The sequence below is a fragment of the Vreelandella sp. DA03-1M genome (assembly GCF_055725665.1).
In genome coordinates, this window is the sequence record NZ_CM146798.1 from 115,344 (window position 1) to 341,261 (window position 225,918).

The 225,918-nt window shown below is 55.1% G+C and carries 217 protein-coding genes, 7 tRNA genes, 1 other RNA gene, 1 CRISPR repeat array and 1 riboswitch (2 of these 227 running past the window's edge); of the genes, 151 read left to right on the forward strand and 74 right to left on the reverse strand.

Annotated features, from left to right (window positions below):
• Positions 1–2,588, reverse strand: the 5' portion of a protein-coding gene (gene rapA, locus ACXUPB_RS00500; protein ID WP_472954814.1) for an RNA polymerase-associated protein RapA. It extends 358 nt beyond the left edge of the window; the window shows 2,588 of its 2,946 coding nt (coding positions 1–2,588); its start codon is at positions 2,586–2,588; the stop codon falls past the left edge of the window.
• 112 nt (positions 2,589–2,700) lie between these two features.
• Positions 2,701–3,504: a TlpA disulfide reductase family protein gene (locus ACXUPB_RS00505; protein ID WP_335597983.1), complete on the reverse strand. Its 804-nt coding sequence runs from the start codon at positions 3,502–3,504 to the stop codon at positions 2,701–2,703.
• 65 nt (positions 3,505–3,569) lie between these two features.
• Here ACXUPB_RS00505 and ACXUPB_RS00510 point away from each other — a divergent pair, with 65 nt between their 5' ends.
• The 3 genes from ACXUPB_RS00510 (at position 3,570) to ACXUPB_RS00520 (ending at position 6,904) form a co-directional block, all read left to right on the forward strand.
• Positions 3,570–3,815 (forward strand): hypothetical protein, encoded by a 246-nt coding sequence (locus ACXUPB_RS00510; RefSeq protein WP_035563996.1) that lies wholly within the window; start codon positions 3,570–3,572, stop codon positions 3,813–3,815.
• A 119-nt stretch (positions 3,816–3,934) separates the two neighbouring features.
• Positions 3,935–5,143, forward strand: a complete 1,209-nt coding sequence (locus tag ACXUPB_RS00515; protein ID WP_472954816.1) for an ABC transporter substrate-binding protein — start codon at positions 3,935–3,937, stop codon at positions 5,141–5,143.
• A gap of 129 nt (positions 5,144–5,272) precedes the next feature.
• Complete coding sequence (locus ACXUPB_RS00520) at positions 5,273–6,904, forward strand: dihydroxyacetone kinase subunit DhaK (RefSeq protein WP_472954818.1); 1,632 nt, start codon at positions 5,273–5,275, stop codon at positions 6,902–6,904.
• A gap of 169 nt (positions 6,905–7,073) precedes the next feature.
• Here the strand turns inward: ACXUPB_RS00520 and ACXUPB_RS00525 are convergent, their stop codons facing one another.
• From ACXUPB_RS00525 to typA, 6 genes are all read right to left on the reverse strand, one after another.
• Positions 7,074–8,399, reverse strand: a complete 1,326-nt coding sequence (locus ACXUPB_RS00525) for a branched-chain amino acid ABC transporter permease (RefSeq protein WP_472954820.1) — start codon at positions 8,397–8,399, stop codon at positions 7,074–7,076.
• A complete protein-coding gene (locus ACXUPB_RS00530) occupies positions 8,399–9,403 on the reverse strand; it encodes a branched-chain amino acid ABC transporter permease (RefSeq protein WP_472954822.1) in 1,005 nt (334 codons plus the stop codon). The genes ACXUPB_RS00525 and ACXUPB_RS00530 overlap by 1 nt, the downstream gene beginning before the upstream one ends.
• A gap of 15 nt (positions 9,404–9,418) precedes the next feature.
• On the reverse strand, positions 9,419–10,138 hold the full coding sequence (locus ACXUPB_RS00535) for an ABC transporter ATP-binding protein (RefSeq protein WP_335597977.1): 720 nt from the start codon (positions 10,136–10,138) through the stop codon (positions 9,419–9,421).
• Between the two features lie 77 nt (positions 10,139–10,215).
• Entirely contained in the window at positions 10,216–10,986 is a 771-nt protein-coding gene (locus tag ACXUPB_RS00540; protein ID WP_335597976.1) for an ABC transporter ATP-binding protein, read from the reverse strand.
• 49 nt (positions 10,987–11,035) lie between these two features.
• Positions 11,036–12,481: a sodium-dependent transporter gene (locus ACXUPB_RS00545; protein ID WP_472954823.1), complete on the reverse strand. Its 1,446-nt coding sequence runs from the start codon at positions 12,479–12,481 to the stop codon at positions 11,036–11,038.
• 279 nt (positions 12,482–12,760) lie between these two features.
• The gene (gene typA / locus ACXUPB_RS00550; protein ID WP_472954824.1) at positions 12,761–14,611 is read right to left on the reverse strand and encodes a translational GTPase TypA; all 1,851 of its coding nucleotides are present in this window, start codon (positions 14,609–14,611) and stop codon (positions 12,761–12,763) included.
• A 235-nt stretch (positions 14,612–14,846) separates the two neighbouring features.
• On the opposite strand from typA, the gene ACXUPB_RS00555 reads away from it, so the two are divergent.
• From ACXUPB_RS00555 to ACXUPB_RS00790, 48 genes are all read left to right on the forward strand, one after another.
• Positions 14,847–15,842, forward strand: a complete 996-nt coding sequence (locus ACXUPB_RS00555; RefSeq protein ID WP_472954827.1) for a biotin--[acetyl-CoA-carboxylase] ligase — start codon at positions 14,847–14,849, stop codon at positions 15,840–15,842.
• The gene (locus tag ACXUPB_RS00560) at positions 15,839–16,678 is read left to right on the forward strand and encodes a type III pantothenate kinase (RefSeq protein WP_472954830.1); all 840 of its coding nucleotides are present in this window, start codon (positions 15,839–15,841) and stop codon (positions 16,676–16,678) included. Before ACXUPB_RS00555 ends, ACXUPB_RS00560 begins: the two co-directional genes overlap by 4 nt.
• A gap of 151 nt (positions 16,679–16,829) precedes the next feature.
• A tRNA-Tyr gene (locus ACXUPB_RS00565) sits at positions 16,830–16,913 on the forward strand.
• 135 nt (positions 16,914–17,048) lie between these two features.
• A tRNA-Gly gene (locus ACXUPB_RS00570) sits at positions 17,049–17,122 on the forward strand.
• A gap of 13 nt (positions 17,123–17,135) precedes the next feature.
• Positions 17,136–17,210: transfer RNA gene (locus ACXUPB_RS00575), tRNA-Thr, on the forward strand.
• A gap of 199 nt (positions 17,211–17,409) precedes the next feature.
• Positions 17,410–17,485, forward strand: a tRNA-Trp gene (locus ACXUPB_RS00580).
• Positions 17,486–17,558: 73 nt separating this feature from the next.
• The gene (gene secE, locus ACXUPB_RS00585; protein ID WP_035564017.1) at positions 17,559–17,942 is read left to right on the forward strand and encodes a preprotein translocase subunit SecE; all 384 of its coding nucleotides are present in this window, start codon (positions 17,559–17,561) and stop codon (positions 17,940–17,942) included.
• Positions 17,943–17,950: 8 nt separating this feature from the next.
• Entirely contained in the window at positions 17,951–18,484 is a 534-nt protein-coding gene (gene nusG / locus ACXUPB_RS00590; protein ID WP_101147119.1) for a transcription termination/antitermination protein NusG, read from the forward strand.
• A gap of 82 nt (positions 18,485–18,566) precedes the next feature.
• On the forward strand, positions 18,567–18,998 hold the full coding sequence (gene rplK / locus ACXUPB_RS00595; RefSeq protein ID WP_007112017.1) for a 50S ribosomal protein L11: 432 nt from the start codon (positions 18,567–18,569) through the stop codon (positions 18,996–18,998).
• A 2-nt stretch (positions 18,999–19,000) separates the two neighbouring features.
• Complete coding sequence (rplA, locus tag ACXUPB_RS00600; RefSeq protein WP_240718641.1) at positions 19,001–19,693, forward strand: 50S ribosomal protein L1; 693 nt, start codon at positions 19,001–19,003, stop codon at positions 19,691–19,693.
• Between the two features lie 326 nt (positions 19,694–20,019).
• Complete coding sequence (rplJ, locus tag ACXUPB_RS00605; protein ID WP_472954834.1) at positions 20,020–20,526, forward strand: 50S ribosomal protein L10; 507 nt, start codon at positions 20,020–20,022, stop codon at positions 20,524–20,526.
• Positions 20,527–20,653: 127 nt separating this feature from the next.
• Complete coding sequence (gene rplL / locus ACXUPB_RS00610) at positions 20,654–21,022, forward strand: 50S ribosomal protein L7/L12 (RefSeq protein WP_008959176.1); 369 nt, start codon at positions 20,654–20,656, stop codon at positions 21,020–21,022.
• A gap of 314 nt (positions 21,023–21,336) precedes the next feature.
• Entirely contained in the window at positions 21,337–25,413 is a 4,077-nt protein-coding gene (gene rpoB / locus ACXUPB_RS00615) for a DNA-directed RNA polymerase subunit beta (RefSeq protein ID WP_472954835.1), read from the forward strand.
• Between the two features lie 10 nt (positions 25,414–25,423).
• Positions 25,424–29,638, forward strand: a complete 4,215-nt coding sequence (rpoC, locus tag ACXUPB_RS00620; protein ID WP_472954837.1) for a DNA-directed RNA polymerase subunit beta' — start codon at positions 25,424–25,426, stop codon at positions 29,636–29,638.
• A gap of 227 nt (positions 29,639–29,865) precedes the next feature.
• Positions 29,866–30,240, forward strand: a complete 375-nt coding sequence (gene rpsL, locus ACXUPB_RS00625; RefSeq protein ID WP_008959173.1) for a 30S ribosomal protein S12 — start codon at positions 29,866–29,868, stop codon at positions 30,238–30,240.
• A gap of 177 nt (positions 30,241–30,417) precedes the next feature.
• Positions 30,418–30,888, forward strand: coding sequence for a 30S ribosomal protein S7 (gene rpsG / locus ACXUPB_RS00630; RefSeq protein ID WP_008959172.1), 471 nt, complete (start codon positions 30,418–30,420; stop codon positions 30,886–30,888).
• Between the two features lie 229 nt (positions 30,889–31,117).
• Positions 31,118–33,241 carry an elongation factor G gene (gene fusA / locus ACXUPB_RS00635; RefSeq protein ID WP_008959171.1) on the forward strand — a complete coding sequence of 708 codons (2,124 nt, stop codon included), beginning with the start codon at positions 31,118–31,120 and terminating at the stop codon, positions 33,239–33,241.
• A gap of 29 nt (positions 33,242–33,270) precedes the next feature.
• On the forward strand, positions 33,271–34,464 hold the full coding sequence (gene tuf, locus ACXUPB_RS00640; RefSeq protein ID WP_008959170.1) for an elongation factor Tu: 1,194 nt from the start codon (positions 33,271–33,273) through the stop codon (positions 34,462–34,464).
• Between the two features lie 159 nt (positions 34,465–34,623).
• Entirely contained in the window at positions 34,624–34,935 is a 312-nt protein-coding gene (rpsJ, locus tag ACXUPB_RS00645; RefSeq protein ID WP_007112007.1) for a 30S ribosomal protein S10, read from the forward strand.
• Positions 34,936–35,096: 161 nt separating this feature from the next.
• Complete coding sequence (gene rplC / locus ACXUPB_RS00650; RefSeq protein ID WP_035582685.1) at positions 35,097–35,735, forward strand: 50S ribosomal protein L3; 639 nt, start codon at positions 35,097–35,099, stop codon at positions 35,733–35,735.
• Between the two features lie 15 nt (positions 35,736–35,750).
• Positions 35,751–36,356, forward strand: coding sequence for a 50S ribosomal protein L4 (gene rplD / locus ACXUPB_RS00655; RefSeq protein ID WP_008959168.1), 606 nt, complete (start codon positions 35,751–35,753; stop codon positions 36,354–36,356).
• Positions 36,353–36,649 carry a 50S ribosomal protein L23 gene (gene rplW / locus ACXUPB_RS00660; protein WP_008959167.1) on the forward strand — a complete coding sequence of 99 codons (297 nt, stop codon included), beginning with the start codon at positions 36,353–36,355 and terminating at the stop codon, positions 36,647–36,649. Before rplD ends, rplW begins: the two co-directional genes overlap by 4 nt.
• A 17-nt stretch (positions 36,650–36,666) precedes the next feature.
• Positions 36,667–37,497, forward strand: coding sequence for a 50S ribosomal protein L2 (gene rplB, locus ACXUPB_RS00665; RefSeq protein WP_008959166.1), 831 nt, complete (start codon positions 36,667–36,669; stop codon positions 37,495–37,497).
• Between the two features lie 33 nt (positions 37,498–37,530).
• Complete coding sequence (rpsS, locus tag ACXUPB_RS00670; protein WP_009098993.1) at positions 37,531–37,806, forward strand: 30S ribosomal protein S19; 276 nt, start codon at positions 37,531–37,533, stop codon at positions 37,804–37,806.
• 18 nt (positions 37,807–37,824) lie between these two features.
• The gene (rplV, locus tag ACXUPB_RS00675) at positions 37,825–38,157 is read left to right on the forward strand and encodes a 50S ribosomal protein L22 (RefSeq protein ID WP_007112002.1); all 333 of its coding nucleotides are present in this window, start codon (positions 37,825–37,827) and stop codon (positions 38,155–38,157) included.
• A gap of 10 nt (positions 38,158–38,167) precedes the next feature.
• Positions 38,168–38,866: a 30S ribosomal protein S3 gene (gene rpsC, locus ACXUPB_RS00680; RefSeq protein ID WP_008959164.1), complete on the forward strand. Its 699-nt coding sequence runs from the start codon at positions 38,168–38,170 to the stop codon at positions 38,864–38,866.
• A 15-nt stretch (positions 38,867–38,881) separates the two neighbouring features.
• The gene (gene rplP, locus ACXUPB_RS00685; protein ID WP_007112000.1) at positions 38,882–39,295 is read left to right on the forward strand and encodes a 50S ribosomal protein L16; all 414 of its coding nucleotides are present in this window, start codon (positions 38,882–38,884) and stop codon (positions 39,293–39,295) included.
• The gene (gene rpmC / locus ACXUPB_RS00690; RefSeq protein WP_007111999.1) at positions 39,295–39,486 is read left to right on the forward strand and encodes a 50S ribosomal protein L29; all 192 of its coding nucleotides are present in this window, start codon (positions 39,295–39,297) and stop codon (positions 39,484–39,486) included. The genes rplP and rpmC overlap by 1 nt, the downstream gene beginning before the upstream one ends.
• 1 nt (position 39,487) lies before the next feature.
• Complete coding sequence (gene rpsQ, locus ACXUPB_RS00695; protein WP_007111998.1) at positions 39,488–39,748, forward strand: 30S ribosomal protein S17; 261 nt, start codon at positions 39,488–39,490, stop codon at positions 39,746–39,748.
• 49 nt (positions 39,749–39,797) lie between these two features.
• Complete coding sequence (gene rplN / locus ACXUPB_RS00700) at positions 39,798–40,169, forward strand: 50S ribosomal protein L14 (protein WP_008959163.1); 372 nt, start codon at positions 39,798–39,800, stop codon at positions 40,167–40,169.
• A gap of 14 nt (positions 40,170–40,183) precedes the next feature.
• A complete protein-coding gene (gene rplX, locus ACXUPB_RS00705; RefSeq protein WP_007111996.1) occupies positions 40,184–40,498 on the forward strand; it encodes a 50S ribosomal protein L24 in 315 nt (104 codons plus the stop codon).
• A gap of 18 nt (positions 40,499–40,516) precedes the next feature.
• On the forward strand, positions 40,517–41,056 hold the full coding sequence (rplE, locus tag ACXUPB_RS00710; RefSeq protein WP_007111995.1) for a 50S ribosomal protein L5: 540 nt from the start codon (positions 40,517–40,519) through the stop codon (positions 41,054–41,056).
• A 10-nt stretch (positions 41,057–41,066) separates the two neighbouring features.
• A complete protein-coding gene (gene rpsN / locus ACXUPB_RS00715) occupies positions 41,067–41,372 on the forward strand; it encodes a 30S ribosomal protein S14 (protein WP_008959162.1) in 306 nt (101 codons plus the stop codon).
• Positions 41,373–41,404: 32 nt separating this feature from the next.
• Positions 41,405–41,797 (forward strand): 30S ribosomal protein S8, encoded by a 393-nt coding sequence (gene rpsH, locus ACXUPB_RS00720; RefSeq protein ID WP_008959161.1) that lies wholly within the window; start codon positions 41,405–41,407, stop codon positions 41,795–41,797.
• A 9-nt stretch (positions 41,798–41,806) separates the two neighbouring features.
• A complete protein-coding gene (gene rplF / locus ACXUPB_RS00725; RefSeq protein WP_035564027.1) occupies positions 41,807–42,337 on the forward strand; it encodes a 50S ribosomal protein L6 in 531 nt (176 codons plus the stop codon).
• A gap of 9 nt (positions 42,338–42,346) precedes the next feature.
• Positions 42,347–42,697, forward strand: coding sequence for a 50S ribosomal protein L18 (gene rplR, locus ACXUPB_RS00730; protein ID WP_018917724.1), 351 nt, complete (start codon positions 42,347–42,349; stop codon positions 42,695–42,697).
• 11 nt (positions 42,698–42,708) lie between these two features.
• Positions 42,709–43,209, forward strand: a complete 501-nt coding sequence (gene rpsE, locus ACXUPB_RS00735) for a 30S ribosomal protein S5 (protein WP_035564030.1) — start codon at positions 42,709–42,711, stop codon at positions 43,207–43,209.
• 6 nt (positions 43,210–43,215) lie between these two features.
• Entirely contained in the window at positions 43,216–43,398 is a 183-nt protein-coding gene (rpmD, locus tag ACXUPB_RS00740) for a 50S ribosomal protein L30 (protein ID WP_008959157.1), read from the forward strand.
• Between the two features lie 3 nt (positions 43,399–43,401).
• A complete protein-coding gene (rplO, locus tag ACXUPB_RS00745; protein ID WP_472954847.1) occupies positions 43,402–43,836 on the forward strand; it encodes a 50S ribosomal protein L15 in 435 nt (144 codons plus the stop codon).
• Positions 43,837–45,168 carry a preprotein translocase subunit SecY gene (gene secY, locus ACXUPB_RS00750; RefSeq protein ID WP_317508339.1) on the forward strand — a complete coding sequence of 444 codons (1,332 nt, stop codon included), beginning with the start codon at positions 43,837–43,839 and terminating at the stop codon, positions 45,166–45,168. It abuts the gene before it with no gap.
• Positions 45,169–45,235: 67 nt separating this feature from the next.
• The gene (rpmJ, locus tag ACXUPB_RS00755; protein ID WP_008959154.1) at positions 45,236–45,349 is read left to right on the forward strand and encodes a 50S ribosomal protein L36; all 114 of its coding nucleotides are present in this window, start codon (positions 45,236–45,238) and stop codon (positions 45,347–45,349) included.
• Positions 45,350–45,472: 123 nt separating this feature from the next.
• Positions 45,473–45,829 (forward strand): 30S ribosomal protein S13, encoded by a 357-nt coding sequence (rpsM, locus tag ACXUPB_RS00760; RefSeq protein WP_007111986.1) that lies wholly within the window; start codon positions 45,473–45,475, stop codon positions 45,827–45,829.
• 39 nt (positions 45,830–45,868) lie between these two features.
• Positions 45,869–46,255 (forward strand): 30S ribosomal protein S11, encoded by a 387-nt coding sequence (gene rpsK, locus ACXUPB_RS00765; RefSeq protein ID WP_007111985.1) that lies wholly within the window; start codon positions 45,869–45,871, stop codon positions 46,253–46,255.
• Between the two features lie 12 nt (positions 46,256–46,267).
• Positions 46,268–46,888, forward strand: coding sequence for a 30S ribosomal protein S4 (gene rpsD / locus ACXUPB_RS00770; RefSeq protein WP_008959152.1), 621 nt, complete (start codon positions 46,268–46,270; stop codon positions 46,886–46,888).
• A 98-nt stretch (positions 46,889–46,986) separates the two neighbouring features.
• On the forward strand, positions 46,987–47,982 hold the full coding sequence (locus ACXUPB_RS00775) for a DNA-directed RNA polymerase subunit alpha (protein ID WP_008959151.1): 996 nt from the start codon (positions 46,987–46,989) through the stop codon (positions 47,980–47,982).
• Positions 47,983–48,021: 39 nt separating this feature from the next.
• Positions 48,022–48,408, forward strand: coding sequence for a 50S ribosomal protein L17 (rplQ, locus tag ACXUPB_RS00780; RefSeq protein WP_008959150.1), 387 nt, complete (start codon positions 48,022–48,024; stop codon positions 48,406–48,408).
• Positions 48,409–48,730: 322 nt separating this feature from the next.
• A complete protein-coding gene (locus ACXUPB_RS00785; protein ID WP_472956643.1) occupies positions 48,731–50,062 on the forward strand; it encodes an SPOR domain-containing protein in 1,332 nt (443 codons plus the stop codon).
• Positions 50,063–50,189: 127 nt separating this feature from the next.
• Positions 50,190–51,065: a DMT family transporter gene (locus ACXUPB_RS00790; RefSeq protein WP_472954852.1), complete on the forward strand. Its 876-nt coding sequence runs from the start codon at positions 50,190–50,192 to the stop codon at positions 51,063–51,065.
• An 8-nt stretch (positions 51,066–51,073) separates the two neighbouring features.
• Here ACXUPB_RS00790 and ACXUPB_RS00795 read toward each other — a convergent pair whose 3' ends face one another.
• The 6 genes from ACXUPB_RS00795 to ACXUPB_RS00820 form a co-directional block, all read right to left on the reverse strand.
• Positions 51,074–51,811: a DODA-type extradiol aromatic ring-opening family dioxygenase gene (locus tag ACXUPB_RS00795; protein WP_101147109.1), complete on the reverse strand. Its 738-nt coding sequence runs from the start codon at positions 51,809–51,811 to the stop codon at positions 51,074–51,076.
• 57 nt (positions 51,812–51,868) lie between these two features.
• A complete protein-coding gene (locus tag ACXUPB_RS00800) occupies positions 51,869–52,303 on the reverse strand; it encodes a DoxX family protein (RefSeq protein ID WP_101147144.1) in 435 nt (144 codons plus the stop codon).
• A 64-nt stretch (positions 52,304–52,367) separates the two neighbouring features.
• The gene (locus ACXUPB_RS00805; RefSeq protein WP_101147108.1) at positions 52,368–53,288 is read right to left on the reverse strand and encodes a LysR family transcriptional regulator; all 921 of its coding nucleotides are present in this window, start codon (positions 53,286–53,288) and stop codon (positions 52,368–52,370) included.
• Entirely contained in the window at positions 53,285–53,908 is a 624-nt protein-coding gene (gene thiE, locus ACXUPB_RS00810; RefSeq protein WP_472954855.1) for a thiamine phosphate synthase, read from the reverse strand. The genes ACXUPB_RS00805 and thiE overlap by 4 nt, the downstream gene beginning before the upstream one ends.
• On the reverse strand, positions 53,898–54,707 hold the full coding sequence (thiM, locus tag ACXUPB_RS00815; protein WP_472954857.1) for a hydroxyethylthiazole kinase: 810 nt from the start codon (positions 54,705–54,707) through the stop codon (positions 53,898–53,900). The genes thiE and thiM overlap by 11 nt, the downstream gene beginning before the upstream one ends.
• Positions 54,708–54,730: 23 nt before the next feature.
• Positions 54,731–54,829, reverse strand: a riboswitch (TPP riboswitch).
• Between the two features lie 54 nt (positions 54,830–54,883).
• The gene (locus tag ACXUPB_RS00820; RefSeq protein WP_101147105.1) at positions 54,884–55,228 is read right to left on the reverse strand and encodes a hypothetical protein; all 345 of its coding nucleotides are present in this window, start codon (positions 55,226–55,228) and stop codon (positions 54,884–54,886) included.
• Between the two features lie 244 nt (positions 55,229–55,472).
• Between ACXUPB_RS00820 and gloA the strand changes: the two genes are divergently transcribed.
• Positions 55,473–56,009, forward strand: a complete 537-nt coding sequence (gene gloA, locus ACXUPB_RS00825; RefSeq protein ID WP_101147104.1) for a lactoylglutathione lyase — start codon at positions 55,473–55,475, stop codon at positions 56,007–56,009.
• 9 nt (positions 56,010–56,018) lie between these two features.
• Positions 56,019–56,387, forward strand: a complete 369-nt coding sequence (locus ACXUPB_RS00830; RefSeq protein WP_101147103.1) for a DUF6164 family protein — start codon at positions 56,019–56,021, stop codon at positions 56,385–56,387.
• Between the two features lie 8 nt (positions 56,388–56,395).
• Here the strand turns inward: ACXUPB_RS00830 and ACXUPB_RS00835 are convergent, their stop codons facing one another.
• From ACXUPB_RS00835 to ACXUPB_RS00860, 6 genes are all read right to left on the reverse strand, one after another.
• Entirely contained in the window at positions 56,396–57,061 is a 666-nt protein-coding gene (locus ACXUPB_RS00835; protein ID WP_101147102.1) for a cupin domain-containing protein, read from the reverse strand.
• A gap of 156 nt (positions 57,062–57,217) precedes the next feature.
• Positions 57,218–58,354 (reverse strand): class C beta-lactamase, encoded by a 1,137-nt coding sequence (ampC, locus tag ACXUPB_RS00840; RefSeq protein ID WP_472956645.1) that lies wholly within the window; start codon positions 58,352–58,354, stop codon positions 57,218–57,220.
• A gap of 170 nt (positions 58,355–58,524) precedes the next feature.
• Positions 58,525–59,601 carry a metal ABC transporter solute-binding protein, Zn/Mn family gene (locus ACXUPB_RS00845; protein ID WP_472954860.1) on the reverse strand — a complete coding sequence of 359 codons (1,077 nt, stop codon included), beginning with the start codon at positions 59,599–59,601 and terminating at the stop codon, positions 58,525–58,527.
• A gap of 35 nt (positions 59,602–59,636) precedes the next feature.
• Positions 59,637–60,527 carry a metal ABC transporter permease gene (locus ACXUPB_RS00850; protein WP_101147099.1) on the reverse strand — a complete coding sequence of 297 codons (891 nt, stop codon included), beginning with the start codon at positions 60,525–60,527 and terminating at the stop codon, positions 59,637–59,639.
• On the reverse strand, positions 60,511–61,245 hold the full coding sequence (locus ACXUPB_RS00855; protein WP_101147098.1) for a metal ABC transporter ATP-binding protein: 735 nt from the start codon (positions 61,243–61,245) through the stop codon (positions 60,511–60,513). The genes ACXUPB_RS00850 and ACXUPB_RS00855 overlap by 17 nt, the downstream gene beginning before the upstream one ends.
• 331 nt (positions 61,246–61,576) lie before the next feature.
• Positions 61,577–62,260 (reverse strand): hypothetical protein, encoded by a 684-nt coding sequence (locus ACXUPB_RS00860; protein WP_101147096.1) that lies wholly within the window; start codon positions 62,258–62,260, stop codon positions 61,577–61,579.
• Positions 62,261–62,417: 157 nt separating this feature from the next.
• Between ACXUPB_RS00860 and cas1f the strand changes: the two genes are divergently transcribed.
• From cas1f to cas6f, 6 genes are all read left to right on the forward strand, one after another.
• On the forward strand, positions 62,418–63,404 hold the full coding sequence (gene cas1f / locus ACXUPB_RS00865) for a type I-F CRISPR-associated endonuclease Cas1f (RefSeq protein WP_101147095.1): 987 nt from the start codon (positions 62,418–62,420) through the stop codon (positions 63,402–63,404).
• On the forward strand, positions 63,401–66,742 hold the full coding sequence (gene cas3f, locus ACXUPB_RS00870; RefSeq protein ID WP_101147094.1) for a type I-F CRISPR-associated helicase Cas3f: 3,342 nt from the start codon (positions 63,401–63,403) through the stop codon (positions 66,740–66,742). Before cas1f ends, cas3f begins: the two co-directional genes overlap by 4 nt.
• Before the next feature lie 427 nt (positions 66,743–67,169).
• Positions 67,170–68,552 carry a type I-F CRISPR-associated protein Csy1 gene (gene csy1, locus ACXUPB_RS00875; protein WP_101147093.1) on the forward strand — a complete coding sequence of 461 codons (1,383 nt, stop codon included), beginning with the start codon at positions 67,170–67,172 and terminating at the stop codon, positions 68,550–68,552.
• Positions 68,545–69,513, forward strand: a complete 969-nt coding sequence (gene csy2, locus ACXUPB_RS00880; protein WP_101147092.1) for a type I-F CRISPR-associated protein Csy2 — start codon at positions 68,545–68,547, stop codon at positions 69,511–69,513. The genes csy1 and csy2 overlap by 8 nt, the downstream gene beginning before the upstream one ends.
• A 15-nt stretch (positions 69,514–69,528) precedes the next feature.
• Entirely contained in the window at positions 69,529–70,554 is a 1,026-nt protein-coding gene (csy3, locus tag ACXUPB_RS00885) for a type I-F CRISPR-associated protein Csy3 (protein WP_472954865.1), read from the forward strand.
• 3 nt (positions 70,555–70,557) lie between these two features.
• Complete coding sequence (cas6f, locus tag ACXUPB_RS00890; RefSeq protein ID WP_101147090.1) at positions 70,558–71,127, forward strand: type I-F CRISPR-associated endoribonuclease Cas6/Csy4; 570 nt, start codon at positions 70,558–70,560, stop codon at positions 71,125–71,127.
• 129 nt (positions 71,128–71,256) lie between these two features.
• Positions 71,257–75,725: a CRISPR direct-repeat array (repeat unit 28 nt; unit sequence GTGCGCTGCCGCCCAGGCAGCTCAGAAA).
• A 241-nt stretch (positions 75,726–75,966) separates the two neighbouring features.
• Here the strand turns inward: cas6f and ACXUPB_RS00895 are convergent.
• The 3 genes from ACXUPB_RS00895 to ACXUPB_RS00905 all read right to left on the reverse strand — a co-directional run bounded on the left by ACXUPB_RS00895 (position 75,967) and on the right by ACXUPB_RS00905 (position 78,207).
• Positions 75,967–76,398: a DUF29 domain-containing protein gene (locus tag ACXUPB_RS00895; protein WP_101147089.1), complete on the reverse strand. Its 432-nt coding sequence runs from the start codon at positions 76,396–76,398 to the stop codon at positions 75,967–75,969.
• 390 nt (positions 76,399–76,788) lie between these two features.
• Positions 76,789–77,091, reverse strand: a complete 303-nt coding sequence (locus ACXUPB_RS00900) for a hypothetical protein (protein WP_472954868.1) — start codon at positions 77,089–77,091, stop codon at positions 76,789–76,791.
• A 45-nt stretch (positions 77,092–77,136) separates the two neighbouring features.
• On the reverse strand, positions 77,137–78,207 hold the full coding sequence (locus ACXUPB_RS00905) for an alpha/beta hydrolase (protein WP_472954870.1): 1,071 nt from the start codon (positions 78,205–78,207) through the stop codon (positions 77,137–77,139).
• 151 nt (positions 78,208–78,358) lie between these two features.
• Here ACXUPB_RS00905 and ACXUPB_RS00910 point away from each other — a divergent pair, with 151 nt between their 5' ends.
• Positions 78,359–79,387, forward strand: coding sequence for an acyltransferase family protein (locus ACXUPB_RS00910; RefSeq protein WP_472954872.1), 1,029 nt, complete (start codon positions 78,359–78,361; stop codon positions 79,385–79,387).
• A 36-nt stretch (positions 79,388–79,423) separates the two neighbouring features.
• Here ACXUPB_RS00910 and ACXUPB_RS00915 read toward each other — a convergent pair whose 3' ends face one another.
• Complete coding sequence (locus tag ACXUPB_RS00915; RefSeq protein WP_472954874.1) at positions 79,424–80,047, reverse strand: hypothetical protein; 624 nt, start codon at positions 80,045–80,047, stop codon at positions 79,424–79,426.
• A gap of 533 nt (positions 80,048–80,580) precedes the next feature.
• Here ACXUPB_RS00915 and glnA point away from each other — a divergent pair.
• The 4 genes from glnA (at position 80,581) to ntrC (ending at position 85,396) form a co-directional block, all read left to right on the forward strand.
• The gene (gene glnA, locus ACXUPB_RS00920) at positions 80,581–81,987 is read left to right on the forward strand and encodes a glutamate--ammonia ligase (RefSeq protein ID WP_008956934.1); all 1,407 of its coding nucleotides are present in this window, start codon (positions 80,581–80,583) and stop codon (positions 81,985–81,987) included.
• Between the two features lie 157 nt (positions 81,988–82,144).
• The gene (locus ACXUPB_RS00925; RefSeq protein WP_035564126.1) at positions 82,145–82,693 is read left to right on the forward strand and encodes a DUF4124 domain-containing protein; all 549 of its coding nucleotides are present in this window, start codon (positions 82,145–82,147) and stop codon (positions 82,691–82,693) included.
• Between the two features lie 221 nt (positions 82,694–82,914).
• A complete protein-coding gene (gene glnL, locus ACXUPB_RS00930; RefSeq protein ID WP_035586359.1) occupies positions 82,915–83,976 on the forward strand; it encodes a nitrogen regulation protein NR(II) in 1,062 nt (353 codons plus the stop codon).
• Positions 83,969–85,396, forward strand: coding sequence for a nitrogen regulation protein NR(I) (gene ntrC, locus ACXUPB_RS00935; RefSeq protein ID WP_472954877.1), 1,428 nt, complete (start codon positions 83,969–83,971; stop codon positions 85,394–85,396). Before glnL ends, ntrC begins: the two co-directional genes overlap by 8 nt.
• Positions 85,397–85,410: 14 nt before the next feature.
• Here the strand turns inward: ntrC and ACXUPB_RS00940 are convergent, their stop codons facing one another.
• From ACXUPB_RS00940 to ACXUPB_RS00960, 5 genes are all read right to left on the reverse strand, one after another.
• On the reverse strand, positions 85,411–85,578 hold the full coding sequence (locus ACXUPB_RS00940) for a DUF6435 family protein (RefSeq protein ID WP_144408617.1): 168 nt from the start codon (positions 85,576–85,578) through the stop codon (positions 85,411–85,413).
• Positions 85,579–85,664: 86 nt separating this feature from the next.
• The gene (locus ACXUPB_RS00945; protein WP_035564130.1) at positions 85,665–86,195 is read right to left on the reverse strand and encodes a YqiA/YcfP family alpha/beta fold hydrolase; all 531 of its coding nucleotides are present in this window, start codon (positions 86,193–86,195) and stop codon (positions 85,665–85,667) included.
• 5 nt (positions 86,196–86,200) lie between these two features.
• Positions 86,201–86,332: an entericidin A/B family lipoprotein gene (locus ACXUPB_RS00950; protein ID WP_008956940.1), complete on the reverse strand. Its 132-nt coding sequence runs from the start codon at positions 86,330–86,332 to the stop codon at positions 86,201–86,203.
• A 1,054-nt stretch (positions 86,333–87,386) separates the two neighbouring features.
• Positions 87,387–87,926, reverse strand: a complete 540-nt coding sequence (locus tag ACXUPB_RS00955) for a phosphatase PAP2 family protein (RefSeq protein ID WP_176303370.1) — start codon at positions 87,924–87,926, stop codon at positions 87,387–87,389.
• On the reverse strand, positions 87,889–89,052 hold the full coding sequence (locus tag ACXUPB_RS00960) for a glycosyltransferase family 4 protein (protein ID WP_176303369.1): 1,164 nt from the start codon (positions 89,050–89,052) through the stop codon (positions 87,889–87,891). The genes ACXUPB_RS00955 and ACXUPB_RS00960 overlap by 38 nt, the downstream gene beginning before the upstream one ends.
• A 199-nt stretch (positions 89,053–89,251) precedes the next feature.
• On the opposite strand from ACXUPB_RS00960, the gene ACXUPB_RS00965 reads away from it, so the two are divergent.
• Both ACXUPB_RS00965 and ACXUPB_RS00970 read left to right on the forward strand, forming a co-directional pair.
• Entirely contained in the window at positions 89,252–89,917 is a 666-nt protein-coding gene (locus ACXUPB_RS00965) for an SDR family oxidoreductase (protein ID WP_101147080.1), read from the forward strand.
• Positions 89,918–90,026: 109 nt separating this feature from the next.
• Positions 90,027–90,476: a DUF305 domain-containing protein gene (locus tag ACXUPB_RS00970; protein ID WP_035565191.1), complete on the forward strand. Its 450-nt coding sequence runs from the start codon at positions 90,027–90,029 to the stop codon at positions 90,474–90,476.
• Between the two features lie 150 nt (positions 90,477–90,626).
• On the opposite strand, the gene ACXUPB_RS00975 is transcribed toward ACXUPB_RS00970, so the two are convergent.
• The 7 genes from ACXUPB_RS00975 to ugpB form a co-directional block, all read right to left on the reverse strand.
• Positions 90,627–90,998 (reverse strand): DUF1428 domain-containing protein, encoded by a 372-nt coding sequence (locus ACXUPB_RS00975; protein WP_008957045.1) that lies wholly within the window; start codon positions 90,996–90,998, stop codon positions 90,627–90,629.
• Positions 90,999–91,019: 21 nt separating this feature from the next.
• Positions 91,020–91,382: a YciI family protein gene (locus ACXUPB_RS00980; protein ID WP_336269165.1), complete on the reverse strand. Its 363-nt coding sequence runs from the start codon at positions 91,380–91,382 to the stop codon at positions 91,020–91,022.
• Between the two features lie 82 nt (positions 91,383–91,464).
• Complete coding sequence (locus tag ACXUPB_RS00985; RefSeq protein ID WP_472954883.1) at positions 91,465–92,694, reverse strand: RNA polymerase sigma factor; 1,230 nt, start codon at positions 92,692–92,694, stop codon at positions 91,465–91,467.
• Positions 92,695–92,812: 118 nt separating this feature from the next.
• Positions 92,813–93,868 (reverse strand): sn-glycerol-3-phosphate import ATP-binding protein UgpC, encoded by a 1,056-nt coding sequence (locus ACXUPB_RS00990; protein ID WP_472956647.1) that lies wholly within the window; start codon positions 93,866–93,868, stop codon positions 92,813–92,815.
• Positions 93,869–93,870: 2 nt separating this feature from the next.
• Positions 93,871–94,713: a sn-glycerol-3-phosphate ABC transporter permease UgpE gene (gene ugpE / locus ACXUPB_RS00995; protein ID WP_035565202.1), complete on the reverse strand. Its 843-nt coding sequence runs from the start codon at positions 94,711–94,713 to the stop codon at positions 93,871–93,873.
• Positions 94,714–94,751: 38 nt separating this feature from the next.
• Positions 94,752–95,636, reverse strand: coding sequence for a sn-glycerol-3-phosphate ABC transporter permease UgpA (gene ugpA, locus ACXUPB_RS01000; protein ID WP_472954886.1), 885 nt, complete (start codon positions 95,634–95,636; stop codon positions 94,752–94,754).
• A 72-nt stretch (positions 95,637–95,708) separates the two neighbouring features.
• On the reverse strand, positions 95,709–97,034 hold the full coding sequence (gene ugpB, locus ACXUPB_RS01005) for a sn-glycerol-3-phosphate ABC transporter substrate-binding protein UgpB (protein WP_472954888.1): 1,326 nt from the start codon (positions 97,032–97,034) through the stop codon (positions 95,709–95,711).
• Positions 97,035–97,265: 231 nt separating this feature from the next.
• On the opposite strand from ugpB, the gene argE reads away from it, so the two are divergent.
• A complete protein-coding gene (gene argE / locus ACXUPB_RS01010) occupies positions 97,266–98,438 on the forward strand; it encodes an acetylornithine deacetylase (RefSeq protein WP_472954890.1) in 1,173 nt (390 codons plus the stop codon).
• A gap of 58 nt (positions 98,439–98,496) precedes the next feature.
• Here the strand turns inward: argE and ACXUPB_RS01015 are convergent, their stop codons facing one another.
• Positions 98,497–98,808, reverse strand: a complete 312-nt coding sequence (locus tag ACXUPB_RS01015) for a hypothetical protein (protein WP_008957053.1) — start codon at positions 98,806–98,808, stop codon at positions 98,497–98,499.
• Positions 98,809–98,993: 185 nt separating this feature from the next.
• Between ACXUPB_RS01015 and ACXUPB_RS01020 the strand changes: the two genes are divergently transcribed.
• The 15 genes from ACXUPB_RS01020 (at position 98,994) to ACXUPB_RS01090 (ending at position 118,046) form a co-directional block, all read left to right on the forward strand.
• The gene (locus tag ACXUPB_RS01020) at positions 98,994–99,467 is read left to right on the forward strand and encodes a YchJ family protein (RefSeq protein WP_472954893.1); all 474 of its coding nucleotides are present in this window, start codon (positions 98,994–98,996) and stop codon (positions 99,465–99,467) included.
• 32 nt (positions 99,468–99,499) lie between these two features.
• On the forward strand, positions 99,500–100,528 hold the full coding sequence (locus ACXUPB_RS01025) for a tripartite tricarboxylate transporter substrate binding protein (RefSeq protein WP_472954895.1): 1,029 nt from the start codon (positions 99,500–99,502) through the stop codon (positions 100,526–100,528).
• A 36-nt stretch (positions 100,529–100,564) separates the two neighbouring features.
• On the forward strand, positions 100,565–100,861 hold the full coding sequence (locus ACXUPB_RS01030) for a hypothetical protein (RefSeq protein WP_472954897.1): 297 nt from the start codon (positions 100,565–100,567) through the stop codon (positions 100,859–100,861).
• On the forward strand, positions 100,831–104,064 hold the full coding sequence (locus ACXUPB_RS01035) for a putative bifunctional diguanylate cyclase/phosphodiesterase (protein ID WP_472954898.1): 3,234 nt from the start codon (positions 100,831–100,833) through the stop codon (positions 104,062–104,064). Before ACXUPB_RS01030 ends, ACXUPB_RS01035 begins: the two co-directional genes overlap by 31 nt.
• Positions 104,061–104,360: a GIY-YIG nuclease family protein gene (locus ACXUPB_RS01040; protein ID WP_235272444.1), complete on the forward strand. Its 300-nt coding sequence runs from the start codon at positions 104,061–104,063 to the stop codon at positions 104,358–104,360. Before ACXUPB_RS01035 ends, ACXUPB_RS01040 begins: the two co-directional genes overlap by 4 nt.
• A gap of 9 nt (positions 104,361–104,369) precedes the next feature.
• A complete protein-coding gene (locus tag ACXUPB_RS01045) occupies positions 104,370–105,404 on the forward strand; it encodes a histone deacetylase family protein (protein ID WP_472954899.1) in 1,035 nt (344 codons plus the stop codon).
• A gap of 101 nt (positions 105,405–105,505) precedes the next feature.
• Positions 105,506–105,856 carry a hypothetical protein gene (locus ACXUPB_RS01050; RefSeq protein ID WP_472954901.1) on the forward strand — a complete coding sequence of 117 codons (351 nt, stop codon included), beginning with the start codon at positions 105,506–105,508 and terminating at the stop codon, positions 105,854–105,856.
• A gap of 278 nt (positions 105,857–106,134) precedes the next feature.
• On the forward strand, positions 106,135–107,991 hold the full coding sequence (locus ACXUPB_RS01055; protein ID WP_472954903.1) for an ABC transporter ATP-binding protein: 1,857 nt from the start codon (positions 106,135–106,137) through the stop codon (positions 107,989–107,991).
• Between the two features lie 36 nt (positions 107,992–108,027).
• On the forward strand, positions 108,028–109,557 hold the full coding sequence (locus tag ACXUPB_RS01060; RefSeq protein WP_472954904.1) for an ABC transporter substrate-binding protein: 1,530 nt from the start codon (positions 108,028–108,030) through the stop codon (positions 109,555–109,557).
• Between the two features lie 93 nt (positions 109,558–109,650).
• Positions 109,651–110,574 (forward strand): ABC transporter permease, encoded by a 924-nt coding sequence (locus ACXUPB_RS01065; RefSeq protein WP_472954906.1) that lies wholly within the window; start codon positions 109,651–109,653, stop codon positions 110,572–110,574.
• A gap of 2 nt (positions 110,575–110,576) precedes the next feature.
• Complete coding sequence (locus ACXUPB_RS01070) at positions 110,577–111,431, forward strand: ABC transporter permease (protein WP_009287872.1); 855 nt, start codon at positions 110,577–110,579, stop codon at positions 111,429–111,431.
• Positions 111,428–113,197, forward strand: a complete 1,770-nt coding sequence (locus tag ACXUPB_RS01075; protein WP_472954909.1) for a M14 family metallopeptidase — start codon at positions 111,428–111,430, stop codon at positions 113,195–113,197. The genes ACXUPB_RS01070 and ACXUPB_RS01075 overlap by 4 nt, the downstream gene beginning before the upstream one ends.
• A gap of 41 nt (positions 113,198–113,238) precedes the next feature.
• On the forward strand, positions 113,239–114,930 hold the full coding sequence (locus tag ACXUPB_RS01080) for a VRR-NUC domain-containing protein (RefSeq protein WP_472954911.1): 1,692 nt from the start codon (positions 113,239–113,241) through the stop codon (positions 114,928–114,930).
• Positions 114,927–117,242 carry an ATP-dependent DNA helicase gene (locus tag ACXUPB_RS01085; RefSeq protein WP_472954912.1) on the forward strand — a complete coding sequence of 772 codons (2,316 nt, stop codon included), beginning with the start codon at positions 114,927–114,929 and terminating at the stop codon, positions 117,240–117,242. Before ACXUPB_RS01080 ends, ACXUPB_RS01085 begins: the two co-directional genes overlap by 4 nt.
• A 21-nt stretch (positions 117,243–117,263) precedes the next feature.
• Positions 117,264–118,046, forward strand: coding sequence for a TSUP family transporter (locus ACXUPB_RS01090; protein WP_472954913.1), 783 nt, complete (start codon positions 117,264–117,266; stop codon positions 118,044–118,046).
• Between the two features lie 25 nt (positions 118,047–118,071).
• Here the strand turns inward: ACXUPB_RS01090 and ACXUPB_RS01095 are convergent, their stop codons facing one another.
• On the reverse strand, positions 118,072–119,244 hold the full coding sequence (locus ACXUPB_RS01095; protein ID WP_472956649.1) for an MFS transporter: 1,173 nt from the start codon (positions 119,242–119,244) through the stop codon (positions 118,072–118,074).
• 314 nt (positions 119,245–119,558) lie between these two features.
• Here ACXUPB_RS01095 and ACXUPB_RS01100 point away from each other — a divergent pair, with 314 nt between their 5' ends.
• The 4 genes from ACXUPB_RS01100 (at position 119,559) to ACXUPB_RS01115 (ending at position 122,775) form a co-directional block, all read left to right on the forward strand.
• Positions 119,559–120,518 carry a sensor domain-containing diguanylate cyclase gene (locus tag ACXUPB_RS01100; RefSeq protein ID WP_472954915.1) on the forward strand — a complete coding sequence of 320 codons (960 nt, stop codon included), beginning with the start codon at positions 119,559–119,561 and terminating at the stop codon, positions 120,516–120,518.
• Positions 120,519–120,560: 42 nt separating this feature from the next.
• On the forward strand, positions 120,561–120,689 hold the full coding sequence (locus ACXUPB_RS01105; protein WP_472954917.1) for a hypothetical protein: 129 nt from the start codon (positions 120,561–120,563) through the stop codon (positions 120,687–120,689).
• Positions 120,690–121,153: 464 nt separating this feature from the next.
• Positions 121,154–121,900, forward strand: a complete 747-nt coding sequence (locus ACXUPB_RS01110) for a hypothetical protein (protein ID WP_472954919.1) — start codon at positions 121,154–121,156, stop codon at positions 121,898–121,900.
• Positions 121,901–121,902: 2 nt separating this feature from the next.
• Entirely contained in the window at positions 121,903–122,775 is an 873-nt protein-coding gene (locus ACXUPB_RS01115) for a hypothetical protein (RefSeq protein WP_472954921.1), read from the forward strand.
• Positions 122,776–122,991: 216 nt separating this feature from the next.
• Here the strand turns inward: ACXUPB_RS01115 and ACXUPB_RS01120 are convergent, their stop codons facing one another.
• The 4 genes from ACXUPB_RS01120 to ispB form a co-directional block, all read right to left on the reverse strand.
• Positions 122,992–123,414 (reverse strand): PIN-like domain-containing protein, encoded by a 423-nt coding sequence (locus ACXUPB_RS01120; protein WP_472954924.1) that lies wholly within the window; start codon positions 123,412–123,414, stop codon positions 122,992–122,994.
• Positions 123,398–124,078 carry a MerR family transcriptional regulator gene (locus ACXUPB_RS01125; protein ID WP_176304983.1) on the reverse strand — a complete coding sequence of 227 codons (681 nt, stop codon included), beginning with the start codon at positions 124,076–124,078 and terminating at the stop codon, positions 123,398–123,400. Before ACXUPB_RS01125 ends, ACXUPB_RS01120 begins: the two co-directional genes overlap by 17 nt.
• Positions 124,079–124,360: 282 nt before the next feature.
• Positions 124,361–124,437: transfer RNA gene (locus tag ACXUPB_RS01130), tRNA-Pro, on the reverse strand.
• 100 nt (positions 124,438–124,537) lie between these two features.
• Positions 124,538–125,542: an octaprenyl diphosphate synthase gene (ispB, locus tag ACXUPB_RS01135; protein WP_176304984.1), complete on the reverse strand. Its 1,005-nt coding sequence runs from the start codon at positions 125,540–125,542 to the stop codon at positions 124,538–124,540.
• Positions 125,543–125,879: 337 nt separating this feature from the next.
• On the opposite strand from ispB, the gene rplU reads away from it, so the two are divergent.
• From rplU to proB, 4 genes are all read left to right on the forward strand, one after another.
• A complete protein-coding gene (gene rplU, locus ACXUPB_RS01140; protein ID WP_176304985.1) occupies positions 125,880–126,191 on the forward strand; it encodes a 50S ribosomal protein L21 in 312 nt (103 codons plus the stop codon).
• A 29-nt stretch (positions 126,192–126,220) separates the two neighbouring features.
• Positions 126,221–126,478 carry a 50S ribosomal protein L27 gene (gene rpmA / locus ACXUPB_RS01145; protein WP_008957069.1) on the forward strand — a complete coding sequence of 86 codons (258 nt, stop codon included), beginning with the start codon at positions 126,221–126,223 and terminating at the stop codon, positions 126,476–126,478.
• Positions 126,479–126,702: 224 nt separating this feature from the next.
• Entirely contained in the window at positions 126,703–127,890 is a 1,188-nt protein-coding gene (gene cgtA / locus ACXUPB_RS01150; protein WP_008957070.1) for an Obg family GTPase CgtA, read from the forward strand.
• A gap of 28 nt (positions 127,891–127,918) precedes the next feature.
• Positions 127,919–129,058, forward strand: coding sequence for a glutamate 5-kinase (gene proB, locus ACXUPB_RS01155; protein WP_336275108.1), 1,140 nt, complete (start codon positions 127,919–127,921; stop codon positions 129,056–129,058).
• Here the strand turns inward: proB and ACXUPB_RS01160 are convergent.
• Positions 129,055–130,053, reverse strand: a complete 999-nt coding sequence (locus ACXUPB_RS01160) for a DUF1853 family protein (protein WP_472956651.1) — start codon at positions 130,051–130,053, stop codon at positions 129,055–129,057. The genes proB and ACXUPB_RS01160 overlap by 4 nt on opposite strands.
• 178 nt (positions 130,054–130,231) lie before the next feature.
• On the opposite strand from ACXUPB_RS01160, the gene ACXUPB_RS01165 reads away from it, so the two are divergent.
• The gene (locus tag ACXUPB_RS01165; RefSeq protein WP_472954929.1) at positions 130,232–131,602 is read left to right on the forward strand and encodes a Glu/Leu/Phe/Val family dehydrogenase; all 1,371 of its coding nucleotides are present in this window, start codon (positions 130,232–130,234) and stop codon (positions 131,600–131,602) included.
• A 64-nt stretch (positions 131,603–131,666) separates the two neighbouring features.
• On the opposite strand, the gene ACXUPB_RS01170 is transcribed toward ACXUPB_RS01165, so the two are convergent.
• A complete protein-coding gene (locus ACXUPB_RS01170) occupies positions 131,667–132,143 on the reverse strand; it encodes a hypothetical protein (protein WP_101147062.1) in 477 nt (158 codons plus the stop codon).
• Between the two features lie 146 nt (positions 132,144–132,289).
• Here ACXUPB_RS01170 and ACXUPB_RS01175 point away from each other — a divergent pair, with 146 nt between their 5' ends.
• From ACXUPB_RS01175 to ACXUPB_RS01230, 12 genes are all read left to right on the forward strand, one after another.
• Positions 132,290–132,658 (forward strand): PepSY domain-containing protein, encoded by a 369-nt coding sequence (locus ACXUPB_RS01175; protein WP_472954931.1) that lies wholly within the window; start codon positions 132,290–132,292, stop codon positions 132,656–132,658.
• A 74-nt stretch (positions 132,659–132,732) separates the two neighbouring features.
• The gene (locus tag ACXUPB_RS01180; RefSeq protein ID WP_336275113.1) at positions 132,733–133,407 is read left to right on the forward strand and encodes a response regulator transcription factor; all 675 of its coding nucleotides are present in this window, start codon (positions 132,733–132,735) and stop codon (positions 133,405–133,407) included.
• Positions 133,404–134,771, forward strand: coding sequence for a sensor histidine kinase (locus ACXUPB_RS01185; protein ID WP_336275114.1), 1,368 nt, complete (start codon positions 133,404–133,406; stop codon positions 134,769–134,771). The genes ACXUPB_RS01180 and ACXUPB_RS01185 overlap by 4 nt, the downstream gene beginning before the upstream one ends.
• 15 nt (positions 134,772–134,786) lie before the next feature.
• A complete protein-coding gene (locus ACXUPB_RS01190; RefSeq protein WP_472954934.1) occupies positions 134,787–136,706 on the forward strand; it encodes an alkaline phosphatase D family protein in 1,920 nt (639 codons plus the stop codon).
• Positions 136,707–136,886: 180 nt separating this feature from the next.
• Positions 136,887–138,635, forward strand: a complete 1,749-nt coding sequence (locus ACXUPB_RS01195) for a bifunctional diguanylate cyclase/phosphodiesterase (protein WP_472954937.1) — start codon at positions 136,887–136,889, stop codon at positions 138,633–138,635.
• Positions 138,636–138,754: 119 nt separating this feature from the next.
• Positions 138,755–139,732 carry a phosphate/phosphite/phosphonate ABC transporter substrate-binding protein gene (gene phnD, locus ACXUPB_RS01200; RefSeq protein ID WP_472954940.1) on the forward strand — a complete coding sequence of 326 codons (978 nt, stop codon included), beginning with the start codon at positions 138,755–138,757 and terminating at the stop codon, positions 139,730–139,732.
• 78 nt (positions 139,733–139,810) lie between these two features.
• Positions 139,811–140,656: a phosphonate ABC transporter ATP-binding protein gene (gene phnC, locus ACXUPB_RS01205; RefSeq protein WP_472954943.1), complete on the forward strand. Its 846-nt coding sequence runs from the start codon at positions 139,811–139,813 to the stop codon at positions 140,654–140,656.
• Positions 140,653–141,498, forward strand: coding sequence for a phosphonate ABC transporter, permease protein PhnE (phnE, locus tag ACXUPB_RS01210; RefSeq protein WP_472954945.1), 846 nt, complete (start codon positions 140,653–140,655; stop codon positions 141,496–141,498). Before phnC ends, phnE (ACXUPB_RS01210) begins: the two co-directional genes overlap by 4 nt.
• A gap of 43 nt (positions 141,499–141,541) precedes the next feature.
• Complete coding sequence (gene phnE / locus ACXUPB_RS01215) at positions 141,542–142,357, forward strand: phosphonate ABC transporter, permease protein PhnE (RefSeq protein ID WP_472954948.1); 816 nt, start codon at positions 141,542–141,544, stop codon at positions 142,355–142,357.
• A gap of 32 nt (positions 142,358–142,389) precedes the next feature.
• The gene (locus ACXUPB_RS01220) at positions 142,390–143,019 is read left to right on the forward strand and encodes a histidine phosphatase family protein (RefSeq protein WP_472954951.1); all 630 of its coding nucleotides are present in this window, start codon (positions 142,390–142,392) and stop codon (positions 143,017–143,019) included.
• Between the two features lie 302 nt (positions 143,020–143,321).
• Entirely contained in the window at positions 143,322–145,280 is a 1,959-nt protein-coding gene (locus ACXUPB_RS01225; protein ID WP_472954953.1) for a methyl-accepting chemotaxis protein, read from the forward strand.
• A 324-nt stretch (positions 145,281–145,604) separates the two neighbouring features.
• Positions 145,605–147,323 (forward strand): putative bifunctional diguanylate cyclase/phosphodiesterase, encoded by a 1,719-nt coding sequence (locus ACXUPB_RS01230; RefSeq protein ID WP_472956653.1) that lies wholly within the window; start codon positions 145,605–145,607, stop codon positions 147,321–147,323.
• On the opposite strand, the gene ACXUPB_RS01235 is transcribed toward ACXUPB_RS01230, so the two are convergent.
• Positions 147,320–147,994: a putative metalloprotease CJM1_0395 family protein gene (locus tag ACXUPB_RS01235; protein ID WP_472954955.1), complete on the reverse strand. Its 675-nt coding sequence runs from the start codon at positions 147,992–147,994 to the stop codon at positions 147,320–147,322. The two genes, ACXUPB_RS01230 and ACXUPB_RS01235, sit on opposite strands and share 4 nt — an antisense overlap.
• A 181-nt stretch (positions 147,995–148,175) precedes the next feature.
• Between ACXUPB_RS01235 and ACXUPB_RS01240 the strand changes: the two genes are divergently transcribed.
• The 5 genes from ACXUPB_RS01240 (at position 148,176) to ACXUPB_RS01260 (ending at position 152,238) form a co-directional block, all read left to right on the forward strand.
• A complete protein-coding gene (locus ACXUPB_RS01240; protein WP_101145725.1) occupies positions 148,176–148,403 on the forward strand; it encodes a DUF2835 family protein in 228 nt (75 codons plus the stop codon).
• Positions 148,404–148,411: 8 nt separating this feature from the next.
• Positions 148,412–148,795: a hypothetical protein gene (locus tag ACXUPB_RS01245; protein ID WP_472954957.1), complete on the forward strand. Its 384-nt coding sequence runs from the start codon at positions 148,412–148,414 to the stop codon at positions 148,793–148,795.
• Positions 148,796–148,968: 173 nt separating this feature from the next.
• On the forward strand, positions 148,969–149,544 hold the full coding sequence (locus ACXUPB_RS01250) for a putative antibiotic biosynthesis monooxygenase (protein ID WP_008957086.1): 576 nt from the start codon (positions 148,969–148,971) through the stop codon (positions 149,542–149,544).
• Between the two features lie 178 nt (positions 149,545–149,722).
• Positions 149,723–150,394, forward strand: a complete 672-nt coding sequence (locus tag ACXUPB_RS01255) for a glutathione S-transferase (protein WP_008957087.1) — start codon at positions 149,723–149,725, stop codon at positions 150,392–150,394.
• 8 nt (positions 150,395–150,402) lie between these two features.
• Positions 150,403–152,238, forward strand: a complete 1,836-nt coding sequence (locus tag ACXUPB_RS01260) for a putative bifunctional diguanylate cyclase/phosphodiesterase (RefSeq protein WP_472954959.1) — start codon at positions 150,403–150,405, stop codon at positions 152,236–152,238.
• 70 nt (positions 152,239–152,308) lie between these two features.
• On the opposite strand, the gene nhaD is transcribed toward ACXUPB_RS01260, so the two are convergent.
• Positions 152,309–153,787 carry a sodium:proton antiporter NhaD gene (nhaD, locus tag ACXUPB_RS01265; RefSeq protein ID WP_008957089.1) on the reverse strand — a complete coding sequence of 493 codons (1,479 nt, stop codon included), beginning with the start codon at positions 153,785–153,787 and terminating at the stop codon, positions 152,309–152,311.
• Between the two features lie 422 nt (positions 153,788–154,209).
• Here nhaD and ACXUPB_RS01270 point away from each other — a divergent pair, with 422 nt between their 5' ends.
• Complete coding sequence (locus tag ACXUPB_RS01270; RefSeq protein ID WP_472954961.1) at positions 154,210–155,187, forward strand: TAXI family TRAP transporter solute-binding subunit; 978 nt, start codon at positions 154,210–154,212, stop codon at positions 155,185–155,187.
• A 107-nt stretch (positions 155,188–155,294) separates the two neighbouring features.
• Positions 155,295–157,094 carry a TRAP transporter permease gene (locus ACXUPB_RS01275; RefSeq protein WP_472954963.1) on the forward strand — a complete coding sequence of 600 codons (1,800 nt, stop codon included), beginning with the start codon at positions 155,295–155,297 and terminating at the stop codon, positions 157,092–157,094.
• Positions 157,095–157,097: 3 nt separating this feature from the next.
• On the opposite strand, the gene ACXUPB_RS01280 is transcribed toward ACXUPB_RS01275, so the two are convergent.
• Positions 157,098–157,667 carry a hypothetical protein gene (locus ACXUPB_RS01280; protein ID WP_472954966.1) on the reverse strand — a complete coding sequence of 190 codons (570 nt, stop codon included), beginning with the start codon at positions 157,665–157,667 and terminating at the stop codon, positions 157,098–157,100.
• 120 nt (positions 157,668–157,787) lie between these two features.
• On the opposite strand from ACXUPB_RS01280, the gene ACXUPB_RS01285 reads away from it, so the two are divergent.
• Complete coding sequence (locus ACXUPB_RS01285) at positions 157,788–159,611, forward strand: diguanylate cyclase (RefSeq protein WP_472954968.1); 1,824 nt, start codon at positions 157,788–157,790, stop codon at positions 159,609–159,611.
• On the opposite strand, the gene ACXUPB_RS01290 is transcribed toward ACXUPB_RS01285, so the two are convergent.
• On the reverse strand, positions 159,608–160,564 hold the full coding sequence (locus ACXUPB_RS01290) for a calcium/sodium antiporter (protein ID WP_472954970.1): 957 nt from the start codon (positions 160,562–160,564) through the stop codon (positions 159,608–159,610). The two genes, ACXUPB_RS01285 and ACXUPB_RS01290, sit on opposite strands and share 4 nt — an antisense overlap.
• Positions 160,565–160,931: 367 nt before the next feature.
• On the opposite strand from ACXUPB_RS01290, the gene ACXUPB_RS01295 reads away from it, so the two are divergent.
• On the forward strand, positions 160,932–161,138 hold the full coding sequence (locus tag ACXUPB_RS01295; RefSeq protein ID WP_007111857.1) for a cold-shock protein: 207 nt from the start codon (positions 160,932–160,934) through the stop codon (positions 161,136–161,138).
• Positions 161,139–161,375: 237 nt separating this feature from the next.
• On the opposite strand, the gene ACXUPB_RS01300 is transcribed toward ACXUPB_RS01295, so the two are convergent.
• On the reverse strand, positions 161,376–162,581 hold the full coding sequence (locus tag ACXUPB_RS01300; RefSeq protein ID WP_035565815.1) for an IS256 family transposase: 1,206 nt from the start codon (positions 162,579–162,581) through the stop codon (positions 161,376–161,378).
• Between the two features lie 145 nt (positions 162,582–162,726).
• Here ACXUPB_RS01300 and ACXUPB_RS01305 point away from each other — a divergent pair, with 145 nt between their 5' ends.
• Positions 162,727–163,428, forward strand: a complete 702-nt coding sequence (locus ACXUPB_RS01305; protein WP_472954973.1) for a metal-binding protein ZinT — start codon at positions 162,727–162,729, stop codon at positions 163,426–163,428.
• 153 nt (positions 163,429–163,581) lie between these two features.
• Positions 163,582–163,980 carry a lysozyme inhibitor LprI family protein gene (locus ACXUPB_RS01310; protein ID WP_472954977.1) on the forward strand — a complete coding sequence of 133 codons (399 nt, stop codon included), beginning with the start codon at positions 163,582–163,584 and terminating at the stop codon, positions 163,978–163,980.
• A gap of 82 nt (positions 163,981–164,062) precedes the next feature.
• On the opposite strand, the gene ACXUPB_RS01315 is transcribed toward ACXUPB_RS01310, so the two are convergent.
• Positions 164,063–164,842: a LuxR C-terminal-related transcriptional regulator gene (locus tag ACXUPB_RS01315; protein ID WP_472954980.1), complete on the reverse strand. Its 780-nt coding sequence runs from the start codon at positions 164,840–164,842 to the stop codon at positions 164,063–164,065.
• A 288-nt stretch (positions 164,843–165,130) separates the two neighbouring features.
• Here ACXUPB_RS01315 and ACXUPB_RS01320 point away from each other — a divergent pair, with 288 nt between their 5' ends.
• Together ACXUPB_RS01320 and ACXUPB_RS01325 are read left to right on the forward strand one after the other, a co-directional pair.
• On the forward strand, positions 165,131–166,507 hold the full coding sequence (locus tag ACXUPB_RS01320; protein WP_339885930.1) for an APC family permease: 1,377 nt from the start codon (positions 165,131–165,133) through the stop codon (positions 166,505–166,507).
• A gap of 12 nt (positions 166,508–166,519) precedes the next feature.
• A complete protein-coding gene (locus ACXUPB_RS01325) occupies positions 166,520–167,407 on the forward strand; it encodes a carbon-nitrogen hydrolase family protein (protein WP_472954983.1) in 888 nt (295 codons plus the stop codon).
• Between the two features lie 284 nt (positions 167,408–167,691).
• Here ACXUPB_RS01325 and ACXUPB_RS01330 read toward each other — a convergent pair whose 3' ends face one another.
• The 4 genes from ACXUPB_RS01330 to smpB all read right to left on the reverse strand — a co-directional run bounded on the left by ACXUPB_RS01330 (position 167,692) and on the right by smpB (position 169,610).
• Positions 167,692–167,997 carry a hypothetical protein gene (locus ACXUPB_RS01330; RefSeq protein ID WP_472954986.1) on the reverse strand — a complete coding sequence of 102 codons (306 nt, stop codon included), beginning with the start codon at positions 167,995–167,997 and terminating at the stop codon, positions 167,692–167,694.
• Positions 167,998–168,031: 34 nt separating this feature from the next.
• Positions 168,032–168,283, reverse strand: a complete 252-nt coding sequence (locus ACXUPB_RS01335; RefSeq protein WP_472954989.1) for a hypothetical protein — start codon at positions 168,281–168,283, stop codon at positions 168,032–168,034.
• 411 nt (positions 168,284–168,694) lie between these two features.
• Positions 168,695–169,073: a transfer-messenger RNA gene (gene ssrA, locus ACXUPB_RS01340) on the reverse strand.
• Positions 169,074–169,118: 45 nt separating this feature from the next.
• Positions 169,119–169,610, reverse strand: a complete 492-nt coding sequence (gene smpB / locus ACXUPB_RS01345; RefSeq protein ID WP_035562653.1) for an SsrA-binding protein SmpB — start codon at positions 169,608–169,610, stop codon at positions 169,119–169,121.
• Positions 169,611–169,735: 125 nt separating this feature from the next.
• On the opposite strand from smpB, the gene ACXUPB_RS01350 reads away from it, so the two are divergent.
• The gene (locus ACXUPB_RS01350) at positions 169,736–170,170 is read left to right on the forward strand and encodes a type II toxin-antitoxin system RatA family toxin (RefSeq protein ID WP_472954991.1); all 435 of its coding nucleotides are present in this window, start codon (positions 169,736–169,738) and stop codon (positions 170,168–170,170) included.
• Positions 170,160–170,477 (forward strand): RnfH family protein, encoded by a 318-nt coding sequence (locus ACXUPB_RS01355; protein WP_336274714.1) that lies wholly within the window; start codon positions 170,160–170,162, stop codon positions 170,475–170,477. Before ACXUPB_RS01350 ends, ACXUPB_RS01355 begins: the two co-directional genes overlap by 11 nt.
• Before the next feature lie 11 nt (positions 170,478–170,488).
• On the opposite strand, the gene bamE is transcribed toward ACXUPB_RS01355, so the two are convergent.
• A complete protein-coding gene (bamE, locus tag ACXUPB_RS01360) occupies positions 170,489–170,947 on the reverse strand; it encodes an outer membrane protein assembly factor BamE (RefSeq protein ID WP_336274715.1) in 459 nt (152 codons plus the stop codon).
• Between the two features lie 72 nt (positions 170,948–171,019).
• Here bamE and fur point away from each other — a divergent pair, with 72 nt between their 5' ends.
• Positions 171,020–171,472 (forward strand): ferric iron uptake transcriptional regulator, encoded by a 453-nt coding sequence (gene fur, locus ACXUPB_RS01365; protein WP_007111850.1) that lies wholly within the window; start codon positions 171,020–171,022, stop codon positions 171,470–171,472.
• 143 nt (positions 171,473–171,615) lie between these two features.
• Here fur and recN read toward each other — a convergent pair whose 3' ends face one another.
• Complete coding sequence (recN, locus tag ACXUPB_RS01370) at positions 171,616–173,289, reverse strand: DNA repair protein RecN (protein WP_472954994.1); 1,674 nt, start codon at positions 173,287–173,289, stop codon at positions 171,616–171,618.
• Positions 173,290–173,499: 210 nt separating this feature from the next.
• Here recN and grpE point away from each other — a divergent pair, with 210 nt between their 5' ends.
• From grpE to ACXUPB_RS01390, 4 genes are all read left to right on the forward strand, one after another.
• Positions 173,500–174,141 (forward strand): nucleotide exchange factor GrpE, encoded by a 642-nt coding sequence (grpE, locus tag ACXUPB_RS01375; RefSeq protein WP_472954996.1) that lies wholly within the window; start codon positions 173,500–173,502, stop codon positions 174,139–174,141.
• A 158-nt stretch (positions 174,142–174,299) separates the two neighbouring features.
• On the forward strand, positions 174,300–176,234 hold the full coding sequence (gene dnaK / locus ACXUPB_RS01380) for a molecular chaperone DnaK (protein ID WP_472954998.1): 1,935 nt from the start codon (positions 174,300–174,302) through the stop codon (positions 176,232–176,234).
• Between the two features lie 164 nt (positions 176,235–176,398).
• Entirely contained in the window at positions 176,399–177,544 is a 1,146-nt protein-coding gene (gene dnaJ, locus ACXUPB_RS01385; RefSeq protein ID WP_179916762.1) for a molecular chaperone DnaJ, read from the forward strand.
• A gap of 88 nt (positions 177,545–177,632) precedes the next feature.
• On the forward strand, positions 177,633–178,544 hold the full coding sequence (locus tag ACXUPB_RS01390; protein ID WP_035582923.1) for a DMT family transporter: 912 nt from the start codon (positions 177,633–177,635) through the stop codon (positions 178,542–178,544).
• Here the strand turns inward: ACXUPB_RS01390 and ACXUPB_RS01395 are convergent.
• Genes ACXUPB_RS01395 through ACXUPB_RS01405 form a run of 3 tightly spaced genes read right to left on the reverse strand, consistent with a single transcriptional unit; the run spans position 178,522 to position 181,473 of the window.
• Positions 178,522–179,271, reverse strand: a complete 750-nt coding sequence (locus tag ACXUPB_RS01395) for an ABC transporter ATP-binding protein (RefSeq protein WP_472955001.1) — start codon at positions 179,269–179,271, stop codon at positions 178,522–178,524. The genes ACXUPB_RS01390 and ACXUPB_RS01395 overlap by 23 nt on opposite strands.
• Entirely contained in the window at positions 179,265–180,350 is a 1,086-nt protein-coding gene (locus ACXUPB_RS01400) for a FecCD family ABC transporter permease (protein WP_335597341.1), read from the reverse strand. The genes ACXUPB_RS01395 and ACXUPB_RS01400 overlap by 7 nt, the downstream gene beginning before the upstream one ends.
• Positions 180,340–181,473 (reverse strand): ABC transporter substrate-binding protein, encoded by a 1,134-nt coding sequence (locus ACXUPB_RS01405; protein WP_335597342.1) that lies wholly within the window; start codon positions 181,471–181,473, stop codon positions 180,340–180,342. Before ACXUPB_RS01405 ends, ACXUPB_RS01400 begins: the two co-directional genes overlap by 11 nt.
• 267 nt (positions 181,474–181,740) lie before the next feature.
• Between ACXUPB_RS01405 and ACXUPB_RS01410 the strand changes: the two genes are divergently transcribed.
• The 5 genes from ACXUPB_RS01410 to greA all read left to right on the forward strand — a co-directional run bounded on the left by ACXUPB_RS01410 (position 181,741) and on the right by greA (position 188,208).
• On the forward strand, positions 181,741–182,022 hold the full coding sequence (locus tag ACXUPB_RS01410; RefSeq protein WP_027958241.1) for a DUF2218 domain-containing protein: 282 nt from the start codon (positions 181,741–181,743) through the stop codon (positions 182,020–182,022).
• Positions 182,023–182,102: 80 nt separating this feature from the next.
• On the forward strand, positions 182,103–182,909 hold the full coding sequence (gene dapB, locus ACXUPB_RS01415) for a 4-hydroxy-tetrahydrodipicolinate reductase (RefSeq protein ID WP_472955003.1): 807 nt from the start codon (positions 182,103–182,105) through the stop codon (positions 182,907–182,909).
• A gap of 381 nt (positions 182,910–183,290) precedes the next feature.
• The gene (gene carA, locus ACXUPB_RS01420; protein WP_472956655.1) at positions 183,291–184,436 is read left to right on the forward strand and encodes a glutamine-hydrolyzing carbamoyl-phosphate synthase small subunit; all 1,146 of its coding nucleotides are present in this window, start codon (positions 183,291–183,293) and stop codon (positions 184,434–184,436) included.
• Positions 184,437–184,504: 68 nt separating this feature from the next.
• Complete coding sequence (gene carB, locus ACXUPB_RS01425; RefSeq protein ID WP_472955005.1) at positions 184,505–187,735, forward strand: carbamoyl-phosphate synthase large subunit; 3,231 nt, start codon at positions 184,505–184,507, stop codon at positions 187,733–187,735.
• Positions 187,732–188,208 carry a transcription elongation factor GreA gene (gene greA, locus ACXUPB_RS01430; protein ID WP_008958788.1) on the forward strand — a complete coding sequence of 159 codons (477 nt, stop codon included), beginning with the start codon at positions 187,732–187,734 and terminating at the stop codon, positions 188,206–188,208. The genes carB and greA overlap by 4 nt, the downstream gene beginning before the upstream one ends.
• A 94-nt stretch (positions 188,209–188,302) precedes the next feature.
• Here greA and yhbY read toward each other — a convergent pair whose 3' ends face one another.
• On the reverse strand, positions 188,303–188,629 hold the full coding sequence (yhbY, locus tag ACXUPB_RS01435; protein ID WP_008958789.1) for a ribosome assembly RNA-binding protein YhbY: 327 nt from the start codon (positions 188,627–188,629) through the stop codon (positions 188,303–188,305).
• A 114-nt stretch (positions 188,630–188,743) separates the two neighbouring features.
• Here yhbY and rlmE point away from each other — a divergent pair, with 114 nt between their 5' ends.
• The 16 genes from rlmE (at position 188,744) to ACXUPB_RS01515 (ending at position 206,128) form a co-directional block, all read left to right on the forward strand.
• The gene (gene rlmE, locus ACXUPB_RS01440) at positions 188,744–189,391 is read left to right on the forward strand and encodes a 23S rRNA (uridine(2552)-2'-O)-methyltransferase RlmE (protein WP_179916779.1); all 648 of its coding nucleotides are present in this window, start codon (positions 188,744–188,746) and stop codon (positions 189,389–189,391) included.
• Between the two features lie 274 nt (positions 189,392–189,665).
• Entirely contained in the window at positions 189,666–191,672 is a 2,007-nt protein-coding gene (gene ftsH / locus ACXUPB_RS01445) for an ATP-dependent zinc metalloprotease FtsH (RefSeq protein ID WP_179916758.1), read from the forward strand.
• A gap of 114 nt (positions 191,673–191,786) precedes the next feature.
• Positions 191,787–192,701, forward strand: coding sequence for a dihydropteroate synthase (gene folP / locus ACXUPB_RS01450; protein WP_472955008.1), 915 nt, complete (start codon positions 191,787–191,789; stop codon positions 192,699–192,701).
• Positions 192,698–194,047 carry a phosphoglucosamine mutase gene (gene glmM / locus ACXUPB_RS01455; protein ID WP_335597349.1) on the forward strand — a complete coding sequence of 450 codons (1,350 nt, stop codon included), beginning with the start codon at positions 192,698–192,700 and terminating at the stop codon, positions 194,045–194,047. The genes folP and glmM overlap by 4 nt, the downstream gene beginning before the upstream one ends.
• Before the next feature lie 138 nt (positions 194,048–194,185).
• A complete protein-coding gene (tpiA, locus tag ACXUPB_RS01460; RefSeq protein WP_472955011.1) occupies positions 194,186–194,935 on the forward strand; it encodes a triose-phosphate isomerase in 750 nt (249 codons plus the stop codon).
• Between the two features lie 4 nt (positions 194,936–194,939).
• On the forward strand, positions 194,940–195,299 hold the full coding sequence (gene secG, locus ACXUPB_RS01465) for a preprotein translocase subunit SecG (RefSeq protein WP_035562710.1): 360 nt from the start codon (positions 194,940–194,942) through the stop codon (positions 195,297–195,299).
• 48 nt (positions 195,300–195,347) lie between these two features.
• A tRNA-Leu gene (locus ACXUPB_RS01470) sits at positions 195,348–195,434 on the forward strand.
• 167 nt (positions 195,435–195,601) lie between these two features.
• Positions 195,602–195,678: transfer RNA gene (locus ACXUPB_RS01475), tRNA-Met, on the forward strand.
• Positions 195,679–196,030: 352 nt separating this feature from the next.
• Positions 196,031–196,492, forward strand: a complete 462-nt coding sequence (gene rimP, locus ACXUPB_RS01480; protein ID WP_008958796.1) for a ribosome maturation factor RimP — start codon at positions 196,031–196,033, stop codon at positions 196,490–196,492.
• 72 nt (positions 196,493–196,564) lie between these two features.
• Complete coding sequence (gene nusA, locus ACXUPB_RS01485; protein ID WP_176304304.1) at positions 196,565–198,079, forward strand: transcription termination factor NusA; 1,515 nt, start codon at positions 196,565–196,567, stop codon at positions 198,077–198,079.
• A gap of 27 nt (positions 198,080–198,106) precedes the next feature.
• A complete protein-coding gene (gene infB / locus ACXUPB_RS01490) occupies positions 198,107–200,686 on the forward strand; it encodes a translation initiation factor IF-2 (protein WP_335597352.1) in 2,580 nt (859 codons plus the stop codon).
• Between the two features lie 18 nt (positions 200,687–200,704).
• Positions 200,705–201,121, forward strand: a complete 417-nt coding sequence (gene rbfA, locus ACXUPB_RS01495; RefSeq protein WP_008958799.1) for a 30S ribosome-binding factor RbfA — start codon at positions 200,705–200,707, stop codon at positions 201,119–201,121.
• Positions 201,121–202,041 carry a tRNA pseudouridine(55) synthase TruB gene (truB, locus tag ACXUPB_RS01500; RefSeq protein ID WP_335597353.1) on the forward strand — a complete coding sequence of 307 codons (921 nt, stop codon included), beginning with the start codon at positions 201,121–201,123 and terminating at the stop codon, positions 202,039–202,041. The genes rbfA and truB overlap by 1 nt, the downstream gene beginning before the upstream one ends.
• A gap of 129 nt (positions 202,042–202,170) precedes the next feature.
• The gene (rpsO, locus tag ACXUPB_RS01505) at positions 202,171–202,440 is read left to right on the forward strand and encodes a 30S ribosomal protein S15 (RefSeq protein WP_007111823.1); all 270 of its coding nucleotides are present in this window, start codon (positions 202,171–202,173) and stop codon (positions 202,438–202,440) included.
• A 163-nt stretch (positions 202,441–202,603) separates the two neighbouring features.
• Positions 202,604–204,772 (forward strand): polyribonucleotide nucleotidyltransferase, encoded by a 2,169-nt coding sequence (gene pnp / locus ACXUPB_RS01510; protein ID WP_472955014.1) that lies wholly within the window; start codon positions 202,604–202,606, stop codon positions 204,770–204,772.
• Between the two features lie 186 nt (positions 204,773–204,958).
• Complete coding sequence (locus ACXUPB_RS01515) at positions 204,959–206,128, forward strand: MFS transporter (RefSeq protein ID WP_472955017.1); 1,170 nt, start codon at positions 204,959–204,961, stop codon at positions 206,126–206,128.
• 30 nt (positions 206,129–206,158) lie between these two features.
• Here the strand turns inward: ACXUPB_RS01515 and ACXUPB_RS01520 are convergent, their stop codons facing one another.
• Positions 206,159–206,821, reverse strand: coding sequence for a LysR substrate-binding domain-containing protein (locus tag ACXUPB_RS01520; protein ID WP_472956657.1), 663 nt, complete (start codon positions 206,819–206,821; stop codon positions 206,159–206,161).
• Between the two features lie 181 nt (positions 206,822–207,002).
• On the opposite strand from ACXUPB_RS01520, the gene ACXUPB_RS01525 reads away from it, so the two are divergent.
• The 5 genes from ACXUPB_RS01525 to ACXUPB_RS01545 are packed head-to-tail and all read left to right on the forward strand — an operon-like array spanning position 207,003 to position 210,279.
• Entirely contained in the window at positions 207,003–207,296 is a 294-nt protein-coding gene (locus ACXUPB_RS01525; RefSeq protein WP_472955019.1) for a hypothetical protein, read from the forward strand.
• Positions 207,221–207,772, forward strand: coding sequence for an alpha/beta hydrolase family protein (locus ACXUPB_RS01530; protein ID WP_472956778.1), 552 nt, complete (start codon positions 207,221–207,223; stop codon positions 207,770–207,772). The genes ACXUPB_RS01525 and ACXUPB_RS01530 overlap by 76 nt, the downstream gene beginning before the upstream one ends.
• Positions 207,762–208,331, forward strand: a complete 570-nt coding sequence (locus ACXUPB_RS01535) for an RBBP9/YdeN family alpha/beta hydrolase (RefSeq protein WP_472955020.1) — start codon at positions 207,762–207,764, stop codon at positions 208,329–208,331. The genes ACXUPB_RS01530 and ACXUPB_RS01535 overlap by 11 nt, the downstream gene beginning before the upstream one ends.
• Positions 208,328–209,731 (forward strand): CoA transferase, encoded by a 1,404-nt coding sequence (locus tag ACXUPB_RS01540; RefSeq protein ID WP_472955022.1) that lies wholly within the window; start codon positions 208,328–208,330, stop codon positions 209,729–209,731. The genes ACXUPB_RS01535 and ACXUPB_RS01540 overlap by 4 nt, the downstream gene beginning before the upstream one ends.
• Positions 209,728–210,279 (forward strand): 2'-5' RNA ligase family protein, encoded by a 552-nt coding sequence (locus tag ACXUPB_RS01545; RefSeq protein WP_472955025.1) that lies wholly within the window; start codon positions 209,728–209,730, stop codon positions 210,277–210,279. Before ACXUPB_RS01540 ends, ACXUPB_RS01545 begins: the two co-directional genes overlap by 4 nt.
• Positions 210,280–210,411: 132 nt before the next feature.
• Here ACXUPB_RS01545 and ACXUPB_RS01550 read toward each other — a convergent pair whose 3' ends face one another.
• The 11 genes from ACXUPB_RS01550 to dksA all read right to left on the reverse strand — a co-directional run bounded on the left by ACXUPB_RS01550 (position 210,412) and on the right by dksA (position 222,816).
• Positions 210,412–211,590: an acetyl-CoA C-acetyltransferase gene (locus ACXUPB_RS01550; protein WP_472955027.1), complete on the reverse strand. Its 1,179-nt coding sequence runs from the start codon at positions 211,588–211,590 to the stop codon at positions 210,412–210,414.
• A 205-nt stretch (positions 211,591–211,795) separates the two neighbouring features.
• Complete coding sequence (gene panD / locus ACXUPB_RS01555; RefSeq protein WP_007111819.1) at positions 211,796–212,176, reverse strand: aspartate 1-decarboxylase; 381 nt, start codon at positions 212,174–212,176, stop codon at positions 211,796–211,798.
• Between the two features lie 28 nt (positions 212,177–212,204).
• Complete coding sequence (gene panC / locus ACXUPB_RS01560) at positions 212,205–213,077, reverse strand: pantoate--beta-alanine ligase (RefSeq protein ID WP_472955028.1); 873 nt, start codon at positions 213,075–213,077, stop codon at positions 212,205–212,207.
• A 69-nt stretch (positions 213,078–213,146) separates the two neighbouring features.
• A complete protein-coding gene (panB, locus tag ACXUPB_RS01565; protein WP_472955030.1) occupies positions 213,147–213,938 on the reverse strand; it encodes a 3-methyl-2-oxobutanoate hydroxymethyltransferase in 792 nt (263 codons plus the stop codon).
• 153 nt (positions 213,939–214,091) lie between these two features.
• Entirely contained in the window at positions 214,092–214,586 is a 495-nt protein-coding gene (gene folK, locus ACXUPB_RS01570; protein WP_472955033.1) for a 2-amino-4-hydroxy-6-hydroxymethyldihydropteridine diphosphokinase, read from the reverse strand.
• 11 nt (positions 214,587–214,597) lie between these two features.
• A complete protein-coding gene (gene pcnB / locus ACXUPB_RS01575) occupies positions 214,598–215,980 on the reverse strand; it encodes a polynucleotide adenylyltransferase PcnB (protein ID WP_472955035.1) in 1,383 nt (460 codons plus the stop codon).
• An 875-nt stretch (positions 215,981–216,855) separates the two neighbouring features.
• Complete coding sequence (locus ACXUPB_RS01580) at positions 216,856–218,244, reverse strand: sigma-54-dependent transcriptional regulator (protein WP_472955037.1); 1,389 nt, start codon at positions 218,242–218,244, stop codon at positions 216,856–216,858.
• Positions 218,222–221,170, reverse strand: coding sequence for an ATP-binding protein (locus ACXUPB_RS01585; RefSeq protein WP_472956659.1), 2,949 nt, complete (start codon positions 221,168–221,170; stop codon positions 218,222–218,224). Before ACXUPB_RS01585 ends, ACXUPB_RS01580 begins: the two co-directional genes overlap by 23 nt.
• Before the next feature lies 1 nt (position 221,171).
• Positions 221,172–221,348: a hypothetical protein gene (locus ACXUPB_RS01590; RefSeq protein WP_007111811.1), complete on the reverse strand. Its 177-nt coding sequence runs from the start codon at positions 221,346–221,348 to the stop codon at positions 221,172–221,174.
• A 1-nt stretch (position 221,349) separates the two neighbouring features.
• Positions 221,350–222,261: a tRNA glutamyl-Q(34) synthetase GluQRS gene (gluQRS, locus tag ACXUPB_RS01595; RefSeq protein ID WP_472955039.1), complete on the reverse strand. Its 912-nt coding sequence runs from the start codon at positions 222,259–222,261 to the stop codon at positions 221,350–221,352.
• Positions 222,262–222,378: 117 nt separating this feature from the next.
• Complete coding sequence (dksA, locus tag ACXUPB_RS01600) at positions 222,379–222,816, reverse strand: RNA polymerase-binding protein DksA (protein ID WP_007111809.1); 438 nt, start codon at positions 222,814–222,816, stop codon at positions 222,379–222,381.
• A 215-nt stretch (positions 222,817–223,031) separates the two neighbouring features.
• On the opposite strand from dksA, the gene ACXUPB_RS01605 reads away from it, so the two are divergent.
• Both ACXUPB_RS01605 and sfsA read left to right on the forward strand, forming a co-directional pair.
• The gene (locus ACXUPB_RS01605; protein ID WP_472955041.1) at positions 223,032–224,192 is read left to right on the forward strand and encodes an aminotransferase class I/II-fold pyridoxal phosphate-dependent enzyme; all 1,161 of its coding nucleotides are present in this window, start codon (positions 223,032–223,034) and stop codon (positions 224,190–224,192) included.
• On the forward strand, positions 224,192–224,920 hold the full coding sequence (sfsA, locus tag ACXUPB_RS01610) for a DNA/RNA nuclease SfsA (protein ID WP_472955043.1): 729 nt from the start codon (positions 224,192–224,194) through the stop codon (positions 224,918–224,920). The genes ACXUPB_RS01605 and sfsA overlap by 1 nt, the downstream gene beginning before the upstream one ends.
• Positions 224,921–224,945: 25 nt before the next feature.
• On the opposite strand, the gene ACXUPB_RS01615 is transcribed toward sfsA, so the two are convergent.
• Both ACXUPB_RS01615 and metW read right to left on the reverse strand, forming a co-directional pair.
• Positions 224,946–225,395 (reverse strand): DUF4426 domain-containing protein, encoded by a 450-nt coding sequence (locus ACXUPB_RS01615; RefSeq protein WP_335597373.1) that lies wholly within the window; start codon positions 225,393–225,395, stop codon positions 224,946–224,948.
• A gap of 40 nt (positions 225,396–225,435) precedes the next feature.
• Positions 225,436–225,918: the 3' portion of a methionine biosynthesis protein MetW gene (gene metW / locus ACXUPB_RS01620; RefSeq protein ID WP_335597385.1), read on the reverse strand. Its footprint extends 111 nt past the window's final position; only the last 483 of its 594 coding nucleotides appear in the window; its start codon lies beyond the right edge, outside the window; it ends in the stop codon at positions 225,436–225,438.

The following is a 225,918-nucleotide window of genomic DNA, read 5'->3' on the forward strand; positions in this document are numbered from 1 at the left end:
AGATTGGCACCTGACTCATCCAGCAGCAGGCGCACCGCGGTGGGTGGCAAGAAGCGGTTAAGATGCAGCTTCTTGGGTGCCGGACAGTGGGTACGAAACACCAGCTCGGCCATTAATCGACCGCTGGGAATGGCGTCGTGGCGCAGCAGGGCGAGCGCTGAGTTGCCCATGGTGCCATCCAGCACGCGGCCCATCATTTCCCGCAGCAGTGGGTGCTCCCAGGAGAGCCGCTGAATATCGTCCCGCGCCAGTGCCTGAGCGCGGCTGTACGTGGCGGTGAAACCCTCTTCTCCTTTGACCAGGCCTGGTAGGCCATCCAGCATATGTTGGCTGGGCTGCAGGTGCATTAACCCCTTACCGATCTCCTGACTCTCCACGCCAAAAATATCCAGTGCCCTCTCCAGGTAACGGGGGAGCGCGGCGTCGTCATCAAGTTCACGCACGGCGTCGATGACCTGCTGAGCGCGGGCAGGGCGGCAGGCGTTGAGTTCCAGCAGCCGGTTGCGGCCCGCATCGTGTTCCGCCAGTTTGGCGCTAAACATCGTGCGGGTTTCGGCGATGATCTCATCAAGCGCTTCATCATCCAGCAGGGCGTCAGCCAGGGCGTCACCAAAGGCATCAAACAGCTCGTTGCCGACCCCATGCGGGGCGCTGAACGCATCCATACCTTCGTGGTACCAGCGCAGCAGACGCTCGCCGGGGCTGCCTTCAAAGGTCGGAATATGCAGCTCGATAGCGTGGCGTTGACCGATGCGGTCCAGGCGGCCAATGCGTTGTTCGAGCTGATCCGGGTGCTGGGGCATATCGAACATGACCAGGTGACGGCAGAACTGGAAATTGCGCCCCTCTGAGCCGATTTCCGAGCACACCAGTACCTGAACGCCTCCATCTTCATCGGCAAACGCCGCTGCCGCGCGGTCACGCTCTATCAAGGAGAGGTCTTCGTGGAACACCGGCGCGTGGTAGCCGCCCAACACCCGTAGCCCTTCGGCAAGGCCTTCGGCGGTTTCCCGGTGGTGGGCAATGACCAGGACTTTTTCGTTAGCGAAGCCGTTCTCGCTGTCGTCGCTGAGCTTTTCCAGCAGCCAGTTAACGCGCGGGTCGATGTGCCACCAGTCTTCGCCGTTGAGCGGATCATTGCTGAGCTCGCGATAGGCCGCGTCGGGATAGATCAGCACATCGGGGTGATCCATGCCGGTCTCGATTAGCAGCTCGTCAAGATAATCATCGTCGCGCTCTAAACGGCGCACGACACGGCGGTAGGCCGAAGGCAACGCTAACGGCACCAGGTTGAGGCGTCGCTCCGGGAAGCCGCCTACGTGACGGCGGCTGTTGCGGAACATTACGCGACCGGTACCGTGGCGATCCAGCAGCGCTTCACTTAACTGGGCACGTGCAGTGTCCTGCTGCGCTTTGCTGGCCTCAGGGTTGCACAGGATGGCCAGCAGCGCTTGGCTGTCGCGGTCATCGGCTACTGCGGAGACGTGAGCACGGGCGCTAGGGTCGTCAGGCAGCGCCTCCAGAGCATCGATGGCGCGTGCGACCTCGGTATAGTGGCTCTCTTCGGCTTTGAAGCGCTCCAGGTCGTGGTAGCGCTCGCTATCCAGCAACCGCAGGCGGGCAAAGTGGCTCTTGATGCCCATCTGTTCCGGGGTTGCGGTGAGCAGCAGCAGACCGGGAATCACCGCCGAAAGCTGTTCGACGCACCGGTAGCCGGGCCCGCTACCCTCTTCACTCCAGTCGAGGTGGTGCGCTTCGTCGACGATCAGCAGGTCGAACTGGCTGGCCAACGCCTGCTCCTGGCGTTGCGGGTTGGCGAACAGCCAGCCCTGGCTGGCTAGCACAAGCTGCGCGCTCTCAAAGGGGTTGTAGCTGCCGTGGGCTTGGCTTTGGGTTTCATCTAACAGCGTGACGTTAAGCGAGAAGCGGCGCAGTAACTCGACCAGCCACTGATGCGTGAGGCTGTCGGGCACCAGTATCAGCGCCCGCTCAACGCGGCCGTTGAGCAGCAGGCGGTGCAGAATCAGGCCGGCTTCGATGGTTTTACCCAAGCCCACTTCGTCCGCCAGCAGCACGCGGGGCGCATGGCGGTTGGCGACTTCATTGGCAATGTAGAGCTGGTGAGGTATCAGGTCGATACGCGGCCCGGAAAAGCCCAGCGCGCTGTGCTGCTCAATACGCTGATAGTGGTGCAGGGTACGAAAGCGCAAATCAAACCAGTCGTTGCGGTCAACCTGGCCGGTCAGCAGGCGGTCACGGGCCTGGTCGAACTGCATGGTATCGGCGAGCTTGGCTTCGGGCAGTTCGCGCAGGTTGCCATCGCTGTCTTCACCGATATAGGTAATCAGGCCACCGGACTCTTTGCTGTCATCAACCACCATCTGCCAGCCGTCGGCGGAGAGCACGCGGTCGCCGCTGCCGAACATAACGCGGGTCAGCGGAGCTTGGCGGGTATTGTAGGTACGGGTTTCCTGACTGGCACTGAACAAAATGGTAACGCTACGGGCGTCGCAGTTAAGCACGGTGCCGAGCCCAAGCTCAGCTTCACCGTCGCTAATCCAGCGTTGGCCGGGAGAAAAATCGCTCATGATGCCTCGGAGGAGTCTGCAAAACGGGTCGTCTGCCGCCGGGGGGAGCACCGGCGGCAACAGGGCGGGGGATTCTAACGCAAAGCAGCGGGGGGATTAAGGTGTATCGACATCAATCTTTTAACCAGCGATCCAGCTGGGCGCGGGTAAGCTCGCCAACGTGGACATCCAGGGTGTTCCCCTGGCCGTCGAACAGCACGGTGGTGGGCAATCCCGGTGCTTGAAAAAGCGCCATCAGCTGCTGGCTGGGGTCACGCAGCGCATAGCGAAACTCAAGCTGCTGCTCATCCAGGTAGCGCACCATGGGTAGCAGGTCTTCCCCCTGGTTGGCGACCACCACGCTAACCCCTTCGCGCTGGGCGGCCTCCTCAAGCAGCGGCATTTCACGCAGGCAGGGGGGGCACCAGGTCGCCCACAGGTTGACGATAACCAGGTCAGCGTTGTCGGTCAGTGAGGGTAGATGCACGTCATTGCCTTCTACATCCTCAAGGGTAACCTCCGGTAGGGTGTCAACCGCAAAGTCATTGCCCAGGGGCGCCAAGGTGACCAGCACCAGCCATAGGCTGGAGGCGGCGACCAGCATGGCCATTGCCCCGAGCATGGCTAACAGGTGTGCACGTAGCGCCCAGGCTGTCCATATCAAGCCTGCCGTCATCCCCCATAGGCCGTGGTAGCCGGGTTGCCATACTTTGAGCGCTTCAAGCGGGGCGTCGCTATAGCTATCCAGATTGAGGATAAGGTGGCCCACCCGGGCGCTGACTAACCAAACAATGATAAGCCCGGTAAACCAGCGCTGCTGGTCACGCTGGGGAAGGCCCAGCAGTAACCGTGCACAGAGTAGCAACAGCAGCGCGCAGCCGATGGCATAAAGGCGCGGTAATGAAATCAGCAGTGGGCCGAGAGCGATGGCATTCATGATTTTCTCGTGAAGCAGGTACACTGGCAGACCATACCATGCGAGCTACAAATTACGGAGACGTTATGCCCCCACCCGCTTTTGATAGGCTGCGCGCGCTAGCGATCGGCTCCCAGGCGATTGGCTTAATTCTGATAATTACGTTGGAAACGGTGATGGGTAACGCCGCCCGCCCCTGGCAGGGTTGGGTGTTGGCTGCGATGCTGGTTACCGCGTTAACGATTGCGCTGGTGCGGCTTTATCGCCACAAGCGCCTTCAAAAGCAGCTTGCTGAACGCAGGCGATTGCTAGAGGAAGACGACGAGCGTTAGAAACCGATGCTTGTGTTTTTGGCGTTCAAGTTCCAGATTAATAGCAGCCTTAACGATTGTCCGATGAGGCACACTAAAAAATTGAACAACCTCTTACGACACTGGGAGCGACAAATAATATGATCAATAAGCGCGCATTAGCCACCGCTGTGGCGGCCTCAACCCTGGCAATGACCGGATTCGCACAGGCAGAGGTCAAAGTTGGCTTCTTGGGCGGCTTTACTGGGGGAATCGAAAGTTTAACGCCCCCCATTTTTGAAGGTGCTCAGCTAGCCGTAGAGCAGATCAATGAGCAGGGCGGCATTCTAGATGGACAAACGTTGGTGATGCCCTCCGGCGATACCACCTGTTCCGATGCATCGGCTGCCTCTAACGCCGCCGACCGGATGGTGAACTCTGAGAATGTGACGGCGATTGTGGGTGCCCTATGTACGGGTGCAACCATTGCTGCAGCCAACAACGCGGCCATTCCCGGTGGCGTTTTGATGGTATCGCCTGCCTCTACGGCGCCTGCCGTATCAGAACTGGACGATAATGATCTGGTATTCCGCACCGTACCGTCAGACGCTTTCCAGGGGGAAATGCTCGCAAAGCTGTTGCTTGAAAAAGGCATTGATTCAGTGGCCGTTACCTACGTGAATAATGACTACGGTCAAGGGCTTTCTGACGCCTTTAGCGCTGCATTTGAGTCGGGCGGTGGTGAGATTACTGAGAATCTTGCCCATGAAGATAACCGCGCGGATTATCGTTCTGAGTTAGGTTCGCTTTCAGTGAGCGGCGTGGAAACACTGGTAGTGCTGGCCTACGCCGACACCTCCGGCCAAACGGTGCTGCGCCAAGCCTATGAAAGCGGCATGTTTACCCAGTACGTAGGCGCTGACGGCATGGTCGGTGATAGCCTTATTGAAGCCATTGGTGCAGATGTGCTGGATGGCATGATCGCTACGCGCCCCGGCAGTCCTGACCTGCCCGGCACCGATATCTTTATCGAAGCCGCTGAAGCCGCTGAGCTGGACCCAAGCGCAGTATTTGCCGCCCAAGCCTACGACGCCGCCTTCCTGATTGCATTAGCAATTGAGCAGAACGGCAGCGCTGACCGTGAAGGTCTTTCAGAAGCGCTGCGCAGCGTCTCAAGCGCCCCTGGCGAAGTCATTCTGCCCGGCGAGTGGGAAAAGGCGGTTGAGTTGATTGCCGCAGGTACCGATATTAACTACGAAGGCGCTTCCGGCTCTCATGAGTTCGATGATAACGGCGACGTACCCGGCGTGGTGGTCGAGATGGCGGTTGAAAATGGCACCTTTACCAGTAAAGGGCAGGTCGACCTTTAAATTTCACGTTAAGCGTTAAAACAAATGCCCGACTGCTACCAGCCGGGCATTTTTCTTTGTCTTGCTTCACTAAAAAAAGCTTGCGATCCGGCGAGCCCCATGACATCAGTAACCAGAGGTGGCGAGATCATGACGCAATTTATTAACAGCAAAGAAGACGCCGTCACCGATGCGATCGACGGCCTTATCAGGGCATCCGGTGGCCAGTTGGCACGCCTGGATGGCTACCCGCATATTCGCGTGGTGGTGCGATCTGACTGGGATAAGTCCCAAGTGGCGTTGGTTTCCGACGGCGGCTCTGGTCACGAACCAGCCCATGCTGGCTTCGTCGGCATGGGCATGCTAACCGCGGCTGTCTGCGGTGGCGTCTTCGCCTCACCCTCGGTCGATGCTGTGCTGGCCGCGATACTGGCGGTTACCGGTCCGGCGGGCTGCTTGCTGATTGTCAAGAATTACACCGGTGACCGCCTGAATTTCGGGCTGGCAGTCGAGCGTGCACGTGCCTTAGGGCATAAGGTGAGCATGGTGGTGGTCGATGACGACATTGCCTTGCCCGACCTCCCTCAGGCACGGGGCGTGGCGGGCACACTCTTTGTGCATAAGATAGCCGGGGCATTGGCCGAACAGGGTGCCGAGCTTGAAACCCTGACCAATGCCGCTGAGCGGGTGATCGCAAACACACATAGCATCGGCATGTCACTGGATACATGCAGCGTGCCCGGCTCGCCCAAAGAGCCGCGCATTCCCCCTGGGATGGCGGAGCTGGGGCTTGGCATCCATGGCGAGGCGGGCGTTGAGCAGATTGTTTACGGCGGCGCAAAAAACGCCATTGCCGCCGTCGCCGCAAAGCTGGCCACCGTCATGGATAAACAGCCCCATGCTGTCCTGCTGAACAACCTCGGCGGCGCATCGGCATTGGAAATGGCGGTACTCGCCAACGAGCTTCTGACGTCTTCCATTGCCAGCCGCCTGAAGCTCATCGTCGGGCCAGCGCCCATGATGACGTCGCTGGACATGCAGGGGTTTTCCGTATCGGTCTATCCGGTCACTCAGGAGGATGAGACCTTACTCGCTGCCGCCTGTGGCCCCACGGCCTGGCCTGGCTGCAAGAGTATCAAGCCAATCACCCTACAAGCGCTTCCCGACGGTTTACGGCCTACTCAACCTACTCCCTCCTGGCATGATCAGACTGCCAACTTGCTAACGAGGTGGTGCCAGGTACTGATCGACTCCGAAGCGGATCTTAATGCACTGGATGCCAAGTCCGGTGATGGTGATACCGGATCAACCCTCGCTGGAGCCGCCAAAGCCTTGTTAAACGCGCTGGATGAAATGCCCCTGGCCGATCATCCCCAGCTTTATCGCGCCATAGGACAGGCGCTTAGCCAAACCATGGGTGGCTTCTCTGGTGTACTGCTGGCTATCTTCTTCTCCGCGACAGGAGAGGCTGCGTCCAGTGGACTACCTAGGGTCGCTGCGCTGAAAGAGGGGCTCAACCGGATGCAGCAAATTGGGGGCGCAAAGTTAGGCGACAGAACCATGGTGGATGCCCTCAAACCCGCCCTGGATGCCCTCGACGATAGCGTTGCCTGTGCCGCTAGAGCAGCACGTACAGGGGCACTTCATACCGCTACCATTTTAAAGGCAAGCGCGGGGCGTGCCGCCTATATCAATGCCGAGCAACTCCGGGGGCATATTGATCCCGGCGCTGAAGCAGTGGCGCGACTGTTCGAAGCGCTAGAGGCGCAGTCAGCGAAGTAGGGTAATCGTTAGCATTAGGGTTTGTTGACGTTTATCACTGCCGTGGTTGAAACCGTCAACAAGACCCTAGCATCGCGCCAGATTTGGCGCCCACCACGGCGTGTAGTGCGCAGCAAACGCCGCTCCGCTACCTGCCGGGCTCATCTCGCCGTCATACCCAATTGCCCCATCAACTGTGACTTTTGATCTTCTCGGGTAGCAGGCCTTTGGGCGCAAAGCGCAGCACCATGGTGATTAACAGTCCAATCACCAGCACCCGTGCCTGCAGGGCGCGGCTATCCATATTGCCCGGGGCATCCCAGCCGAACGCGCCTTCGCCAAAGGCCACCGCTAACTGCATTAAGAACAGCGCCAGGGGCTCAGACATAATCCAGATGATATAGACCGCCACAGCGCCAAAAATGGTGCCCAGGTTATTGCCCGGCCCACCCAGTATCACCATTACCAGCACCAGGAAGGTATGGTTGAGCGGCAGATAGCCCTGTGGATCGAAGAGGCTGTTGAAGGTGCCCAGTATACCGCCGCCCAAGCCCATCAGAATGCAGCCCAGCACGAAGATTTCCAGACGCCGTTTGTTAATATCCTTGCCCATCGCCGCAGCGGAGACTTCATTATCGCGAATAGCCCTAATCATGCGGCCCCAAGGGGCGTTATAGGCGCGGTTAAGCAGAAAGAAGATCACCGCAATGATGACCGCGGTAAACGAGAGATAGATCGCTCGCGAGAGGGTAAATCCCAGCTCGGCGGGTCCCGGCGTTGGCCAGGGTAGTGGTGAGACCGTTGCGGTGCCGCGGGTCAGCCAATCAGAGTTCTTCAAAAACGCCTTGATGATTTCGGCAATGCCCAGGGTAGCAATGGCCAGATAGTCGCTGCGTAAGCCTAAACAGATATGGCCAATAAAGTAGCCCACGCCACCTGCCAAGGCGCCCCCGACAATCCAGCCGATCCAGGGCGGTAAGCCTAGCCCACCGACAAAGCCAGCCTGGCTTTCGATCGCATCGGTAACTTCGCGCAGCTGGCTAATCACCACAAGATAAAGTACGAGCCCCAGCACCACCGCGATCAACGTACGCAGGGGTTTGGGCACACCCAGGCGATCCAGTTTGCTGGCGCCCACGATCAGTAGGATAGCGGCGGCACCGTATAGCAGCACGCGGCCAAATTCGCCGGGTAGCGCAGTGCCCCAGAAGGCATCATTGACCGGCACGCTAAAGAACATCGCACAGAAGCCGCCCAGAGCGACAAAGCCCATGACCCCGGCGTTGAACTGCCCCGCGTATCCCCATTGAATGGTTAACCCCAGCGCCAGAATGGCGTAGCAGGCGGCCTCGACCAACATGCGCGTGCTGTAAGCGGCGCCCATGATGGCGTAAACCGCAAAAATAGCCACCAGCAGCACACCAAACAGAATTAGTTCGCGCAGCGGGAAGCGACGACCAGGCGCGGCCTCTTGGGGGGTGTAGGCAGGGTTGCGCGTTTTTTCTGAGTTGCTCATTAGATCACCTTGCCCTTGAAGAGTCCGGTGGGACGCCACACCAGAATGGCGACCAGAATGAAAAATGGCACCACGATTTTATACTCGGTGCCCACAAAGGCGAGGTTTGATGGCAGCTCCAGCCAGGCGGGCAGGCTATCGCTGAAAGGGCGCAACAGCACGTTCCAGTTAAACACCGCCAAGGTTTCGGCAAAGCCGACCACAAAACCCCCGGCAATGGCGCCATAAGGGTGGCCTACGCCACCCACAATGGCGGCGGCGAAAATGGGCAGCAGCAGGAAGAAGCTCAAATCGGGCTTGAAGGTGACATCCAGGGAGAGCAGCGTTCCGGCAATTGCGGCTAAAGCTCCCGCAATCATCCAGGTCACCGCCACGATGGTATTGGTATTAATACCCGATGCCTGGGCCAGTTCGGGGTTATCCGACATGGCGCGCATGGCTTTACCTAACCGCGAACGGTTAAGGAAAAGATGCAGCGCGACGACCGCAACGATGGTAATCACAAATAGATAAATTTGCGGCTCGGTCACCACAATCGGGGCACGGACACCCTCGAAGGGCAGCGCAAGACGGAAGATCTCTTTGCGGTCATCGACATATAAACTCTGCCCACCGGTGCCCGAAAAAAGGCGGATCAAGCCCTGCAGAATCAACGTGACCCCCAGCGAGCCAATCACCAACACAATCGGCTTGACCCCGTGGGCACGCAGCGGCTTGTAGAAGATTTTATCGATACCTACAGCCAAGGAGGCGGTGAGCAGCATCGCCAGCGGCAGCATTAGCACGGCGGTGGGTACGCCCAGGCTGGCGCCTGCCGCCGGGAACGCTGTGGTGAGCAGCAGCACCATGAAGGCGCCGAAGGTCATCATGTCGGCGTGGGCGAAGTGGGCAAAGCGCATAATGCTGAAAATCAGCGTTACCCCAATAGCCCCGATGGCATAAATGGAGCCGCTGACGCTGCCCGAAATCACCACATTATTGATGAAAAAAACCAGTTCGTTCACATGTATCTCCCTGGGCTAGCCGCCCAAAAAGCTTTTGGCGACATCGGGGTCGGCGAGCAGGGCCGCCCCAGTGTCGGTAAAGCGGTTTTGGCCAGCGGCCAGCACAAAGCCCTTATCGGCGATCGCTAGTGCCTGTTTGGCGTTCTGTTCCACCATCAAAATACCCACGCCAGCGGCGTTGATCTGTTTGACGCGGTCGAAAATCTCATTCATATACAGCGGCGACAGCCCCGCGGTGGGTTCGTCCAGCAACAGCAGGCTCGGCTCGGCCATCAAGGCGCGCGCCATGGCAACCATCTGGCGCTGCCCACCGGAGAGTTCACCGGCAGGCTGGCGGCGTTTTTCATATAGCGGCGGGAAGAACTCATATACCTGAGCCAGCATGCGCTTGACGTTCTGCGGCTTTAAAAATGCCCCCATCTCCAGGTTTTCCTGCACCGAAAGGCTCGGGAAAACGTTCTTCTCCTGGGGGACAAAACCCATGCCACGTTGCACTAACTGGTTAGGAGGTAAGTTCTGGATCGGCTGACCATTGAGGAGGATCTCGCCTTGACTGACAAGGAGTAGACCAAAGATCGCTTTTAGCATGGTGGATTTGCCAGCCCCGTTGGGGCCAACGATGACACCGACCTCATCGGCCTCCAGCGTCATGTTTACCCCGTTAAGGATGTTCATGCCGCCATAGCCGCCGTGTACATCGCGCGCGTCGATTAATGGCCTGGTTGTTGATGACATAAGCAAAGTTTCTCAGCAAGGTCACTTACTTAAAGCGACATCATTGTAGTAATGGGTGGGCAGCAACAAGGGCGTCCTTAAGCGGCATCGGTGCCAAAGTAGGCCTCAATCACCTCGGGGTTGTTTTGGATGTCGTTGATATGCCCTTCCACCATTACGCTGCCCTGGGCGAGCACGATCACCGGGTCGCAAAGCCGGGCAATCATCTCCATATCGTGCTCAATAACCAGAAAGGTGTAACCCATTTCGCGGTTGAGCCGCTCAATATTGCCGATTAAATCGCCCAGCAGAGTGCGGTTCACCCCGGCAGCGATCTCATCAAGGAGCACCACCTTGGCATTGGTCATCATGGTGCGGCCAAGCTCCAGCAGCTTTTTTTGCCCACCCGATAAGTTTCCAGCCAGCTCGTTGCGCACGTGGTGTAGGCCAACAAAATCGATGACTTCCAGGGCACGGCGGCGCACTTCTGCCTCTTCCCTGCGCACAGCGCCCGGCTTTAACCAAGCGCTGAAGAGGTCTTCACCGGCTTGTTTGGGGGGCACCATCATCAGGTTTTCCAGGGCGCTCATCTGGCTGAACTCGTGGGCAATCTGAAAGGTACGTAGTAAGCCGCGATGAAACCGTTGGTCGGCGCTAAGCGCGGTAATGTCTTCACCATCGAGCAGAATACGACCGCTATCGGGCGTTAACGCACCTGCAATCAAGTTAAACAGCGTTGATTTACCCGCGCCATTGGGCCCTATCATGCCAGTAATGGAGCCTTTTTCGACTTGTATAGAGCAGTCATTAATTACCTGTAAACCGCCGAACGCTTTGTTCACTCGCTGTACTTCAATAAGGGGGGTCATGGTATCTCCACGCGATGCAGGCGGCTAAGGAGCCGCCTGCGCACTGTTATTAAGTTATTTGTCGTGGTTTTTTGAGCCACCGCTGGCTGGCAGCAAAAGCGCCGACGATCACTAGCGCGCCAAGGGTGGGGATAAGATAACCATCCACCTGAGGAACCGTGCGTAAAAACACAAAAGCGACAGCAGCGGGCGCCACAAAGCGCACTAGAAACCGCCAGCATTTAAACCAGGTGACGTTGCTACCCAGTTCTTTCATGACTTCGCTTTGGGTTAACGCCCAGCCTGCAAACAGGGCAATTAGTAACCCACCCACCGGCATAAAGATATTGGTCAATAGCTCAATAAAGTCGAACGCACTGCGATCAAACAGGCTATGGAATATCGTTCCCTCTGCCCATACGTTAAAGCTGACGACCGTTAACAGGCCCATCGCCCAGGCGGCAATAACCATGATAGTGACTGCCTGGGGGCGGGTCATATCAAAACGCTCTACCAGGAATGCTGCGACGGGTTCGATCAGCGAAATGGAGGAACTGATGGCGGCGCCCAGCACCAGGATAAAGAACACGCCGCCTACCAAAGCACCAAACGGCATTTCGGCAAATGCCAGCGGCAGGGTGACAAACATCAGTCCAGGACCCTGGCCGGTTTCCAAACCAGCGCCAAATACCAGGGAAAAAATGGCCAAGCCAGCGACCATCGCCACGGCGGTATCGACAATAGCGACGGCAAAGGCGGTTCGGGTCAGCGACACATCGCTGGGCATATAAGCGCCGTAGGCCATAATGGCCCCCATGCCTAAACTCAGCGTAAAGAACGATTGCCCCATGGCCTGTAGCCAGCCCTCGAGGCTGAGGTCAGCAATATTGAAGGTGAACAAGAAATTAGCCGCGGCGCCCACATCTCCATTGATAACGCCGTAGGCCAGTACTACCAGCAGAATAACAAACAGCGCGGGCATCATGATCCTTAGCCCTGATTCGATGCCTTTATGTATCCCCATACCGACAATCAACGCCGACGCTGCAATGAAAATAGTGTGATAGAGCGTCATTAGGCCGGGCGCCGCTAAAAGGGCATCGAAGCCATCGCTGATGGTTTGTGCATCAGCTCCCACCAGAGAACCGGTCAGCATTAGCCCGGTGTAGTGGATCGCCCAGCCGGCAATCACCGAATAGAAGCTTAAAATTAAAAACGCCGAAGCGGCACCCAACCAGCCGATCGTTTCCCAGGCCCGCGAGGTACCATGGGTTTTAGTGAGATGTCGCATGCCCATAATCGGGCTTTGTCGACTGTTCCGCCCCAGCATAATCTCGGCAATTAGAATGGGGATGCCGACCGCGAAGATGGTCAGCGCGTAGACCAAAATAAAGGCACCTCCGCCATTTTCACCGGTGAGGTAAGGGAATCGCCACAGATTGCCCAGGCCAACGGCGGAGCCAACCGCCGCGAGTAGAAAAGTACCTTTATGCGTCCAGACGTTTTGACCGCTCATGGTAAGAGTGTCCGTGTTTGGGTGTCAGGATGGGGTGGTATCCAAACACCTGTATGAATATAACGATGTCAGCGCGCCTTGGACGCGCTGAATTTAGCGCTACTGTGCGATAGAACGCGGCGCCTTTCCAGCGTATTAGCGTTTAGGCTGCGTTTAGGGCGCTACCTTGGCAAAGTTCTTGGCAAAGGGGTTACGCTGGGGGCTGATGTTAGCGTAAAAGCAGAGGGCATAAAAAAACCCGCTTTCGCGGGTTTTTGGGTACTCACTGCTTTGAGCGGGTTACTTCTTGCTGTAACGCTTACGCTCGGTCTCTTTCAGCAGCTTTTTACGCAGGCGGATATGCACCGGCGTGACTTCGACGAGCTCGTCGGAGTCGAGGAACTCGATAGCCTGCTCCAGGGAGAACTTAACCGGCGGGGTCAATACGATGTTCTCATCGTTACCGGTAGAGCGCATGTTATCGAGCTTCTTGCCTTTAGTGGGGTTAACCACCATGTCGTTTGCGCGGTTGTTGATACCGATCAGCATGCCTTCGTAAACTTCCGTGGCGTGATCGATAATCAGCTTGCCGCGCTCTTGCAGTGCATACAGTGCGTAGGCAAGGGCTTTACCGTCCACCATTGAGACCAATACGCCATTACGACGCTCAATAGAAGCTTCAGGCTTCAGCGGGCCATAGTGATCAAAACGGCTGGTCAGAATGCCGGTGCCAGAGGTCAGGGTTAAAAACTGGCCACGGAAACCGATCAAACCACGCGCCGGGATGATGAAGTCCAGGCGAACCCGCCCTTTACCGTCCGGGAGCATGTTGGTCATCTCACCTTTACGGTAGCCCAGCTCTTCCATGATCGAGCCCTGGTGCTGCTCTTCACAGTCGATGATGACTTCTTCGTAAGGCTCCTGCTTCTCACCGTCAATCTCTTTGATGATAACTTCTGGGCGGCCTACCGCCAGCTCAAAGCCTTCACGACGCATGGTTTCGATCAACACCGAAAGGTGCAGTTCGCCACGGCCAGATACTTTGAACTTCTCAGGGGTTTCGCCCTCTTCAACGCGCAGCGCCACGTTGTGAATCAGCTCTTGTTCAAGGCGATCCTTGATATTACGGCTGGTCACAAACTTGCCGTCTTTGCCGGCGAACGGTGAATCGTTGACCTGGAAGGTCATCGAGACGGTCGGCTCATCAACGGAGAGCGGTGGCAGTGCCTGAACGTTAGCGGGATCGCACAGGGTGTCAGAAATTGACAGATCATCGATGCCGGTAACGCAGACGATATCGCCCGCGGTGGCTTCGTTGGTCTGTACACGCTCAAGACCCATATGGGTCATGACCTGGCCGATTTTGCCCTTACGTACATTACCGTCAACGCCGATGATCGAAACCTGTTGGTTCGGTTTCACCGCGCCGCGTTTGATGCGGCCCAGGCCGATAACGCCCACGTAGCTGTTGTAATCCAGTGCCGAGATCTGCATCTGGAAGGGGCCGTTAAGTTCAACCTTTGGCGGCTCAACGATGTCGACGATCGCCTGGAACATGGGGTCCATGTTGTCGGCCAGCTCTTCAGGATCCATACCGGCAATGCCGTTCAAGGCAGAGCAGTAAATGATCGGGAAATCGAGCTGTTCGTCAGTCGCGCCTAGATTGTCGAACAGATCAAAAATCTGGTCGATCACCCAGTCAGGGCGCGCGCCGGGACGGTCAATTTTGTTGACCACCACAATCGGCTTGAGGCCTTGGGCGAAGGCTTTTTGCGTCACAAAGCGAGTTTGCGGCATCGGGCCATCAACGGCGTCTACAAGAAGTAGGACCGAATCAACCATCGACATGACGCGCTCAACTTCACCACCGAAATCGGCGTGCCCAGGCGTATCCACAATGTTGATGTGGTAGCCGTTACCGTGGCTGTCTTGCCATTGAATGGCCGTATTCTTGGCCAAAATGGTAATACCACGTTCTTTTTCCTGATCGTTCGAGTCCATAACGCGCTCTTGACCTTCTGCTTTACGGTCAAGGGTGCCGGACTGGCTCAGGAGTTTGTCGACCAGAGTGGTTTTACCATGGTCAACGTGGGCTATGATCGCGACGTTGCGCAGGTTATTAACCGCGCTGGAGTTTTGCTGGTTTTGCATGCTGAGAGAGAACTCTTGTGAACACCCGTTTGTCCACGGGTCGGAAAATGCGGGTCGCAAGGGCTGGCAATTTGCCGACCATCTTGGCTCAGGGCTTGCGTCCAATGGCTATTCTACCATGTCAAAGGCTTCTCTGATATTACTGGAGCGCTTATCGACCTTGGTCGCCCCCAGGAAAGTTTTCGCAGCGAACCTCCATCCGCTAGAATAGCGCTTTTCCCATTGGGGCAGGAGCATGACCATCGGCAACCTGATGCGTTTGTTAAGCGATGGCGAGGTTCACTCTGGCGAGCAGCTGGGTGAAACGCTGGGTATTTCTCGTGCTGCGGTGTGGAAGCAGTTAAAAAAACTGGAGGCGCTGGGCGTTGAGCTAGTCGCCGTTAAAGGGCGTGGCTATCGGCTAGCACAGCGGTTGGAGCCACTGGAGGGCGCCAAAATCGTCGAGCGTTTACCTGCTCAGACACGTCATTACCTTGCACGCCTGTTTGTTGAAGATCAGTTACCTTCCAGCAATGAATATTTGCGTCAGCGCTTTGAGCAGGGCGCGGGGCATGGCGAAGTGTGCTTGGTTGAACTGCAAACGGCAGGGCGTGGGCGCCGCGGTCGTGTCTGGTCGACGCCTTGGGGGCAGAGTTTAATGCTCTCGTTAGGCTGGCGCTTTGAATCTGGCATCGCGGTGCTTGAAGGCTTGAGTTTGGCCGTCGGGGTTGTAGTGGCTCAGGTGCTAGAGCAGCATGGCGTGGCGCCCAAGTTAAAATGGCCCAACGATATCTTGCTCTCCGAGCAGGGCGATGATGCCTGCGACGAGCTTGGCAAGCTGGCCGGTATTCTGATTGAAGTCACCGGGGATGCGGCCGGTCCCTGTGAGGTGGTGATCGGCATGGGCATGAATCTGTGGCTGCCTGCTGCTCAGCGAGCCGCGATCGAACAGCCGGTTGCGGCGCTTTTCGAGCGGTTGCCGGGTATCTCGCGTAATCAGTTGGCCTCCGATGTCGTAGCTGGTCTATTGGCGATGCTGGCTGACTTTGAGCGTGTTGGCTTTAGCGCCTGGCAGGATGAGTGGAATCAACGTCATGCTTATGCAGGACTGCCTATTCGGGTGATCCAAGGGCAGCAGACCAGCGATGCCATCGCCGGGGAAGTAGATAAGAGTGGTAACCTTTGGGTTACCGAAAATGGTCACTCGCGACGCCTAGCCGGCGGTGAGATCAGCGTACGCAGGCGTTTATGATTCTGGACCTTGATATCGGCAACACGCTGTCAAAATGGCGGCTCAAGGATGCCGAGAGCAGCGAGATACGATCGCGCGGGGCGGTATGGACCCGTGAAGAGTGGCGACCAGGGGCCGACATCCCGGATCTTGATGTAGTGGAGGCGGTGCGTATTTCAAGCGTCGCCAGGGCGGCCGTGCTGGAAGAGACGGTTGCTCTATTGCGTCGTCGGGTGCGTCATGTGCACGTGGCGCACTCAACCCATGAAGCGCTGGGGGTCGTCAACGGCTATGAGGAGCCAGGGCGTTTAGGTGTTGATCGCTGGATGGGAGCGCTGGCGGGCTATCAGTTAGCGGGCGGTTGCTGTGCGGTGGATTGTGGCAGTGCCATTACTATCGACTTTGTATTGCCAGGCGGCCAGCACCTTGGCGGTTTTATTATCCCCGGACTGCGCCTGATGAAGGAGAGTTTGAAGCTAGGCACCCGCAATGTGGCCATCGACCCAGAAAGCGAGGCGGAGGAATTGCTAGAGCCAGGGCGGCGTACAGTTGATGCCGTCAATCATGGTATCTACATGGCGGCCGTCAGTGCGATTAATCGCATCTATAGTGAAGTCTGTGATCAGCAAGGCGTGGCGCTGCCGATGCTATTAACCGGCGGTGATGCCCGGGTTGTCTCGCGGGGGGTGCAAGTGCCTCATGCGGTGTGGCCCGACATGGTTTATGGTGGTTTAGAGGCCTGTTTCCCAATGACCTTTGCTGAGCGTGCAGGCAAAATGTCAGGCGCGCCGCGAGTGCCGGAGCCTGTGTCGCTAGAAAAGATTCGTGCGGGACTTGCATTCTCAATGCTGCTTTGACAGAATGCAGCGCGTTCGAAGGCGAGGCGTAAGCGTCTTGCTATGTAGAAGGCATTAATGTTGAAAGTATGGGTTAGCTAAGCTTTTAATAGCTAAGACGATTACCAAACTTGACACATTTTTGAAGGCTGGCATAATGTGCCGCCACATTGGAGAGATTCCCGAGTGGCCAAAGGGAGCAGACTGTAAATCTGCCGCGAAAGCTTCGAAGGTTCGAATCCTTCTCTCTCCACCAGAATTAAGCCGCAGCGATTTGATCGGTGCAGCTGAATGAAAAGCCGGTAGCGGGCATTGTCTACGATTTATAGCTTGGTAGAAGGTAAGGGGCTATAAGGCGGCGCGTAGCGGATTGTCATTCAAGACAGGTTCTGCGGGCGTAGTTCAACGGTAGAACCTCAGCCTTCCAAGCTGATGGTGCGGGTTCGATTCCCGCCGCCCGCTCCAGTTGATGTGTTTAGCTCATGTAGCTCAGGGGTAGAGCACACCCTTGGTAAGGGTGAGGTCGACGGTTCAATTCCGTCCATGAGCTCCATATTGCAGATAAAGCGAGCGAAGCTCGCTTTTTTTGTCTCTGCGTTTAGGTGGGGTTGTAGCATGCCTAAGCGTAAAGAAGGGGTTGTCAGAAGTGGCTTTCTTCGCTACCATGGCGCCCGCTGTTGTATAGGCGATTGAAAAAGACGCTTATCGATAGATGTAGTGTAGTTGTTGTAAAAAAATCAGTACGACGATACAGGCCAGTAGCTCAATTGGCAGAGCAGCGGTCTCCAAAACCGCAGGTTGGGGGTTCGATTCCCTCCTGGCCTGCCAACCTTCCCCAGGTTGGTATGTCTTTTTCCAAAATTCTTTTATCGTTCGCCGCACCCTGAGGAGTCTCGTTTTTATGAAGCCTGGTTCTGTAAAACATGGCGCCGAGGTGCAACAGACGCGCCATGACGGGCTCAAGTGGGCGGCGGTCGTAGCGCTGCTTGTCATTGCTGTTGTTGGTAATACCTATTTCGCCGATATTGGCCTGCTCTACCGCGTGCTTGGCGTAGTGGTGTTGTGTGTGATTGCGGGTTTGATCGCGCTAACCACTACCAAGGGTCGTGATTTAGTAGAGCTTGCCAGAAGCGCCAAGAAAGAGATTCAGCGCGTTGTATGGCCGACCCGTGCCGAAACCATTCAGACCACTGCCATTGTGCTAGTGGCCGTTTTGGTGGTGGGGCTAATGCTGTGGTTGATCGACACTCTTCTTGGCTGGGCGATGTCCGGCGTCATTGGTTAGGAGCTTTCATGTCCAAACGTTGGTACGTCGTTCACGCTTATTCTGGCTTTGAAAAGCATGTCATGCGTTCACTGATCGAGCGTGTGAAAATGTACGGTATGGAAGATCGCTTCGGCGAAATTCTGGTGCCGACCGAAGAAGTCGTCGAGATGCGTGACGGCAAGCGTCGCAAGAGTGAGCGTAAGTTCTATCCTGGCTATGTATTGGTCGAGATGGAAATGGCCGATGAGACATGGCACCTCGTCAACGAGACGCCACGTGTTATGGGCTTTATCGGTGGAACAAAAGAGAAGCCTGCGCCAATTACATCGCGCGAAGCAGATGCAATTTTGCTGCGCGTTAAAGATGGTACTGACAAGCCGCGGCCTAAAACGATGTTTGAGCCGGGTCAGTCGGTGCGTGTCGTCGATGGTCCGTTTGCCGATTTCAACGGTGTCGTCGAAGAAGTGAACTATGAAAAGAGTCGTCTGCAGGTCAGCGTGCTGATCTTTGGGCGCTCAACACCTGTTGAACTTGAGTTCTCACAGGTAGAAAAAGAGTAATATTTTCGTGAGAGGCAGCGATTGACTGTCTCGCTAGTCCCGGGGAGCCGAAAGGCGCTATTACCCAAATGGAGTAACTACCATGGCCAAGAAAGTACAGGCTTATATCAAACTGCAGGTTGCTGCAGGTAAAGCCAATCCAAGTCCGCCGGTGGGCCCAGCACTGGGTCAGCACGGTGTGAACATCATGGAATTCTGTAAGGCGTTCAACGCCGCGACTCAAGAAATTGAGCCGGGCCTGCCGACGCCAGTCGTGATCACTGTCTACTCTGACCGTAGCTTCACGTTTGTCACCAAAACACCGCCTGCTGCCGTGCTGCTGAAAAAAGCCGCTGGTATCAAGTCCGGTTCTGGTGAGCCGAACAAGAAGAAGGTTGGTACCGTGACGCGTGAGCAGCTTGAAGAGATCGCCAAAACGAAAGAGCCTGATTTAACGGCTGCGAATCTTGATGCCGCTGTGCGCACCATTGCGGGCAGTGCTCGCAGCATGGGCCTAAACGTGGAGGGTCTCTGATCATGGCTAAACTATCTAAGCGTGCGAAGGTAATTCGCGAGAAAGTAGACGCTACTAAATCCTACTCTATTGAAGAAGCGGTAGCGCTGCTCTCCGAGCTGTCTACGGTTAAATTCAAAGAGTCAGTTGATGTCGCTATCAACCTTGGCGTTGACCCACGTAAATCTGACCAGGTGGTGCGTGGCGCTACCGTCATGCCTAACGGTACTGGTAAAGATGTACGCGTTGCGGTCTTTACCCAGGGTGCCAATGCCGATGCCGCTAAAGAAGCCGGTGCCGACATCGTGGGTATGGACGACTTGGCTGAGCAAGTGAAAAAAGGCGTGATGGATTTTGACGTCGTTATCGCTTCGCCAGATGCTATGCGTGTTGTTGGGCAGTTGGGCCAGATCCTAGGTCCGCGTGGCCTGATGCCTAACCCGAAAGTTGGCACCGTAACGCCTGATGTGGCGACAGCGGTTAAGAATGCCAAAGCGGGCCAAGTGCGTTTCCGTACTGATAAAAACGGCATTATCCACACTACCCTGGGTAAAGTGGATTTTGACGTGGCAGCGATTAACGGCAACCTGGAAGCCCTCGTTGCTGACCTGAAGCGCCTCAAGCCGAGTGCGTCTAAAGGCATTTACTTCAAGAAAATGACTTTGTCCACTACCATGGGCCCAGGTTTAACAATCGATCACTCTGCTTTCGCGTAAAGCGAGTTATCGTTGGTTTTCTTGTAGGAACCGAGCAAGAACTTTGCGGTCCCCCGTTTGGTTATTAACACTGGCCGGGGCATCGTCAAAGACCGCAGGTGCCGCGCTTAGTATGTACACTTAGCATTTTGTATATACAGGGGCGGCTTAATTGCCTCATAAGCGCCTGCGCAGATGGTGTGGCCGCCAGTTGGTTAAGCTTGAAAGCTTTCTGGTGAGCACCATCCCCAAGGCTTTCCGCATTGCAATTTTTTTTGCAATTAAGAGCGGAAAGAGATGGTAACCACCGGAACCTTCTTGGGTTCCGGCACGAAGGAGTGATCACTGTGCCACTAGCACTTGAAGGCAAGAAAGCGATTGTTGCCGAGGTCAGTGAAGCGGCCAAGGGCGCACTCTCCGTCGTAGTTGCTGATTCTCGCGGCGTTACGGTTGGTAAAATGACCGATCTGCGCAAGCAAGCGCGTGAGAATGGTGTAGAGCTGCGTGTTGTTCGTAATACGCTGGCTCGCCGCGCTCTCGAGGGCACTCAGTGGGAGTGTCTAAACGATAGCTTCGTTGGTCCTACGTTGTTGGCTTTCTCTACTGATCATCCGGGCGCTGCCGCTCGCTTGTTCAAAGAATTTGCTAAAACGGACAAGAGCTTCGAAGTAAAAGCGTTGGCCTACGAAGGTGAGCTGATTCCGGCTGCTGACATCGACCGTCTGGCAACCCTACCGACTTACGACGAAGCAATTGCCAAGTTGATGTCGGTAATGAAAGAAGCCTCCGCTGGCAAGCTGGTTCGTACTCTGGCCGCTCTGCGCGACCAGAAGCAAGAAGCCGAAGCTGCTTAAGCAGCGTTTCTTGCAGGCGGCGTAAACGGTATGACGGTATAAGCCATCATCAGCGCGCTGCTTGAACCGAGCAATGAATCCTGAGTCCTCGGCTGACCGAGACTCCCGCAAAGTTAGGAATGAAACAATGGCACTGTCTAAAGACGATATCATCAATGCTGTAGCCGACATGTCCGTAATGGAAGTTGTCGAGCTGATCGAAGCAATGGAAGAGAAATTCGGCGTTTCTGCAGCGGCTGCCGTAATGGCTGGCCCGGCTGCTGGCGGCGAAGTAGCTGAAGAACAAACTGAATTTGACGTCGTTCTGACCGCTGCTGGCGACAAGAAAGTTAACGTGATCAAAGCAGTACGTGAGATCACTGGCCTTGGCTTGAAAGAAGCTAAAGGTGCTGTTGACGGCGCTCCGGCGACCATCAAAGAAGGCCTGTCTAAGGACGACGCTGAAGCAGCTAAAGCTAAGCTGGAAGAAGCGGGCGCAACCGTCGAGCTCAAGTAATTATTGTGCGGACGGCTTTACGCGCTGCGTAAGCTTCCACGGCTGGCGGCGGGATATCCCGCTGCCGGCCTTTTTCTGTTGCAACTGATGTTTGCAAACAGTAATGCTACTGGCAAATGACAGAAGCAACAGAAAAGCAAAAGCGTTATTGAATATAGCGTTATTGAAATAGTGTTATCGACTACAGTGTTATCGAACTAGATTTTCGACGGCGAGCTACCGATTTAGGAGCTTGCTGTCTGTGTCTGACGAAGCCCGCCGGGCAGCGATGACCACGCATCGGTCACCCATGGTGAACAAGCTGGGGAATACAGATGGCTTACTCATATACTGAGAAAAAACGCATCCGCAAGGATTTCGGCAAACTGCCCCAAGTGATGGATGTGCCTTACTTGCTGGCGATCCAGCTTGATTCCTATTACGACTTCCTCCAGCAAGATCGTTCGCCCGACGAGCGTCACGAAGTCGGCTTGCACGCGGCTTTTAAGTCCGTGTTTCCGATTGAGAGCTTCTCCGGTAATGCGGCGCTTGAGTATGTCAGCTACCGTTTCGGCACGCCGGCGTTCGATGTTAAGGAGTGCCAGCTGCGCGGCGTCACTTACTCCGCCCCGCTGCGCGTGAAGGTTCGCTTGATCATCTATGATCGCGACTCCTCGAACAAAGCAATCAAAGATATTAAAGAGCAGGAAGTCTACATGGGGGAAATCCCCCTGATGACCGAGAATGGTACCTTTGTTATCAACGGTACTGAGCGGGTTATCGTTTCCCAGCTCCACCGCTCGCCCGGTGTGTTCTTCGATCATGACAAAGGCAAGAGCCACTCTTCCGGTAAGCTGCTCTATTCAGCCCGGGTGATTCCTTACCGTGGTTCTTGGTTAGACTTTGAGTTTGACCCTAAAGACAACGTCTTTGTACGTATTGACCGTCGCCGCAAACTGCCGGCGTCGGTGCTGATGCGTGCGTTAGGGATGAATACCGAAGAGATCCTGGCTGAGTTCTTTGAAACCAGCGTCTTCCACATTGAGAAATCTGGTTTCTATGTGGAGCTGGTCCCGTCGCGCCTGCGCGGCGAGACGGCTACTTTTGACATCAAAGATGACGAAGGTAATGTGATCGTTGAAGAGGGGCGTCGGATTACCCAGAAGCATATTCGCCAGCTTGAAAAAGCCGGTCTTGAGCGTCTGGATGTGCCGATGGAATACCTATTCGGTAAAACCCTGGCAAAAGATCAAATCGACTCTAAAACAGGCGAGCTGATCTGCCCGTGTAATACCGAGATCACACCAGAAGTGCTTGAGCGCATGGCCCAGGGCGGAATTACCCTGGTCGAAACGCTCTACACCAATGATCTCGACTGCGGTTCATTCATTTCCGACACCTTGAAGCTGGATGCTACTAATTCCGCGCTTGAAGCGTTAGTCGAAATTTACCGCATGATGCGTCCCGGCGAGCCGCCGACTAAAGAGTCTGCTGAGACGCTGTTTAACAACCTGTTCTTCTCTGAGGACCGCTACGACCTGTCGGGCGTTGGCCGCATGAAGTTCAACCGTCGCCTGCGCCGTGATACCGATACCGGTTCCGGCGTACTGGATCGCAAAGACATTCTTGATGTGCTGCGCGAGCTGATCAGTATTCGTAACGGCTTCGGTGACGTTGACGATATCGATCACCTGGGTAACCGCCGTATTCGCTGTGTGGGCGAAATGGCCGAGAACCAGTTCCGCGTTGGCTTGGTACGTGTAGAGCGCGCCGTCAAAGAGCGTCTTTCCATGGCGGAAAGCGAAGGCCTGATGCCGCAAGACTTGATCAACGCCAAGCCCGTTGCGGCGGCGGTGAAAGAGTTCTTCGGTTCCAGCCAGCTTTCGCAGTTTATGGATCAGAACAACCCGCTTTCGGAAGTGACCCACAAGCGTCGTGTGTCTGCACTCGGCCCCGGTGGTTTGACCCGTGAGCGTGCTGGCTTCGAAGTACGTGACGTTCACGCCACGCACTACGGGCGTCTATGCCCAATCGAAACGCCAGAAGGCCCGAACATCGGCCTGATTAACTCGCTGGCCACTTACAGCCACACTAACAGCTACGGTTTCCTTGAAACGCCGTACCGTAAAGTGGTTGATCGTCAGTTGACCGACGATATCGTTCACCTCTCGGCGATCGAAGAGGGCGACTTCGTTATCGCCCAGGCGTCGGCAGCCGTGGACGAGTCCAACAAGCTGAGTGATGACCTGGTTCAGGTTCGCCATCGCGGTGAAACGACCTTTATGCGTCCTGAGCAAGTGACGCTGATGGACGTGTCACCACGTCAGGTCGTCTCCGTCGCAGCGGCATTGATTCCGTTCCTGGAGCACGATGACGCCAACCGTGCCTTGATGGGTTCTAACATGCAGCGTCAGGCGGTGCCGACCCTGCGTGCTGATAAGCCGTTGGTAGGTACCGGCATGGAGCGCTTTGTTGCCCGTGACTCCGGCGTCTGTGCGGTGGCCAATCGCGGCGGCGTGATTGATTCCGTGGATGCGCGTCGTGTCGTGGTACGGGTTAATGAAGATGAAATTATCGGCGGTGAAGCCGGTGTTGATATCTACAACCTGACCAAGTACACCCGCTCGAACCAGAACACCTGTATGAACCAACGCCCCATTGTGCGGCCTGGCGACAACGTGGCGCGTGGCGATATTCTCGCCGACGGCCCGTCGGTGGATATGGGTGATCTCGCGCTTGGCCAGAACATGCGCATCGCCTTTATGCCCTGGAACGGTTACAACTTCGAGGACTCAATCCTGCTTTCCGAGCGGGTCGTTCAAGAGGACCGTTTCACGACGATTCACATTCAGGAACTGACCTGTGTGTCTCGCGACACCAAGTTGGGCTCGGAGGAGATTACTTCCGATATCCCGAACGTGGGTGAGTCTGCGCTCTCCAAACTGGATGAGGCGGGCGTTGTTTACATCGGTGCTGAAGTTGGCCCCGGCGACATTCTGGTCGGTAAGGTGACGCCGAAGGGTGAAACCCAGCTGACGCCAGAAGAGAAGCTGTTGCGTGCCATCTTCGGTGAGAAAGCGTCTGACGTTAAAGATACTTCCCTGCGTGCCCCGACCGGCATGAAAGGTACGGTTATCGACGTTCAGGTGTTTACTCGTGACGGCGTTGATAAAGACTCTCGCGCACTCTCCATTGAGCGTACGCAGCTCGATGAAGTGCGTAAGGATCTGCAAGAGACGTATCGTATTGCTGAAGACGCTACTTTTGAGCGCCTACAGCGCACCCTTGATGGCCAAGCTGTCAATGGCGGTCCGAACCTCAAAAAGGGCGACGTACTAGACGAGGCGTACCTGGATGAGCTGCCGCGTCAGCAGTGGTTCAAACTGCGCATGCAGGATGAGTCCTACAATGAGCTGTTAGCTCAGGCCGACGAGCAGCTTGAAAACCGTCGTAAAGAGATGGACGAGCGCTTTGAAGATAAGAAGCGCAAGCTGACCCAGGGCGATGACCTCGCGCCGGGCGTGCTGAAAATCGTCAAAGTCTACATGGCTGTTAAGCGTCGCATCCAGCCAGGCGACAAGATGGCGGGTCGTCACGGTAACAAGGGTGTTATCTCGGCAATTATGCCGATCGAAGACATGCCGTTTGACGAGAAGGGCGAGCCGGTCGACGTGGTGCTGAACCCGCTGGGCGTACCGTCGCGTATGAACGTCGGTCAGATTCTTGAAACCCACTTGGGTATGGCGGCACGTGGCTTGGGCGTCAAGATCGAAGCCATGCTGCGCGACGCACGCGGTCAGCAAGTCGCGGAGATTCGTGACTTCCTGGGGCAGATCTACAATACGCAAGGTACACGTGTTGAAGATCTCGATTCCCTGACCGACGAAGAAATCATCGCCCTGGCGAAGAACCTCAAAGGTGGTGTGCCGATGGCCACGCCGGTGTTTGACGGTGCCAAAGAGCACGAAATCAAACACCTGCTGAAGCTGGCGGACATCCCTGAATCGGGGCAGATGGCCCTGTTCGATGGCCGTACCGGTGACGCCTTTGATCGTCCGGTTACCGTCGGCTACATGTACATGTTGAAGCTTAACCACTTGGTAGACGACAAGATGCACGCGCGTTCTACCGGTTCTTACTCGCTGGTTACCCAGCAGCCCTTGGGTGGTAAGGCGCAATTCGGTGGTCAGCGCTTCGGTGAGATGGAAGTGTGGGCGTTGGAAGCTTACGGCGCCGCATACACGCTACAAGAGATGCTCACCGTCAAGTCGGACGACGTCGAAGGCCGCACCAAGATGTATAAAAACATCGTGGATGGCGACCACACCATGCAGGCAGGCATGCCGGAATCCTTCAACGTACTCGTGAAGGAAATCCGCTCGCTGGGCATCGATATCGAGTTAGAGAGCTAGGAGCCGTCACATGAAAGATTTGGTGAAAGTACTCAAATCGCAGTCTCAGTCCGAAGAGTTTGACGCGATCAAGATTACCCTGGCGTCGCCGGACATGATTCGCTCCTGGTCGTTTGGCGAGGTGAAGAAGCCTGAGACCATCAACTACCGTACCTTTAAACCGGAGCGGGACGGTCTGTTCTGCGCCAAGATTTTTGGCCCGGTAAAGGACTACGAGTGCCTGTGCGGCAAGTATAAGCGCATGAAGCACCGCGGTATTATCTGCGAAAAGTGTGGCGTTGAAGTGACCAAAGCCGCCGTGCGCCGTGAGCGCATGGGGCACATTGAGCTCGCCTCGCCGGTGGCGCACATTTGGTTTCTGAAGTCACTGCCGTCGCGTATCGGCATGTTCCTCGATATGACCTTGCGTGATATCGAGCGCGTGCTGTACTTCGAAAGCTTTGTCGTGATCGATCCAGGCATGACCACGCTGGAGCGTGGTCAGCTGATGAACGACGAGCAGTACTTTGAAGCACTGGAAGAGTTTGGCGACGACTTCGATGCCCGCATGGGTGCCGAGGCCGTCCAAGAGCTGCTCAAAGACATTGATCTGGAAGAAGAGATTAACCACCTGCGTGAAGAGATTCCGCAGACCAACTCTGAAACCAAGATCAAGAAGCTCTCCAAGCGCCTTAAGCTGCTTGAAGCCTTCTACCACTCCGGCAACGCGCCGGCGTGGATGGTCATGGAAGTGCTGCCCGTGCTGCCGCCGGACCTGCGTCCGCTGGTGCCGCTGGACGGTGGCCGCTTCGCGACCTCTGATTTGAACGACCTTTACCGTCGTGTGATCAACCGTAACAACCGCCTGAAGCGTCTGCTTGACCTCAATGCGCCGGATATTATCGTGCGCAACGAGAAGCGTATGCTTCAGGAAGCGGTCGATGCACTGCTGGATAATGGTCGTCGTGGCCGCGCAATCACGGGCTCTAACAAGCGTCCGCTGAAATCGCTCGCCGATATGATCAAAGGTAAGCAGGGCCGTTTCCGTCAGAACTTGCTGGGTAAGCGCGTCGACTACTCGGGCCGTTCGGTAATTACCGTAGGTCCGACGCTGCGTCTGCACCAGTGTGGTCTGCCTAAGAAAATGGCGCTTGAACTGTTCAAGCCGTTTATCTACTCCAAGCTGCAGTCGCTGGGCTACGCCTCAACGATCAAAGCCGCCAAGAAGATGGTCGAGCGCGAGCTGCCGGAAGTGTGGGATATCCTTGCCGATGTTATCCGCGAGCACCCGGTACTGCTTAACCGTGCACCGACGCTTCACCGTCTGGGTATTCAGGCGTTTGAGCCGCTGCTGATCGAAGGTAAAGCGATCCAGTTGCACCCGCTGGTATGTGCCGCCTACAACGCCGACTTTGACGGTGACCAGATGGCGGTCCACGTACCGCTGACCCTGGAAGCCCAGCTTGAAGCACGTGCGCTGATGATGGCCACCAACAACGTGCTGTCGCCTGCTAACGGCGAGCCGATCATCGTGCCGTCGCAAGACGTTGTTCTGGGTCTTTACTACATGACCCGCGAAAAGATCAACGCCAAAGGCGAAGGCATGGTGTTCTCTGACCTCAATGAGGTTGAGCGCGCCTTCGGTACGCAGTCCGTATCGCTGCACGCCCGGGTCAAAGTGCGCCTGGACGAGATCGATATTGAAGAGGAAACCGGCGAGCGCAGCTTCCATCGCCGTATTTATGACACCACGGTCGGTCGTGCGATGCTGTTCCGCATTCTGCCTGAAGGTGTGCCCTTCGCGCTGATCGATCAGCCGATGAAGAAGAAGGCGATCTCCAGTCTGATCAACGAAGTCTATCGTCGTGCCGGCCTTAAGCCGACCGTCATCTTCGCTGACCAGCTGATGTACACCGGCTTCCGTTTGGCGACCTGGTCCGGTGCGTCAATCGGTGTTAACGACTTCGTTATCCCCGAAGCGAAAACCGAAATCGTTGACGCGGCGGAAGCCGAAGTTAAAGAGATCGAAGACCAGTTCTCTTCTGGCCTAGTAACCGCCGGTGAGAAGTACAACAAGGTTATCGATATCTGGTCGAAGGCCAACGATAAAGTCGCCAAGGCGATGATGGTGGGTATCTCTAAAGAGACTGTCATCGATCGTGATGGTAATGAAGTTGAGCAGGATTCGTTCAACAGCGTCTTCATCATGGCCGACTCTGGTGCTCGTGGTTCGGCTGCCCAGATCCGTCAGCTGGCCGGTATGCGTGGCCTGATGGCCAAGCCGGATGGTTCGATCATCGAAACGCCGATCGTTGCCAACTTCCGTGAAGGTCTGAACGTACTTCAGTACTTCATCTCGACTCACGGTGCACGTAAAGGTTTGGCGGATACGGCTCTGAAAACGGCCAACTCCGGTTACCTGACGCGTCGTTTGGTCGATGTGGCGCAAGATTTGGTTATCACTGAAGTCGATTGTGGTACCGAAAATGGCTTGACGCTGCACCCGATCATCGAAGGCGGCGACATCATTGTACCGCTTTCCCAGCGTGTCCTGGGTCGTGTGGTTGCGCAGGATGTTGTGCATCCGGGCAGCGGCGAAGTATTGATCGCTAAAGGGACATTGCTCGACGAGAAGTGGTGTGCAGAGCTCGACACCATGGGCGTCGACGAAATTGTCGTACGCTCCACGATTACTTGTGAGACCGCACATGGCGTGTGTGCCTCCTGTTACGGCCGTGACTTGGCGCGTGGCCATCAGGTCAACATCGGTGAAGCCGTCGGTGTTATCGCTGCCCAGTCAATTGGTGAGCCGGGTACCCAGCTGACCATGCGTACCTTCCACATCGGCGGCGCAGCATCGCGTTCATCAGCCGTGGATAGCGTACAAGTGAAGCACGGCGGCAAGGTTCGCCTGCACAACATCAAGCACGTTGAGCGTGGCGACGGCAAGCTAGTGGTGGTCTCTCGTTCGAGCGCCTTGGCTGTTGCTGATGATCATGGTCGTGAACGCGAGTACTACAAGCTGCCTTACGGTGCCGAACTTTCTGTACGCGACGGCGACGTCGTGGATGCCGGTTCAATCGTCGCCAAGTGGGATCCGCACACCCACCCGATCGTTGCCGAAGTAGAAGGTAAGGCGCAGTTCATCGATCTTGACGAAGGTGTCACCATGCACCGTAGCGTCGATGAGATGACCGGCTTGTCCTCTATTGAGGTGATCGAGTCTGCAGCGCGCCCCATGGCGGGTCGCGATAAGCGTCCGATGGTTATGCTGCAAGACAACGCTGGCGAGTATGTTTCCGTTTCCGGTTCCAATACCCCGGTGCAGTACTTGCTGCCAGGCAACTCGATTATTTCGGTCGACGATGGTGTCACTATCGGCGTGGGTGAAGTGGTTGCCCGTATCCCAGTAGAAGCCTCGGCGAACAAAGATATCACTGGTGGTCTGCCACGGGTTGCTGACTTGTTCGAAGCGCGTAAGCCGAAAGAGTCGTCTATCCTGGCCGAAATCAGCGGTGTCGTTAGCTTTGGTAAAGAGACCAAAGGCAAGCGTCGCCTGATGATTACCCCAGAATCTGGCGATCCGTTTGAAGCCTTGATTCCGAAGTGGCGTCAAATCGCCGTCTTCGAAGGCGAAGCGGTTGAGAAGGGTGAAGTCATTTCTGATGGCCCGAGCAACCCCCACGATATCCTGCGGTTATTGGGTGTTGAAGAGCTCGCCAAGTACATCACGGCAGAAGTGCAAGACGTTTACCGTCTCCAGGGTGTTGGTATCAACGATAAGCACATTGAAGTCATTGTGCGTCAGATGCTGCGTAAGGTAGAGATTGCTGATTCAGGCGACTCTGATTTCATCACTGGCGATCAAGCTGAGCTTGTGCGTGTGCTGGAACAGAACGAACGTCTTGAAAAAGAGAAGAAATTCCCAGCCAAGTACCAACGCATGTTGCTGGGTATCACCAAGGCCAGCTTGGCCACCGAGTCGTTCATTTCCGCGGCCTCCTTCCAGGAGACCACCCGCGTATTGACCGAAGCAGCGGTGACCGGCAAGCGCGATTACCTGCGCGGCCTGAAAGAAAACGTGGTGGTTGGTCGTCTAATCCCGGCGGGTACGGGCTTGACTCACCACGCAGAACGTCGTCGCAAGCGCGAAGGCGTTGAGCAACTGTTGAATCCCTCGGCAACCGAGGTAGAGCAGGAGCTAGGTGCCCAGTTAACCGCTCTCGATTCTGACGACGAGCTGTAAATTTGGTGCTTGAAACAAGCAGTAAAATTAGTAAGTAGCATAAGTTGCTGACCTAAAAACGTCACCTTGCTGGTAAAACCGCCAGCAAGGCTTGACGGCACCTAGGGTCAGCCTTTAGAATGCGCAGCCTTTAACAGTGGGGTGGGTGCGCCCGCATCCGCTGCATGTATTTGTTAAAAAGGCTACTTGTTGAAAGACAAGGCAACCATTGGAGTCAGCTAAACACCATGGCAACGATTAATCAGCTAGTGCGCAAGCCGCGCAAGCGCCCCGTCACTAAAAGTGACGTGCCTGCGCTGCAGGCCTGTCCGCAAAAGCGCGGCGTATGTACGCGCGTTTACACCACCACCCCGAAGAAGCCAAACTCGGCCCTGCGTAAGGTTTGCCGTGTGCGCCTTACCAACGGTTTCGAAGTTTCTTCTTACATCGGTGGTGAAGGTCACAACCTTCAAGAACACTCTGTCGTTTTGATTCGCGGCGGTCGTGTAAAGGATTTGCCAGGTGTGCGTTATCACACCGTCCGTGGCGCCCTTGACACCTCTGGCGTTCAAAATCGTCGTCAGGGTCGTTCTAAATACGGTACTAAGCGTCCTAAGTCCTAATAAGGCTGGGGTAGCTGTACAGCATGGCCGATTTTATTGGGTGTGCTGAGTAGCGATTATCACGAATTTGACGGTCTGATAAGAGTAAGGTCGGGCGGCGCCTGTCGCATTTGAATAGCGTATACAGGCTGCAGGAGTTCCGGGTTTACCTGAAAGATCCTTAATTGAGGGCTTATCATGCCTAGAAGAAGAGTAGTAGCTAAACGCGACATCCTTCCGGATCCTAAGTTCGGAAGTGAGCGTCTGGCGAAGTTCATGAACCACCTGATGGTCAGCGGCAAAAAGTCCATAGCTGAGCGTATCGTTTACGGTGCGTTGGACAAGGTTGCCGAGCGTAGTAAAGAAGATCCGCTGGAGATCTTCGACAAAGCGCTGGAAGCCATCCAGCCGATGGTCGAAGTGAAGTCGCGCCGCGTTGGTGGTGCGACCTATCAGGTGCCGGTTGAAGTACGTCCGTCTCGTCGTCAGGCGCTAGCAATGCGCTGGCTGGTAGACGCGGCGCGTCGTCGCGGTGAGAAAACCATGGTGCAGCGTCTAGCAGGCGAAATGCTGGATGCCGCGGAAGGTAAAGGTTCTGCCGTTAAGAAGCGCGAAGACGTGCATCGCATGGCAGAAGCCAACAAGGCCTTCTCGCACTACCGTTTCTAAAATCGGTGTTTCTAGAAACTGCGTTTCTAAGCACGGCGTTTTTAAGTACGGCTTTATGGTTTTTATATGCACGTTGTTCAGCATGGCGAAGTGTTTGCTGAGTCGCGTTGTTGCAATGCATTAGTTGCAATATCCAGCCGCTACCATTCAGTGGTAGCGGCGGACGCATAAGCCTCGCTTGCATACGCCGCTAAATTAACGAGCATCGCCAACAAACGGGAGTTTCACCGTGGCACGCAAGACTCCACTAAATCGCTATCGTAATATCGGTATCGTCGCTCACGTTGACGCGGGTAAGACTACGACGACTGAGCGGGTACTGTTCTATACCGGCCTTTCCCACAAAGTGGGCGAAGTGCACGACGGTGCTGCGACCATGGACTGGATGGAGCAGGAGCAGGAGCGTGGTATCACTATCACCTCAGCTGCAACTACCTGTTTCTGGCAGGGCATGAACAAGCAGTTCCCCGAGCACCGTATTAACATTATCGACACCCCAGGGCACGTTGACTTCACGATCGAAGTTGAGCGTTCTTTGCGCGTACTTGATGGTGCGGTTGTTGTACTGTGTGGTTCTTCCGGCGTTCAGCCGCAGACCGAAACTGTATGGCGCCAAGCCAATAAGTACGAAGTGCCGCGCATGGTCTTTGTCAACAAGATGGACCGTACCGGTGCTGATTTCTTCATGGTTGTTGACCAGTTGAAAGAGCGCCTGGGTGCTAATGCTGTGCCGATCCAGATTAACTGGGGCACGGAAGAAGACTTTAAAGGTGTTATCGACCTTATTCAGATGAAAGCCATCCTGTGGGATGAAGAAAGTCTGGGTATGACTTATGACCTCGTGGATATTCCTGCTGAGTTACAAGAAACAGCAGAAAAGTATCGCGAAGAGATGGTCGAGGCTGCTGCCGAAGGCTCTGATGAGCTGATGGAGAAATACCTTGAAGGCGGCGAGTTAACGATTGAAGAGATCAAGGCTGGCCTGCGTGCGCGCACCCTGGCTAACGATATCGTTCTGGTTACCTGTGGTTCTGCGTTTAAGAACAAGGGTGTTCAGGCCGTGCTGGATGGCGTTATCGAATTCATGCCTTCGCCGACAGAAGTTAAGGCGATCGAAGGTGAGTTGGATGATAAAAACGGCACCGTTGATACCCGTGAAGCGGACGACAGTGCACCGTTTGCGGCGTTGGCGTTTAAAATCGCCACCGACCCCTTCGTTGGTACGCTGACCTTTATCCGCGTCTACTCGGGCGTTCTGAAATCTGGCGACGGTGTGTATAACTCCGTTAAGCAGAAGAAAGAGCGCGTTGGCCGTATCGTTCAGATGCACGCCAACTCCCGTGAAGAGATCAAAGAAGTACTGGCGGGCGATATCGCCGCTTGTATCGGTCTCAAAGACGTCACCACCGGTGATACCCTGTGCGACATCGATAACAAAATTGTTCTCGAGCGTATGGAGTTCCCGGATCCGGTTATCTCGGTTGCTGTAGAGCCTAAATCTAAGGCAGACCAAGAGAAGATGGGTGTCGCTCTGGGCAAACTTGCTCAGGAAGATCCCTCCTTCCAGGTTAAAACCGACGAAGAAACCGGCCAGACGATTATTTCTGGTATGGGTGAGCTTCACCTGGATATCCTCGTTGACCGTATGCGTCGCGAGTTTAAGGTTGAAGCCAATATTGGTAAGCCGCAGGTTGCCTATCGCGAAACGATTCGCGGCAGCATTGAGCAAGAAGGCAAGTTCGTGCGTCAGTCTGGCGGTCGTGGTCAGTACGGTCACGTTTGGCTACGTATTGAACCGCTGACTAAAGAAGAGAAGGGTGAAGGCGAAGATGAAATCTTCTTCAAATTCACTTCTGAAATCGTGGGTGGTGCGGTTCCGAAGGAATACGTTCCCGCGGTTGAGAAGGGTGCTTACGAGCAGCTCAAAAACGGTGTCATCGCGGGTTACCCGATGATTGACGTTAAAGTGTCGCTGTTCGACGGCTCCTTCCACGACGTAGACTCCAACGAGACTGCGTTTAAGATTGCTTCTTCTATGGCAGTGAAAGAAGGTGCCAGGAAGGCCAAGGCCGTGCTGCTGGAGCCGGTGATGAAGGTCGAAATCGTGACCCCCGAAGAATTTATGGGTGACGTCATGGGCGACCTGAGCCGTCGTCGCGGCTTGGTGCAGGGCATGGATGACTCTTCTTCTGGTAAAGTCATTCGTGCAACGGTGCCACTGGGCGAGATGTTCGGTTATGCAACCGATCTGCGCTCACAAACCCAGGGCCGTGCGAGCTACTCTATGGAGTTCTCGAAGTACGACGAGGCGCCCTCCAGCGTCGTTGAAGCCGTCATCAATCAAAACGGTTAACCGTTAGCTAACGTAAAGAGGTTATAGCAGTGGCTAAGGAAAAATTTGAACGTTCCAAACCGCACGTCAACGTCGGCACCATTGGTCACGTCGACCACGGTAAAACGACTCTGACAGCGGCCCTAACTCGCGTGTCTGCTGAGGTTTTCGGTGGCGACTGGAGTGAATTCGCCGCTATCGATAATGCGCCGGAAGAGCGCGAGCGTGGTATCACGATCGCGACATCGCACGTGGAATATCAGTCTGAGGCGCGTCACTACGCGCACGTTGACTGCCCAGGTCACGCCGACTACGTCAAGAACATGATTACCGGTGCTGCGCAGATGGACGGCGCGATCCTGGTATGTTCTGCAGCAGACGGCCCGATGCCGCAAACTCGCGAGCACATCCTGCTCTCGCGTCAGGTTGGCGTACCGTACATCGTTGTGTTCCTGAACAAAGCGGACATGGTCGATGACGAAGAGCTGCTCGAGCTGGTAGAAATGGAAGTTCGCGAACTTCTAGACCAGTACGACTTCCCGGGCGACGACACGCCGATCATCACTGGTTCTGCGCTGATGGCGTTGAACGGTGAAGATGAGAATGGCATGGGTACTACTGCGGTAGCTAGCCTGATCAAAGCTCTGGATGAGTATATTCCTGAGCCGGAGCGCGCTATCGACCAGCCGTTCCTGATGCCGATCGAAGACGTGTTCTCTATCTCTGGCCGCGGTACTGTTGTAACCGGTCGTGTAGAGCGCGGCATCGTTAAAGCGGGCGAAGAAGTGGAAATCGTGGGTATCCGCGACACCACCAAAACGATCGTTACCGGTGTTGAAATGTTCCGTAAGCTGCTTGACGAAGGTCGTGCTGGTGAGAACGTTGGCGCCCTGCTGCGCGGTACTAAGCGTGATGACGTCGAGCGTGGCCAAGTACTGGCCAAGCCGGGCACCATCAACCCGCACACTACCTTCGAAGCAGAAGTTTACGTATTGTCCAAAGAAGAGGGTGGTCGTCACACGCCTTTCTTCAAGGGCTACCGTCCCCAGTTCTACTTCCGTACCACCGATGTAACCGGTACTTGTGAACTGCCGGAAGGCGTTGAAATGGTCATGCCGGGTGACAACGTTCAGATGGTTGTTACCTTGATCGCTCCGATCGCAATGGACGAAGGTTTGCGCTTCGCTATTCGTGAAGGCGGTCGAACTGTCGGTGCTGGCGTTGTGGCCAAGATCGTCAAGTAAGCGACATGCTTGAATGATGAAGGGGGCTCTGATGAGCCCCCTTTTCTGCGCACCAACAGCAAATGTTTGACATGGGCTTTTGGCGTGCCTATAATGCGCATCCTTTGAATGCGTGGGTAGGCGGCTCGCGCCGTCGACATCCATTGGAGTTTAAGGCAAATGCAGAACCAAAAGATTCGCATTCGGTTGAAAGCATTCGACCATCGCCTGATCGATCAGTCCACAGCAGAGATTGTTGAAACTGCTAAGCGTACTGGTGCTCAGGTTCGTGGCCCGATTCCGCTGCCGACCAATCGCGAGCGTTACACCATTCTGATCTCGCCGCACGTCAACAAAGATGCGCGTGACCAGTATGAGATTCGTACGCACAAGCGTGTGCTCGACATTGTTGAGCCGACTGAGAAAACTGTTGATGCATTGATGAAGCTCGATCTCGCCGCAGGCGTTGACGTGCAAATCAAACTCAACTAATTACACTAGTCACTTTGCGGCCCAGCGCTCATCGCTCTTTGTAAAGAGTTGGCATGAGCAGCAGCCGCCGCGCCGTGAGGCGCCACACAATGTGCTAGTGGAATGCTCTGGAAAGTGCAGCCATAGCGGGTGATAGCCCCGTACACTATAGGAGACTGAGTATGACTATCGGTTTAGTCGGTAAAAAGGCCGGGATGACCCGTGTCTTTACCGAAGACGGCGCGTCTGTGCCCGTAACCGTTATTGAAGTTGATCCTAATCGTGTTACACGCGTTAAATCTGTCGAATCTGACGGTTACGCAGCGATTCAGGTCACATCTGGCTCTCGCAAAGCGAAGCACCTTACCAAAGCGCAAGCTGGTCAGTTTGCCAAGGCGGGTGTTGAAGCTGGTCGTGCACTGATGGAATTTCGTCTTGCAGAAGGCGAAGAGATTCCTGAAGTGGGCGGCGAAATCACCGTATCCCTCTTCGAAGCTGGTCAAATGGTTGACGTGACTGGCACCTCTAAGGGTAAAGGCTTCCAGGGTGCTGTTAAGCGCTGGAACTTCCGTACCCAAGATATGACTCACGGTAACTCTCTGTCGCACCGCGCGCCGGGTTCTATCGGCATGTGTCAGACTCCGGGTCGCGTTTTCAAAGGCAAAAAGATGGCCGGTCAAATGGGTAACGCCCGTTGCACCGTGCAGAGCCTTGAGATCGTCCGTGTCGACGCCGAGCGTAACCTGCTGCTGATTAAAGGCGCCGTACCGGGTGCCCCCGGTAGTGACGTTATCGTTCGCAGCGCCGTGAAAGCAGGCTGAAGGGGATAATTACCAATGAATCTGAATCTTGCTGCAGGCGCGGGTACCGTTGAAGTAGCCGACGCCACTTTTGGCAAAGAATTCAACGAAGCGCTCGTTCACCAGGTTGTCACTGCCTATTTGGCGGCTGGTCGTCAGGGAACCCGCGCACAAAAGAGTCGTTCCGACGTTCGTGGCGGTGGTAAAAAGCCGTGGCGTCAGAAAGGCACCGGTCGTGCACGTGCCGGTACCATCCGCTCTCCGCTATGGCGTAGTGGTGGCGTAACCTTCGCGGCGCGTCCGCAAGACTACACCCAGAAGGTTAACCGCAAGATGTACCGTGCAGCGATGCGCTCCATCTTGTCAGAGCTGGTACGTCAAGAGCGTTTAGTCGCGATTGAAGAGTTCGTCGTCGATGCGCCTAAGACCAAGCAGGTAGCTGCCAAGCTAAAAGAGCTCAACCTTGAAAAAGTGTTGATCGTCACTGAAGAAATTGACGAGAAGCTTTATTTGGCCGCACGCAACCTTCCCCACGTTGACGTGGTGGATGTCGCGGCAGCTGACCCGGTAAGCCTGGTAGCCTTTGATAAGGTCCTGATTACCGTCTCCGCCCTGCGTAAATTCGAGGAGAAGCTGGCATGAACCAGGAACGCGTATTTAAGGTTCTGCTTGGGCCGCACGTGACCGAAAAGGCCGCAATGGCAGCCGAGCGCAACCAGTACGTTTTCAAGGTGGCATCTGATGCTACCAAGCCCGAGATCAAAAAAGCCGTTGAAGCACTCTTCGGCAAAAAGGTCGGTAGTGTTCAGGTTCTGAACATGAAGGGCAAAACAAAGCGTACTGCGAACGGCGTTGGCCTGCGTAAGGGTTACCGCAAAGCGTATGTGACCCTGGCTGCGGGTGAAACGCTCGAAGACTTCTCTGGCGCCGAATAAGGGCAGGAGTACGGATAATGGCAATCGTCAAGACCAAACCCACTTCCGCCGGTCGTCGCCACGTCGTCAAGATCGTTGGCGAGGAACTGTTTAAAGGCCGTGCTTATGCACCGCTTTTGGAAAAACAGTCCAAGTCCGGCGGCCGGAATAACTACGGTCGTATCACCACCCGCCACGTGGGCGGTGGTCATCGTCACCACTATCGGTTGATCGATTTCAAGCGCACCAAAGATGGCATTCCTGCCACCGTTGAGCGCCTGGAGCACGATCCCAACCGCAGTGCGCACATTGCACTGCTGAAGTATGCCGATGGTGAGCGTCGTTACATCATTGCACCGAAAGGTGTCAGCGCGGGTGACGTGCTGGAATCTGGTGTTAACGCGTCAATCAAAAAAGGCAATGCCTTGCCGCTGCGTAACGTCCCGTTGGGTTCTACGGTGCACTGCATCGAACTCAAGCCGGGTAAAGGTGCGCAGATTGCTCGCAGTGCCGGTACAAGCGCCCAGCTGGTTGCTCGTGAAGGTAACTATGCCACCCTGCGTCTTCGCTCTGGCGAAATGCGTAAAGTGTTGGCCGAGTGCCGCGCGACCTTGGGTGAAGTGAGCAACTCTGAGCACAGCCTGCGTCAACTTGGCAAGGCCGGTGCGAAGCGCTGGAGAGGCGTGCGTCCGACTGTTCGCGGTGTCGCGATGAACCCAGTCGATCACCCGCACGGTGGTGGCGAAGGCCGCACCAGTGGTGGTCGTCACCCGGTATCCCCATGGGGCGTGCCGACTAAGGGTCACAAGACGCGTAAGAACAAGCGCACCGACAAGCTGATCATTCGTCGTCGTAACAAGACGCGTTGATCTAAATTGCCAAGACATTAAGAGGTAACGGCTGTGCCACGTTCACTAAAGAAAGGTCCCTTCATTGACCTTCATCTTTTGAAGAAGGTAGAGGCTGCAGTGGAGAAGAACGATCGCAAACCGATCAAGACTTGGTCGCGTCGTTCTATGATCCTGCCCAATATGGTAGGCCTCACTATCGCGGTCCATAATGGTCGCCAACACGTCCCGGTGCACGTCTCCGAGGAAATGGTTGGCCACAAATTGGGCGAATTCGCTGCTACTCGCACTTATCGCGGGCATGCGGCGGATAAAAAAGCCAAACGGTAAGCCAGAGAGGATTGAGAGATGGAAGTCACAGCTAAGCTGCTTGGCGCTCGTTTATCCGCCCAGAAGGCCCGTTTGGTGGCTGACCAGGTGCGCGGTAAACCTGTCGCCGAGGCACTCGACCTGCTGACCTTCTCACCGAAGAAGGCTGCCAAGCTGGTTAAGAAGGTGCTGCAATCCGCGATTGCGAATGCGGAAGAAAATAACGGCATGGATATTGACGAGCTGCGTGTCTCGACCATCTGCGTCGATGAGGGCATGACGCTCAAGCGTATCAAGCCGCGTGCCAAGGGGCGTGCGGATCGTATCTTGAAGCGCACGTGCCACATCACCGTCAAGGTAGCCGAGAAGTAGGAGTCGACCGATGGGTCAGAAAGTCAATCCAACAGGCATTCGACTGGGCATCGTCAAAGACCATGCTTCTGTCTGGTATGCTGAGCGCGGCGCTTACGCCGATAAGCTCAATAACGATCTCGAAGTGCGTAGCTTCCTGGAAGAGCGTCTTAAAAGCGCCTCTGTTAGCCGCATCCACATCGAGCGTCCGGCGAACAATGCCCGCATCACCATTCACACTGCCCGTCCGGGTATCGTGATTGGTAAGAAAGGTGAAGATGTCGACCGTTTACGTCGCGATCTCACCCAGATGATGGGTGTTCCCGTGCATGTGAACATCGAAGAAGTTCGCAAGCCGGAGCTGGATGCCAAGCTAGTCGCTGCTAACGTAGCGGGTCAGCTTGAGCGTCGCGTGATGTTCCGTCGTGCTATGAAGCGCGCGGTACAGAACGCAATGCGTCTTGGCGCTGGTGGCATCAAAATTCAGCTGTCAGGTCGTCTTGGTGGCGCTGAAATCGCACGTACCGAATGGTACCGCGAAGGTCGCGTTCCGCTGCACACGTTGCGTGCGGATATCGACTACGCCACTTACGAAGCTCACACCACCTACGGCGTTATCGGCGTCAAAGTGTGGATCTTCAAGGGTGAAATCCTCGGCGGTATCGAGGAAGTACGTGCCAAGGCCAAACAGCCTGCCGGCAACGCGCCCAAGAAGAAAGGTTCCAGGTAAGGGGAGAGCGAGTCGATGTTACAGCCCAAGCGTATGAAATTCCGCAAGATGATGAAAGGCCGCAACCGTGGCCTGGCGCATCGCGGAAGCAAGATCAGCTTCGGGGAATACGGCCTTAAAGCTACTGGTCGCGGCCGCATCACTGCGCGTCAGATCGAAGCAGGCCGTCGTGCGATCACACGTCACGTAAAACGTGGCGGTAAGATTTGGATCCGCGTCTTCCCTGATAAGCCGATCTCCAAGAAGCCGCTCGAAGTTCGTATGGGTAAAGGTAAAGGTTCTGTTGAGTACTGGGTTGCCCAGATCCAACCGGGTCGGGTCCTGTATGAAATTGAAGGCGTGTCGGAAGAGCTCGCTCGTGAAGCGTTTGAGCTTGCCGCACAGAAAATGCCCTTATCCACCACCTTTGCGAAACGGACGGTGATGTGATGAAAGCCCAGGAAATTCGTGAAAAGTCCGCAGGAGAGCTCCAGGAGCAACTCCTCGAACTCCTCCGCGAGCAGTTTAACCTGCGCATGCAGAAGGCCACTGGCCAACTGAGCCAGACTCATCTGCTCAAGCAGGTCCGCCGGGATATCGCCCGCGTTAAGACTTTGCTCAACGAGAAGGCAGGTGATTGAGATGGCCGAAGAAAACACAAAGCGTACGCTCACCGGTAAAGTGGTGAGCGATAAGATGGACAAGTCCATCGTCGTTATGATCGAGCGGCGCGAGCGTCACCCGATCTACGGAAAATACGTTAAGCGCTCCACCAAGCTGCACGCCCATGATGAGGCGAACCAGGCTAAGGCAGGCGATACGGTTTCCATTCAGGAGTGCCGTCCGCTTTCCAAGAAAAAAGCTTGGACGCTGGTCGAGGTGGTTGAACACGCCAAGGGTTAATCCCAAGGCTTGTCAATCAGTGCAGTCAGATTAGGTTTGGAGAAAACCGATGATTCAGACTCAGACAATGCTGGATGTCGCCGACAACAGCGGAGCGCGCCGGGTGCAGTGCATCAAGGTGTTAGGCGGTTCACACCGTCGTTATGCTCGCGTTGGTGATATCATCAAGGTCACGGTTAAGGAAGCGATTCCGCGTGGCAAGGTCAAAAAAGGCCAGGTGCTAAAAGCGGTCGTGGTCCGGACCCGTAGTGGCGTCCGTCGTCCCGACGGTTCGCTCATCCGTTTCGATGGAAATGCGGCAGTTTTGTTGAATAACACCAACGAACAGCCCATCGGTACCCGTATTTTTGGGCCGGTGACTCGTGAACTTCGTAATGAAAAGTTCATGAAGATCATTTCCTTAGCGCCTGAAGTGCTGTAAGGAGCGAGGCGGATATGCAAAAGATCAAACGTGACGATGAAGTCATCGTCATCGCCGGGAAGGATAAAGGCAAACGTGGCACCGTTAAGCGGGTATTAGAAAACCGTTTCTTGGTGTCCGGTGTGAACATGATTAAACGTCACACCAAGCCAAATCCCATGGCGGGAAATCAGGGCGGTATCGTCGAGCGTGAGGCTCCGATTCACGCGTCCAACGTAGCCATCTTCAATTCGGAGACCGGTAAGGCGGATCGCGTCGGCTTCCAAGTAAAGGAAGACGGTACCAAGGTACGTATCTACAAGTCGACGCAGACGCAGATCGACGCCTAACGCGAGTCGGGTAGCAAAATGGCGAACTTGAAAGAACGTTATCAAAACGAGGTAGCAGCTCAACTCAAAGAAGAGTTCAGCTATGCCAACGTTATGCAGGTACCCCGGATCACGAAAGTGACTCTGAACATGGGTATCGGCGAAGCAGTCAACGATAAAAAGTTGATTGACAATGCCATCGGCGATCTAGAGAAACTCTCTGGTCAAAAACCGTTGGTGACCAAGGCACGTAAGTCCATCGCGGGCTTTAAGGTACGTGAAGGTTGGCCAATCGGGATTAAGGTGACCCTGCGCGCTGAGCGCATGTGGGACTTCCTGGACCGCTTGGTTTACATCGCGATTCCCCGCGTGCGTGACTTCCGTGGTCTTAACCCGAAGTCTTTTGACGGTCGCGGCAATTACTCCATGGGTGTGCGTGAGCAGATCATCTTCCCGGAGATCGAGTATGATAAGATCGATCGTATCCGGGGGTTGGACGTCACTATCACTACTACCGCCAAAACCGACGAGGAAGGTCGTGCGCTGCTAACCGCGCTGAACTTCCCCTTCAAGAAATAAGGGTTGGATCATGGCTAAGAAAAGTATGATAGAGCGTGAGCTTAAGCGTACGCAGCTGGTGGCAAAGTATGCCACCAAGCGCGCTGAGCTTAAGAAAATCATCTCGGATGTGAACACGTCTGAGGAAGACCGCTTCGAGGCGACGCTGAAGCTGCAGCAATTGCCGCGTGACTCAAGCCCGGTACGTCAGCGTAACCGCTGCCGTATCACCGGTCGTCCGCACGGTTTTTACAACAAGTTCGGCCTCGGCCGTAACAAGCTGCGTGAAGCCGCCATGCGTGGCGACGTTCCTGGTCTTAAAAAGTCCAGTTGGTAACGCCACGTAGTATCATCAGGAGCGCACATTAAATGAGCATGCAAGACACTCTGGCGGATATGTTTACGCGTATCCGCAATGCGCAGATGGCCACCAAGGAGACGGCTACCATGCCGTCCTCCAAGCTGAAAGTACAAGTGGCCCGAGTGCTAAAGGAAGAAGGCTACATTGCCGACTTTACGGTTGCCGAAGGTGTTAAGCCTGAGCTAACCATCACTCTCAAGTACTTTGAGGGTAAGCCGGTCATTGAGCATATTCAGCGGGTTTCCAAGCCGTCCCTGCGCCGTTACATGGGTAAGGACAACTTGCCTAAGGTCGCCGATGGTCTCGGTATCGCGATTGTCACCACGTCAACGGGTGTCATGACCGATCGTGCCGCGCGCCAAGCGGGTGTCGGTGGCGAAGTCATCTGCACCGTATTCTAGGAGGCTGGAATGTCCCGCATAGCGAAATATCCGGTTAAAGTGCCTGCCAGTGTTGAGATTAAAATCAATGCTGACCAGCTGACCGCCAAAGGCGGCCAAGGCACACTATCGATGACCATTCACCCAGATGTGGTGATTGGTCAAGAAGATGGTCAGCTGACCTTCGCCCCGAGTGAGTCTGCCAAGAGCTGGGCAATGGCCGGTACTACCCGCGCCTTAGTTCAGAACCTGGTAACGGGCGTATCCGAGGGCTTCACACGAACCCTCGAAATTGTTGGCGTCGGTTATCGTGCCCAAGCTAAGGGCCAGACGCTCAATCTTTCACTGGGCTTCTCGCACCCGGTCGACTACGAACTGCCTGAAGGTGTCTCAGCGGAAACGCCGAAGAACACCGTGATCGTGCTGAAAAGCGCGAACAAGCAGCAGCTCGGTCAGTGCGCCGCGGAAATCCGCGCTTTCCGTCCGCCCGAGCCGTATAAAGGCAAGGGTGTACGGTACGCCGACGAGCAGGTGCGTCGCAAAGAAGCCAAGAAGAAGTAAGGCAGGGTTATGAACGCGAAGAAAGAATCTCGTCTCCGTCGTGCCCGCCGCGCTCGCGCCAAGATCCGCGAGCTGGGCGTGTATCGCCTGTGCGTCAACCGTACCCCGCGTCACATCTATGCGCAGATTATCTCGCCGGATGGTGGCAAAGTGCTAGCCAGTGCTTCTACGCTGGACAAAGCACTGCGCGAGGGTGCGACCGGTAACTCAGAGGCCGCCTCTAAAGTAGGTGCACTGATTGCCGAACGCGCTAAAGAAGCAGGCATCACCCAGGTGGCCTTCGACCGTGCTGGCTTTAAGTATCACGGCCGCGTCAAGGCGCTGGCCGACGCCGCACGTGAAGGCGGCCTGGAATTCTAAAGGGTTTTACGATGGCGAAGAACGAACAGCAAAGCGGTGATCTGCAAGAGAAGTTAGTGCAGGTCAACCGCGTCGCCAAGGTGGTCAAGGGTGGTCGTATTTTCGGCTTCACCGCACTGACCGTCGTTGGTGATGGTAAAGGTCGTGTCGGTTTCGGTCGTGGCAAGGCGCGTGAAGTGCCTGTCGCAATCCAGAAAGCGATGGATCAAGCTCGTCGCAACATGGTCAAGGTGAACCTCGCTGGCCAAACGCTGCAGTACCCGGTAAAAGCCCGTCACGGTGCTTCAAAGGTGTACATGCAGCCGGCTTCCGAAGGTACCGGCATCATCGCCGGTGGCGCCATGCGCTCTGTACTAGAGCTTGCCGGTGTCCACGACGTACTGGCCAAGTGCTACGGTTCCACCAACCCGGTTAACGTGGTTCGAGCGACTGTTAAAGGTCTCTCCGCCATGCAAGCACCGGAAGACATTGCCGCTAAGCGCGGTCTGTCTGTCGAAGCGATCACGGGGTAAGGCACCATGGCAGCAACGATCAAGGTTACCCAGATCCGCAGCACCATCGGCATTATGCCCAAGCACAAGGCTACTATGAAAGGCTTGGGCCTGCGTCGCATCGGTCATACGGTTGAACTGGAAGACACCCCTGCCGTACGCGGCATGATCCACAAGGTAACTTACCTTGTGCGCGTTGAGGGAGAGTAATCCATGAAACTCAATAACCTAAGCCCGGCTCCGGGCTCCAAACACGCTGCAAAGCGTGTGGGTCGTGGCATCGGTTCCGGTCTTGGTAAGACCGGTGGCCGTGGTCACAAAGGTCAGAAATCACGTAGTGGCGGCAGTGTTAAGCCCGGTTTCGAAGGCGGTCAGATGCCTTTGCAGCGTCGTTTGCCGAAATTCGGTTTTACGTCTGCAAAGTCGCTGGTCTCTGAAGAAGTACGCCTGGCAGAACTTGCTAAAGTTGCCGGTGGTGAAGTCACCATGGCATCTTTGAAAGAAGCCAACGTGCTGAAGGACTCTACGCTACACGCGAAGATCATCCTTTCTGGCGAATTGAAAACAGCGGTTATCGTTCGCGGAATCAAGGTCACCAAAGGTGCCCGTGAAGCGATCGAAGCTGCTGGCGGCAAGGTAGAGGACTAAATGGCCAAGTCAGGAAAAATGCCGGCGATGGGCAGCGGTCTGAGTGAACTGTGGGCGCGTTTGCGCTTCGTGCTCCTCGCCATCGTGGTGTACCGTATTGGTGCCCACATTCCCGTTCCCGGTATCAATCCTGACCAGCTTGCTGCCTTGTTTAGGGAGCAACAGGGCACCATCCTGGGCATGTTTAACATGTTCTCGGGTGGCGCCCTGGAGCGCATGAGTGTTCTCGCCCTGGGTATCATGCCCTATATATCGGCGTCGATTATCATGCAGCTCATGACTGCGGTCTCCCCTCATCTTGAGCAGCTCAAGAAAGAGGGTGAGGCTGGCCGCCGCAAGATTAGTCAGTACACCCGCTACGGCACGGTGATACTGGCGTTTGTCCAGGCTACCGGCATGTCCGTCGGTCTGGCTAGCCAAGGCATCGCGTACACTGCTGACTTCAGCTTCTATTTCACCGCCGTGATTACGTTTGTGTCGGGTGCGGTGTTTATGATGTGGCTAGGTGAGCAGATTACCGAGAAGGGGATCGGCAACGGTATTTCGCTGTTGATTTTCGCCGGTATTGTCGCTGGACTGCCCAGTGCCGTGGGCCAAGCCTTCGAGCTTGCCCGTAATGAAGGGGCCTGGAATGTTCTGCCGCTGTTAGCGCTGTCAGTGTTAGGTATTGCGACTGTCGCCTTTGTGGTCTTCATTGAGCGCGGCCAACGCCGTCTCAAGGTTAACTACCCAAGGCGGCAAGTGGGCAATAAGATGTATGCAGGGCAAAGTAGCTACCTGCCTTTGAAGGTTAATATGGCCGGCGTTATTCCGGCGATTTTTGCCTCCAGTATTCTGCTCTTTCCGGCCTCTATTGGTCAGTGGGTAGGTGCCGGTGAAGGTATGGAGTGGTTGCAGCGTGCATCTCAGGCATTAGGCCCAGGTCAACCGCTTTACATCTTGCTTTTCGCGGCGGCAGTGGTATTCTTCTGCTTCTTTTACACAGCGCTGGTCTTCAACCCCAAGGATGTGGCTGACAATCTTAAAAAGTCAGGCGCTTTCCTGCCGGGCATTCGCCCCGGCGAGCAGACCGCTCGCTATATCGACAAGGTCATGACACGTCTGACCCTGTTCGGTGCCTTGTATATCACTGCGGTTTCCTTGATGCCCCAGTTCTTGATTGTGGCGTGGAACGTGCCGTTTTTCTTCGGCGGTACCTCGTTGTTAATCGTAGTCGTGGTCATCATGGACTTCATGGCCCAGGTGCAATCGCATCTCATGTCGCATCAGTATGACTCAGTGATGAAGAAGTCCAACCTGAAAGGCTACGGTAGCGGCGGTATCATGCGCTGAGGCGCCGCCCACCCCTATTAAGTTAGTGAAGGGGGCGTGCCGCGAGCCGGTTTTTGGAGAAAGATCGATGAAAGTTCGAGCTTCCGTAAAGAAAATGTGCCGTAACTGCAAGATCATTCGTCGTAATGGCGCTGTCCGCGTCATCTGCAGCGAACCACGGCACAAACAACGCCAGGGTTAATCCCCCTGGGTTGTATTAAGCGGTGCCAGCATACCCCTTGCCTTAGGGCGCTAAAAGGGGTATGCTGTTGCGCCTTTTGTAGATGAATAAACGAGCAAGCCGCTCAAATTTCGGAGTAAGCTGATGGCCCGTATTGCAGGCGTCAATATCCCGGACAACAAGCATGCGGCGATCTCGCTGACCTATATCTTCGGGATTGGCCGTACCCGTGCTGAGCACATCTGTGCAGCAGCCGGTATTGCCATGAATGCCAAGATCCAGGACCTGTCTTCTGAAGAAGTCGACACCCTGCGTTCTGAAGTTGGCAAGTACACCGTAGAAGGCGACCTTCGTCGTGATGTCACGCTTAACATTAAGCGTCTCATGGACTTAGGCTGCTACCGTGGTCTGCGTCATCGTCGTAGTCTTCCGCTGCGTGGTCAGCGGACTAAGACTAACGCGCGCACCCGTAAGGGCCCGCGTAAGCCGATCCGCAAATAACACGCACGTTCTGGCGTAAAGACAGGAATAGACATCAACATGGCTAACCCGCGTAGTAACCGTAAAAAGGTTAAAAAGCAGGTAGTGGATGCGATTGCGCATATCCATGCCTCTTTTAACAACACGATCGTGACGATCACAGACCGCCAGGGCAACGCTCTTTCTTGGGCGACTGCCGGTGGTTCGGGTTTTCGTGGTTCTCGCAAGAGCACCCCGTTCGCTGCTCAAGTGGCAAGCGAACGTGCAGCAACTGCTGCAGCCGAGTATGGTGTGAAGAACGTAGACGTACTGGTTAAAGGTCCAGGACCCGGTCGTGAATCCGCCGTGCGCGCACTGAATGCCGCCGGCTTCCGCGTGCAAAGCATCGTAGACGCGACGCCCATTCCCCATAATGGCTGCCGTCCGCCGAAGAAACGCCGCGTTTAAGGAGACAGATTCATGGCTCGTTATATTGGACCGAAGTGCAAACTGTCTCGTCGTGAAGGCACCGACCTCTTTTTGAAGAGCGGTGTTACTCCCTTCGAGAAAAAGTGTAAATCCGAGCAGATCCCGGGTGTACACGGCCAGCGTCGTCAACGTCTTTCAGACTACGGCTTGCAGCTTCGCGAGAAGCAAAAAGTACGTCGCATGTATGGCGTACTCGAAAAACAGTTCCGTAACTACTACAAAGAAGCCGCTCGCCTGAAAGGCGCGACTGGTGAAGTATTGTTGCAGTTGCTCGAATCCCGACTGGATAACGTCGTCTACCGCATGGGCTTCGGCTCGACTCGCTCTGAAGCGCGTCAGCTGGTCAGCCACAAGGCGATTTCCGTGAACGGCCGCACCGTTAACGTAGCTTCCTATCAAGTGAAGCCAGGTGACGTTGTTTCCATTCGCGAAAAGGCGAAAAACCAAGCACGTATTCAAAGCGCGTTGTCCATTGCGGCCAACCGTGGCGATATCGCTTGGATCGAAATCGACGCCAAGAAGATGGAAGGCACTTTCAAGGCTCTGCCTGAACGCGGTGACCTGTCTGCCGACATCAACGAAAACCTGATCGTCGAGCTGTACTCCAAGTAAGCAGTTTTCTGTTTCTTGTCTATCTGGTGCGGGTGTAACGCCCGCGCCAGGTCGTACCGAGTACCAAGTATCCGTTTGGCAGCCTGAAAGGTGTTCATATGCAGCGTTCAGTGACAGAGTTTCTACGTCCTCGCGACATCAAGGTCGAAGAAATCAGCGCACATCACGCCAAAATCGTGCTCGAACCGTTCGAGCGTGGCTTTGGTCACACCCTGGGGAATGCACTGCGTCGCATTCTGCTTTCGTCTATGCCCGGCTGTGCCGTGGTAGAGGCTGAAATTGCTGGCGTCGAGCATGAATACAGTGCGCTCGAAGGGGTGCAGGAAGATGTCATTGAAATCCTCCTGAACTTGAAAGATGTTGCGATCAAGATGCACAGCCGCGATGAGGCGGTGCTCACGCTGAACAAGCAGGGCCCAGCCGTCGTCACCGCTGGCGACATTGCGCTTGATCATAGCGTCGAAATCGTCAACCCGGACCACATCATTGCTCATGTCAATGAAGGTGCCGAGCTGAAAATTCAGCTTAAGGTAGCGCTGGGTCGTGGCTACGAACCGGCTGACGCGCGTGGCTCTGATGAAGAGACGCGTGCCATTGGCCGCCTGCAGCTGGATGCCACCTTCAGCCCTGTCCGCCGTGTTTCCTACTCGGTTGAAGCCGCTCGCGTAGAGCAGCGCACCGACCTCGATAAGTTAATTATCGATCTGGAAACCGACGGTACCCTGGATCCGGAAGAGGCTATCCGTCGCAGTGCGACCATCCTGCAAGAGCAGCTGGCCGCCTTCGTCGACCTGGAAGCTGATAAAGAACAGGAAGTCGAAGAGGAAGAGGATCATGTTGATCCAATTCTATTGCGCCCCGTAGACGATCTTGAGTTGACCGTTCGCAGCGCGAACTGCCTAAAAGCCGAGAATATTTATTACATCGGTGATCTTATCCAGCGCACAGAAGTTGAGCTGTTGAAGACACCGAATCTCGGTAAGAAATCTTTGAATGAAATCAAAGACGTATTGGCGGCTCGCGGCTTGTCCCTTGGCATGCGGTTGGAAAATTGGCCACCGGCAAGCCTGAAGGACGACAAAGCCTCCGCGTGAGCGTCGACTTGAGTCCCAGTTTGGTAAGGAATTACAACCATGCGTCATCGTAAGAGTGGTCGTCATCTGAATCGCACCAGCTCGCATCGTCAGGCCATGTTCAAGAACATGTCTGTCTCGCTGGTCGAGCATGAAGTCATTAAGACAACCCTGCCTAAAGCCAAGGAGCTGCGTCGCGTTATCGAGCCGCTGATCACCTTGTCTAAGCAGGATAGCGTTGCAAACCGTCGTTTGGCATTTGCCCGCACGCGCTCTAAAGAAGCCGTCGGCAAACTGTTCAACGAACTAGGTCCGCGTTATGCCGAGCGTCCGGGCGGTTACGTCCGTATTCTTAAGTGCGGTTTCCGCACCGGCGACAACGCGCCTATGGCGTTCGTTGAGCTAGTTGATCGTCCGGTTGTTGAAGAAGCTGCTGCAGAAGAGTAATCCTCTGCGCTAGGTTTCTTTAGAAGCAATCGAAAACCGACCCCTCAGTGGGTCGGTTTTTTTATGGCATATATTTATCTTCTTTTGATACGCATGTAACTTCTCTTTTTCTAAGCCTAACTCCGTATATACTCAACTTATTATTAAAAGTACCTAGCATGGCCGTGCAGAGCAGGGAAAGCCTTGCGTTGCACCTTGAGTATGGCATGGTAGTTAGGCCATGGATCAGTCACAGTACGTTGATAACAAGCAAGGGGCAGGTATGTATGCGAGGGTAAAACAGATCGCCGTTGGCGGTGCATCAACGGTATGGTCACTGAGTATGGTTTTGCTGCTTGTGCTGGCAATGGTCTCCAGTGCTCACGCCGACAATCCACGCTATGCAGGCATTGTGGTGGATTTGGATAATGGCGAAGTCCTCTACGCTGAAAATATTGACGATCAGCGTTATCCTGCCTCGCTGACCAAAATGATGACCCTGTATTTGACCTTTGAAGCGCTGGAAGCGGGCACGCTGCGTTTAGACCAGCCCTTGCCGGTTTCCCGTTTTGCAGCAGCAAAGCCAGCCGTAAAGCTCTGGCTTGCTGCAGGTAGTTCTATCCCCGTCGATACGGCCATACGTGCGCTAGCGGTTCGCTCGGCTAATGATGTTGCCGCGGTGGTTGCCGAAGCACTGGGCGGTAGCGAAGCGCGTTTTGCACAGATGATGACCACCAAGGCGCGCGAGCTCGGCATGCACGCGACCACCTTCCGCAATGCCTCTGGCTTGCCTGATGACGGCCAAGTAACCACCGCACGGGATATGTTGACGCTCTCAGTACGCGTAATGCAGGATTTTCCGCAGTACTACCACTATTTTGGTCTCCAGGAATTTACCTATCGCGGTACACGGCATACCAGCCACAACCGTCTGGTGCGTGATTATCCTGGCGCTGATGGGCTGAAAACCGGATTTATTAGAGCGTCTGGTTTTAATGTGGCGACCACCGCAGTGCGCGGTAATCGGCGATTAGTGGCAGTGGTGATGGGCGGTTTTTCATCTCAGTCGCGTGATACCCATATGGCCAATTTGCTAGACCGCAGCTTCTTGCGAGCTTCACTACGTGATCAACGTAGCTGGGTGGCCGACACCGCCTTTTCACAAGAGTTTATGGCTTTTGCCCCTCCCGCCCAGCCGGTTTCCCCACCCACACCTGAACCGCGTCAGCCGCTGTTGGCCGTCGTGGAAACGACCACGCTTTCGCCCTCCGCGAACACTGCCGCTTCAGCGCCCGTCGTGGATCTTGAAGAACAGTTGGCCGATATAACCAGCGTTCAGCGCCCCACGCCTGCAAGCGAGATGCCCCAGGCCGACCCATTGAAGGCCTTTATTGAGCGCGAACGTCAGCTTGCTTCCGTCAATGAAATAGGCGGCGGTTGGGGAGTTCAGGTAGGCGCCTTTAGCCAGGAGGCTCAGGCACGGCAATTGGCGCAGCAGGCGGCTCAGCGTATTGCACAAAATTTAGGTGGCCGTGTGGCCATTGACACTGTAGAGGGTCAGAACCCGGTTTACCGCGCCCGCTTAATGGCGTTGGATGAGCAGCGCGCCCGCCAAGCGTGTCGCGAACTGCACTCCCAGGGGATGGACTGTATGGTCGTTAACGCCAGCTTGTAAGCTAGTTAAGCTGGCGTTGTTTCAAGCGCTGACCCAGGTGCGTCTCACCCCGCCACTCGCTATTGGGCGGGGTTTTTGCTTTTAAGCAATTGACGATTACCGGCTGACAACAACTAAGGAGATAGCGGTGACCACCTCGCTGAAGGGCATACTCTGCATGTGTATGGGCGTTCTTTTTCTTGCCCTGGGGGACGCCGTTTCCAAATGGTTAGGCGAGACACACTCGCCGCTGCAGATTATTTTCTTCCGCGCTTTAGTCTCCTTGCCGATGATTGCGCTGCTTGCTCATTTTGCCGGTGGTTTACGTAAGCTACGCACGAAGCGTCCGGGCGTTCATTTTCTGCGTGGGTTAATCTATACCGCCACCATGGTCTGTTTTGTATGGGGTTTAACGCTGTTACCACTTGCAGAAGCCACGGCAATCGCTTTTGTGGCACCACTATTCGTAACGTTACTCTCGGTGCCACTACTGGGAGAGCGAATCGATCCACCGGTGCTCATCGCTTCATTAGTGGGCTTTGCAGGAGTGCTGATCGTGGTTCGTCCTAACGGCGATGCATTTCAAATGGGCGCTTTGGTACTCGTGGCGGCCGCGCTTTTTTATGCCTTGATGATGATCACCGCACGGCGCTACGGCGCTCGTGAACACCTATGGGCAATGCTGTTTTATATGACTTTTGTGCCACTCGTGGTAACCGGCTTAACGCTGCCATGGGTATGGCAACCCCCCCAGCCCTGGCACTGGGTCGGTTTTTTCACTTCTGGAATCTTCGGCGTTGCGGCGACCGCCTTTATTACCCTGGCGTTTCGGTACGCCCCAGCCGCCATTGCCGCCCCGTTTGATTACACGGCGATGCTTTGGGCAGTGCTTCTCGGCTGGTGGTTTTGGGGGGAAATGCCCGACCTCTGGGTGTGGGTGGGCAGCGCCCTGATTATGGGCAGCGGATTAGCGGTCGCGTATCACGACCGCCGCACCACCCTTAAACGCCGCCCTACTGCCTAGCAGTACGCTTAAGCGAACTGGTAAACGTCCATCGCCAGTACGCCGTGTTCCACGCTGTTGTGTAGCTGGGTGGCGTTACCGCCAGCGCCCATCGCGACCAGCAAGGGTTGAAAGTGCTCTGGCGTGGGGTGATTCTTCCGCGCGCTAGGGGCGTTCTCCCAATTTAGCAACGCCTCACGGTCATTGGCGATCAGGTGATCGTGTACCCAGCGCGCAAATTCATCTACCCAACCGGGCATTGGGCTATCTTGCGCCATCAGTTCATATAGATTATGGGTCAGGCTGCCCGAGCCGATAACCAAAATGCCCTCATCCCGAAGTACCGATAACTGTTCACCGAGTGCCGCAAGCTGCGCACTGCTCCAGCGCACCGGCAGCGATAATGAAACGACAGGTACATTAGCGTCTGGAAACATTAGCGAGAGCGGCACCCAAACGCCATGGTCGAAGCCGCGCTCTACCGGTTTGGCGCCCAACAACACGGCCAGCCGTTCAGCCAGTTCAGGGTCGCCAGGGGCGGCATATTGCAAATCAAAAAGCGCCTGCGGAAAGCCACCAAAATCGTGAATCGTCTTCGGTTTGGCGCTGCTACTGACCTGTAGCTCGCTGCTCTCCCAGTGCGCCGAAACCACTACCACCGCTTTAGGCGAGAGCTGACTGCCAAGTTCACGCAGAAACGTATGGGCAGATGTTTTATTCAGCGCCAGCATGGGTGAACCATGGGAAATAAATAGACTAGGTAACATGGGTAGATCTCCACGGTAGTACCGGCGCTTGCGGTGGAGCAAGCGCCGGTGATGAGGTTAGGCGAAGCGACGGTTTAACACCCAGTGACCACTTCCTAAACCCGCTTGAGTAATGAGGGCCAGCGTCCAAAACACCGGGAATTCCCAACCGCCACCAGCATTCGAGAACATCCAACCGTTACCCAAGTGTACCCAAGCGGCACCCAGCAGTACCGGTACCAGTGCTAGGCTTACCCAGCGAGTGTATACGCCGAGCAGAAGGGCTATCCCACCGCCCACTTCAGCAGCAATGGTTAAGTAGGCTAAGACCCCCGGCAAACCCAGTGACTCAAAATAGCCGACCGTACCCGGTACGGTAAATACCAACACTTTGAGCAAACCGTGAGCGAGGGCCATAACGCCGAGGCTGATGCGCAGAAGCGTAATAGCATAAGGCTGTAGAGAGGGAGTGGCCGTAAGTGATGATTGAGTCGTCATTTGAGGAGCTTCCATCTGTGTGGTTGATGGAGCTACTTTACAGCTAGGCCAGGGTGAGATAATCAGCGCGTTATGCACATCACTGTTGCGTAATAGGCGATAATCCAATCGCCTGTTCCCAAATAGGTGGATCTCCCCACGCCTCGGTAAGCAGATCGATAAAGCGCTCCACCTTGGCGGGCAGATACCGCCGGGCAGGGTAGAGCGCGTGAACGTCGAGCCGCACCGCGGGCTCGTCGGTTAAAATCGGCACTAACCGCCCGCTGACAATACTCTCCGTGACCAGAAAACTGGGCTGTTGTGCGATGCCTAAGCCCGCTTCAGCAGCCTGGGTCAGTACATCACCATTATTGCTCTCCAGTGGGCCATTAACCGTCAAAGACTGCGTAGCAATTTGCCAGTCAGCGCTCTGCTGGCCACTACGATATCGCAGGCAGCGGTGCTCATTAAGGTCGTTAACGCTAACGGGTTCGCCGTGGGTGGCAAGATACTCAGGGGAGGCACAAAACAGCAAACGGCAGCGGGTCAGGCGGCGTGCCACCAGGCTGGAGTCGGGCAGGCTGCCGATACGGATCGCCACGTCATAACCCTCTTCAAGTAGATCAACGCGACGGTCATTAAGGTCCAGGCGCACGTCAAGCGCCGGGTGGGTAAGCATAAACTGGGTGACGAGTGGCGTTAAGTAGCGGGTACCAAAACTCATGGGCCCATTTACGCGTAAACGGCCGCGCACATCGCTGGTACCTTGGCCAACTTCAGCAGCGGCTTCATCGAGCGCTTGCAGCACACCCTGGGCGCGCATTAAATAGCGCTCTCCTGCTTCCGTGAGATGCAGGCGACGCGTAGTGCGCTGTATCAGTCGCGCCCCGAGTGCCTTCTCCAGTGCCATGACCTGACGCGACACGCGGGTACGCGAAATATCGAGTGCTTCAGCTGCCCGGGTATAGCTACCCAGCTCGGCGACTCGCACGAAAGCAACGATATGCTCTATTTGGTTCATGACGCAGCAGCGACCTGAAAGGCGCGTGCCGCCTGGAAAGGATCGGGTTGGCCGCAAATGGCTGAAATCACCGCTAATCCGTTCGCTCCCGCCCGCTGCACACTAATGGCATGCTCAGCTTTCAACCCACCAATCGCCACGCTGGGCAGTGGGCACGCTTTGACCAGCGAAGCCAAGCCGCCAAAGCCGATAGGCTGGGCGTGGTCCTGTTTGCTCACTGTTGCAAACACGGGCCCAATGCCAACGTAATCAATTAACGCCATGGGCGCCGCTTGGAGCTGAGCGAGGGTATTGATCGACAGGCCAATAATCGCCTGTTCACCTAGCGCTCGGCGTGCTTCCTGAACAGCGGCATCGCTCTGACCGACATGCAGGCCATCTGCCTGACTCTCTAGCGCTACCTGTAAACGGTCGTTAATGATGAGCGGCACCCCGGTGCCTGCCAGCAGTGCTTTTAGCCGCTTGGCCTGAGTAACCATCTGTTCATCGCTGGCATGCTTATCGCGTAGCTGCACGATGGTCACACCACCTCTTACCGCTGCTTCAACCGTCTGCTCTAGGCCATAATCGTCGCAAAGCGCAGTGTCGGTCACCAAATAAAGCGATAGATTAAACGGCATGGAGTGACTCCAACTGGGTATGAGCAGTGAGATCGTCAGGGGTCAGTTGATAAAGCGCATCCAGCAGAGCGACTTGGAAACTGCCTGGGCCCTGAGCAGTACTGCCCGCCCGCTCGCCAGCGACGGCAAAGCAGCCTAGCGCAGCGGCAGTGGCTTCCAGCGGGGCTTCACGGTTGGCCGCTACAAAGGCGGTGACCAGCGCGCTAAGGCCGCAGCCTAGCGTTGTAACCTTGGGCATTAAAGGGTGGCCACCGTGAATATGGTAATGCCGTGTGCCATTCGTCACCCAGTCGCTTTCACCGGTCATCGCGACAATGCAGCTATGTTGTTGCGCCAGCGCTATCGCTGCGTCGATGGCTTGGCCGGCGGCAGCTGTCGAGTCCACACCGCGGCCTTGGTTGGCTAACCCATTGAGCGCCAGAATTTCAGAGGCATTGCCACGAATCACACTAGGCTTTAACGCGAGTAACCGTGTGCACAGCGATTGACGATAGCGGGTCGCGCCAACGGCGACAGGATCTAATACCCAGGGAATCGAGTGCTGGCTGGCGGTGGCCGCTGCGGTCAACATCGCGTCCGCCCAGTGGGCAGAGATGGTACCAATGTTGATCGACAGCCCGGCAGAAATAGCGGTGAACTCTGCCACTTCCTCTGGAGCATGCAGCATTGCGGGTGACGCGCCCGTGGCTAGCAACAGGTTGGCCGTGCTGTTCATGGCGACATAATTGGTCATGCAATGGACTAACGGTGTCACTGCGCGCAGCGTTGCAAGGTAATCGCCAAGCGGAGGTAGGGTCATAGCATCCTCCCGGCGGGGAGGTGGTAAGCGGTACCATGACTCCCTACGCCGGTGTTATCCGGTTCAGGTTCAAAGGGTGCGTCTCAGCCCAACCGTAACGGAGGGCGCCCCTGTCGAGCGCTTACTATCCTTGCCTGGAGTAGCCCTGTAAACCCCTGGATACAGACGATGGCAATCTAACGAAACGAAATACGCGTGCCGTAGGTGAGCATCTCGTCAGGCGTTATGGCTTTCCCCTCTATCCCAATCATTTCGTCACCGCACTGGTCAGCGAAGGTCAGCACGCCGTGGGTCAAGCCAAGTTGGCCTAAGGTATCGCGGATTTCACCCGTGCCGAGAAAAGTACTGACGTGCCCTTTGTTATCACTGAGGTCAGACACGCCGTTAGCGTGATGAAAGCGCACTCTGTAAATCCCATCCATCGACTCCACTTCAACAATGGGCGAAAAGCCGTTGTGAAGCGCATTGGAAAGTTGCTTGAGGGTTAAGTGATCACCCAGCGTCATATCAATCGCAGTCATAAAAACCTCCTGAAGGACGCCCTCAATCAGGGGCATCGATCATGTGGCGGGAACTTCTTTTGTAAATCTTATGGATAATAAGTGTAGGGTTTTTGTTTAGGATTGCTAGTGCGCTTACCGGTGCCCCGATACGACACTGCCTACGTGCTTGTAAGGGCTAGCATTCTGGCAATAAAGCCCCCATGGTAAGCGGTATGTGAGGCTCAATAGAGTCAATGAACAGTATTAGCGACAGGAGAGCGTGATGAGTTTTCAAGGTGAGCAGCATCCTGGTGTCGTCGATACACCGCCTCAAACCCAAGGATTCCGTTTAAACCACACCATGCTGCGGGTCAAAGACCCCGAGCGGGCGCTGGCGTTCTACTCAAAAGTGTTTGGCATGCAGGTACTGCGGCGGCTGGATTTCGAGGAGATGCAGTTCTCGCTCTACTTTTTAGCCAACGTGGAGCCGAGCGACAGCGTGCCGGAAGAGACTGACGCGCGTACCGTATGGACGTTTAGCCAGAAGGGGCTGTTGGAATTGACCCACAACTGGGGGACTGAAAACCAGGAAGATTTCGCCTATCACGATGGCAATGCCGAGCCCCAGGGCTTTGGGCACATCTGCTTTAACGTGCCGGATTTGGCAGCGGCACAGGCATGGTTTGACGAGCACGACGTCACCTTCGTAAAACGCGCTGATCAGGGCAAAATGAAGGATGTTATCTTCGTTAAGGACCCGGATGGCTACTGGATCGAAGTAATTCAGGCAGACCTGATGGCGGGTAAAAGCGACGCATGAGGCACGCCAATGGCTGAACTACTGTTCCGGCTGCGCCACGTTACCGACGAAGAGGCCATGGAAGTGCGTGACCTGTTGGCCGACCATGGCTTTGATACCTATGAAACCCAGGCGGGCTTTTTCCGCCTGGGGGTCGATGCTATCTGGCTACGTAATCCACATCAGCATGATGCGGCTATCGCCGCGCTAGACGCCTATCAGGCGGAGCGCCTTGACCGCGTCCAGCGTGAGCATCAAGCAGCGGTTGAGCGGGGCGACGCGGAAACATTGTGGCATCGCTTGGCCGCTCACCCGCTGCAGGTGGTGCTGGTGCTGTTAGCCGTGGGGCTTATTGCGGCTCTTACGCTGCTGCCGTTTCTGGGCTTATCACGAAGCTAAGCACTAAGCTATGCGGGCGGCAGATGACCGCGTTTGAGGTACATCATCACGCCATTTTCACCGGCGGTGAGTGCAGGGGCTGCGCCGCTGGGGTAGCGACACCAGGTGCCCGCCGTGTAGCTATGCTCGCTATCGCTTAGGCTGCCTTCAAGAATCAAAAACTCCAGGCCGCCCAGCAGCGTGGGGTAAGTGATGGAGGTGCCCGCCGACCACCGTTCCAGGCTGGTGCGCTCCTGCTTGTAGGTGTGCAGCATCTTGTAGGCAATGCGCGGGCGACGATCCGGCTGCCAGGGAAGCCGATGCGCAGGTACCGCCAGCTGGAGCGTGTCGTTGGGGTCAAACTGGTGCAGTTTGACAAAAATCAGCGCGCCTTCCTCGCCAATCTGTGGCGTGTGGCCGGTACCGATGGGGTTTCGTAAGTAGCTGCCGGCTGGGTAGCGCCCATGCTCATCGGCGAACACGCCTTCCAACACCAGGATCTCTTCGCCGCCGCCGTGGGTATGCCGCTCAAATTGCGTATTAGGCGCGTAGCGAACAAGACTGGTGGCACGGGCAACTTCATCACCAATTCGGTCAAACATCATGCGCTCGACCCCCGCACTGGGGGAATCGACCCACTGATACTCTTCCGGGGTAACACAGGCAAAGTGGCTAAAATCGGCGTTTAGACGCATGGGAAAGGGCTCTTCGCAGTGAAGGTAAGTATCGGGGAGGAGTAATAGTCTCCTTATTGACAGCGAAAAATGCAACTTTAGGTTGTTTGATCTTAGCGATGATGCCATAAAAAATGCCGCCAACGGCGGCATTAGACTGTTTTAAGCGAGAGAGACTCAGTGGGCTTCTGCCAGTGCGGTAAGCAGTTGGTGCGCTGCTTCTATGCGGGCACCATTGGGGTAGTTACGGTTAGCCAGCATCACAATGCCGATCTGCTCGCTGGGCACAAAAGCCACATAGCCGCCAAAGCCGTTGGTTGAGCCGGTCTTGTTATAAAGCGCCTCTTGCCGAGGGGCTAAAGGGGGCGTTAAGCGGTTGGCAGGGTTGGGCTCTAATATCATCTCAAGTGAGTTACCTGCCAGCAGCTGCTCAAGCGTTACTGGGTAGGCGTAGCTTTCCCAGCCCAGCCCCTGGGTCATATTGCCGACCTCAAAGTACCCCGTGCGCGTGGCCGTCAGGGCTTGGCGTAGGGGGGCTTCCAGCGCTGAGTCATTCATGTGGGCTTCCACAAAAGTGAGCACATCTGCAGCAGTTGATTTCAAGCCGTAAGCCTGAGCATCCAATACGCCGGGGTTCACCCGAATCGGCTCATCTTCTTTCGAGTAACCGTAAGCGTAGTGCGCCTGCTGTGCTTCAGGCACCTGATAAAAACTGTGGTCAAGCCCTAACGGTGAAAAGAGATGTTCCTCCATCAATGCTGCATAACGCTTTCCGAGACGTTGGGCGGTTAAATACCCCATCAGCCCTATGCTCGGGTTGGAGTAGAGCCGATGACTGCCAGGCGTGGATTCAGGCTGCCACTGGCGATAGTAGTCGACCATTGCCGCTTCGTTGTTAACCGCCTCGGGAAACTGCAGCGGCAGTTCACCCGCGGTGTAAGTGCCCAATTCCAGCAATGTGATCTCATCGAAGGCACTGCCTTCAAGGGCAGGCAGGTGCTCGCTGGCCGCGTCGGAAAGCGAAAGCGCACCGCTAGACTGCGCGTAGCCTGTTAACGCCGCAGTGAAAATCTTACTGATGGAGCCCAGCTCGAACAGCGTCTCATCGGCGACCGGAATCCCCGCTTCTTGATTGGCGAGGCCATAATTAAAGTAGTGCTGCTGGCCGTTGATGCTCAGCGCGACCGCCATCCCTGGGATGCGGTGCTCATCCATCAGTGGGACGATAGTCTCGTTCACCAGCGCTTCAACTGCGTCGCTATCGGCTGTTTCAAGCGCCCAGGCAGCGCTGCCGAGCAGGAGTGAGTTGGTCATGAGAAAGGAGGTTGTTACCGCTACTAACTTACGCATACCAAGATCCTGTGGTAGTGGGTGCGGCAAGAAAGTTAGGGGTATGGCCAGCCGCAAAGAGCGTGATAAAGATGATTGGTGATATGGCTGCTCATATCTATCACGACGTGAGCAGCGTTTATAACCCTATCGGCTTAGTGATTATGCTCACTGTGGTCATGGTCATCGTGGTCACGCTCATGATCGTCATGACCGGGCTTTATATATCCGGGCTCTGCTAACGCATCATGCAGCACACGGGCATTGTGGCGCATCATGCCCAGGTAAGTGCTGGCTTCGCCTTCTGCGGTCAATGCATCGGCGTAAAGCGTACCGGCGATCGGCAGGCCGGTCTCTTCGGCGAGCTGGTTGATGATCGACTGATTGGTCATGTTCTCATGAAACAGCGCCTGTACGTTCTCCTGCGCAATCACATCCACTAGCGCGGCCATGCTGGCGCCACTGGGGTCAGCTTCGGTCGAAAGCCCCACCGGAGAGAGAAAGTTCACCCCGTAAGCGCTGGAAAAGTAGCCAAAGGAGTCATGCCCGGTAATCACGCTGGTGGAAGCCGGAATCTCATCAATTAGCGCACGAATCTCGGCGTCTACCTCGGCCATTTCCTGTAAATACTGCTCCGCATTGGCGCGGTAAGCATCGGCGTTATCGGCATCCGCGGCGATTAAACCGTCACGAATATTGGCGACATACACCTCGGCTTGCTGCATATCCTGCCAAGCGTGCGGGTCTTCATTACCATGGTCGTGATCGGCGTGGTCGTCATGCCCATGTTCTTCATGATCCTGCTCTTCGTGAGCGTGCTGGTCATGCCCATGCTCCTCATGGCCGTGCTCGTCATGGTCTTCATGCTCAGCTAAAGAGAGTGGTTCAACGCCATCCGTTGCGGTGACCAGTGCACCTGAATAATCGCTGGCGCTAATCAAACGCTCCATCCAGCCCTCAAACAGCAGACCGTTGAACACCACCAAATCCGCGTTCGCTAGAGAGCGGGCGTCTCCGGGGCTGGGGGAGTAGACGTGGGCATCGCCGTCGGCAGCCACCAGCGAGGTCACCTCAACATGCTCGCCGCCTACGTTTTCCACCATATCCGCCAGTATCGAGAAACTGGTCACCACCTGAACGCGTTCATCAGCGATAGCGGCAGGCAGCGCCAGCAGGGCGGAAACACCCACTAACCAGCGCGACGGCCGATAGGATAAATAGGCAAGCGACATGCAACACTCCTTACGATAAGTATAAATAGGGACGATTAAGACCCTTGCTCCACGGCCAATGGCGTTGTCTTACGCCGCAGCTTGGCTGCCAAGCTGTGATAGCGACCAAACAGGGCCGAAAACAGATACCCCGCCCCGGCCAGCAGAATAATGCTCGGGCCAGAAGGAATATCCAGATGGAAAGAGAGCAGCAGGCCGCCAGTACTCGCCACCATGGCCAGTACAATCGCGATGCCGATCAACCCCTCAAGCCGTTTACTCCAAAAGCGTGCGGAGGTAGCAGGCAGCATCATCAAGCCCACCGCCATTAGCGTGCCCAGGGTTTGAAAGCCGGCGGTTAAGTTCAGCACCAGTAGCCCCAAAAACACGCTGTGCACCCAACCGCTACGGCGGCTTTGGCCGCGTAAGAACAGCGGGTCTAAACACTCCACCACTAATGCGCGAAACACGATGGCCAGCGTCACCACAATCAGCGTGCTGATGCCTGCAATCAGTAGTAGCGCGGTGGAGTTGATTGCCAGAATCGAGCCAAACAGCACATGGGTAAGATCTACACTGCTGCCGCCAATCGAAATCAGCATGACACCGGCGGCCAGCGAAATGATAAAGAAGCTCGCCATGGCGGCATCTTCGCGCTGGCCGCCCATTTTTGAGACCGCCCCTGCCAGCAGCGCGACCATTAAGCCAAACAGTACCCCGCCAATGCTCATGATCGGCAGCGAAAACCCTGCCAGCAGGAACCCCAGCGCAACGCCCGGCAGAATGGCGTGGGCCATGGCGTCACCAATCAGGCTCATGCCGCGCAGCACCAAAAACACTCCCAGCGGCGGGGCGGCCAGCGAAAGCGCCAAACCACCCACCACCGCACGGCGCATAAAGCCGTAATCGAAGGGGCTGATCAGCCACGCATTAAGCAGATCCAGCATGACGACCTCCGAGAGTAAACGGCACCACTTGCGCGGGTGAATGGTGATCAGTAAGCGCACTCGGCGCGACCCAACGGCCATGGCCGCCGTTTAGCATCAACACTTCATCGGCCAAGCGTTGCAGGTGATCCATATCGTGGAGCACGACAATAATCGTCGCGCCGTCGTCCGCCATCTGGCGCAGGATGCGGATCAAAATATCCACGGTCTCGCTATCCACGTTGGCAAACGGCTCATCAAGCAGCAGCAGTTCGGCTTCCTGCATCAGTGTGCGGCCGATCAGTGCGCGCTGGCGCTGACCACCGGAAAGCTCGCCCAAGGGGCGGTGGGCCAAGTGCGAGATCCCCAGCCGCGCCATGATCTCGCGACCCTTGCGATAGTGCGCTGCACAGTAGCCGGTTAACGCGCCGTGGCTGGGCCAACTGCCAGTCATCACCAGCTCTTCCACACTCATCGGGAAGGTCAGGTCTAACGCCAACTGTTGGGGCAGCCACGCCCGGCGCTCTTTGGGTACCGTACAAACCACTTCACCGTTAATCGGCCGCAGTTCACCCATAATCGCCTGAATCAGCGTGCTTTTACCGGCCCCGTTAGCGCCGATCAGCGCGGTAATGGCGCCCGGTTGAAAGTCGCCCTCAAGGTGTTCAAGCACCGTGCGGCGCGCTTGAGCCAAATGCAGATTATGCAACTGACAGCGTGATAAAGAGCGCTGACTCATCCTAGCCACCCACCAGCCCAAACCACCAAACACCAAAGCACCAACAACGGCACGGTGACAAACAACAGCCGTTTAACAGCCGATAATGACATCAAGGAGAAGTGACAAGGACCTTCCTTGTTATGGCGGTGCGTATGCTCACTCATCAGGCGGCCTCGTGTAATTTCAAATAGGTTATAACATAACATTTGGAAAAGCCAAAAAATTGCTGAATATTTTACGCGTTAATGCCGCGCTGACAACGAAAAAGCGCTAGCCGAAAACTGCCGACAGCGCTTTTTAGAGTCACAAATAAGTGGGGGAGATTGGCGCAGGCAGTTGGCGTAAAAACCTAGTAGCGCCAGGTAGCACCAAGCTGCTGTGGCCCTACATGGAGTGCATATTCACCAGGAATAGTCATCGGACCCAGCGATAGATTAGCGGGTTGGAAGCGATTAATCGCAGAGGTCGCCTGATTCGGCTGTGTCCAAATCTGTAGCTCGTTGACCAGCATGCCCGTCGCGAAGTTGATGGCGCCATCGCTTTCACGACCATCGGCAGCAATTACCGCCCCCGCCACACCATTAACCACCAATGAGCCCACGCGAGCGCCCCAGCCGCGCCGCTCACGTTCCGCCTGGGAAAGCTGTAACCCCAACGCCTGCACACCGCTTAGCTCGCCGCTGGCTTTCAAACGCTCATATTCGGCCAACGCCGCCGGGTGCGGCTGGCGGTCGGTCAGCATACCGCCCAGCGCCAGCGCAGATTTCACCACCCCCACTCGCGCATCAAAACGGTCATCCGCGTCGTTTGCCTCACTCGACTGGTACGCATTCACTGCCAGGCTAGTGCCGTAAATGCCTGTCCAGCCCCACTGCCAAACATGCGCATGGCGCGCGCCATCCTCAAACACATCATCGTACTCACTCCACTGCCCGCCGGTTTGAGCCTGGGTTTGTGCGTGGGCCTGCAAAGAGACAGGTAGGGCAATCACCAGCGTCGTAACCAGCGCGGAGAGAAGACGAAAAGCATGCATAAGGAAGTGCCTATTAACGGGATCAATAGCGCTAAGCGTAGCACGGCGTTCGCGGCTGGCTAGCGTGGAATAACACGAAGCGAAGTATGACTAAGATTCATGGTGTTTGCTCATAAAGAATGATTAGATGAGGAGAGACGATAACCAGGAGCGCCGCATGGATGACTTTTCGCCCAATGACCTAAAAACCATTCTTCATTCCAAGCGCGCTAACCTCTATTACCTTCAGCATTGTCGAGTGTTGGTGAATGGTGGCCGCGTAGAGTACGTCACCGATGAAGGCAGCAAATCCCGCTATTGGAATATCCCCATTGCCAACACCACCTCGATACTGCTGGGCACCGGCACCTCGATTACCCAGGCAGCCATGCGCGAGCTTGCCAAGGCAGGCGTATTAGTTGGGTTCTGCGGCGGCGGCGGTACGCCATTATTTGCTGCCAATGAGGTCGATGTAGATGTCGCCTGGCTGACCCCGCAAAGCGAGTACCGGCCCACGGAGTACCTGCAATACTGGGTGCGCTTTTGGTTCGATGATGTAAAGCGCCTGGATGCCGCCCGGGCGTTTCAGCAGGCGCGACTTGCCCGTATCGAAGCGCTGTGGACCAGCCGTGTTATGAAAGATGCAGGCTTTGGTATATCCACTGATCACCTGCAGAGTGCCCTTGCCCATCATCGCGAAGCGATTACCCAAGCCCCCAGCACCGTTGACCTGCTGACCCTAGAAGCACGTTTAACCAAAACGCTGTTCAAGCTGGCGGTGAATGCCGTTGATTACGGGGACTTCACCCGTGCCAAACGCGGCTCGGGCACTGACCCTGCCAACCGATTTCTTGATCACGGCAACTACCTTGCTTACGGCCTGGCGGCGACCGCCACCTGGGTGCTGGGGATTCCTCACGGGCTTGCGGTACTCCACGGTAAAACCCGCCGGGGCGGGCTGGTGTTTGATGTAGCCGACTTGGTAAAAGACGCGGTGATTCTGCCCCAGGCATTTATTTCCGCCATGCGCGGCGATGAAGAGCAGGAATTTCGCCAAGCCTGCATCGAGCGCTTAACGCGCACCGAATCCCTCGACTTTATGATTGATACGCTCAAGGAAGTCGCCCAAGAGCTAGGGCAAGAGTCGGGGGGTGGCGAAGCATGAACGTGCTGTTGATTTCCCAGTGCAACAAAAACGCCCTTAAAGAAACGCGCCGCATCCTTGATCAGTTTGCCGAACGCCGGGGCGACCGCACCTGGCAAACGCCGATCACCCAGGCCGGGCTGGACACACTGCGCAAACTGCTGCGTAAAAAAGCCCGCAAAAACACCGCCGTCGCCTGCCACTGGATTCGTGGTCACGACCACAGCGAACTGATGTGGGTAGTGGGGGATGCTTCAAGGTTTAATATCAATGGCGCAGTGCCAACCAATACCACCGCCAGAGATATATTGCGTCGTCGCGATGAAAACGACTGGCATAGCGGTGAAGATATTCTCCTGCTCACCGCGCTAGCTGCGCTACTGCACGACCTGGGAAAAGCTTGCGACGCCTTTCAGCTACGGCTTAAGGGCAAGCTGGAAGGCCGCAACTTATACCGTCATGAGTGGATATCGCTACGCCTGTTTCAGGCATTTGTGGGTAATGACGACGATGCCACTTGGCTGGCGCGCCTGGCCGAAGGTGACTATCAAGAGCAGGACTGGTTGGAGGGGTTAGAGCGTGATGGTCTGGATGAGGCTACTTCAGCGGTGTTTAGTCATTTGCCGCCGCTTGCCGCTGCGCTTGGTTGGCTAGTACTTAGTCACCATCGGCTGCCCTTAAAGCCGCCGTCGTACGATAACGATATTCCCAGGCGCTGGGGTGGAAGCATCAACCTGCAAGCCGAGCAACTGCCTGCGTTATTTGAGTCGATTAGCGCCGAGTGGAACGAAATTCCTGAGACGCAAGACCCAAATCGCATCGCGCCCTACTGGCAATTTAGTGGCGGGTTACCCGTTAGCACAACACGCTGGAGGGAACGCGCCACAAAGCTTGCCACGCGTTTACAGGCGCGGCTGGACAAAGATGGCCATTGGTTGGAGAGTCACTACGTCATGCACTTAGCGCGGCTAAGTTTAATGCTGGCCGATCACCACTACTCAAGCCTGGAAGACCCACTGCATCGAGTGCGTGGTGAGTCCAACTATCCACTGGTTGCCAATACCGTGCGCAAAACCGGCAAACCCAATCAGCCATTGGATGAGCATATTCTTGGCGTCGAAAAGCACGCCGCCGCGGTCGCCCGTGCGCTGCCTAGCGTCGACAGCCACTTGCCCCGTTTAGCCCGCCATAAAGGTTTTCGTAAGCGCAGCAGTCACCCGCGCTTTCGCTGGCAGGATAAAGCCTTTGATCTGGCCCAATCGCTTAGAGCGCGCAGCCAGCGCCAGGGCTTCTTTGGCATCAATATGGCATCCACCGGCTGCGGTAAAACCTTGGCGAATGGGCGCATTATGTACGCGCTGGCCGACCCTCAGCAGGGCGCGCGCTTTAGCATTGCGCTGGGGTTACGCACGCTGACTCTGCAAACTGGTCAAGCCCTTCGTGAGCGTCTGAATCTGGGTGAAGATGAACTCGCCGTGCGCGTAGGCGGCAGCGCCAATAAAGCTCTGTTTGCGCACTACGAGCAAGAGGCCGAAGCCAGTGGCTCGGCATCTAAACAGGCACTTATCGAAGAAGACGCCCACGTGGTGTTTGATGGCAATTTTGATAGCCACCCCGTACTGCGCCGACTGAACGATGAACCGGGCACCCGAGCGCTAACCGCCGCACCTATTTTGGTATGTACCGTTGACCACCTGGTGCCCGCCACGGAAAGCACGCGCGGCGGTCGGCAAATCGTGCCAATGCTGCGCCTGATGAGTAGTGATTTAGTCCTCGATGAAATCGACGATTTCGATATTAACGACCTGCCCGCGCTTACTCGGCTCGTCAATTGGGCGGGACTTTTGGGATCACGGGTGTTGCTTTCATCGGCCACCTTGCCGCCCGCGTTGGTCGAAGGGTTGTATGAAGCCTACCGCAGCGGTCGCGAAGCCTTTCAACGCCACCGAGGCGAACCGGGTTTGGCGGTCGATATCTGCTGCGCCTGGTTCGACGAGCACGACCGCCAACATGAAAACTGCGCCAGTAGCGAGACCTTCAAGGCGACACATCAGGCTTTTGCCAAGCGCCGGCTAGAGCGCTTAGCCTCCAGCCCGGTGCGACGCAGTGGCGATATTTTAGCGTTGCCAGCGTTGGGTAAACGGCCAGAAGAAATCAGGCCCGCAGTTGCAACGCTGCTACGCGAACATGCATTGGCGATGCACCAGCAGCATCATTCCGTTGACCCCCACACCAGCAAGCGCGTCAGTTTCGGTCTGATTCGCATGGCCAATATCGACCCCTTGGTGGATGTGGCCAGGGCACTGTTTCAGCAGGGCGCGCCAGAAGGTGTGCGCATTCACCTCTGCGTTTACCACTCGCGCCACCCGTTGGTGATGCGCTCGGAGATTGAGCGCCGGTTAGATAAAACGCTGCAACGGGCCGAGCCCGAGCGCGTGTTTCAGCAGCCCGATATCCGCCGCCTGCTGGATAGCAGCGAAGAAAACGACCACCTGTTTATCGTGCTGGGCTCGCCGGTCACCGAAGTGGGCCGCGACCACGATTATGACTGGGCCATTGTCGAGCCTTCTTCCATGCGCTCAATTATCCAACTAGCGGGCCGGGTGCGCCGACACCGCGAGCAGGCCTGTGAAGTGGCCAATATTTTGCTGCTAGAGACCAATCTAAAACACCTGGAGCGCGCGGATGAGCCCGCTTTTCATAAGCCAGGCTTCGAAACGAAGATGGCCTGGAAACTTAATAGCCACTCACTTACCACGCTGTTAACTAAAGATGAGTACCAGGTGATAGATGCCCGCCCGCGCGTGCTGGCGCGGGAAGTGCTGCACGCTAAAGAAAGTCTCGTCGATTTGGAGCATGAGCGGCTGCATCAACTGATGATCGAACAGCCCGCCGAACCGTTAACCAAAAAAGAGATCAGGCTTGGCAAGCAGCCCAAGCCACCACCGCTGGGGGCCTATAGTTGGTACGCCGTACCACAGGTGCACTTAACCGGTGTATTGATTCAGCGTGACCCATTTCGCAAGCAGCTCGAACCTGAAATAACCCTAGCGCTGCTGCCCGATGAGGGAGGAGAAACCTGGACACTACACCGCGTAGACGATGGCGCAAGGCGAGGTGAAAAGCTCTACGTTCTGGTGGAGGAGAGCCTGCTGGTGCGGATAGACCTGACAAAAGAGCAGGGCGAGCGGATTCAGCCCTGGGGAGCCAACGACTATTTAACAGCCCTGGCTGACTTGGCAGAAGACTTGGATATCTCCCTTGATCGCGCCGCTCGCACCTTCGGCACGGTAACCGCCTCGGCTAGAAACCAACGCTGGGGATATCACCCGGTGCTGGGATTTTGGCGGAGTAAATGAAGGCCGGTGATAGACACCGGCCCGCTGCCTGGGCGGCAGCGTAAGTTACTCTGATTAAGAAACTTTTCTGAGCTGCCTGGGCGGCAACAAAAATATGGTAGTGGCACGGGCAGTCAAAGTCATTTTCTATTTTAATTACACTAATTAATAAACTGGTTGATAATTTTAGAGTGGTGCCCTAATATCAATTTAGCCAAGGGGTGGTCGCACACCTCCTTGGCTAGCTTGAAACACATTCGTATATCGTCGTTACCCAAATCTGCAGGGTCAGAGCAGATAGGAGGAATCTGAGCATGATTGGCTATCATGTAAACATAATATTTTGAGGCCGATTTTTAGATCGGCCTGCCAGATGCCCCGAGGCGTATTGCCTCGGGGCTTATTTTGGCACGAATTTCAGTGATTCCCAAATTCGTAAGGATAAATAATGCCTACCATTCCTAGTGGAAGTTGGCAGCAACTCCGAACATTAGTCGAAGTTTTTTTAAAAGATCGCTTCGATACCAAGGCGGAAAAGCTAGCTCCCGACGATCCAAAATACCAAGCACTGGTTGAACAGTTCCAATTCGATACCTGGATCAACGATGCGGCAAGGCGCGTTGGTCAACTGCAAGTCGTCACCCACTCGCTAAAACCTATCCACCCCGATGCCAAAGGCTCCAACCTTTACGCTCCGCCCGAATCGCTACATACCCACAACCTTGTTGGCAGTCATGTACTACCCGCTAATTTTGCGGGCGATGTGGTGGGGAACGCCGCAGCCTTGGATGTTTATAAGTTCTTGAAGCTGCAGCTCGAGGGAAAATCGCTGCTTGAGCGTGCGCTAGAAAATGATAGCGAGTTTGCCAAAGCGTTAAGCGATAACCCCGAACAAGCCCAGGCGTGGATCAGCGCCTTTGCGGCGATTACCGAACCGCGTGGCGAGCACGCCTCACATACCCGAGGCAAACAGCTCTACTGGCTGGTAGGTGATGATGCCGCAGACGTAGAAAGTGATGCCGAGAATTTTCATCTATTAGCACCGCTCTATGCCACCTCGCTGGCCCACCGCGTATTTCAAACCATTAACCATGACCGCTTTAGCGAAGAGGCTAAAGAGGCACGTAAAGCTAAACGGGAGGGCAACTACGCTGAGCAACCCGTTCACAGCTACCCCAACTTGGCCGTACAAAAAATGGGCGGCACCAAGCCGCAAAATATCTCGCAGCTGAATAGCGAGCGGGGCGGTAACAACTATTTGTTGGCGTCGCTTCCGCCCAGTTGGAATGTCCGTGATATTCGCCCACCGCTAAAAGTAGCATCGGTTTTCTCCCATCCAGGCGTATTTGGCAGCCGCTCAGAAGTGCGCGCCCTTGTTAAAGACCTCAAGCGCTTTCTGGAGACCAACCCCTCTACCGACATGCACACCCGCGATTTACGTGATGACTACACCGCCATGCTGATGGATGAACTGGCGCTGTTTGCCATGCAAATGCACAGCCTACCTGCCGGGTGGAGTGCGGATGAAAAATGCGAATTGGTCGCCGAAGAAGCCTTTTGGTTAGATCCTGGCCGTGCCGAGGAAGATGCCGCTTTTCGTGAAGCACGAAACAGCGTGGAGTGGGCAGACGAGATTCGCCACCGCTTTGCTAACTGGCTCAATGCTGCGTTGGGTGAAAAGCTCCCATTAGGTGATGTGGAATTTCGCCACTGGCAGAAAACGCTGGCAAAAGATGCCACCCATCAACGCCTGCTAGATCGTGACCGCCGCTGGATGGAAAACCTAATGGAAGACTTAACCAACCTGCCAGGAGGTGATGACGATGAGTGAAGTGAAAAACCTCCTGGTTTTACCACGCCTGCGGGTACAAAACGCTAATGCGATTTCCAGCCCAATGACCTGGGGCTTTCCTGCCATGAGTGCTTTTGTGGGATTGATGCACGCCCTGGAACGCAAACTCTATGCAGCAGGCATCAACGTTTCGCTCGGTAACGTCGGCGTTATCTGCCATGACTTTGAAGCCCAGGCCACTGAAGGCGGCTATATCCGTGGTTTTCATCTCACCCGTAATCCAGTGGATAAAACTGGCGGAACGGCAGCGATTGTAGAAGAAGGGCGCATCCATCTGGATATCACGCTGATCTTCACGATTGATTCAGCCGCGGCAGAAAGTGAGCATGATGAGATTGCCAAACAAATCAGTGAGATCGTTGCAGGTATGCGTATTGCCGGTGGTAGCGTCATCCCTAACCGCGCCGTGCCAAGCCACAAGCAACGCCCGCAATGGGTCGCGCTTGATGACGATGAAGAAAAGCGGCAAAAGCAGTTCGAACGCCTAAAACGGCGCTGGCTGCCGGGCTTTGCGCTAACCCTGCGCGATGACTACCTCGCCGAGCACCACCAGACGCTGCAACAGCAGAACCCGGATGCCAGTTTGCTGGATGCGTGGCTGGATCTTTCACGGCTCAATCACCACTGCGCCCTGGAAAATGAAGGTGAATCCAACGAGAAGCCCGTTTGGCAGGCTCAGCGCCCCTATCGCGGCTGGCTGGTGCCTATCCCTGTAGGTTACGGCGCTATTTCCGATCTATTTAATCCCGGCGAAGTGGCCAATGCTCGCGATGCCAAGACTCAGTTTCGCTTTGTTGAAAGCCTCTACTCCATTGGCGAGTGGGTCAGCCCCCACCGCATGAAGCAACCGGAAGACCTGCTTTGGTACGTTGATAACGACGAAGAAGCGGGACTTTACCGACTCAATAACGATTACCACCTTCGCGCCACTGCCCAGTAAACCAGGAGCTCTATCATGGCTAAAAACGATACCCTTAAAACCGCTTCCGTCCTCGCCTTTGAACGCAAGCTTGATCCTTCCGATGCCCTGCTTTACGCCAGCAGCTGGGAAAAGCGGCAAGATAATCAGCAGTGGCAGCCGGTAGAAGTGCGCGAAAAGTCGGTGCGCGGCACCATTTCCAACCGCCTGAAAGCCAAAGACCAAGACCCCGCTAAGCTAGACGCAGCGATTGAAAATCCCAACCTGCAAACGGTGGATGTCGCCACGCTGCCCCACGATGCAGACACCTTAGTTGCTCGTTTTACGCTGCGCGTATTGGCGGGTGCCGGAACGCCTTCGGCCTGTAATAACGCCGAGTACCAAGCCAAGCTGGAACAGGCAGTTGCCGAGTATAAACAAGCGCAAGGCTTCGGCGAGCTGGCGCATCGCTATGCCAATAACCTCGCTAATGGCCGCTTTCTGTGGCGTAACCGCATGGGCGCTGAGCAAGTCGAGGTAAGCGTTCGCCAATTGGCGCAGGGTAAAGCCACCAAAGAGTGGACGTTTGATGCACTGTCGCTTTCGTTGCGGGCCTTTGAGGAGACCGCCGAGCTTAAAGAACTCGCCGGTGTTATCGCCGCCGCGTTGGTGGGGGAACAGCACTTACTGCTAGAGGTAGTGGCCTATGTGCACGTGGGCAGTGGCCAAGAAGTGTTTCCTTCACAAGAGCTGATTCTTGAGCGGGGCCGGGGTGATAAGAGCAAAACGCTTTATCACGTCAGCAACATTGCCGGTATTCACTCGCAAAAGTTGGGTAACGCCATTCGTACCATCGACACCTGGTACCCCAATGAAAACGATGATGATCTTGGGCCGATTGCCGTTGAGCCGTATGGCTCAGTGACCACGCAGGGTAAAGCGTACCGCCAGCCCAAGCAGAAAGCTGATTTCTATTCACTCCTAGATAACTGGATGATCAAGGACCAAGTGCCTACGAAGGAAGATCAGCACTTTGTGATGGCGACCCTGATTCGCGGTGGTGTATTCGGCGAAGCGGGGTAAACCATGGATCACTATATCGACATTCGTTTAAGGCCCGATCCTGACTTTGCCCCGGCAATGTTAATGGGCGCGCTTTATAACAAGCTGCACCGGGCGCTGTTTGATTTACATGCCGAAGATGTAGGCGCCAGTTTCCCAGGCTATAAGCACGGTGTTCGCGCTCGCACACTGGGCGATCACCTTCGCTTGCATGGCACGCAAGCACGTTTGCAGCAGCTAATGAGAGCGGACTGGCTAACCGGTATGCGCGACCACACCCAGGTGAGCGAAGTGCTTGCGGTACCTGCAAATACTCAGCATATAAACGTGGCGCGTAAGCAATTTAATACGGGCAGTGAAAGCCGGGCCAAACGTTACGCCAAACGGCATGATATTTCAGAAGCAGAGGCGCGGAAGATTTATGCCAAGTTGGCTGAACGACGCATTGAGCTCCCCTTTGTGCAGATCAATAGCCGCTCCACCCAGCAGCGTTTTAGCCTGTTTATTGAACATAGCAAACCGTTGGCTTCTGCAACGGAAGGCACGTTTAGCCATTACGGCCTAAGCCCCAACGCCACGGTGCCCTGGTTTTGACCCTTTTTTCTAGCATGAAAATTGGCCACCAATAATCAACCACTTAGCGGTGTCACTCTGAAAAGGGTGATACCGCTTTTTTCGGCTAAAGCTCTTTAACAATCAGCACATTAATTTTGGTATGCTCTAGTGCGCTGCCGCCCAGGCAGCTCAGAAAAGATGAAAACGGCTGGCATATTATTCTTTGGAGTGCGCTGCCGCCCAGGCAGCTCAGAAAAACTATTTGGCGCGCAGCACGCGGTGTAGACAGTGCGCTGCCGCCCAGGCAGCTCAGAAATTCGCGGCCTTCTTCATCATCGCCAATGATTTGTGCGCTGCCGCCCAGGCAGCTCAGAAAATCAGACACTACACCGGAAAGCTCGAGGGCATGTGCGCTGCCGCCCAGGCAGCTCAGAAATTTTGTGCCTCAATAAACCGGTCAGCGTATTGGTGCGCTGCCGCCCAGGCAGCTCAGAAAAGCCGAAAACCTTTCTAACTGCCCTTTTCATAGTGCGCTGCCGCCCAGGCAGCTCAGAAAAGGATTTTATCCAGCACCATCATTACCGGCGGGTGCGCTGCCGCCCAGGCAGCTCAGAAATCGCATAAAAAAAGCCGCTTAGCGGCCATAGTGTGCGCTGCCGCCCAGGCAGCTCAGAAAATGTCATCAACGGGCGGCACGTAGCTATTGCTGTGCGCTGCCGCCCAGGCAGCTCAGAAAATAACGCTCTCCATTTTTGAATGAAGAGAGACGTGCGCTGCCGCCCAGGCAGCTCAGAAAGTAATCGGCACCGGATTGGATTTCTGGCGGTAGTGCGCTGCCGCCCAGGCAGCTCAGAAACCGAAAACATTTCGCCCGCCGCAGGTGCAACCGTGCGCTGCCGCCCAGGCAGCTCAGAAATTTAAGCGCTTTCCATCCAAGGGAGGCGCCCCGTGCGCTGCCGCCCAGGCAGCTCAGAAACTTGGATGGAAAGCGCTTAAAGGTGAGGTGGCGTGCGCTGCCGCCCAGGCAGCTCAGAAAACGCGTCGAGCACTAGCGGGTCGGTTTCCGGGGTGCGCTGCCGCCCAGGCAGCTCAGAAAGTACTGTACGGCGGTAGAGGTCAACGTCAATGGTGCGCTGCCGCCCAGGCAGCTCAGAAATCGCTTAATGAGGGCTGGGGAACGGCCTCGCTGTGCGCTGCCGCCCAGGCAGCTCAGAAATCTGCGCCGTGTAAGAATTTTGCCATTGCGGTGTGCGCTGCCGCCCAGGCAGCTCAGAAAACTACGCTCTCCAGCACAGTGGCCAACGGCTCGTGCGCTGCCGCCCAGGCAGCTCAGAAAAGCAGTATTCGGCGCAGGTAGTCCGGATCACCGTGCGCTGCCGCCCAGGCAGCTCAGAAACGCGCCAACCTGCTCAACGAAGGCGGCATTGCGTGCGCTGCCGCCCAGGCAGCTCAGAAAAGCAAACTGCTGGATGCGCTCAAAGGCGGCATGTGCGCTGCCGCCCAGGCAGCTCAGAAATTCAGCGTCCGCAGCAAGCGCGACAGTAATATGTGCGCTGCCGCCCAGGCAGCTCAGAAAGCGAATATTAGTGTAAATCTCACGCCCTTGGCGTGCGCTGCCGCCCAGGCAGCTCAGAAAAGCTTGGAAGTTTCTTTATATTCGGCGTAGTTGTGCGCTGCCGCCCAGGCAGCTCAGAAAAGTTATCGTTGAACCATATAATTGATGGACTAGTGCGCTGCCGCCCAGGCAGCTCAGAAATAACGCCATGCGCGCCTATTTGCGCGCGGCGTGTGCGCTGCCGCCCAGGCAGCTCAGAAAACGCCCGCCTCAAGCCAGACGTTGCCGATTGTGTGCGCTGCCGCCCAGGCAGCTCAGAAAGCATGGTATAGACGGGCTCTCCCTCACCTGCGGTGCGCTGCCGCCCAGGCAGCTCAGAAAGAAGAATGAGAAGCCACCGAGCAACAATCCGCGTGCGCTGCCGCCCAGGCAGCTCAGAAAACCAAGTATTCAGCGTTTATTCAGTCAGCGGCGTGCGCTGCCGCCCAGGCAGCTCAGAAACAACGATGCAATTTCGCCTTGAGCGTTGGCCAGTGCGCTGCCGCCCAGGCAGCTCAGAAAGTCCAGGGCGCGCAGCGCCTCGATCCGGCTGCGTGCGCTGCCGCCCAGGCAGCTCAGAAAGTCACTCATTAGATCAGATACGCTTTCGTGAAGTGCGCTGCCGCCCAGGCAGCTCAGAAAGCCTGCTCAGTAATGAACGCTTCAATGGTCTGGTGCGCTGCCGCCCAGGCAGCTCAGAAAATCTACCCGTTCACTAAGATGGAACCAGACGAGTGCGCTGCCGCCCAGGCAGCTCAGAAAAGACGCTGTTGCACTACTTGAACGTGCTACAGGTGCGCTGCCGCCCAGGCAGCTCAGAAATCGCACCAGGCGCACCATCACTTCGCCGTCGCGTGCGCTGCCGCCCAGGCAGCTCAGAAACTGGGCGGCGAGGGGCTGGGCTACGAGGCCGTGTGCGCTGCCGCCCAGGCAGCTCAGAAAAAACAGCACCAGGCCGCTGACCGCTTCGGCGAGTGCGCTGCCGCCCAGGCAGCTCAGAAATTGGCCCGGTCATGCCGTGGATTAACCCCCAGGTGCGCTGCCGCCCAGGCAGCTCAGAAAAAGACGCGGGCGCGGTGCAGCTTATCCGCCAGGTGCGCTGCCGCCCAGGCAGCTCAGAAATTTGCCCTGGATGCAGTAAAGCGTGATTCTTCGTGCGCTGCCGCCCAGGCAGCTCAGAAAAGAACAACCAGAACAACCAGACGCATAAAGACGTGCGCTGCCGCCCAGGCAGCTCAGAAAACGACATGCGCTGTAGTTGCTTGCCAGCACCAGTGCGCTGCCGCCCAGGCAGCTCAGAAAGAAACTGCAAGGCTATCACTGGAGCATGGCGGGTGCGCTGCCGCCCAGGCAGCTCAGAAATCTGCCGTATCGGCGTTAACAATCCAACCTGAGTGCGCTGCCGCCCAGGCAGCTCAGAAATGACCGGCAAGCTCGGGGAGCTGCGCGATTCCGTGCGCTGCCGCCCAGGCAGCTCAGAAATGAACCTTCTCACGCTCAGCCTTATAGCGACCGTGCGCTGCCGCCCAGGCAGCTCAGAAAAAGCCAAGGCGCAGATCGGCGCGGCTTTAACGTGTGCGCTGCCGCCCAGGCAGCTCAGAAAAGTCGAAGCCGAAAAGCTCGGGCTTACGCGGGGTGCGCTGCCGCCCAGGCAGCTCAGAAAATTACGCGGGCCGCCGAAGTGAAACCCGTTACGTGCGCTGCCGCCCAGGCAGCTCAGAAAACACACCTCAAGGCCTTCGATGATGGCACTATGTGCGCTGCCGCCCAGGCAGCTCAGAAAACGCCGAGACCCGCCGTATCCGTGGGTCTACTGTGCGCTGCCGCCCAGGCAGCTCAGAAAAGTTGGTGCGCGCTGTTTTGCGCAGGTCGTACGTGCGCTGCCGCCCAGGCAGCTCAGAAAATGCCTTCCACTTCACGCATGGCCATCATTCGGTGCGCTGCCGCCCAGGCAGCTCAGAAACGATACCGACGACCTGACTGAAGCGCTGGCCAGTGCGCTGCCGCCCAGGCAGCTCAGAAAAGTTCAGCAGGTCGCGTCCTGTACGTCCCTGAGTGCGCTGCCGCCCAGGCAGCTCAGAAACGTTATAAGCACGGATAGAAACAGCGGTTGAAGTGCGCTGCCGCCCAGGCAGCTCAGAAATCGACAACGGAGAACCAACAAACAGTAGTGACGTGCGCTGCCGCCCAGGCAGCTCAGAAACCCGACGCATTACCAGATGATCTCCTCGTAACGTGCGCTGCCGCCCAGGCAGCTCAGAAAAAATCAAAGTAGCCACTTACTTACTTACGAATGTGCGCTGCCGCCCAGGCAGCTCAGAAAATTACAACTGGGATATTTGTTTAACGACACCTGTGCGCTGCCGCCCAGGCAGCTCAGAAAATGAAGAAGGCGACTGGAACACGAAGCGCTCAGTGCGCTGCCGCCCAGGCAGCTCAGAAAATATATTCGCTTGGACGTAGGCCGGTCCAGAAGTGCGCTGCCGCCCAGGCAGCTCAGAAACAGCCGCAATCCTGACAGTGCATTTGCATAGCGTGCGCTGCCGCCCAGGCAGCTCAGAAAAATGTCATCACCCCGAGGAAATCTGTATGACCGTGCGCTGCCGCCCAGGCAGCTCAGAAAGTCGCCGGAAATGGCGCGCGCTGCTGTGAACAGTGCGCTGCCGCCCAGGCAGCTCAGAAAAACCATGAGATACCCGCCGGCACCACCCACATGTGCGCTGCCGCCCAGGCAGCTCAGAAATCGACGTTGATGGCCTTGGCGCGCGTCAACCGGTGCGCTGCCGCCCAGGCAGCTCAGAAAAAGCGCCGCTATGGCGAGAACCGCGTGGACGGGTGCGCTGCCGCCCAGGCAGCTCAGAAATCATCAAACGCCGCCCGCACGTCAACCACCTCGTGCGCTGCCGCCCAGGCAGCTCAGAAAGCTACCCTCTCGCGCGTAAGCCGCGCAGCATTGTGCGCTGCCGCCCAGGCAGCTCAGAAATGCGATAGTGAGGCCTAAAGCCTGCTGGCTCGGTTCGCTGCCGCCCAGGCAGCTCAGAAATGTTCAAGCGCCCAGGCGTAGGCATCCTGCTCGTGCGCTGCCCAGGTAGCTCAGGTAAACGTCAACGAAGCGCAGAAGTATGGGTGAGAGTACGCTGCCGTCCAGGCAGTTTTGCTAGATTTAAGATGTGTACTGGTAGTATCGCTGTGCGGTGCTTTCGGGGTGCGCTAGCGCTCATGCCAAGCTACAAGTGACGTGCATTGGGCGAGTAAGTGGTTAGGCCTGACTGCTTTCATGCGATTTAGTGCTCGACAGGTTGAAACGTTACCGCTTCATCGAAACTGTACATACACTTTTCTGGAAAAGCGTGCAGCTCGCTATCGGTCTCAATCGCTGCTGCGCGGCGTGCATCTTCGTACGCTTCGCTCATCAGTTCAGGTAATGATGCTTTTAGGCTGGGGTTGTCGTTCAGTAAGCGATTCGTTTTGGCTTGGGCATCAATGATCGTCAACCGCCAGCTACGTGAGCGGCGTTCGGGCTGGTGATCCCATTTCAGCAGGTGCATTAACAGACGAGCCAATTGGCTGACCAGCGCGCGCCGTTCGCTTTTGCCCATGCTCTCAATCTCCTCGGCGAGGTGCTCAAGATCAAGTTGCTCCAGTTTCCCCGCCCGCAGTAGCCCAGCTTGCTCAAGGGCCCAGGCATAGGCATCGTGTTCATAATGTACGGCCATAGTGATACTCCTCTAAAACCGCTAAACCACTTTGCATTTGTTTAGTGTAAACGCAAGAAGACAACAGGCGACAATATTGAAGTGAGTATAAATTTACATGGTGGCTTCTGTTAACTGTTGCTAACGCGGAGTGTGAGGATAGTTTGCCTGCCACCTTAGGTGATTAATTTGCGCTGTAGCTCAGGCAGCTCAGAAAGATGTGGGAGTTCGAGTCTCCCCATCCGCAATAAATATGATAAGTGCCTTTGGTATTGCTGCGCGTAATCGCAAGGCCATCAATGTGGTTGCGATTACGCTACTCAAGAATGGCTGCTTGGCTATTCAAATTCACACAAAAAAGCCATCGCGTTGGATGGCCTCTGTTACTGAAATCAGGAACGCGCTAACGCGTTAATCTTCTTTCGGCGGTGTTTCCATGGCGCGTTTGTCGTCGGGTACCCGTACGATGTGGCCGACTTCGAGCTTGCTGTGGCGTTGGTGGCGGCCGCCGCTGGTGTCGATGATGGCGACAACTTCGCCAATGCTGACAGCGTCATCTTCGCGGTACGCTTCTACTTTGATACGTACCATCACGCCTTGGAAACGTGCTGAAATAATATCGCCTGGGTCGGGCGCCCTGTGGTCGGGGTCGTTTTTAAAGTATTCCGCTACGCTGGCGCTGCCGGGTTCGTCCCATTCAATATGCTGATGCATTGTGGTCTTCCTTGTCGTGTTGGATGTTGCTTCAGTGTAGTGCGTTCAACCGCTTACTTCCTCAGTGCTGGCGGTACTTTCTAAACCGCTTGGGCTTGCTGCCTCTGCTCGCGCTTCATTGGCTTGTTTTTCATTCTGCTCTTCAATCTGTTCTTCAGTTTGCGTTTCAGCTTGTTTTTCAATTCCCGCTACGCTGTTTGTTTGCCCAACGTATTGAAACAGGAAGTTGAGCGCGGCGGGTAGGCTGGCGCGCCAAACCTGCCATGTGTGGCCGCCGGGGTAAAGGTCGAGCCTTACGGCGTTGGGTTGAATGCGCTCCATGGCTTGACGGAGTAAGCGGGCGTGAAATTCTGCGTCGTAAACGTCGCTCCGCCCGGCGCTGATATACAGTGGTACGAGGGGAAGGTCGCCTTCTTCATCGGTGCCGCGGGGGGTGACACGCAGGCGGTATTCTTCTAAATGGGCGGTGTAGTTGAGGGTTTCCCAAAGCTCGCGGTCAAATTGCCCCTGGTCATTTATAAAGGCTGGGTGGCGCCAGGCGGAGGAGTTGCGCGGTGGTAGGGGGGCGTAGCTTGCGGGGCTAAGCGCCGCGACGGCGGCAAATAAATCGGGCCGTTCTAGGGCGAAGTTAAGCGCACCGTAGCCACCGGCGGAAAGCCCCGCGACGCCACGTAGGTGGCGTTCTTGCCCCACGTGATAGGTAGCTTCCACGTGGGGCATTAGGTCATTAAAAAACGCGCTACGGGCGGGTTCGTTATGGCCATCTACCCACCAGCTGCGGCTGCCGGGCATAATGAACACTGCCGAGGGGATATGCCCAGCGCGAATTAACCTGTCGGCTACCTGTTGAAGATTGCCGCGGGAAACCCAGTCGCGGTCGGTGCCAAAAGAGCCGTGCAGCATGTAAATGACGGGATAGGGCGTAGTCGACTGGGTGTCATAATTATCAGGTAAATAAACGCTATAGGGATAATCGTAACCGAGAGTGGGTGAGGAAAAATAATGATGCTCAACGTCGCTTGCCAAGCTGTGGCCGCTGAGTGTTAGCCACCCAATAAAAGTGGTGAGTAGGGTGCGAAACCGGTAGGAGAGGAAAGGTGGCTTTGGGATGAACACGTTTTCTCCAGAATTAAACTAGTTTAATAAAATCGGACAGCGCGGCGGCACTGGTTGTTCATCGTAGCTATGCAGACTCGTTATGCCGAGCAGTTACACAAAGTAGTTATGCAGGATAGCAGGTTAGGCGTATGTAGCGGCGGGAGGCCCAATGCGAAAAATTGAAGAGATCTATTGGTTGCGCGCTTACGGCTGTATAGCCGTTTTTTTGTTTCATTTATTAGATCACGTCAATCAACGCCTCGATAATGTCGCCACTGATTTAATGCGCCTGCCGCTGGTGCTGGGTACGCCAATATTTCTGTTTATATCGGTCTTTGTGTTTGCTGTTCGCTACGATAAATCCGTGCCGGAGGGGTTTCTTATTCAGCGCGTAAAGTATGTGATGGTGCCGTACTTTGTGTATGGCTTTATTTATTCCACCGCTGAATGGTTAAGCCAACAGGCGTCGGATGAGCCGGTGGGGTTCGTGGCTAATGCTATCGAGTATTACGTTTATGCGGGCTGGCATGGCTATTTTTTGATCATTGCGATGCAGTTTTACGTGGCTTATTGGCTGTTTACCCGCTGGCAGCTGTGGCGATTGAATCCGGTGCCATGGTTGTGGGGTGCCTGCGTTATCAGCATGGCGTATTGGGGGCTGGCTTATTGGTTTGATGTTGATTTGCCCGGCTACCTGCTGTGGATCGCCCCGCTGGGGTGGATCTATGTGTTTTTCCTGGCGCTGGTGCTAGTGCGCTACTACCCGCTAGCCCCAGAGGGCGTACTCGCTGAGCGGCCCACCTGGATGCAGCAATTGGCGCACCCGGCGTGGTTGGTGCTATTGGTGGCGCTAATTATAGCGGCGACGTTTGCGGATTGGCTGGCGTTTTCATCCAAAGAGGTGTGGGTGATTCCATTCTTCGTGCTGTTTACGCTTTGCGCCATGCGTTATTTGGCTGGGCGCCCGGCGCCGTTGTGGGTGCGCCACATCAATGCATATTCTTTTGGGATTTACTTGGCCCACCCCATGTTCTTTGTGCTTGCCGATCTGGTGGTTGAGCCTTTGTCGTTGCCGATTGGCGTGTATGCGCTGGTACTCATCGTCGTGGGTCTCGTCGGGTCGGTGGCCCTTAATAAATTGGCGAATACCACCACGCTGGGAGCGATGCTGTTTGGCAAGCGCTTGAAGGTTCGTTAATGGGAAAATGTTAGTGCATAAATCGAAAGGCACGGCTTACCGCTTCGATGTGTAAGCGAGACCCGGGTCGTTAGGCAGCATGGCGGATGGGTATTCATCGGCCTGGCTAAGCAAGCGGCCGCTGTACGTTTTTAGGCGAGTGGGGCAGTCATGCAAGCGCTGTAAAAAATCGTCAATCGCGCTGGCGTCATCCAGCTCAGGATCAAATCCACCTAAGCGCTCAAGCCAAGCCCGCCTGACGGCGATGTAGGGCGGTAACAGCAGCGTGCTTGCCAATAAGCGGCGCAGGATGCGTTTGGCTAATGATGGCTGAGCAAGGCCAACAATTAAGGCATCAAGGCTGTAGGTGTTCAATTGCGGGTAGAGTGAGCCCCAGAGGCTGGCAGGCAGTGGCTGTTTCTGCAGCGCAATAATTAACCACTCAGCTTGGCTGGCAAAGGCTGCTTTATTGAGGCGTGCGCCTAGTGGTAGCTTGGGGGTGATCAAGCAATGAGTGTGGTAACGCTGCTCAATCGAGCTGAGACGCGCATGGGCTTGCGTGCTCGTTACCAAAATGGGCAGCAAGTGGTCGGCTACGCCAGAATCACGTATGGATTTTAAGTGGCGTGGCAACATGTTACCCGTCACCATGGCATCAACGATAAAGCAAACCGATCCCATTTGCCGACTCCGATTGTGAGCAAATCTATCAAATTGTAATTTATTGTAGTAGCTGGCTTATTTGCGTAGCAAGTAAAAAAACTTGCGAGCCAAAAAAGAGGGCTCACTATTATTTATGCACTTTATTGGCGCATAAGGCATTATTTTTGCTCTGTATTGGTGCGTCATGCCTTTCTTAAACAGCTTCCGGACCTGTATTTAGCCGCTTTGCGTCATCAAGAGGCATCCTGATCCACTTTTTAACAGTTATAAAACAATTGGTTGCTGTTTTTCTATGCCATATTGGTGCAGAGTTGGCATGCTCTCTGCATTATATTTGCAAGCGGCTAGCGGGCCGTAGGCATAAGTCCTACGACGTGCTAAAACGATAGCCGGTTTGAAATGCTCGCTGAGCGATTTGTTCACTAATGTCAGGCAAACGTTGAGCGAACAAGAATGACAAACGTGCGGTTTAGCGCGTATTTTGTCGAACAACACATTTATCGGTAGCTTACAGTCGTTAGCTTTAAGCCACGCTCATACCGGAGGACTCTATGTCAGCCAAGACTCTCGCGCTAATTGAAGAACATGATGTTAAGTGGGTAGATCTGCGTTTCACCGACACACGCGGCAAAGAACAGCACGTTACTGTGCCTGCTCGCGATGTGAACGAAGAATTCTTTGAGAATGGCCAGATGTTTGATGGCTCTTCTATCGAAGGCTGGAAGGGCATCAACGAATCCGACATGATTCTGCGCCCGGAAGATGGCACTGGCTATCTCGACCCCTTCACCGAAGATGCGACGCTGGTGCTGCGCTGCGACATCATCGAGCCGGCCACTATGCAGGGCTACGATCGTGACCCGCGCTCCATCGCTAAGCGCGCTGAAGCTTATCTAGAGTCTACTGGCCTGGGCGACACCGCGTTTTTCGGTCCTGAGCCTGAATTCTTTATTTTTGACGAAGTACATTGGAAGTCTGACATTCAGGGCTCCATGTACAAAATCACCTCCGATGAAGGCGCCTGGGCGACCAATAGCCAAGTAGAAGGCGGCAACCTGGGTCACCGCCCGCGCGTTAAAGGCGGCTACTTCCCGGTTCCTCCGGTTGATAGCTTCCACGATATTCGTGGCGCGATGTGTAACACCCTGGAAGCGATTGGCCAGACTGTCGAGGTTCACCACCACGAAGTTGCCAACGCGGGTCAGAACGAAATCGGCGTTAAATTCAACACGCTGGTGAAGAAAGCTGACGAAGTTCAGGAAATGAAGTACGTGATCCACAATGTGGCGCACGCGTATGGCAAAACGGCGACCTTTATGCCGAAGCCGCTGGTAGGCGATAACGGTTCTGGTATGCACGTTCACCAGTCGTTCTGGAAAGGTGGTGAGAACCAGTTCGCCGGTGACGAGTACGCTGGCCTGTCTGAAATGGCGCTTTTCTACATCGGCGGCATCATCAAGCACGCTCGTGCATTGAACGCCTTCACTAACGCTTCGACTAACTCTTACAAGCGTCTGGTGCCAGGCTTTGAAGCGCCGGTAATGCTGGCCTACAGTGCCCGCAACCGTTCTGCTTCAATCCGTATTCCTTACACCGCTAGCCCGAAAGGCAAGCGCGTTGAGGCTCGCTTCCCTGATCCGACTGCCAACCCGTACCTGGCATTCTCTGCCATGTTGATGGCCGGTATCGACGGTATCAAGAACAAGATCCATCCTGGCGATGCTATGGATAAAAACCTGTACGACCTGCCGCCAGAAGAAGGCAAGTTAGTACCGACCGTAGCGCACAGCCTGGATCAAGCACTGGAAGCTCTCGACGCTGACCGTGCGTTCCTGACCGAAGGTGGCGTGTTCACCGACGAAATGATCGATGCTTACATCGAACTCAAGATGGAAGAAGTGGAGCGTATCCGTATGACGACGCACCCCATCGAGTTTGATATGTACTACAGCTGCTAATCAGCGCTTTTAGCACCTAGCTGCTACCATCACCCTAGCGGTGGTAACAGTTGATAAAGACGCAGTTGATAAAAACGCAGTTGATCAAAATAGTATCAAAACCCCGCTTCGGCGGGGTTTTGTCGTTATTGAGGTTGTGACAAGTGTGAGGAGCGGTATGGGCAAGCTAACCACGTGCGCGATCAGCTTCTTGATGGCTGCTGCACTGAGCATTGAGGCGACCATCATTTCAGGTGCCGCTTTCGGGCAGACGGTTTTCAGGGTCATTGATGAGCACGGTAACGTTACGTTTACCGATAACCCTGGCCGCGGCGGTGAGGCGTTGGAATTGGCACCGTTGCCAAGCCTACCACCTGGGTTAAGCGCGGCTACGGCCAGTGTGGCAACGCCCGCTACTGAGCGCCCACGTGGCAAGCCAGGGCAGCCTTTTATGCCTTATGACCACTTTTCGATTGCGCTGCCCCAGCAAGGCGCACGGCTGCCGGAGCGAAGCACCGCGGTGGAAGTGGCCATTGCGCCTCCGCTGCGCGATGACCACCAAGTGCGGCTGATAGTGAATGGAGAGATTAGCCAGACCGCGCTGCACAGTGATGTTTTCTGGTTAACAGGGCTTCCTGCGGGGCAGCACGAGCTTCAAGCAGAGCTATTGGATAGTAGCCAACGTTTACAGCATCGCACGCCCGCAGTGACGATTACGGTTCCTTAGACCGGGTGGTTAAAATCTCGAATGCACTAAATTGGTGCGGTTGTGGAGGCATTTGGCGCGGTGATTGCGCTAAAACGATCCATCTTCTTTTATTGCTATGCCCGCAAGCCGTGCAACTAGGCATAAATGCATAATTGGCGCGCTTTTTGCAGTTCCCTCATTGATTATCCACCTGTAGGTCTGCAACGGCGATGGAAGACGTAATTTCTCAGGACACCACCATGCATCAGCGTTTGCTTGAACATCTCACCACGGCGGTACTGCTGCTGGACGGCGAGCTGCGTGTGCGCTGGATGAACCCTGCCGCTGAAGCCTTACTAGCGGTTAGCTTAAGCCGCGTTCACGGCATCAGCCTAGATACGCTTCTGGGCGGTGTTGACAGCATCGATGAGGTATTGGCTAAAGCGCGGGATGCGTTTCATCCTTACACCCAGCGAGAAGCGCGTATTACGCCGCTGAACAGTGAGCCGCTGACGGTCGACTACACTGTAACGCCGCTATCGGACGACGAGTTACTGTTAGAAGTGGAGCCGCGGGATCGGTTAATGCAGATCTCGCGTGAAGAGGCGCTGACCACTCGCCAAGAAACCATCAAGATATTGGCCCGTGGGCTTGCTCACGAAGTGAAAAACCCGCTCGGCGGGATTCGTGGTGCTGCACAGCTGTTAGAACGGGATTTAGACGATCCGGCGCTGCGCGAATATACCCATATCATTGTGGAAGAGGTGGATCGGCTGCGCGACTTGGTCGACTCCATGCTGGGCCCTAACCGTGTGCTTAAGCATGAGCCGGTCAATATTCACCGGGTGTTGGAGCGTGTACGCGCGCTGTTAATTGCCGAGCATCCCAGCGTTGTTATTAGCCGCGATTATGACCCCAGTTTGCCCGACCTTTCCGGCGATGAATCTCAAATGATTCAAGCGGTACTCAACGTTGCACGCAACGCCGTGCAAGCCATGAGCGATGCTCAAACCCCTGAACCTACCTTAATATTGCGCACCCGCGCCCGGCGACAGTTTACCCTCGGGGCGGAACGCCACCGCTTAGTCAGTGAAGTCTCGGTGATTGATAACGGCCCAGGCATTCCCGATACGCTGCAGGAAACGCTGTTCTACCCGATGGTGTCAGGGCGCGCAGAAGGCAGTGGCCTTGGGTTATCGATCGCCCAGTCGATTTTGCACCAACATCAAGGATTGATCGAATGCGACTCACGACCCGGACATACCGAATTTCGTTTACTGATTCCATTGGTAATAATTTTACCGGAGAAGCGTCATGACTGAGGCTACACGTACAGATGTTGCGCGGGTGGTGATTGTCGATGACGACCGCGCTATCCGCTGGGTGCTGGAGCGCGCCCTGGCGCAGCCCGATCTCGACGTTGAATGTATTGAGCGTGCAGATACTGCCCTTGCACGTTTACTGGAAAGCCCTCCCGACGTGCTGGTCACCGACATTCGTATGCCAGGCATCGACGGCCTGGACTTAATGGCGAGAGTACGCGAGGCGCATCCCGATCTACCGGTGATCGTGATGACCGCCCATTCCGACCTAGACAGCGCCGTCGCTTCCTATCAGGGCGGGGCGTTTGAATACCTGCCTAAACCGTTTGACGTTGATGAAGCCCTGGCGCTGGTGCGCCGCGCGGTGGCCCACGCCCGCGAACGCCAACGACCGGTCGTCGTGCCGGAAGGCTTAAACGCTGAGATTATTGGTGAAGCGCCCGCAATGCAGGAGGTGTTTCGCGCCATTGGCCGCCTTTCTCACTCGCATATCACGGTGTTAATCAACGGGGAGTCGGGGACGGGGAAAGAGCGCGTTGCCCAGGCGCTGCATCAGCATAGCCCGCGTGCCGGTAAACCCTTTATCGCGTTGAACATGGCGGCGATTCCTCGCGACTTGATCGAATCGGAGCTGTTTGGCCATGAGAAGGGCGCTTTTACCGGGGCGGCACAGCAGCGCCAAGGGCGGTTTGAGCAGGCCAACGGCGGCACACTGTTTTTAGACGAAATAGGCGATATGCCATCGGAAACCCAAACGCGCCTGCTGCGCGTGCTGGCGGATGGTGAGTTCTATCGCGTCGGGGGGCATACGCCGGTCAAAGTGGACGTGCGTATCATCGCCGCTACGCACCAAAATCTAGAAGTGTTGGTGGATGACGGCCGCTTCCGGGAGGATTTGTTCCACCGCCTGAACGTGATTCGTATCCACCTGCCGAAACTGGCTGAAAGGCGCGAAGATATACCACGTTTAACCCGACATTTTCTGGCCGAAGCGGCGAAAGAGCTGACTACCGATATCAAGGTGCTGACCAGTGAAGCGGAAGCCCACCTAACACGCTTGCCGTGGCCCGGTAACGTGCGGCAGTTGGAAAATATCTGCCGGTGGCTGACGGTGATGGCGTCGGGGCGTGAAATCCTTGTTGAAGATTTGCCGCCGGAACTGCGCTCGCCAAGCGCTTCCGAAAGTAGCGCCCATGGCGATTGGCGTACGGCGTTTCGCGACTGGGCGGATCATGCCTTGGCCGAAGGCCATACCCATCTTTTGGAAGAGGCGGTGCCCGATTTTGAGCGGATTCTGATTGAAACCGCTTTAAAGCATACCGGTGGACGCAAAGGTGAAGCCGCTGAACTGCTTGGCTGGGGGCGTAATACACTGACCCGCAAATTAAAAACGCTGCTGCCAGCACTGGCTGACGAGTAAAGGCTAAGCAGTCGTTACTGCTCAAGGCGTTTAATCTCAGCCAATATCGCCTCAGCCTCTTCGGTAAGGGTGGCATTGGCGCGCATATCGCCGTTACGAGACGCTTCCATCGCGGCTTGCAGTTTACGCTCATAATTTTGCTGCAGTTTCTTTTTGGGGTCGCGCTTAAACATGCCAAACATAAGCAATTTCCTCACTATCTGGTTTTTGTGTACACCATTTGTATAGGTTTTGGTTGCTTGTGTCGAATGTTTGTTTTGGTCAGCGGTTATGCGTCGTTCTGAGAGTCCGCGCTGCATTGACATAGAAAGCGCTCAAAATCGACCAAAATGGTGTCGAGGCTGGCGTGTAAGCGGTGATCATCGTCCACCATTCTCAGCGACAGCCGCTGCAGGCGAGCACGTTCAATCACCGGTTCAGGGGCAACGATATCATCGCGCCAGCCGTGAACAATGTGCGTGTGGCGTGCCTGGATGGTGGGCGACGTTTCAGGGTAGGCGGCTATGCCTAACGCGGGGGCTAACAAAAAACAGCCTAATACGGGCTGCTGAGCGCTGACGGCCGCGCTTAGCCACCCGCCCAGGCTTGAACCTGCTAGTACACAGTGGGCAGGGTCATCACCGCGCTCGGCTATCACCTGTAAAAGATGCTGAAGACGTTGCTGGGGCTCTGCCATGCCTCGATAGTCCATCACCACGGGCTCACAATCATCTAGTTTTTCAGCAACGCCTTTTAGTGCCTGGATTTTAAGTGCCCCTGGGCCGCTCTCTAGGCCGTGGGATAAGTAAACAGTCATCATCACGTTTAGCTCGCTGAGCGTTGGATAGCTTCTCCACCCTGTTCGATATCCTCACCAGCACCCCGAATGGTATTGCAACCACTTACCAACAGAAGTGTGGTCATGACGAGTATGGCAAGCGCAATAGTACGTTTCATAGCGGTTTCCTCAAAGGCATGGGCGTGCGTCAAACATGGATAGAGCTATCTGGACACTTTTTAAAGCAAAGCCTTTTTATAGCAAAGTGGGAAGGTTCGTTAGCAAAAATAATCGCTGTTGCGCCGTTTCGCCATCATTTTAATGTGTTTCAGCTAGATAGATGTGTCTTGATAACGTGTGCTTATGTCGCATGTGCCAGTTCTACACATCAAAAGTGCAGGGAAATTAGCCTATTTGGAAATGTTTGTTGTTTTTAAGTTATTGTTTTTAATTATTAATATTGATTATTGGCATGGCTTGGCGCAGTCCCTGCAGCTACTGAGTAGTTGCTTAGAAGTTCAGTTGTTTAGCTCTAGCCGTTTAGATAATTGTTATTAGTAACTAAGTGAGTGGGCTGAGAGACAAAAGGAAGGCAGGACGCCGAAAGACAAACAGGAAGTTAAAGGACAATCCGCCCACTCACTGGTTGCAGCGCAAGGAGGCGCTGTTCATCAGACCAAGGAGTGGAATCGGTGCAAAACGACCATCTCGTAAAAACGGGGTGGTCTTTTTGCGTGCGTATAATATTATAAGTAGTTGATTTTTATATATTTTAAAATTTAGCGTTCTGCATCGCTTTTGTACACACAGCTCTCGTACAGATAAAACCTGTGTTTTAGTCTATCCTTTCGATGAAACCAAATGTCGCGGTTAGAAAACGTCAACGTAACGACCGCACACGAACAGGGACAAGATTATGGCGATGGCATTGATGTTATGCATGTTTGTTTTGTTCTTAGGGTTTTCGGGAGTGGGTGTGTATATGATGTTTAAGACATCTTTCATGGCCACTATGGACGAGCGCGATGACATGCCCCCCGACATTTAACCAACTGCTCTAACCATAACAATTATTTAAAAATAACTAAAATGCCCGCGTCAGCGGGCATTTTGCGTTAGTGCTTCCAACGGTCTTTGCTTCGCTCAGACACCATACGCTCGAAATAGAGCAAGCCAAATGCAAGCCAGCCCACGGTTAATAAGCGGTAAAAATAAGTCGGAAGAAAACGGCCATTACCCCATCCAATAAAGGCTGACCAAGGCAAAGGCATAGCCCAATGCAGCGCCTGCCAGTACATCACTCACATAGTGCAGCCCCAGTCCGACGCGGGAGATCGCAATCAGTAGGGATAGCGGTAGGATCACCGGTAGTAGCCAGGGGGTGTGAGCGGCTACTAATACGCTAAACATCACCGCATGCATGGTGTGGCCGCTGGGAAAACTATAACGATCACGTGCCGGTTCACAGCACAGGATGCCCTCGCTATAGGTGATAAAGGGCCGCTCACGACAGAGTCGTGTTTTTACCAGGCGATATACGGCTATGGCAAACAGCGCAATAACGCTGTACTGCATCAACCGCCACGAGCCGTTTGGTTGAAGCCAGGGCTGGGCCAGAATCAGCAGCACCCATACCGGCCAATCACCTAAGCGGCTGGCAGCTTGCAGAGTAATGCGCCAGGGGCGATACAGCGAGAGCCGCGATATGCGCTGGCATAATTGCCACTCTAGTAAATCAAGACGGTCGAATACGACAAGCGGACGCGGGCGCATGGTGAGCCTCCTGGGCTTGGTGTAAATAACGCAGAAACTGCTCTGCAATCCCTGTCCAGCTCTGCTCAAGTGCACGTAAACGCGCTACTCGACCTAGGCGCGCGTAGTCAGCGGGGTGCTGGCACAGCTCGACCGCTGCCTGCTGAAAGGCAGCGCTATTGCCAGCGGGAACGGTAATACCGTTATAGCCACTATTAATGAGTTCGGCGCTGGCAGCATGCTCATAAGCCACCACGGCTAAGCCGCTGGCCATTGCTTCTGCGACCACATTCCCCCAGGTTTCTGAAAGCGAGGGGAAAATAAACAGATCGGCACTGGCATAGTGGCGAGCCAGCGATTCCTGTCCCACGAAGCCGGTGAAATGCGCGTCCGGCAGTGCTTTTTCCAGCTGTGCCCGCGCAGGGCCGTCGCCTACGATGACCTGAGCGATATCGGGACGCACTTCACGCATGGCTTGAAGGCTTTCATGGAGCAGGGTGAGGTTTTTTTCGGCGGCTAACCGACCAACATAAAGTGCGACCGGCTGATGTTCGCCTACGCCCCAGCGCTGGCGCAATTGCGTATCACGATGAGCAGGCGAGAAGCGCTCTCCGTCTAGCCCACGTGAAAGCACATGGATGTCCCGGATCCCTTGCTGTTGAAGCGTATTAGCTTGCTGATGGGTAGGCACTAACGTTAGGTCGCAGCCATTATGAAAGTAGCGAAGGTAGCGCCGTGTGGTCGATGCCAGCCAAGTAACACCATAATCTTCGCAGTAGTGATCAAAGTTCGTGTGCCAACCCGCCACTAGAGGGATATTGAGCCGCCGTGCCGCTTGACGAGCAGCCCAGCCGAGCGGGCCTTGGGTTGCTAAGTAGATAACATCAGGGCGATGTTGGTCCCAAAAGCGTCGTAATGTGGCGGGTGTGACTAATCCCACCTGAACATCGGAATAGCCGGGTAAAGCAAGGCGCTGCACTTGCAGTTCGCTGTTCACCCCCGTTGCATGACTAGGGGTTCTTGGGCGAGGACGAATAACATCAACCGGCACTCCTTGCCGACGAAGTTCGTAGCTTAACCGGCTCAGCGTATGGGCAACGCCATTAATATCCGGTGACCATGTTTCACTGACGATGCAGAGCCGCATAAGCGATCCATCCCTTTATCACGTTTTTATGCAGTGTGGGCAGAGTGAATGACACTGCCGAGTCAAATGGATGAACAAGCGATGACAACGTGGTAAGGAATGATAACGAACGGCAATGCCATGACTGTCAGAAAGCCAATCGCGCGATTATCACCTAGGCTGGGTAGGACGCATTATAAATGGCAACAGGGAGACAAACATGAAGCCGACAGTGGTAATTACGGGAGCCAATCGCGGCGTAGGTTTAGCGTTGGCAGAGCACTATTTTGACGCTGGGTGGCAGGTTATAGGCGTTTGCCGTCAGTCGTCGGAAGAGCTCGAACGCGTGGCTAATCAAGTGATTGAGAGCATTGATGTGACCCAGCCAGATGATATCGTCCGCCTGATAACGGCGCTCGACGGGCAAGTGATCACGCTGTTAATTAACAATGCAGGCATGCTGCGTGATGAATCGCTTGGCGATATTGATCTCGACAGTATCCGAGAGCAGATGGAAATTAATGCCTATGCGCCGTTGCGGGTGGTCGAGGCGCTGCTCCCCAACCTTGCCGAAGGCAGCAAAATCGCCAATATCACTAGTCGAATGGGCTCAATTGCTGATAACGACTCCGGTGGGCGCTATGGTTATCGAGCCTCTAAAGCAGCGCTGAATGCGTTTGGTAAATCGCTGGCAGTAGATCTGAAGCCCAAAGGTATTGCGGTAGCCCAGCTTCACCCAGGCTATGTGCAAACACGCATGGTCAATTTTGGTGGATTAATAAGCCCGCAAGAAGCTGCTTTAGGGATTGCTGCCCGTATTGAAGCACTGACACTAGATAACAGTGGTGGGTTTTGGCATAGCAATGGGGAGCTTCTTTCCTGGTGATCGTTGCGGGACATGAAAAGCATCCTTTGGTTGCACCGTTGTCATTCGCCAGGATAGCGAATCGGTATCTACACTCGTAACTCCGATAATTGGTTCAAGGAGGAATGCGATGAAAATGTATTTACGTTTCGGCGCTATGATCGTGACGGCGACCGTGATCATGTTGGGGTTGATGTACCTGAACACTTACCAGCTAGACCATGTCACTTTCAGTGAAACTCGTACTTACATGGCTATTGTCATGGGGGCCACGATGGCAGTGGTCATGCTGGGTTTCATGCTTGATATGTACTCCAAAAAGGGCGTGAACCTGGCTATTTTGGTGGGCAGCATCGTGGTCTTTGCCGGGGCGCTGTGGCTGGTGCGTAGCCAGCAGACGGTGGATGATGTTTCCTATATGAAGGCGATGATTCCGCATCACTCTATTGCCATTCTGACCAGTGAGCGTGCTCAGATAACCGATCCCCGCGTACGTGAACTCGCCGACTCAATTATCGAGACCCAGCGGGAAGAGATCGCAGAAATGAAAGCATTAATAGCGGATCTTGAGGATGAGTAATAACGTTTAGTGAAACCGCTACTGGTGGGTAGGTTGGCACAAGATTATCGAAATTCAGTTGGCGGGTAGTCGGTCGGACATTGGCTTGGAAGGCGCCATGGCGGCGGTTCACGCATAGCGCTTCCAACTTTTATGTCGGCCGGTGCCCTGTCACTCCTCATCAATGATACTTTTAAAACCACCGAAAATGAGTCGCTTGCCATCAAACGGCATTGGATTAACATCCATCTGCAAGCGCGGGTCTTGCATGACCTTGGCCATTCCTTCATCACGGACGGCCCGCGATGGCCACTCTATCCAGGAAAAGATGATGCTTTCGTCATCCTTGCGTTTGACCGCCATGGAAAAGGAGGTCACTTCCCCTTCGGGAACATCGTCTCCCCAGCACTCCACGATCCGCAGTGCGCCGTGCTCCTTGAATACAACGGCCGCGGCACGGGCATGCTCAATAAACGCATCTTTATTAGCGCTGGGTACGGCAGCGACGAAACCATCTACATAAGGGTGTGTAAGCTTGCTCATGGCTGTTCTCCTATTACTGTTTTATTGTGCTTTAGGGGAGAGTTCTCGAACGGGGCGTACCTCAATGCTGCCCAGCCGGGCTGGTGGGATGCGGCTAGCCAGCTGCAGCGCCTCATTCAAGTCGTGGGCTTCGAGCAGGTAGAAGCCGGCCAACTGCTCCTTGGTTTCCGCAAAGGGACCATCGGAGATTAACGTCTCGCCATCGCGTACACGCACGGTGGTAGCGGTTTCTACTGGCTGTAACGCTTGTCCGGCTAGGTAGTGGCCGTTGGTGCTCAAGCGCTCTACCCCGGCGATACACTCATGATTGAGGTCTTGCCATGCCTGTTCGCTCATGGCGTTGATAATCTGCTCTTGGTAATACACCAGCGCAACGTACTTCATGGGGAGTCTCCTGGTTGGTCAGGGTAGTGACTCTCTTTAGTCGTTTGGCATCGTCTTGAATCGACATAGCCTAAGCATTTTTTTATGGGGAATTTTCGAGCTCTGCCAATCGCCTGTTCAAAAACCGTTTTTCTGGCTCCAGAGTGGCCAATAGTAACGCTTGCTGATAGGCGTTACGTGCGGCCTCATACTGGCCCTGGCGACGCAGCAAATCCGCTTTCGCAGCATGAAACAAATGATAGCGGGATATTTGCGGATGCTGAGCGATGTCGTCGAGTAACTGCAGGCCGGTCGCGGGAGCACCGTTCATGGCAATGGCCACCGCACGGTTCAATGCCAGAATCGGCGATGGAAAGCGTCGGCATAGGGCATCATAGAGCCTCACGATACGCCCCCAATCAGTGCGTTCAGCGATGCTAGCCTGGGCGTGTTCAGCGGCAATCGAAGCCTGAAGCGTATAGTAGCCAGCGGGGGTGAGTGCCAGTGCCTGTTCAAGCCACTTAATGCCGGTGTGGATGTCACGTTGGTGCCAGAGTCGCCTATCCTGAGCATCAAGGGTGATCAGCTCACCGGCGCTATTTTGACGGGCATCGCGCCGAGCATCGTTGAGCAGCATCAATGCCATCAGCCCAAACACTTCGCCGTGGGGCAGTAGCCTTGCCAATTCATTACCCAGTCGCATGGCTTCACGGGTCAAACTGATGTCCACCACGCTGGTGCCGGTGCTGCGGGAGTAGCCTTCATTGAAAACCAAATAGATAACCTGGAGCACATCGGGAAGGCGCTCGGGCAGCTCTTCTTGAGAAGGCACAATATAGGGGATATGCGCATCGCGAATCTTGCGCTTGGCACGCACAATACGCTGAGCCAGCGTGGTAGGTTTCATCAACAGCGCGCTGGCCACCTGCTCGGTGGTCAAACCGCACATTTCACGTAGGGTAAGGGCAATCCGTGCTTCCATGCTGAGGCTTGGATGACAGCAGGTGAACAGCAGCCGCAACGCGTCATCTTCAATAGTGGCGGGCTCAAGATCCAGCGCCTCTTCGTCAGGTAACAACAAGTGGGCTCTGCGGCGTGCGGTACTGCGCTGACGAATTTGATTTATCCCGCAGTGATAACCGGTACGGATTAACCATGCCTTAGGGTTATCGGGTTCACCGTGAATAGGCCACTGGTGAACAGCCGCGACAAACGCATCCTGCATGGCCTCTTCGGCTAGTTCGAAATCTCCCAGCAGGCGAATCAGGGTCGCCTGAACGCGCCGGGAGTGATCACGGTAAAGGGAGTCAAGGCATGAAGCTTCAGTACTCATGGAGGAACGCCCGTACGCTACTCGGATAAAGGGTAAACTGAGCAAAAACGAGTGATACTCGTTATCTCAAACGTAGCGCATGATGTCTCCGTTGACTTACTTTTTTCGTTAGCTGCTGTCACTCCCCCGTGCGTTTACCCGTGGCGCTGTTGAAAGGATGCAGCGCTTCACGGGTCACATAAAATTGTAAGGTTTCGCCTTCAGCGACCGGCGGCTGGCCTGACACGCGAATCACCGTGGGTTGGTCGCTGTCGGCAAGCCGCACGTAAAGGTGGCTTTCGGCACCGGCAGCTTCAAATAGCTCAAGGGTTGATTCCACGATTAAATGCGGGTCAGCAGGCGGGGCTAAGTGCATATCATCCGGGCGAATGCCGACAATATCGGTACCTTCAGGCAGGTTATCCAACAGGCCGTTAGCGCCCCGCGCATGTAAGTACTCAACCGGCAGCATGTTCATGGCGGGGGAGCCGATAAACCCTGCCACGAACATAGTGGCGGGGCGGGAATAGATCTCCATGGGTGTGCCCACTTGCTCAATCTGACCGGCGTTTAGTACCACTAAGCGATCGCCCAGGGTCATGGCTTCCAACTGATCGTGGGTCACATAGAGGCTGGTGGTTTTCAGTCGTCGCTGTAGTTGCTTGATCTCCACGCGCATCTGCACACGCAGTTTGGCATCCAGGTTGGAAAGCGGCTCATCAAGCAGGAAAGCCGCAGGCTCGCGCACCAGGGCGCGGCCCATGGCCACCCGCTGGCGCTGACCGCCTGAGAGCTTGCGCGGTTTGCGATCCAGAAAATCCTCTATCTCCAGCATCTTGGCGGCGACCTGAACGCGCTTATCAATTTCGTCTTTTTTGAAGCCGCGGTTTTTCAGACCATAGGCGAGGTTGTTGTACACCGTCATATGCGGGTAGAGCGCATAGTTCTGAAACACCATGGCGATATCGCGCTCGGCGGGTTCGAGCTTATTCACCACCCGGTCGCCGATTCTTAGCGTGCCTTCCGTGATGGTTTCCAACCCCGCCACCATGCGTAGCAGAGTAGATTTTCCGCAGCCGGAAGGACCTACCAGCACTACGAATTCACCATCTTCAATGTGCAGGTCGATGCCTTTCACTGCGTTCACGTTGCCTGCGTAGGTTTTCTTTAGCCCTTCCAAGGTAATGCTGGCCATGCTTATTTCTCCGTCTCGGTCAGGCCCTTCACAAATAGGCGTTGCATAAACAGAATCACTAATACCGGCGGCAGCGCTGCCATCACCACTGCGGCCATCACCAGGTGCCATTGCGGGTTCTCTTCCGAGGTCATTCGCTGGATGCCCATCACGATGGTGGTGTAGTCGGGGTCGGTGGTTATCAGCAGCGGCCACAAATACTGGTTCCAGCCGTAAATAAACATGATCACAAACAGCGCGGCGATGTTGGTCACGGAGAGCGGCATTAAGATGTCTTTAAAGAATTTGAACGGCCCGGCTCCGTCCACCCGGGCGGCTTCGAGCATCTCTTCGGGAATGGTCATAAAGAACTGTCGGAACAGAAAGGTCGCGGTGGCTGAGGCAATCAATGGTATCGACAGCCCGGCAAAGCTATTGAGCATATTAAGGTCCGCGACCACCTGAAAGGTGGGGATAATGCGCACCTCAACCGGCAACATCAGGGTGACGAAGATCAGCCAGAAGAAGAACATCCGAAAACGGAAACGGAAGTAGACAATCGCAAAGGCGGAAAGTAGCGAAATGGACAGCTTTCCCACGGTGATGGCCATGGCCATCACAAAGCTGTTCCAAAGCATCAGCGCGGCAGGCGGGGAGTTCGCTGACGATATGCCCGATTGCCACATCTGGGTATAGTTTTCGATTCCATGGCTGCCGGGCAGCAGCGGTAGGGTGCCACGCATTAACTCACCCGGCGCCTGGGTCGAGGCCACCAGGGCGATATAAACCGGAAAGACCACCAGCGCGACGCCGATGATTAACACGGTATGGGCGAAAAAATTGGCCCATGGGCGATTTTCAACCATGACAACACTCCAACGAGGCCGATTTAATAGTACGTTTGTTAATAGTTCACGCGCCGCTCAATAAAGCGGAACTGAATCACAGTGAGCACCACTACAATCACCATGAGAATCACCGACTGAGCTGCGGAAGAACCCAAATTGAGGCCTACAAAGCCATCGGCGTAGACCTTGTACACCAAGATATTGGTCGACTGAGCCGGTCCGCCTTGGGTAGTGGCGTGGATAATGCCGAAGGTGTCGAACATGGCGTATACCACGTTAACCACCATCAAGAAGAAGGTCGTGGGCGAAAGCAGTGGGAAAATGATCGTCCAGAATCGCTTGATAGGGCTGGCGCCATCAATTGAGGCTGCCTCAATGAGCGATTGCGGAATAGACTGTAGACCCGCCAAAAAGAACAGAAAGTTGTAAGAGATCTGCTTCCAGGCTGCGGCAAGAATGACCAGCAGCATGGCGTCGCTCCCCGAGTTTCGGTGGTTCCACTGGTAACCGACCATTTCCAGCATATAGGGCACGATGCCGATGGAAGGGTTGAAGATAAACCACCACAAAACACCGGCAATCGCAGGCGCAATAGCGTAGGGCCAAACGAGGAGCGTGGTGTAGGTGCTGCGTGAACGAATCATCCGGTTCACAGTGCTACCCAGCAGTAGCGCCACCGACATTGATACCAGCGTGGTGCCAACAGCGAATATGGCGGTCACCGACATCGAGTTGAGGTAGCTACCGTCGCGAAATAGACGGACAAAGTTTTCCAGGCCCACAAACGTAGAGCGCAGCCCAAAAGCGTCTTCACGCAGTAGCGATTGGTACAGCGCCTGGCCCGCCGGCCAGATAAAAAAGATCAGCGTCACAATCACCTGGGGCGCCAATAGCGCAAAAGGCATCCATCGCCCCGGAAACGTCATGCGTTTAGTTTGCATGGGCAGCTCTTCAACCTATCAAAATAACTTCGCCGCCGACCCAAGAGGGTCGGCGGCGAAGTAAGTGCTTATTTACTGGTTGGCGGATTCAAAGTCACGCAGCAGCGCATTGCCGCGCTCTACCGCGTCGTCTGCGGCTTCCTGACCCGATTTACCACCGGTCATCACGGCTTCCATCTCTTCGGAAATGATGTCGCGAATCTGTACGAAGTTGCCAAAACGAAGGCCTTTCGAGTTCTCGGTCGGCTCGTTGAGCGTCATTTGCTGCAGAGAAATATCCGCACCGGGGTTCTCTTCGTAGTAGCCTTGCTCTTCACTCAAATCCCAAGCGGCTTGGGTAATTGGCAAATAGCCTGTTTGCTGATGCCACTCTGCCTGTACTTCAGGCTGAGAGAGGTACTCAAAGAAAGCGGCAACGGCTGCATACTCATCATCGCTGTGGCCTTGAAGTGCCCAAAGCGTAGCGCCACCGATGATCGAGTTCTGCGGTGCGCCTTCTACGTCGTCGTAGTAGGGTTGCATGCCAAAGCCGACTTCAAATTCTGAGTTGGCGGCGACATCGGCGCGGGAAGCAGAAGAGCCAAAGAAAATCGCACAGTCCTGAGAATAGAACATCGGCTCGGAATCCGGGCCGGTGCCGGGGCCAGCCCAGCGGTAAATGTTCTCTTCCTGCCAATCGTGTAGGTTATCCCAATGACGGGCGACCAGCTCATTGTTGAAATTTAGCTCGGTTTCCATGCCGCCAAAACCGTTTTCCAATGTGCCGAGCGGCGAGTTATGCATGGCGGAGAAGTTTTCCAGCATTACCCAGCTAGGCCAAGACGACGTGAAACCGCAGCTAGCCGCCCCGGATTCGACGATTTGACGAGAGGCTTCTGCCAGCGCTTCCCACGTTTCGGGCGGCTGTTCAGGATCGAGGCCCGCTTCCTCAAATACGTCGCGGTTGTAGTACATAATCGGCGTAGAAGAGTTGAACGGGAAAGAGAGCATGTTGCCATTGGTATCGGTGTAATAACCGACCACGGCGGGCAGGAAGGCCTCATTATTGAAAGCGCGACCGTGCTCTTCCATTAGTTCATATACCGGATAGATGGCGCCTTTGGCGTTCATCATGGTGCCGGTACCAACTTCAAATACCTGCAGGATATGTGGCTGTTCGTTTGCACGGAAAGCGGCAATGGCACCGGTCATGGTTTCGGCATAGGTGCCGCGGTAGCTGGGCGTGACCTGGTACTCGTCTTGGGACTGGTTAAAATCCTCGGTGATGCCTTCAAGGATTTCACCGAGCTGGCCGCCCATGGCGTGCCACCAGCTAATTTCCGTGGCGGCCTGGGCGGATAGACTTAGGCTGGCAGTCGCCACCCCAACAGCAAGCGCGTGCAGTGTAAAACGTGACATAACAGCTCCTTGTGGGTCCGAACTCAGTCAGGCATGCAGTGCGGTTGTTAAGATTTTTGGATGCACTGAACAGTAGAAAGTGACGGTGACGTTTTGATGAAGGCAAGGTGAATACAAGATGACAGCTGGCGTGCCGGGCAGAGTAGGCGAAGAGTCTGAGGGGTGTTAGGGTTAGCGGTAAGCTACTTTTAAAAAGCTGTTGCTGAAAAGCTATTTTGGAAAGAGAACATAATGCCTGACGCTATCGCTCTACTCGAAAAACTGGTTGCCTTTGACACCACCTCCAGCGAATCCAATTTGGCGCTGATTGAGTATATTGAAGGCTATTTGGCCGAGGTTGGCGTTAGCGCCGAGCGGGTGATGAGCCCCTGCGGCACCAAGGCCAATTTGATCGCCAGGGTCGGCCCAGACGCGCCAGGTGGGGTGATGCTTTCTGGGCATACCGATGTGGTGCCGGTGGCAGGGCAGCCTTGGTCGAGCGATCCCTTTACCCTGCGCGACGGTAATGATGGGCGGCTCTACGGGCGGGGTACCTGCGATATGAAAGGTTTTATCGCCTGTGTCTTGTCGATGGTGCCTAATTGGGCGAAAGCGCCTCTGCAGCAGCCCATTTATCTTGGCTTCTCTTACGATGAAGAGATCGGCTGCGTGGGTGCGCCCAGCCTGATTAAACGCTTTTACGAGCACTACTCCACCACCGCCCATGTGATTGTTGGCGAGCCCACCAGTATGCAACCTGTGGTCGCGCAGAAAGGCGCTACCAACCTGCGCACTACGGTGACTGGCCAGGAAGCTCATAGCAGCCAAGTGAATCAAGGCACCTCAGCCATTCACGTGGCGGCAAGGCTCGTCACCTTTATTGAAGACACCATGGCGGCGTTGGTCGAAGAGGGGCGAGTTGATGAAGCCTTTAACGTGCCTCACACCAGCCTACATGTGGGTAAAATCAAAGGCGGAACGGCCATCAATATTATGGCGCGGGAGTGTCAGTTCGAGTGGGAAATTCGCCACCTGCCGACCGACACCTTCGATGAGATATACGCGCGCTTTGAAACGTTTTGTGAACAGCTAACCGGCGAACTTAAGGCCAAAGGTAAGCACGTTGACATCACCACTGAGCCGCTAAACGTGACAGTGCCGGGCTTGGCCGACCGCGATAACGACCAGGTGCTTCGCTTAGCCAAAGACCATTTGCCAGCAGGGTGCTGCGACCATGCGGTGGCTTACGCTACAGAAGCAGGGCAGTTCCAGGGCCAGGGCTTACAAACCATTATTCTCGGTCCTGGCAGCATTGCCCAGGCGCATCAGCCCGATGAGTATATCGATATTGAACAGCTCGAAGCGTGCGAGGATTTTCTAACCAAAATGGGTAAGGCGCTCGAAAGGCCTGCTGAAGGAAGTTAATGGTCACCCAATAAAAATCCCACCCGGTTAAAGGGGTGGGATGTTTGGCGTTACCATTTCAGTGCTGAGGATGTTGTTCAAACAGCTCAGCTTTTGCATGGCGCATCACATCTTCGCACGCCTGCTGTTGGGCTAACTGCGTCAACAGGCGCTGAGTTACTTCGAAGCCCTTGCCTAAGCAAGTGTCCACTTCCTGTGGGCTAACGGCTGGCGTCACGCGGTAATCGATTTTTACCGTGCGCCCGCCGCCTTCCAGTCGATCCGCAACTCCCCTGAGCCGCCACGCGATTTTCTCTTTCCAAGTTGCTGATTCTTCCGCGCCTTCGTTTACGCTAAACGTGCACTGCCATTCCGGTTTAAATACCTTCATAGGAGAACCTCCAAAAAATTTGGAAAGAATGATCAATCGTGATTCGTACTCCGTCGTCTGAATATGTTGCCCCACCACTATATACCTAATGCAGGGAGAATATCGAAACAAAACTGATACACGTCGGGCGACGCGCATAGGGCGTATCGGTTAGGCTAGGTAGAGTGTAGCTAGTGAGCCTTATTATGACCCGAACGACTAATGTAAGTTGCCCCTGTGATAGCGAATTAATGCTGGATAACTGCTGTGGCCGTTACCATCAAGGTGGCGTCGCGCCGACGCCTGAAGCGCTAATGCGCTCGCGCTATTCGGCCTTTGCATTGGGCTTAAGCGACTATCTGTTGGCCACGTGGCACCCCACCACACGGCCCGCAGAGCTTGCGCCTGATCCTGAAACCAAGTGGAAGAGACTGGTGATTGTGAGCGCCGAGCCAGCGCTTGCGGAGAGTGGTCAGGTGCATTTTCGGGCATTTTTCTATGAACGAGGGCATGGGCGGAAACGCTGGCATGTATTGGAAGAGGTATCCCGGTTCGTGCACGAGCAGCAGCGCTGGTGGTATGTGAATGGCACCCCCACGCTTACCCGACTAAAACCCGGCCGCAATGAACCGTGCTTATGTGGCAGTGGGCGTAAATTAAAGTTATGTTGTGGTGAGTAGGCGCGAAGCACTAATAAGAATGAGGCAAAAAAATGAGCCCAAAAAAGGGGTTAGCGTCAAGTCATCACCGGGGAAAGGGTGGCTTGAACAAACGCTTAAAAATGACGCTTACAGCGTGGATGGGAACATGGCTATGCATCTGGAGCTTTACCACGCTGGCAGATAATCCCTTTCCCGACACCGACATTACGCTAGTCATACCCTTTGGCCCTGGGGGTGCCACCGATGTACTGTTTCGTGACATATCTGTGGAAGCACAAACCTATCTAGATACCGCGATCAATATCGTTAATATTGCGGGCAGTGGTGCGACGCGTGGATCACAAACTGTCAAAGATGCAGAGGCCGATGGTCATACACTGCTAGGCAGTCACCAAACCATCGACCTTGCATACTTTGCGGAGCTGTCTGCTTATTCTCATCATGCCTTTGCGCCTGTTGCACTACTCACGCGAACAGTGAACATACCCGCTACCTATCCCGGCCACGCTGCTCAACGTGCCAGTGATATTCCTGCGTTAGTCGCGGAGCAGGCTGAACCGTTAACGTTTGGCGTAGTCCCCACCTCCACTGACCATTTTTTTTGGCTGCATTTTTTCCAGCAAACGGGTATTGATGCCCAAGAAATAGTGTTCATTCAGTACCCTGATACTGGATCACAAGTGACCGCATTACTTGCTGGTGAGATCGATTTTGCGATGCTTAACCTGCCCTCAGCAAGTGAATTGTTCGCTACCAATGCACTCACGCCGTTGGGCGTGGCAAGTAACACTAGGTTAACCGCGTTGCCAGCAGTACCCACTCTACTAGAGCAGGGTATCGAGCTGGTGAATACCACTGACAGGGGTGTTTTTGCACCGTTGAACACTCCCCCCGAAAGATTAGCGATACTGGCCAATGCCTTTGAGCAAGCGCTGGCTCAGCCAAAGCTGGCGCGCACTATTGAACATAGTCATGGCTCTCTAATCGACTATCGTCCGCTTAACGACTATGCCGATTATCTTAACCATCAGTACACGCTGTTAAAGTCGCTGTCGGAAAGCGTCGCGTTTGAACGTTAGCCATCAGTGTCGTGCTAAGTAGGAGTTCCGTAGCACATGCCGATTAATACCCGTGATCTGGCGTTGGAAACGCTGCTTTTAATGGTCGCTGCCGCGCTACTCTTCATGGGTTTGGCAGGGCTAATGTTTGGTATTGGCGCGCAGTACTCGGTGTTCGCGGTGACCCTGGTGCCTGATGCAGCCGTGGCAACACTTCTATTAGGTATAGGGCTATTGGCAGCGTTGCAACATTGGTTGTGGCTACGCCGTCTCAGCGCATGTTTATTGATGGCAATGCTGCTGTATACCCTGGTGCACAATCAATGGGCGGGGGGCAGGAAGGCTCATGGTTAACAGGACAGCCGCGTATTACGTCGATAGCCGCTGTGATGCTACTCGCGGTGGCGCTCTGTTTATTTATTGGGTTCGCTACCTTTCGCCGCCGCTGTTTATGGCTGGCGACGGGCCTTATTTTATGGCTCTTTTCAGGCTTAGTCATTGCACGTTTATGGGGTGGCATCGAGGCAGATAGACCGCTTTTTTCATCTTCACCCGTGGCAGTGGTGGTTTTTGCCGTGCTGCTGGGAAGTGCGCTGGTTGCCAATGGGGGGCGTAAACAGCCAGCACCTCTTAATCCAGGACGTTGGGCTATCGTTGCTGCGTTGTCCGGCGTCGCCATCAGTAGCCTTGCGTGGCTACTACTCAGCATGCAGCAGCATGCGGCCACGCAACAACAGGCTATGTATCTACTGGATAATGTACAGCTCAATGCTGAGCAGGCAACGCGTGCCCGTTTACATCAGATGCAGCGTATGGCCGAGCGATTGAACGCAGCAGAAGGCGATGTTGATGCGGCTTGGTTGGTGCCTGATGCTCAGAATTATCTGCGCGATATGCCCAGCTTAAAAGCTATCATGCTACTCAATGAAGCGCGGCAGCTCATGTGGTCAACCACCCGCACTGCAGATGAGGAAACGTGGTTTCAACAGCAAATCACCAAGCCGCGAGTAAATAACTGGTTGAACGCTCCACTCAGCCAGCCGCGCTTGATGATTCCTGATGCGAGCCAACCTCAGCGGGTATTGATGACTATTTCTAATCAGAGCAGCGGGCAGCAGTTGCTCTCGACGTTTGATATAGCAGAGTTGCTTAACAATGAGCTGCGAATGGCGCTAGGGCCTTTTCAGGTCAGTGTTAATCGTGCAACGAAGCCGCTGCTCGTACTACACCCGTCAGGGTTTAGTGCTGATCCCGTTTTAACGCCGGATATGGCGTTGGCATCGCGGCATACCGGCTTGCCAGGCGGTATTAACCTCACCTTATACGCCTACCCGGGCGCTCATTATAATTGGTATATGATGAGCTTTATGCCAGTCACCGTTGCCATGGGAGGGCTGCTACTCAGCTGGCTATTGGCATTTAGTTTAGGGTTGGTGGGCGTAGGCATCGCACGCGCTAGAGAGTTAACAGCGGCGCAGCTTTCACTGGCAGAGAGCGAACAACGCTATCGCTCGCTTTTTACCTATCATCCTGATGCGGTGTTTTCACTGGATAGCGAAGGCCGCTTTGTTACCGCTAACGCGAGTTGCGTTAACATCACCGGTTATACGCAGAGCGAAATTCTAGATCAGCATTTCACCCATTTTATTAATGCTGACGACAAAGAGCGTGTCGATCAGCATTTTGCGATTGCCATCCAGGAAAAGATTACTCGTTTTGATCTCTCTATTCTTGATCGTAACGGGGAGTCCCATCTTTTAGATGTGATTGCCCTGCCGATTAGCATCAATAACAACGTTGTCGGCATCTACGGCATTGCTCAAGACGTGACTATCAGCCGTGCTCAGCAAACACAATTACGCACCTTGGAGCGCAGTGTTGAAGCCAGTGTTAACGGGGTGCTGATCGCTGATGCCAATCTGCCTAATATGCCCATCCTGTATGCGAACAAAGCGTTTACCACCATGACGGGCTATACGCAGGAGGATGTTATCGGTCATAACTGCCGGTTTCTGCAGGGCAGTGGTAGCGATCCTGCCATTGTGGCGAAAATGCGTCGTCACTTGGCTGAACAGCGTGATGTGCACGTGACCCTGTGCAACTATCGTAAAGATGGGACGCCGTTTTGGAACGATTTGTATATTTCTCCAGTGCGTGATCAAGAGGGGCGCGTTACACATTTTGTGGGCGTTCAACACGATATCTCCAAGCATAAAGCGTACGAAGCGCGGCTGGCTTATCACGCCAGTCATGATGATTTAACTCGATTACCTAATCGTGCGCTGTTTGAAGATAAGCTACTGGCGCAATTTACTCTTTCACAGCAGGGCGAACAGCGATTAGCGGTGCTATTTGTTGACTTGGATGATTTCAAACCGATAAACGATAATCTCGGCCATGCGGTAGGGGATCGGGTATTAATCGAGGTGGCCAGGCGCCTGCAAGCTACCTTAGGACCAAAGGATACAGTGGCGCGGCTAGGTGGCGATGAGTTTGTGATGCTGCTTACCGATATCACAGAAGAAGCGCAGATCGTAGAACGTGTAGAGTGCATGCTAACGACATTGGCGCGACCCTATTGCCTAGACGGACAAGAGCTTTACCTCACTGCCAGTATTGGTATTGCGCTCAGTCAAGACACTACCCTGCAGCCGCAAATGCTGATTCAGCAGGCCGATATGGCGATGTACAAAGCCAAGCAGCAGGGCCGTAACGCCTATGAGTGGTTTACCGAGGCTTTTACCGACTCAGTCAGCGAGCGGATGGTGTTACGCAATGAGTTGCAAGAAGCCATCGAGCGGGAGGCCTTCCAGCTACATTATCAGCCATTGATCGACCAGCGTGGTCAGTTGGCGGGCGTTGAGGCTTTGCTACGCTGGCAACACCCGAGTAAAGGTTGGATTTCACCATCACGTTTTATACCGCTCGCTGAAGCCACCGGCCAGATCATACCGATTAGTGAATGGGTGCTTAAACGTGCTTGCTTAGATATGCAGGCGTTAACCCTAGGCGGGTTGGGCCCCGTTCAAGTAGCTGTTAACCTATCACCCCTTCAATTTAACCGTGCTAGTTTTCTGACCACGCTGCGTCAAACGTTGTTAGACACTGGGTTACCGCCGGAACAGTTATCTTTAGAACTGACCGAAGGAATCCTGATGGATAATACCGAAGCGGCGATTGATACCCTTCAAGCGCTGCGGAGTATGCAGATAAGCGTATCGATCGATGATTTCGGCACCGGATTTTCAAGCTTAAGCTATTTAAAACTCCTGCCGATCAGCACAGTAAAAATAGATCGTAGCTTTATCCGCGAGCTTACCCATAGCGGCGATGATGCCGCCATCGTGCAGGGCATTATTTCCATGGCTCACCACCTTGGGCTAAGGGTGGTAGCGGAAGGCGTCGAGACTGAAGAGCAGCATCTACGCCTAATGTCCTACCAATGCGATATATTTCAAGGTTTTGGGCTAGCGAAGCCAATGCCAATTGAGGCCTTGAAAAACTTTATTGCCTCGCTATCGACCGATTCAATTCCCTATTACGAGACAAACGAGTGACTAGCTTGCCAAGCGAAAGCCAGCTTGCTGAAAATCAGTGGTATGTTTATCTGCTGGAGTGCCGACGCGGTACCTACGCGGGCATTACCAATAACCTAGCGAAGCGCTATCAAGCGCACTGCACAGGCAAAGGGGCACGTTATACCCGTGCGAATCCGCCCGTTGCGCTGCTGGGCGCCGAGCCGTTTGAAGACCGCGCCGCTGCCAGCCGAGCTGAGTATCAGTTAAAGCAGCAAACGCCGAGTCAAAAACGCCGCTGGGCCAAACAGTGGCCTGTTCAGTTAGATGTCCATTAAGGAGCCGGAATGCTGACGTTTTATTCAGAGGGCAGCCGCTTACGCCAAGCGCGTACAGAGCTACATGACGGCGCGTTGGTCACCCCGTTTGAGTGCCCGGAACGCCTGGATTTAGTTCTAAAGCATCTCCGCCATTCTGGGCTTGGCGATATTCGAGCGCCCGCCGCCTACGGGCTGGCACCAGTGCTAGCGGTGCATGATCAAGAGTATGTGACGTTTCTAGCCAACTGCTGGAAAGAGTGGCAAGCGGCTGGGCATGAAGGTGAGGCGATTCCCAATATTTGGCCCGCCCGAACCATGCGCGGTGACCGCATTCCGCAATCCGTTAGCGGCCAGCTAGGCTATTATGCACTGGCGGCAGAAACGTCCATTTCAGAAGGCACCTTTGAAGCCGCGATGGCGAGTAAAGACGTGGCGTTAGGTGCGGTAGAGCATACGCTACAAACCGGCGAACCCAGTTTTGGCCTGTGTCGTCCGCCAGGCCACCATGCTGCGTTTGATCAGTTCGGCGGGTACTGCTTTTTTAATAACGCCGCCATTGCCGCCCAGCGAGCGCTGGATGCAGGCAAGCGCCGGGTCGCCATCCTTGACGTCGATTTTCACCACGGCAATGGTACCCAGCAGATTTTCTACAAGCGTGACGATGTACTGTTTATCTCATTACACGGAGACCCTGAGGTAACCTTTCCGTATTACTTGGGCTACGCTGATGAAAGCGGCGAAGGTAAGGGCGAGGGCTTTAATATTAATTACCCGTTACCGCCGGGTACCAGCGTTAACACATGGATGGCCACACTGGAGCAGGCGTTGGCGCAGATGAAAGCCGCTGAGTGCGAGTGTTTAATCGTATCGCTAGGGGTCGATATCTTTGAGGGCGACCCGATAAGTGCCTTCACTTTTACCAGCGCGGACTTCACTCTGTTAGGTGAACGTTTGGCGCAAGCGGGTTTGCCCTGTGTGTTTCTGATGGAAGGGGGCTATGCGGTAGATGAAATCGGTGTCAATGTAGTCAACGTGTTACAAGGTTTTAAACAGGCGCTATAAAACGGCCTGGAACTACATTTAAATAAGGATAAAGGTTAACCGTGACAGCGGCCCCTAAATCGGGCAGGCTATTGCCCTTTCAACGGGCAGGGAGCTCAAGCGTGGCAGTGTATGGTGGAATTCAGGCACATGAATTGGAGCGTTGGCTTAATGCGTTAACCAACGCCGCCTATGACCGACGCTGCCCGCTGGTAAAAGTACACGGGGGCAATGCCCGTGCGCGTACCGCGCGTCAAGATCTGCTCCATCTGGCGAACGACTACCGCTGCGGTGATTCTAGCCGCGAGGAGAGCGCCGCCGAACTTGGCCGCTGGTGCCAAATCTACCTTTCAGAGGCAGAGTGGTATGTGCTAGTCGGCACCCGCCAAGCGCCTTTGCAAACGCAAAGCACAGAAGCATTAAGCGAAGAAGAACGAAGCCTTACCGTGCTCAAGCAGCACCGGGTGGGGTAAAAGCGTCGCTGCACAATAAAACTAGTGAAAATGACAAAAGCTCCCCGCTCGGGAGCTTTTTTGTGCCTGCGAAAGCCTACCACGCCTTTCAGAAGCTAAATTAGCAATAGCTTAAAATTGATGAGTTGACAAATACTTGTCAGGATAAGTAGTTTTAAGTGATCTGCAACACACGACTAAAGTTTTAAAAAATCTCTGGACTGAAAGCGTTTTTAATGAGGGTCGGTATAAAAGCGCTGAGCCTATTCGCTGTCCAATAGGAAGGAGTATAACAAGTTGTGACAACACCACCTGCGCTATCGGTTCGTTCGCTGAGCGTCAATTTTGGCTCCAATAGCGTTGTCAAAAATCTGAGTTTCGATGTTCATCCTGGCAAAACAACGGCCATTGTCGGTGAGTCCGGCTCAGGTAAATCAGTGACATCACTTGCCATCATGCGCCTAGTGGAATACATGAATGCTGAGATTACCGATGGCACCATCCATTTTTGGGATGGCGCCAATGGCGATCAAACGCAGGATCTGACTAAGCTTTCCGACAAGGCAATGCGCAAGATACGTGGCAAGGATATCGCCATGATCTTCCAAGAGCCGATGACCTCACTTAATCCCGTCTACACAATCGGCGATCAAATTACCGAAGTGCTGGTGTTGCATGAAAAGCTCACTAAAGAAGCGGCTCGCGTTGAAGCAGTAAAACTTTTGAAACTGGTGCGCCTCGCCGATGCTGAAGCGCTATTAAAACGCTATCCTCACCAACTCTCTGGTGGCATGCGCCAACGAGTGATGATAGCGATGGCGCTAGCCTGCCGACCAAAAGTGCTGGTCGCCGATGAGCCCACCACCGCGTTGGATGTCACCATTCAGGCGCAGATTCTTACCATCATGCGTGATCTGCAGCAGGAGTTGGGGATGGCCGTCATTTTCATTACCCACGATATGGGGGTGGTGGCGGAGATGGCCGACCAAGTAGTAGTCATGCGCCATGGTGAAAAGGTCGAGGAAGCCTCGGTGGAGGAGATTTTTGCCCGCCCCCAACATCCCTATACCCAAGCACTGTTAGCGGCGGTGCCTAAACTTGGCAGCATGCAGGGCGAAGCCCTTCCCCGCATGGATCCATTGGTGGTGCTGGATGGAAATGTTGCGCGCACCCTGGGTGAAAGCCGTCAGCAAGATACGGCTAGAATCGATGCAGCTCCGGTGGTAGAGGTAGAAAATTTAGTCACCCGTTTCGATATCCGTAAAGGGTTCTTTGGGGGTATTAGCCATCGCGTCCACGCGGTGGAAGATGTCAGCTTTACCATTTTTCCAGGAGAGACGCTCGCGCTGGTAGGGGAGTCTGGTTCCGGCAAGTCGACCATCGGGCGCACCATTCAGCAGTTGCAGGAAAGCACTAGCGGCACAATACGCTTTGGTGGCAAAGCCGTAGCCGATATGTCGCGGGCAGAAAGGATGCGCTTGCGACAAGAAGTGCAGTACATTTTTCAAGACCCTTTTGCCTCCTTGGATCCACGAAAAACCGTCGGCTTTTCGATAGCCGAACCCATCCATACGCACGGTTTATTGCACGGTGTTAAAGCAATACGTCAACGCGTTAACCAGTTACTTGAGCGCGTTGGTTTGAGAGCTGATCAGGCTGAGCGCTATCCCCATGAGTTTTCAGGCGGCCAGCGCCAGCGTGTCTGTATTGCCCGCGCTCTGGCTTCTAAGCCTAAGTTGATCATTGCTGATGAGGCGCTATCTGCCTTAGATGTTTCCATCCAGGCGCAGATCATTCATCTGCTCATGGAGTTGCAGCAAGACGAAGGCTTAGCCTATTTGTTCATTAGCCATGACATGGCGGTGGTGGAAAAGATGAGCCACCGCGTGGCGGTATTGCACCTTGGCCAAGTCGTTGAGTTAGGCGAGCGCCGAGCTGTGTTTGATTCGCCTCAGCACTCTTATACCCGCAAACTGTTGAGCGCAGTGCCAGTGGCTGACCCTACTCAGCGGCGGGAGCGTGTGCTTCTGCAGGGCGATATTCTTAGCCCCATCCGCAAGGTCGGTGATGAGCCAGAACATTTGCCATTAGTGCAGGTGGCTACTGGCCATTTCGTTGCCCAGGAAGAAGGTAATGCTGAGCGTTTGGCGTCATAGTTGGTTTCCCGATGATATTAAAACAGGAGTGATCCCATGAAAAAAAACAAATGCGTTCTTAATGGCGCAATCGCGGGCATGGCCCTGAGCGTTGCCTTCTCTGCCTCTGCGCAAGCTGGATCGTTAACGATTGCTTCACCCCAGGACCCCGGTAGTTGGGATCCCATCGATACTTTTTTGGTGAATTGGGCATCGGTCGCCACCAATATTTTCGATGGTTTGACCTATCGTGGACCTGATTTAGAACTGGTGCCTGGCCTAGCCACCGAGTGGGAAGAACTAGATGATGGTACCCGTATCCGTTTCACTCTGCGTGAAGGCGTTACCTTCCATAATGACGAACCCTTCAATGCTGAAGCGGTAAAGTTCACCTTTGATCGCTTATTAGGCGAGGAGGGCGGTCAGGGACCCCAGCGCTCCAACTATACGGCGATTGAAAGCGTGGAAGTCATCGATGACTACACTGTCGACTTCCACCTGAATGAACCTGATCCCGTACTGCTCACCAAGCTAGCAGGCTACGGGGCGATGATTGTGCCACCGGAGTACCTGACCGAGCATGGGGATGAACACTTCAATACCCATCCGGTAGGCACTGGGCCTTTTAAAGTAGTGGAATATAACCCCCGTGAAGACGTTCAGCTTGAGGCCTTTGCTGACCACTGGGACGGCGCGCCGAAGCTGGATGAAGTGACTTACCGCTTTATCTCCGAGCCTTCCACCGCCGTGGCTGAGCTGCAAGCTGGACGGGTCGATATCGTTATTCCGCCGACGATTCCTATTGGCATGATCGACACGATCAATAACCATGACGGGGCCAGCATCGTCAGCGTGGCTTCGCCGACGGTGGAAGCGATTCGCTTCAACACCCAATCAGGTATTACCGCCGACGAACGCGTGCGTAAAGCCATGATCATGGCCGTGGATCGCCAGGCGATTATCGACTCCATCCTGGCTGGCGAGGGTGAAATGATCGCCAGCTTCCAGGGTGCCCAGTCCTTCGGTAACGACCCTGATATGGAGCCCCTGCCGTATGATCCGCAGCAGGCTCGCGCACTGCTGGATGAAGCGGGCGTCGAACAAGGCGCAACGGTACAGATAGATGTGCGTGGCAACGATGCCACCTTTGGTGAGGTGGCCCAGGTAGTGGCGTCTTACCTACAAGGGGTGGGTATAACCGCTTCGATCCAGCCCTATGAAACCAATGTGCTACTGAACGACATTATTCCGGCAGGCCGCACGGGTGAGATGTTCCAGCAGAAGTGGGGCGGCTGGACCTTTGACTTCGATAATACTGCTTACCTGATGTACCACACTGGTGAGCGCTGGAATCCTTATGACAGCGACGCTGAGTTAGATGAAATGCTCGAAGCCCAGCGCAGCATTACTGATCAGGAAGAGCGTGAAACGCTGCTCCAGGCGATTGCGCAGTACACCCAGGATCGCGCTTTGGAAATGCCGCTCTATAGCATCAATGCCCTTTACGGCGTCAGTGACCGGGTAGAGAATTTTGAGCCTGCCCCGGATAATCGTATGCGGTTAAGCAACGTGGACGTTAGTGAATAAACGTACGTCATCCGGCTGCTTGAAAGGGTGGCCGGTTCTTCACACTGACACTTCACAAAAGCTTCATGTAAGCGTTACGGGCTTGGGGACATAGTGGCAAAATTTCTTCTTTATCGAATACTGCAGGCCGTCTTTGTGGTAATCGCCGTGACGTTGATCGTCTCTTTTGCGATCAGGTTAACCGGTGATCCGGCGGTCATGCTGGCACAAGGGGCGGGGAGTATTACCGAGGCGGATCTGGAAAGGATTCGTGAGGCCTTGGGGTTGAATCAGTCCTTTCTGGCCCAGTACATCGGTTTCCTGAAGGGGCTGGTGGTGGGCGATTTCGGGCGCAGCTTTATGGGCGGGACCCCGGTGAGTGACCTGATCGGTCGCGCTCTGCCCGCGACCTTGGCGCTGGCTTTCGCCTCGCTGTTTGTGTCTATCGTGGTATCGATACCGCTGGGAATCAAGGCAGCGGTATCGCGAGGAAGGTGGCCCGACCAGATTATCAGGATTTTTTCCCTGATCGGCCTCTCTTTTCCTAACTTCTGGCTGGCCATCATGCTGGTGCTGTTGCTCTCCATCACTTTTAATCTGCTGCCGCCCAGTGGCATGGAGGGCTTCTCCAGCTTCATTATGCCTGCGACGACGATGGGGATCATTTTAACCGCCACCAATGTGCGCCTAGTACGAACCACTATGTTGGATACTCTCCGCTCTCAATACATCATGGTGGCGAGGGCAAAAGGCCTTTCCAACACGGTCGTGCTCTACAAGCATGCGCTGCGGAACTGCTCCATTCCGCTGATCACCTATTTTGGTTTGCAGTTCGGTGGGCTGCTGGGCGGCATCGTGGTTGTCGAGCGCGTCTTTAACTGGCCGGGATTAGGCACCTTGGCCTTCGAAGCCGTATCGGCCCGGGACTACCCTGTCTTACAAGGCGTTATCACCGTGCTCTCGTTAATGATCATCTCTATCAACCTTCTCGTTGATATCGCCTATGGCCTGGTCGACCCCAGGGTGCGCAAGGAATAACCATGACCGCAGCTATTAAAACCGACAAATTGAAACGCTTTAAGAACCTTGAGTTTATCCTTGGCGTGCTGCTCGTTGGCGGTATCGGTTTAGCGGTGATCTTCTCCGGCTGGCTGTTTCCCGGAGGAGGTTCAGAGCTTAACTTAGCCTACCGTTTAACGCCGCCGCTGGTAGAGCCTGGCTTTCCACTAGGTACAGACCCGTTAGGCCGGGACGTGCTGGCGCGGGTGATTATTGGAGGTGAAATCTCGCTAAAAGTCGGGGTCTACTCAGCCCTTGGGGCGGTGGTGATCGGGATCATTATGGGGTTGGTATCCGGCTACTACGGTGGATTCCTGGATATGATCGTGATGCGCTTTGCCGACGTGCAACTCGCGCTGCCCTTTATCCTGTTAGCGATTACCTTTATCGCTGTGATTGGTGGCGGGTTAACCAATATGATTATTCTGTTGATTATCTCCCAGTGGGTGCAGTACGCGCGCTTGGTACGCGGCTCTGTGCTATCGCTGCGCGACCGCGAATTTATTCTGGCGGCCAAAGCGATTGGGGTAAAAGATATTCGTATTCTGTTCCAGCATCTGCTGCCGAATCTGATTGGCCCCGTCATTGTGCTGATGACCCTCAATGTGGCCAATAATATTCTGCTGGAGAGCAGCCTGACCTTTTTAGGCTTGGGCGTGGATCCGGTGATTCCAAGTTGGGGCGGCATGCTGGCTGAAGGGCGAACCTACCTGCAAACGGCGTGGTGGGTAAGCGTATTCCCCGGCTTGGCTATTCTGTTAACCGTATTGGGGCTGAACCTGCTGGGCGACTGGCTACGTGATGCCCTGGATCCCACTGGACGCACTTCCTTATGACCAACGACCCTGCTATCGAGATATTGTTAGAGCGCTCGTTTCCACGTACCACTCGCGCTTTGCTTGATGAGTATGCCACACCTGCTTATCAAGGCTTCCAACTGGAGGCGTGGGTGTTTGATGATGAAGCCGAACGACAAGCGACGGAAGCTGCATTCAATGCCGCTGGCATTAGCGCACGCTTGCGCAGTGCCTATAAACCACTGGTACATTTCTTTTTAGAAGAGTTTTCTTGGGCGTCGCTGCAATCGTTGGTGATTGAGTACCCCGTGCTGGCGAACGCACCGCGACGTTTTTTGCTTGAGGCTTATCCGCTAGCTGGGCTCCTTCCGCAAGGCGTATCACTACGCTGGGAGGGCATTGAAACCACAGCTATCGCCAAACCTATCCATTATCGCGTTCAAGTGGAGCGTAGCTCGGGTAGCCAGGAAACATATCTCGTTGAAGCGCCCAATCGTCATCATCAGGACCATGTGGGCGAGGCGCAATTTTCGCCCTGTGGCTGGCTGCGGCTGACCTCGCCTCAGGGCGACGTCAGTGCAACAATCGTCGAGACCGACTATGAAGCGCTGTTTCAAGCCGCGATGGCAACGCTCTCTTCAACCCCTTGGCAGCCAGCATCGCCTTACTTTGAAGAACTCAATTTTACGGTACATTTGCCGAGCAGTGACCGCCGCTTAGCCTGGGATGACGAACATATCAGCCTTGCTGAGGCGCTCCATGAAGAGCTCTATTTTTCTACCCTGGAGTATTTCCAGCACCGCGCGGGCTTAGCGCTGGGTGACCGCTCGATTCAGCCGGGGCAGATTGTGCCGGAGGTATCCACTCAGGGGGAAAGCGCCTATTTGAAAGCCAGCCTGCGCCCTTTAGATACGTTTCAAGCGCAGCGTGACCAGGTCGAGCTGGGCTCTGCCCAGCAGGCTATCGGCACTGATCAGATTAAGCAGTTATTGGCGGCGCTTGGTGGCCAGTCGCTGTATGCCACCACCCGAGCGGGCAGAGTGCTGGAAGCTCGCTATGTGGAGGGTAGCGATCGCGCCGTCATCATCAGTGCGGGGCAGCACGCCAACGAAACATCCGGCGTCGTTGGAGCACTGCGCGCGGCGCAAGCGCTAAGTGAGCAGCCTCAGGCACACTATGTTATTTCTCCTTTAGAGAACCCCGACGGCTACGCGCTGCAGAGCCGACTTGTCGCCACTCAACCGCGCCACATGCACCACGCTGCGCGCTATACGGCTTTTGGTAATGACCTGCAGAGTCAGCCGCTAGGCCAACCGTTTGAGCACGCCATCCGTGAACAGGCATTCGCGACCAGCGGCGCCGGGCTGCATGTCAATCTTCACGGTTACCCCGCCCACGAGTGGACACGACCGCTGAACGGCTACGTACCCCGTGGCTTTGAGATGTGGACGATTCCAAAGGGTTTCTTTTTGATTCTCCGCCATCAGCCGGGTTGGGAAACGGCGGCTGAGCAATTGGTGGAAGCCGTTACCCACCAGCTTGCGCAAGTGCCTGGGCTAGTCGAGTTTAATGCTGCGCAAATTGCGTTATTTGAGACCCATGCGGGAGCGTTAACCTTCCCGATGTTGAATGGCTTCCCCTACCTAATCTCCGAAGACGCCGATCAATTAACGCCGCTAATGTTGATTACCGAATACCCCGACGAGACCTTAACTGGCGAAGCGTTTGTGCAGGCTCATGCGGCGCAAATGGCAACGGTGGTGGCAGCCTATAACGCCTTTCAAACGCTGGCGCTAACTGGTTAATCTCAATGACGGGCTCGTGTGAGCACTGTTACAATGGATAAATGAACAGTGCTTTCGCGACCCCTACAGCCTCCCTCAATGACCCTCTCTATTACCTGACGAACTTCCGCTTCGTTTTGGCCTGGGTGGGGGAGCGCCATGCTGATCTGCTGGCTGCAGACGAGCTTACTTTTCTTGAGCAGTTCGAACGTTTACCGCAGGCCTCGCAAGCGCTGCTGGTGCGCATGGTCATGCGCAAAGGCGAGCTGTTTAGGCTCAGCAAATTAAACTATGCCGAGGTGGGCGACAGCGCTGAGGCGATAGCGCCACTGGTCGCGCTGGGCTGGGTCGATAGCGATCCGGCGCTTAGTGTCGATGAGCTGTTTAACCAGCTGCGCCTTGCCGAGCTTCGCCACCTGCTGGCCGATGAGATACGCGCCGCTGGGCTTAGCGCATCGAGTGCCAAAGCGGCGCTCTATGACGCGCTAACAAACCAACTAACACACATCGCACCCTTACAAGCATGGTGGCCCGATGCCCGCGATCAAATCGTGCGTCTCAAGGTAATGGCGACCTGCGATCGGCTGCGGCTGATGTTCTTTGGCAACCTGCGTCAGGACTGGGCGGAGTTTGTGTTGACCGAGCTGGGGCTGCAACGCTTCGAGGCGGTGCCCTTTACGCCGCATTCGCGCGCCTTCCAGTCGCGTCAGGAAGTGGATACCTACTTAGTGCTCCATCAACTGCGTCAACGTCTCGATGCAGGAGAATTGCCCGCCCACCTCCATATTGAGGTGCCGCCGCGCGCGGACAACCGTTGGCTAGCTACGCGGCGTGCACGGTTACTGCTGCAGTTGGGTCGAGAGGCAGAGCGTAGCGGAGACGCAGCGCTAGCGCTGACGCTTTATCGCGACGCTAACAGCAGCGACGCGCGGATACGCCAGCTTCGGGTGTTGGAAAGGCAGGGCGAGCACCAGGCCGCTTTTGAATTGGCGAGCCAGGCACTTACTAGTAGCCCCAATGAGACAGAGCACCAAGCGCTGGCGCGGCTGCTGCCACGCTTGCAGCGACGGCTTAAATTGCCTGCTTTGCCGAGCGATCCCGAACCCGCCCATGAGCGGTGGGACTTATCATTGCCTGGGCCGCAGTGGGTCGAACGCGCCGTGGTCGAGGCACTCAGCGAGCCTGGGGCGCCGGTCTACTACGTGGAAAATGCGCTGCTGACCGGGCTGTTTGGTCTGCTCTGCTGGCCGGCTATTTTCGCCCCTTTGCCGGGTGCTTTCTTCCATCCTTTCCACAATGGTCCGGCGGATTTATACCGTGACGATTTTGTGACGCGTCGGCGTGACCTTTTCGATGCCTGCTTAGGGCACTTGGAAGACGGCAGCTACCGCGAAGTCATTCAGACGACTTGGCGCGAGAAGGCGGGCCTTGCCTCGCCGTTTATCCACTGGGGAATCGTTGATGAGGCGCTCATTGAGTTGGCGCTGGTATGTATCCCGCCTGAGCATCTTCGGCACTGTTTTGAGCGGCTGCTGGGCGATCTAAAAGCCAACCGGGCCGGTCTGCCGGATTTGATTCAGTTTATGCCTGACGCACCGGCTGGCGAGCCACGCTACCGGATGATCGAAGTCAAAGGCCCCGGTGATCGGTTGCAGGATAACCAGCGCCGCTGGCTGACATTTTTTCACCGCCATAATATTCCCGTCGCGGTGTGTTACGTGCGCTGGCTTACTAATGCGCCAGAAACGCCATGAACGAACCGGCTGGCTACCGTGTGGCGGTGCGGGCGCTATGTGATTTCACCGCACGGGAGGGGGATCTTGATCACCGCTTTACCCCTGCCCCCAGCGCCCAGGAAGGCATGGAAGGACACACTCTCGTCGCCAGTCGACGCGGGGCAGACTATATTGCCGAACTACCTCTCTCTGGTCGTTATGAACAACTGACTGTCACAGGCCGAGCGGATGGTTTCGATCCCGTGAACAATCGCCTGGAGGAGATCAAAACCCATCGCGGCAGCTTGGAACGCATGGCGGATAATCAGCGTGCGCTGCATTGGGCGCAGGTGAAAGTCTACGGCGCGCTGCTGTGCGAAGAGCGAAGCCTTGAGCAGATCACCCTAACGCTGGTTTATCTGGATATCGCCAGCGGTAACGAGACGCTACTAAGCCAAGACGCCAGCGCCGCGGAGTTGCAGGCGTTCTTTGCCACCCAGTGCCGCCGCTTTCTTGTCTGGGCGGAACAGGAGGCAGACCATCGCCAGCGCCGAAACGCAGGCCTACAAGCCCTGCGTTTTCCCCACGCCGCCTTTCGCCCCGGCCAGCGCGAACTTGCCGAAGACGTTTATAAAGCCGCCAGCACCGGGCGCTGCCTTCTCGCCCAGGCACCCACCGGCATCGGTAAAACCATGGGCACACTGTTCCCCATGCTTTCAGCGATGCCGCGTCAGCAGCTGGATCGCATTGCCTTTCTGACCATGAAAACCCCCGGCCGCCGTTTGGCGTTGGATACTCTCGCCACACTGCGCGCCAGCCAGAGCGATGAAGCCCAGCCCCTGCGTGTGCTTGAGCTGGTGGCGCGGAAAAAAGCCTGCGAATATCCCGACCGCGCTTGTCATGGTGAGTCTTGCCCGCTAGCTGCCGGTTTTTATGATCGCTTACCTGTTGCCCGCCAAGCGGCGGTGGAGAAGGGGTGGCTGGATCGCGAAGCGCTGCGCGAGGTGGCGTTGGCCCATGATGTTTGCCCTTATTATCTCGGCCAGGAGCTGGCGCGCTGGTCGGATGTGATTGTCGGTGATGTTAACCACTGGTTCGATAGCCACGCGCTGCTGCACGGCTTGGCCCAGGCCAACGATTGGCGAACGGGCGTACTGGTCGATGAAGCACATAACCTAGTGGAGCGCGCCCGCGGAATGTATAGCGCTGAGCTCGATCAGCAGCGTGTCAATCGTATACGCCGGTCATCACCCAAAGCGCTTGCCGGGCCTTTGGGGCGCTTAGCCCGCCAATGGCAACACGTAGTGAAAGACGCGGGGCTGGAAGATGAGGGCGGGGCTAAGCTCGGAAAAACCAGTAAACCATCCTACCGACTGCTATCGGCGTTACCCGATAAGCTGGTGGCCGCCGCTCAGCAGGTCGGGTCTGCCATCACTGATTATCTTGGCGAGCACCCCGAGCAAACCAGTCTTGAGCTTCAAGAACTGCTGTTTGAGGCGCTAGCGTTCTGCCGCTTGGCGGAGCGCTTTGGTGAGCACTCCCTATGCGACATTACTCGCCATGGCCGCGGGCGGGCGGTGCTCGGGTTACGCAATCTGATCCCCGCCGACTTTCTGTCTGCTCGGTTTAATACCGCGCACTCGGTGGTACTGTTTTCAGCCACGTTAAATCCCGCTCACTACTACCGGGATCTTTTGGGATTGCCGAGGAGTACGCCCTGGCGCGAGGTCGTTTCCCCTTTCAGCGCGCACCAGCTTGAAGTGCGTATTCGCAGCGATATTTCGACTCGTTTTCGTGATCGAGAGGCATCGATTGAGCCGATGGTGGCAACCATGGCGCAGCAGTATCAGCGCAAACCGGGCCACTACTTGGCGTTCTTCAGCAGCTTTGCCTACCTGGAAGCCGCGCTGAACCACTTTCGCGAGGCGCACCCAGGCGTGCCCGTTTTCAGCCAAACCCGTGGCATGCCCGAGGCTGCCCGGGAAGCATTTCTAGCGCGCTTTACACCCGGCGGAAAAGGTATCGGCTTTGCGGTATTAGGCGGCGCCTTTGCGGAAGGTATCGACCTGCCCGGTGATCGGTTGATTGGCGCTTTTATTGCCACGCTGGGGCTGCCGCCCTTTAACGACTTTAACGAAGCACTTAAAGCGCGGCTAAACGCGCGCTTTGGTCAAGGTGACGACTATACCTACCGCATTCCTGGCATGATCAAAGTGGTGCAGGCCGCAGGGCGGGTGATTCGCAGTCCTGAAGATGAGGGCGTTGTGGTATTAATGGATGATCGTTTTGCCCAGGCCAGCGTGCGCTCGCTATTGCCAAGCTGGTGGTCGCTGGGAAATCCCAACCCATAATTTAGGACCCTAACGCGAGCTATGACAGATCTACTCTGGTACCAGTATGCGATTATCGGGCTAATTTTTGCCTGGAGCGGTTTTGTGCGCACCAGCCTAGGGTTTGGCGGCGCTGTACTGGCGCTGCCGTTCCTACTGCTAGTGACAAACGAACCTCTGGTTTTCTTACCTATTATTGCTATTCATCTGCTGATTTTCTCCAGTTGGATTGCCTGGAACGGTCATCGCCAACTGCAGAAAGAGGGCGTGGGAACCGATTCCCCTGAGAGCAATATCGATTGGAGGTACCTGTTCAAAGCCCTGAAAATCATGATCATCCCCAAGCTGATTGGGGTGGTGGGGCTGTTAACGCTCCCCGCTCAAGTCATGACCAGCATTATTTTTGGCATTGTGTTCATTTATGCCATTGGCTACGTACTCAACAGACCGTTCAAGAGTAAAAACAAATATGTCGACTACGTGCTGCTGGCGCTCGGGGGCTATGTCAGCGGTACGTCGCTGATTGGCGCGCCGCTCATTGTGGCGGTATTCGCTGCTCATGTGGCCAAGGAGCAGCTGCGGGATACCATGTTTGTGCTGTGGTTTATTCTGGTGGTCATCAAGATGGTCTCGTTCCTGATTGCAGGCGTGGACCTTCAACTTATCCACCAGCTGTGGTTGCTGCCCTGTGCCTTCATTGGCCACCTGGCCGGCGAGAAAGCCCACCGCTATATGCTGAAAGCGGACACAGGACTATTCTTCCGCGTGCTGGGGGCGGTGCTAATTCTGGTCAGTGTGGTTGGGTTGATTCATCCACCCGCATAAGAACAGGCGGCGCACTCGCCGCCTTTCAAAGCTGGCTGTCTGCCTTTAGCGTGGTCTTGCCCAGGATGATCAGAACGACGGCCAGCAGACCGCACACCACCGCCATGCCGGTAAACACATTACGCAGTGACTCCAGCCAGATGACCGCCGGGGCGACGACTACGGGAGAGATAAACTGACCAAAGAAGAAGGTCGAGGTAAAGCCACCAAATACCCGCCCGCGGACTCGCTGCGGAGTGATTCGCATCAACCATGTAGTGGTGTTCGGCATAAAGGCGCCTAAGCCAAAACCGGAGATGGCCGCGCCGACAATGGCCATGGCGTAGCTTTGGGTGAAGCCGACGATTAAAAAGCCGGTCGCCGCCAGTAAGAATCCCAAGACATAGATCGTCATCACCGACAGAAACGGTTTGTAGTAGCCGTAGCCAAAGGCAACGATGCTGGCGGTGAGTGCTGACATAGAAAGCGCGATGCCTATCGCTACACCGCTGATTGGCCCTTGTTGCGAGAGCAAAAAAGGCAGTTGCGCAGGGAACATATAAAACATCGCCATACTGATCATGGCAATAAGGTAGCCAATGCCGGTACGCATATAATCTACCTTCACCGGCGCACTGCCTGTATTACTGCCAGCTCCATCACTGGACTTGGGTTCTTGTAGAATCGCCCAGGCGTAAGGCAGTAAAAGTACGCCGGTTAAGTAGAGTAAAAATGGGCCGCGCCAGCTCCAGTCGGAAAGCAGGCCGCCAAGGTTGATAAAAATAACCCCACCCAACGCCATGCAGCTACTTTGCAAGCCCAGAAAGCGCACCCGCTCGGTGCCGTCGAAGTAATCACCCACCAGCGTAGTACTAATACTGAGGATGCCCGCCACGGCAATGCCCATCAGTGCCCGTGAACTTAACAGTAAATCCACACGATCAATAAAAAAGCCTGATACCCCAGCAAAGCCATAGATACACAGCATCATTAGAAGCAGTTTCTTGCGCCCAAAACGGTCGGCGAGATAACCCATTAATGGACTGAAAAGCGTAATCATCAGCGCTGGAATGGTCAGGATCAGTTGAATGATCACTTGGGGCTGGGCGGGGAAGTGGCGGCTAATACCCGGCAGCGCAGGCGCAATAATCGCCCCTGACATCACGGTCATGGTGCTGGCAAAAAGGAGGACGGCCTTAATGTGTGTTAGTTGGCTAATGGTCTTTTTTCCATATCAAAAGAAGGGAAAGGATTTAAAGCACAAACGACGATCGTAGCATAGTTGTTAGCAGGCTAGGTATCTGCTTTCGTGAACTAAACTACTCGACAAGGCCAACAGTTGCCCGCTTTCAGCGACAGTCTTGCCTTGAAAAGATAGTTGGAAAGAGGAGTTGCGCTTCTCATACTGGCTTTAAAAATGGGGGCTAAAAGTAAATTTAAAGTGGTTAAAGAGCAGTACTATCGTTGATCTAATAGGTTTGTTGGAGTCGATCTGTTATAGCTGGATACAAAGCACCGTAGGGGGCAGATGTCGTGACGTTTTCGTCGAATGATAATTCCGACCCACTAGCGCAGATTCTGCCAGTGGCGGCCCATCTGTTTGATAATAGTGGCGCAGCAATTTCCCTGTTCGATAATCAGGACTGGTTGCTTTATGGTAATGCCCACTACTACGACCTGATCTGCTATCCGCAGGGAGCACACCTCTCTTGGCCGGATATTGTGCGTGACAACTATTCCCAAGGCCATGGGCTGATTGCTGAGACAGATGATATTGAGTTCTGGATTCAGGCGGCGTTAGCAAAGCGTCGCACACGAACCTACCGCCAGTTTGAAATTGACGCATGGGATGGCCGCTGGCTGTTGATGACGGAAACGCTGGTTCCTGAGATAGGTCTACACCTAGGTATTGGTGTTGATATCACTCAGGCTAAGAACATGACGACTGCTTTAAAACAGGAGTACCAGAATGCGCTGATCACGGCGGAAACTGATCTACTTACTGATATGGGCAATCGCCGGGCGTTAGAGCGTTTGAGTAATATTCTGTTGAGTAAGGGGCGCCATTTTCAGGTAGCAGCCTTGATGATCGATATTGATCAGTTCAAACCCTACAACGATACCTTGGGGCATTTTCAGGGTGACCTTTGTTTACAGCAGGTGGCACAGGTGATTCAAAGCAGCCTCAAAGTGGGTGAGACCTATCCGATAAGGCTGGGTGGTGACGAATTCCTGGTACTGATGCTGGGTGTGCCCATGTCACTAGCTCAGCAAGTGGCCCACAGAATCAGAAACGGTGTGCATAAAAGTGCTATCCCCCACCCAGTGACAAGTTCGGGACTAGTTACTCTAAGTATGGGGCTTGCCAGCAGGGAAATTGCAGATCCGGAAAGTCTTTCATTGCTGCTCAAGGACGCCGACGATGCGCTTTATCAGGCTAAGCGGAGTGAGCGGGATCGTATTAGCGGCCCACAGGGATGTTCTGAAAGTTAGGGGCAGCTCAGATGATACTGTCACGCGAAGGATATGCGGGCGGTGGATAAAGCACGTTCATTTGGCCAAGTCGATCTGGTGGTCGCAGAAGGGGAAGGTGAGTATCGGTTGTTAAAGTCTCGCCGAGTGGGCGGTTGTTGCCAGGGTATGGTGGTCAAGGCTGCTTTGTGACTGCACAGTAGTTCAAGAGGATGGTCGTCAGGCAGGCTAGGTGTTGGGCGGTGTAGGCTTTTTCTTACAAACTTATAGCGAAAGGCTTACATCATCGGTTAAATTTATTTGTCATAGTGGTGTTGTCACCTAATAGCACGCATTGCGCAAGCGCTTCGCCAGAATATTGTCGGCAACAAAACCCTCAGCCATGTGGTGTGGCTGAGGGTTTTGCATTGACTTAGAGTACACACTTTTTGTCCATTAATGGTGGCAACGGCTTGATAGCCAAGGTGCAGTTAATACGCAGGTGGTGATGCACCACTCCTTGTCAATTGGATAAAGTGTTGTGATTTATTTTTGCCTGATTGGGCTGGCAGCTCATAAACTCTCAAATGTGGTGGGGTAGGATGCAGAATTATGTTATCAAGCTCATTGGTGCCGATGACGTATGCAGCCTTAGGGGTAGAGCCCAAGATGGGGCAATGGCTGAGACTTTTGCCTGCGACATACGCTGGCCTGATGGTGAGCAGCGACGCAGCTATCTGAAATGCTTCACCAATGATCGTTACCTGGGTGTGGTTAATGAAATCACTGGCTATGTGATTGCCCGTGCCTGCTATTTACCCATTCCCGAACATGCTGGCGTTGTTGAGCTTAGTGATACGCTCATTGATTCGCTTGGCATAGCTTCTAATGACGTATATCCATACGCATTTGCTATCAGCGAAGCGCCTGGTAGCTCACCAAATTCCAGATTTGAAAATTTACCGATCGAGATCGCTGTTCGTCTCACACGCCAACTACTTAGTGGCTGGCATGGAGCTCCTCGTCTGATCGCGTTCGATGATTGGGCCGCTAATGAAGATAGAAATTTAGGTAACTTTTTAATTAAAGACGAGAAAAATGCCTTCATTATCGATCACAGCAACCTTCCCGTTCGTCTGATGTGGACAGACCAGTGCCTTGACCCGAGTGCAAGCTATCAAAATCAGATGATGGCCATCATGCATCATGAGCATGGTTTGCCTTTTGACTCAGCTTTTATCACCCGGGCGGCAAAATCACACCCTGATGCATTTGCCTTTGCAAAATCCGAGCTAGATTATTGGTGGGGGGCATTCTTGGGGCCAGATCCTGCTAGACTCAGCTCAATTGATAATTTTTTCCATACCAGAGCGACTCAGGGCGAAGCACGCCTAAGCCAAGCTCTTAATCTGCTGGCGGTGTAACCATGCTGATTGATGAGATTTTTAAAAAGCAGAAGTCGGTGTCTAAGCCATCCGTAAAGGGCACATGGTATCGCGTCCAATGGACTCCAGACGTGGCCGCCAGTGAGCGTATGAATATCGGTATTGCGTTCGTAGACAGCGAAGGTAAAAGAGCAATTCATACTATTGCTGAATTTGTTCGACTGCGCTGCCTATATGGGCAAGAAGCTATCTTTCATGCCCAACTTGCATGTCAGATCGCTAGTGAACTTGTTAATGACGAGAGTAATTTCTTTGAATTAGGGACGCCACAGCTTCACTTCACTGAAGGTGGCTTCGCGCAAGGAGAAAGTGCTGACCAAATCCTAAGCCGATTAGTCTCTGACTTGGTGCCTTTAAGCATTACAACCCATAGAACTACTCGTCATGTACCTATAACGAGAAAAGCTGCTTCGCGAAGTGTGTACGATGCTTTGTCTGAGCGATTTGGAAAAGATGTTGCATCAAAGTATGTACCGCAAGACCCCATTATTATGACTGAAGGTGGTTTTAAGATATTTCTACCCTTCAGGCGTGAGGCTGAGGGCCCTAATAGCAAAAGAGAAGCTGCAACTCTTGTTTCGGCTGATTTTACCTCGGCCGAAAAAGTTCAGAGCGAGCTTTTAATGGGCCATCGCGATATATCGCTAGCATTAAATGAAAAGCTATTCTCTGGGGGGAAAATATTTATATTGCGTCCCAATAAGCAAAGCATGCGTACAGAAGTCTTGCAGTCGGCAGAGAAAGAAGCAGACGACTTTGCTCGTTATTTAAAAAGTATGAAAGTTCCTTTCCAGCAAGGTGATACCTCAAAAGAGATTACCGAATGCGTGGAAGAGTGGTGCTTGACAGGTTAAATGTACGAATAGTGCAAACGCAGTTTTGGGTCGTGTAGCTGATGACTGACAAGCTGGGCGGTCAATAACTTTTTTTGCAACAGCAATAACTTTCCATGATGAATTTACCGCTTAATAACACGCTTGGGGCCAGCGCCTCGGCATAAGCATAAGGCAACAAAAAAGGCTATGTGGAGTGAACCGCACGACACCTAATCCAACCTTGGGGTATATGCGTTACTTGACGGCTTTTATACGACCTTTCAGTTTGGTGGATTTTACCCAGGTCAGGTCGTAGTGCATGGGCCCTGGGGTCTGTAAAACTTCTTTTGATATGACAGGCCACCATTCAATCAAGCGCAACGCTGTTTCCCATACGTTCTTCTTTTTCCAGTCGTTACCCAAGTTAATCGTGGTGATCCCGCAATTCTCGAAGGCCAACCTTTCAGGATCACCTTTTTGAAAGCGATCCTTAGAAAGGATAACCCAGGTTTTATCAGACTGCTTGAGCTGTTCTAGCCATACTTCATCCGGCATGCCAGGGCCGCCGTTGACCTCACGGGCATGCAAAACCGTGTGGCTTTCACTGCAGAGTTTGGCTAGGTGGTTAAGTGCGTTGGCAATGCGAGGACTGATATTTTCGTCAATGAAGAAGTGCACCCGATAAAATCCTTTCTTCGAATTTTACGGCACGCTCTACTTCCTCTTGCGTCACATCATACGCACGGGCTGCATCTTCTGCGCTGCCTTCTACCTCGGCTGCTTGGGCTAGTGTGCTGGTGGGCATGTGGCTAGGCAGCACGATGGGCTTGCCGAATGCAAAGCGTGGGTCGATCACGATGCTGGGATCTTCGGGGTCTGGATGCCAGCGCACAGGGTCTCCCTCTGCATCGAATTCGATGCCTGCCCTGAGTGAGGGCACTATCACATCTTCGAATACGTTTTGGCGCTTAACCAGGTCAATCACTGCTGTTTGGCCGCTTTCCTCTAGTGCTTTGAGGAATACTTTTTGGCCATCGGTACACAGCTGGGGATTGATGAGTGGGTAATCCCGCTGTAGAAGCTCACTTAATTCATGCAATGCTTCACGGATGACCGTTAAGCTCACATTGTGGCTACGGAATTTAGCCACAGCACGGAGTTCGAGCAGATCTTTAAAGCTGAGGGTGTCTTCTGCGCCTAACGCTTGGGGTTCGGGTTCCCAGAGAGGGCCCTTAGACGACCGTGCAGGCATGAGCCAGCGGCGAATTTTATCCGCTTCTACGCCAATCAGGCGCTCTGCTTGCTTGGGGCTATAAAGCCCTATGTTAGTGAATGCGGTCATGGTTTACCCCCTAGCTTATTGCTAGGTGCTTTCAAAAGCTCAATCAACCTGACCAAGCAAGTGATCAGAATTGAAGTTTTTGGGTGTGATTTACTTTGTAGTACATATCTGTAGTTTGACACTTTAAGTGAACAGCGCAAGCGATACACCACAGAATGTGTCGTATCGCATCATTCTGTGGTGTATTTGACTCCAGTGCTACCTATATGTCACCTAGCGTCAGACACAACAAAAAACGGCCACTTGCTGTGTTAGCTAAGTGACCGTTTTTAATAGTATTCTTGGTCGGAATAGCAGGATTCGAACCTACGACCTCTGCCTCCCGAAGGCAGCGCTCTACCAAGCTGAGCTATATTCCGAAAGTTATTGAGAAGTGTGCATCTGTTCTCAATAACGGAGGTGGATCATACTGAGCCAAGCGTGCTTTTTCAAGCCCTTAAGCAAGGGTTGTGGCGAATTTTATGCTTGGCGATCAACCGCTAAGCGGGCCAACTGGGCCATGCTGTCGCGGTAGGCGCTGGGCGGCAAGGCTTCCAACTGCTGCAGGGCTTTATCAGCCATCTCTTCGGCGCGCTGGCGGGTATAGTCGAGTGCGCCGGTGGCGTGAATAATTTCCAGCACGGCGTCTAGCTGCTCAAGCCCACCATCGCGAATCACCTGACGAATCAGCTTGGCCTGTTCCGGCGTGCCTTGCTCCATGGCGTGGATCAGTGGCAGCGTTGGCTTGCCTTCGGCTAGATCGTCGCCAACGTTTTTGCCCATGGCATCGGCGTCGCCCTGGTAGTCCAGCAGGTCGTCAATCAGTTGGAAGGCTAAGCCTAGATAGCGGCCGTAGTACTGGAGCGCTTTCTCCTGTTCCGGCGTTGCCTCCGCCAATACGGCGCCGCTATGGGAGGCCGCTTCAAACAGCATGGCGGTTTTGCCTAATATGGTCTCGAAGTAATCCTCTTCTGAGATGCTGGGGTTGCCGATATTGGTCAACTGCAGCACTTCGCCTTCGGCGATGATGCAGGTGGCGCCGGAAAGAATTGCCATGATGCGCATCGAGCCGACATCAACCATCATTTGAAACGAGCGGGCATAGAGAAAGTCACCAACCAATACCGATGGTGCATTGCCCCAGGCATCGTTGGCGGTTTTCTTGCCGCGGCGCATATGCGATTCGTCCACCACGTCATCGTGCAGCAGCGTGGAGGTGTGCATAAACTCGATCAGCGTGGCCAGCGGTATATGCTTGTCGCCGGTGTAGTCGAGTGAGCGAGCGGCTAGAAGTGCCAATAAAGGGCGCAACCGTTTGCCGCCGCTTTCGGTAATGTACTGGCCGATGGTTTCAACCAACGGTACTTTGGAATTGAGCTGCTCGACAATTGTGCGGTTGACGGCGGCGAAGTCATCGGCCACCACGGCGTGCAGCGGTGAAGGCGTTGGGCTGACGGGCTGGGCTGAGGAGACGTTGGCGGTCATGGAATCCGTTCATCGCGGCAGATGGAGGCGGTAAGTGCCGCCCGTATTTGTGGAGTAGATGTGGTCAAGTGTTGGGGTCATGCTATGGGGCTGCCTGTTGGGCGTCAAGATACGAGCGACGGTTACACTTTAGTCGTTAACGGACTTAGCAATTGACAACGGCCTGTGGTCTTGTGGTAAGCAGCGATAGTCGTTATAATCCGCGACCCACTCATCATGCTCCCTGTCAGATGGCTCCAAAAGGGGCGCCACTCGCAGCAGGTCGATAAGAGCGGAAGGCGATGAGCGTTGGTTACGCGGGGCGTAACCGGCATTAACGACAAGTCCGGAGAGCGACATGTACGCAATTATTAAAAGCGGTGGCAAGCAGTACCGTGTTCAAGAAGGTCAAACCCTCAAGCTTGAAAAAATCGAAGTCGCTACCGGCGAAACGATTGAGTTTGATGAAGTGCTAATGGTCGCAGACGGTGATGACTTCAACATTGGTGCGCCGATGATCGGTGGTGCTAAAGTTTCTGCCGAAGTGGTTTCCCACGGCCGTGGCGATAAAGTCACTATCATCAAGTTCCGTCGCCGTAAGCACCACATGAAGCGTCAGGGCCACCGCCAGTGGTTCACTGAAGTCAAAATTACCGGAATTTCTGCGTAAGCAGTCAATTCCCTTAGGAGGATTTTGCAATGGCACATAAAAAGGCAGCCGGCTCCACGCGTAACGGTCGCGATTCCGAGTCCAAACGGTTAGGTGTAAAACTCTTCGGTGGCCAAGCGGCGACTGCAGGTAACATCATCGTGCGTCAGCGCGGCACGCGTTTCCACGCGGGCACTGGCGTAGGCCTGGGTCGTGACCACACTCTGTTCGCTCTGAGCGACGGTTTTGTGAAGTTTGAGACCAAAGGTCCGAAAAACCGCAAGTTTGTTAGCATCGTTTCTGCCTAAACGGTCAGCGTTGCGCTCGTAATTGGCTTAAAAGAGCTGTAAGAAAAAATTACGAGAAAAAAAGGCCCCGCTATGGCGGGGCTTTTTTGTCGGTTAAATCTCTTTTCCAATACGCTTTTCCACTATGACTTTACCGGTCAGTCTTTGCCAGTATGCTGGTGGGAATAAACGGTTGGGAAAAAAGCAGTGCATATTAGGGCGGCGGAAGCGGCCGGGAGTATCCAATGCAGTTCGTCGATGAAGCCTCGATTATTGTTGAGGCGGGCAAAGGCGGCAATGGCTGTCTTAGCTTTCGCCGCGAAAAATATGTGCCCAGGGGCGGCCCCGATGGGGGCGATGGCGGTCATGGTGGCAGCGTTTACCTGATTGGTGACGATGCACTTAATACCTTGATCGATTTTAAATTCCAGCGCTTCTATAAAGCCCAGAACGGGCAGGGCGGCATGGGCCGTCAAATGAGTGGCAAGGCCGGTGAAGACCTGCACGTAAAAGTGCCGGTGGGCACTACGGTGATCGATGAAGACACCTTGGAAGTCATCGCTGATGTGACCGAAATCGGTCAAGTGGTCTTGGTGGGCGAAGGTGGACGGCGTGGATTGGGTAATATCCACTTTAAGTCCTCGACCAACCGCGCGCCCCGCCGCACCACAACGGGCACCGATGGCGATCGCCGCAACCTGCGTTTGGAAATGAAAGTGATGGCCGATGTTGGCTTGCTAGGCATGCCCAACGCGGGTAAATCGACGTTGATTCGCTCGGTGTCGGCTGCCAAGCCCAAGGTCGCTAACTACCCGTTCACCACCTTAGTGCCCAACTTGGGCGTGGTAAAACTGGGGATGCACGAGCACTTCGTCATGGCCGACGTACCCGGCTTGATCGAAGGGGCCTCTGAAGGCGCAGGCTTAGGGCTACGTTTTTTGAAGCACCTGACGCGCACGCGGCTGCTGTTTCACGTGGTCGATGTCGCGCCGTTTGACGAGTCTGATCCGGTCGAGGCTGCCAAGGCCATTGTTCACGAGCTGGGGCAATTCTCGCCAGCGCTTTCCGAGCGGCCACGCTGGCTGGTGCTGAACAAGTTTGACCTGCTGCCGGAAGAGGAGCGTGAAGAGCGCGCTCAGAAGATTATCCAGGCGCTCAACTGGGAAGGCCCGGTGTTCCGCATTTCGGCGATCAGCAGCGACGGCACCGATAAGCTGGTTCAGGCAGCCTACCGCTGGTTGACTGAGCAGCGTCGTCTTGAGAATGAAGATGAAGAAGCGCTGGCCCGTGAGCAGGAAATGCGCCGCCGCATGGAAGAAGAGTCGGTTGCGCGTACCGAAGATCGTTTGGGGCGTCGCCGTAAGCGTGACGATGAAGATGATGAAGACTTCGACGACGATGATTACGATGTTGAAGTCGAGTACGCGCCTTAGTGTCAGTGCCTGGTGAAGGTGGGGTGGCATGGAAAGTAACGAGCAAATCCTAGGGCGAGGCGCGCTGAGCCGCGCGCGGCGGGTCGTGGTGAAGATTGGCAGTGCGCTACTCACTAACGATGGCCGTGGCCTGGACGAAGCCGCCATTGGTGGCTGGGTCGATCAAATTGCCGCCCTGCATCAGCAGGGGATAGAGGTAGTGCTGGTCTCTTCTGGCGCGGTGGCGGCGGGCATGGTGCGGCTGGGCTGGCAAGTGCGCCCCAGCGCTGTACATGAGCTTCAGGCGGCCGCTGCCGTTGGCCAGAATGGTCTGACCCAGTGTTATGAACAACACTTTGCCCGCCACAGCATGCTCACCGCGCAAATCCTGCTTACCCACGACGATCTTTCTAACCGTAAGCGCTACCTGAATGCGCTGTCGGCGCTACGCACGTTAGTAGAGATGCGTGTGGTGCCGGTAATTAATGAAAACGACACCGTCGTAACCGATGAGATCCGCTTCGGCGATAACGATACGCTAGGGGCGCTGGTCGCCAATTTGCTGGAAGCGGATGCACTGCTGCTATTGACCGACCAGGAAGGCCTGTTTGACGCCGACCCGCGCCACAACCCCAACGCCCAGATGATTGCCGAAGGGCGCGCGGACGACCCTCGCCTAGCCGCTATGGCAGGCAGCGGGGGAGCGCTGGGGCGGGGCGGTATGACCACCAAAGTGCGCGCGGCGCAGTTAGCGGCGCGCTCTGGGGCGGTCACGGTGATTGCCAGTGGACGCCAGCCTGATGTTATCAACCGGATTATGGCGGGCGAGTCGTTAGGCACGCTGTTGCGCCCGGATCAAGTGCCCATGGCGGCGCGCAAACGCTGGTTGGCGGGGCAATTGCAGGTGCGCGGCACGCTGGTACTGGATGCCGGTGCGGTGAAAGTACTGCGCGATAAAGGCTCTAGCCTATTAGCGGTCGGCGTGCGCAATGTGCAGGGCAGCTTTAAGCGTGGTGATATGGTGGTGTGTGTGGATGAACAGGGCGCCTCAGTGGCCAAGGGTCTGGTTAACTACGGCGCCGAAGAAGCGCGCCAGTTGGCAGGCCAGCCCAGCCACCAGATTGAAGCGATCCTTGGTTACGTTGAGGCCCACGAGCTGATTCATCGCGATAATCTTGTCGTCATTTAGTCCCGAATGCGTGGCGGTAGAGGTACTTGCCGTGGCCAGTTGTCGGGCACTAAAAACAGCCGCTCATAACGTTGTTCATTATCCTCTCTTTCTGAGTAACGCAGCATCACTTGCTGGGGAGCGCGCCAGGCGTGAACCTGTTCGATAATGGCGGGCAGTACCTCCTTAGCGGGACGAAAGGCGCTATCTAAAGGCGGTGCTAGCCAGTGCGGTTTTTCCAGCCAGACCATTCTCGGCATGGTGGGAAAGCGGGCTGCCATCTCAGGCCAATCGCGTAAGTAACACCACGTCCCACGGCGGTGATCGGCTGTCGCGCCTTCGGGCGCTGGCATTACCGCGTGCCAGGGATAATACAGCACGCCCGGCATTGCCAGTCGCTGGGTTAGCTGCTCGCCTAACTCCTTACTAGAAACCCCAATGTCCCGTGGCGTCAGCCAATGAGTGAGTGTTTCCAACGCGGGTACCGTTGTGGAAAGCGGCAATTGATGGCGGCGCAAATGACCACACTTAAGCGCTAGGCTGTCTAACCCGCCGGGGCCAATCCAGCGGCTTTGGCTGGTGGCCGCGCCTGGCCCCTCGGGCAGCCCCAGGTAGAACTTGATCGCCACTTCCAAATGCACCGGTGCCGGGTTAGCACGCGTTCGGTAGAGCATATCCAGCTCGCCGAGCGTATTGCGCTTTCGGCTGATACGCACGTTGCGGGCCAGCAGCCGCGTATTCGGTGCGTGGTCTAACAGCGTGTGCCACAGCCGTTCGTGATAATGACCCATGCGCATCGCCCGGCTTCCGTTCAATGCGCTCAACGGCGGTCGGCCAAGCTGGCGTAGCCAGGGAAGCAGTGCGCGCTCAAGCCCCAGCTCTTCCATAGTGGGGCGCCCTGCGCAGGGAATGGGCGGCGGCAGCTCCACAATGTCCGGTGTGGCGATTAGCCAAGCTATATCGCGTAGTACGGGGTCACTTAGCCCTGAATAAAAGGGTCCTGAATCCAACCGCACCGCTGTGCCAGGTTTCTTCTCATTCACCGCGCCATCACCGCCTTCATTCAGCACGAATTTCTCCTCAACTCATTGATTAGCTCAGTGCTATGGTTTGGCCGCCAGCTGCTACGCTGTAAACACGTTATAACGTTAATCTCTTGAAGTCCTACCCTGGCCAAGGAAAGGAGCGTATTGCATGGGTAATGCTAAGACGAAAAAGGCTAAGTCGAAAAATCAAACGGCCAAAACGACGAATAGCCAAGTGCCCCAAAAGCAGGCTGAAAAAACGGCTCCCCGAACACTAACACCAGAAATAGGCGCGGCGCTGTTTGAGGATGCCCGTTCACGCTTGGAAGATGTGTTCAAGGCGCTCGATATTCACGCGGATGCCCAGGCGCGCCTTATGCAGCCCAGTCTTTCACTGCAGGTGAGTATTCCCGTGCGGATGGACGACGGCAGCTTAAAAGCTTTTCCCGCCTGGCGAGTCCACTATGACACCAGTTTAGGGCCCGCCAAAGGCGGTGTGCGTTTTCATCCCGATGTTAACCAGCATGAAGTCACTACGCTAAGTTTCTGGATGGCGGTTAAATGCGCGGTGGTTGGCTTACCTTATGGCGGCGGGAAAGGGGGCATCCAGGTGGATGCCAAGGCGCTCTCTTCACTAGAGCGTGAGCGGCTAGCGCGTGGTTATATTCGTGCCATTGCCGACATTATGGGCCCTGACCGGGATATTCCTGCCCCCGATGTGAATACCGATGCCACGGTCATGGGGTGGATGATTGATGAGTATGAGCAAATCGTGCGGGCTAAAGTGCCCGCGGCCATTACCGGAAAGCCATTACCGTTAGGCGGTTCGCCAGGGCGAGTGGCCGCCACGGGGCGAGGCGCGCTAAAAGTACTCGATTTGTGGGCCGAGCGTGAAAAGCGACAACCGGAAGAGACCACTGTGGCGGTGCAGGGGTTTGGTAACGCGGCTTACCACTTTGCGCGGTTAGCCAGTGAACGTGGCTATCGTATCGTCGCGGTATCCGATACCACTGGTGCTTGCTACCACTCAGATGGACTCGATATTGAGGCTGTTAAACAGGCTAAGTCGAATAGCGGTAAGGTGACCGACAGCCAAGCAGGGAAAGCGATGACGGGGGATGAGCTGCTGGCGTTGGACGTGGATGTATTAGCGCTGGCGGCGCTTGAAAACCAAATTCACTGCGACAATGTGCACGAGGTGAAAGCAGGCGCTATCTTAGAGATCGCCAATGGACCACTGACTAGCGATGCTGATCAAACGCTTGCCAAGCGTAATGTGCCGGTGCTGCCGGATGTGCTCGCCAATACAGGCGGCGTGATCGTCAGTTATTTTGAGTGGCTGCAAAACCGGGCGGGAGAAAAGTGGAGTGAAGCCCAGGTGAATGAACGCTTGGACGCACTGCTGAGTGAAGAGGCTGGCAAGGTGTTAACGCGCGCAGGCACGGAGGATATCACCTACCGACAAGCTGCCTATCGCCAGGGCATCGAACGCATTGCGGCCGCTATTATGGCCCGGGGAAACTGTCAGGACTGTCGTTGATTAAAGACGCTTAAAGCGCAGCGGGCTCCCTATAGGGAGCCCGCAAAGCGATTAGCTAAGACTGTTAATCGCGGTCAATTTGGGTAACTTCAGAAGAGCCCTGACGCACACTGATTTCCAGCTCACGGCCATTTTCACCGCGGCCTTCGATATCGATGATGCCGCTCTTGTCGATATCAAGATCTTCAAACTCAACCATACCTTCCTGGCGGGCAACGTCTAAGGCCTGGCGGATATCGTCTTCGCTCATGCCCCAGGCACCGGTAATTAGGCGCTCGCGTTTCTCTTCTAGCGTATCACCGTTATCAAGGGAGAAATCCACATCGGCGTACCACTCCTCGTCCAGCCACCCTTCTACTTCTACGCGGCCGCGACCTTTAACGCTAATTTCTTCGTAGTGGCTGAACCCGTAATCATTGGAATGGGTCAATACGTCATCGATGCGATCCATCGGCAGCGAATCGGCCTGGGCACTGCCCGCCGCCGCTGCAAGTAGCAGGGCAGAGGTTGGGATCAGCAGCATTTTTTTCATGGTATTCATAGCAAATTCCTTCTTTACGTATTTAAACGTGAATGAGTGACTGACACTCAACGAATGCGACAGGGAATTTATACCATCGCTATACTTTCCTTAAGCTGACAAAACTGTTCATCTAGCGTTCATGTTGTCTTTGGCATGCTGACACTATGAGTAAACTCCTCCGTCACTTTATAAAGCCGCTACGCAGCATACCGCGAAGCGCTCGGCGCAATGTCACTGGCTTGGCCCTGGTGCTATTGCTGGCGGGTAGTGCGGTGGGTGACCAGCCATGGGAATCGTTGCATGGCGAAGTAGGCCGCGGAGAGGTTGTTCCCCTCGACACCATCTTAGATTGGCTGGAAGCTCACTACATAGGCGACGTGCTGGAGGTAGAAGTGGAGCGTGAAGGAGGGTACGTGGAGTACGAAATCAAGCTGCTCGGCCCGCAGGGTCAAGTCGTCGAATTTGAATTCGATGGCCATAATGGCCAGCTGATGTCTATCGAGGGCGTGCGTATTAATGATATGCGCCGCTAGAGCCGTTACGACACGCCTAGTTGCCATCGCGTTATTTGTATTCCCAAGTCGTTATCGAAAAGGGTAGTTAGCCAATGAAGTGTTTGCTGGTAGAGGACGATCAAGCGCTAGCGCGTGAGTTGGGCCAAGCGTTGCGTGATGGTGACTGGCTGGTAGAGCATGCGGCGACCGGTCAGGATGCTGATTTTTTAGTACGTACTGAAGCCTACGACACACTGATTTTAGATGTAGGGCTACCCGATGGAGACGGCACGCGCTGGCTAGCGGCGTGGCGGGAAGACGGCATTGATCTGCCTGTGCTGATTCTAACTGCTCGTGAGCGGTGGGCGGATAAAGCCGCGGGGTTTACCGCTGGCGCGGATGACTATGTCACTAAGCCGTTCGAGCCAGCGGAAGTGCTGTTTCGCTTGCGCGCCCTCGTGCGCCGCAGCCACGGACACGCCCACCCAGTACTCAAAGTGGGCGAACTGAGTTTAGACACCCACACCCAGCACGTGACGTTGGTAGGGCGCCCGGTCGGCTTAACCGCACAGGAGACGCGCCTGCTGGGCTATTTAATGCATGCCGCACCGCGAGTGGTGAGCCGTACCGAGCTTTCAGAGCATGTTTACGACCGTGACCATGAACCTGATTCTAACGTGATTGACGTTCAGGTCAGCCGCCTGCGCCGTAAGTTGGGCAGTTGGCGAATTGCCACCCAGCGGGGCCAAGGGTATCGGCTGTTAGCAGAAGAGCCCGGCAGCGAATGAGTCAAGCCAAAACGGCTTGGCGGGGTCGTTGGGCGCGGCGTTCCATCAGCCTGAGGCTATTGCTGGCCGTGTTAGTGATGGTGGGGCTGGCCCTGCCTATCGCTGGCACGCTACTTTCTCACCATTACCATACCTCGGCCACTCAGGCCTTTGATGATCGTCTTGGCGCGACGCTTAATGTCATCATGGCGGGCGTGACTTATGACCGTTTAGCGCAGCAGCTTGTCCATGACCGGGCGCTGGGCGACCCGCGTTTTGAGAATGTCTACTCCGGCTGGTACTGGCAAATCACCGATGGCGGGCAACATACCCTGGCCTCTCGCTCACTATGGGATCAACGCCTGCCAGTGGTGGAGAATGAAAATCTCAGTGCGCGCTCATTAATCGGCCCGCGGGGGCAATCGCTGCGCGTGGTGGAGCGCGATATCTACCTGGCCCCGTTAGAGGAACCGCTGCATATCAGCGTGGCCGCCCGAGACGATGTGCTCGCCAACGATATCCGTGAATTCCAACATCTGCTGTGGGGCGGGTTGATCGGCTTGGGCGTGTTGCTACTCGGCGTGTTAGCACTGCAAGTACGCTGGGGGTTAGCGCCGCTACGCCGCATGCACGCCAATCTTCATGACGTGGAGCAGGGGCGCAGCGAACAGTTGGACACCCGCTTACCGGAAGAGTTGGCGACACTGGCGGCCTCAATGAACGCGGTGTTGGCACGCGATCAGCGCTTGATCGAGCGCGGACGCCATACCGCGGGCAATCTTGCCCATGCGTTGAAAACACCGCTGAGTGTGATGCGCCTGCAACTTCGTCAGCTTCCAGAAGCGAACCGTGCCGCCTGGGCGGTAGAGTTGGAGCGTTTGGATAGCGCGGTACGTCATCACTTGGCTCGAGCGTCCGCGGCGGGTGAAGGGGTGCGCTTTGCACCTGTTGATCTACACCCTACGCTAACGCCGCTGCTGAATGGACTCTCCAGGCTCGCCCAGCGGCGCGGTATTGTGCTGCGCCAAAGCTGGGGCCAGAAAACCAGAGTGCAAATGGATGAGCAAGATATCCAAGAGCTGGTGGGTAACTTGATGGATAATGCGCTGCGCTGGGCGCATAGCGAGGTGCAGCTTAACGTGAAAGTTGACGGTCAGCGGTTGATTTTAACCGTTAGCGATAACGGCCCTGGCATGTCGGAGGCAGAGTGCCAGCAGGCGATTCAGCGTGGTCAACGGTTAGATGAGCACCGCTCGGGCAGTGGTCTGGGGCTGGCCATTGTGACCGATCTTGTCGCCCTTTATAGCGGCCAAATGCATCTTACTCGCGCCAGCACCGGCGGGTTAGAGGTAGTCGTCGAGCTGCCTGTGGTGGCGCATGGATAACGGAGACTTCATTGGATGAATGGCACTGATACGCTGCCCGATATATTAGTCGGCCCCTTATTAAGACGCATCAGCACGACTCGGCTGGTACTTTGGATGGTCGCCACTCGGCGATTAAATATGACGCTAATACTGCGGCCTGGGCAGAGTGATGCTGCGTCGATTGGTTTGGCGCATCACCAGCAGTGCATTCCGATCGGCCAGCGTGCCTTTATCTATCTAATTGATATTGAGCTGGAGTCACCGCTGCCCTGCGATGAGCGCATTGAGTATGACCTGCAGGTGGAAACCCAGCAGGGCGAGTGGCGCTCATTGCCCGAGTGGGCGCCATGGCTATGTTATGACGGCGACGCTTATCCCGCCTTTGTGATTGCCTCACGGCATCACCGCCTAATGCATGGTTCCTGCCGCAAACCCCATCACGACAGTGCCGATGGCCTGGTGCGCGCCGATAACTGGCTCGCCGAGCAGCAAGGCGCCCCAGCCGAGTGGCCCGCTTGGCTGCTGATGACCGGTGATCAAATTTATGCTGACGATGTTGCTGGCCCTATGCTGCGCGCCGTGCATGCGCTCATAGCGCGGCTAGGGTTGGTGGATGAGTGGCTGGAAGGCGCCACGGTGGACGATAGCCAAGCCCTCTATGACTCGCCCGATAGTTACTATCAGCGCGCTGAGTTGCTGCCGGATGTGACCAAAAATGTGGCGCTACGCAAGCGCTTTTTCAGCGGCGTCAAGAAGCCGGTCTTTACGTCGGCGAATGCGCAGAACCATTTGATGACACTGGCTGAAATGCTCGCCATGTACTGTCTGGTATGGTCCCCGGTGCCCTGGCGAGTGATTACGTTCGACGCGCCTGCTTTAGATCAAAAAAATGCCGAGCTCTATCGTCAAGAGCACGCGGTGATAGACAGCTTCGTGGCTGGTTTGCCGCAGTGTGCGCGGCTGATGGCGCACTTACCCAGCCTGATGATCTTCGATGATCACGATGTGACCGATGACTGGAACCTTTCCGCTGACTGGGAGCTCGCCGCTTACGGCCATCCGTTCTCGAAGCGCATTATCGGTAACGCCCTGGTGGCTTATTTGCTCTGCCAAGCCTGGGGGAACGATCCTGATAAGCTCAATCCATTAACCCATCATGCCTCGACGCTGCTGGGTGATGGCAGCCAGCCGCTGGTATGCGCCGAGCAAGATGGCTTCATTGAGCGGCTACTGCGTTTTCAGGGCTGGGAGTTTCAAGTGCCGGGTACGCCTACCTTAATCGTGCTGGATACCCGAACCCGCCGTTGGCGCAGCGAGCGCAATCTTAATCATCCTTCTGGGTTGATGGATTGGGAAGCGCTGATGGAGATGCAACAAGCGCTAATGGGGGCCAAAAGCGCGGTGATCATTTCGCCCGCCCCGATGTTTGGCGTCAAATTGATTGAGAGTATTCAAAGAATCTTTACCGCGCTGGGTAAGCCATTAGTGGTCGATGCTGAGAACTGGATGGCCCATCGCGGGGCGGCCAATACGCTGCTGCAAATATGGCAACACTCCAAAACCCCCGGCAACTACGTGATCTTGTCGGGCGATGTGCACTACTCGTTTGTCTACGACATCGTGGTTCGTCATCAGCGGCGCTCCCCCCACCTATGGCAAATCACGTCGAGTGGGATTAAAAACACCTTTCCCACCACTCTGCTCAATACCTTTGATCGGTTGAACCGCTGGTTATATGCGCCGTTGTCGCCACTCAACTGGTTTACCAAGCGTCGCAAACTGAGCGTTCACCCCCGAGACCCCGACCGCGCCAGCGCGGGCGAACGGCTCTGGAACGCCAGCGGCATTGGCTTGGTAACGCTGGACGAAAAAGGGCACCCGATTGATATTCGCCAGCTGGATGCTGATGGCTGCGATGTGGTCTTTCCGCCGCCTGAAAAGCCCCTTCAATAAATAGTGTCTGTCGCTAAAAGCGGGGTTGGGTGTTCACTGCCTGATTAGCCATTTGTCATGATAGCGTCACGAAAATGACGCATGCTTGCAGCCTACCAATCACCGCTAGGGAAGGCTGCACATCAGTACCCGGCTGCCTTGTGAAGGTAAACGGGGGCTGATGAATAGGACAGTAGGCAAATGACCGCACAAGAAGCGCAGTGGCTTAACCAAATTATTGCGACCGAAGAGCTGCAGGTGCTCTTTCAGCCCATTGTGGATGCCAACCAGCAGGCGATTTATGGCTACGAAGCACTGATTCGTGGCCCCAAAACGTCACCGCTGCACTCGCCGTTACGGCTGTTTGATGTGGCCACCCAGGCAGGGCAGCTAGTGGAGTTAGATTTACTCTGCCGACGCTTGGCGATTCAGCGCTTTGCCGAACTTGAATTGCCCGGCCTGCTCTTTCTTAACGTCATGCCGTTAACCATCGTTGAGCGTGATTTTCGCGAAGGCTTAACGTTGGGCTTCATTCGTGAGAGCGGCCTGCCCCCAGAGCGAGTAGTGATTGAGCTCACCGAGCATGTGCCGATTCATGACTATGAGCTCATGCGCCAAGCGGTGGATCACTACCGTGATATGGGCTTTCAGGTGGCGCTGGATGACTTGGGGGCAGGGCACTCAAGCCTGCGCCACTGGTCAGAGCTGCGGCCCGATTTCGTCAAGCTTGATCGGCACTTTATCTCAGGGATTGATCAGGAGCCTGCGAAGCGCGAATTTCTTCGCTCGATTCTTGATGTGGCGCGCAGCTTGGATTGCCAGCTAATAGCCGAAGGCGTGGAGACCGCGGCGGAGCATCTCTGCTTGTGGGAACTCGACCGTGGGCTCGCGCTACTGCAAGGCTTCTATTTTGCTCGGCCAAGCCCGCAGCCGCCTTTACAGCTCAACATGGTGCTGCCCGCGACAACCCAGTTAAAAAGCCCTGCTGGCCGCACTGCGCGCTCGATTTTGCGCACGATTGAGGCCATCACCACTGACTGCGCAGTGCCACTCATCTCCGAGCGGTTTCGCCGCCAACCCAGCTTGCGCTGTGTGGCCGTATTGGAGAACGGTAAGCCCGTGGCAGTGGTACGTCGCAATGCTTTTTTAACCCTGTTCACCAACCCTTATAGCCATGCGCTGTATGCCAAACGCTGCGTATTGGACGTGGCCGATGTACGCATGCTGGTGGCTGAAGCAGATACCCCGCTTGAGGTGTTGAGCCAGCAACTGACCGATAGCCACGATATTGAGCAGGAAGACTTTGTGATCACCAATGATGAAGGTGATTACGTAGGCATGGGTAATATCGTTGACCTTTTGCGTGAAATCACCGCGATTCAGGTGCGCCACGCGCGCCATGCCAATCCGTTGACCGGCTTGCCGGGCAATATCCTGATTAACGAAACGCTGGTCGCTTATTTAGCCGCCGGGCAGGGCTTTGCCGCCGCTTATGTCGATTTGGATAATTTTAAAGCGTTTAACGATGCTTACGGCTATGCCCGGGGCGATCAGGTGATTATTTCGCTATCCCGGCTGCTGCAGGCCCAGGTAGAAAGCGCTGGTGGCTTTATCGGCCATATTGGCGGTGATGATTTTATGATGTTGCTACCGCACAGCCATTGGGAGAGCGTGTGCGGCCAAATCCTGCGCTCATTTGAAGTGATGGCCCCCGGTTTCTATGAAGAAGCGGACCGGCTGAAAGGCGGGATTCAGACTGAAAACCGACAAAATAGCGTGACGTTTTTCCCCTTTGTCAGCGTGTCGATTGCAGTAAAACCTGTTACCGATACAGCTACTTGCAGAGCGCTGGATATTGCCGCTGAGCTGTCTGAACTGAAGCATCAAGCCAAAAAAATTCCTGGTAACAGCCTGTTTGTTGAGCGTCGCGGTAGCTGCGTTAGCCAGTAATGCGCCAATGTCATGTTACGTTAGCAAAATCGTCACCAAGCGGTCATATAAATGCCCCGCCGTTGTCATCTGAAGTGGTCAGGATTGTGGCTATCTTTTAACAACGCTTTAGGTGCCCCATGCAGATCTCCTCGCTTGCCCATGCGCTTCCCCGCACATTGATCAGCGCCGCCGTTGCCAGCGCTTTCGCGTTGGTCGCGGTGAATGCGTCAGCGGATCTTTCATCGCGCTATGTCGATAACGATGGCGATATGATCGCTGATGCGCCTAGCGATGAGTCACAGTGGGCCGATCCCGATACGCTTGTGTTTGCCTATACGCCGGTGGAAGATCCTGCGGTTTACGCTGACGTATGGTCTGACTTTCTGGAGCATCTAAGCGAAGCAACGGGTAAAGAAGTTCAGTTCTTCCCCGTGCAGTCCAACGCCGCCCAGCAGGAAGCACTGCGCGCTGGCCGTTTGCACGTCGCCGGTTTTAACACCGGTGGTGTACCGGTCGCGGTCAACTGCGGTGGTTTCCGTCCGTTTGCCATGATGGCGGCCGAGGACGGTAGCTTTGGCTACGAAATGGAGATCATCACTTATCCTGGCAGCGGCATCGAGACCGTTGAAGACCTGGAAGGACGCCAGCTAGCCTTTACCTCTGAGACCTCTAACTCCGGTTTCCGCGCGCCCTCTGCACTGCTGCGCTCCGAGTACGGTATGGAAGCGGGCGAAGATTTTGAAACTGCCTTTTCTGGCTCCCACGACAACTCTATCTTAGGTGTGGTGAACGAAGACTACGACGCCGCTGCCATCGCCAACTCAGTGGCACGCCGCATGCTGGCACGTGATGTTGTGACAGAGGGCGATTACGAAGTGATCTACACCTCCGATACCTTCCCCACCACCGCTTACGGGCTGGCGAATAACCTGAACCCGGAACTTGCCGAAAAAATTCAGGATGCGTTCTTCAGCTACGACTGGGAAGGCACTGCCCTTGAATCCGAATTCGCCAACTCCGGTGAAGCGCAGTTTATTCCGATTACCTATCAGGAAAACTGGGCCGTGATTCGCACTATCGCTGATGCTAACGGTGTGACTTACGACTGCGACTGATCGTTTAGGTAGACGGTACTGCTCGGCCAGGAAGGCTAACCTTTCTGGCCGTTTCGCTATATAGACGAGGTGGGAAAAATGTTAACACTTAGCGGCGTAGGCAAGCGCTACCCCACCGGGGATCGGGCGCTAACAGATATTGAACTCACGCTGCCCAAAGGCCAGGTGATGGCGCTGATTGGGCCGTCCGGCGCGGGTAAAAGTACTCTTATCCGCTGTGTAAACCGGTTAGTTGAACCCACCCAGGGCAGCATTCGCCTGGAAGACACCGAGCTGACCAAGCTCTCAGGTCATAAGCTTCGCCATGCACGACGATCAATGGGGATGATTTTTCAGGAGTATGCCCTGGTAGACAGACTTACCGTGATGGAGAACGTGCTATCAGGCCAGCTCGGTTATGTCGGTTTTTGGCGCAGTTTTTTGCGTCGTTATCCCCAGGAAGCGGTGGTCGAAGCCTTTCGGTTGCTTGAGCGGGTAGGGCTTCCTCACGCCATCGATAAGCGCGCCGATGCTCTTTCTGGCGGCCAGCGTCAGCGTGTCGGTATCGCCCGTGCGCTGCTGCAGAGCCCCAAGCTACTGCTAGTTGACGAGCCGACCGCCAGCCTCGACCCGAAAACCTCGCGTCAAATCATGCGTCTGATTCGCGAGCTGTGTGCTGAGCGTGATTTGGCGGCAATCATCAATATTCACGATGTCGCGTTGGCTCAGCAGTTTGCCGACCGAATTGTTGGCCTGCGCGCTGGAAAAATTGTCTTTGACGGCCTGCCGAGTGAGCTCACCAGTGAGATGCTCACGACCATTTATGGCGAAGAGGATTGGGATACAACCCCTGAACCGATGGACGGCGACACGTCTGATGATACTTCAGAAGCGTCTTCTTACCGGCGCGGCCTGCCGCCGATGGCAGCAGGGAGTGCTCAATGAACGAACGGGCAGAGACGCAGCTAACACAAGAGCAGACGCGCCAACAGGCTGCTCAGCGAGGGCAGTGGCGACGCCTGCCATTGGTTGAGAACCCGCGCTTGCGTTGGGGGCTGGTGATTGGCGCGGTGGTCTATTTGGTGTTGGCGCTCGCCTCGGTAGAAGTCAACTGGGCGCGGGTAGCAGAAGGCGCGGGGCGGGCGGTTAACTTCTTGGGCGCCTTTATGCAGCCCGATTTTGTCAGCCGCTACGACGACATCGTGGCGGGGCTGCTGGAAAGTTTGACCATGACGCTTACCTCTACAGTATTGGGCGTTTTGCTGGCGATTCCCGTGGGCTTAGGGGCGGCGCGCAATATTTCACCGTTACCGATCTACTTTATATGTCGCGCGATTATTGCCGTTTCGCGCACATTTCAAGAAATCATTATCGCGATTCTGTTTGTGGTCATGTTTGGCTTTGGGCCGCTGGCGGGGATGATCACCCTGGCCTTTGCGACAATTGGCTTTATGGCCAAGCTGTTAGCGGAAGATATCGAAGACCTGGACTGGCGTCAGGTGGAAGCCGTGCGGGCAACGGGGGCAAGTTGGTGGCAAACCATGAACCATGCGGTTCAGCCCCAGGTCATGCCGCGTTTGATTGGGCTTTCGGTTTACCGGCTGGATATCAATTTCCGTGAGTCGTCGGTGATTGGCATTGTGGGCGCGGGCGGTATTGGCGCCACGTTGAACACCTCTTTAAGCCGCTATGAGTACGATACCTCTGCCGCTATTTTGCTGATCATTATCGCCATTGTGTTGCTGTGCGAGTACAGCTCGAGCCATGTCCGCCGCTGGACCCAGTGAGCGCTTATTAGCCGCCCTGGCCTGTTATATTTGGAGAACCGCGATGCCCGTATCTACTAGCTCTCAGGGCCTGCCGGTTTGGCGGCGGCGTACCACGCGCGCCCAATGGTTGCAGTACCTGGCTTGGCTGGCGGGTGTCAGTCTCTTTCTGCTCTGCTGGAAGATGATTTCTGACAATACCATGTGGGTGTTTGTCGAAGACGCTGGCCGTCAAGGGGCAGACCTGATCAGCCGCATGACGCCGCCGGAATGGGGCTACGCCAATGTGCTCTGGAAGCCCATGTGGGACACCATCAACATCGCCACCCTGGGCACCGCCATTGGCATTATGATGGCGTTTCCTGTGGCGTTTTTGGCCGCGCGTAATACCACGCCGCACCCGCTGGTGCGCAGTGCAGCGCTGGTAGTGATTGTGTCATCCCGCTCCATCAACTCGCTGATCTGGGCGATGCTGTTAGTGACGATACTTGGCCCTGGCGTGCTGGCGGGTATTATCGCCATCGCGCTTCGCTCGATCGGTTTTGTCGGTAAGCTGCTTTATGAGGCGATTGAAGAGATCCACCCTACGCCGGTAGAGGCGATTAGCGCGACCGGTGCAAGCCGCCTGCAGGTGATGAACTATGGTGTGCTGCCGCAAGTCATGCCTGCCTTTGCCGGTATTAGCGTCTATCGCTGGGATATTAATATCCGCGAATCGACGGTCCTGGGTTTGGTTGGGGCGGGCGGTATTGGTTTGCAGTTAAACGCCTCGATCAACAGCCTTGCCTGGGATCAGGTCAGCGTCATCTTTATCATGATTTTCGCTACCGTGCTGGTGTCCGAGTGGGTTTCCGCGCGTGTGCGTCACGCGATTATTTAATCGACAGTGGCATCAATAAACGAGGGCTGAGTATGCGTTTTCCCGATGCGGAGATCACCACCATTGATTTGTTGCGCCACGGTGAACCGGTGGGAGGACGTATGCTGCGCGGCTCCACCGATCACCCATTGAGTGAGACGGGTTGGCAGCAGGTGACCGATGCTGTCATGCGCCATACGGTCGAAGGCCATCTGCCTTATGATGCGATTGTCACCTCGCCATTAACGCGCTGTCGTGAGTTTGCGCTGTGGCTGGGTGAAGAGTTTGATCTACCCGTTCAGGTAGAGGATGACCTAGCCGAGCTGCATTTGGGGCAGTGGGAGGGTAAAACCCACGCCCAGGTGTTTGCGGAAGAGGGCACCGAAAGAATGAGTGCGTTTTGGTATGACTCAACAACGGTGTCACCGCCAGACGGCGAAACGATACAGGCCTTTGATGCGCGCCTCGCTGAGGTATGGCAGCAGCTGTTAATCAGTCCGCCCGGTAAGCATGTGCTGGTCGTGGCGCATCTATTTGTCTGCAATGGACTACTGCGCCAAGTTATTGAGCAGCCGCTTTCGCGGGTGCTGGCGATGGATTTGCCCTACGCGGCGCTAAGCCGTGTGCGCCATGAGCGCCACTTGCTTGGTGAGAAGACCTTTATTGAGTGGATTGGTCGTTAATCATTACCGTTAACCCATGGGCGGCTAGGCATGCTTTTTGGGCGCCGCCCGTCACTCCCGTCCCATCTTGCGCTTTCCTAACTATCCTCGCTTTCCTATGACCCTATGACCGCCATCAATAAATGCAGCGCTTAGCCCCTTATACTGCGCCATGTTTTGCGATGTGAGACGTCCATCGCTTAAATGCATTTAATTATATGGCTGAGTACGGCAAACTCACATACACGCGAAATACGACGCGAATACTAATAATTGAGTACGCCGCTTACCTACCTGACACGTTATCAGTCTGAGGCTAAGCAATGAAAAATATCGTTAACCGCATTCCAATGCGGTTTAAATTTGCCTGTGTGCTACTGCTACCCTTGCTCGCGCTGGCGTGGTTCGCGGCTCAGGGCATCATGGAGCGCCGTACAGCACTGCAAGAGTTTGACCGCCTTCACGCGATGACCGAACTCGCCCAGCGAGCGGGGGATGCCGTTCACCAAATGCAGCTTGAACGCGGTATGACAGCGGGCTTTCTGGGCAGTGAGGGCGAGGCATTTGGTAACCGGCTGCGCGAGCAGCGGCCCAAGACCGATGACGCCGTCAACGCGTTTCAAGCTCAGCAGGCCTCTTTGGATCAAGCGCTACTGACGCCTGCTGTTCAGCAGCAACTGAGTGACATTGATGAGCGTTGGCAGCGTCAGGCAGCACTGCGTGAACGCGTTAGTGCATTAGAGGCCACGACGGGCGAGGCATTAGGCCACTATACCGGCATTAACGGCCAGCTAATGGCCTTTGTGGGCTCGTTGGCACACCTCACTCGCGAGGGTGATATTACCCGCCAATTGAGTGCGTATTATCAACTCCTGGAAGCTAAAGATCTGGCCGGCATTGAGCGGGCGCTGCTGGCCAACACGTTCGCAGCAGATGGGATGCCTCCAGATATGCTGCGGCGTTTTTTATCACTGCTTGGCGAAGAGCAGGCTTTTCTGGATGGTTTTCGCGTGCTGGCGGGGGAGCAAAGTCGCGAGCAGCTTGACCTAGCATTAAGCGGTGCTGAGATCGATCGCTTGATGGAAAGGCGTGATCTGGCGATCAGCCAAGCCAGTGAAGGTGGCTATGGCGTCGATCCGGAAGAGTGGTTTGAGTGGCAGACGGTAAAAATTGGCCGCTTGAAGGCATTAGAAGATCAAGTGGTTAACGCGGTGGTAACCGAGACAGTGACGCTACGTCAGGCAGCCCAGCAGGCACTTTGGTTATATGTGGTGATTGCGCTGGTTGCGAGTCTATTGGCGATCATCGCCGCTATACTGATCGTGCGTGCGATTACGACGCCATTGAGCCAGGCGCTATATAGCATCGCCACCCGCGATAATGACTTAACCCAGCGATTAATCGTCCCAGGGAGCGATGAGCTTTCCCAGCTCTATCAAGCCTTCAATGAGTCCTCGGCAACGACCGAGACGCTAGTCGCTGATATCACCCGCAATGCACAGTCAGTGGCGGTGGCCAGTAATCAGATTGCTCAGGGAAATCAGGATTTAGCGCAGAGAACGGAAGAGCAGTCCGCCTCGCTGGTACAAACTGCTTCAAGCATGGAGCAAATTACTGCGACGGTACGTCAAAGCGCTGATAATGCAAAGCAAGCCCAGCAGATGACCGATGATGTGGCTCACCAAGCTAAGGAAGCAAGCCTAGTGGCTTCACAAGCTCAGCAGGCAATGCAGCTTATCTTGCAAGCGAACGAACAGGTGACCAGTATTGTCGGGACTATCGACAATATCTCTTTCCAAACCAATTTGCTGGCGCTCAATGCATCGGTTGAAGCCGCGCGTGCGGGTGAGCATGGGCGTGGCTTTGCGGTGGTCGCTGATGAAGTGCGTAAACTGGCTAGCCGCAGCACAGAGGAAGCCAATCAAATTCGCCAGTTGATCGACAATAATGTAGCGAAGATTGCCGAAGGCGAAACGCTGGTCAACTCGACGAATGAAACCCTGGGGCACATTGCTCAGCGCGTTGAGCAAATGGCTCACTTAATGGATGAAATGGTCTCTGCCACACACGAGCAGTCGGCAGGGATCGAGCAAATTAATCGAGCCATGGCTCAGCTAGAGGACGTCACTCAGCAAAATGCGTCGCTAGTGGAGGAAGTCGCGGCAGCGAGCCGCTCGCTTGATGAGCAGGCCGACGATATGACTCGCCAAATGAGTCGTTACCAAGTGAGTGATAGCTACCCGCAAGAAAGCCGTCTCGCAATGTCTGTTGCATATAGCTAGTGTCATGACGACTGGCAGCCGCTCTTTTGGGCGCTGCCAGTCCTGCCCCTTAAGTTATTGCGCCTGCCGTCGATAATGTATTGTGTCGTTCAAAGAGCCTAAGCAGTAAGACGGTGTTAATATCGATCCTTATTCGAAGGAGATGTGGCGAAGTAGATTTAATATAGCCTATCTACGATACTATCTATCTAGAACAAACTATCGATAACAGATGATGGACGAGGAGAGCAGAGACATATGTATCAATCCTTGAATCTACAAAAGGAACAGTCTTTGTCTCAACAGCCCTCTGAGCCCACATCCCCACTTCCCCGCTCTAATGCGATGCCGACGGCGTCCGTTAGCAATACCGCGTCTCCTGTTGAATCCGCCTTTTGCTACGCCAATGAAGCGATCATTATTACCGATGCGGAAAACCGGGTAGTGGAAGTGAACCCCGCTTTTTGTGAGTTAACGGGGATGATACTGGGTGATGTGCAAGGCAAAACGCCTGAAGCGTTTAGTATTTTACCGTTGGATGATAGCCGTACAACGCGCTTGATGCGTGAAGAATTACAATTGCGGGATCGTAGTAAAAGCCAAGTGAGCTATCGCAGCCACGACGGCCAGTTTTACCCTGGCATGATGTCGATTAATCGCGTGCGCGATGAGCACGGTGCAATCGACCACCATGTGATTGTGCTTGCTGACCTTTCGGCCATTCCGGCGCATGCGCGCCATCTTAATCGAGAAGTCTATTTTGACGCGTTAACAGGGCTGCCCAATCTGCAACTGCTGACGCAATTGATTCAGGAGTCGATGCAGCACGCCGAAGCTAAGCATTTGCCGTTGGCAATATGCTCGCTGGATATCGATTTCTTTAAAAATATTAATGATCGGCTAGGGTCGTCGGTGGGCGATGCGCTGCTTTCCTCGTTTTCACAGCGCATAAGCCATCTGCTGTTCGGGGATGATGTACTGGCGCGGGTGGGTGGCGACGAATTTGTGCTGTTACTCCACCATGGCGTAGATGAAGATTTTTTTGAGAAGTTGTTAGCCACCATTCGCCAACCGCTAATAGTGGACGGTCAGAGTATTCATCTGACGGCAAGCTTAGGGGTGACGCGCTACCCGAATGATCACGTTCAGGGCGATGTATTGTTGCGCCATGCCAACCAGGCAATGTATCGCGCTAAACAGCGCGGTCGCGATACGTTCCACTTGTTTGATCCTAACCATGACCGTTTGCTGCAGGTGCGCCATGAGCAGCGTCAGCGGTTTATTGATGGACTCAATCATAATGAGCTGTGTCTTTACTATCAGCCCCAGGTCGATATGCGCAGTGGCAAAGTGGTCGGGGTCGAGGCGCTGATTCGTTGGCAGCACCCTGAAGAAGGATTGCTTGCCCCTGGCCAGTTTTTACCCATCATTGATACCACCCCGCTAGAAGTAAGTTTAGGCGAGTGGGTCATTGAGCGGGCACTTTGCCAATTAACGGAATGGCATGCCCAAGGCATCGCGCTGCCCATCAATGTGAATATCAGCCCTACGCATCTGTTAGTGAGTAGCTTTAGCCAACGTTTAGCCGAGCTATTGGCATGCCACCCTGATGTGCCGCCATCAATGCTAAAGCTCGAGGTGCTTGAGAGCGCCGCGATGCATGATGTTCAGGCCGCGCTGCACAATATGTCGCTCTGTCAGGCGCTAGGCGTAAGCTTCGCTATTGATGACTTTGGCACCGGGTTTTCGTCGTTAACCCACTTGCGTCAACTGCCGGTCAACCTGATCAAAATTGATCAGAGCTTTGTACGCGACATGCTCAGCGACCAAGACGATATGGCGATTGTGGAGAGCGTGATTTATATGGCTAATCGCTTTAGGCGACCCATGCTGGCCGAAGGCGTGGAAACGCTTGAACATGCAAAAGCGTTAATGGCGCTGGGCTGCGAGTTGGCGCAGGGTTACGGTATTGCCCGCCCAATGCCTGCTGAAGCCCTGCCAGCTTGGCTTGCGGATTGGCCAATGCGTGCGGACTGGAATTCGCTGGCTCAGTCAGCCTGTTAAGCGGCCTGCTCTTTAGCAGTGGGTTCTTCAGCGATTGGCTCAGCTGTAGTTTCCGGCCAAGTAGTTTCCGACAACGTAGTTTCTGACGAATCAGCGGCACCAGCACTGCGGGCTTGCTCCATTTCACTACGCTGCATGGCCGCTTCTAACTTCGCTTCAAGTAAATATTGGCGTGCTTGAGCGGCCACTTGATGGTCTTTGGGAGAAGGGTCGGCAGGGGCCATCGCAGCGGCGATCACGGTCTGCATTTTTTCGATAGTCGCTTGGGGATCATTGGGCACCGGGCCGTAATCGATCGGCACCTCGCCTGCCACTGCGTAGCGCTTGCCATCGGGGCCAACGTCATAGTCGTAGCTAGCGCCGCCGGTATAGGCGCCACCTGCGACTTGGTGAGCCATCTCGTGCTGGCGTACCTCGCGGTCGGCCTGCTTAAGATGTTCTAATTGCTGAATCTCTTCCGGCGCCATGGGTGTGCCGTCAGCACGCTTAGGGCCAGCTGCGTCGCTGCTACTCTCTTCATGCGTACTGGTGTCGCTGGAGGCGTTATTAGAAGTTGTCTCTTCGTCAAGCGCGCGCTCCTTTGACGCTTGCTCTACACGCGGTGAGTGCGTATTTGCTGCAGGGTAAGCCCACGCAGTGAGAGACGAGGTGCTGATAGCAGAAACGGCCATAGTTTATTACCGACGCAGTGCGAGTTGGGATACTATGAAGTATTAGCGAGCGATGCCGACAGTGCAAGTCAGCGCTATGCGTTTCGTCGCAAAATCGTTCCATGACTCATTTTGTTACTACTTTAATTACCAGGGCGCTTCGCTATCTCAACCCTGTCCTACTGTCTGTGCTAACCATCCTATGCTCACCATCGATGTAGTCATCAATCTAAATTATGATGAGTGTTTAGCCCATTATGAGGGGCGCATTGCCAATGTGCGTACCCGCAGCGTGGATGGGCGCTGGGTAATCTTTCCTGCCGAGGCGATTCGTCGTGTGGTTAGCCGCGATGGTGTGCGCGGTATTTATCGATTAAGTTTTTCTGAGCAGGGCCGATTTATTAGTATTGATCCTTTAACCGGACGTTGAGCTTGCCTATGCACCGCGATGAAACATCGATCCTCCTGAATGACCTCATTTATTACGTCATTCCCAATTTAAACACTGCTGAAAAGTTAGTGCTCTCTACGCTAGAAAGCTTAAGTGAAGCGGCTACCAGCCCTCTGGACATACTTAAACGCACGGAGCAGCGCCAAGCGTTTGGGCTGGAGACCCACCGCATAAGAATCAATTTAGAACACTTGCTGAATCGCTATCGGTCCGAGGTCGATGCCATTCTTCGCTCTGAAGGCGAGTATCAAGGGCCAGTCGTAGAGCCTGACCCCCAAGAGGCGGATGCGATACGCAGTGCTAAAGAGATCTACCAGCATGTATGTGCTTTCCAGCGAGGAGAACGCCCCCACCCGATTCCTGGGCGGTAAATCACCCGGTACACCTTGTTCGAGCGCTTAGCACCAATAGCTAGTACGTAACATTCACAGCATGGCATCAACATTGCTTGTATAATGTGGCAATTGGACTTTCAGGCTTACCCGCCTGAAAGCAAGCAGCCTGCCTACCCGGCGCTGGCTGTCCACACATTAGGAGATATACCATGTCTGCCTCACCTGTCACATTGATGGTGGCTCGTCGTGTTGAGCACGGCCGCTACTTTGATTTTAATCGTTGGCTAAACGAAGGACGCGAGCTGGCCGCTGATTTTGCTGGCTACCTCGGCTCTGGCGTATTAGCACCCCCCGCTGATGACGATGAATATCAGATCATATTTCGCTTTAGCAGCAGCGAAACCTTAGCCGCCTGGGAACACTCCGCCTCACGCCATGCGTGGTTGGCGCGCGGAAAAGGGCTGTATGAAGCGCCTCAAGAGCACCGTGCCACTGGGCTGGACACGTGGTTTCAAAACAACGGAAACAGCGCTCCGCCGCGTTGGAAGCAAGCCGTGGCTGTTTGGTTGGCTTTCTTCCCCATCTCGTTGCTTTTCCAATGGGTATTTGGCGGCGTATTGGCCGATTGGGCGCTGGTGCCGCGGGTGATGGTGAGTACCTTGATGTTGACGCCAGTGATGGTGTTTGTGTTTATTCCGCTCTCGACGCGCTTATTAGCGCCTTGGCTGCAAGGAAAGTGGTCACCGCTGGATTTACTGGCGCGCTGGCGTCATGCACATCGTTAATTTTCATTAATTTTTACTAGTTTAATGCTTTCATGGGGTTCAACGCTGTAATGGTGCTAACTTTAGTATATTGATCCTATTAAGATGATCTTTGTGCTACTAAGCTGAAGGTGCTTGCAGTAATGGATAACTGTCGCCAGTGCAATGCTGGTGTATAACCCAGCCCCATGGAGTTTTTATGATTCACGTTCACCATTTGGAAAAGTCTCGTTCTCATCGGATTTTGTGGCTATTAGAAGCCTTAGAACTGGACTATGAGCTGGTAATTTACCAACGCGATGACAAAACACAGCAAGCGCCCGACTCGCTAAAAAAAATCCACCCGCTTGGTAAATCCCCGGTCATTACCGATGGTGATCTCACCGTGGCTGAGTCAGGCGCGATCATTGACTACCTGTTACAGCGCTACGGGCAAGGGCGGTGTCAGCCTTCTCCCGATGACTTGCGGGCTTGGGTAGATTACCGCTACTGGCTACATTATGCCGAAGGCTCACTGATGCCACTGCTGGTGATGCAGCTTGTGTTTAGCCAAGTTCCCAAGCAGTCGCCCTGGCTAATTAAACCGCTGGCGAAAGGCATTAGCGATACGGTGAGTAAGCGTTTTTTAGCACCGCAGATGAAACAGCACCTCACCTTTATAAACCAGCACTTATCAGCCAACGGTAATTTTGCCGGCCCCTGGCCTAGTGGCGCGGATATTCAAATGAGCTTTCCGCTACAGGCAGTGGCGGCCGTCCAGTCGTTAGAGCAGTATTCTGCCATTGCCGCTTTTGTATCGCGTATCGAACAAGACTCCGCGTGGCAGCGAGTGGTAGAGCGAGCTGGCCCGTTAACCATGCCTGGCCAGTAATAACTACCATGTACCATTTCGCCACTTCAGCAGCTCTGCCAGCAGAGCTGCTGCGCAGCATTGACACTTATTTGGGGCGCTGGGGAATCGCCTTGCTGCTCGTTTTTCTGCTTTTAGCACTGCTGGGCAATCTGTTGCTCAAGCGCCGCATGCAACATAACAGGGCGTTGCTGCAAACCAATAAAGAGATGCTGGCGACTATTTTGGATAGTGTCGATGCCTTTATTTATATCAAGTCACCGACCTTAGAGTATCAATACGTGAATCGCCGTATCAGCGATTTATTTGGTCTGCCAGCCGACAAAGTTATTGGTAAGTGCGACGCTGAGTTTTTTGATGCCGGCAGCGCTGCTGAAATGGAGCAGGTTGATCGCAGCGTATTGGCATCGGGCAAGAAAGTAACGGTCGAGGAGAGTAACGTCTTACAAGGTGAAAGCCAGGTAAGAACATTCTTATCGATCAAAATGCCGCTGTCGATGTCCCCCGGTGCTCCCCCTTCTCTATGCGGTATTTCGACGGAACTCACTGACTACCTCGAAATGCAGTCGCGCACCTACTATCTGGCCTTCTATGACTCACTGACAGGTCTGCCCAACCGTCGGATGCTGATGGACTCGTTAACGTCCGCGATCGATCATGATGAGTGGTCAGCGTCTTATAGCGCTGTGTTGGTGATCGATCTGGATAACTTTCGCTTAGTGAACGACATCCAGGGTCATGAGAGTGGTGATCAACTGTTGATTAACGTTACTGAACAGCTACGACAGTGGCTAGAGCCAGAGGCCACGCTGGCACGCTTTAGTAGTGATGAATTTGTGGTACTGCTGAATAACCTGGGCGAGCCGCAGACCGAGGCCGTCCGAAAAGCTGAACGTGTGTCCCGCCAGCTATTGGAAACCATCGCTCAAGTGAGAAGCGGTCATTCGTTACCTATTAGCGCCAGTATTGGCATTGCACTGTTTGCCGGGCGCGAACACAGCATGGATAGTGTGCTGCAACAGGCGGATATGGCCTTGCAGCAGGCGAAGAGAGCTGGCGGCAACACGCTGTGCTTTTTTAACGCCGATATGCAGACCAGCGTACTGGAAAGGGCCAGCCTGGAAGCTGACCTGCATAAGGCCCTTGAGCGCAATGAGTTGGCTCTGCACTATCAGGTGCAGGTCGACCATCAGGGCGTGACCACGGGGGTCGAAGCGTTATTACGCTGGTATCACCCCCAGCGTGGCTGGGTTTCCCCCGCGACGTTTATACCTCTGGCAGAGGAGAATAGGCTGATTGTGCCCATCGGCTATTGGGTGCTTAGGTCGGCCTGCGAGCAATTGGCGAAGTGGTCGCATCAAGCGACCTACGCCCCCTTAAGTATTTCCGTTAACGTGAGTTCTGTTCAGTTTCAGCAACCCGACTTCGTGCATGACGTAGAGGCGTTATTAGCAGAGACGCTGGCACCGCCAAGCCGGTTGGTGCTGGAAGTCACGGAGAGCCTGCTGATGTGCGAGCCAGTTCGGGTGCGCAATACGATGTTGAAACTCCGCGCTAGAGGGATTCGCTTTGCACTGGATGACTTTGGCACTGGTTACTCATCGCTGAGCTACTTAAAGCGCTTACCGCTAGATGAGCTAAAGATTGATCAATCGTTTATTCGCGAACTGCTCACCGACAAGACAGATGCAGCGATCGTGGATACGACGATACTGCTTGCCGTGAGTTTAGGCTTAACCGTGGTCGCAGAAGGGGTAGAGAAAAAAGAGCAGCTTGACTGGCTAAGAGGCCATGGCTGTTACCGCTATCAAGGCTACCTGTTTGGTCGCCCGACACCGATTGAGTATCTATTTGAAAGCTATTAGGCGGCTATATAAAAACCCCTTTCCAGCACGCTGAAAAGGGGTTAAACACTCTTAATGATACATGCCTGCTTTAGCTAAACAGCGCAAAGCTCTCAGCGTTAAGCAACATGTGAACCAAAATGCTGGCGATATAGCCGAGCAAAATGACCGGCGACCAACGCAAGTGGCCCATAAACGTATAGGAACCTCTTGCCTGGCCCATTACCGCTACCCCTGCCGCTGAACCGATCGACAGCAAGCTGCCCCCGACGCCTGCGGTTAAGGTAATTAGCAGCCATTGACCGTGGGACATATCGGGCTCCATCGTGAGCACCGCAAACATCACGGGAATGTTGTCGATGACCGCTGATACAACACCCAGCGTAATGTTGGCTGCCGTCGCGTTCCAACCAGTGTAGAGCGCCTCTGAAAGCAGGCCGAGATAGCCCATAAAACCCAGCCCGCCAACGCACATCACTACCCCGTAGAAGAACAGCAATGTATCCCACTCGGCACGTGCCACACGGTTGAAGACATCAAACGGTACCACGCTGCCCAACTGCTCAAGCTTCTTGTTGTCACCGCGGCGGCTATAGCGTTCGCGTTTACGCTCCAACGAGCGGGGTAGGCTGCGGCGTAGGTAGTAGCCGAAGAACTGCAAGTAGCCCAGGCCGGTCATCATACCCAGCACCGGCGGTAGGTGGAGTACTACGTGGCACAGCACGGCAGTAATAATGGTCAATAAAAACAGCCCTACAATGCGCCGGGCACCCCGCTTCATCCACACATCTTCATAAACGCTAGCGGGTTTCTCGTCCTTAATGAACAGACTCATGATGGAGGCAGGTATTAGGAAATTGACCAGGGCAGGGAAGAACAGGATGAAGAACTCCTGGAACTCAACCATGCCAGCTTGCCACACCATGAGAGTGGTAATGTCGCCGAAGGGGCTAAATGCACCCCCCGCATTGGCGGCCACCACAATATTGATACAAGCGACGTTAATAAACCGCTGGTCGCCCTCTGCCACTTTAGTTACCACGGCACACATCAATAGTGCGGTGGTGAGGTTGTCGGCAATGGGTGAAAGCACAAAGGCGAGACCGCCGGTCAACCAAAACAGTGTCCGGTAGTTGAAGCCTTTGCGTAACATCCAGGAGCGCAAAGCATCAAACACCCGGCGCTCTTCCATCGCGTTGATATACGTCATGGCCACCAGCAAGAACAGCATCAGCTCGGTGAACTCCAAAAGCGTCACGCGAAACGCGTACTCGGACGCGTCAGACATACCGTTTTGGACATACACCCAGCCGATGAGGCTCCAGATGATACCGGCTGCCACTAACACCGGCTTCGACTTGCGCATATGAATCTTTTCTTCCGCCATGACGAGGGCATACGCCAGGACGAAAATAGCCACCGCAAAAAAGCCGACAGCCGAGGTGGTTAAATTTAGTTCACCAGTAACGGCAAACGCATTGGGACTTACGCCTAATAGTAAGGCCGCTAACAAAAAAAGCCAGCGACGATATAATCGTGGCTGGCAAGAGGGTTGGCACAACGTAGGCATGTGACGTTTTTCCTCATGGTTAAGTTGTCAGGAGTGGTGTAAAAGCGCCGCTAGTTTACCAGCCTATATTGCGCCGCAATACTTTATAAAAACGAACGAAAGTAGTTCTTCTTAAGGGAATAGCATCTTTTTTTAGGAAATTAATCTTTTAGGTAATGGTAACTTTAGCGACATTAGTTTTGCCTAAATGCTAATTTAAAGGTGGGGGTTATACTATTGCCGAATAGTATTATTAAATAATATCCATTTCTTTATACTTCCTTTTACTAATACACGCTTTCATTATCACCGTCGAATCCCAGGCGAGGCTGCCCGTTTAGGCATAGTCATGGTATGTTGACGCCCCCCTAGGCCCATTGCTGGGTAACATAAAAACGAGGCCCGTTAGAAAACGGCCGCTGGATACGCTAAGGAAAATTAAGATGCGCAACTCATTTCGCTCCCTTCGCCGCACGCTTGGCGTGACGGCTGCTACGCTAGCGCTGGTAAGTACCGCTTTCTCCGTCCACGCTGAAACGCGGGTGACCTATAAATCGGCTTCTGCCGGTACCGCCTACTATCAGATGGGCGTAGAACTCTCAGAAGCGATCCGCCAGGGGACGGATGACGCCATTGTGCTCACTCTGGAAGAGAGTCAGGGCTCGGTTCAGAACGTCATGGAGGTCATGGCGCGCCAGGGTAACTACGTGTTTACCACGCCGCCTGCATTAGTGGAGCAGGCCATGGCAGGAGAGGGCGCCTTTGCCGAGCGTCAAAACCCACGCTTTCAAGAGATTCGTGGCCTGTTCCCCATCCCTTCTATCACCATGCACTTTGTAATGGCGGGTGACAAAGGAGTGGCGGATATGTCTGCCCTGGAAGGCAAGCACTTATTAATTGGCCGAGGTACGTTTGGCGCCCGAGAAGCGGCTCGTTACCTGGAGTTGTTTGGTCTGGAAGAGAGTGTCCAAATCGCCGATGCGGCGATTGGCAGCGGCCCCGATGCACTTAAAAACGGTCAGATTGATGGCTTTGTAACGGCCAGCTCTTTCCCGTCGCCCAATGTGATCGAGACCGCCGCCAGCATGCCTATATCGTTGGTTAGTCTGACCGATGAGCAAATCGAACAAACCGGCGCAGCGCGCCAAACGATCCCCGGCGGTACCTACCCCGGCGTTGATAAAGATGTCGAAACCACATCGCTACCGGTGATTGCCTACACCACCACCTATATGGATGACGATACTGCCTACACGCTGACCAAAACATTTTGGGAGCGTCGTGATGCCATGGCCGAAGAGGCCGCCTGGTGGGGCAGTATTATCCCTGAAATGCTGGAAAACATGACCGGCTCGCTACACCCAGGGGCACTGCGCTATTACGAAGAAGCGGGCTTCGAGGTGCCTGACTCTCTACGTTAGTCACTATCCCCCTTTTTCCTACTGCCACGGCGATCGCGCTGTGGCAGTTCTGTATTGATGCAGAGTTGATGCGGTATTGATGCAGTATTGATAATAGGCAACATGGCATGCGTGTTATTACTTCTTCGCCAGCGGCGACCCCTGCAGATGATGACGCCATAGCCCCAGGCTGGATGGCGCTGGGGGCGGTCAGTGTGGTATTTCATCTGGGATTGATTTTTTATGGGTTAACGCCTGCGCTTGTCAGTCGGCCGCTACACATGGCGCTGCTGTTGCCATGGGTGCTGGTCTACATGGCCAACACACCGACGCAGCGAATCAGCGGCTGGGTGCTAACGGTGTTGGGCGTGGCCGCATGCGGCTATATCGCCCTCAATGAGGCCGCGCTAGCCAATCAGTATGGCTTTATTGATACCCACCTGCAGATGGGTATCGGGCTATTTTTAATCGCGCTTGCGCTTGAGGCCGCCCGCCGGGCGATTGGCTGGCCGCTGCCGCTGGTCGCGTTGCTGGCCTTGATGTATGGCGCTTTCGGCCAATACATCCCTGGTGCTTTTGGCCACCCTGGGCTCCCGCTGCCTAGCATGGTGGGCACATTGACCATTGCCGAAGGCGGGCTGTGGGGATCGCTGACCGGCGTGAGTGTCAGTGTGGTGGCGATTTTTGTGATTTTCGGTGCGGTACTCAATGCCGGAGAAGCGGGTCAGGGCTTCATGAATCTCGCTGGCGCGGTGGCAGGGCGGCTGACCGGGGGCGCGGCCAAGGTGGCGGTGATTTCCTCGGCACTGATGGGCTCTATCTCCGGTTCGGCGTCAGCTAACGTGGCCTCCACTGGGGCAATCACCATTCCCTCCATGGTACGCCTGCGCTACCCGCGCTCGCTCGCCGGTGCGGTGGAAGCGGTTGCCTCCTCTGGCGGGCAAATCATGCCGCCGCTGATGGGGGCGGGCGCGTTTGTCATGGTGGAGCTGACGGGGACTCCCTATACACAAATTATGGGCGCGGCAATGTTACCGGCAGTCCTCTATTTCTTGACCGTCTGGGTGGGCATCAATGCCTACGCGACTAGGCATGACTTGCAGCCCGTGGCGGAAAGCGAACGCCCCCACGCGAAAGAGGTCGCCATTACCTCACTATTTTTCGCGATCCCGTTCGTGTTGCTGCTCGAGCGTATTTTCAACGGTGGTTATACCCCACAGTACGCTGCCAGCATTGCGATTTTCGCGGGCATCGCGCTGCTGTTCTTTGATGTGACGCTGCGCTTCTCGCTTCCTGGCTTTAGCCGTCGGTTAGCCGCCGCTGCGGTCACTGCCGGGCGCCAGATTGCCGTGATCGGCGCGATTATCCTGTGCGCCTCGCTGGTGGTCGGCGTGCTGTCGCTAACGGGGCTGGGCGTCAAGATTACCTCAGGTATCCTATCGCTCTCAAACGACATGCTATGGCCAGCACTGCTGCTGACAGCGCTCGCCTGTTTGATTTTAGGCATGGAGGTGCCAACCACCGCCGCCTACGTGATCTGTGTCTCTGTCGCCGGGCCGGCGTTGACATCGCTGGGTCTGGAGCCGCTTCTAGCGCATCTGTTCGTCTTCTGGTACGCGCTGCTCTCGACTATCACGCCGCCGGTGTGTGGCGGTGTGTTTATCGCCGCTGGCATGGTGGGGGAGAATTGGCTAAAGGTGGCGTTCAAGGCCATGGCGCTGGGGATCGGGCTGTATATCATTCCCTTGGCCATGGTGGCCAACCCGGAAATAATCCAACTAGTCTTTAATCCGTCAGGCGCCCTGCTGAATACGCTGAAAGTGGCGCTGGGGCTGGGGGCGATCTCTTACGGGGTGATCGCGCGCAAAGCCTTGTGGCAGCGCGCGGCGCTAGTCGCGGCGGGGGCTATCCTGATCTTCGTGGTTTAGCCTTTAGCCCTGGGACGAACCGTCAGCATCCAGGCGTAGCGGCGAAGAGGCTGGCAGCGGGGTAGTGGCAAACATCACCCAGGTATCCAGCGCAGGCCCCAGTGACTGCACCAACCGCAGTTGCTCGGGTGCCTGGGTGAGCACCTCTTCAGCACAGATGCCTGCTTCAAAACGTCCGGCGAGCAGGCCTTCTGCTACTGCCACCGTGGTGGGGGCATCAATGAGCTCCGCATAGCCCGTTAAATCAGTGTAATAGCGGGTGGCTGGCTGCAGTGCCACCTGGGTGGGCTGCGCAGTGGCACGTTGTGCGATCAGCGCCAGCGGCTTGCTACCCGCAATAAAGGTGTCGACCGGATAGGCTTGATGCATATAGCGGCCGACACAGTCGCTATGGGTGGCGTGGGCGGTGCACTGCAACACGTGGCTAACCTGCCCAGCAATAAGCGCCTGAAAGGCCGCTTCAAACTGGCTAAAGAGAGTCACGCTGCCTTCGCCTGAGCAACGCATTCTGAGATAGCGCTTGGCAATCAATTCGTGGTTATTGCCGCTAGGACCCAGGGTCGCAATGTGCATAGGAAACCTTAGTTGTTCTTGACACTGATGTAAGTTTTGTAGATACATGCGCTTGTGTGAGTGCGTGCTAAGCAGAGTAAAACGGCGCATCGCGAAATGATCGCAATGGAGATGTTAGGAATGCGTCGTACTTTTGTGCTTAAAATGCTCTTAGGAGCCACTATCCCATTGCTGATGACGCTAGGTAGCGGCGTGGCTCTGTATATAGCGCTTCAGAGCAGTTTGGATACCTCCGCACAAATGCTTCGAGAGCAGGCAATGGTTGCTGCTGCGAATAATTTAAAATTGCGTGTCGTAGATGCAGAAACAGGGCAGCGTGGCTATTTAATCGCTGGTCAAGATGAATACTTATTACCCTATCAAAAAGCGCTTATATCCTATGACCTGATCTATGATCGTGTCACGGAAATGTTAAACGAGCAGCCTGATCAACTAGAGCGCCTTAGAGAGGCGCGTACTTTGTTTGAACGTTGGCAAGAAAGTGTAGCCATGCCTTCGCTAGATAACCGTCGTGTCGGTGATACCTCACCCAATCTACAGCTGTTTGAACAGGGAAAGCACTTAATAGATAGCTACCGAATCACCATGGATGAGCTTACCGAAGTCGCCAATGCCCGTTTACGAGATAAGCAGCAGGAAAGTATTGCTATTGCACGTCGTGCAAATATTATTGCGACCATGGGGTTTGGCGGTGCAGCCTTGGCAGCATTGATATTATGGCTACTATTAGCAAATCGTACATCACTAGCTGTGAATGGCATTACTGATGCTGCAAAACAGATGATGGAAGGGAATTGGCGCAAAAGGGCTCCCGAGCTAGGCAATGATGAATTAGCCGCTATGGCCCGGGCCTTCAACCAAATGGCTGAACGCTTAGAGGCCATGGTGAGCGCGGAGAAGCAGGCGCGTCAATCGCTGTCACAGCATGTGGATGACATGGTCGCCAGTCGTACTAAAGAAATGCTAGCGATGAATCATCTGGTCGAAATGCTGCAGTCTTGCCACCTTCGTGATGAGGCGATACAAGTGCTGTACTCAGTACTCCCCAGTTTATTTACGAAGACATCGGGTGCTTTGCTTTTGCGGGATGAAGAGGGCGAGTGCTTTACCATCAGAGTAGCGTGGGGGCTGCAGGCTGGGCAAATTGATGCCTCAGTGGGCGAAGTGGATTGTTGGTCGTTGCGACGTGGTAAGCCTTATGAGGTTAACCCTTTAATGGATCACGGCGTCGTGTGCGGCCATATCCAACCTCAAGCGGGGGGCCACTATTGCGCGCCGCTGACAGCGCACGGTAATTCGCTCGGAGTCTTGCATATCTCGGTCCCCGACGATCACCATAACGAGTGGGTAAATCACAAACAGCTGGCGCAGGCGGTGGCAGAACAGGTCTCGTTGAGTCTGGCGAATATCCAGCTACGTGAACGCTTACAACAACAGTCGGTACGTGATCCCCTAACGGGGCTTTACAACCGCCGCTACCTTGAAGAGAGTTTGCAGCGCGAATTAGCACGTGCCAAACGCGAAAACGGTGCGCTATCGGTCATTATGCTCGACTTGGATCATTTCAAGCGTATCAACGATGATTATGGTCACTCTGCAGGCGATAAAGTCTTGGTAGTCGTCGGAGAATTGCTAAAGAATGCATTACGTGGTGAAGATTTAGTCTGCCGCTTTGGTGGTGAAGAGTTTACGTTAATCATGCCTGGCGCAACGCTCGAGATAGCTGCCCAGCGTGCTGAGCAGCTGCGGTGCTCAATTGAAAAGCTCACGATCGATATTGGTGATACGGCATTGCTCACTGTCACGAGCTCTTTGGGAATCGCCGCCTATCCTGATCATGGCGACGATGCCCAACTACTGCTTAATGTGGCCGATGATTCACTCTATAAAGCAAAACATGCAGGCCGTAATCAAGTGGTGATTGCTGATTTGCAGATCGCTTAAAAAACGCTAAAGCTTAGGGCGATGTAAGCCGCATAACCGGCAAGTAATGCGGCCCCTTCCCAGCGTGATAGACGCATACCGGTATACAAAAATAGCACCAATAGGGCAGCGGCTCCTAGCATCACCCATTGGTCAAACAGGGCCACGCGGGGTGCAAGGGGCAGTGGTTGTAAAAATGCTGAGATACCGAGGATGCCCAGAAGGTTAAATATGTTACTGCCCAGAATATTCCCCACCGCGACATCAGCATGACGGCGCAGCGCCGCAATCACCGACACGGCCATTTCAGGTAGTGAGGTGCCAACAGCGACGATGGTTAGCCCAATGACGGCTTCGGAAATACCCAGCGCCTGGGCTAACCCAATGGCGCCAAAGAGCAGTAGCTGCGACCCTCCTATTAGCATGCCTAAACCAATCACCAGCGCTAAAGCGATCATCCAACCCGTAGTGGGAAGTTTGGTCATCTCTTCGGCTTCTGAGGCATGCATATCTGCCGCCGGAATATGTTGACGGCTTTCGCTTACGTAAGCCCAAATAAGATAGCTAGCGAGACTGGCTATAAAGATTGCCGCATCAATGCGCCCTAATGCGCCACCGAATGAGAGTCCAATAAATAGCAGGCTGGCTAGCACCACCACCAAGCCATCCCGGCGTAGCGCTAAAGGTTGAACCACCATAGGGCAAATCACGGCGCACATGCCCAAAATCAATAAGATATTGCCGATGTTGCTGCCCACTATATTGCCAATCGCAATGTCTGGCTGTTGATTAATAGCGGCATCAATTGAAACGACCAGCTCGGGTGCCGATGTGCCGAAGCCAACGACGACCAGTCCGGTTAGCAGCGGCGAGACACCCACTCTTCGTGCGCCAGCGACAGCGCCACGAATAAGTGACTCCCCGCCCAGGGTGAGTAATGCGATACCCGCCAATAAACTAAGTCCATATAGCATGTTAAAACCTCTTACAGTGTACCCACCAGGCCGCGAACGAAGCGGGGTAACCCTGGCTAGTAAGGCGCGCTAGGCGATCGGATTAGTAGTGCCCAGCTCTTTGGCAAGATTAAGGCTATTTATGTAAATTTGCGCGGTTTAAATGGCTATGAAAAGTAGAGAAAAAATAAAAAAAACATAAAGGCTTTGACCTGCTGTGAACTACGTGACAGGATGTGCGCAGTTAGTAAGTTAGCAAGCAAGCATGGTTCCAGAAACATTCGAATTCTTTCGGTAGTCTGTAATTGTATTCCTTGTTCTACTCACTATTTATCTGGGTAATACCAGGATTTCTACAATTCGCGACTTGCGAAAAGGATTTAATATCATGGCAACTGGCACAGTTAAGTGGTTCAACGATTCTAAAGGCTTCGGTTTCATTGCTCCTTCTGACGGCAGCGATGACGTTTTTGCTCATTTTTCTGAAATTCAGTCTGATGGCTTCAAAACTCTGCCTGAAGGCGCTAACGTCTCTTTTGACGTTACCCAAGGTCAGAAAGGCCTTCAAGCTTCAAACATCAAGCTGCTTTCTTAATCCTAGCGATTATTTAAGTTCTCGAATCGTTTAGATTCGATGATCGGGCCCCGCTTACGCGGGGCCCGATGCGTTTGTGTCTTTGAATAAACTGTCCCTGTGGGCATTGATGTCCCTACTTTTCGCGATGGGCCTTCACAGTTATTTGATCTGGTCGCTGCTCCTACCATTACTTTCTGCTTTCTCCTGTATAAGATCGTCTGAGGGTGTTCAAAACTCTGTGTCAGCCAACCAGCCTTATAGGCTGATGTGATGTTCCAAGCGCCCTGGGAAGTGGATGGCCATCTGTGACAGCGTCAAGTTCCAGTTCTGCACGGGGTGCGTCCAGCGCTCAGAGGCCTTGAGTATACCGGCATAGAGCAGCTTGAGTAAGCTGTTCTCATTGGCGAAGCCGCCCTTGGTCTTGGTGAGCTTGCGGAACTGGCGGTGTACGGCTTCCACCGCGTTGGTGGTGTAAATCGCCTTGCGCACGTAATCGGGGTATTTGAAGTAGGCTGAGAGCGTGGGCCACTTGTCCCGCCAGGACTTGATAACCATGGGATATTTATCACCCCACTTGGCTTCCAGGTCATCAAGCGCAAGTTCGGCGGCATTGAGCGTGGCAGCCTTGTAGACGGCTTTCAGGTCGGCCATAAAGGCCTTCTGGTTTTTCGAGGCAATGTACTTCATCGAGTTCCGGATCTGGTGAATGATACAGTGCTGGATCTCGGTGTCGGGGTAAATCGACTCAATGGCTTCGGGGAAGCCCTTCAGTCCATCGATACAGGCAATCAGGATGTCTTTGACGCCCCGGTTGTAGAGGTCCGTGAGTACACTGAGCCAGTGGTGAGCACCTTCCTGGTCCGAGAGGTAGAGGCCGAGCAGTTCTTTCTTGCCCTCGATGTTCAGGCCAAGGAGCGTGTAGATCGCTTTGCTGACGTAGCGACCATTCTCTTTGATTTTGTAGTGAATGGCGTCGAGCCAGACAATGGGGTAAATAGCTTCCAGGTCACGCTCACGCCAGGCTTGCAGCTCCGGTAGCAGTTTGTCGGTGACGGCGTTGATGGTGCCGTTGGAGAGCGAAACACCATACAGCTCGGCGATGTGCGTACGGATGTCCTGATAGCTGTTACCGAGTGCGAACAGGGCAATGATTTTACGTTCCAGTTCGTCAGTAAGGTGGGTCTGGTGCTTCTTGACGATCTGGGGCTCGAAGGAGCCGGTCCGGTCTCTCGGTGCGTCCAGCTCAAAGCTGCCAGTCGGCCCCTTCATGGTCTTGCGACTGGAACCGTTCTTGCGGTTGGCTGTGTCCTCCGAGGCTAGATGGGCCTCCAGCTCACCTTGCATGGCGGCTTCGGTGAGTTGCTTGATCAACGGGGTCAGGATACCGTCTTTGCCGGTGAGGTCTTTGCCCTCACGCAGAGCTTGAAGTGCGGCATCCATATCGAACATAGGTTTGGTCATAAGTCATCTCTTTTCGGTTCAGTCTAAAGAAATGACACAGAATTCTGAACACTACCGATCGTCTTGCTTTAATGTTATGTTATATTGTATCTTTTGGTGATTCTGTTATTTCAACAGTAGAGAAATGAATAAGGGAGACCGAAGCATGGTACAGCGTAAAATGATGGTATTGCCGTTCAAAAGTGTCAGCGCGTTCGCATTCAGCGCTTTGCTACTGGCAGGTGCCCACCATGCCAGCGCTGATGATCATGGCCATGACCACAGTCATGATCACGGTCATGCTCATAACGACCACAACCACGACCACGATAGCGATATTTATGCAGGCTACTTTGAGGACGATCAGATTAAGGATCGTCCACTTGCAGACTGGGAAGGTGATTGGCAATCCGTCTATCCGTATCTACAGGATGGAACGCTAGATGAAGTGTTCGCGGACAAGGCAGAGCACGGCGATAAAACCGCCGAAGAGTACAAAGCGTATTACGATACGGGTTATCAAACTGATGTAGAGCGTATCGTTATCGACGGTAGCAACGTCACCTTCTTTGCGAGCGGCGAAGAGATGTCGGGCGATTACCAGTACGATGGCTACGAGATTTTAAATTACCAAGCGGGCAATCGAGGCGTGCGGTTTATTTTCGAGCTTGAAGGCGAGGGGACTGACGATCTCCCCCAGTATATTCAGTTCAGCGATCACAGCATTTACCCAACTGACGCAGACCACTACCATCTTTACTGGGGGGATGATCGTGAAGCGCTGCTGGATGAAGTGACTAATTGGCCAACCTATTATCCTTCAGAGCTAAGTGGTGAAGAAATTGTCGATGAGATGCTTGCCCACTAAACGGTAATGGCCACTTTTAACTGATCCAAAAAGCGCTGGCTCTCATGCCAGCGCTTTGGTTTTATTGGCACTGTTAAGTTAGGATTCAGGGTAGAGTTACCGCGTTTCTTCCTTATCGCTTGATCAAACGACAATAACATAGGGCCACTCATTATGCGTTTAAGGTCACTTTTCCTAGGGATCGGGTTTTTAGTCGCCAGTAGTGTTTCCTACGCGGGCGATAACTGTGATAGCGCTACTACTCAGATTGAGCTCAACGAATGCACAGCGCAGGCGTATCAAGCGGTCGATAAAGAGCTAAATGATGCTTATCAGTTACTTGTGGGACAACTAAGCAACAACGCCGCCTCGTTAGAAAAACTTAGAACTGCTCAGCGCGCCTGGATCGGTTTTCGCGATGCCGAGTGTGCGTTCGAAAGTAGCGCTGTTGAAGGCGGCAGTGCGCAGCCAATGGTCCGTAACAGCTGCCTTGAAGCACTGACAGAAGCACGAACTGAAACGCTACGTGAGCATGCTGAATGTGAAGAGGGCGATCTTAGCTGCTCGCGCTGAAAGGTGTTTTTTGTCTCGGCGATGAGCGGCTCTCCATTATTAAATTAATTTTTAGCTTTTAAAGGCCAGATAAGACGATGCTTCATCTGTGCTCGGCCAGCCGAGCAAACAGCGGCATCAGTAGCGAGAAGAGTTCCGCCTGAGACGAAATGCAGCACTTGGCATAGAGCTGGCGACGGAAGACCTTAACCGTCTGGAGGCTGACATCCAGGTGCAGGCTGATGGATAGAGATGAGTGGCCTCTTAAAATAAACAAGGCCACTTCCGCTTGGCGTGGGCTCAGCCGAATGCTGTGTTGCTGATTCAGGGCTTCTCTAAGGCGTTCCTCTAGGGGAGCGGGGGCCGCTTTATTCACACCTTCAAAGCGGTAATCTTGCCAATGCTTTTTCAGTAGCGAGCTGAGGGTGTTTTCGTACTGATGCAACTTCTCAAGTTCACGATGATTGAAAGGCTTGCCACTTGAGCGATCCCTACCCAAACAGGCGGTTATGGTGTCACTCTCGGTGACGTTGGCAAACACTGCTACCTCGTCTAGTAGCGTGGTCTGCTGGTAGTAATTCTTATAGTAATGCGTGCGTCGAAAGTGATCGGGTGCGATGTCTTTCAATCGACGTATGCCCTTAACATCGCCCTTCAGGTGCTCGCGGTAAAACGGATCCAGCAGGTAGTCTCCCCCTAGATATTGGCTATCCATGGGTAGATAAACCACAGGGTCGGTATATTCCCGATAGAGTACCGCTGGCCGGTGTTCGCCGTGATAAGCGATGATGATCAAGTTATCGAAGGCCGCTAGACGTTTCACCAATGTGGAGAAGTGTTGAGGCAATGCAGGCGTTCCCAAGGCCATGATGGTATCTGCCATCGCCTCGTCATTTTCGCTTTGAGTCACTGCTTACACATCCGCAAGTCCATACCACGCTAGGGTTATATACGATCCGATGAGCTGCCAATACCGTTCTAAAGAGGTTGGCGACTAAGCATCTCAGTCTAGCTGGACAGCTGTAACGCCAGCAACTGAGGGTTATTAGCCGACCATTAACGGTAGCAAGCTGGTCTAGCCTCGGCGGCTGGCTTGATCAACCACCTCTTCGTTTTGTGCCGACTCAGCGGACTGCCCGCTGTCGGTACCAACGTTTCCTGGAGATGGATCATGACGGATAACAATATCAAACTGGAAAGAACGCTATCCCTAAAAGCTGTGGTGCTGTTTGGCCTCGCCTACATGACGCCATTGATCGTGCTGGGCACTTTCGGTGTGATTGCCAGCACTAGCAATGGCGCCGTACCCACTGCTTACCTCATCACTACCGTTGCCATGCTATTCACGGCATACAGCTACGGCATTATGGCGCGTACTTATCCGGTAGCCGGATCTGCCTATACTTACGCACGCAGAGCCATCGACTCCCGGGTCGGCTTTATGGTGGGATGGAGCGTGCTGCTGGATTATTTCTTTCTGCCCATGGTGATTTGGTTGATCGGCGCTGCTTATTTGAATGCGCGCTTTCCTGAAGTGCCGAGCTGGATATTCCTGCTGGGCTTCATTGGCATCACCACTTTCTTGAATATCTACGGCATCAAGCTCGCGTCCAAAGTGAACTCGTTGCTGATGGTCTTCCAAATACTGGTGATCGCCTTCTTCGTACTGCTTTCAATTCGTCACGTATTTGCGACCGGTGGCACTGATGCGCTTTTTAGCCTGGGGCCGTTTTTGGGTGAAGAGGCCGGTTTCACCGCGATTGCTGCGGGCGCAGCGGTGGCCGCTTACTCTTTTCTTGGCTTTGATGCCGTTACCACACTGACCGAAGAAACCATCGACCCAAAACGTAATATTCCCAAAGCCATCATGCTCACCGCACTGATCGGCGGCGGTATCTACGTGCTGGTAGGTTACACCACCCAACTGGTTCACCCAGGTGGCAGCTTCGTAAACGCCGATTCCGCTGCCTTCGAGATTGCCACCACCATCGGTGCGGATCTCTTCGGAGCTATCTTTCTGGCCGGTATGGTGCTCGCCCAATTCACCTCTGGCCTGGCCGCTCAAGCAAGTGCCTCTCGGCTGCTGTTTGCCATGGGGCGAGACGCGGTACTGCCGCCCAAGCTGTTCGGTGCGCTGCACTCGCGTTTCCATACGCCGGTGTTCAACATCGTGTTAACGGGCGCCATTGGCATTATCGCCTTGTTCCTCGATGTATTATCAGCCGCCTCGTTCATCAACTTCGGTGCCTTCATCGCCTTCACGATGGTGAACCTGGCAGTGATCTTTCTGGTGAGCAAAGACGCCGACGCAAAGCGCCAGTATGGTGTAATTAGAGGGATGGTGGTGCCGCTTATCGGTGCTCTGGTTAACCTTTGGCTGATGAGCAAACTGGATATCAACGCCTTTATCCTTGGGCTGATCTGGCTCTCCATTGGTCTTGCCCAACTGGCTTATCTGACTCGATTCTTCCGTCGCGAACCGCCGGAAGTGGCCTTTGATGACTCAGAGCCCGAGTCAGCAACCGCCTCAGTAAAAGCGACCCATTAACGGAGATCTACCATGTCCAGAAATTTGCCTGTCCTTGTGGTGCAGGAAGCCTCGCGGCCGCACGGCATTGACTCCGAACTGCTGGACTTCGAGGCCGAGCTGGCGGTACACCTGAGCGATTTCGGTGCTGATTTTGAACAGCCAAGGATGGTGGTTTATCCGGAGCTTCATCTATGTGCTGCCGCGGGTACGCCAGAGCAGCGCAGGGAACAACTGGAAGCTGCTGCTGAGCCGATCGATGGCCCTCGTCACCAGCACTTATCACGTATCGCCCGCAACCTGGGGGTATGGCTGCTGCCCGGCACGGTATGTGAACGGGGAGAGGACGGGCATCTATACAATACTGCGCCGGTGTATTCGCCCGAAGGTGAGCGAGTGGCTGCCTACCGTAAGTGTTTCCCCTGGCGACCTTATGAGCCCTACCAGCCGGGAGATCGCTTTGAAGTGTTCGAGGTGCCTGGAATAGGTCGGGTCGGCCTAGCCATCTGCTACGACATCTGGTTTCCCGAGATGGTGCGTCAGCTAGCGTGGCTAGGGGCGGAGGTGATCATCAACCAAGTGGCCACCACCACCTGTGACCGCGCCCAGGAGCAAATCCTTGTGCAGGCCAATGCTATTTTCAATCAGGTATATATGGTGAGCGCTAATTCAGCCGCACCTGCGGGGGAAGGTCAGAGTCTGATCGTCGACCCCGAAGGCCGCATCCGCGCGAAAATGCCCGGCGCCACCTCGGGCATTCTGACCGACGTACTCAATTTGGACGAAGTTGAGCGTGTGCGTACCTTCGGCACGGCGGGGTTGAACCGTATGTGGTCTCAGTTCCGAGAGAACGATCCTGTGCTGGAATTACCCATGTATGAAGGCCGCATTGATCCGCGTAAGTGGAGGGAAAAGCGTTAAGCAGCCTCCACTCTCTCCAACCCCGCGTCATTCCCATGCTTTGCAAATATGCCATCACCCAGGTGATGGCTATTGCCTGCGATAAGTTGATTCTTCCCAAGCTTTCGTCGGGGTCGGCTGTTTCGGCTGTTGAGCATAAGGGTACTAGTCGTGTGGATAGGGAGACTTATCTTTGCTTTCTGCTTGAGCCCCTTCTTGTTGCTGTCGATAGAGTTCTGGCTGTTCGATGTACGTGAGTGGCACGCCAAACCATGCTGCCGTCGTTGCCCGCCAAAAGAATAGAATTAGTAGAATAGAAGACCTATTGCTAGATAGACTTCGAGACCCATAAACGCCATTACTTCCTGTAGCAAAGTAGACGTCGTTTCAATACCGATAATGTTCGGAAAAGAGTTGAACAGAATGATTAAGGCGGTACCGAACAGGATATTGCCCGACCGTCTTTGCTCTGCCTCTGAATCGCGCGCCCGTTTTTGGCGCATTAGGTAGTAGTCAATCATGTGCGGATCATTCCGCTTATAGGCAATTTTTCCATAATAAGCAATATGCACATAACCCTTTGGCTGCTCTTGGCTTGCAGAGGGGGTCAAGCGAAAGAGGCCCGGCATCTCAAGAATGAAAGCCCTAAAAACTATGCTTCATAGGCGTTAAGAACGCTGCCCAGACCGTGAATGAAGCGAGCACGATGACCACAAAGTTTAAATTACTGAGAATGGGGGTGTTTCTACTATCCCATTCTGCTAGCCCCATGAGACCAGCAAAAATCATTGCCAGATCCAGATAGAGAACGAACTGAACCATTTGAGCAGCTCGCTTACCTTCCCAGGCTTTGTCCAGGATGCTGACAAATTCTTTTAATGTGGTTTTTACACTCATGGTGCTGAAATGCCCGTTGCTAGGTTCATTGGCTATAAGCGTAAGACGCTTTTAACCTATTTTGAAGAAAGCAGTGGCTTCAGTGCGCTTCCTGGTCTATTCCCAGTAGCTCACCTCCCAAAATTGTCATAAGGATAACGACACTCTACTGGTGCCTTGGTGCGTCCGAGGGGCTGGTATTAAGAGGCTGCTGATGTGCTGAAAATAGCGGGCTGATGGGGTGCTTTTGGAATGCTGGCTTACTCCTCAGCCATGGCTTTGGACTCAAGATGCTGAAAAAGTATTGAGTATTGAAAAAAGCCAGTCATTCATCACCCATCATAACAATATCGAGCGATTTTTAGCTTGAGTGAGTATGTAGGATCAGAAAACAAAAAAAGCACCCGTAGGTGCTTGATTTGTATAGTAAGGTGGTGGAGGCGGCGGGAATTGAACCCGCGTCCGCCAGCACGCGCCTATTGGCTCTACATGCTTAGATTCCGTCATTTAGTTTAGCGCGACTGACTCCGACGGTCAGGATTCAGCCACGCGAGCCTTCTAAAGTTTAGCGCTTGGCGAGAAGACACCACCAAACGCGATCCTATCAGCTTTAGCTCGTATCCCCTCAGTGATGAATAGGCACATCACCTTGGGGCCAGACAAGAAGCTAACAGTTTAAGCTGCTAGCGCGCCTTGAGCGTAGTTTTCGTCATTTGCGACTATTTTTTCGTGATGTGGGATTTACGAGATACATCACGCTCTCGGCATGCACCGCAAGGGTTGTCACCGGCGTCGAAACCATGTCGCCCCCTTATTACAAGTGAGCATTCTAACGTGCTCACAGCTGATTGACCAGTTATGCCTTGGTATGTTCCCGCATAATTCGACCTTTTTGACGGTTCCAGTCGCGATCTTTTTCTGTCGCGCGTTTGTCATGCAGCTGTTTGCCGGTTACCAGCGCCAGCTCGCACTTCACTTTATTGCGCTTCCAATAAAGTTTGAGAGGCACACAGGTGTGACCCTTGTCCTGGGTGATCGAAAAGATTTTGGCGATTTCTTTGCGATGCAGCAGCAGTTTACGGGTGCGCGTAGGGTCGGCGATCTCATGGGTGCTTGCCGTGTTAAGCGGCATAACATGACTGCCCAGCAGAAACGCCTCGCCGTTGCGTACCAAAATGTAGGTATCGGTGAGCTGAGCTTTGCCGGCGCGCATGCTTTTCACTTCCCAGCCAGCGAGCGATAGCCCTGCTTCGAAGGTTTCATCGATATGGTACTCAAACCGTGCCTTCTTATTTTGGGCAATAACGCTGCTACCGGGACCCTTACTTTTACCTTTCTTAGTGGCCATGGAACCTCATAATTAATCTGTCAGTGGCATCCCCTTCGTTATTTGGGGAGGCGTGATACCATTTAGAGTATGAAAAATATTCCCCATGATACGCTTTGGGCACTGTGAAGTCAGCGGAGAGGTCAATGCCAACCGTCAATCGTTCCGCCTTGGTGCGGCACACCCCCCAGAAAATGTTCGATCTGGTTAACGACTTCGAACGTTACCCGGAGTTTTTGCCCGGTTGTCGTCAGGCGCGTTTGGTCGAGCATGATGATGAGCATCTAATCGGCGAAATGACTCTTGGGCGCGCCGGCGTCGAGCAAACCATCACCACACGTAACGACTTATTTGCACCTGAGCGTATTGAGCTGTCGCTGGTAAAAGGGCCCTTCAAACGTCTAAAAGGTCGCTGGCTGTTTATCCCTATGGGGGAGGGCGCCTGCAAGGTCAGTTTAGAAATGGAGTTTGAATTCGCCAATCGGCTGCTCGGTATGGCCTTCGGCAAGCTTTTTCAGCAAATAGCGGGGCAGTTGGTCGATGCCTTCACCAAGCGCGCAAACGAGCTGTATGGCCGGTGAGATGCTCGCAATTGAGGTAGCCTTCGCGCTGCCGTCTAAGCAGCGCATCGTGGCGCTACGGGTGCCTGAGGGCACCACCGCACGTCAGGCCGTTGCCTTGGCTGATTTACCGACGCTATTCCCTGACATGCCTGATGGCACATTTTCTCAGGCACCGCTAGGGATCTTCGGCAAAGCACTACGCGACCCCGACACCCAGTTGTTGCGTGAAGGAGATCGAGTAGAAGTTTACCGGCCACTGGCTATCGATCCAAAAGTCGCTCGCTTGGAGCGTGCAAAGCGCCAAGCGAGCGACTCTGGGCGATAGATAAGCTTGCTTTAAGGCTGTGAAACAGGCTGCGCACTCGGCGGTATTGGCGCCCGCGTGCTCTCTGTGGGTAGCGCATCCATTGGGTCAACACCTTCCGTTGCTGGCCCCATGCTGCTCTCACCGTCGAGCGGCAGCGCTTCCGATAAATCACCCTCTTGCTCAATGTTCACCAAGCGGCCCTGTGGGTCGAAAGTGAGCGTAACGCGGCGTTGTTCTACATCACCGTACGCCTTGTCTAAACGAAATACATAGTCCCACTGGTTGGCATCAAAGGGCGCTTCTAACAGCGGCCTGCCCATCACGTAAGTAACCTGCTCTTGAGTCATGCCGGGCTGAAGTTGGCTCACCATCTCCTGAGTGACCAGGTTGCCTTGGGGAATATCGCGCTTGTACACGCCAACGTAGCTGCAGCCACTAACAACGGTCAGGGCAACGGAAAGCGTGATGATTCGAGTCAATTTTTGCATTTGGGCCTATTCTTCACTATCGTGGTTTCGGTTGATCATACCCGACCTAACCTGTTACTGCGAAGAGCGACCATGGCCGATCAGAACCATGAATTGCGCAAAGCCGGTCTGAAAGTGACCCTGCCGCGCGTCAAGATACTTCAGATTCTCGAAAATGTTTCGGGTCAGCACCACCTTAGCGCGGAAGAAGTGTATAAAACACTGATTGATGCGGGCGAAGATGTTGGCCTGGCAACTGTATACCGTGTATTGACTCAATTCGAGTCGGCAGGGTTGGTTATTCGTCATAATTTCGACGGTGGCCACGCAGTATTTGAGATGACCCAAGAGGATCACCATGATCATATGGTGTGCCTGGAAAGCGGTGAAATCATTGAGTTTGTTGATGAAATCATTGAGCGTCGTCAGCAAGAGATCGCTGAAGAGCATGGCTACGAGTTAGTGGATCATGCGCTAGTGCTTTATGTTCGTCCGCGTGGCTCCGATGTGACCCGCCAAGACAGCGGGCCAACGAACAAGAAATAATGTTCGTGGATAGACACTGCTCGCGGCTCGAAAATATGAGCGCCCCTGCATTACCTGTTTAAATTCGCCATCAATGGAATTTGTCAGGTAATGAGGGGCGTTTTATTTTGCCGCGTATAACGTCCCGTTCGATGCTTTTCTAATCAGTGCGGTGGGCGCTGACTTGCGTGCAGCATTTCACGGGCATGAGCGAGAGTTTGGTCAGAGAGCGTCACACCGCCCAGCATTCGCGCCAGTTCGCTGATGCGCCCTTGCTCATCGAGCAGCGCCATTTGAGTTAGCGTGGTGTCGCGTTTCGCCTGCTTCTCGATATGCAAGTGCTGGTGTGCTTGGGCCGCCACTTGCGGTAGGTGAGTCACGGTCATTACCTGACCGTTCTCGCCTAACTTGCGCAGTAATTGACCTACAATCTCCGCAGTCGCGCCTGAAATACCCACATCCACTTCGTCAAATACCAGGCTGGGCACCGTTGAGTGCGTCGCTGCGACGACTTGAATGGCGAGACTTATCCGCGACAATTCGCCGCCGGAAGCGACTTTGGTCAATGGCCTCGCGGGCTGGCCGGGGTTGGCGCTGATCAAAAATTGAACACGATCAAGGCCTTCAGGGGAGGGCGCGTCTTTTGCGGTGACCTCTACTTCAAAGCGCGCTTTGCCCATGGCCAAAAAGCCCAACTGCTGCTGTACCTCTTTACCCAAGCGAAGCGCGGCTTTTTGACGGCTCTCGCTGAGTTTCTTCGCCTCTTGGCGATAGTCTTCGCGTAGCTCGACTACCCGTGCACTGAGTGCCTCCAGGTCATTGCCACCCTCTTCTAACTGCGCGACTTCTCGCTGTAGATCGGCATGCAGGGCGCATAGTTCTTCAGGGGCAACGTGATGCTTACGGGCGATCCGATGCACGTCGGTCATGCGCTCTTCCACCCAGGCGAGCCGCTCGGGGTCTAATTCAGTGGTGCTAGCGAGGCGATTGAGTTCGCTGGAGGCCTCCTCCACTTGAATGCGCGCATCGCTCAGCATGGCCAGTGTATTGGCCAGCGTGCCTTTGTCACTGCCCGGCAGGGCACACAAGTGGGCGAAAGCTTGGTTGAGCAGCGAGAGTGCACCACCTTCATCGCTGGCACAGCAGTCGGCGGCAAACTGGGTCTCGCGCAGGGTTTCTTCTGCGTGGGCGAGCGTATGTTGCTCCTCCTCCAGCGTCGCCAGCTCGCCCTCCGCCAGGCCGAGCTGATCCAGCTCTTCCACCTGATAACGCAGCAACTGCCGTTTGGCCTCTACCTCACTGCCTTCTTCGCTGAGCTTCTTCAGTTGGCGACGCGCGTTGCGCCACTCGCGAAACGTTTCGGCCAATTGAGCGGTGGCATCGTTTAGGCCTGCGTAATCGTCCAGCAGGGCAAGGTGGGTCTCTTCGCGCATCAGTGCATGGTGGGCATGCTGTCCATGAATCTGAATCAGCTGCTCGCCAAGGGATTTTAGATCCGAAATAGTCGCGGGGTGGCCATTAATCCACGCTTTGGAGCGGCCGTTGGCGGTCACCACGCGGCGCAGCAAGCACTCCTCAGCGGGAAGCTCCCGCGCCGTTAGCCACTCGATGGCGGCAGGCAGGTGCTGAATGTCGAAACGTGCGGATAGGTCCGTACGTTCGCGGCCGTGACGCACGCTGCCGGCGTCGGCACGCTCGCCCAGGCAGAGCCCAAGGGCGCCTAACAGGATCGATTTGCCCGCCCCGGTTTCCCCGGTAATCGCGGTCATACCGCCAGTCAAGTCGAGTTCTAGGTGATCGACAATGGCGAAATCTTGAATAGCTAGCTGAGTAAGCATGGCGCCTCCTGAGGCGGTACAGCATAGAAGCTGGATACTTATCCAATAGTTGTTGATTTATACAGTAGTTAATAACTCACTTCAATGCACCTCTTGAGATGGAATTAATGGCCCCCATATAGCTTGCATGATCAGTTAAAGCTAGTGACTTAAAGGCTTACTTCTTGCGCGCTGCCCGCGTGGTCGCGCCCTACTTTTGAGGAGCACAACATGGCGAAAGAACCGCAAACACCGATGGACGATGAGCTGGCCCGCCACGAGCAAGAAGCCGATGGCGCCGAACAGGCGGCGGAACAAGCCGCAGAAGAGCGCTTGATGGAAGGCGAGCTGGAAGGATTGATCAATGACGAAAAGCCGTTAGATGGTAGCGTCGATAACCCTGAAGCGGAAATGCTGGCAGCCCAAGTGGATGAGCTAGAGCAGAGTTTGGCTGAGGCTAAGGATCAAGCCCTGCGTGCCGCCGCTGAAGCGCAAAACGTGCGCCGTCGTGCGGAGCAGGAAGCGGAAAAAGCGCGCAAGTTTGCCCTGGAGAAGTTCGTTAAAGAGCTGCTGCCAGTGGTGGATAGCTTGGAAAAAGCGCTTGAGACCATGGAAGAGGGTGCTTCAGAAATACACCGTGAAGGCGTTTCCATGACCTTGAAGATGCAGTTGGATGTGCTTAACAAATTCGGCGTAGAAAGCATTGAGCCCCATGGTGAGCCCTTCGATCCGCAGGTACACGAAGCCATGACCATGGTGCCTAACCCGGATCTTGATCCGAACACCGTGATGGACGTTATGCAGAAAGGCTATTTGCTCAATGGACGCTTAGTGCGCCCGGCCATGGTCGTAGTGAGTAAAAAAGCCGATTAAGCCACTGGCGGCACAGAAGTGAAAAAAGTGTGTGAAAAAAAAGCCCTTGAAATGTCAGCGGCGGCCCCCAAATAAAGGGCAACCCCGCGGGGAAACCCGCAGACAAGCTTTAAAAGCTAAATTTTCAGTTTTGTAACAACCGAATTCGAGGTATTGCTATGGGACGTATAATTGGTATCGACCTGGGTACAACTAACTCTTGTGTGGCCGTGCTTGATGGTGACAGCGCTAAAGTCATTGAAAATGCCGAGGGTGGTCGTACGACCCCTTCAATCATCGCTTATACCGATGATGGTGAAACGCTAGTCGGCCAGGCGGCAAAACGCCAAGCGGTGACTAACCCAGAAAACACCCTGTACGCCATTAAACGCCTTATTGGCCGTCGCTTTAAAGACGACGTCGTCCAAAAAGATATCAAGATGGTGCCGTACAAAATCACCGAAGCCGACAACGGTGATGCTTGGGTTGAAGTAAAAGGCAAAAAAATGGCACCGCCGCAGGTCAGCGCGGAAGTGTTGAAGAAAATGAAGAAGACCGCCGAAGACTACTTGGGCGAAACGGTCACTGAAGCGGTGATTACCGTACCGGCCTACTTTAACGACAGTCAGCGTCAGGCGACCAAAGACGCCGGCCGCATTGCGGGTCTAGACGTTAAGCGCATTATTAACGAGCCGACTGCTGCCGCACTGGCCTACGGTATGGACAAATCCCGCGGCGACAAAACCATCGCGGTCTACGACCTGGGTGGCGGTACTTTCGATATCTCAATCATCGAAATTGCCGATGTTGACGGCGAAACCCAGTTTGAAGTGTTGGCCACTAACGGCGACACCTTCCTGGGCGGCGAAGATTTCGATTTGGCGCTGATCAACTATCTGGTTGACCAGTTTAAGGCTGACAGCGGTATTGATCTGTCTGGCGACAACCTCGCTATGCAGCGTCTGAAAGAAGCCGCTGAGAAAGCCAAAATTGAGCTTTCCAGCGCTCAGCAGACCGACGTGAACCTGCCTTACATCACCGCCGACAACACTGGCCCGAAACACCTTAACGTGAAGGTGACACGCGCCAAGCTGGAGTCGCTGGTAGAAGATCTGGTTCAGCGTTCACTTGAGCCGTGCAAAATGGCACTTAAAGATGCTGGCTTGTCCGCGTCTGAAATCGACGAAGTGATTCTGGTCGGTGGCCAGACACGTATGCCGATGGTGCAGAAGAAAGCCGCTGACTTCTTCGGTAAAGAAGCCCGCAAAGACGTTAACCCGGACGAAGCGGTTGCCGTGGGTGCGGCGATTCAGGGCGGCGTACTGGGTGGCGACGTTAAAGACGTGCTGCTGCTCGACGTTACTCCGCTAACTCTGGGTATCGAAACCCTGGGTGGCGTGATGACGCCGCTGATCGAAAAGAACACCACCATCCCGACCAAGAAGACACAAACCTTCTCAACGGCGGATGACAACCAAACGGCGGTGACCATTCATGCCGTACAGGGTGAGCGCAAGCAAGTGTCGCAGAATAAGTCGCTGGGTCGTTTTGATCTTGCTGACATTCCGCCCGCACCGCGCGGCGTGCCACAGATCGAGGTTGCCTTCGACTTGGATGCTAACGGCATTCTGAACGTATCGGCGAAAGATAAGGCCACTGGCAAAGAGCAGTCGATTGTCATCAAGGCGTCTAGCGGTCTGTCCGAGGAAGAAGTCGAGCAGATGGTACGCGATGCTGAAGCTCATGCGGAAGAAGATAAGAAGTTCGAAGCGCTGGTGCAGCTGCGTAACCAAGCTGACGGCATGATTCACGCCACGCGCAAAACGGTGGAAGAGGCTGGTGACAAAGCCACTGCCGACGAGAAGCAGGCGATTGAGACGGCCATCAGCGAGCTGGAAGAAGCAGTTAAAGGTGACGACGTCGATAACATTCAGAAGAAGCTGGATGCATTGACCGAAGCCTCTGGCCAGCTAGCCCAGAAGATGTACGCTGAGCAGGCCGAAGCGGCGCAGCAAGAGGGCGGTGAAGGTGCCGAGAACGCGGGCACCAAGCCGGACGAAGACGTGGTTGATGCTGAGTACGAAGAAGTCAACGACGATCAGAAAAAGCAGTAACAACCTCTTTCTGCCAAGGAAAGCGGTGACGCGGGAGCTTACTCCCGCGTTGCTGTTTCCGCGGCCAAGACGCACGTAGTTAAGTATCACGTAGTTAAATATACAGTTGAATACATGGCTAAATGTGCAGTTGAGTGCGTAGCTAACCAGGAGGCGTAGGGCCTATGTCCAAACGCGATTATTACGAAGTCCTGGGTGTCGAAAAAGGGGCCGATCAGAAAGAGATCAAGAAGGCCTATCGCCGTCTGGCGCAAAAATTCCACCCTGATCGAAACCCGGACGATACCACCTCCGCGGAAAAATTCCGCGAAGTGTCCGAAGCGTATGAAGTGCTTAGCGACGGCGAAAAACGCGCAGCCTATGACCAGTTCGGCCATGCAGGCGTTGATGGCCAAGGCGGCGGCGGTGGTTTCGGCGGTGCTGGCGCTGGTGATTTCAGCGACATTTTCGGCGATGTGTTTGGCGATATTTTTGGCGGAGGCGGTGGTCGCCGCCGTGGCCCCAATGCCCCGGCGCGCGGTTCCGACCTGCGCTATAACCTAGAGCTGGATCTAGAGAACGCCGTTTCAGGCACCACAGTCGATATCCGCGTACCGCGACATATCGAGTGTGACCGTTGCGATGGCGGTGGTGCGGAGCCGGGCTCCTCTAAAGAGACCTGCCCGACCTGCCACGGTCACGGTCAAGTGCGTATGCAGCAGGGCTTCTTCGCCGTGCAGCAAACGTGCCCCACCTGTCATGGTTCTGGTCAGCACATCAAAGTGCCGTGCCATAAGTGTAATGGAGAAGGGCGCGTCCGTGAGACACGCACGCTGTCTGTGAAGATTCCGCCCGGCGTGGATACCGGTGATCGTATTCGCTTGAACGGCGAAGGCGAAAGCGGTGTGAACGGTGGCCCACCTGGGGATTTGTACGTCCAGGTAGCCATCAAACCGCACCATATCTTCCAGCGTGACGGTAAACACCTGCAGTGTGACGTGCCGATCAACTTCGTCGACGCAGCGCTAGGTGGCGAGCTTGAAGTGCCGACGCTCGATGGCCGCGTGAAGCTGAAGATTCCGCCGGAAACGCAAACCGGCAAGCTGTTCCGCCTGCGTGGTAAAGGCGTGAAGCCAGTGCGCGGTGGCATGCCAGGCGACTTGCTATGCAAGGTAGTGGTCGAGACACCAGTCAAGCTTAACGACGAGCAGCGCGACTTACTGCGCCAGCTGCAAGAGAGCTTCGACGGCAGCAACAGCCACAGCCACTCACCGAAGAAAACCGGCTTCTTCGACAGCGTGAAGAGCTTCTTTGAAGATATGAAGCCGTAAGTCTGAGATAATGGTTAGCAGTTAGTTGTTTGGTTCAAAAACCCCCGGTTCGCCGGGGGTTTTTGCTGTTTAGGGGGTGCTGCGCGCAATGGATAACCTTCAGGAAAGGCCCACAAAGGGCATCTTGCTCCGGGTGCTCTCAGGCGCTCTGTTTACTGGCATGCTGGTGTGCATTAAAGCCGTGAGCGACGCAGTGCCGGTGGGGCAGTCGGTGTTTTTTCGCTCATTGTTTGCGCTGCTGCCTATCGTGATTTTTCTGTTGCTGCGGCGGGAGTTTCCCCAGGGGTTGGCTACGCGGCGCCCCTTGGGGCATGCGTTGCGTTCGGGGATGGGGGCGGCGGCGATGTTTGCCTCCTTTGCGGCGGTGGCGCTGCTACCCGTTGCCGAGGCGACACTATTAGCCCAGCTAACACCGGTGTTTATGGCGATAGGTGGCATATTGCTGTTGGGGGAGCGTTTCTCGCTCTACCGCGCTGGCGGCATAATATTGGCGATTGCTGGAGTGGCAGTGCTGATCTTGCCTGGGCTCAATGCCAGTTCCAGCAATGGGCAAATAACCGGGTACGCGTTAGGGGCGCTGGGTGCGCTGTTAACCGCGGGGGCGCTACTGACCGTGAGGCGTATTTCGCGCACCGAGAGTGCTGCCTCCATCGCCTTCTACTTTATTGTGGTGGCAGCGCTGGCTGGGCTTGCCACGCTCCCGCTGGGCTGGGCCGCGCTCACACAGGCGGAGTTTGCCCTGTTGGTGCTCTCTGGCCTGTTTGGCGGCGCTGCCCACATCGCGATGACATTAGCGCTGCGCTACGCCGAGGCGTCGCGGTTGGCGCCTTTTGAATATATTGCCCTGGTGTGGCCTGTGCTCGCCGACTGGGTGCTGTTTGGCATACCGGTCTCCAGCGGCTTCCTACTAGCGCTACCGCTGATGTTAAGCGGGGTAGCGCTAGCGGCGATGGAAGGGCGACGGCTTAGGTTAACGGCTAAATGGCTGCTTCGACGATAAGCTGCGGCTGGCCTTTCGAGCACGGCTCAATTCGGGCCGTGACTTTATATACTTGCTGCAACAGTGCTGGCGTAATCACTTCAGCGGTGGGGCCGCAGGCAATCAGGCGGCCATTTTCCAGCAGCATGGCGGCGTCGGCGAAGCGTAGCGCATGCCCCAGGTCGTGGAGTGCCACCAGAATCAGCATCTGGCGCTGGTCGGCCAACCGGCGCAGCACCGTCAACAGACTAATTTGCCGGTTAAGGTCGAGTGCCGAAGTGGGCTCATCCAGCATCAGAATCTCCGGCTCTTGCACCAGCGCTTGGGCGGCGCTGACCAGCTGGCGCTGGCCGCCGCTGAGGTCACCAATATCGCGCTCGCCAAGAGCCGTGATCGCCAGCTCGTCCAGCGCCCGGTCCACCTGGGCTAAATCCTCAGGCTGCACTTTTAATCCACGCCCCTGCATGCGCGCCAAAAGCACCGATTCATACACCGTGAGCACCGCTTTGGCGCCGGTGTCCTGGGGCATATAGCCCACTGGGCGCTCGGCGCTGGTGCCGCTGATGATCACCTCGCCTTCGCCTTTCAATAGTCCTAACACACGCCTAAAAAGCGTCGACTTACCCGCTGCATTAGGGCCCAGCAGCGCGACGACTTGCCCGCCTTGAAAGCAGGGCGTGGTGATCTCTTGCAGAATAGGGCACCGCCCATAGCGGGCGGATACGCGGTTCAGTTGTAGGGTTACCATGAGGCCTTCTTGTGGTTAAGCACTAGAAATAGGAAGAAGGGAATGCCCACCAGCGAGGTGATAATGCCAATGGGAATAATGGTGCCGGGGATAATGATCTTGGAAATGACCGAGCCCACGGAGAGTATCAGCGCGCCGCACAGGGCTGAGCCGGGCAGAAAGAAGCGCTGATCCTCGCCCAGTAAAATGCGCGCAATATGGGGCCCGACCAAGCCGATAAAGCCAATGGTGCCCACGAACGCTACCGCGATAGCGGCGAGTAGTGACACCAATACCAGCACTTCCAAGCGCAGCGCGCGGGGATTGACGCCCATGCTCTCGGCTTTGGCATCGCCCAGGCGCATAGCCGTCAGCGCCCAGCCATGCCGGGCAAGCAGCGGCATCGACAAAGCGAGAATGCTAAGGGCGATCCAGAACTTGGGCCAGGTCGCTTTGGTCAAGCTGCCCATGGTCCAGAATACCACCGCGGATACCGCCTCTTGGCTGGCAAAGAACTGAATCAGCGCCATTAGCGAGTTGAAGATAAACACCATGGCGATGCCGAGCAGCACAATGGTCTCTACTGTCACGCCGCGCTTTAGGCTTAAGGCATGAATTAAAAACGCGGTGAACATGGCCATCACAAAGGCGTTGATGGGCACTACAAACTCAATGGCGGCGGGCACAATGGCCACCCCAAAAGCGAGGCCCAGCGCGGCGCCAAAACTGGCCCCGGCGGAAATGCCCAAGGTAAACGGGCTGGCGAGCGGGTTGCTCAGAATGGTTTGCATCTGGGCCCCGGCCACCGACAGGCTGGCGCCCACTACGAGCGCCATCAGCGCCACCGGCATACGAATTTCCCACAGAATCACCCGCGCCTGCTGACTTACGCTGTCTGGCGTAAACAGCGCTGCGATGACTTCACCCAGGCTATAGCGCGCAGGCCCCAGCGCCAGGTCAACGCAGAGGCTAAAAAACAGCGCTAATACCAGTGCCGCCAATATCAGTTGGCGGCGGAACACCTGGCTATGGTAGAAGGCGCGCCCCTGTGAAAGGCGCTCTGTGACCTCCGTTTCCGTTATCCTCGTATCAGTCGTCATGGAGCGATATCCAGTAGCCGGGTTCATAGTCGATGGGCAGGAAGCGTTCGTGCAGTTCTTCCATGGTGGCGTTGGGGTCTAGGTCGGCAAAGAGCTCCGGGTGTAGCCACTTGGCTAACTGCTGCACGGCCACAAAGTAGTAGGGGCTGTTGTAAAACTGGTGCCAAATGGCGTGGAAATTGCCAGATTCAACGGCCTTAATGCCGGTCATCGCGGTGCGCTCGGTCAGCGCTTCCAGCTTGGCGTGAGCCTGTTGCATATCGGAACCAGGCCCTACGCCCACCCAGTCGCCGCCAGGTACGTAGGCATCCCAGTTGCCGCCGGTAACAACCACATGGTCGGGGTTGGCGGCAATAATCTGCTCAGGGTTCAGATTGCCGAAGCTGTTAGGAATAATGCCCTCGGCAATATTGTGGCCGCCGGCCAGAGTGACATAATCGCCAAAGTTGGCGGGGCCAAAGCTCATGCAGCACTCGTCGGAGTAGCCGCCGGCCCGGTCAATAAACACGCTGGGGCGCTCTGGAGTGGCCTCGGCGATGACGTCAGTTACCCGTGCCAGCTGTGCCTCGGCAAACTCGATAAACGCTTCGGCCGCGGCTTCATCGTCCATGATCTGGCCGATGATGCGCATGGAGGGAATGGTGTTCTCAAGCGGGTCTTCGCGAAAATCCACATAGATGATCGGAATGCCGAGCTGCGCCAACTTGCCGTCGTAGGCGGCGTCTTCTGTGGCGGCTTTAGCTTCGATGTTCATCAGCACCACATCAGGGTTAAGCGCGGCGGCCTGCTCCACATCGAAGGTGCCGTCTTTAAAGCCGCCAAAGGTGGGGATCGCTTCAATCTCTGGGAAGCGCTCTAGATAGCGGGCATAGTTATCAGGGTCCGCCTGAGAAAAGTCTTCGCGCCAACCGACCACATGGGCAAAAGGGTCTTCCGGTTCGAGTAGCCCAAGCAGATAAATTTGCCGCCCTTCACCTAAAATAACCCGCTCGGCAGGGGCGTCCAGAGAGATTTCGCGGCCAGCGACATCGGTAACAGTGATATCGTCCGCCACAGCAGTGGCGCCGCAAGCAAAGCTGATAAGCGTACCAAACAGGATTTTTAAGCGCGGAGAACTGAGCATTTTTTAAACTCGTTGGTCAATATTGATTAACAGGTCTGGCATCACTGATGCGCAGTAACGCTTTGATAGCACAGAGATGCAATTGCTATTGTAACTGATTAGCGTTTGGGCGGCACCACTGGGGTGCCGCGCTGAATGGTTCACATGCTACGCTTTGTTTTTGCCATTTATTCTTCGGCGACGGCTTCACGTATTGGGCTCTAAACGGCAATTGTGTTGTTGTAGCTTTTTTAGTTAGCAAGTACTTACATTTATGGAGAGGCCGCTATGCCTTTATCTCGTGTTGAAATCGCCACGCCTTCCGCCGAACGTTTAATCAATCGACTGTGCAAGCACTGGGCGCATAAGTTGGAGGTCGAGCAGAGTGATCAGCAGGCTACCATTACCTTTGCCACCGGGACCTGCTTAATGGTCGCTGAATCGGATAAATTGGTAGTAGCCCTGGAAACCCTCGAAGAGGAGCATCTGGATGAATTGGAGGGGGTAGTCGAGCGCCACCTAATGCGTATGGCCGGTGATGAAGAGTTGGCGATTGTTTGGGAAAACTAGGCCACGAAGGGTCTGCTATAATCGAGCTGATTTTGAAAACATAAGTCTTACGCACCGAAACGCAGAGCGCAGGAGTTCGCATGACCCGAATTGCCATTGTAGGCGTGGCTGGCCGCATGGGCCGGACGTTGGTAAATGCTGTAGAGCAAGATGCTGAGGCGACGCTGGCTGGTGGAATTGTGGAGCCAGGCAGCTCCTTAGCGGGCGCTGACATTGGCGAGTTGGCGGGTGTCGGGAAGCGCGGCGTTGTTGCGGTCGATTCCCTGGCGTCGATTGTCGATGACTTTGATGTGCTGATCGACTTTACGGCTCCGCAGGTCACGCTGGATAATCTGGCGTTCTGCGCCGAGCACGGTAAGCGTATCGTGATTGGTACGACTGGCATGAGCAATGATGAGCTGGCCCAGCTTGATAGCTACCGCGATAAGGTGGCCCTGGTGTTCGCGCCCAATATGAGCGTCGGGGTTAATCTGACGCTGAAGCTGCTCGAAACGGCTGCCAAAGCGCTCGGCGATGAAGGCTACGATATTGAAATAATCGAGTCTCACCACCGCCATAAGGTTGATGCGCCTTCCGGCACCGCAATCAAAATGGGCGAAGTCATCGCCGATAGCCTGGGCCGTAACCTTAAAGAGCACGGCGTGTTCGAGCGAGTTGGTCAGTGCGGCCCACGCACGGATAAAGAGATTGGCTTTGCCACCGTTCGCGCTGGCGATATCGTGGGCGAGCACACGGTGATGTTTGCCACCGAAGGCGAGCGCATCGAAATCACCCATAAAGCCTCCAGCCGCATGACCTTTGCCAAAGGCGCAGTTCGCGCGGCACGTTGGGTCGCCGGCAAAGAGGTCGGCCGTTACGATATGCAGGATGTGTTGGGTTTGGATTAAGGAATGACTAATGCTAATTGCCCTGTCACTCAGGGGTAGTTTTAGGCCAGAAATTCCTGTAACATTTCAAAAATTTTGGCCGGGTGGCTTAGAAGCTCTGACTTACAGACCTTAGACGGCGCGCTTGTTGCGTTGGCCAGCCCAAAGCCTGTCCCGAGTCCGCTAGCCAGTTTTAGCTTGTGCCAGCGGCTCAGAAGGCATCGAACAACAAGCGGGATGAAACCGATTCTTTTTATCGGCTTCGTCCCGCTTTTTTACGGCCCTTGTTTTGATATTGAATGACTTTAATCGCGAGCGTCGTGGATTAATGAAGAAATTGCTGAGCCTGCGCCCTACAGGCTCCCACCAGCATGGGAGGATCTTGTTTTGAATAACCCCGCATTGAGCAAACCCGCAATATTGGCCCTGGAAGATGGTAGTGTGTTCCACGGTATCGCCATTGGAGCGGATGGAGTAACCAGCGGTGAGGTGGTGTTCAATACGGCCATGACCGGCTATCAAGAAATCCTCACTGACCTTTCCTATGCCCGCCAGATTGTAACGCTCACCTATCCCCATATCGGTAATACCGGCATTAACACTGAAGATGTTGAGTCTGCTTCTATTGCTGTAGCGGGTTTGGTGATTCGTGATTTGCCGCTAATGGCCAGCAGCTTCCGCTCAGAGCAGTCGCTGTCGGACTACCTGAAGAGCCAGAACGTGCTGGGCATTGCCGATATTGACACTCGCCGCCTAACACGCATTTTGCGTGATAAAGGTGCGCAGAATGGGGCAATTTTGGCCGGTGCGGATGCCGAGGGCGAAGATGCAGTGGCGCGGGCGCTGGAAGCCGCCAAGGCTTTCCCTGGTCTGAAGGGTATGGATCTGGCCAAAGAGGTGTCGTGTAAAAAAACTTACGAGTGGTCGGAAGGTGAGTGGACGCTGGGTGAAGGCTACGCTGATGCTTCCAAAAGCGAGCGCCCCTACCATGTGGTGGCGTACGACTATGGCGTGAAATTTAACATCCTGCGCATGCTGGCCGCTCGCGGCTGCCGCCTGACGGTGGTGCCCGCGCAAACCCCCGCCGCTGACGTGCTGGCGATGAAGCCTGATGGCGTGTTTTTAGCCAATGGACCGGGCGACCCAGAGCCCTGCGACTACGCTATCAAAGCGATTCAAGATGTGCTGGAAACCGATATTCCGGTATTTGGCATCTGCCTGGGTCACCAACTGCTAGCGCTCGCGGCTGGGGCGAAAACCGTCAAAATGAGCCTCGGCCACCACGGTGCCAATCACCCAGTGCAGGATTTAGATACCGGCACAGTGATGATTACCAGCCAGAACCACGGCTTTGCGGCGGATGAAGCAACACTGCCTGCCAACGTTCGCGCAACGCATCGGTCGCTGTTCGATGGCACCTTGCAAGGGATTGAGCTTACCGACCGACCCGCGTTTAGCTTTCAGGGTCACCCAGAAGCGAGCCCCGGCCCGCGCGATGTGGCGCCGCTGTTTGATCGCTTCGTGGCTATGATGCAGGCACGCCGTTAACGCGCGCCTCGCATCACCGTATCGTCGTCTTTTGTCGCTCATCGTCACCATTTTTTGCGGGAACCGTTATGCCTAAGCGTACCGACATCAACACTATCTTGATCATTGGCGCTGGCCCGATTGTGATCGGCCAGGCCTGCGAATTTGACTACTCTGGCGCCCAGGCGTGTAAAGCGCTGCGTGAAGAGGGTTACCGGGTTGTGTTGGTCAACTCCAACCCCGCCACCATCATGACCGACCCGGCCATGGCCGATGCCACTTACATCGAGCCGATTACCTGGCAGACGGTCGAGAAAATCATCGAGGCGGAACGCCCCGACGCGATTCTACCGACCATGGGTGGCCAGACGGCGCTGAACTGCGCGCTAGAGCTTGAAAAGCATGGCGTGCTGGAGAAGTTCGGCGTCGAGATGATCGGTGCCAACGCCGATGCGATTAACATGGCCGAAGACCGCGATCTGTTTGATCAGGCCATGAAGCGCATTGGCTTGGAGTGCCCGAAAGCGAAAGTCGCCCACAGCATGGATGAGGCGTGGGAGATTCAGGCAGAGCTGGGTTTCCCAACGATTATTCGTCCTTCCTACACCATGGGCGGCTCCGGCGGCGGTGTGGCGTATAACAAGGAAGAGTTCGAAGAGATCTGTACCCGCGGTTTCGAGCTTTCCAACAACCACGAGCTGCTCATCGATGAGTCGCTGCTGGGGTGGAAAGAGTACGAGATGGAAGTGGTGCGTGATAAAAACGACAACTGCATCATCGTCTGCGCGATTGAGAACTTCGACCCCATGGGCGTACACACCGGTGACTCGATCACCGTGGCCCCGGCGCAAACGCTGACGGATAAAGAGTATCAGATCATGCGTGATGCCAGCCTCGCGGTCCTGCGCGAGATTGGTGTGGAAACCGGTGGCTCTAACGTCCAATTCGGTATGGACCCCAAAACCGGCCGTTTAGTGGTTATCGAAATGAACCCACGGGTGTCGCGCTCCTCGGCGCTGGCCTCTAAAGCGACCGGTTTTCCGATTGCTAAAATCGCCGCGAAATTGGCGATTGGCTATACCCTGGATGAATTGCAAAACGATATTACCGGCGGGCGTACACCGGCATCGTTTGAGCCGTCTATCGATTACGTGGTTACCAAGATTCCACGCTTCACCTTCGAGAAATTCCCCCAGGCTAACGATCGCCTAACGACGCAGATGAAGTCGGTGGGCGAGGTGATGGCGATTGGCCGTACCTTCCAAGAGTCGCTGCAGAAAGCGCTGCGCGGCCTGGAAACCGGTAACGATGGCCTCGATCCGATCATTACCGATTTTACGCCGGACAACATGGCGATTATCCAGGGCGAGCTCCAGGCTGCGGGCGCCGAGCGTATTTTTTATATCGCGGATGCCATGCGCTCAGGTATGAGCGTTGATGAGGTGTTTGCGCTGACCAATATTGACCCTTGGTTCCTAGTCCAGCTTGAAGATCTGGTGCTGACTGAAAACGCCGTCGCTAAACGCTCACTGACCGACTTTTCTGCCCGTGAGATCTATCAGCTCAAGCGCAAAGGCTTTGGTGATGCGCGCCTGGCCAAGCTGCTCAGCGTCAGCGAAAAAGCGTTTCGTCAAACCCGCCATGCAGCAGGCATTCGCCCGGTTTATAAGCGCGTAGATACCTGTGCTGCTGAGTTCGCTTCTGATACCGCCTATATGTACTCCACCTATGAAGAGGAGTGCGAGGCGGATGTCTCTGATCGTCAGAAAATTATGGTGCTGGGCGGTGGCCCCAACCGCATCGGCCAGGGGATCGAGTTTGACTACTGCTGCGTTCACGCCGCCTTCGCCATGCGCGACGACGGTTATGAAACCATCATGGTCAACTGCAACCCGGAAACCGTCTCCACCGATTACGACACCTCTGATCGTCTCTACTTCGAGCCGGTGACGTTGGAAGACGTGCTTGAAATCGCCGACAAAGAGAAGCCGGTGGGCGTGATCGTTCAGTTCGGTGGCCAAACGCCGCTGAAGCTGGCCCGCGAACTGGAGGCCGCCGGTGTGCCGATTATTGGCACCACGCCGGACGCCATCGACCGCGCAGAAGACCGCGAACGCTTCCAGGTGATGATCGACAAGCTGGGCCTGAAACAGCCGCCTAATGCCACGGCGCGTAGCTTTGCCGAAGCCTTCGATAAAGCCGAAGCGATTGGCTACCCGCTGGTGGTGCGCCCCAGCTATGTGCTGGGTGGCCGGGCCATGGAGATCGTTTACGACGCCTCCGAGCTTGAAAACTACATGACCCACGCGGTGAAGGTCTCCAACGACTCGCCGGTGCTGCTGGATCACTTCCTGAGTGCCGCAATCGAGATCGATATCGATGCAGTGTCGGATGGTCAGCAGGTGGTGATTGGCGGCATTATGCAGCACGTAGAACAAGCGGGCGTTCACTCCGGTGACTCCGCCTGTGCGCTGCCGCCTTACTCCCTGCCTGCCGATGTGCAAGACGAAATGCGCCATCAGGTGAAGCAGATGGCGGTTGAATTGGGCGTTAAAGGCTTAATGAACGTGCAGCTGGCCTGGCAGGATGGCGAGATCTACGTGATCGAGGTTAATCCCCGCGCTTCGCGTACCGTGCCTTTTGTATCCAAGTGCATTGGCACATCATTGGCGCAGATCGCAGCGCGCTGCATGGCCGGTAAAACCCTTGCTGAACAGGGCTTTGAGAAGGAAATCGTACCGCACTTCTATAGTGTTAAAGAGGCGGTTTTCCCGTTCAATAAATTCCCGGGTGTCGACCCGATTTTGTCGCCGGAAATGAAGTCCACCGGCGAAGTGATGGGCTCTGGCGATACCTTTGCAGAGGCCTTCTTCAAGGCGCAGCTGGGGGCGGGCGAAGCGATACCCGCGCTGACCGGCGAGCGTAAAGCGTTCCTTTCCGTTCGTGAACCAGACAAGGCGGGGATTATCGAAGTGGGCCGTTCTCTGTTAGCATTAGGCTTTACGCTATGTGCAACACGGGGAACAGCGGCTGCTTTGGAAGCTGCCGGGCTTGCCGTGGAACACGTCAATAAAGTTTACGAAGGCCGTCCCCATATCGTCGATCTGCTTAAGAACGACGAAATCGCCTACATTGTGAACACTACTGAAGGTCGTCAGGCTATTAACGACTCTTCGGTCATTCGCCGTACTGCTCTTTCGCGCAAGGTGCCCTATGCGACCACCTTGGCGGGTGCTAATGCTGTTTGCATGGCGCTTGAGTACGGTAGTGAGATTACGGTGCGACGCCTTCAGGATCTGCATGCAGGAGCAAGTCAATGAACAAGGTCCCGATGACAGTGGCGGGAGAAAGAAGCCTTCGTGAAGAGCTCGACCACCTTAAAAGCGAAGCGCGTCCGCAGGTGATCGCGGCCATCGCTGAAGCGCGTGAACACGGTGATCTGAAAGAGAACGCCGAGTATCACGCCGCTCGTGAGCAGCAGGGGTTTATCGAAGGACGTATTCAGGAGATCGAAAGTAAGCTCTCCGTCTGCCAGGTAATTGATGTCACAAAACTGCCGAAAACCGGCAAAGTGATTTTTGGTGTTACCGTGTCACTAATGAATCTGGATACCGATGCAGAAGTCACTTATCGTATCGTCGGCGAAGATGAAGCGGATATTAAGTCTGGCCGTATTTCGGTCACTTCTCCCATCGCCCGTGCTTTAATCGGCAAGGAAGAGGGGGATGTTGTGGTGGTGAAAACCCCCGGCGGCGATGTCGAGTACGAAATAGGTAGCGTCGAATACGTTTGATGAAAAAACGCCCCTTCAATTGACCTCGGTTAGGTCGGTTGAAGGGGTGTTTTAGTGCAGCAGCATTCGTTTTAGAACGAGTACAATCTAACGGTTAGTGCCGACCGTGGTGGTTCTCAAAGCGGGTAACATTAGAAAGCTTTGGATTCACCTGCGGGTTCCTACGGTAGAGCAGCGCCATTTTGCCAATGGTTTGCACAAGGTCTGCACGGCTGTTGGCGATCAGTTCGGCTATCATGGCAGCCCGATCATCACGCTCAGGAATGGCGAGTTTCACTTTGATCAGTTCGTGATCAGTGAGTGCGCGGTTAAGTTCTGCGAGCAAATTTTCGGAGACGCCGTTCTCAGAGACGGTGACCACTGGGTTAAGATGGTGGCCAATGCTACGAAATGCTTTCTTTTGTGCCTGTGACAAGCTCATGGTATCTTGCGGTATCCCGGTTAGCGCTTAACGCTCCATCTTACGGTGAAACGTCACCGAGTGAAAGCGATCGCGTGAATGCGCCCATCTCTTATTCCAGTGTTAGATTCCCACATGCAGCAAAAGCCGCCAAGCCGTAAACATTCCGTTAGTAAAACCAGCAATAACTGGAAGAAGGAGCATTTTGACGACCAGTACGTGAAGCAGAGTTGGCAAGATGGCTATCGCTCCCGCGCCAGCTATAAGCTGATTGAGCTGGATGAAAAGGATAAACTGCTGCGACCCGGTATGACGGTTATTGACTTAGGGGCAGCGCCCGGCGGGTGGAGTCAGATTGCTGCTGAGCGGGTAGGGCCTGAGGGTGTCGTCATCGCCTCTGATATTCTAGAGATGGATGCGCTGGCCGGTGTGGACTTTATCCAGGGGGATTTTACGGAAGAGGCGGTGTTAGAGGCGATATTAAAACGTCTAGATAATCGCCGTGTAGACCTTGTGATGTCGGACATGGCCCCCAATATGAGTGGTATGGCGGCGATTGATCAACCCCAGGCGATGTACTTGGTGGAGCTAGCGTTAGAACTCGCTCGCGAAACGTTGTCACCCGGTGGTCGATTTTTAGCTAAAGTATTCCAGGGGGAAGGGTTTGACGCCTACTTAAAAGAGTTACGCGGCAGCTTTAACAAAGTAGTGACTCGTAAGCCGGATGCCTCTCGGGCACGCTCCCGGGAGGTGTATTTCCTGGCCGAAGGGTTTCGCGGTTAACGCATCATATGGTTCGATGATTTTACCTGTGATGGGATAACGGTGTATGTGGTTCATAGCCAAGATTTATCAGCGCGATTGCCAGACAGGCAAGCGCAACGTGTGTCACATTAGCCGCAATACGCGCGTGACACAGATGGCCCGAGGCATAAGACGCTTTGGCAATGGTTGAACGCTTGATGCTGATGTAATGTCGTAGTACTAAGATTATTAGTAGCAGGCTTTATTAAGCATCAGGGTTTAACTGACGGATTCTTGTAATGAGGGTAGCCCCTTGAATGATATGGCGAAGAACCTGATTCTGTGGTTGGTCATCGCGGCCGTCCTACTGACAGTGTTCAATAATTTCAGCACCGAAAGTGCACCGCAAAACACCAACTATTCTCAGTTTGTGCAGCAGGTGCAAAATCAGCAGGTACGTAGCGTCACGATTGATGGTTACACCATCAGTGGTGAGCGTACGGATGGCTCTCAGTTTCAGACGATCCGCCCATCGGCAGAAGATCCGAAACTGATGGACGACCTGTTGAGCAATAATGTGACGGTCGTGGGTAAAGAGCCAGAGCAGCAAAGTATCTGGACGCGGCTGCTTATTGCCAGCTTCCCGATTCTGCTGATTTTGGGCATCTTTATGTTCTTTATGCGCCAGATGCAGGGTGGTGCCGGTGGTGGTAAAGGCGGCCCGATGAGCTTTGGTAAATCGAAGGCCAAGCTACTCTCTCAGGATCAGATCAAAACCACCTTTGCCGACGTGGCTGGCTGTGATGAAGCCAAAGAAGAAGTCGAAGAGTTGGTCGACTTCCTGCGTGACCCCACCAAATTCCAGCGTTTGGGCGGTACGATTCCCCGCGGCGTGTTAATGGTAGGGCCTCCAGGTACCGGTAAAACGCTGCTGGCAAAATCCATTGCTGGCGAAGCGAAAGTGCCGTTCTTCTCTATCTCAGGCTCTGACTTCGTTGAAATGTTTGTCGGTGTCGGCGCATCACGTGTGCGCGACATGTTCGAACAGGCTAAGAAGCAGGCGCCCTGCATCATCTTTATCGATGAGATTGACGCCGTGGGCCGCTCTCGCGGTGCTGGCATGGGTGGCGGTAACGACGAGCGCGAGCAGACGTTGAATCAGCTGCTGGTCGAGATGGATGGTTTTGAAGCCAACGAAGGCGTCATCGTTATCGCTGCAACTAACCGCCCGGACGTGCTTGATCCTGCGCTTATGCGCCCTGGTCGCTTTGACCGTCAGGTTACCGTTGGTTTGCCGGATATTCGTGGCCGTGAGCACATTCTTGGCGTTCACCTGCGTAAAGTGCCGCTGGCGGATGACGTTAAGCCGCAAATAATTGCGCGTGGTACGCCAGGTTTCTCCGGCGCGGATTTGGCTAACTTGGTTAATGAATCAGCCCTGTTCGCCGCGCGTCGCAATAAGCGCTTGGTTAGCATGGAAGAGCTTGAGCTTGCGAAGGACAAGATCATGATGGGCGCTGAGCGCAAGTCGATGGTCATGACCGATAAAGAGAAGCTCAACACCGCTTATCATGAATCAGGTCACGCCATTATCGGTCTGGTTGTGCCTTCTCATGATCCGGTCTACAAGGTAACCATTATCCCCCGTGGGCGTGCCCTCGGCGTGACGATGTTCCTGCCGGAAGAGGATCGTTATAGCCTGTCGAAGCAACAAATTTTGGGGCAGATCTGCTCGCTGTTTGGTGGTCGTATTGCTGAAGAGATGACGTTGGGGCCGAACGGTGTCACTACTGGCGCCTCCAACGATATCAAACGCGCCACTGAGCTTGCCCATAACATGGTGGCGAAGTGGGGCTTGTCGGATGAGATGGGTCCGATCATGTACGACGAGGACGAGTCGCATCAGTTCCTTGGCGGCCCGGGCCAGGGCGGCAGTAAGATGAAGTCGGGTGATACCACCACACGACTTGATAAAGAAGTGCGTAAAATCATCGACGATTGTTATGAGCAGGCGCGCCAAATCCTGACGGATAATCGCGACAAGCTGGATGCCATGGCCGAAGCGTTGATGAAGTATGAGACTATTGATGCCACGCAGTTGAAGGACATCATGGAAGGTCGCGATCCGCGCCCACCGGAAGGCTGGGACGACGGTGATTCATCCGGCGGCGGAACGCCAGTTGGCGGCGGTGATAAGCCAAAAGCGCAAGAAGCCGATGATGATACGTCTACCAGCGCTTCTGGCAGCGACGGCGAAGAGGATGATGACGAGCCGCGCCGTCGGCCTTCAGATCCTCTCGGCGGCCCAGCGGGCCCTTAGGTGATTAGATAGTTAACCCTGCGTATAAGCCGAAGGCGCCCCGTCAAGGGGCGCCTTTTTTGTTATGCTGTACCTATAACACTGCAAAGTTTCTTTTATTGACCAGGCTGCAGCATGAAATCACTTATGGATACGTCCTCTACGCAAACAGCTGAAAATGCTTTCCAGCTGCGTTGTGGGCGCCACCTGCTGGATCTCTCGTTTCCCCGCGTTATGGGCATCCTTAATGTCACACCCGACTCTTTTTCTGATGGCGGGCAGCACGTCGCGTTAGATGACGCGTTGCGCCATGCCGAGCGGATGTTGGCGGAAGGGGCTGCAATCATTGATGTGGGCGGCGAGTCGACTCGTCCTGGCGCTACGCCTGTCAGCCCCCAGGAAGAGCTTGACCGGGTTGCCCCCGTGGTGGAAATCCTGGTGCGCGAACTGGATGCGCTGGTGTCGGTGGATACCAGTTGTCCCGCCGTTATCCGCGAGGCGAGCGAGCTGGGCGCCGGTATGCTTAACGACGTGCGCGCATTAGAGCGTGAAGGAGCACTGCTGGCTGCGGTGGGCAGTGGCCTGCCCGTTTGCTTGATGCATCGTCAGGGCGAGCCGCAAGATATGCAGCAGGCACCTGCTTATTCGCGTCCAATCGAGGAAGAGGTAGCTGACTATTTGACCCGCCGTGTGGCCGAGTGTGAGGCGGCTGGGCTGCGCCGTAATCGGCTTTTAATTGATCCTGGTTTTGGCTTCGGCAAAACCGTCGAACACAATCTACGTTTACTCAAATATATGGATACTCTGCAGTCGCTGGAGCTTCCATTGTTGGTAGGTATGTCGCGCAAGAGTATGATTGGCAAAGTGTTAGGCCGCCCGGTAGAGGAGCGTCTTTCCGGTGGTTTGGCGCTGGCAGCCATGGCGGTAGAGCGTGGGGCGAATATTCTGCGTGTACATGATGTCGCTGCAACGGTAGATGCAGTCAATATGGCGTGGGCGGTACTACAAGAAGGCTGCGAGCCGCCGCTTAACAAGGAGTCTGACGCATGACAAGGCGCTATTTTGGTACCGATGGTATTCGCGGCACAGTGGGTAAATCACCCATTACGGCTGATTTTATGCTCAAGCTAGGCTGGGCGGCAGGACAGGTCTTGCGCCGTGATAAAGGCCGAACGCGGGTGTTAATTGGCAAAGATACGCGTATCTCTGGCTACATGTTTGAATCCGCATTAGAGGCGGGGCTTTCTGCCGCCGGTGTGGATGTGTCGCTGCTGGGGCCAATGCCGACGCCAGGCATCGCCTACTTGACGCGTACGTTCCGTGCTGACGCGGGTATTGTCATTTCAGCATCGCATAACCCCTTCGATGACAATGGCATCAAATTCTTCTCCGCAGAGGGCAAGAAGCTTCCTGATGAAACGGAAGATCGTATTGAAGCCATGCTTGAAGCGCCGCTGACCACGGCAGAAGCCGCTCAGCTGGGTAAAGCAACCCGTATCGACGATGCCGCAGGCCGTTACATTGAATTTTGCAAATCAACCCTGCCTGATCGGCTTAGCTTGCATGGCCTTAAGGTAGTACTAGATTGCGCCCACGGCGCCACTTACCATATCGCGCCTAATGTGTTTCGCGAACTGGGGGCTTACGTCACCACCATCGGCGCTGCGCCCGACGGGTTAAATATTAACCAGCAGGTAGGCTCAACGCATCCCGCCGCACTGCGTGCTGCCGTCATTCAGCAAAATGCTGACTTGGGGATTGCCTTTGACGGTGATGGCGATCGCGTAATGTTGGTTGACGGCAATGGCCGCGAAGTCGATGGCGACGATATTCTCTATTTAATTGCCCGTGATCGTCATGAGCGTGGTTTGCTGCAGGGCGGCGTGGTGGGCACCTTGATGTCTAATTTTGGCCTATCCATGGCGTTGGATAAGCTGGGTATTCCTTTTGAGCGAGCAAAAGTGGGCGACCGTTTTGTCATGGAGCGAATGGCCGCCAACGGTTGGGAGTTGGGCGGTGAGTCGTCGGGTCACATTGTGTGCGGTCATGTGCAGACTACCGGTGATGGTATCGTCTCGGCGCTGCAGGTGTTGGCGCTGATGATGCGCGAGCAGAAGAGCCTACCGACGCTGCTAAAAGAGCTGGAAAAAGTGCCGCAGGCGCTGATTAATGTGCGTTTACCCGCCCATACAAGTGCTAAAGAGGTCATGGCGTCGGCGCCGCTCCAGCAGGCGGTTGCTGCGTTAGAGCATGAACTGGGCGATGAAGGGCGCGTATTGTTGCGCCCGTCAGGCACTGAACCACTGATTCGTGTGATGGTGGAGGGGCGTGCCCATTTGGATGTCGAACAATTGGCGCACAGCTTGGCTGATCAAGTTCAGGCATTGCTTAAATAAACGTGTCCCACTATTCGATATAGCTAGCTGGTCGATATAGCTAGCTGGCCCAGGAAAGCAAACCTGTGCTTGCAACAGCGGTTGTCTTGACAAGGCCGCTCCTATACCATTTCGCTCCACCTTGAGTGAGGAGAGTCGATGCGTACGCCTTTAATTGCCGGTAACTGGAAAATGAACGGTTCCGTGGCGTTGATCAACGAATTCGGCCAGGCCTTCTCTGCCGCCGTATCGCCAAAGGGCGTGGATGTCGTTATCATTCCGCCGTTCCCTTATTTGGATGCGGCGCGCCTTGCGTTTGAGGGCACGGGGCTGTCATTGGGCGCGCAAACATTGAATCCCATTCACTCTGGTGCCCATACCGGTGAAGTGAGTGGTCGCATGCTCAAAGAGTTTGCGGTCTCTTACGTCTTGGTAGGGCACTCAGAGCGGCGTCAGCTTTATAAAGAGAGCGACGAACAGATATTTGCGCGCCTGCTAGCGGCATTGAGCGTGGATATCACGCCGATTCTCTGTGTGGGGGAGTCCTTGGAGGAGCGCGACGCGGGCCGCACGATGGACGTGGTGCTGCGTCAAGTAGGGCATGTAATGTCTCGCCTGGAGCCAGACCAGCGTAAGCACGTGATTATTGCCTACGAGCCCGTTTGGGCGATTGGCACGGGGCGTACGGCATCTCCTGAACAAGCCCAGGAAGTCATGGCAGGCATTCGTGCTTACCAGGCGGGCTTTGATAAGGGGTTGGCTGAACAGCTGCGTTTGCTATACGGCGGCAGTATGAATGCAAGTAATGCGGCTGAGCTGCTTGCTCAGCCAGATATCGACGGCGGTCTAGTGGGCGGAGCCTCACTCAAGATCGATGATTTTTATGCCATTTGTCAGTCAGCAGGATAACGCCATGCAAGTTGCAATTCTTATGATCCATGTGGTGATTGCGATCGCCCTGGTGGTACTCATTCTGCTTCAGCAGGGTAAAGGTGCCGAAGCCGGTGCGGCTTTCGGGGGCGGTGCTTCACAAACCGTGTTTGGTTCGCGGGGCAGCGGTAACTTTTTATCACGCACGACGGCTATTTTGGCGGCGGGTTTCTTCGTTACCTCTATGGCACTGGCTTACTTCGCCACCCAGGCTGGTCAGGCACCAGAAGCAGGCATTCCAGACTCGCGTTTGATCGAGCAGCAGCAAAGCGTTCCGACGCTTGACGACAGGCCTGCAGACGTGGATAATACCGCGCCAGTGCTAGAGGAAAGCAGCGAGTAGTTAATCCTCGTTGTTTAGTTCGATAACGTTTCTTTAGCCTCCCCTGATGCCGAAGTGGTGGAATTGGTAGACACGCTATCTTGAGGGGGTAGTGACCGTATGGTCGTGCGGGTTCAAGTCCCGCCTTCGGCACCATCTGTTTTGCTGGCTCGCCAGCTTCCCAGAATGTCTTTTTGGGTTGTTAAATGAGAACGTCGCATTTAGCAGCTAAAATGAAAAGACAGCTTTAAGTAAAGTGTTCTTGAAGCAAGTAGTTGTTGACGTAAGTAGCTTTAGTGTCTATTATCGTCGACCTAGATTGATGCGGGGTGGAGCAGTCTGGTAGCTCGTCGGGCTCATAACCCGAAGGTCATCGGTTCAAATCCGGTCCCCGCTACCATTTTCTAGTGGCATGTTCGAAAGTTGTTTTCTCTACTACCATAGATTGAAAATAGCTTCTATCAGGTAAATCCTGGGGCGTGTTGCTGAAACGGTACTTGAAGATAGTACTGAAGAATTAGTACTTAAGGTTTCTTTTAAAAAGCCCCTTCCAGTGAAGGGGCTTTTTGTTAGCAGCTTTTGGTTAGCAAAAGCATTGGGCTAGCGCCCGCTTGTCGCTAATATGAGTAATCTTAATAGCGGATGCGTCCGGATAACCGGGAGCACATTTCCGAGTAACGCCAATCAGCCACCTAGCTTTTCTAATAACTCCTGGCCAGGTGCCTGATGCAACGGCTATAGGAGCTTTGTCTGTGGCCACTAAACACGCTGCGCTTCACGCGCTGATCGAACCTGTTGTTGCTGCCATGGGCTTTGAGCTATGGGGCATCGACCATCTTTCCCAGGGCAAAAATTCGCGGCTGGTGATCTATATCGAGCGCGAGAGTGGCGTTAGCGTAGAAGACTGCGCAGATATTAGCCGCCAAGTCAGTGCTGTTATGGATGTGGAAGACCCCATTGCCGGTGAGTATCGGCTGGAAGTCTCCTCGCCAGGCATGGCACGTCCCTTGTATTCCCTGGATCAGTTTACCCGCTTTCAAGGTCATCACGTCGCGCTCAAGCTGCGCACTGCCTTTGACGGGCGGCGCAAGTATCAAGGGCTTCTGGTCGGTGTTGAGGGGGATGAAGTACTCATTCAACTGGATGGCGAAGAGTATTGCTTTCCTATTGAAAGTATTGATTCTGCTCACATTGTACCGCAGTTCGACGATTGACCGGGTGGCGGCGCTGCCGGCAGGCTGCCGGGGTGATGCACATAAGGATAGGTTTTCTGGCGAGGCATACGCATGAGTAAAGAAATTTTAATGGTCGTAGACGCGATCTCCAATGAGAAGGGCGTCCCACGTGATGTCATCTTCGAAGCGGTAGAAGCCGCTCTTGCGAGCGCGTCACGTAAGCGTTTTGACAAAGAAGAAGCCAATGTGCGCGTGCATATTGACCGTCGCACCGGTGAATACGAAACCTTCCGCTTCTGGACTGTCGTAGAAGACGACGAGTTTGAAACGCCAGATTACGAAATTAAAGAGACCATCGCCGAGCAGCGTGATCCGCCGCTAAAGTTGGGCGATGTGGTCGAAAAAACCATCGAAAACGCATCGTTTGGTCGTATTGCTGCGCAAACCGCCAAGCAGGTGATCGTACAGAAAGTACGTGAAGCTGAGCGGGCTGAAGTCGTGCGCCAATATGCTGATCGCGAAGGCGAACTGGTAGCGGGCATCGTTAAAAAGACCACTCGCGACGGCCTGATCATTGATTTGGGCGAAAACGCTGAGGCGTTTTTACCCCGCAATGAAATGATTCACGGTGAGCGTTACCGCATGAACGAGCGGGTGCGCGCCCTGTTGGTCAAGGTAGACCCAGACGCTCGTGGCGCCCAGCTCCAGCTGTCGCGGACATGTCCCGAGCTGATCATCGAGCTGTTCAAAATTGAAGTGCCTGAAATCGCTGAGCAGCTGATTGAGATTAAAGGCGCTGCTCGTGATCCGGGTTCGCGCGCCAAAATTGCGGTAAAAACCAATGATCGCCGCATCGACCCGGTGGGTGCATGTGTGGGTATGCGCGGTTCGCGCGTTCAAGCAGTCTCTTCCGAGCTGCAAAACGAGCGTGTCGATATTGTGTTGTGGGACGACAATCCGGCCCAGTTGGTCATTAATGCCATGGCGCCCGCCGATGTTGGGTCTATCCTTGTTGACGAAGATGCCCACGCGATGGACGTGGCCGTGGCGCAAGATAATCTGGCTCAGGCCATTGGCCGTAGCGGTCAGAACGTGCGTTTGGCCTCTGAGCTTACCGGCTGGCGGATTAACGTCATGACCGAAGAAGAAGCAGAGTCTAAGCGCGACCAAGAGATTGATAGCCTGGTGGACTCTTTCATCCAGCACCTTGAAGTGGATGAAGATGTCGCTCGCCTGTTGGTGGAAGAGGGGTTCACTACCCTGGAAGAAGTCGCCTACGTGCCGATGGAAGAGATGCTCGAAATCGAAGAGTTCGATGAAGATTTAGTAGAGCAGCTACGCGCACGTGCGAAAGACGAGCTGCTGACGATGGCCATTGCCTCGGAAGAAGCGCTAGACGGTGCCCAACCAGCAGCTGATCTGCTGGAGATGGATGGCATGGAACGCCACCTGGCCTTCATTTTGGCCAGTCGCGGCATTGTCACTATGGAAGATCTCGCCGAGCAGTCTGTCGACGATCTGGTCGATATCGAGGAGTTAGACGAAGCGCGCGCAGCGGCACTGATCATGACTGCCCGTGCGCCCTGGTTTGAAGTCGATGACGCATCGGATTCGAACACACAGTAAACAGGTCACGGGCTGAGGAGGGTCAATATGTCAGATATGACAGTTAAAGATTTCGCAGGAAAGGTGGGCCGTGATGTGCCCCGCCTACTAGAGCAAATGAAAGAAGCAGGTTTAGAGCACGCTTCTGAAAGCGATGCTGTGTCTGAAGAAGATAAGCAAAAGCTGCTGAGTTTCTTGAAGAAAAGCCACGGTGGCAGCGACACCGCTGAAGCGGGCAAAAACCGCATCACGCTGACGCGCAAAACCCGTAGCCGTATTAATACCGGCGAGCGCGGCAAAACTATCGAAGTGCAGGTACGTAAGAAAAAGACTTACGTCAAAAGCGCTGAAGATGAGAAGCCGAAAGCGCCAGAGCCTAGCTACACCGGCCCACGCCAGTTAGTGGGCGATATGGCGGAAGCGGAAGCTGAGCGCAAAGTAAACGATGCGCGTGTCGCTGAAGAAAAAGCAGCTGCGCAGAAGGCTCAGGCAGCTAAAGCGGCTGAAGAAGCAGCGAGCAAGAAAGAAGCCGCTGCTAAGAAGCCAGCTGATGCCAAGCCGAAAGCTGAAAAGGCGCCTGTAACGCCTGAACTTGATGTGCCTAATCTGCAAATCGACGATACCCCGTCGGGCGACGATATGCCGCCAGCGCCGCCGAAAGAGGGCCGCTCTGACCGCCGTACCGCGCCGCCGAAGAAAACGGCAGCGAAGGCCAAAGGTCGTCGTGACGATGAAGATCGTGGTGATCGCGAAGAGCGTAAACGTGGTGGCGGCGGTAAGAAGGTAAAACGTGCGGAACAACGTCGTGGTGGTCGCCGTGGTGGCAACCAGACCGGCAATGGCAAGCACGCCTTCCAGAAACCGACTCAGCCGATGGTGCGTGAAGTTTCGATCCCTGAGTCTATCAGCGTGGCGGAATTGGCCGACAAAATGTCGATCAAGGCCAATGAAGTGATCAAGGCCATGTTTAACATGGGCGCGGCGGTTACCATCAACCAAACCATCGATCAGGATACGGCGGCGATTGTGGTGGAAGAGATGGGCCATACCGCGAAGCTGGTGAAAGATGACGCGCTGGAAACGGAAATGCTCGAAGGCATCTCCTACGAAGGCGAAGAGATCACTCGTTCACCCGTTGTGACGGTGATGGGTCACGTTGACCACGGTAAAACCTCGCTGCTGGATTATATCCGTAAAGCGAAAGTGGCTACCGGTGAAGCAGGCGGTATTACCCAGCATATCGGTGCATATCACGTGGAAGATAACCACGGTGGCGTTACCTTCCTGGATACCCCAGGCCACGCGGCGTTCACCGCCATGCGTGCCCGTGGTGCCAAGGCAACGGACGTCGTGATTCTAGTCGTTGCAGCGGATGACGGCGTGATGCCGCAGACCATTGAAGCGATTGAGCACTCCAAAGCCGCTGAAGTACCGATGGTGGTGGCGGTGAATAAGATCGATAAGCAGGGTATCGACCTGGATCGCATCAAGAACGAGCTTTCCCAGCACGGCGTGATTTCGGAAGAGTGGGGCGGTGACACCCAGTTTGTTCACGTGTCTGCTAAGACAGGTGAAGGTATGGAAGAGCTGCTGGAAGCGATCCAGCTGGCCTCCGAAGTGCTTGAGCTAAAAGCCGTGCCTTCCGCGCCGGGTAAAGGTGTGGTGGTTGAGTCACGCCTTGATAAAGGCCGTGGCCCGGTCGCTACCGTACTGGTTCAGAACGGTACGCTGAAAAAGGGCGATATCGTCCTGGCGGGTCTGCACTATGGTCGTGTGCGTGCGCTGACCAACGAACTTGCCCAGCAGGTTGATTCGGTTGGCCCGGCCATGCCGGTAGAGATTCAAGGCTTGGGCGGAACGCCGGATGCCGGTGATGACTTTATGGTCGTCGCTGACGAGAAGAAAGCCCGCGAAGTGGCTAACTTCCGTCAAGGCAAGTACCGCGAAGTGCGCTTGGCGCGTCAGCAGAAAGCCAAACTGGAGAACATGTTCAGCCAGATGGGCCAAGACGAAGTGGCCAAGGTCAATGTCGTCCTCAAAGCCGACGTTCAAGGCTCACTGGAAGCGATCAAAGGCGCCCTGGAAGAGCTCTCCACCGATGAAGTCGAAGTGGCTGTGGTCTCCTCGGGTGTGGGCGGTATTACCGGTACCGATGCCAACTTGGCACTTGCTTCTGAAGCCATCGTGGTCGGCTTTAACGTCCGTGCTGACGCTGCTGCCCGCGAGATCATCGAGCGTGAAGGTCTGGATCTGCGCTACTACAGCGTTATTTACCAGCTGATCGACGAGGTCAAACAGGCGATGAGCGGTATGCTCGCCCCTGAGTGGAAAGAAGAGATCGTTGGTATTGCCGAAGTACGTGACGTCTTCCGTGCGCCGAAGATTGGTGCGATCGCCGGTTGTATGGTGATTGAAGGCAACGTGCATCGTAATAAGAAGATCCGCGTGCTGCGTGATGACGTGGTGATCTACGAAGGTGAGCTCGAATCGCTGCGCCGCTTCAAAGACGATGTGCAGGAAGTGCGCAACGGCATGGAGTGTGGTATCGGCGTGAAGAACTACAACGATGTCCAAGTCGGCGATAAGATCGAAGTCTTCGACCAAGTGAAGGTCGAGCGCAGCCTGTAAGGTTGCGAGGAGCTAAACATGCGCGAATTTAAGCGTACCGACCGGGTAGCCGACCAGCTCCAAAAGGAGCTGGCGGTGTTGATCCAACGTGAAGTGAAAGACCCACGTTTAGGTATGGTCACCGTTAGCGGCGTTACCGTTAGCCGTGACCTTGGCTACTCCGATGTCTACGTCACTCTGTTGGGTGAGCAAGAGCCCGAGCGTATTAAAGAAAACCTGCAAGTGCTTAAGCGCGCCGCCGGTTTTCTAAGAAGTCAGATTGCTAAGCGCATCAAGCTACGTCACGTACCGGAGCTGCGTTTTCATTTCGATGAAAGCGTGGTGCGTGGTCAGCAACTCTCTTCATTGATTGATGAAGCGGTGACCACGGATCGTGCTCGCTATCAAGATGACGAGGATGACGCCGACGCCGAGCAAAGTGAGGAAACTCGCTAGTGGCGCGTCAACGTCGCGGTTTGCCGGTCAATGGCGTACTGCTGCTGGATAAGCCCAAGGGCGTTTCCAGCAATCATGCGCTGCAGCGTGTTCGTCGGTTGTTCCAGGCTCAGAAAGCCGGACACACCGGCACGCTAGACCCGATGGCCACCGGCTTATTGCCGATCTGCCTTGGGGAAGCGACCAAGTTCTCGTCGCACTTGCTTGAAGCCGACAAGGTGTATCGCACCCGGGTAGAACTGGGGGTGATCACCGATACCGGCGATGCGGAAGGCTCGGTGATGGAGCAGCATGAGGTTCCCAGCCTAAACGTCGATGACGTGGAAGCTGTGCTCACCCGTTTTCGCGGTGAGATCGACCAAGTGCCGCCCATGTATTCGGCTTTAAAGCATCAGGGCAAAAAACTCTACGAGTTGGCCCGTGAAGGTAAACACGTAGAGCGTGCAGCACGCCGAATAAGCGTGTATGATGCGCGCCTGCTTTCATTTGATGGAACGGCTTTCGAGCTGGAAGTAAGCTGCAGTAAAGGCACTTATATCCGCACGTTAGCCGAAGATATTGGTCAGGCGCTTGGCTGTGGCGCGCACATTAGTCAACTAAGAAGGCTCAAAACAGGGCCCTTTTTAGCCGACGCGATGTGGACGCTAGAGGCCTTGGAAGCGTTAGCCGACCAAGCAGCCTTGGAAGCTGAGCTAATGCCCGTGGATGTGCTCGTTGATCATTTACCGTTACTGACAGTCGATGACACCGCTCACGCCCGTTTGGCCCATGGCCAGCCCGCTACTCTCGAAACCGGCGCATTAGCCGCGGACGACGTAGCCAGACTTTATTACGCCGAGACGTTTATCGGCCTTGGTGTAGTGAAAGGTGCCCAGGAAGTGGCGCCTAAGCGGCTGTTAAGTACCGTCGCTATCTCGTAAGGCCTGTTGCAAGGACGCCGCAGACTACGTGAAAATAGTAAGATGCAAGACGCACATAGTAGCTTGAGACTGCAAATATGCGTGGTCTCACCCATTCATTTTTAGGCATATTGCTTACTGGAGATACAGATGGCTTTAACCGCTGAGAAGAAGGCCGAGATCGTCACTGAATACGGCCGCGGCGATAACGATACCGGTTCCCCTGAAGTGCAGGTTGCACTGCTGAGCGCCAACATCAATGGCCTGCAGGACCACTTCAAGACCAACAAGCAGGATCACCACTCTCGTCGTGGTCTGATCCGCATGGTTAACCAGCGTCGTAAGCTGCTGGACTACCTAAAGCGTAAAGATTTCGAACGCTATCAGTCTCTGATTCAGCGTTTAGGTCTGCGTCGTTAAGCGTTAACGGCAACGATTAGAAACGGGCAGCTCCCAAGGAGCTGCCCGTTTTTTTATGTTTCGAGTTGACGACGAGAGGGAACAGGTAGCCCTAACGCGCTCCAGCGCCTAGAATGGTAACGAGTCAAAACGACCTAAACGAATAGACAAGTAGATATTGATAATGCTGAAGGAAGTCGCTGTGAATCCGGTAAAGAAAACGTTCCAGTACGGTCGTAGCACCGTCACGCTCGAAACCGGGCGTATTGCTCGCCAAGCTACCGGCGCTGTCATGGTAACAATGGATGACACCGTCGTACTGTGTACCGTGGTTGCTCGAAAAGACGCCAACCCGAGTCAGCCCTTTTTCCCCCTCTCGGTACACTACCAAGAGAAAACCTACGCGGTGGGCAAAATTCCTGGCGGCTTCTTCAAGCGCGAAGGGCGCCCCACTGAAAAAGAGACGCTGACCTCGCGTCTGATTGATCGCCCTATTCGCCCACTGTTCCCCAAAGGCTTTATGAACGAAGTGCAGGTTGTCTGTACCGTTCTCTCCACCGACCGTAACCACGATCCGGATATCGCCGCTTTGCTTGGCACCTCCGCGGCGCTGAGCATCTCTGGCGTACCCTTTAATGGCCCGATTGGCGCGGCTCGCGTTGGCTTTAACGAAGAGCAAGGCTACTTCCTCAACCCGACGGTTGAAGAACTGGCCACCTCTGAGCTCGACATGGTCGTCGCCGGTACTGAAAAAGCCGTGCTGATGGTTGAGTCCGAAGCCAAAGAGCTGCTTGAAGACGAGATGCTGGGTGCCGTACTGTTCGGTCATCAGGAGATGCAGGTCGCTATCAGTGCGATCAACGAGCTGGTCGCTGAAGCGGGCAAGCCGCGCTGGGAATGGCAGGCAGCTGAAGAAAACGTGGCGCTTAAAGCCGCCATGGCCGATGCCTTTGAAGCCAAGGTAGGCGATGCCTATCGCATCACTGACAAGATGCAGCGCCAAGATGCGCTAGCTGAACTGAAAGCTCAAGCCATTGAGCAACTGGCAGCTGATGAAGGCGAACCGGTTAATGATAAGTTTAGTAAAGATGACGTAAAAGGCGCCTTTGCTGGTTTGGAAAAACGCGTTGTCCGTTCACGCGTGGTAAAAGGCGAGCCGCGCATTGACGGTCGTGATAACCAAACCGTGCGCCCTTTAGCCATCGAAGTCGGTGTGCTGCCCAAGGCGCACGGTTCTGCCGTTTTCACTCGCGGTGAGACCCAGGCGATTGCCGTGGCAACGTTGGGCACGCTGCGTGATTCTCAGCTCATCGAATCGTTGGAAGGTGAGCGTAAAGACCGCTTTATGCTGCACTACAACTTCCCCCCTTACTCAGTGGGTGAAGCTGGCTTTATGGGTGGTCCGAAGCGTCGTGAAATCGGTCACGGCCGCTTAGCACGTCGTGGCGTGCAGGCCATGCTGCCGTCAGAAGACGTCTTCCCTTACACCATTCGTGTGGTGTCTGAAATTACCGAGTCTAATGGTTCAAGCTCCATGGCCTCTGTATGTGGCTCTTCGCTGGCCTTGATGGACGCGGGTGTGCCGCTAAAGGCTCCGGTTGCGGGTATTGCAATGGGCTTGGTGAAAGATGCCGATGGCTTTGCGGTATTGACCGATATCCTGGGTGACGAAGACCACCTTGGCGATATGGACTTTAAAGTGGCCGGTTCTGAAGAGGGCATTACCGCCCTGCAGATGGACATCAAGATCGAAGGCATCAACGAAGAGATTATGGAGCTCGCGCTGCAGCAAGCACTGACCGCGCGACTGAGTATTCTCGAGCAGATGAATGTCGTGATCGGTCAGAGCCGTAGCGATGTCTCCGACAACGCGCCGTCCATGGCAACCATTAAAATCGACCCGGACAAGATTCGTGACGTTATCGGTAAAGGCGGCGCGACGATTCGCAAAATTTGCGAAGACACCGGCGCATCCATTGATCTTGACGACGATGGCACCGTACGTATCTACGCGGAAGATAAAGCCGCTGCGAAACGCGCCATCGACACCGTACTGGCGATTACCGCAGAAGCGGAGATCGGCAAGCTGTACAACGGTAAGGTAGTACGTATTGCCGACTTCGGTGCGTTTGTGAACATCATGCCGGGAACTGATGGCCTGGTGCACATCTCGCAGATCGTTGCTGAGCGCGTTAATAACGTGCGCGACTTCTTGAACGAAGGCGACGACGTGATTGTTAAGGTACTCGATATCGACAACCGCAACCGCGTGAAGCTGTCGATGAAAGAGATCACCGAAGAAGAGAAAGCTGCTTTTGCCGCAGAAGAAGCTGAAACCGAAGCCACGATTTAATCAGTTCGATTTAAATCGCTAGTTAGGTTTTTGTTATCGCCCTCGTAGCCTCTGGCTGCGGGGGCGTTATTTTTTGGTTAGGATTAATTTTATTAGAAATTGTTTTATTAGGATTAGTTTTGTTCGATAAAGATTTGTTCAGTAAGCTTTTTAAGCGGGTACTTAGAGAGCGTTAGGGAGCAGTTAATGGAGCAGGAACAAGCGCCACGCTGGCGGGCGGTGGTGGCCGTAATGATCGGTATTTTTTTATTGGTGACCGCTGAACAGTTGCCGATTGGGCTGCTCTCTCAAGTGGCCGCTTCAATGGGTGTTACGCCAGGTATGGCGGGTTTGATGGTCACCGTGCCTGGCGTCGTCGCTGCCTTTTCAGCCCCTTTGTTGCCGGTAGCGGTGGGGCGCTTGGACAGGCGCATTATGCTCACGGTCTTGATGATCGTCATGGTAGCCGGGAGTGTGTTGTCGGCCCTGGCGAGCAGTTTCACCCTGCTGCTTGCCGCTCGGGTGTTGGTGGGGCTTAGTATTGGTGGGTTTTGGGCCGTTGCTGGCAGTATTGCCCCGCGCCTAGTGCCTGAAGCGCAGGTGCCGAAAGCGATGACGATGATCTTTGGTGGCGTCGCGGCGGCCTCCGTGTTGGGTGTGCCGCTAGGCACGCTGTTGGGGGATCTAAGTAACTGGCGGGTTGCCTTTGGCGCACTGGGCGTTTTTAGCCTGTTAACGGCGATTGCGCTGTGGTGCTGGCTGCCGCCATTACCACCAAGAGAGCCGGTGCGCCTGCGGGTATTGGCGCAGCAATTCAGCAATCGCGGTGTGCGAGTGGCGGTGTTAACCACGGGCTTTGTGGTGGTTGGCCACTTTGCCGCGTACACCTTTATTAGCCCCATTCTTCAAGAGATCAGCGGTATTTCCCAGCGTCATGTGGGTAGCTTGCTACTGCTCTATGGGGCGGCGGGTATTGTGGGCAATATCGCGGCAGGGATGTTTGCCGGGCGTCACCCTTATCGCGCCGTGCTGGCGATTCCCAGCCTGCTGCTCATCGTCGTCGCCATCTTCCCGCTGCTGGGTGTTCAGCCGAGCAGCGGTGTCATGTTGCTCATGATGTGGGGCGCGGTGTTTGGCAGTGTATCAGTCAGCATTCAAACCTGGATTATACGCACCGCGCCCAATACCGAAGCCGCCACAGCGTTGATGGCGTTTACCTTCAACATGTCGATTGGTTTGGGGGCTATGCTAGGGGGACGCTTGGTCGATGGTACTAGCCTACCCATTGCCATGTGGGCCGCATCAGGATTATTCCTGCTGGGGGCGCTGCTGGTCTGGCGAACACCTTCACGCATCGTGGGGGAGAAGCGTCGTTAAGTAAGCGATAAATAATGCGCAAGTATCTGGCTATGCTGACTGCTCGCACAGCCAGCTGCGCAAATTTTCCAAACGGCGATCCTCGCGCAGTGCATCTGGGTAGACTAACCAGAAGCCAACGTCTGCGTTGACTGGATGTTCGAATACCGACGTTAGCCGCCCCAAACGCACGGCGCTATCGGCCAGTTCGCAGACTGCTATCGATACACCCACCCCATCGGCAGCGGCTTGCAGCGTTAATCCACCGGAATCCACCTGCGTGACCACGGCGGGTTTGAAGGGGCCGCCGGGAAGGCTCTCCATCCAGCGTTGCCATGTCAGGCAGTGGCGGGAGACAAACAGATTGGCCTGGCTGACACGGTCAAGGCGATCGCGATGGGAGCCGGTAGCAAAGCCTGGACGGGCATAAAGGTCGATGGTTGCTTCAAAGAGGAGATCGGCCTGTAATTCCGGCCAATGCCCGTTGCCGTACCAGATGCCCACATCGGCCACCCCCGCGGCAAGGTCTACCTCATCCTGCGTAGTGGATATCTCAAGCGAGAATCCACGCCGCTCGAAGGGATACAGGCTTAACCGCGGCGACAGCCAGTTGGTTGCAAAAGTAGGCAACATGTTGAGACGTAGCGGCCCGTCACGGCGTTTTTGGCGAAGTGAGTCAACCCCCTTGGCAATCTGCGTAAAACCTTGTTGCAGGTAAGGTGTTAGCTTGTGCCCCGCGGCGGATAGTTATGCGCTGCGCGGGTGGGTATGGCGCCGACCTTGTGATTCGTCGTCTCACCCTGGCCCCGTGGTGATCATTAACACCGCCACCTCGGTGCGCTGCCGCTATTACATGCCCTTTGCTGATTATTTGTATTAGCAAGGGTGGGACGTAGTGACCTACGACTACCGGGGAATCGGCGATTCGCGCCACCATTCGCTGCGTAAGCTCAAGGCCGATTGGATCGACTGGGGGCAGCATGATTTTGAAGGCGTTCTACGTTACGTCGCCAGACGTTTTCCTGGTCAACCTATTGATGTGGTGGGTCACTCTGCAAGCGGTTTCGTGATTGGTCTTGCCCAGTCCGCCATCACGTGCGCCGTATCTTCACTATGGGCGCACAGTATGCCTACTGGCGGGACTACGCACCCGAGGCTCGGCGCTCTATGTTCTTGCGTTGGCATCTAGCGATGCCGCTGTTGGCACTTTTGGTCGGCTACGTACCCGCTAAGCGTCTGGGCTGGATGGAAGATACACCCAAAGGCGTAGCACTGGATTGGGCGCGAATGGGGCCGCGCTTTGAGCACAGCGTGCGGCGTAAACGTGAAACAGAGGGCGAACCCGAAGCTGAAATGCTGGTGCGGGGCTTCGCGCGTGTGCAGGCACCGATTTTGGCGCTGGGCATCGACGATGACCCTTTCGGCACTCGTCCCGCGCTTGATCGCCTTCTAGAGTATTACAGTAATAGCGAACGCTACCACCTGCGGCTAGCGCCAACTGCGGTGGGCCAGCCAAGCATCGGCCATTTTGCTTTTTTCCATAAGCGCTTTCGCGACGTGCTCTGGCCACTTGCCATGGAGTGGCTGCGCACCGGTAATCCGCCCACGACTTTTCCTGGCGAGCTGCGCTATCGACCGCGTAAGGAGACCTGCGATGACAACTAACAAACCAGTGACCCAGCTGCTATTTCTGCCCGGTCTCGGCAATTCTGATGCTAACCACTGGCAGTCGCTATGGGCGCTAAAGCGGCCTAATAGCCTCCGTTTTCAGCCTGGCTCCTGGGATGAGCCGAATCTTACCGATTGGCTGCAGGCATTGGATACCGCCATTGATGAAGCTGAGGCGCCGGTGTTGCTCGTTGCTCACAGTCTTGCGTGCCTGCTGGTGGCGCACTGGGTGCAGGAGGCCAACAGTAGCGATGAGAGAGCTTATCGATTGGCCCAGGTAAGCGGCGCGTTGCTGGTGGCAGTACCTGACCCTGGCGCAAAGGCTTTCCCACCTGAAGCGAGCGATTTCCGCAATGCTCCTGCTCGGCCTCTGCCATTTCCAGCGCTGGTTGTCGCCAGCAGTGACGACCCTTACGCGACGACGGCCTATGCCCAGCAGCAGGCTGCGGCATGGCAAGCCGGCTTTGTTGACGTGGGCGCCTGCGGGCATATCAACGCCGCAAGTCAGTTAGGGGAGTGGCCTCAGGGGTGGGCGTTGTTGGAGGCTTTAGCATGAGTTTCCATACGCTGACAGCACGCGATGCACTGACCGCGCTCTGGTCACTGGGTGGTCTGCCGACGGAGGCTTTGGACAAGATCACGTTGACCGGCCATGATCCCGTTTTCCCATCCTCGTTTGCCGTTGGTGCCGCCGCGCAAACGACGATCGCTGCCGCGGCGCTTGCCGCCTGCGAGCTGGGGCATTCGCGCGGGGCGCCCCGCCAGCCAGTTGCGGTGGAGATGGCGCACGCCGCCGCTGAGTGCTTGGGGTGGTTCAGCCTGGATGGCCAGGAACCCAACCTCTGGGATCCGTTCTCCGGCTTATATCGCTGCGCCGACGGGCACGTTCGTGTACACACCAACTTTCGTCACCATCGCGATGGAGCGCTACGATTACTGGGCCTGGATAAGAGATCAGCAACACGCGAAGATGCTGCGCACGCACTGTTGAGCTGGCAGGCGCTGGCGTTCGAGCAGGCGAGCGCTGAGCGTGGCTTAGTGGCCACGGCGCTGCGTCGCTTCGATGAGTGGGATGTAACGCCCCAGGGCCAGGCCATCGCATCGCAGCCGTTAATGACGCTCACCCGCATCGGCGATGCACCGCCTCGCGCGTTGCCAACTCTGGCAAATAACGCCCGTCCGCTCACAGGAGTGCGGGTGCTCGACCTCACTCGCATCCTGGCTGGGCCGGTGGGAGGGCGGGCGTTAGCTTCATTGGGTGCGGATGTGATGCTGGTGAACTCACCTAACCTTCCCAATATCGCTGCCATCGCCGAGACCAGCCGGGGCAAACGCTCGGCGCATATCGATTTACGCACCGCTGCCGGGCGAAAGTTGCTATGGCAGCTCATCGAGGATACCCAGATATTTTCGCAGGGCTACCGCCCTGGTGGGATGGCCGCACTCGGTTTTTCTCCTGAGGCCCTGGCTGCTCGCCGGCCCGGCATTGTCAGCGTGTCGCTCACCGCCTACGGTACTCAGGGCCCCTGGGCCAACCGCCGCGGCTTTGACTCGCTGGTGCAGACGGCGATGGGATTCAATCATGCTGAGGGTGAAGTGACCGATGACGGCAAGCCACGCGCGCTGCCGATGCAGATTCTCGACCAGGCCAGTGGCTTTCTAATGGCCTTCGGGGCTGCCGCCGCCCTGTGGCATCAGCAGCGCGAAGGGGGAAGCTGGCATGTGCAGGTTTCGTTGGCGCAGACTGGCCACTGGCTGCGCGGGTTGGGGCGCGTCGAGGGAGGCCTTGACGCCGCTAGGCCCGACTTTGCGCCCTGGCTGACAAGTGATATTTCTGGCTTCGGCCTGTTACGCGCGGTGCGTCCTAGCGCGCAGTTGCTGCGCACACCAGCAGGCTACGCACGGCCCTCGATGCCACCTGGCACGGATGCGCCGAACTGGACGATGCAGTCATGACCCGAGTGGCACCGCAAGCGGCCTTGATCGTTCCTGTTCGCGAAGCCGAACCCGTGGTTGGCGAGCTTCGTCAGCGCTATGATGCCACCGCGGCTATAGGCGTGCCCGCGCACATAACACTACTTTATCCCTTTGTATCACCTAACGAGATTGTCGAGAAAGATCTTCGCAAGCTTAAAGCGATTGCTAAACAAACCACTGCTTTTGAGTTTTGCCTATCGGGTGTGGGCCGATTCAAGGACACGGTGTATCTTCAGCCACGCCCACGCGCTCCTTTTATCTCGCTGATTAAAGTATTCGTCGATGCCTTCCCAGACTACCCACCCTACGGTGGTCTCCATACGGGCAGCATACCTCACCTCACCGTCGCCAGAGAGAGTGAGCCAGAGGCGCTCGAGCGAATAGAAGATGAGGTGCGTTTGTTGATGGCGAAACAGAGAGCGATTCAGTGTTACTGCAACAGTTTTGCGTTGATCGTGAATACTGAGGGGAGATGGGTGACTCAACAACGATTTTCTCTTGTCGCGTCAGAGACCAATGGCAACTAGTGCCATTTAGCCCGGTAATGATGATGTTAGTAGAACAAGATAAGAAGGTTTGTGTATTCCGAACGGGATAAGCCCTCGTCAATTGACGAGGGCTTATATTAGCTCTTAGCTAAGCGAGCGAAGGGTAGGTTGTTAAGGCCGCTCGATAGCCAAGGCCACACCCTGACCACCGCCGATACACAGCGTCGCGAGACCTTTCTTAGCATCACGAGCGATCATTTCGTGCAGCAGTGATACCAGTACGCGACAGCCTGAGGCACCAATCGGGTGACCCAAGGCGATGGCGCCTCCATTAACGTTCACCTTGCTGACATCCCAGCCAAGCTCTTTATTGACGGATAACGCTTGTGCTGCGAACGCCTCGTTGGCTTCTGCTAAATCTAGATCATCCAAGCTCCAGCCCGCTTTCTCTAGGCAGCGGCGGGTAGCGGGTGCAGGACCAATCCCCATAATAGCCGGGTCAACAGCGGCGTTGGCGTAAGCGGCAATACGCGCTAGCGGCTCTAGGCCAAGCTCTTTGGCTTTTTCAGCGGAACAAATCATCACCACGGCCGCACCATCGTTTAAAGAGGAGGCGTTACCTGCTGTAACGGTGCCATCTTTTTTAAATGCTGGCTTCATGCTCGCCAGTTTTTCGACGGTGACTTCGCGCGGGTTTTCGTCGGTATCAAACACCACTGGGTCGCCTTTGCGCTGGGGAATTTCTACCGGTACGATTTGGCTTTTGAATTTGCCCTCTTTAATAGCGTTCGCAGCGTTCTGCTGAGATTGAGCAGCAAATTTATCCATCTCTTCGCGGGTAATACCGTACTTCTCGGCTAAGTTCTCAGCGGTAATGCCCATGTGGTAGTCGTTGAACGCGTCCCACAGGCCATCATGCACCATGGTATCGATGGCTTTCCAGTCGCCCATACGCTGGCCATTGCGGGAATTGGGTAGGACGTGGGGAGACGCTGACATATTCTCCTGGCCGCCAGCCAGAATCAGGTCGGCATCGCCGCAGCGAATTGCCTGCGTGGCGAGGTGAATCGCTTTAAGACCCGAGCCACATACTTTGTTGATGGTCATGGCGGGTACCGAGGCCGGTAGGCCGCCTTTGATCGATGCTTGGCGAGCTGGGTTTTGGCCGACGCCTGCGGTCAACACCTGGCCTAGCAGTACTTCATCAACTTGGTCGGGGGCTACGCCGGTTGATGAGAGGATATCCTTAATGACTAAAGCGCCAAGGTCACTTGCCGGGATGCCAGCTAGTGAACCACCAAAGGCACCAACAGCGGTGCGCCGCGCCGCAACAATGACTACTTCTTTCATAAGATGACTCCTGGAGTTAAAAGCAGGCAGTCTGATTCCAGATGCCCGGTTGGCGTACTCTGTCAGCCGTACTCTTTTAGACGTGCTCTGTCAGCCGTCTCTTCAGCATAGGGGAAGGGTGCGCATTGCGGCAATACGCTTTTATAAGCAAATTAAAACGGGCCACAAAATGGCCCGTTTGAGAAAAGCTTGAAGCGTCCTGCGTCTACGCTAACTGTACCGGAATAATATTGCTGGTGTGGCTGACATGGTTGCCTTCCTGCAGATACACCAGCGCAGGCTGGTGGTTTTCCAGTTCGGCTTCGGAGTAGTGGGCGTAGCTGCAGATAATGATCCGGTGTCCAGGGGCGGCGAGGTGGGCCGCAGCGCCGTTGATCGAGATAAGTTTGGAGCCTTCCTCACCGCGGATAGCGTAAGTGGTGAAGCGTTCGCCGTTCTCGACGTTGTAAATCTGGATCTGCTCATTTTCACGAATGCCCGCCATATCCAGCAGGTCGCCGTCGATGGCGCAGGAGCCTTCGTAATTGAGTACCGCGTGTGTGACGCGAGCCATGTGCAGCTTGGCTTTGAGCATAATGGTGTGCATGTGAGTTCCTCTATTCCCAGTTGTTTATTTATTTGCTGAAGGCAGTGACTGTGCTGGCCGGGAGTTGAATCGTGACATTGTCGATTAACCGCGCCGGGCCTAGTTGGGCCGCTGCCAACAGTACCGCGTGGCGGGTGGTTGGGCTCACCGGTGCCAGTGATGCGTCACGTAGCTCCAGGTAGTCCGGTGTAAAACCAGCTTCACTTAGCGCGGCTTTACCCTGATCAAGAGCCTCTTCTATTGGGGCTCCGTGCTCCAGAGCATCGCGTAGCATACATAACGTGCGGTAGAGCGCAGGAGCGATAGCACGCTCCTCGCTGCTTAAATAACCATTTCGCGATGACAGTGCCAAGCCATCCTCGGCACGCACGATTGGTACACCGATAATCTCGATCGGCATATGCAGGTCGCACACCAGCTTACGAATCACCGCCAGCTGCTGGTAATCCTTCTCGCCAAAGCAGGCGACGTCTGGCTGTACCAGATTAAACAGCATGCTGACCACGGTGGAGACACCGTCAAAATGGCCGGGGCGTGAGCCGCCGCACAGCCCTTCGCCGACGACGGGTACATGAACACGGGTTTGAGCATCCAAACCGTTTGGATAAAGTGAGCTCACCGCTGGTGCAAACAGCACGTCACAGCCAGCCTCAACCAACTGCGCCTGGTCGGCGTCAAAGGTACGCGGATAGCCGTCTAAATCTTCCCCTGGGCCGAACTGCATCGGGTTGACAAACAGGCTTGAGACCACAATATCGGCGTGCTGGCGCGCGCAGGCCACCAGCGCTAAATGCCCCGCATGCAGGTTGCCCATCGTGGGCACCAGGGCAATGCGCTGGCCGCGCTGACGGTATTCCTGCAGCGTACTGCGTAGCTGATCAATGTCTCGCAAAGTGCGCATAGTCAAGATTTCTTCTTCTAAAAGCGGTCTTTAAAAACGGTCTTCAAGAACGATCTTCAAAAACAGTATTTAAAAACAGTGCTCTGGGGCCGGGAACGTGCGCGATTTGACCGCTTCGTGGTAATGCTGGAAGGCTGTTTGAATACTGTCAGCGTCAACCATAAAGTTTTTCACGAAGCGCGGTGTGCGGCCATGGGTAACACCGAGTACATCGTGCATCACCAGGATCTGACCGTCGGTATCGGGCCCTGCACCAATACCGATGACTGGAACATCCAGCGCTTCGGTTACCGCTTTGCCCAGGCTCGCGGGAACGCACTCAAGCAGAATCACCGAGGCGCCCGCCTCAACGAGGACTTTGGCATCATTAATAATTCGCTCGGCGTGAGCGGCATCGCGGCCCTGCACTTTATAACCGCCTAGCTGGTGCACGGTTTGTGGGGTTAAACCGAGATGCGCACATACTGGGACGCCGCGGCGAGTCAGTTCACGAATGCCATCGGCCATCCAGGCTTCGCCTTCCAGCTTGACCAGTTCAGCGCCCGCGCGCATAACCGCACCGGCATCTTCAAGCAGTCGCTCGGTGGTGGCGTTACTCATAAAGGGGAGATCGACCATTAGCAGGCTGTGGCCTTTGCCACGAGCAGTGCAGCGGGTGTGGTAAACGATGTCTTCAATAGTGACAGGTAAGGTGCTGTTATGGCCTTGTAATACCATGCCTAGCGAATCACCGACCAGCAGTACATCAATGCCTGCCTGGCTTGCCGCATGGGCAAAGGAAGCATCGTAAGCGGTCAGGCAACTGAACGTCTCGCCAGCCTGCTTGTAGGCCTGCAGCGTGCTTAGAGTGACGGTTTTCATGGCGTGCTCTCTTTATACAAGACCACTGCAACATAGGCAGCGGCCATTATTGACGCTGCATCCCTGCATGCGTGAAGTGGCGTAACCGGCAATTGTTACCTGAATGGGGTGTCGGTGTCGAGATATGTGTCAGATGGTAGCATTGAGCGCGCGCTAGGCGTCGGGTAGTCGTTCCAAGCCTTGGTCTTCAACGCGTTTAAGCCATGCTGATAGCGGCTGTTGGAAGAGGTTGAGTGAGGGCGCGATCTCTGCGAGCGGTAGCAGTACAAAGGCTCGGGCGGCCATTTGCGGGTGGGGAAGTTGTAGGCGTGGCACGTCGATAGCGTTGTTGGCGTAGAGCAGCAGATCAAGATCAAGCGTGCGCGGCCCCCAGTGACGTTGACGGCGGCGGCGATGCTGTTGTTCCAGCGCCTGCAGCTGGTCGAGCAAGGCCAGTGGCGAAAGGCGTGTTTCCAGCGCTGCCACGGCATTGATAAAGTCCGGCTGGTCTTGCGGCCCCACGGGGCGGCTGGCATACAGTGATGACGCCGCCACCAAACGACTAAGCGGCAGCGTGGCAAGCTCTTTAAGAGCCTCGCGAAGCTGCTCTACGGGCGACTCAAGATTGCTGCCGAGGCCAATATAGGCGAGTTGAGGAGAGGTGACCACGTGCAATCTAGCTACTCTGATGCCCGCGGTTTACGCCGCCTTTTGCGCCGGCCATCACCTTGACTCGCCGGGTCGCCGCCAACTTTTTGCAGCAAGCGACGCTGTTCGTGCTCATCACCACGTTGAAAAGCGGTCCACCAGTCGCCTAAGCCGCGGGGAATTTCACCCGCCTGTTCACGCAACAGGAGCAGGTCGTAGCCCGCTCGGAAGCGTGGGTGCTCACGGGTTTGAAAAGCTTTTTTACCGCGTCGCTGGGGCAGCCGCTGCTGTAACTCCCAGATTTCCCGCATGGGAATACCAAAGCGCTTGGGAATTGATGTGTGCTCTAGCTGACGCGAAACCACCTGTTGAGCGGCTGCTTGAAGCGCGGGTATCGGCGGCATGCCCTCTTGCTCGAGCACTTCCTGGCGCTGTTTGACCGGTGCCCACAAGAATGCTGCCAACAGGAAGGCCGGGGTGACGGGGCGCTCTTCGGCAATGCGCTTATCGGTGTTGGTCAGCGCTTGCTCAATCAGTTCTTCAGCCCAGGCGGCATCAGCCATGGCTTCTTCGGCTTCAGGGAAGAGCATGCCAAACAGGCCGTAGTGGCTGAGTAGACGAAACGTGACTAAGCCATGACCCGACATAAACAGTTTGAGCACTTCATCGAATAGTCGCGCCGGGGGAATCTGCAGCAGCAGCGGCGCCTGATCGTACATTGGCGCTTCGGTGGCGGGGTCTAGCGTGAAATCGAGCTTAGCCGCAAAGCGCACCGCGCGTAGCATCCGTACCGGGTCTTCGCGGTAACGCGTCGCCGGGTCGCCAATCAGGCGCAGGGTGCGGGTTTCGATATCCCGGGCACCATTGGCAAAATCGGTAATGCTGAAGTCAGCGATATTGTAGTAGAGCGCATTAACGGTGAAGTCGCGCCGCAGTGCGTCCTCTTCGATGTTGCCCCATACGTTGTCGCGCAGCAGTAACCCTTCATCGGACTGGTGGGCAATATGATCGCCATGCTCGTCTTGGGGTTTGCCACGAAAGGTGGTGACCTCAATAACCTCACGGCCAAAGCGCACGTGGACAATCCGAAAACGGCGGCCGATCAAACGCGAGTTACGAAACAGATCGCGAACCTGCTCGGGGGTGGCATTCGTCGCAACGTCGAAATCCTTGGGCATCTTGCCCAGCAGCGCGTCACGAATGCAGCCGCCCACCAAATAGGCATCGAACCCTGCGCCGCTAAGGCGGTAGAGCACTTTTAACGCGGCATCACTAATATGCTGGCGAGAAACAGGGTGCTCGGACCGTGGGATATTACGTGGAGAGAGGACGGTGGTGGCGCTCTCTTGGGGATCGAGCAAGGTTTTCAATTGCTCCCCCGGGCTGTGTAGGAAACGGGTAAATCCTTTAAACATGCGATAATTTCAACTCGCAGGGTACGAAAAGATAGTCATTAGTAAGTACTTCAAACGAGTACTGAACATAAACAATTAGTGGCTGAGTGTAGCCGACCCTTGATGGCTTGCAAAGAGCGGCTTGCAAAGCACTTGACGCTAACGTGTGTAAACTCAAGTCCCAGACACGGAAAAGGGAGGCTAAGAGAGCCTCCCCCTATTAAGCAATTAATCAGCGTCCATGCTGCTGTTTTTCTTCATGATGGCACATCGCCCTGAATACGCACCGCAGTCGGTAGGCGTAAGGATCACGATAGTTCCGACCGCCTCGTATTCAAAACAATAATCCAACCGCGAACTATTCTCCCCCCGGGGAATTATTATTGGCGCCGGGGTGCACACACTGACTGCTATTGTTGTTGTTAGGATGCAAATTGTTGTGTACGTCGCGTCCTTTCGGGCTACTTACTACATTATTGTTGTTGTCAGCGCCTGTGTTGCTTGCGCCAGCAAGTAATGAGACTCAAGCCTATTGTTCTTGTTAGTACCTTTATCTCTACCTGACCTTGTTGTTTTTGTTGTGGCTCAGGTTAGGGCGAGGTCGTTTTGTTTTTATTGGTGACCTACCGCTATGCCCAGTTTGTTTTTCTTACTCAGTAATACTGCAGGCGGTGTGCCACCTGTTTGATAAATTATAAATTTCAAAAGGTTGGCGTTTTTTAAAATAAAGAGGAACTTTGCAGCTCGATAAGTGTTACCCCTTTTGCGGCCGTTTGTGCACGTTGTTGTGTGGGAAGGTAACAGTGCCAGCGTTGCCACGAATAGATAATTTCTTATTTAAATCAGTGTATTAGACGATAGTCTTAGATAGATGCTTAAAGCCGTTTCCTAAGCCTTTAACCTGGGCGACGAGCGGTTTTTTTACGCGGTATACCAAGCCGCTGGCGCCGTTCCCAAAGGTTTTTCCGGCTGATACCAAGTTTTTGGGCCAGCTCGGTTTCACTCATTTGATCCTGATGCTCGAGCACAAAGTGCTGAAAATAATCTTCTAAAGAGAGGTCATCTTCATTCTCTTCAGCGATTTTGTCTGGGCTGCCACCGGTAGGCGAGGTGTTATTGGATGGTGCATGAGGGCGAGCCGTAATGGGCGCCAGGCCCAAGTCATCCGGATGTATCAAGTGTCCTTCAGCAAGAATCACCCCGCGTTCCAGGGCGTTCTCCAGCTCACGCACATTGCCCGGCCAAGGGTAGTCGCGTAGGTCTTGGCGGGCTGCACGGGATAGGCGTAGCCCCGTGCGTTCGTGACGCTTACACGCCTTATCGAGCAGAATATCGGCGATCTCCAGCACGTCATCTTCACGCTCGCGCAGCGGCGGCAGCTCGATCTGCATCACGTTCAAACGGTAGTAAAGGTCGAGGCGGAACTCGCCGGTTTTTGACAGCGCACGCAGGTCCCGGTGGGTAGCGGCAATCAAGCGGACGTTAACGTGGCGGGTTTCTACCGAGCCAATTTTACGGATTTCACCCTCTTGCAGTACGCGTAACAGACGCGCCTGAGCATCGAGCGGTAGCTCGCCAATCTCATCCAAAAACAGCGTGCCGCCGTCGGCGGCTTCCACCAAGCCGGTGCGCGCCGCGCTGGCGCCGGTAAAGGCGCCTTTTTCGTGTCCAAACAGTTCGGATTCAATCAGCGTTTCGGGAATTGCCGCACAGTTCACGCTGATGAGCGGCGCTTTGGCCCGCTTGCTTTGTTGGTGAATAGCGCGTGCCACGAGCTCTTTGCCGGTGCCCGACTCACCAAGAATCAATACGGTGACATCGGCGGGGGCAGTTTTACTAATGCGGGTGTAGACCTGCTGCATGGCAACGCAGTTGCCGATCATGGTTTGTCGACCGCCGCCTGCATCGGTGATATCCGGCGGCGGACTTTGCTGGTTTGACTGCTTGTGCAGGATTCGCTCAACGGTTTCCAGCAGCTCGGCGTGGTCAAACGGTTTAGCAACGTAGTCCACGGCCCCCAGTTTGAGCGCTTCGACTGCGGAACGCATGCTGGCGTAGCTGGTCATGATCAGTACTGGCACGGGCGCCGCAGAGGCAATCAAGGAAGTGCCTGGCTCGCCCGGCAAGCGGAGATCGCTGATGATGAGATCAAACCCTGTGAGTTCAAGCTGGCAGGCCTCCTCAGCACTGCCTGCTTCGCTGACCGTATAGTCGTTGCGTTCCAGTAATCGCTTTAACGCGCTGCGAATAATCGCTTCATCTTCAACAATCAGAATCCTGGGCATGAGCTGGCTGATCATCCTGTTGGTAAAGCGGCAGCCAGAGCGTAATGGCGGTGCCGCGAGGCTGTCCGGGCGGTGGCGAGGCCACGTCTATCTTACCCTGGTGTTCGTTGATAATCTGATAAGCCAGTGAAAGGCCCAGACCGGTGCCTTCGCCTGCTGGCTTGGTAGTGGTAAAGGGCTCGAATAGATGCTCGCGCACGTGTGGGTCGATGCCCTGGCCGTTATCGGTTATCCGCCACCAGGCAAGCTGCTCGTGGCGCCCTGCGGTGATGTGAACTTCTCCCCCCTGGGAGCAGGCATCCCGGGCATTGCTCAGCAGGTTGACCATCACTTGCGTTAATCGCTGGGCATCGCCGCGTACCACCACATCGTCAGGCGTTTCATTGGTTAAGGTAACATCCTCTCCCGAGCGGGCGAGGTGGATCAAGTGCAGTGCGTCTTCGCTAATCGATGCGAGCGCCACTGGCGAGGCCGGGAGCGGTACCGTTTGGCGCCCCCCATGGGCAAAGCCGACCAATGAATTGACGATTTTAGTCACCCTTTGGGTCAACTGCTGGATCTGATCGGCGGTTTCCAGCAGCACAGGGTCGTTGGTGTCGTAGCGCAGGTTTTGCGCCAGCGACGAGATACCGGTAATCGGATTGCCAATTTCATGGGCGACCCCGGCAGCCAACTGGCCAATGGAGGCGAGGCGCGCCGCATGCACCAACTCGTCTTCCAGCCACTTCATTTCGGTATGGTCTTCAATCAAAATCACGCTGCCCCCACGGCTGTCGTGGCCGCTGAGAATAGCTTTGTGCAGGGTCAGAAAGTAATCCTTGCCGTGCAGCGTCACCGCCTGCTTGTAGAGCGGGCCTGGCGTCGCGTCTAACACGCTGCCCAGCAGGCTGGGCCAGGGGGCGGGTAGGCTGTCACGGCGCGAGCCAATCACGCTTTCACCGCTAATGCCCGAAAGTTGTGAGAGCGCCTGATTCCACATTAGCAGTTCGTCATCATCGCCCAGGACGCACAGTCCCACCGGTAAATACGCCAGGGTTTGGCGGTGGTGGCGGCGCAAACCGTCGAGCTCCCGGGCTAACCCTGTTAGCCGCGAGCGGTAGGCTTCCAAGCGGCTTTCAACGAAGTGAATATCGTCAGTTTCCGGGGCGTCGTCGTGGCGGTAGGGCAGGTAGCGATCAACAATGTCCCGCGCCACCGATGGCCCCATTAGGCCCGAGAGATTGGCCTGAATACGGTCACGCAAGCGACGCAGCGCGTAAGGGCGGCGCTCCTGGGGTGTAAAGTTGAGCGCTTGCAGGGCCCGGTTGACTTCACGGCTGGCCGCCTCATCGCCGAGGGCGTGGGCTAAATGGGTAGAAAAATCACTCGCCGTCGCGGCTTCCAGTGGAAAACGCTTTGAGCGAATAACCGCATCGACTGAGCACGCTTCCGCGGCGGACTGCTCCCCTTCAGAAATACGCGTAAACAGCGATATCACAATCAGCAGCAGGATATTGACCGCTAACGAAAGCAGCGTGACGTTGTACCAAACCGGAGCACCAGTGTCGGTAAGCGGTGTAAAAGGTAGCGTCGGTACCGGTAGCGAAAACATGAGTGGCAGCCATAGACCCCACAGCCATACGCCCACACCTGCGATCAGGCCAATAATCATGCCTTTACGGTTAGCGCCCGGCCAGTAGAGCAGCGCCAGCATGCCAGGCAGGCACTGGGCCATGCCGACAAACGCGGCTAATCCCAAGCCGATGAGACCATGGTGGCGGCCTACCCACTGGTAAAACACCCAGCCGCCGATAATCACCGCGACCACTAAGCCACGGCGCAGCCACAGCAGCCAGCCGTAGAGATCACTGCGTGCCTCAGGGGGCCTCGCTACCAGCACGATATGGTTCAGCACCATGCCGGAAAGCGCCAGCGCAATCATAATCATGGTGCCGCTGGCGGCAGCTAGTCCGCCGATAAACGCCAGCGCCCCTACCCACCAATGTTCGCTCATTAGGTAGGCGGCATAGGCGGCGATGGGGATGTTGGGATTAACCGACTGCGCGGCCCACCAAATCAGCGGCACGGGCAGCGCCATTAGCAGTAGAAACAGCGGCAGTGCCCAGCTCGCTTGTAGCAGCGTATGTCGCGACAGGCTTTCTGCAAAACTGATATGAAATAAGTGCGGCATCATAAACGCCGCCGCAAAAAACAGCAGTAGCAGGGTTCGCCACTGGGCAGGGTCAAGTTTGGGTGTCTGGTGCTGAAGGATAGCGCCTGGTCCTTCCAACCACAGCTGCAGATCACCTGGACCATCAAACACCATCCATAGCGCCACCGCACCCAGCCCCAGCATGGCTAGCAGTTTAACAATGGATTCAAACGCAATGGCGCTAAGCAGGGTGTCGTGGCGACCGTAAGACTGGCTGTGGCGGGCACCGAAAATGACCGCAAAGGCGGCAATTACGGCGCAGAAAAGCAGCGCAACGCTACCGCCCGCTTGGCTGGCGGTGATGATATTGATGGCTTCGCTCAGGGTTTTGACTTGAATGCCGAGCAGTGGCAGCACCGCCAGTAGGCTGACGAGGGTGACCAGCGTTCCCGCCCACCGGGAGCGAAAGCGAAAGGCAAACAGATCCGCCAGCGACGTTAGTTGATAGGTGCGGGTGATGCGCTGGATGGGGACCAGCAGCACAGGAGCGAGCAAGAAGGCGCCCGCTGCGCCCAGGTAGTAGGCCAGGAAGCCAAACCCCGCGCTAGCAGCCATTTCCACGCTGCCGTAGATTGCCCAGGCGCTGGCATAAACACCCAGAGCAAGGGTGTAAACAATCGGGTGACGGGTAATGCGCACCGGCACCCAGCCACGCTCTACCGCAAAACCGCAGCCAAACAGCAGTGCCAGGTAGCCCAGCCCAAGCAGCAGCACGCCGACTATCCCAACGTGCATCTCAACGTTCATCGAGCTTCCTTTTCTGCTCCAGCCAGAGGGTTAACGCAATCAATCCGCCCCAAATCGCAAACGGTCGGTACCAGGCGGCCTCAGGGTCGCTCCAGCCATTCATTAGTAGCGGAGAGAGCAGGTAACCGCCAAACACCAAAAACAGCATGATGCGATAGACGTACATATCAATCTCCAGCTGGAGGTAAAGAGGGAGTAAAACGGTGTGCCGTTGGGCTTAGCCGTCCCAACGACCAGTTTGCTACCGCCCAGTGTAGCTGAGTCGATGGGGGCTCTGCGGCAAGTGCTTGGGGCGGCGCTTGGTCAAGCGCTTCCAGCGCCTGAAAGAGCTGCTGGCGTATCCCATGCTCGTCTTCTGCCAGGGCCGGGGCCAGGTTTTGCTTCGAGAGCTTTTGCCCTTCAGCGGTCACAATGAGTGGCAGATGCAGGTAGCGTGGCTGCGGCAATTGAAGCGCGCTCTGCAACTGGCGCTGCCAAGGGGTGTTGTCGAGCAAGTCGAGCCCGCGAACCACATCGGTAATCTGCTGCTCAGCGTCATCCACTACCACGGCGAGCTGATACGCCCAGAGGTCATCTTTGCGCTTTAATACCACATCGCCCAGTTCAGCTGGGTCAAACTGCTGCGCGCCAAACAGTCGGTCTTGCCAGCGGATAGGACGCTCGCCATGGTCGCTGCGCAGTCGCCATGCCACCGGTTTATTCGCATCGCAAACGCCATTGCGGCACCAGCCGGGGTAGATATCAAACGCCTGCCACTGCTTACGCGAACAGCTGCAGGGATAGGCAAGGCCGAGTTGGATAAGCTGGTCAAGCGCCTGTTGGTAAGCATCGCCGCGGGTGTGCTGCCACATGACCACTTCGTCCCACTCCAGGCCGAAGGTTTCCAGCTGGCGCAGGATAGTGCTCGCCGCACCTTCAGGGCAGCGCGGTGGGTCGATATCTTCAATGCGCACCAGCCACTGCCCATCGGCTGCGCGGGCATCTAAATAGCTGCCTAAGGCGGCGACCAAAGAGCCAAAGTGCAGCGGGCCAGAGGGCGTAGGGGCAAAGCGGCCCCGGTAGCGAGCAAAATCATTCATGGTAGCGTCATTGTTGAGAGGGGCTGGTTATTGACAAAAAAGCCATTCACAAAAAAGCCATTCACAAAAACGGGCACCCTAAGGTGCCCGCGTTCGAGTAGCACGGTCTTTTAGCGCTCAGCCGCCTAGCTGTTTCTCTTTGAGTTCCGCCAGGGTTTTGCAATCCACGCAGAGGGTGGCGGTGGGGCGAGCTTCTAAACGACGAATGCCGATTTCAACGCCGCAGGCTTCACAGAAGCCGTAATCGTCATCATCGATGTTATCTAGCGTTTCGTTAATTTTCTTGAGCAGCTTACGTTCGCGATCCCGGGTACGCAGTTCAAGGCTAAAGCCCTCTTCCTGGGTAGCGCGGTCGGCGGGGTCGGCGTAGTTGTTCGCATCTTCCTGCAGGTGGCGTACGGTACGATCCACCTCTTCCATGAGATCCTGTTTCCAATCCAGCAGCAGCTGACGGAAGTGCGCTAGCTGCTGCTCGTTCATATACTCTTCACCCGGCGCTGGCTCATACGGGGTGAAGGACTTGGACGCTTCCGGTTTCTTTTCTGCTACTGGCATGGGACTGCCCCTTACATATGTGACTACTGATCGACCATGAGCGATTGTCACGATCTCACGCCAAAGGGATGCTTGTTTAGCTGAAAAATGACTGGGTTGCAAGCATAATGGTGAGCTTTCGACGAATGTTTGGCCCTGAGTATGACTAGCGCCATGTTTTAGTTAGTTTTTCAATATTTGTCCAGTTTCAAAAATGATTAGATGAAGGAGCCGTTATGGCCTGGAATTCACGTGTCGATCACGTTGCCCCTTTTCGGGTCATGCATTTGCTGGAAATGGCCCAGGCGCGGGAAGCCGCCGGCCACGATGTGATTCATTTAGAAGTCGGTGAGCCGGATTTTGCTACCCCAGAGCCGGTTATAGCCGCCGGACAGCAGGCACTTTCCAATGGTCATACCCGCTACACCCCAGCAGCGGGCCTACCCGCACTGCGTGACGCAATTGCTGGCCACTACGCTGAGCACTTTAACGCCACGGTAGATCCAGCGCGTATTTTGGTAACACCCGGTGCGTCAGGCGCATTGCTGTTGGCCAGCCAGTTATTAGTTGAAACGGGCTCGCGGGTGCTGATGGCCGACCCTAACTACCCCTGCAACCGTCACTTCATGGCGTTAGCTGGCGCTGAAATTGATGCGGTATCCGTGGGGCGTGATAGTGGCTGGCAGTTGGATGCTGCCTTGGTGGCGCAGCATTGGCGTGAGAAGACGAGCCTGGCGATGCTGGCATCGCCCTCTAACCCTACCGGCCATACGTTGAACGCGTCACAGCTTTCGGCAGTTCTGGCGGCCGTCGCCGAGCGCGAAGGCGAGGTCATCGTCGATGAGATTTATCAGGGCCTTAACTACGACGATGTGCCGCTGTCGGCGACCTCGCTCTCCGCCAATGCCTTTGTGGTGAATAGCTTCTCAAAATATTTTGGCATGACCGGTTGGCGCCTGGGCTGGCTGGTGGCGCCCGAGCATGCGGTAGAGCCATTAACCCGACTGGCGCAGAATATGTTCCTTGCCGCGCCAACGCCTTCACAGCATGCCGCGCTGGCAGCCTTTACGCCAGAATGCCGCGGGATTCTCGAACAGCGCCGTGAAACTCTGAAAGAGCGCCGTCAGGTGCTATTGAAAGGCTTGGCTAACTTAGGGCTGGCGCCGGATCTACCCCCTCAAGGGGCGTTCTATTTATGGCTGGATATCTCCCGCTACAGCCGCGATAGCCAGGCCTTCTGCGAGCGCCTGCTGCAGGAGGAGAACGTGGCTATTACCCCCGGTATTGATTTTGCTGTGCGTGGCGGCGAACACCATGTGCGCATCGCCTTCACCAATGATGTGGCCCGTCTGGAAGAGGCAGTGGCGCGGATTAAACGCTTTGTGGGCAGGCTGTGATGCTGGCCTATCCGGCGATGGTGTCGGGCACGCTGATCAAGCGTTATAAGCGCTTTCTCGCCGATGTGCGTTTGGTTGATGGTCGCGAAGTCGTCGCCCATTGCCCCAATACCGGCTCGATGAAGGCGGTGAACGTGCCAGGGTGCCGGGTGTGGTTGTCGCCCAGCGAGAACCCTAAGCGCAAGCTGGCCTGGACCTGGGAGTTTATCGAGCTGCCGCAAGCCGGTGGGCAGGTGGCGCTCGCCTCGGTGCATACCGGCCGCGCTAACCGCATCGTGGAAGCGGCGCTGGAGGCGGGGGCTTTGGCACCCTTGGCAGGCTACGCCACTCTGCGCCGGGAGGTGAAAGTGGCCGACGCCCGGCTGGATTTTAGGCTAGATGATCCAGAGCGGGGGCGGGCGTATATCGAGGTGAAGCAGGTCACCTTGAAAGAGGAGGACGGCCACGGCTACTTCCCGGACTCGGTGAGCGTGCGTGGCACCAAGCATCTGCATTCGCTGCGAGTGTTGGCAGAGCAGGGCGAACGGGCGGTGCTGCTGTTTTGTGTCGCCCACGAAGGCATTGCTGACGTGGCCGCTGCAGCCCATATCGACGCGACTTACGCAGCAGCCCTGGCGGAGGCCGCGGCCAGCGGTGTGGAAGTGCTGGCCTATGGCATTGACGTGGAGCGAGAGCAGGGAACCCCGACGGGTGTACGGTTAGCCCGCCATTTGCCTGTACGGTTGTAGCTGCCTATCTGACTATAGCTAGTGCTTAGCGATCAATATAAAAACGCTGAATAAAGTTCACCGGTTCGGGGGCGGCGTTACGGTCGTAGCGCACGCTTAACTCAAAACGCATGCTTTCATCTTCACGCATTGTGAAAGGCGCCAGATGGTAGGTGGCATCGCCGTCATGAACGGTGCGAAAGCTGAGGGATTCCTGAACCCCGGTTAAGCCACTCACATGGCCCTGCACGCTGGCATTGACGGCGCGAGTACTGCCATCCTCCTGGCGCTCACGCACGCTAACATTGACCAAGCCACGGTTGGCGCTGCGCTGGAGGTTGTTCGCTTGTGCCACTTCAGGCGTCAAAAAACTGCTGTTCACCGCGCTGTAGTGAATCTCGTAGTTGCCTACAAGGGCGAACTGTTCGGCGTAGGCCGCCGCAGTGGCGAAGAGCGTGCCGACAAGAGCGGCACTGATCATTAATCTGCGGAACATGTCGTGGCTCCTAGGGTTATGTTTAAACGCCATAGAAAATCTAACGCCGGCGAACGCGGAAAATGGCAATTTCACCAAATAGATTGGGCCATAGACGTGATTTCCAGTGGCCTTGATGATCCCCGACACCCACGGCGCGATCAACAATCATCAGGCCTTTCTCGCGACACAAGTGCTCAAAGTCGTTGAATGTCGACAGGTGGATGTTGGGCGTGTCATACCAAGCGTGAGGCAGTGACTTGGAGACCGGCATATAGCCGCGCAGACCCAAATGAACACGGTGGCGCCAGTAGGCGAAGTTGGGAAAGGTGATAATGCCCTCTTCGGCGACCCGCAGCATTTCATCCAGCATTTTATCCGGGCGGCGCAGCGCCTGCAGCGCCTGGGTCATGATCACTTGGTCATAGCTGTTATCGCAAAAGCTACTTAAGCCGTCGTCCAGATTATGCTCAATCACACTCACGCCACGTTCCACGCAGGCATTAATACCGTCATGGTCGATCTCCAGGCCATAGCCTGTCAC

What these genes read in the sequence shown, in the direction of transcription:
- rpsH (WP_008959161.1), top strand. Translation starts at nt 41,405, where the DNA reads ATGAGCATGCAAGACACTCTGGCGGATATGTTTACGCGTATCCGCAAT.
- rpsC (WP_008959164.1), top strand. Translation starts at nt 38,168, where the DNA reads ATGGGTCAGAAAGTCAATCCAACAGGCATTCGACTGGGCATCGTCAAA.
- ACXUPB_RS01255 (WP_008957087.1), top strand. Translation starts at nt 149,723, where the DNA reads ATGATTCACGTTCACCATTTGGAAAAGTCTCGTTCTCATCGGATTTTG.
- yhbY (WP_008958789.1), bottom strand. Translation starts at nt 188,629, where the DNA reads ATGAGCTTGTCACAGGCACAAAAGAAAGCATTTCGTAGCATTGGCCAC.
- ACXUPB_RS01115 (WP_472954921.1), top strand. Translation starts at nt 121,903, where the DNA reads ATGCTGATTGATGAGATTTTTAAAAAGCAGAAGTCGGTGTCTAAGCCA.
- ACXUPB_RS01515 (WP_472955017.1), top strand. Translation starts at nt 204,959, where the DNA reads ATGGAGCAGGAACAAGCGCCACGCTGGCGGGCGGTGGTGGCCGTAATG.
- ACXUPB_RS01250 (WP_008957086.1), top strand. Translation starts at nt 148,969, where the DNA reads ATGTCTGCCTCACCTGTCACATTGATGGTGGCTCGTCGTGTTGAGCAC.
- cas1f (WP_101147095.1), top strand. Translation starts at nt 62,418, where the DNA reads ATGGATGACTTTTCGCCCAATGACCTAAAAACCATTCTTCATTCCAAG.
- ACXUPB_RS01030 (WP_472954897.1), top strand. Translation starts at nt 100,565, where the DNA reads ATGCCGATTAATACCCGTGATCTGGCGTTGGAAACGCTGCTTTTAATG.
- typA (WP_472954824.1), bottom strand. Translation starts at nt 14,611, where the DNA reads ATGCAAAACCAGCAAAACTCCAGCGCGGTTAATAACCTGCGCAACGTC.
- thiM (WP_472954857.1), bottom strand. Translation starts at nt 54,707, where the DNA reads ATGACCCTACCTCCGCTTGGCGATTACCTTGCAACGCTGCGCGCAGTG.
- phnE (WP_472954945.1), top strand. Translation starts at nt 140,653, where the DNA reads ATGAACGAACGGGCAGAGACGCAGCTAACACAAGAGCAGACGCGCCAA.
- rpsE (WP_035564030.1), top strand. Translation starts at nt 42,709, where the DNA reads ATGGCGAAGAACGAACAGCAAAGCGGTGATCTGCAAGAGAAGTTAGTG.
- cas6f (WP_101147090.1), top strand. Translation starts at nt 70,558, where the DNA reads ATGGATCACTATATCGACATTCGTTTAAGGCCCGATCCTGACTTTGCC.
- ACXUPB_RS00515 (WP_472954816.1), top strand. Translation starts at nt 3,935, where the DNA reads ATGATCAATAAGCGCGCATTAGCCACCGCTGTGGCGGCCTCAACCCTG.
- cgtA (WP_008957070.1), top strand. Translation starts at nt 126,703, where the DNA reads ATGCAGTTCGTCGATGAAGCCTCGATTATTGTTGAGGCGGGCAAAGGC.
- ACXUPB_RS01545 (WP_472955025.1), top strand. Translation starts at nt 209,728, where the DNA reads ATGACCCGAGTGGCACCGCAAGCGGCCTTGATCGTTCCTGTTCGCGAA.
- nusA (WP_176304304.1), top strand. Translation starts at nt 196,565, where the DNA reads ATGAGTAAAGAAATTTTAATGGTCGTAGACGCGATCTCCAATGAGAAG.
- ACXUPB_RS01590 (WP_007111811.1), bottom strand. Translation starts at nt 221,348, where the DNA reads ATGTACGTCTATCGCATCATGCTGTTTTTGGTGTTTGGCGGTTACCTG.
- ACXUPB_RS00545 (WP_472954823.1), bottom strand. Translation starts at nt 12,481, where the DNA reads ATGAGCGGTCAAAACGTCTGGACGCATAAAGGTACTTTTCTACTCGCG.
- ampC (WP_472956645.1), bottom strand. Translation starts at nt 58,354, where the DNA reads ATGACCAACTCACTCCTGCTCGGCAGCGCTGCCTGGGCGCTTGAAACA.
- rplA (WP_240718641.1), top strand. Translation starts at nt 19,001, where the DNA reads ATGGCTAAACTATCTAAGCGTGCGAAGGTAATTCGCGAGAAAGTAGAC.
- rplD (WP_008959168.1), top strand. Translation starts at nt 35,751, where the DNA reads ATGAATCTGAATCTTGCTGCAGGCGCGGGTACCGTTGAAGTAGCCGAC.
- ACXUPB_RS01085 (WP_472954912.1), top strand. Translation starts at nt 114,927, where the DNA reads ATGAACGAACCGGCTGGCTACCGTGTGGCGGTGCGGGCGCTATGTGAT.
- ACXUPB_RS01325 (WP_472954983.1), top strand. Translation starts at nt 166,520, where the DNA reads ATGTCCAGAAATTTGCCTGTCCTTGTGGTGCAGGAAGCCTCGCGGCCG.
- rpsD (WP_008959152.1), top strand. Translation starts at nt 46,268, where the DNA reads ATGGCTCGTTATATTGGACCGAAGTGCAAACTGTCTCGTCGTGAAGGC.
- ACXUPB_RS01060 (WP_472954904.1), top strand. Translation starts at nt 108,028, where the DNA reads ATGAAAAAAAACAAATGCGTTCTTAATGGCGCAATCGCGGGCATGGCC.
- ACXUPB_RS01400 (WP_335597341.1), bottom strand. Translation starts at nt 180,350, where the DNA reads ATGACGACTGATACGAGGATAACGGAAACGGAGGTCACAGAGCGCCTT.
- ACXUPB_RS00835 (WP_101147102.1), bottom strand. Translation starts at nt 57,061, where the DNA reads ATGCGTCTAAACGCCGATTTTAGCCACTTTGCCTGTGTTACCCCGGAA.
- fur (WP_007111850.1), top strand. Translation starts at nt 171,020, where the DNA reads ATGGCCGATCAGAACCATGAATTGCGCAAAGCCGGTCTGAAAGTGACC.
- rplL (WP_008959176.1), top strand. Translation starts at nt 20,654, where the DNA reads ATGGCACTGTCTAAAGACGATATCATCAATGCTGTAGCCGACATGTCC.
- glnA (WP_008956934.1), top strand. Translation starts at nt 80,581, where the DNA reads ATGTCAGCCAAGACTCTCGCGCTAATTGAAGAACATGATGTTAAGTGG.
- ACXUPB_RS01335 (WP_472954989.1), bottom strand. Translation starts at nt 168,283, where the DNA reads ATGAGTGTAAAAACCACATTAAAAGAATTTGTCAGCATCCTGGACAAA.
- rplC (WP_035582685.1), top strand. Translation starts at nt 35,097, where the DNA reads ATGACTATCGGTTTAGTCGGTAAAAAGGCCGGGATGACCCGTGTCTTT.
- ACXUPB_RS00820 (WP_101147105.1), bottom strand. Translation starts at nt 55,228, where the DNA reads ATGACTGCGATTGATATGACGCTGGGTGATCACTTAACCCTCAAGCAA.
- rpsQ (WP_007111998.1), top strand. Translation starts at nt 39,488, where the DNA reads ATGGCCGAAGAAAACACAAAGCGTACGCTCACCGGTAAAGTGGTGAGC.
- grpE (WP_472954996.1), top strand. Translation starts at nt 173,500, where the DNA reads ATGGCGAAAGAACCGCAAACACCGATGGACGATGAGCTGGCCCGCCAC.
- secE (WP_035564017.1), top strand. Translation starts at nt 17,559, where the DNA reads ATGAAGCCTGGTTCTGTAAAACATGGCGCCGAGGTGCAACAGACGCGC.
- ACXUPB_RS00910 (WP_472954872.1), top strand. Translation starts at nt 78,359, where the DNA reads ATGCGAAAAATTGAAGAGATCTATTGGTTGCGCGCTTACGGCTGTATA.
- infB (WP_335597352.1), top strand. Translation starts at nt 198,107, where the DNA reads ATGTCAGATATGACAGTTAAAGATTTCGCAGGAAAGGTGGGCCGTGAT.
- ACXUPB_RS00505 (WP_335597983.1), bottom strand. Translation starts at nt 3,504, where the DNA reads ATGAATGCCATCGCTCTCGGCCCACTGCTGATTTCATTACCGCGCCTT.
- pnp (WP_472955014.1), top strand. Translation starts at nt 202,604, where the DNA reads ATGCTGAAGGAAGTCGCTGTGAATCCGGTAAAGAAAACGTTCCAGTAC.
- ACXUPB_RS01175 (WP_472954931.1), top strand. Translation starts at nt 132,290, where the DNA reads ATGAGTAAACTCCTCCGTCACTTTATAAAGCCGCTACGCAGCATACCG.
- ACXUPB_RS01405 (WP_335597342.1), bottom strand. Translation starts at nt 181,473, where the DNA reads ATGCTCAGTTCTCCGCGCTTAAAAATCCTGTTTGGTACGCTTATCAGC.
- secY (WP_317508339.1), top strand. Translation starts at nt 43,837, where the DNA reads ATGGCCAAGTCAGGAAAAATGCCGGCGATGGGCAGCGGTCTGAGTGAA.
- rpsL (WP_008959173.1), top strand. Translation starts at nt 29,866, where the DNA reads ATGGCAACGATTAATCAGCTAGTGCGCAAGCCGCGCAAGCGCCCCGTC.
- ACXUPB_RS00915 (WP_472954874.1), bottom strand. Translation starts at nt 80,047, where the DNA reads ATGGGATCGGTTTGCTTTATCGTTGATGCCATGGTGACGGGTAACATG.
- thiE (WP_472954855.1), bottom strand. Translation starts at nt 53,908, where the DNA reads ATGCCGTTTAATCTATCGCTTTATTTGGTGACCGACACTGCGCTTTGC.
- ACXUPB_RS00560 (WP_472954830.1), top strand. Translation starts at nt 15,839, where the DNA reads ATGATTCTGGACCTTGATATCGGCAACACGCTGTCAAAATGGCGGCTC.
- ACXUPB_RS01180 (WP_336275113.1), top strand. Translation starts at nt 132,733, where the DNA reads ATGAAGTGTTTGCTGGTAGAGGACGATCAAGCGCTAGCGCGTGAGTTG.
- ACXUPB_RS01550 (WP_472955027.1), bottom strand. Translation starts at nt 211,590, where the DNA reads ATGAAAGAAGTAGTCATTGTTGCGGCGCGGCGCACCGCTGTTGGTGCC.
- ACXUPB_RS01090 (WP_472954913.1), top strand. Translation starts at nt 117,264, where the DNA reads ATGACAGATCTACTCTGGTACCAGTATGCGATTATCGGGCTAATTTTT.
- sfsA (WP_472955043.1), top strand. Translation starts at nt 224,192, where the DNA reads ATGCTGGCCTATCCGGCGATGGTGTCGGGCACGCTGATCAAGCGTTAT.
- ACXUPB_RS00800 (WP_101147144.1), bottom strand. Translation starts at nt 52,303, where the DNA reads ATGGAAGCTCCTCAAATGACGACTCAATCATCACTTACGGCCACTCCC.
- rpmJ (WP_008959154.1), top strand. Translation starts at nt 45,236, where the DNA reads ATGAAAGTTCGAGCTTCCGTAAAGAAAATGTGCCGTAACTGCAAGATC.
- phnE (WP_472954948.1), top strand. Translation starts at nt 141,542, where the DNA reads ATGCCCGTATCTACTAGCTCTCAGGGCCTGCCGGTTTGGCGGCGGCGT.
- phnC (WP_472954943.1), top strand. Translation starts at nt 139,811, where the DNA reads ATGTTAACACTTAGCGGCGTAGGCAAGCGCTACCCCACCGGGGATCGG.
- panB (WP_472955030.1), bottom strand. Translation starts at nt 213,938, where the DNA reads ATGAAAACCGTCACTCTAAGCACGCTGCAGGCCTACAAGCAGGCTGGC.
- dnaK (WP_472954998.1), top strand. Translation starts at nt 174,300, where the DNA reads ATGGGACGTATAATTGGTATCGACCTGGGTACAACTAACTCTTGTGTG.
- panC (WP_472955028.1), bottom strand. Translation starts at nt 213,077, where the DNA reads ATGCGCACTTTGCGAGACATTGATCAGCTACGCAGTACGCTGCAGGAA.
- panD (WP_007111819.1), bottom strand. Translation starts at nt 212,176, where the DNA reads ATGCACACCATTATGCTCAAAGCCAAGCTGCACATGGCTCGCGTCACA.
- rplB (WP_008959166.1), top strand. Translation starts at nt 36,667, where the DNA reads ATGGCAATCGTCAAGACCAAACCCACTTCCGCCGGTCGTCGCCACGTC.
- ACXUPB_RS01165 (WP_472954929.1), top strand. Translation starts at nt 130,232, where the DNA reads ATGGGTAATGCTAAGACGAAAAAGGCTAAGTCGAAAAATCAAACGGCC.
- ACXUPB_RS00860 (WP_101147096.1), bottom strand. Translation starts at nt 62,260, where the DNA reads ATGCATGCTTTTCGTCTTCTCTCCGCGCTGGTTACGACGCTGGTGATT.
- ACXUPB_RS01245 (WP_472954957.1), top strand. Translation starts at nt 148,412, where the DNA reads ATGCACCGCGATGAAACATCGATCCTCCTGAATGACCTCATTTATTAC.
- ACXUPB_RS01275 (WP_472954963.1), top strand. Translation starts at nt 155,295, where the DNA reads ATGCGTGTTATTACTTCTTCGCCAGCGGCGACCCCTGCAGATGATGAC.
- ACXUPB_RS01305 (WP_472954973.1), top strand. Translation starts at nt 162,727, where the DNA reads ATGGTACAGCGTAAAATGATGGTATTGCCGTTCAAAAGTGTCAGCGCG.
- ACXUPB_RS01235 (WP_472954955.1), bottom strand. Translation starts at nt 147,994, where the DNA reads ATGGCCGTTTCTGCTATCAGCACCTCGTCTCTCACTGCGTGGGCTTAC.
- tpiA (WP_472955011.1), top strand. Translation starts at nt 194,186, where the DNA reads ATGCGTACGCCTTTAATTGCCGGTAACTGGAAAATGAACGGTTCCGTG.
- glmM (WP_335597349.1), top strand. Translation starts at nt 192,698, where the DNA reads ATGACAAGGCGCTATTTTGGTACCGATGGTATTCGCGGCACAGTGGGT.
- argE (WP_472954890.1), top strand. Translation starts at nt 97,266, where the DNA reads ATGCCTGACGCTATCGCTCTACTCGAAAAACTGGTTGCCTTTGACACC.
- ACXUPB_RS00525 (WP_472954820.1), bottom strand. Translation starts at nt 8,399, where the DNA reads ATGAGCAACTCAGAAAAAACGCGCAACCCTGCCTACACCCCCCAAGAG.
- rplU (WP_176304985.1), top strand. Translation starts at nt 125,880, where the DNA reads ATGTACGCAATTATTAAAAGCGGTGGCAAGCAGTACCGTGTTCAAGAA.
- ACXUPB_RS00555 (WP_472954827.1), top strand. Translation starts at nt 14,847, where the DNA reads ATGACCATCGGCAACCTGATGCGTTTGTTAAGCGATGGCGAGGTTCAC.
- recN (WP_472954994.1), bottom strand. Translation starts at nt 173,289, where the DNA reads ATGCTTACTCAGCTAGCTATTCAAGATTTCGCCATTGTCGATCACCTA.
- ispB (WP_176304984.1), bottom strand. Translation starts at nt 125,542, where the DNA reads ATGACCGCCAACGTCTCCTCAGCCCAGCCCGTCAGCCCAACGCCTTCA.
- ACXUPB_RS00950 (WP_008956940.1), bottom strand. Translation starts at nt 86,332, where the DNA reads ATGAAACGTACTATTGCGCTTGCCATACTCGTCATGACCACACTTCTG.
- ACXUPB_RS00850 (WP_101147099.1), bottom strand. Translation starts at nt 60,527, where the DNA reads ATGCTGGATCTGCTTAATGCGTGGCTGATCAGCCCCTTCGATTACGGC.
- dksA (WP_007111809.1), bottom strand. Translation starts at nt 222,816, where the DNA reads ATGCCAGTAGCAGAAAAGAAACCGGAAGCGTCCAAGTCCTTCACCCCG.
- ACXUPB_RS00955 (WP_176303370.1), bottom strand. Translation starts at nt 87,926, where the DNA reads ATGCGCCCGCGTCCGCTTGTCGTATTCGACCGTCTTGATTTACTAGAG.
- ACXUPB_RS01020 (WP_472954893.1), top strand. Translation starts at nt 98,994, where the DNA reads ATGACCCGAACGACTAATGTAAGTTGCCCCTGTGATAGCGAATTAATG.
- ACXUPB_RS00990 (WP_472956647.1), bottom strand. Translation starts at nt 93,868, where the DNA reads ATGGCCAGCATTACCTTGGAAGGGCTAAAGAAAACCTACGCAGGCAAC.
- ACXUPB_RS00925 (WP_035564126.1), top strand. Translation starts at nt 82,145, where the DNA reads ATGGGCAAGCTAACCACGTGCGCGATCAGCTTCTTGATGGCTGCTGCA.
- ACXUPB_RS01585 (WP_472956659.1), bottom strand. Translation starts at nt 221,170, where the DNA reads ATGCACGTTGGGATAGTCGGCGTGCTGCTGCTTGGGCTGGGCTACCTG.
- ACXUPB_RS01395 (WP_472955001.1), bottom strand. Translation starts at nt 179,271, where the DNA reads ATGGTAACCCTACAACTGAACCGCGTATCCGCCCGCTATGGGCGGTGC.
- bamE (WP_336274715.1), bottom strand. Translation starts at nt 170,947, where the DNA reads ATGCAAAAATTGACTCGAATCATCACGCTTTCCGTTGCCCTGACCGTT.
- ACXUPB_RS00535 (WP_335597977.1), bottom strand. Translation starts at nt 10,138, where the DNA reads ATGTCATCAACAACCAGGCCATTAATCGACGCGCGCGATGTACACGGC.
- ACXUPB_RS00510 (WP_035563996.1), top strand. Translation starts at nt 3,570, where the DNA reads ATGCCCCCACCCGCTTTTGATAGGCTGCGCGCGCTAGCGATCGGCTCC.
- ACXUPB_RS01580 (WP_472955037.1), bottom strand. Translation starts at nt 218,244, where the DNA reads ATGCCCAGGATTCTGATTGTTGAAGATGAAGCGATTATTCGCAGCGCG.
- ACXUPB_RS00975 (WP_008957045.1), bottom strand. Translation starts at nt 90,998, where the DNA reads ATGAGCAAGCTTACACACCCTTATGTAGATGGTTTCGTCGCTGCCGTA.
- ACXUPB_RS01110 (WP_472954919.1), top strand. Translation starts at nt 121,154, where the DNA reads ATGGCTGAGACTTTTGCCTGCGACATACGCTGGCCTGATGGTGAGCAG.
- csy1 (WP_101147093.1), top strand. Translation starts at nt 67,170, where the DNA reads ATGCCTACCATTCCTAGTGGAAGTTGGCAGCAACTCCGAACATTAGTC.
- ACXUPB_RS00895 (WP_101147089.1), bottom strand. Translation starts at nt 76,398, where the DNA reads ATGGCCGTACATTATGAACACGATGCCTATGCCTGGGCCCTTGAGCAA.
- rpsJ (WP_007112007.1), top strand. Translation starts at nt 34,624, where the DNA reads ATGCAGAACCAAAAGATTCGCATTCGGTTGAAAGCATTCGACCATCGC.
- greA (WP_008958788.1), top strand. Translation starts at nt 187,732, where the DNA reads ATGAACAAGGTCCCGATGACAGTGGCGGGAGAAAGAAGCCTTCGTGAA.
- ACXUPB_RS01260 (WP_472954959.1), top strand. Translation starts at nt 150,403, where the DNA reads ATGTACCATTTCGCCACTTCAGCAGCTCTGCCAGCAGAGCTGCTGCGC.
- rplK (WP_007112017.1), top strand. Translation starts at nt 18,567, where the DNA reads ATGGCCAAGAAAGTACAGGCTTATATCAAACTGCAGGTTGCTGCAGGT.
- ACXUPB_RS00940 (WP_144408617.1), bottom strand. Translation starts at nt 85,578, where the DNA reads ATGTTTGGCATGTTTAAGCGCGACCCCAAAAAGAAACTGCAGCAAAAT.
- ACXUPB_RS00855 (WP_101147098.1), bottom strand. Translation starts at nt 61,245, where the DNA reads ATGAGTCAGCGCTCTTTATCACGCTGTCAGTTGCATAATCTGCATTTG.
- phnD (WP_472954940.1), top strand. Translation starts at nt 138,755, where the DNA reads ATGCAGATCTCCTCGCTTGCCCATGCGCTTCCCCGCACATTGATCAGC.
- ACXUPB_RS00540 (WP_335597976.1), bottom strand. Translation starts at nt 10,986, where the DNA reads ATGACCCCCCTTATTGAAGTACAGCGAGTGAACAAAGCGTTCGGCGGT.
- ACXUPB_RS00845 (WP_472954860.1), bottom strand. Translation starts at nt 59,601, where the DNA reads ATGTCGCTTGCCTATTTATCCTATCGGCCGTCGCGCTGGTTAGTGGGT.
- ACXUPB_RS00785 (WP_472956643.1), top strand. Translation starts at nt 48,731, where the DNA reads ATGGTTTTGCTGCTTGTGCTGGCAATGGTCTCCAGTGCTCACGCCGAC.
- ACXUPB_RS00520 (WP_472954818.1), top strand. Translation starts at nt 5,273, where the DNA reads ATGACGCAATTTATTAACAGCAAAGAAGACGCCGTCACCGATGCGATC.
- secG (WP_035562710.1), top strand. Translation starts at nt 194,940, where the DNA reads ATGCAAGTTGCAATTCTTATGATCCATGTGGTGATTGCGATCGCCCTG.
- ACXUPB_RS01535 (WP_472955020.1), top strand. Translation starts at nt 207,762, where the DNA reads ATGACAACTAACAAACCAGTGACCCAGCTGCTATTTCTGCCCGGTCTC.
- ACXUPB_RS01075 (WP_472954909.1), top strand. Translation starts at nt 111,428, where the DNA reads ATGACCAACGACCCTGCTATCGAGATATTGTTAGAGCGCTCGTTTCCA.
- ACXUPB_RS01290 (WP_472954970.1), bottom strand. Translation starts at nt 160,564, where the DNA reads ATGCTATATGGACTTAGTTTATTGGCGGGTATCGCATTACTCACCCTG.
- ACXUPB_RS01035 (WP_472954898.1), top strand. Translation starts at nt 100,831, where the DNA reads ATGGGCGGGGGGCAGGAAGGCTCATGGTTAACAGGACAGCCGCGTATT.
- ntrC (WP_472954877.1), top strand. Translation starts at nt 83,969, where the DNA reads ATGACTGAGGCTACACGTACAGATGTTGCGCGGGTGGTGATTGTCGAT.
- ACXUPB_RS01605 (WP_472955041.1), top strand. Translation starts at nt 223,032, where the DNA reads ATGGCCTGGAATTCACGTGTCGATCACGTTGCCCCTTTTCGGGTCATG.
- ACXUPB_RS01185 (WP_336275114.1), top strand. Translation starts at nt 133,404, where the DNA reads ATGAGTCAAGCCAAAACGGCTTGGCGGGGTCGTTGGGCGCGGCGTTCC.
- ACXUPB_RS01080 (WP_472954911.1), top strand. Translation starts at nt 113,239, where the DNA reads ATGAACAGTGCTTTCGCGACCCCTACAGCCTCCCTCAATGACCCTCTC.
- rplX (WP_007111996.1), top strand. Translation starts at nt 40,184, where the DNA reads ATGCAAAAGATCAAACGTGACGATGAAGTCATCGTCATCGCCGGGAAG.
- ACXUPB_RS00985 (WP_472954883.1), bottom strand. Translation starts at nt 92,694, where the DNA reads ATGAGTACTGAAGCTTCATGCCTTGACTCCCTTTACCGTGATCACTCC.
- ACXUPB_RS00965 (WP_101147080.1), top strand. Translation starts at nt 89,252, where the DNA reads ATGAAGCCGACAGTGGTAATTACGGGAGCCAATCGCGGCGTAGGTTTA.
- ACXUPB_RS01320 (WP_339885930.1), top strand. Translation starts at nt 165,131, where the DNA reads ATGACGGATAACAATATCAAACTGGAAAGAACGCTATCCCTAAAAGCT.
- rplW (WP_008959167.1), top strand. Translation starts at nt 36,353, where the DNA reads ATGAACCAGGAACGCGTATTTAAGGTTCTGCTTGGGCCGCACGTGACC.
- ACXUPB_RS01410 (WP_027958241.1), top strand. Translation starts at nt 181,741, where the DNA reads ATGCCTTTATCTCGTGTTGAAATCGCCACGCCTTCCGCCGAACGTTTA.
- ACXUPB_RS00795 (WP_101147109.1), bottom strand. Translation starts at nt 51,811, where the DNA reads ATGTTACCTAGTCTATTTATTTCCCATGGTTCACCCATGCTGGCGCTG.
- rpmA (WP_008957069.1), top strand. Translation starts at nt 126,221, where the DNA reads ATGGCACATAAAAAGGCAGCCGGCTCCACGCGTAACGGTCGCGATTCC.
- ACXUPB_RS00970 (WP_035565191.1), top strand. Translation starts at nt 90,027, where the DNA reads ATGAAAATGTATTTACGTTTCGGCGCTATGATCGTGACGGCGACCGTG.
- dnaJ (WP_179916762.1), top strand. Translation starts at nt 176,399, where the DNA reads ATGTCCAAACGCGATTATTACGAAGTCCTGGGTGTCGAAAAAGGGGCC.
- ACXUPB_RS01390 (WP_035582923.1), top strand. Translation starts at nt 177,633, where the DNA reads ATGGATAACCTTCAGGAAAGGCCCACAAAGGGCATCTTGCTCCGGGTG.
- ACXUPB_RS01540 (WP_472955022.1), top strand. Translation starts at nt 208,328, where the DNA reads ATGAGTTTCCATACGCTGACAGCACGCGATGCACTGACCGCGCTCTGG.
- ACXUPB_RS01230 (WP_472956653.1), top strand. Translation starts at nt 145,605, where the DNA reads ATGCCGACGGCGTCCGTTAGCAATACCGCGTCTCCTGTTGAATCCGCC.
- ACXUPB_RS01045 (WP_472954899.1), top strand. Translation starts at nt 104,370, where the DNA reads ATGCTGACGTTTTATTCAGAGGGCAGCCGCTTACGCCAAGCGCGTACA.
- ACXUPB_RS01025 (WP_472954895.1), top strand. Translation starts at nt 99,500, where the DNA reads ATGAGCCCAAAAAAGGGGTTAGCGTCAAGTCATCACCGGGGAAAGGGT.
- csy2 (WP_101147092.1), top strand. Translation starts at nt 68,545, where the DNA reads ATGAGTGAAGTGAAAAACCTCCTGGTTTTACCACGCCTGCGGGTACAA.
- ACXUPB_RS00980 (WP_336269165.1), bottom strand. Translation starts at nt 91,382, where the DNA reads ATGAAGTACGTTGCGCTGGTGTATTACCAAGAGCAGATTATCAACGCC.
- gluQRS (WP_472955039.1), bottom strand. Translation starts at nt 222,261, where the DNA reads ATGAATGATTTTGCTCGCTACCGGGGCCGCTTTGCCCCTACGCCCTCT.
- ACXUPB_RS01190 (WP_472954934.1), top strand. Translation starts at nt 134,787, where the DNA reads ATGAATGGCACTGATACGCTGCCCGATATATTAGTCGGCCCCTTATTA.
- proB (WP_336275108.1), top strand. Translation starts at nt 127,919, where the DNA reads ATGGAAAGTAACGAGCAAATCCTAGGGCGAGGCGCGCTGAGCCGCGCG.
- smpB (WP_035562653.1), bottom strand. Translation starts at nt 169,610, where the DNA reads ATGGCCACTAAGAAAGGTAAAAGTAAGGGTCCCGGTAGCAGCGTTATT.
- glnL (WP_035586359.1), top strand. Translation starts at nt 82,915, where the DNA reads ATGCATCAGCGTTTGCTTGAACATCTCACCACGGCGGTACTGCTGCTG.
- dapB (WP_472955003.1), top strand. Translation starts at nt 182,103, where the DNA reads ATGACCCGAATTGCCATTGTAGGCGTGGCTGGCCGCATGGGCCGGACG.
- ACXUPB_RS01240 (WP_101145725.1), top strand. Translation starts at nt 148,176, where the DNA reads ATGCTCACCATCGATGTAGTCATCAATCTAAATTATGATGAGTGTTTA.
- ACXUPB_RS01195 (WP_472954937.1), top strand. Translation starts at nt 136,887, where the DNA reads ATGACCGCACAAGAAGCGCAGTGGCTTAACCAAATTATTGCGACCGAA.
- rpmC (WP_007111999.1), top strand. Translation starts at nt 39,295, where the DNA reads ATGAAAGCCCAGGAAATTCGTGAAAAGTCCGCAGGAGAGCTCCAGGAG.
- ugpB (WP_472954888.1), bottom strand. Translation starts at nt 97,034, where the DNA reads ATGTCACGTTTTACACTGCACGCGCTTGCTGTTGGGGTGGCGACTGCC.
- rpsK (WP_007111985.1), top strand. Translation starts at nt 45,869, where the DNA reads ATGGCTAACCCGCGTAGTAACCGTAAAAAGGTTAAAAAGCAGGTAGTG.
- rplV (WP_007112002.1), top strand. Translation starts at nt 37,825, where the DNA reads ATGGAAGTCACAGCTAAGCTGCTTGGCGCTCGTTTATCCGCCCAGAAG.
- rpmD (WP_008959157.1), top strand. Translation starts at nt 43,216, where the DNA reads ATGGCAGCAACGATCAAGGTTACCCAGATCCGCAGCACCATCGGCATT.
- ACXUPB_RS01350 (WP_472954991.1), top strand. Translation starts at nt 169,736, where the DNA reads ATGCCAACCGTCAATCGTTCCGCCTTGGTGCGGCACACCCCCCAGAAA.
- ACXUPB_RS00830 (WP_101147103.1), top strand. Translation starts at nt 56,019, where the DNA reads ATGGCTGAACTACTGTTCCGGCTGCGCCACGTTACCGACGAAGAGGCC.
- ACXUPB_RS01315 (WP_472954980.1), bottom strand. Translation starts at nt 164,842, where the DNA reads ATGGCAGATACCATCATGGCCTTGGGAACGCCTGCATTGCCTCAACAC.
- ACXUPB_RS01280 (WP_472954966.1), bottom strand. Translation starts at nt 157,667, where the DNA reads ATGCACATTGCGACCCTGGGTCCTAGCGGCAATAACCACGAATTGATT.
- rplN (WP_008959163.1), top strand. Translation starts at nt 39,798, where the DNA reads ATGATTCAGACTCAGACAATGCTGGATGTCGCCGACAACAGCGGAGCG.
- rplP (WP_007112000.1), top strand. Translation starts at nt 38,882, where the DNA reads ATGTTACAGCCCAAGCGTATGAAATTCCGCAAGATGATGAAAGGCCGC.
- rpoC (WP_472954837.1), top strand. Translation starts at nt 25,424, where the DNA reads ATGAAAGATTTGGTGAAAGTACTCAAATCGCAGTCTCAGTCCGAAGAG.
- carB (WP_472955005.1), top strand. Translation starts at nt 184,505, where the DNA reads ATGCCTAAGCGTACCGACATCAACACTATCTTGATCATTGGCGCTGGC.
- ACXUPB_RS00945 (WP_035564130.1), bottom strand. Translation starts at nt 86,195, where the DNA reads ATGATGACTGTTTACTTATCCCACGGCCTAGAGAGCGGCCCAGGGGCA.
- ACXUPB_RS01295 (WP_007111857.1), top strand. Translation starts at nt 160,932, where the DNA reads ATGGCAACTGGCACAGTTAAGTGGTTCAACGATTCTAAAGGCTTCGGT.
- ACXUPB_RS01270 (WP_472954961.1), top strand. Translation starts at nt 154,210, where the DNA reads ATGCGCAACTCATTTCGCTCCCTTCGCCGCACGCTTGGCGTGACGGCT.
- ACXUPB_RS01530 (WP_472956778.1), top strand. Translation starts at nt 207,221, where the DNA reads ATGGGCGCACAGTATGCCTACTGGCGGGACTACGCACCCGAGGCTCGG.
- rplO (WP_472954847.1), top strand. Translation starts at nt 43,402, where the DNA reads ATGAAACTCAATAACCTAAGCCCGGCTCCGGGCTCCAAACACGCTGCA.
- rpsN (WP_008959162.1), top strand. Translation starts at nt 41,067, where the DNA reads ATGGCTAAGAAAAGTATGATAGAGCGTGAGCTTAAGCGTACGCAGCTG.
- ACXUPB_RS00900 (WP_472954868.1), bottom strand. Translation starts at nt 77,091, where the DNA reads ATGCATCAGCATATTGAATGGGACGAACCCGGCAGCGCCAGCGTAGCG.
- gloA (WP_101147104.1), top strand. Translation starts at nt 55,473, where the DNA reads ATGAGTTTTCAAGGTGAGCAGCATCCTGGTGTCGTCGATACACCGCCT.
- rplF (WP_035564027.1), top strand. Translation starts at nt 41,807, where the DNA reads ATGTCCCGCATAGCGAAATATCCGGTTAAAGTGCCTGCCAGTGTTGAG.
- pcnB (WP_472955035.1), bottom strand. Translation starts at nt 215,980, where the DNA reads ATGTTTAAAGGATTTACCCGTTTCCTACACAGCCCGGGGGAGCAATTG.
- rpsO (WP_007111823.1), top strand. Translation starts at nt 202,171, where the DNA reads ATGGCTTTAACCGCTGAGAAGAAGGCCGAGATCGTCACTGAATACGGC.
- nusG (WP_101147119.1), top strand. Translation starts at nt 17,951, where the DNA reads ATGTCCAAACGTTGGTACGTCGTTCACGCTTATTCTGGCTTTGAAAAG.
- ACXUPB_RS01285 (WP_472954968.1), top strand. Translation starts at nt 157,788, where the DNA reads ATGCGTCGTACTTTTGTGCTTAAAATGCTCTTAGGAGCCACTATCCCA.
- ACXUPB_RS01300 (WP_035565815.1), bottom strand. Translation starts at nt 162,581, where the DNA reads ATGACCAAACCTATGTTCGATATGGATGCCGCACTTCAAGCTCTGCGT.
- rbfA (WP_008958799.1), top strand. Translation starts at nt 200,705, where the DNA reads ATGCGCGAATTTAAGCGTACCGACCGGGTAGCCGACCAGCTCCAAAAG.
- ACXUPB_RS01355 (WP_336274714.1), top strand. Translation starts at nt 170,160, where the DNA reads ATGGCCGGTGAGATGCTCGCAATTGAGGTAGCCTTCGCGCTGCCGTCT.
- rplR (WP_018917724.1), top strand. Translation starts at nt 42,347, where the DNA reads ATGAACGCGAAGAAAGAATCTCGTCTCCGTCGTGCCCGCCGCGCTCGC.
- rplE (WP_007111995.1), top strand. Translation starts at nt 40,517, where the DNA reads ATGGCGAACTTGAAAGAACGTTATCAAAACGAGGTAGCAGCTCAACTC.
- ACXUPB_RS01310 (WP_472954977.1), top strand. Translation starts at nt 163,582, where the DNA reads ATGCGTTTAAGGTCACTTTTCCTAGGGATCGGGTTTTTAGTCGCCAGT.
- ACXUPB_RS01225 (WP_472954953.1), top strand. Translation starts at nt 143,322, where the DNA reads ATGAAAAATATCGTTAACCGCATTCCAATGCGGTTTAAATTTGCCTGT.
- nhaD (WP_008957089.1), bottom strand. Translation starts at nt 153,787, where the DNA reads ATGCCTACGTTGTGCCAACCCTCTTGCCAGCCACGATTATATCGTCGC.
- rpoB (WP_472954835.1), top strand. Translation starts at nt 21,337, where the DNA reads ATGGCTTACTCATATACTGAGAAAAAACGCATCCGCAAGGATTTCGGC.
- ACXUPB_RS00960 (WP_176303369.1), bottom strand. Translation starts at nt 89,052, where the DNA reads ATGCGGCTCTGCATCGTCAGTGAAACATGGTCACCGGATATTAATGGC.
- rlmE (WP_179916779.1), top strand. Translation starts at nt 188,744, where the DNA reads ATGCAGCAAAAGCCGCCAAGCCGTAAACATTCCGTTAGTAAAACCAGC.
- ACXUPB_RS00775 (WP_008959151.1), top strand. Translation starts at nt 46,987, where the DNA reads ATGCAGCGTTCAGTGACAGAGTTTCTACGTCCTCGCGACATCAAGGTC.
- ACXUPB_RS00805 (WP_101147108.1), bottom strand. Translation starts at nt 53,288, where the DNA reads ATGAACCAAATAGAGCATATCGTTGCTTTCGTGCGAGTCGCCGAGCTG.
- ugpE (WP_035565202.1), bottom strand. Translation starts at nt 94,713, where the DNA reads ATGGTTGAAAATCGCCCATGGGCCAATTTTTTCGCCCATACCGTGTTA.
- cas3f (WP_101147094.1), top strand. Translation starts at nt 63,401, where the DNA reads ATGAACGTGCTGTTGATTTCCCAGTGCAACAAAAACGCCCTTAAAGAA.
- ACXUPB_RS01070 (WP_009287872.1), top strand. Translation starts at nt 110,577, where the DNA reads ATGACCGCAGCTATTAAAACCGACAAATTGAAACGCTTTAAGAACCTT.
- ACXUPB_RS01615 (WP_335597373.1), bottom strand. Translation starts at nt 225,395, where the DNA reads ATGTTCCGCAGATTAATGATCAGTGCCGCTCTTGTCGGCACGCTCTTC.
- csy3 (WP_472954865.1), top strand. Translation starts at nt 69,529, where the DNA reads ATGGCTAAAAACGATACCCTTAAAACCGCTTCCGTCCTCGCCTTTGAA.
- rpsG (WP_008959172.1), top strand. Translation starts at nt 30,418, where the DNA reads ATGCCTAGAAGAAGAGTAGTAGCTAAACGCGACATCCTTCCGGATCCT.
- ACXUPB_RS01125 (WP_176304983.1), bottom strand. Translation starts at nt 124,078, where the DNA reads ATGACCGCATTCACTAACATAGGGCTTTATAGCCCCAAGCAAGCAGAG.
- folP (WP_472955008.1), top strand. Translation starts at nt 191,787, where the DNA reads ATGAAATCACTTATGGATACGTCCTCTACGCAAACAGCTGAAAATGCT.
- ACXUPB_RS01220 (WP_472954951.1), top strand. Translation starts at nt 142,390, where the DNA reads ATGCGTTTTCCCGATGCGGAGATCACCACCATTGATTTGTTGCGCCAC.
- ACXUPB_RS01015 (WP_008957053.1), bottom strand. Translation starts at nt 98,808, where the DNA reads ATGAAGGTATTTAAACCGGAATGGCAGTGCACGTTTAGCGTAAACGAA.
- rpsM (WP_007111986.1), top strand. Translation starts at nt 45,473, where the DNA reads ATGGCCCGTATTGCAGGCGTCAATATCCCGGACAACAAGCATGCGGCG.
- ugpA (WP_472954886.1), bottom strand. Translation starts at nt 95,636, where the DNA reads ATGCAAACTAAACGCATGACGTTTCCGGGGCGATGGATGCCTTTTGCG.
- rplQ (WP_008959150.1), top strand. Translation starts at nt 48,022, where the DNA reads ATGCGTCATCGTAAGAGTGGTCGTCATCTGAATCGCACCAGCTCGCAT.
- ACXUPB_RS01170 (WP_101147062.1), bottom strand. Translation starts at nt 132,143, where the DNA reads ATGAATACCATGAAAAAAATGCTGCTGATCCCAACCTCTGCCCTGCTA.